Below are 195,566 nucleotides of genomic sequence, written 5' to 3' on the forward strand. Positions count from 1 at the left end.
AACACCTTTTGCTTCTAGTAGATATTCTGTATTCTTTCTTTCTAGGGTTATTTTCATGCTTTCTAGCTATAATTTTAATTAAAAAAACTTATTTAACTCTAACTTTAGGTCGGTAATAAGATATCGTTTCAGAATTTCCCCAATTGATTTTTAATTCTTTATAAGTTTGAAATAGGAGTTTGCCAGAATAAACTTTCGAATTTCTGAAATAGAAAATACTATCCATTTTCAAAACATATTTTTGATTCTCATTTTTAGTAAAGTTATTTTCCTTATTTAATCTATAACCATCTTTATAAATAACATAGCTCTTGTCCGATGGATAATTGATAAGCCATTTTCCTTGAACCGCATTTTCATTAAATGTAAACAAAGTATCACCAGGTTTTAATACATAACTTGGTGATTGAACATAGGTGTAATTCCTATGCGCGCATGAAAGAACAACAATCAGTACGAATAAAACTAGAAATCGCTTCATAACTAATAAAACAATATTTCCTTAATCTTAGTTTTTACTTTCTCTGTACTAGGAATCATCGTTTCCTCAAGAACAGAATTTAATGGTATCGCTGGCATATTTTCAGATCCTATGACCATTACCGGAGCGTCGATGTATTTAAAACATTCTTCTTGAATGCGACCTTGTAAAGCACGTGAGAAACTATTATCACTAGGTTCTTCAGTAACGACTAGACATTTACCACATTTTTTCACACTTGTAAAAACCGTCTCATAATCTAGTGGATGCAGCGTTCTTAAATCCACTACTTCTACTCTATCTTGTAATCCTAATTCTTCAGTTGCATTCATTGCCCAGTGCACGCCCATTCCATAAGTAATAATACTCAAGGTTTCTTCTTCTTCTTTTTTCCAGATTTCTTGAAGCACCCATGCTTTTCCAAACGGCAACACATAGTCCTCACTAGGTTCTACACTTGTAGCGCCTTTAGTTCCTTTTACCTTAGACCAGTACAAGCCTTTATGTTCAAAAATCACCACCGGATTAGGATCATAATAAGCAGCTTTCATCAATCCTTTTAAATCGGCACCATTTGATGGATAAGCGATTTTTAAACCTCTTATATTAGAAACTACACTTTCCATAGAACTAGAATGGTAAGGCCCACCAGAACCGTAAGCTCCTATCGGCACTCTCAAGACCATAGAAACCGGCCATTTTCCATTACTTAAGTAATTAGATCGAGAAACCTCTGTAAACAATTGATTTAGTCCAGGCCAGATATAATCTGCAAATTGCACCTCTACGATAGGTTTCAAACCTGCAGCACTCATTCCTACCGTACTACCTACTATAAATGCTTCTTGAATAGGCGTGTTGAAAACTCTATTATCGCCAAATTTTTGCGCCAGTGTCGCCGCTTCCCTAAAAACACCACCTAATCTACCACCTACATCTTGCCCGTATAACAAGCATTCTGGATGTTTTTTCATTAATTCTTCAATGGCAAATAGTGCACAATCTACCATCACGACTTTATCAGCACCTTCTGGAGAGCGCTCTCCTTTTTCTTCTGTTATCGGTGTTGGTGCAAAATCGTGTGTGTATAAATCTGATGACTCAGGATCGGGCATTTTCATTGCTTGCTCTAGAGCTTTTTTAGATTCCGCTTTCGCGAAAGCGTCATAACCATCCACATCTTGCTCACTAAATCCATTATCGAGCAATAACTGTCTCATACGCGGATATGGATCTCGAGTTCTCGCCTCTTCTAAATCATCGCGATAAAACTCCATTCTTACACCACTGGTGTGGTGATTTAATAATGGTACTTTAGCGTGAACCAAAAACGGTCTGCGCTCTGTTCTTATTTTTTCAATCACCTCGTTTAAGGTGTTGTAACTTTCTTCAAAATCAGTCCCGTCGATAGAAATAGCTTCTATACCGTGGAATCCTGCAGCATATTCGGCAGCATTTTGCGCACGAGTCTCTGCAGCATTTGCGCTGATATCCCAACCGTTATCTTGCACTAGATATAAAATAGGCAATTGCTTTAAAGCTGCCATTTGAAAAGCCTCAGCAATTTCTCCTTCTGTGACTGATGCGTCACCTAGAGAACAAACTACAATGGAATCAGAACTTGAACTTGAACTCGAACTTGAATCAATAGCAGCTCTTTGTTCTTCTGTTAAACTCTCGCGATAATGAAAACCTAACGCCACACCAGTAGCAGGAATAGCCTGCATTCCTGTAGCACTAGATTGATGTGGGATTTTAGGCTTATCAATATCATTCAACGATGGATGTGAGTAGTAGGTACGTCCACCAGAGAAAGGATCATCTTTTTTGGCGAGTAACTGCAACATTAAATCATAAGGTTTCATCCCTATAGAAAGTAACATCGCGTCATCACGGTAATATGGAAAAGCATAATCTTGTGGTAACAACTGCATTCCTAGCGCAGTCTGAATCACCTCATGACCACGACTGGTGGCATGCACATACTTAGAAACTGTTTTAAAGTTCTCTTCGTAGAGTTCTGCCATTGCTTTGGCAGTGGTTAGGTTTTTATATCCGAATTCTAAAATTGACTTTTCCAATTTGTTTGTTTTTATGTCAAACCGTTCTAGAACGGCTACGCTTAATAATTAACTGAGTAGATTTTTAATTCGTCTTCGACAAGCTCAGACTGACAGATGAATTTTTTAATAATCCTTTTCAGGAGCAGCTTCCAGATTCAAAGCCACTTGCTTTAAAAAACTACCTCCTAAAAATCCATCTACTACTCTATGGTCAAATGATAATGATAACATCATCATACTTCTTATCTCAATACTGTCCACGCCATCTTTGGTCATGACCTCAGCACGTTTTTTAATGATTCCTGTTGCTAGAATAGCTACCTCTGGTTGATTAATAATAGGTGTTCCCATTAATGAACCAAAAGTTCCCACATTTGATATCGTAAATGTTCCTCCTTTAATATCGTCTCCACCTAATTTATTCTCACGTGCTAGGTTTGCCATGCGGTTCACATCTGCAGCGATTTCTTGTAGAGATTTTTGGTCGGCATTTTTAACCACAGGAACGATTAAATTACCTGATGGTAATGCCGTCGCCATACCTACATTGATATTTTCTTTAACAATGATATTGGAACCATCTACACTAGCGTTGATATTAGGATATTCCTTAATCGCTCTCGCTACCGCATCTACAAAAAGTGGTGTAAACGTTAATCGCTCATCGTATTTTTCCTGAAAAGGTCCTTTGTTTTTATTACGCCAGTTCACTAAATCTGTAAGATCTGCCTCCACATAAGCAGTCACATGTGGACTTGTATGTTTAGAATACACCATATGATCTGCAATCATAGAGCGCATGCGGTCCATTTTTATAATGGTTCCAGTTCCTTTATCCAGTTTTAATTGTGGTATACGATATGCCGTAGGATCTGGTTCATTATTTACTGCTTGTGCAAATTGAAAAGGTCTTCCTTCATTAATATAATTTACCACGTCACTCTTGCGTAATCTACCTTTATGACCAGTTGCTGGTATGCGAGCTAGCTCTTCATAAGATATATGATGCTTGCGCGCCATGCTATCAATTAGCGGACTCACAAAAAGATCCTGATTAACATAAGAGTTAGAAACAGAAGTGGTTTTTGAAGTTGTCTTTACTGGTTTAGGCTGCTCACTTACAAGCACATCTTTTCTTACAGCTTTATTAGAATCAGCAGGTTTTGGAGCGGCTACCGTCTTTACAGACCCATCTGACTCTTCAAATTGTGCAAGCACGCTACCTATTTCTACCACATCACCGTTTGCACATAAATGCTTAAACATAATACCTGCTGCTGGCGCTGGCACTTCATTATCTACCTTATCAGTACCTACTTCAACAAGGATATCACCTTCTTCAAAAGCTTCTCCTTCTTGAACTAGCCAGTTAAGTATTGTTCCTTCTGTTATTGATTCTCCCATTTTTGGGAGCAAAAAATCCATAGTCTTTGCCATGGTATAAAAATACAAAACTAACAGTTGTTAGTTGTAAATTTTATGTTGTAATTCCGCTTTCGCGAAAGCGATAAAAAATCATTTCATTTATGAAATCAACTGAGCTGATAACTAGAAGATAAGAGTACAAACCATTTATGATTTATGTTTCTTCTACAACTGAGTGATTCTATTAAAAAAGGCCAGCAAAATTAAACACAAAAAAAAGTGATAATAACGACTGGGCTATTATCACTTTCAAGGCTCGATTTTCATAATAGTATACTTTATAGTTTTTTATTAATAAAGCATTTTATCTATGAATTGCATAGCTTGCGGAACGTGCTATGTCACTTAATTGAACAAATAATTTTCTTGTTGTTGGGACGAATACTTTCAATAAATTTTTCATAGTACATAGGTTTTAAATGGTTTGTTTTATATACTAATAGGACTTAATCGAAGTAAATAGGTTTAATTAAATACGTGACTGTTTAATACATAGTGTTAAAACCATAAAGGATTAAATCTTTTATATTAAGCTATCATTTAATGATCAGCTCTTTTTGATTTCCTGTAAGGTCTTATAAAAATCTTCTTGAACTGGTCTATTTTCAGGGATTTCACGCAGCGGCTCTACTTCTCTCATAGTTTCATGACAGTCTGCAGGTAATTGTTGGTACAATTTAGTTCCAGCAGTTTTCCAAGCGATCATTTGATCAGAAACCTCTTTGATTTTTTTGGCTGGATTCCCTACAATTAAAGAACGTGGTTCAAAAACAGCTTCGGCTTTTACAAATGCCATAGCTCCTACTATGCATTCGTCTCCTATAGTCGCATCATCCATTATGACACTATTCATACCTATCATGCAGTTGCGACCTAGGTTTGCACCGTGAATAATTGCACCATGACCTACATGAGCACCTTCTCGTAGTGTAATGCTTTTGCCAGGAAACATATGCACGGTACAATTCTCTTGTACATTAACGCCATCTTCTAGAATTATCTCGCCCCAATCGCCTCGTATTACAGCTGAAGGTCCAACGTAACAATTCTTACCTATAATCACATTACCAATTACGGTCGCTTGTGGATGCACAAAACTGGACTCGTGAATTACTGGAATGTGGGATTTGAAAGAGTAGATCATAGAGCTATGAGTTTTGAGCTATGAGCGGTTAGCTCCTAGCGTTCAATTATTTTGATTTTAATTTACTTCTTAGTCCAGAAATCATTTTACCTATTTCAGTAAGCACGGCTCGATTATTTTCAAATTCCTCTTTTGAGATATACTTTCTCAGAAATGCTTTAGTATTCCAAGTAACGCATTCATGACTGCTATCCCAGGCCATTTTTAGGTATCTATTAAAATTAGGATCTGTGCTTCCTGAACCTTCTGATATATTAGCAGCTATTGAATCTGCTGCTCGACAGAATTGTGAGGATAAGCGATACATTTCCTTTTTAGGAAATTTATCTACAAGTTGATTAATAGTCTCGCCAAAATCAACAGCTTTTTGGTAAACCTTTAGATTTTCAAAACTGAAATGATAATTACTTTCAAATTCCATAATTCTAATTTGAATATTTATTGTCATTTTATAAGGATCAACTTATAACTCATAGCTCATAGCTCATAGCTCAAGACTAGCGAAAGCGCTTCAGCGTTTCCTTAGTAAACTCACTCAAAACAAGTCTCCCTGAAATCTTTGCTCTTTCAAAAAGTAATTGATCCCAATCTTCACAACCAGACCAGAACATCTTTTTCATTTCTGCCATAGCATCTGGATTATAAGTACAAAGGTTTTCGGCAAATGCTTTTATTCCTGCATCCATCTCTTCTGTGGATTCATAAACCTCTGCAAAAAGACCGTTATCTTTTGCCCATTGCGGTGTGTAGAATTCGTTTGCGTTGATAGCAATCTGGCTCATTCCTGTCAATCCAAGTTTGCGCTCTACCGCTGGACCTACTACAAATGGCCCGATTCCTATGTTGAGTTCGCTTAATTTAATACTGGCAAATTTAGTCGCAAAGCAATAGTCCGTTGCACTAGCTATACCTACTCCACCACCAACGGTTTTACCTTGTACACGACCTAGTATAAATTTAGGACACTTGCGCATGGCATTAATCACATTTGCAAAACCTGAGAAGAATATCTCTCCTGTTTTTGCATCGTTTACCGCAATTAATTCTTTAAAGCTAGCTCCTGCACAAAAAGTACGTTCTCCACCAGATTTTAAGATGATCACCTTAGTAGCGTCATCGTTACCAGCATCTGTAATAGCTTGCGCAAGTTGTGCTAGAATATCACCTGGTAGCGAGTTGTGCGCTGGATGGAAGAATTCTATGGTTTGTATTTGATTTTCTGTTGTTGTTTTTACGTATGGTGCTGTCATGGTATAATTTTCCGCGCAGGCGGAAATCTTTAAATTATTATCTCAATCTTTATAAATGTCTAAGTTCCAGCCTTGACTTAAATCAAGCCAGTCCTGGTTTCCTTCTTGAATCAATCGCATCTTCCACGCTCGATTCCATTTTTTTAGTTGTTTTTCTCTTTTATGCGCTTCTTCCCAAGTTCCTTTTACTACTTCGTAATAAACTAACCAATCTACATTGTATTTTGACGAGAAAGATGTTTTATATTTCTTAGTCTTATGCTCAAAGGTTCTTCTTTTGATATCATCAGTTGCACCTACATAAAGTATTCTATTATTTTTACTAGACATTATGTAAACATAGTAGGTTTTCACTGTTATGGATTGTACAATTTAATATTCATTACGATGGTACTAAAAGATTTCCGCCTACGCAGATGTTTTGAACAGTTTAACCTATCAGGTTAAACTGTTCAAAATGATGACTCAAATGCTTTCTCTCCAACAAAGTCCACTCATACTTACTCAACGGTCCAAAAACAGCATTCTTAGTAGTTGCTTTTGAATTCTTTTTATAGAAGTCTAGATATTCATTTCTAGCTTCTAGCAGTTGTTGTTTTGCAGTTTCTAAGTCTTCATGCTTTAGGTCTTCTAGTTCGCCATCTTTCATTAAAGGCATTTTGTGATTTTGTGGCATTTTATCATAATTCCACAAAGTCGCTGCTACTTTTTCTAAATATTCCTCTGGTGTGGCAACCTCAAAATCTTGAATCTCTCCACTAGCAATTCTATAGCTCATCTCGAGATGTTCTACCATGTGCTGTGGTGTCATTGTACCCCATTGAGGTTTAGCGTTTGCATCTAATTTTGCTAAAGCAGACTTTATATCACCTTCCGTAATTTCTGGAAATACCGTTTGTTTTTTCTCTACCATAGTAAGAATAGTCGCCACCGCTACAAGTGCTGTTGCTTCTTCATCAGTCTTACCATTTTCATAATCTACTGGCTCTGCATCAAAAACTTCTACATACCATTTTACAATTCCAGATGGATGTTCTCTACCAGCTACGTCTCTTTCTCGTTTTTCTTTACAGGTCAATCGTACATAAATCGTGTCATTATGATATAAAGGCCTCAAGAAACGAATGTCTTCTAGTCCGTAATTTGCACTTACTGGTCCTTTATTAGGATATACAAAAAGTCCTGCAGCTGCACTGATGATAAAGTAACCGTGCGCGGTACGTTTCTTAAAAATACTACCATCTAGACTCGTAATATCTGTATGCGCATAGAAATGATCCCAAGTTAAGTTTGCAAAATTCTGGATATCATTATCAGTCAGTGTTCTTTTATGAGTTTCTAGGCTCATTCCTGGTTTAATATCTTCATAATGGTATGAGAATGGATGATTCTCTGCTTTTTTATAAGCTCCATTAGGCTGATAAATTCCAGTGATTTCAGTTAACGATGTTGGACTTCCTTGAACGGCACAACGCTGCATGTAATGTTTAATACCTCGCAGTCCACCCATTTCCTCGCCACCACCAGCACGTCCTGGTCCGCCATGTACTAACAGTGGTAATGGCGATCCGTGACCTGTGGATTGTGGTGCACTATCTCTATTTAAAGTCAATATTCTACCATGTGACGATGCTGCGTTTATGGTGTACGCTTTCGCGAAAGCGTCATCACTAGTTACTACACTGCTCACCAACGAGCCTTTACCCATGTGAGCCAATTCAATTGCCTCATCTAGATTTTTATATGGCATCAACGTACTCACAGGACCAAAACATTCTATTTCATGAGCTGCGGTATTTTTAAACGGTTGATCTTCTCTCATCAAAATAGGTGACATAAATGCTCCTTTTTGGGCGCGATCTCCTAAAATTTCTACCTCATCTAGGTTACCATAAACCATTTGTGCGGTTTGAGCAATTTTTGAAATTTGTGATTTAGTAGTTTCTCTTTGATCGTTATTAATAAGAGCACCCATGCGAGTTTCTCTCAATAATGGATCTCCTATAACGGTTTTAGAAAGTTGTTTTCCTAATGCGATTTGCACGTCTTCCATCAGGTTTTCTGGGACAAGAATTCTTCTAATCGCTGTACATTTTTGTCCAGCTTTAGAGGTCATCTCTTTACGTACTTCTTTTACAAATATGTCAAATTCTGGAGTTCCAGGAACAGCATCTGGTCCTAAGACAGATGAATTTAATGAATCTGCCTCCATCGTGAATGGAACTGATTCTTCTAATAATCGTGGATGTGCTTTTAATTTTCTACCTGTATGAGCACTACCTGTAAAGGTTACCACGTCTTGCGAGTTTACCGTATCTAAAATACTTGTGGTCAATCCACTTAGGAGCTGTAAAGATCCTTCGGGAAGGATTCCTGAATTGATAATCTCGCGTACTACCGCTTCCGTTAAAAACGCTGTTTGCGGCGCTGGCAATACTACTGCTGGCATACCAGCCATCCAGTTTACAGCACATTTTTCTAACATTCCCCAAACTGGAAAATTAAATGCGTTGATGTGTACGGCGACACCTTTGCGAGGCACTAGAATGTGATGTGCCATAAAACGACCACCACGCGATAAATCGATAGGATCACCTTCTACGGCATAACTCTGATCTGGAAAGAGTTTTCTCAAACTAGCATTTGCAAATAGGTTTCCAAAACCACCTTCTATATCGACCCAACTATCTGCACGTGTAGCACCAGTTTTGTAACTAATGTCATAAAACGCTTTTTTTCTTTTATTGAGATAAAGTGCTAATTTCTTAATCATATTACCACGTTGTTGAAAGGTCATATCCCTCAACACTTTACCATGATCGCGACCATATTGTAACGCACTAGCAATATCTAAACCTTCAGTACTTGTAAGACCTATGATGTCACCAGTAATGGCGTCATACATATTACGTGTAGATTTCTCTTCACCAGCTTGCCACTGGCCATTGATGTAACTTTCTAAGATCATATTCTTTTTAATAGATGGTTGTGATCTCGCTTTCGCGAAAGCATAAATTTAACCTTCAACGAAAATACAAAAAGTGAATGGAAAGACTAACAGTTGTTAGTTATTTTGAATGATGTAATTATCTGATTACTCTTTTATAAATTTAATCATCTTATCTGAGTTAATTGAGCTAACCGAAAGAAAGAAAATACCTTTACCAAGATGTGATATATCTATTCCATTTTGATAAGAAATATTATTTAAAACTTTTTTTCCATTCATATCAAAAATGGAAATAGCAGTGATATCTGAAACTTGGTTACCGGTTAATAAAAGTTTATTATTGACTGGATTTTCAGCCAAAGTGATGTCTAAACTTGATGGTATGTTATCAATGGACATTGTTGCATTACCATATAAGGCAAAATCGCCATTAGGTTTTGCTACTCTTAAAGTAACCGTATTTGCAATAGTATTGATTTCGTAATCATAATTAGTATTTGAAGGACCATTCCAAAACATAAAATAGTCAGCACTAAACCCTAAAAGAGCCACACAATCTGGATCAGGCGGCATAGTGATATCTACTTGCGGATTACAACACATTCCTAAGGCTTGAGCCGAAGATAAAAAAGTAAACCTTTCTGTAGTTGTACCAGCAAAAGGATAACTTACAGTACCAGCTATAGCTTCATTTGAACAAACATAAGTATCAAAACTATAATCTGTTCCTGTATCCGTAAATTGAAGAACAACATCTTGTGTTCCTAGATAGACTATACCAGAAGGTAAGGTTATAGTTCCATTCACATTTAACTCTGTTAAAACCCAATCATTTACTGTAAGCGCTGGATTTTGAGCGTTAATTTTTAAAATGCATAACAAACAAACTACTGTGAAAAGCAATACCTTATTCATAACTGTAAGATTCACCCTTAAATGTACATAAGTTTATTGAACATTTTCAATCACCATCGCATAGCCTTGTCCTACTCCTACACACATAGTTATTAAAGCATATTTCTTATTAGTTAATTGAAGTTCTAAAGCAGCACTATAAGCTAATCTAGTTCCTGTAACACCTAGTGGATGACCTATCGCGATAGAACCACCGTTAGGATTGAGGCGCATATCATCGTCTGCAAGTCCCCAAGCTCTAGTGCAAGCCAATGCTTGCGATGCAAATGCCTCATTAAGTTCTATCACGTCCATATCAGCTAGCGTTAGACCTGCTTTTTCTAATGCTTTATTACTCGCTGTAACTGGACCTATTCCCATAATGCGTGGCTCTACTCCAACTACCGCACTACTTACTACTCTTGCTATCGGTTTGAGGTCATACTTTTTTACAGCATCTTCACTAGCAATAATTGTTGCAGCAGCACCATCATTCAAACCGCTGGAATTCCCTGCAGTTACAGATCCACCTTCTTTTTTAAAGGCTGGACGTAGTTTTGCAAGAACTTCTTTTGTAGTAGTTGGTTTGATGAACTCATCATCTTTAAAGATGATTGGATCTTTTTTGCGTTGAGGTATTTCTACAGCAACAATTTCCTTAGCAAGTCTTCCTGATTGTTGAGCTGCTGTGGCTTTTTGCTGTGACCATGCTGCAAAGGCATCTTGATCTTCTCGAGAGATCGTAAATTTCTCTACTAGATTCTCAGCCGTATTTCCCATACCATCTACACCATACATTTCGGCCATTTTATGGTTGACAAAACGCCATCCAAAACTAGAATCATACATCTTTGAATCAGTACCAAAAGCGCTGCTAGGTTTTGCAATTACCAGTGGTCCACGAGTCATGTTCTCTACTCCACCAGAAATAAAAACATCTCCATCACCAGTTTGTATAGCTCTATGCGCATGCACAATAGCACTCAATCCAGAACTACACAATCTGTTTACTGTTTCTCCAGGAACTGTAACTGGTAACCCAGCCAATAATCCTGCCATGCGAGCGACATTACGATTATCTTCTCCAGCTTGGTTGGCACAACCCATGATCACGTCTGCATAAGCATCTGTTGGGATATTAGGGTTTCTATCTACTACGGTTTTTATTACATGCGCTGCAAGATCATCCGGTCTTATGGTAGATAATGTCCCTTTGTAATTTCCTATGGGTGTACGAACACCGTCGATTATATATGTGTTTTTCATTTGTTTTTTGAACTAAAATGTTATCGTATTATCATTTTCTCTAATTGCAGATGGAAAATATTCTGCAGGAATATGAAATTGGTCTGTATTTTGTAAAATTATCGGTTCTTTTTTTTCTTTATAAATATTTCTAGTTGCTTCTATATCTAAATCAAAAACAGATAATAACTCTTTACTTGCATTTGGATCTTGGTAAACTATTTTTTCAAATTTATTATTATTACCTATTAATAATTGTGCATCAATCTCTCTATTGAAGGTTGGGAAAGAATATCCAATAATGATAAGAATATCCGTTTCTTGAAAAATTCTTTTAGCGTCTTTCAATTTAGATAAATTATTATCCCAAGCATAATTAATCAAACTAGCACTTTTACCAAAATTGGATGGCTTATATAATTGTGCAATACGTTTAATTATAGTTTTGATTTCTAATTCATCATCGTCTTGAAAAATTCTTTCTAATTTTTTATTATTATTAATCCAAAAATTTGAGATTCCGTTTAAGTGAAGAATCTTATTATTCGAATAAACATTTTCACTAGTTGGCAAAAATTTAATTTGATCATTTAATTCTGTTAGGTTCAATTTATTCTTAAAAAACAAAGAAAAAGCACTCTCTAATTGATGATCGTAGTTCCAACTAACAAAATTCACATTAGAATCGAGAGTAGGAAAAGAGTTTTGAGTTTTCAATAAGTAATTTGAAACTAAACTCTTATATCTAATATCAATATCAGAATACTTTATCCTTGAGCTTTCATCTTGTTTTAAAATATGACTTTTGTAAAAATAGCCTTGCCATATGGTGAAGAAAATACTCACCAAAAACTTCATTTTTTTCAGCTCTTGATGTTCATTATTAAGCTCTAATTTTTTAGCGTAAGTATCTATAGTTCCATACTCATCGCTTTTAAGTGCTAATTCATATAAATCATCAGAAAACAAGTTTACAGCGGTTGCATAATCTTTTAGCCACCAATCAGCCTCTTTAAAATTTCTATTTCTCGAGTTAGGCTTCCTAACTTCTGTTTTTAAGAACACTACAACTGACCTCATAGACTCGGACAAAGAATTCAAAATAGGAACAGCATTATAACTTGCTCCTGCTCCAAATAAATAAGTAATCTTTTTAGCCTTTTTCATTATGTCCAATCCTTATTAGTCCTATAAACCACTCCTTTAAAAAGCGCCACCAAATCATCGCCTTTTTTAACCTCAACGATGTTGAAACCTACTTTGGTTTTGGTTTTGTCTAGCGTACATTCCGCAGTGATGTAGTCGCCTTCTTCTAGTGCTTCTATGTGGTTGATGCTGGTCTCTATAGAAACGGCAAATTTACCATGCGTGTTTGATGAAAAACCAAAAGCAGTATCTGCCAGCGAGTATGTAATCCCACCATGTGCTTTTCCCATACTATTGAGCATTTCTGGTCTTATAGTCATTCCCAACTTCACACAACCTATTTCAACCGACAGGATTTCAATTCCTAACCAAGTTGAGTAAGGATCAAGTGAAAGCATTTTTGCTGGAATCTTTTTTCCTTCCATAGTTATAATTCTGTCAATTTAAGTGTCGTATTATAGTTTCTCATGGTAGATGTCATACCAAGCTTCTTTTCAAACCAAGCGTTAGTCATTTTAGTCTTGCCAAAACCTACTCCACAATAGAAATAAATAACGTCATCTATTATTTTAAAAGTTTCCATATCATTTGAAAATTCTTCAGTAGTGTTTACTTTCTCTTGAACAGGACTTTCATTTAAAAAGCCGAAACTCATAAATTTTGAATTCTCTATAGTTCTCGTTTTGAAAGGGCTTGCTTTTAAGGTTTTAGAAATCTCTTCTTGTTCCTTTACCATAACAGGAACAGCTAAATCAAATTCTGATTTCAGTAATTCGCTGATAATATCAGCACATTGCGCCGATTTTAAATCACTACTAAAAAGGATATTTCCAGACTGGATGTAAGTAGTCACTCCATAAAAAGGAGTCTTTTCTAAAGCATTTCTTAACAAAGCCATAGGCAGCTTGTTTTTACCGCCTACGTTAACACCTCGCAATAGTGCTACATATCTCATTACAGTGAGAATTTAGTTCCAACAGCATTCATTTTACGTAATATTGGTGAGCATCTATATCGATCTTCTCTATATAAATCATACATCTCGTCCAGTCCGTTTACACACCATTCTATTCCTTTTTCATTTGCCCAAGCGAGCAATCCTTTTGGATAGTTCACACCTTTGGTCATCGCGCTATCTATTCCTTGAGCCGTTGCAATGTTTAAAAACAAGGCATCTGCCGCCTCATTGATAAGCATTATGAGTACTCGATCTTGAATTTCTTTTATGAGTTCAGGAGATTTTACTGGGTCCGCTTTCGCGAAAGCGTGCTCACTATCCACATTTACATAATCATAAAAACCACGTCCAGATTTGCGCCCTAGCCAGCCGGCTTCCATCAATCGTTTCTGAGTTAACGACGGCTTGTAACGTGGATCAAAGTAGAAAGCTGCAAAAACAGTTTCTGTCACCACATAATTCACATCGTGACCTATATAATCCATCAATTCAAAAGGTCCCATTTTAAAACCAAGTCCTTTCAAGGCATAATCTATAGTGGCAAAACTCGCCATTCCTTCTTCATAAATACGCAAGGATTCACTGTAAAATGGACGCGCCACACGATTGACTATAAAGCCAGGAGTATCTTTTGCTACGGCAACTACTTTTTTCCAATTCTCGATAGTAGCCACACAAGTATCTGTAACGTTTTGAGCAGTTTGTACGGCAGGAATTACCTCAACGAGTTTCATTAATGGCGCTGGATTAAAGAAGTGAATTCCTATACAACGCTCAGGTTTATCGAGTGAAGCTGCAATACTAGCGATACTCAAACTAGAAGTGTTAGAAGCTATTATACAGCTGTCAGACACGTGAGATTCCAATTCTTGAAATACCTTTTTCTTAATATCTAGGTTTTCAATAATCGCCTCAATGGTAAGATCAGAGTCGGCTAGATCCTTTACCGTATTGACATAAGAGATATTAGATTGAATGCGAGTTTTCTCAGCAGCATCTATTCTACCTTTCTCAATAAGTCGGTTCATTATCTTTTCAAGAGCTGCTTGCGCTTTATCCAGTTGCGCCTGATTTACATCAAACAATTTCACTTGACAGCCAGCTGTGGCAGCTACTTGAGCAATACCACTTCCCATTGTTCCTGCTCCTATGACTCCTACTTTATTTATATCCATAGATTTAATAATTCACCTTTAATTTTTCGCTATTATTAGTTTCTTTTGCTCACCAAATATAATAAGTTAGTTAGTGAAGTTATCTAATAAACTCATAAGTCTTGACCGGACACAGAATATAAACACGTTGATTATTTGCCCTTACAAATAAATTGTTTTGAACTTTTGGGCAATAGGACCTAGATTTGTTTATAAGCTCAAGGCATTAAGTTACTTTTATAACTTGCCAACTAAAAAACATTGAACTATGCTTTCTTCTTTTTATGATACTAAAAATTTAAAAGGTGATCTCACTGGTGGTCTAGTCGCTGGTGTTGTTGCACTACCGCTTGCACTAGCATTTGGTGTTCAATCTGGTTTAGGAGCTATTGCTGGACTATATGGTGCTATCGCAGTTGGGATTTTTGCAGCTATCTTTGGTGGTACTGCAACTCAAGCCAGTGGACCTACTGGACCTATGACGGTAGTATCTGCTGCTTTAGTGGTAAAAGCTATTGAACTTACCGGCAGCGTAGAAGCCGCGATGCCTATAATCATACTTACGTTTTTAACTGGTGGGATTATTCAAATGCTTTTTGGCTTTATCAACATAGCTGGATACATTAAATACTTCCCTTATCCTGTGGTTTCTGGTTTTATGAGCGGTGTAGGTTTAATCATTATTTTACTTCAAATATTCCCGCTTTTTGGAATGGTATCGCCTAAAAACACATTGAAAGTTCTAGGTGACACGCCGTTATTATTAGAAGGTTTTAATTGGCAAGCACTAGTATTAGGATCGTTAACTGTATTCATTTATTATACATTTCCTAAAATTACAAAAGCAATACCTAGTGCACTTGTGGCGTTGATAGCTGTTTCTGTTGTTGCTTATTTCTTACCGTGGCAAGTGCCTATCATAGGCGATATCCCATCTGGATTACCTTCTTTAAAATTGAATGGAATTTTAGATATTGACTCGAGTGCCTATGCACTTGTGGCCGAATATGCCTTAGTACTAGCTGTTTTAGGGTCTATAGACTCTTTGCTTACATCAGTCATTGCAGATAATATGACCAAAACAAAACATAATAGCAATAGAGAATTAATAGGTCAAGGAATAGGGAACATGGTTGCTGCGATATTTGGTGGTATTCCAGGTGCTGGAGCTACAAAAGGAACAGTAGTAAATATAAATTCTGGTGGAAAAACGCGCTTATCAGGTGTGTTACATGGATTATTTCTTGCAGCAGTTTTGCTAGGTTTAAGTGGTCTTGCAGCGTATATTCCTCTAGCGGTTCTTGCCGGAATCTTGATTCCTATCGGTTTTAAAATTATAGATACAAAAGGATTGAAGCATTTACTTGCGGTACCACGTGCAGATGCCGTAGTATTAATTATCGTACTGTTGATGACCACATTTGGTAGTCTAATACAAGCGGTAGGTATAGGAGTTATACTGGCATCCTTACTATTTATGAAACGCGCAAGCGATCTAGGAGAAAAAGGACTTGAAGTAGGAACTCTTGCAGGATTTGACGGTGAACAACCTTGGAAAGACGAGCAAGAGTTATATAATACTTTTAAGGATCAAATTTATATAAAGCACCTCTATGGACCGCTGTTCTTCGGTTTCACCTCACACTTTCAAGAAACTATTAAAGCTCTTTCTCCAGAAGTAAAAGCGTTGATAATTCGTCTGGATCGAGTTCCTTACATAGATCAATCTGGTTTGTATGCTTTAGAAAATGCGGTTCTAGATTTAGAAAAACGTGATGTAAGGGTAGTTCTTACTGGTTTACAAGAACAACCTAAAGATAAATTAGAATCGATTGATATCATACCAGATCTGGTAAGTGAATCTGAGACTTTTGAAACTATAGAAGAGGCCTTTGAATACTTAAAAAATCATTTTAAATTATAAAAACGGTTTTATTTTCCCTTAAAAACAGGCTTACGTTTCTCCATAAAACTAGCCACACCTTCAGCATAATCTTCTGTAGATGCGCTTTCAATTTGTAGTTTAGACTCAAGCGTTAGCTGCTCTTCTACCGTATTGTAAAACGATTGATTCAGTGCTTTTTTAGTATTGGCTAACGCTACTGTAGGTAATGCGGCTAACTTTTGTGCTGTTTTTTGAGCGGTAGCTAGAAAATCTGCGTCAGGAACAGCTTTATAGATCATTCCCATCTGGTCAGCTTCTGGTGCTGTAATTTTATCGCCAAGCATCATGGCAGCACTTGCCTTTCCAAAACCTATTAATCTAGGTAAAAAGAAAGTACCTGCGCTATCAGGTATTAAACCGATTTTAGAAAATGCTTGTATAAAAGCAGCACTTTCTGTGGCGATTACTACATCGCAACATAGAGCGATATTTGCTCCTGCACCAGCGGCTACTCCATTTACAGCCGCAACTACTGGTTTTTCAAGGTTTCTAATTTTGAGTACAATTGGATTATAATGATCGTCTAGAATCGCTTTAAAACCTGGGTTCAATTCTGGATCAGTAATTTCTTGAATATCCTGACCAGCACAGAAGGCTTTTCCTTCTCCTACAATCATCACCGCTCTCACCTCATCATTTGAAGCACATTGATCCAGTGCTTCTTGCATAGCAAATGCCATCTCGCGATTAAAAGAATTGAATACTTGTGGTCTATTTAAAGTTATGGTTGCAACACCGTTGTCGACTTGTAAGAGTATCGTTGACATATAAAAATCTGTTTTTTTGTAAAGGTATTGGGTTTTCCGCTTTCGCGAAAGCGGAAAGAACACATCTCTGAAGATTCTAAAAAAATATATTAAATTTCTTACTTTTATAAAAATTGAGTTATCATGAAATATATCTTAGTACTAATAGTGTTTTTTATATCACTACTAATGAATGCGCAGGCGGAATTAGATTTTGACATGGATGTAACTAACGGTCCTATTGGTGGTTATGCAGATGTGACCTATACTATTACTAATCTTTCACCTAATGACACCTATTCAAATGTCACAATAAATCATCCCGATGCTTTAATCCCAAATATAGTTTTAAACCCTTCTACTATAGGACCTGGTATACAAGTAACCGCTACGGGACAAATACCTCTTTCTGGAGATTCTTACTCGGTAGGACTTTTAATCACACAAGCAACAGCTACAGGAATAATGAACGGTTCTATGATTACAGAACTTTCTGATGGAATAGATTCTATAGGAAATCGAATCGATGATGGTCAATCTGTATATTTCCGCCATGAATCTTCAAGCTATGGAGTTATTTATTTAGATACTAATGGAAACTCGATGTATGATGATGGTATAGACACAACAATTCCTGGAGCAGTGATCAACCTCTATGATGACCAAGGAAATACAGATAGTTTAGTGACTAATGAAACAGGTTGGTGGTATTTTGACAATAGTTTTATAAATACAACTTTACCCGATTATTATGCTGCTATTATAGACGTTAACTCTTTTCCTAGTCCTACAAATTCGTACCATCTAGTAGATGGCCCAGCATCTCCATTTACACCTAATGGATGGTTTGCATCCAATATTAGAATGAGTCATGGCTATGTGGATGATAATTTTGGAACTATTGAGGCGAGTAGTTTTTTAGATACTAATGGCAATGGTTCTCGAGATAATGGCGAAGTCAATATACCTTACACAAGTTTTGAATTTATAAAAGATAATAATCCGGCGACTAGCGAAGTCATTTTTAACGGTTTTGGCAATACGATAAGAAGAACGGATCTAAATCCAGGAGTTCAATTAAATGATATAAATGCAGCTCTCACTGCTCAGCAGGCTTTCTACAGCATTACCACGACTAATTATGACGATATTCAAACCGTTGCCAACCAAATAACCTCAACAGCTTTTGCGGTGACCGAAGTTTCCAGTAGCAACAGAGATACCTCTCTAACGTTAACGCCTATGATATGGCCTAATCCTGGATTTGACAGTACTCTTGAAGTTACCATTAACAATCTACATGCTGGAAATAGCACCGGTACTTTACAATTCAATCATGACCCTATGGCGTCTATAATCGCAGTTTATGACCGCAATGGAATAGATATTCTGGCAAATGGAACGGCGACGGTAACTTCAAGCGGTTTTAGCACTCCATATAATATTATGGCGTTTGGTCAGTACGATTTAGAGGTTGTAATGGCAACTCCTGTCACAGGAGTTCAATTAGGCGATATATTTACTCATAACGCAAGTATTAATCCTACCTCTACTGATAGTGACGCTACTAACAATAATACTTCTGTAGATGTAACTGTTGTCGCATCTTACGACCCAAATGATGTTACTGAAGCAAGAGGTCCTGGTATTCCTATTGATACTTTTTCTACTAACGATTTTTTAGAATATACTATTAGGTTTCAAAACCTAGGAACGGCTAGTGCTCAGTTTGTAAGAGTCTTATCTAGCTTGCACCCAAGTCTAGATGAAAGTACTTTTGAAGTCATCGTTACTAGTCATGCGTATTTATATACTAAAAATGGTCGCCAGCTTGATTTCTTATTTGAAAATATACATTTACCACCAGAAGTTGTAGATGAGCCAGGAAGTAATGGCTTTATTACATACAGGATCAAACCACTTGCGGGCTATGCCGCAGGTGACACAATAAACGCAAGTGCCGAGATCTTTTTTGACTATAATCCAGCGGTTATTACTGAAACTTGGATCACAACTTTTAATGCTCCTGCTTCTTTAAATGATCAAGAAGGTACTATTAGTATTTATCCTAACCCTTTAAAAGGTAATGAACTTTACACCAATTTAGAAGAAGGAACTTATGAGATTTATGAGTTAAAAGGTTCAAAAGTGGTTAATGGAACAATTGAAAATGGAATTATTCAAGCCGAGATCGCTAACGGTTTTTACATCCTAAAAATAACATCTAGCGATGAAGTTTATAATTTTAAAGTTTTAAAGGAGTAATTCAGTATTACTTCAAACACTAGAATTAATTGTTTCAAAATTCGTAATTTTAACCATTATGAAAAAAGTTTTATTATTAGGAATATTTGCGTGTTTATTGTCAAGTACAACTACTTCATGTAGTTGCGATGATGATGGAGAAGGCGGTAAGACTTTTTTATTAACAGAACGAGGAAAATCATTTCTTCCTTATCAAATTAATGATACCGTGAGACTTGCAAATCCTATATTAAATGACACCTTAATACTTACGGTTAATCAAATAGAAGATAATTTAGGAACTGATGAAGATAGTAGTCCATCTCCTATGGTGGGATTTCCAGAATGCTCTGGTGGCAGCAGACCAAATACTATTGAAGAGAGATTTGTAAATTTTCAAAGTTCTACTGGTTGTTCTATAACAAATATTCTTGGACCTACAGATAACGTTAGAATACAAACATTAGCATTCGGTTGTCCATTAAATTTTGAAGCGTCATATTTTCCAGAGGCTTTGGATTCTATAACCTTTAATAATGTTCAATATACTGACGTGATTAAAGTTGTTGGGAATTCATTAGAGAATGAAATTTTCTATGCAAAAAATGTTGGCCTTATCGCCATACTTCGAGGAAACACAGCTTATTATTTAATTCCATAAAACTCCTACTTCAAACATTTAAAATAATCAAACGGTTCTAGACAGTCTTCACACTGGAACATTGCCTTGCATGCTGTAGAACCGAATTGACTTACCAGCTTAGTATTCTGCGAACCACAATTAGTACATTTTACAAGTTTCTTGTCGTTCAACAAAACATCTTTATCGGCAGTTTCTTCTAGTGGTGCTGCGACACCATATTCTTCAAGTGCCTTGCGGCCACGATCGGTAATCCAGTCTGTCGTCCACGGCGGACTCATAATTAACTGAACCGTTGTGCTGTAACCGTGAACAGCAAATGCTCTTTCTAAATCATCTCCTATCACATCCATGGCTGGACAGCCGCTGTAGGTAGGTGTAAGTTTTATGGTAATTTCTTTCCCTTCCACTATAACTTCTCGGATTACTCCAAGATCTACCACATTCAACACAGGTATCTCAGGATCCTTCACGGTTTCAAGAATAGCGACAACAGATTTTGGTAAAGAACCAAATACTTGGTTTGCCATTCTTGAAGAACTTGAATTTGAACTCGAATTTGAACTTGAATTGTTAGTCATTTGAGTTTTTAATTAAGGTTACTACTATTCTAATAAGTTCATCGTTTTCAGACTGTAACGTTTGATATTTTTCTGAAGTTAACAAATTTGCCTTATTTTGAATTCTTAAGTTTCTCAAGCTTTCTCGAAGTTCTTTGAGCGTAATTCGTAATTTATTAACTCGATCTTTTGTAGTTCCTGCACCTAAAGCTTCTCCATAATTTAAAGCTGATGAGCAAGCTGATCGAATCAATTGCTGTGCAAGATATTGAGCCGCATAAGAATGAGGCATTTTTTCATACAGCTTAATAATTTCAGCTGCAAAATTCTCCAATCTATCAGCGAGGTCTTGATAAGCCATATCTTAATAATTCTTTTTTTAAAATTCGAGTTCAAATTCAAATTCAAATTCAAATTCAAGTTCAAGTTCAAGTTCAAATTCGAGTTCAAAGGTTTACCATTTCGAGTCCGGATAGGTTCTTTGCATATACTGCATATCTGCAAGAATATAGCCCATGTGCTCGCTATGTAATCCTTCTTTACCGCCTTTTTGAAAGTATTCTACTTCTGGAATGTCTAGCGTTGCTGTAGACAATAATTCTTCTACTTTTTCATAATAATACTCCTTAAGCTGTAGCATATCTGGAGCCACGCCAGCAGCTATCATCGCATCATCTGCTTTTGTGGAATGAAATAATTCATCTGTAAAAATCCATAAGTCGTTTACTGCTTCTTGAACTCTCGATTTGCTTTCTTCGGTTCCATCACCTAGTCGCTTTAACCAGTCGCCAGAAAATCGCTCGTGATAGCTCGCTTCTTTAATTCCTTTAAAGGCTAGTGCTCTTAGTGTTTCATCGGCACTTTGTTGTAAAGCTCCTAGAAACATTCTATTATATACATCAAAGAAAAATTGACGTACAATTACATATCCAAAGTCGGTGTTAGGTTGCTCTACCAGCAATACATTTTTGTACTCACGCTCTTTTCTCAAAAAAGCAATATCATCTTCAGTCGTTTTATCACCTTTTAATTGTGCGATATATTGATAGAAACTACGCACCTGACCTAGCATATCAAGTGAGATATTAGTAAGTGCAATATCGGGTTCTAAGTTAGGTCCGTGACCACAAAGCTCTCCTAGACGCTGACCAAGAATCAAATAGTTATCTGCCACACCTAAAAGATAGTCGATCAGGTGTTGTTTATTTTCTTTAGACTCTAGGAATTGTGGATTTAATTCCTTAATAGGCACTGCAGAATTTGAAATCACTTTTGTTTTTGAATTTGAAATGGTTTCCATAATGGATATTGTGGTATTAAATTTAAATCTAAACTGAAATTTAAATTTAAAAGGGTTTATCGTTTATTTATAATAGCAACTAGAATTCTAACAATCTGCTCAGCTTCATCTTGAAGTTTTTTCAAATACTTAACATCTCCCAAACCAGCTTTTAGTTGAATTCTCAAATTATTGTTACACTCTTTTATTTCTTTAAGAGCAATTCTTAATTTATTAATTTTATCCTTTTCAGTACCAGCTCCAGCAAACTCACTAAAATTTAGAGATACAGAACCTGAGGATCTTATCAATTGTTCAGCATAATATTTAGAAGCATAGGTCTTTGCTGGTTTATCAAAAACTAAAACCACATCAGCAGCAAAACTGATTAATCTTTCTTCTAAATCATAAGCCTTACTCATTGCCTTTAAATTTAAATTTCAACTTAAGTTTGGATTTAAGAATTAAAACACATGCAAAAAGCAAAGCTTTTTACATGTGTTTTAATTCTTCAGGTAACTCATAAAAAGTAGGATGTCTGTAAACTTTATCTGTTGCCGGTTCAAATAACTCGCCACTTGCTTCTGGACTACTGGCAGTAATGTTTTTAGATTCTACTACCCATATGCTCACACCTTCATTCCTGCGTGTATAAACGTCGCGAGCGTTATTCATTGCCATTTCAGCATCTTCGGCATGCAGGCTACCGCAGTGTCTGTGTTCTAATCCGTTTTTAGATCTTATAAAAACTTCCCAAAGTGGAATTTCTTGACTCATATGATTTTATTTTTAGTTCGTGCGCATTGCATGCGCTACACTCAAAATGGACGCATACAATGCGCCCTTGCTAGCGAGCGAGCTATACCGCTTGCGCAGTCTCTTCTTTTTTAAGTTTCTGTTTTGCTGCATAAGCAGTAGCTGCTTCACGTACCCAAGCGCCATCGTTCCAAGCGTTACGTCTATCATCTAGGCGTTTTTTATTCATAGGTCCGTGGCCTTTTACTACTTGCCAGAATTCGTCCCAATCAATTGCACCAAAATCATAACTTCCCTTTTCATCATTCCATTTTAAATCTGGATCTGGAATAGTAAGTCCTAGAAGTTCTGCTTGTGGTACTGTTTGATCTATAAATTGCTGGCGTAATTCATCATTTGTCTTACGCTTCAACTTCCATTTCATGGATTGCTCTGTATGCGTACTTGCCGCATCTGTAGGACCTAACATCATTAATGACGGCCACCACCAGCGATTCAATGCATCTTGTGCCATTTCTTTTTGCTCTTCACTACCGTTACATAGGGATAACATAATTTCATATCCTTGGCGCTGGTGAAAACTTTCTTCCTTACATACACGCACCATCGCACGAGCATAAGGTCCAAAAGAGGTACTACACAATGGTACTTGATTAATAATCGCAGCACCATCCACTAGCCAGCCTATCGCTCCCATGTCTGCCCAAGTCATCGTAGGGTAGTTGAAAATCGAAGAATACTTTGCTTTACCAGAATGTAAATCTTCATAAAGCTGCTCACGAGTGATACCTAAAGTTTCACAAGCGCTGTATAAATAGAGTCCATGTCCAGCCTCATCCTGCACCTTTGCCAGTAGCGCTACTTTGCGTCGCAATGACGGCGCACGAGTAATCCAGTTCCCTTCTGGTAACATCCCTACTATTTCAGAATGAGCATGCTGGGATATTTGTCTGATGTGCGTCTTGCGATACTTCTCAGGCATCCAGTCCTTAGGCTCAATCTTTTCGTCTCTCGCAATTTTAGCATCAAATTGCGCTTCTAAATTTTTGATTTCTGCTTCACTCATGGTATTATGTTTTTGACGCATCGACTGCGTCTATGATCCTTTGTTGTGGACGCATCGCATGCATTTGTGATGTTCGCATGCGATGCGAACTTACTTTTCTTTCTATATACTTGTTGTGGTTCCGCTTTCGCGAAAGCGATATAACAACATACTTTTTTTATACTCTAGACATCGTAGTCTACAACAAGTTTCTTACTCGTTGGTACACTTACACAACTAAGCACAAATCCCTTTTCTACTTCTTCATCAGTCAGTGCATAGTTCACTTTCATGGCTACGCTACCTTCTACCACTTTACATTTACATGTACTGCACACACCACCTTTACAGGCATATGGCAAATCTGCTCCAGCTCCTATGGCACCATCTAGGACGTTATCATAATCATCACCTAGTACAAAATGAAATTCTTTACTACCGTCTATAATGGTCACATCTACACCATCTACTTTTTTCTCTAACGCTGCAGCGGCACGAGCTTTATCTGCATCGCTTAATCCGCTTACAAAGAGTTCAAAATGAACATTTTCTTTCTTCATTCCTGCAGCGACTAATTCATCTCTTATTAAGAAAATCATCTCTTCTGGACCACAGATAAAAGCATGATCTGTATGTGGTGCATTAATTAACGTCTGTGTGAGCGTTTGTAATTTTTCTTGGTCAAAACGTCCATTAAACAATGGAATATCTCTGTGCTCACGACTTAAGAAGTAAAAGACCTCAAAACGACTCAAATACTTGTTTTTAAGTGCTTCTATCTCTTCCTTAAATATAATTGATTTTACGGTTCTATTGAGGTAGAATAACTTGAATTTTGCATTAGGTTCGCTAGCAAGATGTGTCTTAATGATACTCAACATAGGTGTAATTCCACTACCTGCGGCAAATGCGATATAGTTTTTGGCATCATTCTCTTCTGATACTTCGATTCCAAAATCACCACTAGGTGCTGATACCTGTAACACATCACCAGTCTTTAACTCACGATTTACATAAGTAGAAAATTTACCTTCAAAGATTTCTTTAACCGCAACTTTCCACTCATTATCCAGCGGACTGCTGCATAATGAATAACTGCGTCGCACATCTTCATCATTTATCATAGCGCGCAAGGTCAAAAACTGACCTGGACGATAGTTAAATTCTTCTTTAAGTTCTTGTGGAACGTCAAAGGCGATTACCGTAGTATCGTCTGTCTCTTTATAGACTTGAGATAATGTTATGTTATGAAAGTTGCTCACAGATATTAGGTCGTTAAGTTTACACAAAACTAACACTTGTTAGTTTGGAAAGCAAGCGCCTTTTTAAAGGATGCATTTTATGGTATCGTTAATTAACCTTTAACGCTATTTTCACGACATCAAATCATTACCTCTCGTATATTGCTATATATGCAATACCCTAATATTACAGCTCCAGATTCCATTTTAAAAGAAGCCGAAAAAGCGATCTCTTTTTATCCTGCCTTAAAGGATACTGAAATAGAATTTAAGTTCAATGATATGGTGCGCAAGAATTTCATGCAAGCACAACCTACTTATAAAAGTATTTTTAGAAGTAAAGAAAATCGCGGTTATATCATTTTAATAAGCAAAGAATTTAAAGTAGAAAATGAAATCTTTACTATAAACGAAATACCAAGCGATGTCCTTACAGGATGGTTGGGTCATGAACTAGGCCATGTCATGGATTATCGTTCTCGATCTACTGTAGATATGATTTTCTTTGGGTTAAAATACTTATACTCACATGCACACATTCAAGAAGTAGAACGTGCCGCAGACGACTATGCCGTGCGTCACGGTATGGGTGAATATATTTTAAAGACTAAAGAATTTATTTTAAATCACACGAGTCTGTCTGAGAAATATAAAAAGCACATGCGTAAATTCTACCTATCTCCTGAAGAGATTTTAGAATTGATTAATCGTTATGGGGAAACTGGAGAAAAGCCTAGTCAAGATGAACTAGCGCCTAATTAGTCTTGGATTGGTGAATTGTCAACAGCTTTATTTTTTCAAGGACTCAAAGACTAAGCCACTCAAAGTTCCAAATTAATAGACTTATAGACTACTTACAAACTCTTCCCACGTTTTAAACTTCTCTTCGTCCATGACTTTTTCCATTTTTACCTGACCGCCTTTTTTCTTATTGTGATCGTTCCATTGTGCAAATGTTTCTGGTTGTATTTTATGAACTTGCACACCTTTTAGTGCCTTGGTTCTTGCTACTTTATAGTTTTTATTAGCTTCTTGTAGCGATTGATCTAGAGCCTCAGCAAGTTCTTTTTCTGAAGTTTCTGTTTCTGTACCTAGATACCATACATGCTGAAAGTTGCCATCAATTTTCTTGGCAGAAACGGTAAACTCTTTAATGCTGGTATTAAATTTTTCTTGTAATTCTGTAATCGCGGTTTCCATTTTAAGAACTGATAACTGACTACCTACTACGTTTAAGAAAAACTTAGTTCTACCAGTTATTTTAATTTCGGCTCTTTCTAGGTCTGTAAATTTTATTGTATCACCTATTAAGTAACGCCATGCACCAGATACTGTCGATATGATTAAAGCATAATCGACCTCTGGTTCTACCTCATCCATAGTTAGAACTGGCGCATCATCAGAAATGCTACCATCTTGTTCCACGTATTCTGGTTGAAAAGGCACAAATTCAAAATAAATACCACCATCGGTAATCAACTGCATAGAACTAGATTCTGGACGTTGTTGACAGGCTATAAAACCTTCACTAGCTAGATAGGTATCTACTATCTGAACTGGTTTTGTAAATAGCTTTTCAAAGCTCGAGCGATAAGGTTCAAATGCTACACCACCAGAAGTATAAACCGACAGATTAGGCCATATTTCATGAATAGAATCTACCTTGTGATAATCCATTACTTTTCTAAGCATCATTTCTAACCATGATGGAATACCGCTTAACATACCTATATCCCAATTTTTAGCTTCTTCTGCTATTCTTTGAACGCGCTCATCCCAATCGTCTATGGAAGATATTTCTTTTCCTGGTCTGTAAAAAGAGTCTAAAAACTCTGGAATATTACTGGCAGATATTCCACTAATTTCTCCTATCGTAAAACCATTTTCTTCACTCAAATCTGTAGAACTACCTAGTGCTAGGACTTCACTCTCAAATACATCTGTGGGCAAATTGAAATTAGTCAATGCACTTACCTGCCTGGTTCCTGCAGCTTTTATCGCCGCAATCATCTCATCTGTGACTGGAATTGTTTTAGATTTTTTACCTGTGGTACCACTAGATCTAGCAAGAAAATTTGGTACGCCTGGCCATGCGATATCGGGCTTTCCTTCTTTCATGCGAGACCACCATTGCTCGTCCATTTTGTGATAGTCGTAAAACGGTACCGCTTTCGCGAAAGCGTGCTCCATATCATCTCCTTCTAAAACACTATTAAAGTCATAATACAAGCCGAAAGAAGTGCTCTTTGCCGTTTTTAATAAATGCTCCAATACTTTGCGTTGCGCAACCACATGGTCTGACGTCGCGGTAATCGTCTCGTGAAGATTTAATGCTGTCTTAATAATAGGACCTAAAAGTGCCATGAAATAGTGGTTTATTCCAAAAATAGACCTTTAAACACCTGTGCTAGGTTAAGATTCTGATAAGATTTTAAATATGAATAAAATTAAATTCCGATCCCAATGACTCTAGAAATGTCACTGTTTAAATATAGCCTAATGATACTTAGTAAAGATTTTTGTCGCTTCATTGTAACTACTTTCAAAGGACATCGCGTTTACGTTTGAATCTGCTTTTACGGCGTTAAAATAACTTACCATTTTCTCTGTAGGCATATTACCTGTAAGTTCATCCTTTGCCATAGGGCAACCGCCAAAACCTTGAATCGCACCATCAAAACGACGGCAACCAGCTTTATAAGCAGCGTCTACTTTTTCATGCCACGTGGTAGGTGTGGTATGTAAATGTGCGCCAAATTCTATTTCAGGATATTTAGGAATCAAGTTAGAGAACAAATAGGTAATCGTCTCAGGATCTGAACTACCTATGGTATCAGAAAGCGATAAAATCTTAACGCCCATCTTGTATAATTTCTCAGTCCACTCTCCTACTATCTCCACATTCCATGGATCTCCATAAGGATTACCAAATCCCATCGAGATATAAACTACTAACTCTTTATCATGCTTTTGAGCGATATCAATTACTTCTTGCAACAACTCCACACTTTGTGCAATAGTTTTATGGGTATTACGCATCTGGAAATTCTCTGAAATAGAGAACGGATAACCCAAATATTGAATCTCTGGATGCTCACAAGCAGCCTTTGCACCACGTAGATTTGCAATAATAGCAAGCAGTTTAGATTCTGTTTTAGAAAGATCTAGTTTTGAAAGAACCTCAGCCGTATCCACTAGTTGCGGTATTGCTTTAGGAGAAACAAAACTACCAAAATCTATGGTATCAAATCCACATCGCAATAAGGACTGAAGGTATTGCACCTTCAAATCTGTAGGAATCATTTCTTTAATTCCTTGCATTGCGTCACGCGGACATTCTATGATTTTTACCTTTTCCATCAGAGTGTAAAGATAATGTGGATTTAAGGTTTACGAAAACGATTTCAACTTCTTATTTTTAACGCAAAAAGCCTCTTAAAAACTAAGAGGCCTTAAGGTTCAAGCAAAAATTAAGGGGAAGTTTAATTTTCAATTGTAATTTCTTTTCTATCAAATCTGAGTTCAAATATGAATGATAAGAATCACATAATTATCACAACGCCACTTAATTGATTACAACCACTCTTTTTTAAGATATAAACAAACTCAACAAACCTGCTACATCTTCTTGTCTTTCTATATAATATCGTGCGGCAGTATTTACACGTCCTACTTTTACAGTAACGGCATCTTCTGGTAGATCTTGGAACATAAATTCATCAGTCCAGTCGTCTCCAATAGCAAAAACAAAATCTTTTTCTGAACTTAATATATGATTAGTTGCCGCTTTACCTTTGTGAACATTCATACTTTTTATTTCAATGACTTTGTTACCATAAAGAACGCTTAAACCACGGTTGATGCTTAGCTCTTTAATAACGTTAGAGAGCTCTGTAGCTCGTTGCTCACCTAAATCAGGATCTGCCTTACGATAGTGCCATACTAAGGAATATTTCTTTTTCTCTATGAATGTACCAGGAGTACGATCAACATATTTTTGAAGAATAGGCTCTATAGTCGGAAACCAGTCTGTATTCATGGTCTCAGTTAGACGCCATTTTTCATCACCTAGGTTCTTTTTAAGCACTCCATGTTCTGCAATAAGAACCACTGGAATATCCTTAAACCATTCTCCCAAAGTATCTGCATCGCGGCCACTGATAATCACAACTTCAGTACGTGGCAATTCATTTAAACCGCGTACTAAATTTAAAATTTCTTCATCTGGATGTGCTTCGCTAGGGTCGTTAACAAAACCTCTTAAAGTCCCATCATAATCTAAAAAGAAGATTCTATTCTGAGATTCTTTATATCGTTGTAACAATTCCTCTTTACAATTAGAGTTTATTAATTTAGTCTTTACCAACTCTTCATTTCTTTTAACGGATTTAAGCTTGTTCATAAAATCTTCTGCCCATTTCTCTACATTGTAGCGTTTCAGGCGACTTTGCATATATTTATTACGTTTTTTTTGCTCAATCACAGGCATCTCTATAGCTTTCTTTATGGTGTCTGCAATCAATTCGAGGTCATTAGGATTAATGAGTAATGCCTCATTCATTTCCTTTGCTGCACCTGCCATCTCACTTAAAATCAATACACCTGTGCGATCAGTACGACAGGCGATATATTCTTTAGCAACTAAATTCATTCCGTCACGTATAGGTGTTATAAGAGCCACCTCACAAGAAGTATAAAGATCTATTAAGTTGGTAAATGGCATAGACCTATAGAAGTACCAGATAGGCGTCCAACTTACGGTGGCAAATTTTCCATTGATACGTCCTACTAGCTCGTCAATTTCTTTTTTCAATCGTTTATATTGTTTAACGTTTGAACGACTGGGAACCGCTAACATGACTAGTCGCACCTTTTCAATATAATCTGGATATTTCTCTAGGAACCGCTCATAAGCCTTGATACGGTTTGCGATACCTTTTGTATAATCTAGTCTATCAATAGACAGAATCATTTTAGCCTCAGGAGTTTCTTCTTGATGATGATATAATCTGCGTTGTAGTTCACTCTGCGTTATATCTGTTTGTTGTTGGTTCGCTTTTGAAAAAGAAGAAAACTTTTCATAATCAATACCCATAGGAAAGGAATCTACTGTCACGACACGATCTGCCAGAGTGATACTATTAAAACTAGTCGCATAGCCTAAAATCCTACTTACCGAACTTAAAAAATGTCGCTCATAATCATAAGTATGAAACCCAATAAGATCAGCACCTAAAAGTCCATTTAAAATCTGCTCACGCCATGGAATTGTTCTGAAAACTTCAAACGAAGGAAATGGAATATGTAAAAAGAAACCAACAGACACATCTGGACGTTCTTCTTTTATAAGTTGTGGCAACAACATAAGTTGATAATCATGCACCCAGACGGTATCACCTTCTTCTAAGTTTTCTAATACTACTTGCGCAAATTTTTCATTTACCCTTTTATAGGATTCCCAATATTTGTTACTAAATTTTGCATATTCCATAAAATAATGAAACATGGGCCATATGGTATGATTGCTAAACCCATAGTAAAAGCCGTCTAAGTCTTCTTGAGACAATGCTACAGAGGCACATTGTTGCTCTTGAACCGCTTTTTCCACAGCACTTTCTAACTGTGAATCAACATCTTCCTGTATAAGTCCATTCCACCCTATCCATATTCCATTACTCTCTTTATGTACAGATTTAAGTCCTGTAGCCAGCCCACCAACACTAGGAGAAGAGGAAACTTTACCGTTTTCAATGTTTAATTGTAAGGGTAATCTATTAGAAACTATTAATGTTTTTAACATAAAGATAAATCCTTTGGTTTGAATTATTGATTAATCCTTAAATTTCGGAAAAATCTGTTTGCCCTAAAGAAAATTATACGATTATTATGAATAATTTAAATTATGGAATTATAGGTAACTGCCAAAGCGCAGCCCTTATTTCTGAAAAAGGTTCAATTGACTGGTGCTGTCTTCCCATATTTGATTCTGCATCTGTATTTGCAAAATTACTAGATGACAAAAAAGGTGGTTCTCTCAGTTTTATAATCACTGATGATTATTCTATATCTCAGGAATATCTATGGCAAACTAATATCCTAAGCACCACTTACGATAATGGAATCGATGCATTTCAGGTAATTGATTTTATGCCACGTTACCAGCAAGAAGATGGCAGTTATTATACGCCGCCAGATATCATAAGGTTTATAAGACTGTTGAAAGGAAGGCCACAATTTTCCGTACAGTATGATCCACGTCTAGAATATGCTTCTAGCAAAGTATTTACTACGATTGAAGAAGAGTATATCCATAGCCAGACTAAAGATGGTAAATATGATTCTTTGTTTTTATACAGCGATCTCAATTATAGCGACATTGTCAACCAGCAAACTATAACATTGACTGGTAACGCCTATTTATTAGTGAGTTATCATGAGAAATTGAGTCCGCAAAGTCTAGACAGATGCTATCTTAAATTCCAGCGTACTAAAACCTACTGGATGGACTGGAGTGAAAAAACGACTCGCTATCCGATCTATCAAAATGAAATTGTACGTAGTGCTCTTACTCTCAAAGTACTTTCTTATGAAAAATCTGGAGCTGTACTAGCTGCTGCTACCACGAGTTTACCAGAAACCATCGGTGAGGTAAGAAACTGGGATTATCGTTTTTGTTGGATACGAGATGCTTCTATGGTAATTAAAGTCATTGCAGATTTAGGGCATCCATTAAGTGCACGTAAATTTTTACAATTTGTTATAAATACCATACCTGATAAAGATGAAAAAATTCAAATCATGTATGGAATTAATGGTGAGCGTGACCTTACAGAGAGTTTTCTAGACCATCTAGATGGGTATCAGAATTCGCAGCCTGTGCGCATAGGCAACGCTGCTTACATACAGAAGCAAAATGATATCTATGGGATTCTAATGGAGGTTATATATCGCCAGTTTGTAGAATTTGAAACCACTCTAGAAAACCGCGAAGAACTGTGGACCATTATTAAAGGAATTACTAAAATAGTAGAACAGCACTGGCAAGAACCAGATAAAGGTATATGGGAGCTGCGTACAGAAGATAGACATTTCACGTTTTCAAAATTACTTTGTTGGGTCGCTATGGATCGAGCTATTAAAGTAGGTGAAATATTAGGACGTAATGAACCTTTGAAAGATTGGAAAACATTAAGAGCAGAAATTTATGAGGATATTTACCAAAATTCTTGGAGCGAAGAAGTACAAGCATACACCCAATCTTATGGTTCAAAAGATTTAGACGCCTCGACGTTGTTAATGGAACAGTATGGATTTATTAAAGCAACTGATTCTCGTTTTATAAGCACCGTACAAGCAACAGAAAAAGAATTATGCCGCGATGGATTAATGTATAGATATAAGAATCAAGACGACTTTGGTGAGCCGTCTTCTAGTTTTACGATTTGCTCATTCTGGTTTATAGATAGTCTTAACAAAATAGGAGAAACCAAGAAAGCTCGTAAGTATTTTGACCAGTTGTTATCGTACAGTAATCACTTAGGATTGTTTAGTGAGGATATAGATTTTGAAACCAAAAGACTACTAGGAAACTTTCCACAGGCCTATTCACATCTTGCGCTTATTGAAACTGCTATCAATTTTTCAAAAACCTTAAAGGACAGCTAATTAAGAAAATTTAAAAGTGAAAATTGTTTATCATCGTTTTTTTTAAGGAATCAATATCGCCACCGCAATCCCTATAAAAACTACGATCTGCACCCATTTCATAGCTGGGGCAAACCATCGAGAAGATTTTATGAAACTTGCTGCTTTTCCGGCAAGCAAGGCAATCGTATAGAAAGTCATTAAAGAAACAAGCATAAAAACACCACCTAGCACATAAATTTGAATCCAATCGGGATAAGAGTTTGCGATTACAAACTGTGGTAATAAAGCTAGAAAGAATAAGGTTACTTTAGGATTTAGCAAATTCATGGTGATGCCGACTTTGTAGAGTTTCCATAGACTTTTATTAGATGCTTTTTCAGCTCCAAATTCTATAGAATCATCAGACTTAACAATTTTGTAAGCTAAGTAAAGTAAGTAAATGGCTCCAGCTATTTTTATAGCATATAACAACCACTCGTTATCTCTTATGACAATGGCAAAACCAAATGCAACTACAGATGTATGAACTATGCAACCTGTAATCAATCCACTAGCAATGGCAATTCCATATTTAGAACCACGAGCTACCGATTGTGTTAGGACAAAAATATTATCTGGTCCTGGAGAAATGGCAAGCAGTAAGGTTGCAAATGCAAAAGATACCAGTGACTCTATCACAATCCTTGAGCAACTATAGCATTATTAATATCTCTAATCAACTTAGGCCCTTCATATACAAATCCTGTATACAATTGTACGAGACTGGCACCAGCATTCATTTTGTCAATGGCGTCTTGAGCCGTCATGATGCCTCCTACACCTATGATAGGAAACGCGCCATTGCTTTTTTGATGTAAAAAGGCAATTACTTCTGTGGCTCTTTGAGTAAGTGGCGCACCACTCAATCCGCCAGCTTGTTTTACTAGACTTTCTTCTGATTGCAATCCTTCTCTAGAAATGGTTGTATTACTAGATATGACTCCATCAATTTGAGTATCTTCTACTATTCCTATGATATCTAGTAACTGATCATCAGTCAAATCTGGAGCAATTTTAAGAAGTATAGGTTTTCTGTTAACCTTTTTATTATTTAAGTCTTGAAGTGTTTGAAGTATGTGCGTTAGCGGTTTGCGATCTTGCAGCTCGCGTAATCCTGGTGTATTGGGTGAGCTCACATTTACTGTAAAATAATCTACATAATCAAACAGCTTTTCAAAACAAATGATGTAATCGTTTACCGCATCCTCATTAGGCGTGAGTTTGTTCTTCCCAATATTTCCACCTATTAAAACGTGATTAGGTTGGCCTAGCTTTGGATTTTTTTTCAATCGTTCTACAGCAGCATCTACTCCACCGTTATTGAATCCCATTCTGTTTACAATCGCTTGGTCTTTCTTTAATCTGAACAATCGTTGCTTAGGATTTCCATCTTGCGGCTTTGGTGTCAGCGTTCCTATTTCTATAAATCCAAAACCAAGATTTGAAAATTCCTTAAATGCTTTAGCATCTTTATCAAATCCTGCTGCCATTCCTACTGGATTCTCAAACTGTAAACCAAAGAGTTCTCTTTTTAAAGCAGGATGATTTTGTTTATAACGCTTTCGCGAAAGCGCACTAAAACCAGGCACTTTGCTCAATAATTTGATGCTTTTAAAAGAAAAATGATGAACTGCCTCTGGATCAAAGGAGAAAAGTAACGGTCGTACTATAGATTTATACATAAGAATAAGGTTGTGCAAATTTACAATCCGTTGGACTTTATTCCATATTTTTGTGACTCTTAAAAATTGACAGATATGAGTAAATATGATGTAATCGTTTTAGGTAGTGGACCTGGTGGATATGTAACTGCAATACGCGCGTCTCAATTAGGTTTGAAAACTGCTATTGTAGAGAAGGAATCTCTAGGTGGAGTATGTTTGAATTGGGGTTGTATCCCTACAAAAGCACTAATTAAAAGTGCTGATGTTTTCAATTACCTCAACCATGCCGAAGATTATGGTCTTAAAGTTACTGGTGTAGATAAAGATTTTAACGCGGTTGTGAAACGTTCTCGTGATGTTGCTAACGGAATGAGTAAAGGTGTACAGTTCTTATTAAAAAAGAATAAGATAGATGTCATCATGGGTTACGGTACCGTTAAAAAGGGAAAGAAAATAGAGGTAAAAGCTGAAGATGGATCTACTTCAACTGTTGAAGGAAAGCATATTATTATAGCTACTGGTGCAAAGTCTCGTGTACTTCCTAATTTACCACAGGATGGTAAAAAAGTAATAGGTTACCGTGAAGCTATGACTTTAGAAAAGCAACCTAAGAAAATGATCGTAGTAGGATCTGGAGCAATAGGAGTTGAGTTTGCTTATTTCTATAACTCTATGGGAACTGAGGTTACTATAGTAGAGTATGTAGATCGTATTGTACCTGTTGAAGATATTGACGTTTCTAAGCAAATGGAACGTAGCTTTAAAAAAGCAGGCATTAAAATCATGACGTCTAGTGAAGTTACTGGTGTAGATACATCTGGTAATGGCGTTAAAGCAACGGTAAAAACTAAAAAAGGAGAAGAAATTCTTGAAGCTGATATCGTTTTAAGTGCGGTAGGAATTGAGACTAACTTATCTAACATAGGTCTAGAAGAAATAGGAATATCTACAGATCGTGGTAAAGTACTAGTTAATGACTGGTATCAAACTAACATACCTGGATATTATGCCATAGGTGATATTACAGCTGGTCCAGCTCTAGCTCACGTGGCAAGTGCCGAAGGTATTTTGTGTGTAGAGAAAATTGCAGACATGCATGTAGAACCACTTGATTATGGTAACATACCTGGTTGTACATACTCTACTCCAGAAATTGCGAGTGTAGGTATGACAGAAGCACAAGCTAAAGAAGCTGGTTATGAATTAAAGGTTGGTAAATTTCCATTCAGCGCATCTGGAAAAGCAAGCGCATCTGGAGCAAAAGATGGTTTTGTAAAAGTGATTTTTGATGCTAAATATGGTGAATGGTTAGGATGTCACATGATAGGTGCTGGTGTTACTGACATGATTGCCGAGGCAGTTCTAGGTCGTAAACTAGAAACTACTGGTCACGAAGTGTTAAAAGCGGTGCATCCACACCCGACAATGAGTGAAGCGGTAATGGAAGCTGTAGCAGACGCATATGGTGAAGTGATTCACTTATAAAGTAAGATTGATAATAAATCAAAAGCCTCAATTTCTTATTGAAATTGAGGCTTTTTTAATTTGTTTTAAAAATTTAACTTTTAAAACTTAATTCCCATACCTAATGTAACTGTATTTATTCTACCTCTGGATGTAGATAAATTTTGAAGCTGAGTTCTTTTAAGAATATCTCCTTCATACCTTAAATCTATAAAAATACTTTTACTTGCCTGATACCGGACACCTAGTTGAAATCTAGGCATTATGGATCTGTATTGAGGATTATTTTCTCTACTATCATAGAAATTATAACTGCCAGCATACTCAACTGCCAGACCACCGTAAGCAGTCCAACGAGGCGCAAATTGATAACCGTATTGTATAGATATGGTAGAAGCTAATCGGTAGTATAAACCAGCACTTAATTCCATTTTCAGATTGGAATTCTTATTAATTTGATACTGCGCAAAAAATGCTAGTCTGGTAATACCATCGGTTTGAGAAAAACCACCTGTGCCCTGAAAATTAGAATAAGAACTTCGCTCTAATCCTTGATTCACTTGAATTCCAAAATCCCATGACTTGGGTTCTGGAAATAAACAGGATAAATCTGTCGATCTTTTTTCTTGCGCGCTTGTTAGTAAGACACTAGAAAATGCGAGCAACATAGCCGCAAAAAATTTGTTTTTCATCATTTAGTTTTTTATCTCAGGAGATAACCATATTTAAAACACAATTATTTGTTAATCAAATTGTTAAATGCTCCCAATTAACAAATGAACATCTCGACCAAAGTATTTTCCTATAAATTGAAATTTTATTTAATAAATTAGATACATTAGGGCCTTAACTAACCAAATTTATAATATGAAAAAACTATTATTAACTTTAATCACCTGTGTATCATTAAGCTTAACTGGACAAGCACAAGAAAAAGGGCTTATTGAAGTGATGGGAAGTGCAGGATTAAATATCTCTAACGTCTCTAACGCATTTGACAATACTAAATCTGATTTCAACTTTAATGCAGCTGTAGGTGCAGAATATTATTTTAGTGATCGATGGGGAATTAAAGCTAAAATTATACTAGATCAAAAAGGCTGGGCAGATGGTTTTGTATCTGATGAATTCGGTACTTTAATAACAGACTTCAGACTCAGCTACACGACAATTCCTGTAACTGGTGTTTTACATTTTGGAAGAAGTGATAATTGGTATTTACACTTTGGAGGTTATGTAGGTTTTCTAAATGATGCAACAGCTCTTGCAAATGACTCGGATGTTTCTGAAGCATTTAGTAGTACCGATTTTGGATTTAATACAGGTATAGGTGTTCGCATTCCTATTTCAGATCAAGCAAAAATATTCTTTGAATACGATGCACAATCCGGATTAAACGATGTATTTAAGGAGAATGACGGTGAAGCAGCTAGAAATGGCCGCAGTAGTATAAATGCAGGAATTGTGTTTAGTCTTTAAAAACATTTTAAAAAATAAAAAAAGCTCTAAAATAATATTTTAGAGCTTTTTTTATTTTTTATTGATCTGTGGTTTTTCTCTATAAAAGACTAGAGTAACTTCTTCACCTACAACAAGACTTGATAATAAATCGATGGTCTCTCCTTTTCCATCAGATAATTTGATTTTTGCGGTATTAGGCGCCTCTTTACCTTCATTTAAAGCAGTGACAATAATTGTATTGACATCTTCTGTAAGTTGTAGTTCTAATTCTTTTTGCTTCTTTACCGTACTATAGGAAGACAAAATGTCTTTACCATTTAAAGTGATTTTAATGATATCACCATCTACTGTTCCTGGATCCCAAATCATCAATTTCAAATAATCTTGATTCCATATAATATTTACCTTTTCTCCACCTTTCAATCTATTATCTTCAAAACGACTCATGAATTGATTCATGTCTATTTTTTGCTTAGTGCTATCTGCAATTTTATTAGACTTTGCGACTAATCTCTCAAATCGTTCAGTTCGCTTTTCAATTTTATCAGCAGCGTTAAGACTCAACTCACCATCAATGCAACTCGTTAAGTCATCATAGTAGCTTTTAAAAGTTCCTTCTACTGCAGCCTTACCGTTAAGTTTTCTAGTTTTACCAGTAAAGTACACGTAACAAAAATCAAGTTCGGTAATATCAGACTTGGTATAAATAGTTGAAACCTCTCTAAATTCTAAAGTATTCTTACGATCATTAAATCGTCCAACAATTGACGATTTAGTCTCGTGATCTCCATTCATATCTGTATAAGAATATCCTTTAATAAAACCTTCTTTCTCAGTAAAATTAACTTTATAAGATATAAATGTACTGTCTGGTAATTTCAAAAAACCTAGGTACTCATGTTCTTGTGCATTAGAGAATATTGAGAAGAAGATTACTACAATAAGAAGGTGCTTATTCATTATAAATTATATATTTGGTAAATATAACTAACTAAATTTTCTAATATGAAAACTAAATTGACTCTAGCTCTTATGAGCATTTTCATGCTGGTAAGCACATTAAGTTTTGCTTCTTTCCCAGTAGAACGCAACGTTGTTACTACAGTTAACACGACAACAACTGTTGAGGAATCTACTACAACGGTTACTCTTTCTTCTCCAGCTGCTGCGGCACTTGATGAAGAAATGTGGATTGCAGCTGCTTTATGGTTCTTCTTAGGAGGATTTGCTGCTCACAGATGGTACTTAGGTAGCCCATGGTACTGGAATATACTTTTCATTATCACTTTAGGTGGTATAGGTATATGGTGGCTAGTTGATGGTATTCAAATACTTTCTGATAACTGGTAGAAATCAGTTTTCATCAATATTAAAAAGGCCACTATTTCTAGTGGCCTTTTTTTATAACTTAAAACTTTTAATGGCTAGTTCATAGCCTTTAAGACCAAAACCACTAATGATCCCAGCAGCATTTTTTGAGATATAGGAGACATGTCTAAATTCTTCTCGATCCATCACATTAGAGATATGGACCTCAATTACAGGAACGCTTATACCAGCAACGGCATCTCCTATCGCTACAGAGGTATGCGTGTAACCACCAGCGTTAAAAATTACACCATCTACTCCATTTTGTTGAGCAGCATGTAATTCATTAATTAGTTCTCCTTCAATATTGGACTGATAATATGAAAGCTCAATTTCTTTAAAAGCGAATTGTAGCTCTCTAAAATAATCTTCAAAACTTTTAGAACCATATGTTTCTGGTTCTCTCTTCCCTAATAGATTTAAATTAGGACCATTAATGATGTGTATTTTCATGGTTTAAAGATATTGGTAATTACGCTTTCGCGAAAGCGTGAAACAAAAAAAGCAGCCCTGCGGCTGCTTTTTAAATCATCGTTTATAATCTCCTTAGAATTTATATCCTAATGAAATCTGTAAATTTGAATTAGTGATATCATCACCGAAAGTGTCATTATCTTTATAGACATTACTTAGCCCAATCATATAACGTGCGCTAACATTAAATCCTTCTAGAGAAGTACCTTCTTTGAATTTATAAGCTAGTCCACCACCTACACTTAGATCAATCGTTTCTGCATTAAGTTCTTCATCAACATTTTCACCGTTAACTTCATACTTATCACTTACTAAGAAACCTATTTGTGGTCCTGCATCAATAGAGAATCCAGAATCAGCGATATAAAATTTAGCTAACACTGGTACATTGATGTAGTCTAATTTTAATACTTGTTCAACATTCTGCCCTAAAATCTCATCTTCTGATTGTAATCCTTGCGTAGAGTATACTACCTCACCTTGTAATCCAAAAGTGTCGTTGAACATATATTCACCTGTAAGACCTACATGAAAACCAGTTCTACCATCTGCGTCTTCAACACTATCGCCTGTTAATTTTGCAAAGTTAACACCACCTTTAACTCCAAAATCAATTTCTTGAGCTGATGATAATCCAAAAGCAAATACCCCTAAAATTAAACTTAATGCAATTTTTTTCATAATATTTTGATTTTTTATTAGTTCGGTGCAAATATAATTGCGTCCTAAACCGGTATGTATTAAAAAAAATATAAGGAGTCTTAAAGGATGTTAATTGAAAAATGCCAATTATTAACTGTCAACCTTTTAAGCCGATGTATTAATTTTTAATTAACACGACCTCATTATCCTAATTTATAAATAGTAATACTTCTACCTTTACAATTATGAAATGGGAACACAGCATTAAGGACTTTTTGACATACTCTAGATTGGAACGCAGTCTAGCAGATAATACCATAAAAGCTTATAAACGCGACCTAGAGAAGTTTACGACTTGGTTAACAGATCACAAGATATCTCAATCACCGACACACATTACCACAAATACAATCAGAGATTATATTTATGAACTCGCAAAAAACGTATCTGCCAGATCCCAAGCAAGAGCTTTAAGCAGTTTAAAAGCATTTTTCAATTACCTAATTCTTGAAGATTATAGAAAAGACAACCCACTAGAATTAATAGAATCGCCTAAAATAGGTCGCAAACTTCCAGACACTTTAAGCACAAGTGAGATTGACACACTTATTAATTCCATAGATCGATCTACACCACAAGGCGAGCGCAATCGTGCTATACTAGAAACATTGTACGGTTGTGGACTACGCGTGAGTGAACTCATTACACTGAAGATAAGTGACCTATTTTTTGAAGAAGGCTTTATAAAGGTAACTGGTAAAGGAGATAAACAACGATTTATACCTATAGGAGAATTTACTATAAACGTTATCAATCTTTATAGAGATGAGATACGTTGCCACATACCTATTAAACCACAACATACAGACACTCTTTTCCTTAATAGACGTGGTGCAGGACTGACTAGAGCAATGATTTTTCACATTATAAAAGAGCTTAAAATTAAAGCAGGTATTACAAAAAAAATTAGTCCACACACGTTCAGACACTCATTTGCCACGCACCTCTTAGAGAATGGTGCTGACCTTAGATCTATTCAAATGATGCTAGGACATGAAAGTATCACCACCACAGAAATATATATGCACGTCGATCGTGCTCACCTCACTAAAATTATGGAAAAACACCATCCTAGGGCTTAGTTATTTTCTATTAAAGTTATGTCAAAGTAGTAGAATTGCTTTTATCTCGCTTACGCGAAAGCTAACTTTATAAAAAAACTAAAACTTATGAAATCTTTAAAATTTAAAAATGGTGATGAGCTATTCCCTATAGGATTAGGAACATGGAAATCAAAACCAGGCGAGGTTAAAAATGCTGTAATCAGCGCTTTAGAATCTGGTTATAAACACATAGACTGCGCCGCTATATATGGTAATGAGAAAGAAATAGGAGAAGCATTTAATGAGGTATTCTCTAAAGGAGAAATAAAAAGAGAAGATGTATGGATTACATCAAAACTATGGAACAATGCTCACTTACCTAAAGATGTAGAGCCAGCGATGAAACAAACGCTCAAGGATTTACAACTGGATTATCTAGATTTATATTTAATACACTGGCCAGTCGCATTTAAACCCGATGTACAGTCGCCAGAAGGTCCTGAAGATTATTTAACACCACAAGAGGCGCCTATCACTGATACATGGAACGCCATGGGAGAATTAAAACGAAAAGGTCTTGCAAAACATATAGGAGTTTCTAATTTCAGTAAACAAAAATTAGAAGAACTTATCGCAAATACAGATGAAGTGCCTGAAATGAATCAAGTTGAGCTTCATCCATTATTACAGCAAAATGAACTTTTTGAGTATTGCAGTAATAAAGGAATACATCTTACAGGCTATTCACCACTAGGTAGTGGAGACAGATCTGAAGGAATGAAACAAGAGAACGAACCTAATATGTTTGAAAAAACTGAAGTTCAAAATATTGCAAATAAGCATAATGTTTCTCCTGCACAAGTTCTAATCAACTGGTCAGCTCAAAGAGGAACTGCCGTGATTCCTAAATCTACAAATCCAGGTAGGATTAAGCAAAATCTTGAGTCTGCACAATTGCAGTTAGATAAAGATGACCTTAAAAACCTTGCCCAACTCGATGAACATTATAGGTATGTAACTGGTAAGTTTTTTGAAGTCGAAGAAAAAGGTTATAAGAATATTTATGACGAATAAACAAATGTTTAATTTAATGTAATTAAACATGTTACATAAAAAATACCCTTTAAAGGGTATTTTTTATGAGCTAGATTTGCTTAACTTTATACCGTAGTAATTAAGCAAAACTTTTTAAGTACGCATTAATTAAAAAGCTGTGAGAGATTTATTTTAATCACATCACTAATTATTATGAATATGAAAACCTGTAAAAAGGTGATCAAAAAGAAAACTCTAGACGTGTAGGGGCGACTAGAGTTTTACTTTATAATAAAAGAGCGCTGCATGATGCAGCGCTCTTTTTAGTTTAAGAAAATATAGCTTAATTACTTTGCTATATTAACAGCTCTAGTTTCTCTTATAACAGTTACTTTAACCTGACCAGGATAAGTCATATCTGTTTGAATTTTTTGTGAAATTTCAAACGATAACTGTGCTGCCTTATCATCGCTTACTTTTTCACTTTCTACAATCACACGTAACTCACGTCCTGCTTGAATGGCATATGCTTTTTCAACACCGTTGAAACCAAATGCTATTTCTTCAAGATCTTTTAATCGCTGAATGTAAGAGTCTAGCACCTGACGTCTAGCTCCTGGACGTGCACCGCTTATAGCATCACACACCTGTACGATAGGAGAAAGTAATGATGTCATTTCAATTTCATCGTGGTGAGCACCTATAGCATTACAAACTTCTGGTTTCTCACCATGCTTTTCAGCTAGGTTCATACCTAAGATTGCGTGAGGAGTTTCATCTTCTGTTTCTGGCACCTTACCAATATCATGTAGTAATCCAGCGCGTTTTGCAAGTTTAGGATTCAACCCTAACTCTGCTGCCATGGTACCACATAACTTTGCTACTTCCCTACTGTGCTGCAATAAGTTTTGTCCATAAGAAGAACGATACTTCATTCTACCTACCATTTTAATTAATTCTGGATGTAGACCATGTATTCCTAAATCAATCACAGTACGTTTCCCAACCTCAGCAATTTCTTGATCAATCTGCTTTCTTGTTTTTGCAACAACCTCTTCAATTCTAGCTGGGTGAATACGTCCATCAGTTACTAATTTGTGTAATGACAAACGAGCTACCTCTCTACGTACTGAGTCAAAACAAGAAAGAATAATTGCGTCTGGTGTATCATCAACTATAATCTCAACACCAGTAGCAGCTTCAATAGCTCTAATATTGCGACCTTCTCGTCCTATTATACGACCTTTTACGTCGTCCGACTCAAGATTGAATACAGAAACGCAATTTTCTACAGCCTCTTCAGTACCTATGCGCTGTATTGTATTAATAATAACTTTACGTGCTTCTTGTGTTGCGGTAAGTTTTGCCTCTTCGATAGTACTTTGCACTATACTCATCGCTTCGGTCTTTGCCTTATCTTTTAAAGACTCTACTAATTGTTTTTTAGCATCCTCACCAGACATTCCACTAATAACCTCAAGTTGTTTTACCTGAGACTCGTGCATTTTTTCAACTTCGGCTTGTTTTTTAAGAATAGACTCTCTTTTAGAATCTAAGTCATTTATTTTATTGGATAATTTTTGCTCTAATTGTTTAGTTTTTGCAAGTTCACTAGACACTTTAGACTCCTTATCTCTTGTACGCTTTTCAGCATCGCTCATTTTCTTTTCGCGATTCATGATTTCTTTCTCATGTTGCGATTTAAGCTCTATAAATTTCTCTTTTGCCTTAAAAGTTTTTTCATTTTTAATTTTTTCGCCTTCTACTTGGGCTTCTTTAACTAAAGATTTTGCTTCTTTCTGTGCATCGGCTATAAGTTGTGAGGCTTTGCCTTTTTCAACTATTGATTTTGCTATGAAGTAGCCTATTGCTAGACCTACTATTAATGCTACGATAGCATATATGATTGGTGTCATTGCTGATGTTTCCATTGGTTATTATATATAAAAAAACCTGCACAAGTTGGGTTTTGAATGAACTCCTTAAATAAAGTTTAAGGTTAACTGGTTGATCAAGGATCCGGCTCATAGGTTCGGCTTGCTTTTACAACCACGACTCACCTTTTTTAAAGAATTACGTGTTGAGTTCACCAAAAAATGAAACAAGTGCAGGTAGTAACTGTTTATGTTTAAAGAACGACTAAGATAATTGTTGTGATAATAACTGGCTCAAGACTTCTAACTGTTCTTGTGCCTGGGCTACATCTTCACTACTATCTATATTTATTTGTTCAGCTTTTGCTGCAAATTGAAGAGCACACATCGCTAGAACGTCTTGCTTATCTCTTACGGCATAACTGCTTTCAAGCTGTTTAATCATCGCCTCGATATTTTTTGCTGCTTTACGCAAACCTTCTTCACGAGAAGGATCTATGGTTAGTGGATAAACACGATCTGCAATTGAAATCTTTATTTTTAGTTTATCTGCCACTATGAAGCTATTTGATCTATACACTGATCGAGTTCACGAATCAATGCGTTTATTTTGAGCTTGGTTTTTGTTTTATAATCGTCACTACCCAGCATAGCATTTGCGGTTTTAAGTGCCACAATTCTCTCTTCACTAACTTTTAACGCCTCAACGAGCTCTTTATTATCGTCTTCTAGCAAGGACATTTCAGCCTTTTGCTGTTCATTCTGCGTTTTTAATCGCACATTTTCTTCAATTAAAGCTTTGATTTTAAGCTCTATGGTTGCAATTTGGGAAGAAAGTGTTGGCACTTGAGCAAATTTTATACTGTTCTTACAAAATTAGGATTACCGCGAGACTTATCAAACATTATTGGAACAAAGTTTGAAAGACCAGTAAGAAATCTCTTTGCAAGTTGGCGCAAGCCTATTATATTTAGCCTATGTTACATAAAAAAATAATTTTCTTCTTTTCATTGCTCGTTGTGTCCAATTTTGGCGCAAGCCAAAACCAAAAAAATATTCCTGAAGGTTATTTCAAGAATCCACTAGATATTGAATTAAAATTATCTGGAACTTTTGGAGAATTGCGCTCTAATCACTTTCATAGTGGTTTAGATATTAAAACAAACCAGCGCACTGGTTTAAAAGTTTATGCTACAGCTTCTGGTTATGTTAGTCGTATTAAAATTGAACGCTATGGTTATGGTAAAGCTATTTACATCACACATCCTAACGGATACACTAGCGTATATGCACACCTAGATAAATTATCTCCTCGTATAGAAGAGTATCTTAAAAAAAGACAGTACGATAATGAAACTTATGAAATCCAACTTTTCCCAACTGATCTTGAATTGAGAGTAGATCAAGGTGAGGTAGTTGCCTTTAGTGGTAATAGTGGCGGTAGCGGTGGACCTCACTTACATTTTGAAATTAGGGACAGTGCTGCAAGACCTATCAACCCAATGATGATGGGTATTAATGTACCAGACACTAAAAAGCCGTTAGTAAAGCAAGTAATGGCCTATCCACTAGATGAAAACGCAACTATAAATGGAAAGAATGAACCTACTCTTTTAAGGCTTATACCTTTAAAAACTGGTGGGTTTAAAACAGAAAAGCTAAATGCATATGGTACGATAGGTATAGGCGTTAATACCAGTGACCGTCAAAATGGTGGTAATAACCAGAATGGTGTTTATCAAATTAAAACCAGCTTTAACGGTACTCCTAATTTTGAAATTTGTTTTGACACTTATGCATTTAGTGAGACCAGATATTTGAATCAAATGATTGATTATGAGTTTTTCAAAGAAAAGAAAAGTCGTATTTCAAAATTATTTATTCCACCAGGAAGTCCATTAAGCCTTTACGGCAATTCAATTAACGATGGTAAACTATCCCTTTATGAACCTGGATCTAATAGCAGCTATCATATTGAAATCAAAGATTACCAAAACAATACCAGTAAGATTGTTGTAGACATCATTAATGATCAACCGCCTACAGAATTATTAGCACCTGATAATGACGGATTAGAATATGTAAGTCATTCAACCACATTCAATAGTAAAATGGGGAAATTTAACCTCACAATTCCCAAAGGTGCTTTATATGAAGACCAACTATTAGAAATCAAAGAAAACTTAGACACCATAACTATTCATAGAGACATTGTACCGTTGCATAAAAACTTTATACTTGAATTTGATATAAGCTCAAAAGCTGGTGATAATCTGGATCAATACTACATTGCACGTATTACCTCATGGGGTGCTGCCTATCACGTTAACACAAAACGCAATGGCAACAAACTGACTGCTTACAGTAAAATAATGGGTACTTATGCCATTACTAAGGATGATAAAAAACCTACTATTAAACCCATCAATTTTAAAAACAAACAATGGATTAGTAAGAATAAAACATTAAAACTATCTATTGCAGATAAAGACAGTGGCATTGACGGATATCGAGCAACAGTAAATGGCAAATTCATTCTCATGGAGTACGATTATAAAACTGGTATCATAAAACACGATTTTTCAGATAATGTCGTTACAGATAGTGAAAACCACCTTAAAGTAATCGTAACGGACAATGCTGGAAATAGCACTACATTTGAAGCTACGTTTTTCCGCAAGATTTAATTAAGACATTTGAAGACCTACCTTTTCCTCGCTGCATTCCTTTTAAGCCTTATCACAATGGCTCAACAAGCCACTATACAAGGTGTTATTCTAGATGAATTTAATGAACCTGTAAAAGATGTAAATGTATCTATACAAGGCACTACAATTGGAACAGCCTCTAATGAAAATGGATTCTATCAATTAAAAGTGCCTGCAAATCAAAAAGTGGTCATCACATTTACCGCAATAAGTTATAAAGGTGGACAAAAGGAATTAACCCTTAAAAATCTTCAGGTTTATGAATTAAATCCTGTGATGGTTTCAAGTATTGAGATTATAGACACAGTAGTTTTAAACACTACTACACGTGAGGACCTAGAAGGTATTACAACCATAAGTGCAAAGGTGATACGTAAAATCCCTGGAGCACAACCTGGTGTAGAGAACATTTTAAAATCATTACCTGGTGTAAGCGGCAGCAATGAATTAAGCACACAATATCGTGCTCGCGGTGGAAACTTTGATGAAAACCTAATCTACATCAATGAAATTGAAGTTTATAGACCATTCTTAATACGCAGCGGTCAGCAAGAAGGATTGAGTTTTGTAAATTCAGATATGGTGCGTAGTGTAGACTTTAGTGCTGGTGGTTTTCAATCTAAATATGGTGATAAACTGAGTTCTGTATTAGACATTGATTACCGTCGCCCTACAGCCTTTGGTGCAGGAATAGATGCCAGTTTACTAGGTGTTAATGCGTTTGTTGAAGGAGACGCTTTCGCGAAAGCGTTTACAGGAATACTAGGTGTGCGTTACAGAGATAACAGTTTATTAGTAAATTCTAGAGAAACCGAAGCTAATGCTATACCAAGATTCTTTGACGCACAGACCTACTTGACTTATAAAATCAATCCAAAGTTAGAACTGGGCTTTTTAGGTAACATTGCGATTAACAGTTATGAATTTGAGCCACGATTTAGACAAACTAATTTTGGAACACTACAAGATCCACAAGCTATCGTGATACGTTATCAAGGTCGTGAAGATGATCAGTATGAAACCTATTTTGGAGCCCTTAAAGCTAGTTATGACGCTACCGAAAATTTAAGCCTAAGGTTTATTACTAGTGTTTATCATACTCAAGAACAAGAGCATTATGATATTTTAGCTAACTATGGTCTTGGAAGACCAAACACGGATATAGGTGGCGCAGACTTAGGACAAGTAGATTTTACCACAGCTATAGGTTCAGAGTTAGAGCATGGTCGTAATGATCTAGACGCACTTATTGTTACTGCAGAACATAGAGGAACGCTAGAATTCCCAAGTGATAAAAAAGAAAACGATCGCCTCGATTGGGGAATTAAATTCTCTAAAGAAGATATAAGAGATCGTGTACGAGAATATAACGTGATCGACAGTGCAGGTTTTAATATAAGACCACCATTTGCTGACCTAGCAAACGATCAACCTTATGAACCTTTTACTGGACCACTCGTTCCTTTTGAATCCACTAGTGCAGATAATGATGTACAAGTGACACGTTATCAATTATTTGGTCAATATAGCAGTCGTGGTTATATCAAAGACACAGAGGTTTTTTGGAACGCTGGGATACGTTCCCATACCTGGAATGTAAGTGGTGACGGCATTGAAAGCACAACACAAACGGTAGTCTCGCCACGTGGTCAACTCGCTATTAAACCAGCCTGGAATAATACTGATATGCTCTTCCGCATTTCTGGTGGGCTGTATTACCAGCCACCATTCTATAGAGAGTTACGTGACCAGCAAGGTGTAGTAAATCCTGCTGTAAAAGCACAAAAATCCATTCATGCTGTAATAGGAAACGACTGGAGTTTTAACTGGATATCTAGCGATGGTAAAAAACGACCTTTTAAATTAACAACTGAAGTTTATTACAAAGATTTGACAGATGTAAATACTTATACGCTAGAAAACGTACGCATCAGGTACAGAGCAAATAATGATGCCGTTGCATATGCCTATGGTGTAGACTTGCGCATTAATGGTGAATTTGTACCAGGTACCGAAAGCTGGTTCAGTGCTGGATATTTAAAGACAGAAGAGAATTTAAATGATAGAGGCTACATCGCAAGACCAACAGATCAGCGATTAAAATTTGCTGCATTATTTCAAGACTATGTTCCTAACATGCCTCATTTAAAAATGTATTTAAACTTAGTATATAATACAGGCTTACCAGGTGGATCACCTAATTATGCAGACCCATATGATTTTCAGTTCCGTTTACAGGATTATCGTAGAGCAGATATAGGTATCAATTTAGTATTGAAAGACGATAAAAAGTCTAGTAAATTATTCAGCAATTTTGCTGAAGTGACCATTGGTGCAGAGATTTATAACATCTTTGATGAAAGTAACTCGATCACTAATATTTGGGTACGTGACGTTTCTAGTCAGCAGCAATTTGCTATACCTAATGAGTTAACGCCACGAGTATTTAATGTAAGATTGGTAGCTAGATTGTAAAAGTTTAGCTTTAAAATGACGCTTTCGCGAAAGCGTATTAAATAGACTCTAAATACTCTACTAAAACATCCACCACATAATCCAGCTCTTCTTTGGTATTAAAAATAGAGAAGCTAAATCTCAGACTAGGTTTATTTAAATCCTCGTCTGCCAAAACATTAGTTAATACGTGAGAGCCTTTTTGAGAACCACTCTGGCAAGCACTACCTTTAGAACAAGCAATTCCTTTAAGATCCATTGTGAAAAGCAACATCGCTGCCTTATCTGCAGGACAAGGAAGACAGACGTTTAATAAAGTAAACGTACTGTTTTCATGATCACCACAATTCCCGTTGAACTTGACACCTGGTATTTTTTCTAACAGCTGAGCTTTAAAATAATCTTTGAGATCTTTAACATACTCGCGTTCTTTTTCTAGATTTTCATAAGCCATAGATAAAGACTTATCCATACCTACAATATTATGCACACTTTCTGTACCAGCGCGGTAACCACGTTCTTGTGCACCACCTAAAATTAATGGTTTTAAACCGGTACCTTTTCTAATAAAAGCAAACCCAACACCTTTAGGACCGTGGAATTTATGCGCGCTTACCGCGGTAAAATCAACAGGAAGTTTAGAAAAGTCCATTTCATAATGACCTATGGATTGCACACAATCACTATGAAAAAGTGTATTATATTTTTTACACATATTCCCTACTCGATCGATATCTAATTTGTTACCTATCTCATTATTAATATGCATCAAGCTTACAAGAGTTTTTTGAGACTCATCTTTAAGTAACTCTTGTAGGTGATCATAACTAGGCGTTCCACAATCTTGTAAATCTAAATATTCAACATGAGTTCCATATTTTTCTTTACAGTAGTCTACAATATAAAGAACAGCATGGTGCTCAATTTTTGTGGTAATGATACGTTGTACTCCTAGATCACGAACACAACTGTGAATGGCTAGATTATCTGCTTCAGTACCACCAGAGGTAAAAATGATTTCTGCTGCTGTAACACCTAGTTGAGCTGCGATGTTCTTACGAGCATTTTCTATTAATGATTTTGCACTGCGACCATAACTATGTGTGCTGCTAGGGTTACCATAAATGTCCTGCATTACACGAGTCATCTCGTCGATTACTTCAGTTCTCATTTGTGTGGTAGCGGCACTATCTAAATATACTTGTCTCATGCCGGCAAAAGTAAAAGAAATGACCTTAAAAATTAACTTTAAAGCTCGAATAGTAATCCTTATTTTTGAAGATATGAAAAAACTGCTTTACCTAATAATCCCTATAGCTTTAATTGGCTGTGATGATGGCGACTTAATTCTAGAAGATTTAGATTTTGAAGGCGCAACTGTTCAAGCATGTGAAATCCCTGACGATGGTGACACATCAGACTATCTATTCTATATGATTAACGATACCGAAACAATATCATTACAGTTATCTACAATAGACGATATTTTGAGTTCTGAGGCAACACATGGTCCATATTCTTTAATTACTAATGATTTAGAATACCGTAAACTTAGTGACGCAGCAGGTAGTGATTATTTTTGTAATGATATACCACCGTCGAGCCCTACCACATTACAAACTTTTATAGGAGAAGATGGCGATGTCTATATTACAACCAGTATTGAAGAAGAAGATAATGATGGAATCAGTGCTGTGGACGAAGGAATAGCCACGTTACAAGACACAGATATGGATGGATTGCCAGATTACATCGATGAAGACGATGATGGTGATAATGTATTAACCATTAATGAAGGTATTAATCTTACCGACCTTTCTTTGAGCCAAGACACAGATGGTGATGGAACACCAGATTATCTTGATAATGACGACGATGGAGATGGCATCCCAACCATACAAGAGGACCTTAACCGAGATTTAAGTCCTGCAAATGACCGTCTTTTAGTCGGGACAGATTTACAACCCTACTATCTTATCAATTCTATAGAAATGGCTAGTCCAGCAATTGACACATTTAGACCACATGAATACTCAAGTACAGCAAATTTAGATATTAGTATAGAAGATTTAACAGCAACTAGTGATAGTCGCGAAATTATCATTGCTTTTTATGAGTTCGGAACATTTGTAAGAACAGTTACAACGACTATAACACCTAATTTTGTTCCTTAGAACATTTATTTAGGATTCTGATAGATGTAAACCTCTGTGGCGCCTCTTCCATATTTCTGAAAATCTGCATCATAATAGGTTATATCACTATAACGATCAAACAAAAATTCTAGTTCTTTTTTAAGCACACCTTCACCTATACCATGAATAAAAACTAGTTTAGGAATGCGTTCTTTACGAGCCCATTCTAGTTTATATCGAGCAGTATCCATTTGTGTATTAAGCTTATCATAGGCGTCCATACCACGTTCACTCTTTACTAATTGATGTATGTGTAAATCCACCTCAATGGCAGGTATTTCTTTAGATTTTTTACGAGAAACCTGTCGCTTTTTTCCTTTTTGAATAGGTACTTCTTCCTTAACAACAACACGGTCTACCTTAAACCTTTGATCTAAAATAAGCTCTGATTCATTATATTCAATTTCAATATCATCGTCAGTAATAATCGTTATTTGTTCCGCTTTCGCGGAAGCGACCACTCCACCAAACTCATCGTCTAACACCAATACTCGATCACCTACTTGAAATTTACTCATTTTCATCAATATTATCATCTTCTCGATTACGACTATAAAGATAAGCAGCAATCATAAGTGAAACTATCCCAGCGACTTGAAAGAACAAAACACCTTTTTCAAAATACATAGAGCACAGGAAAAATAGTATACCTGCAACAAGTGCAATCCCGTTAAATTGTTTTATATTTATCATATTCATCGTCAAATTTACACCATACATCTAATTTAAGTGTACATAATTAATATTTACATGAAACTTTTACGGTATAGGTATGAAAAGCTTTTATTTTGTAATCGCTAGTTAATAGTATTTATATGAAAAATTTTATTTTAAGCATTCTCGCAGTTCTATTCATCAGTTCATTATCTGCACAGGTATATGTAGGTGATGGATTTATTTATTCAAAAGGAACTAATCTATATGCTAAAGGGAAAATAAATCTTTCTACTAACGGAAAGTTATATTTAAGAAACGAAGCTCAATTAATTCAAGGTGATGATGTAGATAATGAAGGAGCTGGTGTTTTATCTGTATTTCAAGAAGGAACATCAAATGAGTACACTTATAATTATTGGTCTTCTCCGGTAGGAAACCCAACAGGCATAGGAAATCAAGATTTTGACTTAAGTGAACAAATTTACTTTCCGGTATTACAAGCTGGATTTACTGAAACCGGTTTTGACGCTGCTGCTCCAAATACCGACTTGAGAACTAATTTGGTTATCGATGCACAAAAAGCAACGTTAACCGGAATTGGTAATCCAACTGGAAGATCTGATGTCCAGGATTTATCTACACTAACCGTTACTAGACCTTTAGAGATTTCAGGTCGATGGTTGTACAAATATGATCTAGCAGGAAGTGGAAACGGAAGTTACGGTAACTGGACTAGAGTAATTACAGCAGATGTAGAACCTGGAATAGCTTTTACTATGAAAGGTGTAGAACAAGTCGGTGGTGGACCTAACTTAGTTTCAAATGCTGTTACTGGCTTTTTAGGTCAGAGAATAGATTTTAGAGGAAGACCTCTTAACGGTGACATTTCAATGACTATCGCATTAGATGACGTAGCCATTATAGGTAATCCTTATCCTAGCGCATTGGATATGAAAAAGTTTTTAGAGGATAATACCAATCCTTCATCTTCTTTATCACAAATTGATCCAGTAATTTACTTTTGGGAATCAAAAAGTACAAGCCATCAGCTTACTGACTATATAGGTGGATACGGAACATATGTACCTAATGGTTTCGCTGTAGACGGTAATGGTGAGTATCTTGATGATGGTATTTATGCATCTGCAGCATACAGTCGCTACAATTCTGACGGAACACCTTCTAATGGTAATATCTCAGGAGGCGCAGGCGGATTTGTATCACCAGCAGGAGCTTCTGGTGGAAGAAGATATGCTGCGATAGGTCAAGGTTTTGTGGTTACAAGATCAACTGACCCAACACTAGCTAACAATAGCGCAGGTAATCCTGTTGCCGGAACTGGTGGAACTTTCTCTGCAGGAGATGGTGATGGAACTATAACTTTTAATAATAGTCAACGTACTTTTTATAAAGAGAGTGACGGCGATTTATCATTCTTTGCATCGGCACCAGGTAGCAATAATAACAACCCTATTAATGGAACGCCTGCAAACGTATTACCAGCAATCAGATTCAATGTTGCTATTAATGATCTGTATGTAAGAGAACTAGTATTGCAATTTGAGCCAAGTACAACTATGGACTTAGACTATGGATGGGAAGGCCCTATAGCTAATAATAAGCAAGTCAACGATGTATATATGGAAGTTGAGGATCAAGGCCTTGTGATTAACTCAATACCTTTTTCAACAGATAAAAAAGTACCTCTTAGTTTTGATTTAGCTAACAATAGCATTTTTGAATTCAATATTAAAGCGTTACAAAACTTTGACACACCATATATTATCTTACATGATAAATATACCAACACAACATATGACTTAAAGAATGGTACATCTACTATTTCTTTAGCAGCAGGAACTATTGATGATCGTTTTGAAATTATTTTTCAAGACCCGACAACACTTTCTAATGATGAAATTGTTAACGCTGAAAAAGAATTTGATATAGTACAAAACAATAGTCGTCAAGAATTAACTATCTTCAATCCTAATGGAATCGAGGTAAGCAACATCTCTTTATTTGACCTTGCTGGAAAAGAACTAATCTCAAGTAAAGAAGGAACTTCTAATAGTACTTATACTTTTGAAACAAGTAACTTTAGCACAGGAATCTACATCGTAAGAGTGATTACTGCTGACCAAAGAGAAGCTGCTGTAAAAGTGAGTATCAGTAATTAATATGAATATACTAAATGCCGATGATAGCTGGATGCTACCATGCATGAGTAAAAAAATGACTGGAATGGACTGTCCTGGATGTGGTATCCAGCGGTCCATTTCCTTTTTAATGAAAGGCGAAGTTGTTGATGCATTCTTTATGTATCCGGGAATTTACCCGATGTTTTTTCTTTTTGTTTTTCTTACATTTGACTGGTTCTTTAAAATTAAACATGGAGAGAAAATAAAGCTTACACTCGCTATACTCACCATAGGAACTATTTTAATTAACTATATCATTAAATTAATCTTTTAACCAATCAATCATTATGCAAAAATTAAACACAACCCTAGTTTACATACTATCTGTAGTAGGTTTTATATGCTGTTGCTTCAGTGGTGTCGGAGTGATACCAGCCGGAATCGCATTCTACCTTGCAAACAAAGGAGTTAAAGAATATGAAGCTAATCCAGAGGCATACTCTAATGGACCAGCGATGAAAACAGCAAAAACTGTTTCATTAGTAGTTACTGTAATAGCAGGACTAATGGCTCTTTATAGTATTTACAACTTTGTTTCTACAACTCCAGAAGAAAGAGCTCAACAACAACGTGAAATGCTAGAACAATTTGGTATGGATCCAGAAATGATGGAAGACGCTGGATATTAATCCGATCTTTTCATAAATTTTATAAGGGAACGCAATGCGTTCCCTTTTTTATTATTTTTACGTTTTAATCAAAATATAAATCATGCAAAAATTAAACACCACTGCCATATACATCCTTTCGGTTGTTGGTTTCTTATGTTGTTGTTTCTATGGAATAGGTACTATTGCAGCCATCATAGCACTAGTTCTAGCAAACAAAGAACTAGCTAAGTACAATGCAGATCCTGAACTTTACAGTAATGGAAAAGCAATGAAAACAGCAAAAACACTAGCTATAGTATCATTAGTTATTTCTCTAATCGGATTAGCGTTTATCATTTGGTTTTATTTCAACCAATGTGAATTTTATGAATGGTATATAGAATTTGCTTTAAATAATCCAGGCGTTACTGAAGAGCAACTAGCTCCATTATACGATGCCATGGAAGAAGCAGGATGTAGATAACATTACGACATCTTTTAAAATAAAAAGGCTCGCAATTGCGAGCCTTTTTATTTTAATTAATATGGTTTATTCAAAACTCTTTAAAGTATGAATAATGATATCGATACATTCATCTAGTTGCTCTTGAGTCATTACCAATGGTGGTGCAAATCTAATAATATTACCATGTGTAGGTTTAGCTAGCAATCCGTTATCGCGAAGCTTTAAGCATATGTTCCACGCTGTATCACCTTCTTCAGTATCGTTAATCACAATCGCGTTTAATAAACCACGACCTCTTACTAAAGTTACTGTATCAGTAGTCTCTATATATTCATTAATTCGAGATCTAAAGTGATTACCTAATTCACGTGCATTTTGAGCTAACTTCTCATCCTTTACAACATCAAGTGCTGCCATACCTACTACCGCTGCTACTGGATTACCACCAAAGGTACTTCCATGCTGTCCAGGTTTAATGACATTCATTATTTCATTATTTGACAGTACTGCACTTACGGGATAAGCTCCACCAGATAAAGCTTTTCCTAATATCAGAACATCTGGCTGCGCATAAGTTGCGGCTTGCTTTTCACAATGTCCAGCACAATCACATTTACCACATACCGCAAGTAAAGCACCGGTTCTAGCGATTCCTGTTTGTATTTCATCTGCAATAAAAAGAGCGTTGTACTTTTTACAAAGTTCTTGCGATGCTCTCATATAATTATCATCTGGAGTGTAAACACCAGCTTCACCTTGAATAGGCTCTACAAGAAAACCTGCCACATTATCTTGCTGCAATGCTTCTTCTAGGGCAGCCGTATCATCATAAGGAATCTTAATAAAACCAGGTGTATAAGGACCAAAGTTTTTACGTGCACCTTCATCATTTGAGAATGATATAATGGTTGTAGTACGACCGTGAAAATTATTCTCGGCAACTATAATTTTTGCTTCATGCTCTGCAACGCCTTTTTTCTCATAAGCCCATTTACGAGCAATTTTGATAGCGGTCTCCACTGCTTCAGCACCAGTATTCATCGGCAGTACTTTATCAAAGCCAAAATACTCGGTCATGTATTTTTCATAAACGCCTAACTTATCGTTATGAAAAGCTCGCGATGTTAAGGTTAATGTTTGTGCTTGCTGGTTCATAGCATCTACAATCGCAGGATGACAATGTCCTTGATTTACTGCAGAGTAAGCACTTAAAAAATCATAGTAACGCTTACCTTCTACATCCCATACATATACACCATCACCTTTCTCAAGTACCACTGGTAGTGGATGATAATTATGTGCTCCATGTTCATCTTCTAGATCTATGTAATGTTGACTTCCATTTTTAGTCGCTGTGCTCATAAGTTGTTTTTTATCTAAGTCGCAATTTACAAAAAGAGCTGTCCAAGACATGAAGCTATAGCTTAAATTTTATAGAAATTATGAGCTACACCTCAGTCTATTCTCTTAAATTTGGACACATGTCAAAAAGAAGAAATCGAGCAAATAAAACCTTTGAAAATGTTCCTGTAGTAGATGCCGGAGCAAAAGGGAAAAGCGTAGCCAAAACTGAAGATGGCGCCGTGATATTTTTAAAAAATGCAGTACCAGGTGATGTGGTAGACATCAAAACTTTCAAAAAGAGAAAATCTTTTTATGAAGGAGAAGCGACTGTTTTTCATACCCTTTCAGATCGTCGTACAAAGCCGGTCTGCAAGCACTTTGGAACCTGTGGTGGTTGTAAGTGGCAACATATGGCTTATGATAGCCAGCTGTTTTTTAAACAAAAAGAAGTTGTTGAAAACCTAACCAGAATAGGTCATTTAGACTTACCAGAGGTTACTCCTATTGCAGGATCCGCAGATCAGTATTACTATCGCAATAAGATGGAATTCAGCTTTTCAGCCAGCAGATGGTTGACCTTAGAAGAAATTCAGAGTGATGTTCAAATCGAAGATAAAAAAGCGTTAGGCTTTCACATTCCAGGAATGTGGGATAAAATATTGCACCTAGATGAATGTCATTTACATCCTACCATTGGAGAGCAGATAAGGTTGAGTGTTCACGCTTTCGCGGAAGCGGAACATATAGAATACTTTAATCCTAGAGAAAAAACTGGTGTTTTAAGGACATTAATGCTGCGTATGTCATCCATAGGAGAAACGATGGTTGTGATACAATTCTTTAAGGAAGATGAAAATGCTAGAATAGCTTTATTGGAGCACTTGAAAACTTCTTTTCCTCAAATTAAATCGTTGCAGTACATTATAAATGAAAAGGCTAACGATACTATTTATGATCAAGAGGTTATATGTTATGATGGACGTGATCATATCTTTGAAGAAATGGAAGGATTACAGTTTAAAATCAACGCAAAATCTTTCTATCAGACTAACTCACAGCAAGCCTATGAATTATATAAAATCACAAGAGACTTTGCAGGATTAACAGGCAAGGAATTAGTTTATGACTTATATACAGGTACTGGAACTATTGCACAATTTGTAGCAAAGAAGGCTAAACATGTAGTAGGAATCGAATCTGTTCCTGTAGCGATTGAAGATGCAAAGACAAACGCAGCACACAATAATATAGACAATACCACATTTTTTGCTGGTGATATGAGAGATGTTTTTACTGCAGATTTTATCGCTGAACATGGCGCACCAGATGTGGTTATCACAGATCCACCACGTGATGGTATGCATAAAGATGTTGTAGCACAATTACTAGCTCTTGCTGCACCACGAATCGTTTATGTAAGTTGTAACAGTGCAACACAAGCTAGAGATCTTGCGTTATTAAAAGAACAATATAAAGTGGTAAAATATCAACCAGTAGATATGTTCCCGCAAACGCATCATGTAGAAAGTGTTGTGCTTTTAGAAATAATAAAATAATTCTATTATGAAAAAATCACTCTTTATCGTTCTTATTATTGCAAGCTTTATAGCCTGTGGTGATAAACAAGATAACGAATCGATACGTAAAGAAGCTCAAATATCAGGTAAAATCACTGCTGTTGACTCAATAGATATTCCAGAAAAATTGGTTACTTATCTATACAATGAAACCAAAGCAGATTATGACCAGATAGAAATTGAAGTAGGGAAAGATGGTGCTTTTACATCTACACTACCGATAGACAGATCTATGAGTATATCTATATATGGTGATTATGGCGTTCAATTACTGATTAGTCCTGGTGATTCTATTCATATTGCTACAGATGCGAGATTTGAAAATGTAACTTATGATGGGAAAGGTGGAGATGTCAACACAGCTCTTACTGCCTATAAAGACAACAATCCAACAGAGAAATTATTAGAATCTGAAGAAGTCTTGTCACCACAAGATTATGCTTTATTACTAGACAGTATATCTATTGAAGTTCAATCTTATAATAAGGATTTTCTAGCTAATCATGACCAGCAAGTTTTACAAGATTATGTAATGTCTGAAGAGGCATTTTTAATACCTGCAAAAAAACTCGCCTATGCTCTTTATAGTCCACAAGGAGCTGTTGCGTTAAACGATAGTACATTCACAAATAGCTTTAATAATTTACCAGAGTACAAAAAAGAATATGATCTCAACACCAATAACCCTGCGATGATTGCAAATTATCTAGGTTATGTATGGGAAGTAGATGCTTTAGAAAATACAACTGACTCGAGAGAAAAAGCTTTTATGAACCGTTTAATGTCGTTAGAAAACAATGACTATTTAAAAAAGAAAATATTACAAAGTAAGGTAATGAATAAGTTAGAAGACAACAATGTTTCTTTTTATGAAAACCATAAAGATGAAGTTGACCTTGTTTTTAATAATACTCCTATTCTAGCAACAGTGTCACAGAAATATGACGAAGTAAAAAAATTACTTAATAACCCAGAATTACCTGTAGATACAGAGCTTTTAACTTTTAAATCTGAAGATGCTACTCAATTCATAGATGAAATTATAGAAAATGCTGATGGTAAAGTGATCTATATTGATAATTGGGCAACATGGTGTGGACCATGTAAAAGTGAGTTTAAAAATGCCTCACCAGCATTGCATGAGAAATTTAAGGATGATGTTGAATTTGTGTATTTATGTCACCAAAGTAAGGAAGCTGGTTATATACCTTCTATTTCAAAATTCAAAATCGCTGGAAAGCATTACTTTTTAACTGAAGATCAATCAAGACCTATCTTCAAACAAATAAATTTAGAAGGTTTTCCTACTTACACAATTATAAATAAAAACGGAGACATCGTTTTATCTGACTACATTCACAGACCTAGTTATGCTAAAACTACCGAGATTCTTACAGGCTTAATTAATGAAGAAATATAACTACACTTTATTACTAAGTATTATCCTTTTAATGACTGGTTTATCTAGTTGTGAAAAAGATGATTTATGCGACCCTTCATTAAGCGTAACACCACGTTTAATTATTAAATTCACTGATATAGGTAATCCAGAAGAATCTAAAGAGGTAGAACAATTACAAATAAGAGAGATAGGTTTTACAGAATTTGCTCCTTTAGACAGTGAAGGTTCAACCTTACTCACCGCCGTTGACTCTATTGCAATACCATTAAGAACAGATAGCAATAACACTAGCTATGAATTTTTCTTAGATGATGATGACGGCACTAATATAGATAGCATAGACTTTAATTATAATCTTGATGAAATTTACATTAATAGAGCATGTGGTTTTAAAATTGTTTATAATGAACTAGGCGCATTCAGATTACCTGAACCTACTGGTGATGAATGGATTATAAACATTCAAGTAGTTACTCCTGAAGTTACATCAAATAACGACATACACATTGAGATACGTCACTAACATATTAATATTACTTGTAGGTTTCGTAGCGTTTTCACAAACGCAAGAGAAAACTGCAGTTGACAGCGTTCAATATAAACGCACCTATGGTTTGCGGTTAGGAATAGATGCAGCCAGTTTAATACGTACTGGTATTGATCCAGAATATAATGGGTTTCAAATCTTAGGAGATTACAGAATAAAAAATAAGTTATACATCGCTGGGGAATTAGGTAATGAAAATATAGATCGTAATTCTGACAGAATAGATTTTAAAACCAGCGGTTCATATTTTAAAGCAGGTATTGATTACAACTTATATCAAAACTGGCTAGACATGGATAACATGATTTATTTTGGCGCACGACTAGGTGCCGCAAATTTTTCACAGAATTTATTGAGGTATGACTATGCTCAAGACAATAGTTATTTCCCTGTTTTCACTAATGTTGTAGACAGAGAGTTTAAAGGTCTTACCGCAGTATGGTTAGAATTACAACTAGGTATAAAGGTTGAAGTATTACCTAATTTATATATGGTGGCAAACGTGCAGTTAAAGAGAATGATTACAGAAAAAACTCCTGATAATTTTGACAACTTGTATGTACCAGGCTTTGGTAAAACTTATGACACTAGTGAAATAGGTGTAGGTTATACTTATGGTCTGATGTACCGCATTCCATTTTTCAAGAAATAAAAGCATTAAACTATCACTTATAAAAAAAGCCTTTCAATTCAGAAAGGCTTTTTTTATCTTCTTATATCATAATCTAACTCTATTCTTCTTCTTGACTAAGAGAATTTAATAAATCATTAGATTGAAGTAAGTTATACCATTGCACAACCTTTTTAATATCACTAGCATAAACTCGATCCTCGTCATAGTTAGGTAACACCTCACTAAAATAAGACTGTAGTTCTTTCTTACTTACTTTGTGATTGATTGAAGGACCTTGATTTTCTTTTTCAGCAATCTTTTGAAACACTTCCTTAAGCGGTACTTCAGTCTCATAAGTATAAATAGAGATATCTTTAAGTACACTCACGTTATGGTTGATTCCTATTATAGCTGTTTTCTTATCGATTAAAGATTCGACTACAAAACCATTACGGGTTTTAGTCTTTAATTGATATAAACCTGGCTTACCTGTTACTGATAAAATGTTTTCTAAACTCATATTCTTCTTTTTCTGAGGACGGCAAATATATTAAACCTCATCTTTAAAATGGTGATTATTTTCTTCCTTTCACTTCTGGAAAACGCATGCGATAATCGATACTTACTTTTCCTTTAGAAATATTAGCAAGCTTCCCTTTTATTAATCGCTTTTTTAGGGAAGATATTTTATCAGTAAATAAAATTCCTTCAATATGATCATACTCATGTTGAATAACACGAGCCATTAAACCCGTATAAGTCTCGGTTACTTCATTAAAATTTTCATCACTGTACCTAATGGTCACTTCTTCTGGTCTAAAAACATCTTCTCTTACATTAGGTATACTTAGACAACCTTCATTAAAAGCCCATTCTTCTCCATTCTCTTCTACGATATGCGCATTTATAAAAGCCTTCTTAAAAGAACCTAACTGTTTCTGCTCTTCAGGTGATAAATCTGGATCATCTCCAAAAGGTGATGTATCTACCAAAAAAATACGAATAGGCATACCTACCTGTGGTGCCGCCAGCCCTACTCCACTCGCTCCATACATGGTTTCCCACATATTTTCTAGAACTTTATCTAGATTAGGATAATCAGGTGTGATATCCTTTGCTACTTTTCTTAATACTGGATCGCCATAAGCGACTATAGGATAAATCATGTGTTCTGAATGATTAATTTTAATAATTCTATTTAAAAAGGACTTTTCTTGTCCATAAATGTTTGCAATATAATAGTCGCGGCGATTTCATCTACTAGCGCCTTATTCCTACGCTTGGATTTACTCAATCCACTATCAATCATAGTCTGAAAAGCCATCTTTGAAGTAAATCGCTCATCGACTCTTTCGATAGTTATGTGAGGATATTTTTCTTGTAATGCTTTCGCGAAAGCGTGAATAACACTACCCAACTCACTATCTGTATAGTCCATCTGTTTAGGCTCACCAATGACAATGGTTTCTACATCTTCAGACTTTAAATACTTTTCTATAAAAACCGACAATTCATGCGTCGCAACAGTAGTCAGTCCAGACGCAATAATTTGCATAGGATCTGTTACCGCGATACCGGTTCGTTTTTTACCATAATCTATAGCCAGTATTCTACTCATAAGAACTGCAAAAATAAGGTTATTTGTGAACTAGTTGCTAAAATCGAGCCAAGGCATGAAAACCTATAAATGTTTCCATTTATATTTGTAAAAAATCAAAAGCTTTGGATCAATTACAAAACGTTATAGAAGCAGCATGGGATGATCGTTCCCAGCTAGAGAATGCAGTAACTCAAACTGCTATTAGAGAGGTTGTAGAAATGTTAGATCGCGGTACTTTGCGAGTGGCACAACCTAGTGAAGATGGTTGGGTCGTAAATGAATGGGTTAAAAAAGCAGTAGTTCTTTATTTCCCTATACAGAAAATGGAGACTATTGAATGTGGTCCATTAGAATTTCACGATAAAATTCCGCTTAAAACTGGATATGCAGATAAAGGAATACGTGTTGTACCACATGCCGTTGCTAGACATGGTGCTTATATTTCAAAAGGTGTCATAATGATGCCTAGTTATATCAACATAGGTGCCTATGTAGATGAAGGCACCATGGTTGACACTTGGGCTACCGTAGGTAGTTGTGCTCAAATTGGAAAAAATGTACACTTAAGCGGTGGTGTAGGTATAGGTGGTGTTCTTGAACCATTACAAGCCGCACCAGTAATTATAGAAGATGGCGCGTTTATAGGATCTAGATGCATCGTTGTAGAAGGAGTACATGTAGAAAAAGAAGCCGTGTTAGGTGCAAATGTTGTACTTACAATGAGTACAAAGATTATAGATGTTACCGGTGATGAGCCAGTTGAAATGAAAGGACGTGTACCTGAAAGATCAGTAGTGATTCCTGGCAGTTATTCAAAAGAGTTTCCTTCTGGAACTTATAATGTACCATGTGCATTAATCATAGGTAAACGCAAAGAAAGTACTAATAAAAAGACTTCTTTGAACGACGCGTTGCGTGAGTATAATGTAGCAGTTTAGTGAATATACTGCTCATTCAATATAAAATGATAGGTGATGTACTGACCAGTACTATCATCGCAGAGCAGTTAAAAATCATCTATCCAGACGCTCAAATTCATTATCTGATTTCTAAAACAGCACTTGCTGTTGTAGAAGGTAACACAGCTATTGATAAATTTATTTGTGTAGACAATAAAGAGTTTGATAGCTGGAGAGGTGTGTTCACGCTTGCGCGAAAGCTCAAAAAAAACAACTATTCTATTTCCATAGATGCCTATGGGAAAAACAACAGCGCATTACTATCTAGAATAGTGGGCGCTGTTCAAAGAATAGGATATAAAAAGTGGTTTGCACCATGGGTTTACACAACCGCTATAAAAAATAGTCCTGATTCTGCAATTTATAAAACAGGATTATCATTAGGTAGTCGCTTGCTTTTAACCACATCGTTGACTCAAAACGTACAATGGGATTTATTACCTAAAATTCATCTTTCTGAATCCGAAAAGCAAGAAGGTAAGAAATGGTTGCTAGAAAACGGGCTTGATTTGAACTCACCTATTACAATGGTGAGTGCTTTAGGGTCTAGTATGAACAAGACTCTACCTTTGATTTATATGGCACAAGTTGTTGACCTAACGGTTCAAGAAAGTGGTAGTCAGGTACTTTTTAATTACCTGCCTTCACAAAAAGATCAAGCTTTTGAAATATACAATGCTTGTCTACCTGAAACACAAAAACATATTTTTATAAACGCGATTACTCCTAGTTTACGTGACTATCTAAAAGTTCTTCACCACTGTACTACTGTAATAGGCAATGAAGGTGGCGCTATAAATATGGGTAAGGCACTGGATATACCTAGCTTTGCTATTTTCAGCCCATGGATCAATAAACGTTCTTGGAACGCTGGTGAAGATGGAAAGAAACACATTTCTGTTCACCTTAAAGACGTTAAGGCAGAACTTTATGGTACAAAAAAAGCGAGTGCTTTTAAAAAACAAGCGCAAGAACTATATCAACATTTTAAGCCTGAGTTAATGTTTGAAAATTTGAAAAAGTTTGTGGATGGGAATTATTAAAATTGCCGCCTCAATTAAGATTTTTTCACAATTCCATAAGGCGTGTAGTCCTTCTTTTCAGTGCGAGTAGCTTTTCTTATGGCTAGATTTTTATCTATTGATTCTTGGTTTTTATAACCACGCGCATGGTCTAAATGTAGACATATAGCACTATATCTAATCTGTTTAGACTTAATACCATAATTGAATAAGCGTTCTCCTAGTTCTCTATCCTGTCCGCCATATTGCATACGCTCGTCAAAACCATTTACAGCTTTTAAATCGGTTAACCAGCCACTAGAGTTGTGACCATTCCAACTAGCATTAGTAGGCGTTAAACGTTCCATAACTCCTGCCTGAACAAATCCTGAAGTAAGCTTTTGGTTTTTATAAGAAGATGGCAACCCATTTTCTTTCAACCATTTTAAATCAAAACACTTTTGCGTTGCTATATCTTCCTTAGTAATGGATTGAGATAAATCAAGAGGTAATTTATAGTAACCACCAGATAGAAAATATCCTGGCGAACGGCGCTCGTAATGAATCTGTAAAAAGTCTTCTCTAGCAATACAGTCTCCGTCAGTCATGACTACATATGGAGAAGTACAAGCCATCAATGCTTTGTTAAGAATCTCACTTTTTTGAAAACCATTATCCTCATGCCAGACATGAATGATAGGTTTTGAAGAAATGGTTCTATAATGATCTATAAAATCTTTAGTTTCTTGACCACTTCCATCATCTGCAATTACGATTTCAAATTCCCTAAAGATTTGATGCTCATAACTCCACAAGGTTTTTTCTAACCACTCTACTGAGTTATATGTACTAATGACAACAGATATAGACGGATTTTCTATCATAAAAAAGAATAATACTGTAAATTTCGACAAATTTAGTGATTCATAAGCGGTTATATGAATTACAAGTTTATTTTTGCTCAGTAAACCCCAGAACCTACCTGCCATATGTCTAAAGTTTCATTATCTGCTATAGTACCTGCATACAATGAGGCACACAATATTGTTGAAGTTTTAAAGAGTGTTGATTTTTGTGATGAAGTTATCTTAGTAGACAGTAATAGTACTGACAATAGTATAGAACTAGCACAACCACATATCACAAAACTATTAACTAGAGAGTACGTACATAGTGCTTCTCAAAAAAACTGGGCAATCCCGCAAGCAAAACATGAATGGATTCTATTAGTAGATGCAGATGAGCGAGTAACGCCTGCATTAAGAGAAGAAATCCTCACACTACTAGAAACTATAGATGATCGTGAAGAAGTAGGTTACTGGATGAAGCGTCGCAACTTCTTCATGGGAAAGCAAATACGCCATAGTGGATGGAAAAATGATCGCGTTATACGTCTCTTTAAAAAATCTAAATGTAAATATGTTGATAAACATGTACATTCAGAAATTGAGGCCGACGGTAAAGTAGGTTGGTTAGAAAACAAACTATTACACTACAAGTATATAAGCATCGATCATCATGTCGATAAGTTACAACGATACGCAGGTTTACAAGCTCGTGATTTTGATAAAAAAGTAGGGAAAATAACAGCCTTTCACGTTGTTATTAAGCCCATGTGGGGTTTTACAAAACATTACTTTGTACAACTAGGGTTTTTAGACGGTTTTGTAGGGTTCTCAATTGCTTACTTAAGAAGCTATGGGATCTTTATGCGTTATGTAAAGTTATGGCTTTATCGTCGCGATCTGGAGTAAACTACCCTAGCTTTTCTTTTAATTTTTCAGGTGTGAGTTTAAAATAATCCATCAAGGCGTTCCATTGTACCCTATTAAGATCTTGACCTTTATTTACCGTTTTAAGAGCAACAAATTGTGTTCCTATAATAGGCACTGGATCGATGATCTCTGAACTGTTCTTAATTGATAAAGTACCATTTAACACAGCCATCATTTTAAACCATAGATCGTCTGCCTTAGGAGCTAGTTTCATAAACAATTCTACATCCTGCACTCTACTATCTAGACTACCTGCTGGATACAACACACAAAAAGCACCTACTGGCATGACCAGTTGAGAATATGGTGGCATTTGATTTATGAAAGGCCACTTTCCATAGGACAATAACTTGCCATCTTTATAGGTAATATTACGACAGCGATTTCCTATGACGCTTTGTGGATACTTAAGATACTCTTCATAAGTGATCCTTAACGTAGATGGATGGTAAATTACATCATCATCACAGGTAATGATAGCTTTATCTGGAAATGCCTCTAGGCTATGAATCAACTTGCGGTGTGAAAATCCATATTTAGAAAATCGAATCTCAAATAAATCACCTTCTAATTTGCGCAATGAAGCCGGGATTTCATCTTTCAAATCTTTCTTGAGCCATAATATAATTTTTTCTGGCTGGTATTCTTGCATCATCATACTACGTATGGTGATTGATAATGTTTTAAGTCTCGTAGGGATTGAAGTAAGAGATACAATTACCGGAATACGTTTCACCGGATTCTTCCCTAACTTCTTTCTAGAAATACATAACATTTTAGCGCTATGATAAATGGAACCTGGTATTTCACTTAACTTCATAGCTATTTGTTTCCTTTAAAAATAGATTTAAACTTATTCTTCAAACGCTTCTTCCGATGAAAAGCTTCTTGAAAGTCCTGTGTGTACTTCCACATTTGTGCAATTGTTTCCTCAGGACGCTTCCGCGAAAGAGTAGCATATTCCTTTCCCATTACTTCATACATCCATTTATGAGGTGACAGTCTTTCAAAATTTTTAAGACGGTCATCCCATGGAATCTCATAAAACTTCATGCGGTTCAAATCGACCAAAGTAAATTCATAATGATCACCTACCTTAGCGATTAAGGTGTTTCCTGGTGAATTATCTAAAAAATAAACACCGGACTCGTGCATATGATAAATAAATCTAGTAAACTCTTTTAGAATTTGTTCCTTATCTTCTATTGAGTCGTCATTAATAAGCTCTCGATAGGTAAAATCGCAATTTAATTGCTTTGAAATATAGAAACTAATACCAAAATTAAACAAGGATTTTTGTTCTAGATAAGCGATAGGATCTGGTGTACCTATTCCTTTTTCCATAAGGATTGTAGCATACTCAAAAGAACGTTGTGCTTTTGATTTTCTGAAAAATCTATATACTATTTTATTAATAGCATTAGGCTTTCTGAATCTCTTAAAATTAAGAGATTCACCATCTACATCAATAACTTTTACCACATTACGTCCATCGTGTAATGACTTTCCTATCTGGTCAAAACGAGTAATCGCTCCTTCTATTGAAGGTTTTAAATATTGATATGAATCTTGATAAACGCTTTTCATGTGTCAAAACTACGAGAAGTTGATAAATACACATCCTTTGTTTTGATTTATATTTTATATTTAGAGTAGTTTTTATTCTCGATAATCGTTTTGTAAAGTTCATAAGTTTGTAAAGCGACTTTTTGAGCAGTAAAATTGGAATTAAAAATATCTATAGCATTTCTAGAAAATTGTTTTCGCAGTTGCGTATTATTTGCAAGTTCAACTAAAGAAGTTGCCATTTTTTTAAAATCTTTTACGGGAACTACATAACCGTTTACACCATTATTTATGGCATCTGGAATGACACCTACGTTAGTACTTATAACAGGTAATCCATGACACATGGCTTCTAGCACCGCACTTGGTCCACCTTCACGTTCGGAACTCATTATAAATATATCAAATGATTGTAGGTATCCACTAGCATTATCAGTAAATCCATAAAATTGAATGTAATCCTGAATTTTATATTCTGAAATTTGACGGTTTAATTGCTCTGTTAATTTACTTAAGTAGCCAAACTGGTGTACTTTGAAATCCTTATATCCTAAATGATTTACAGTATAATCAATAGTCTTAATGAGAGTTTCTAAATCCTTTGCAGCATTATGATTTGCGATATTAACTACATGAATAGAAGTATCATTTTTCACGATAATATCCTCAACTAGCGCAGATTGTGATTCACATCGCTCTCTTAAAACACCATCTGTTATTATTTCTAGTTTGTGATAGTTTTTTTTAAACATCACTACGTTTTCCATTGCTACTTTAATAAAGGTAGAAATGCATAAGATTTTATCAATTTTATAAAAATTGTACTTAAACTTACTTAGAAAGCTCATACTTGCACTCATTCCTTTTTTAGACATTACCACAGGAATTTCTAGCTTATGGAATAGATAAGCAAAATAGAAAAGTGTAATTGCATTACTGGTATGTAAATGAATAAGGTCTGGCTTTATTTGAGTTGCTAAATCTCTTAGCATCTTTTGTGAACTACGGCTTTTATATTTTCTTGGGCTTTCATGAATTACAAAACTTGGAAATTCTACTAATTTTTGTTTTAGAATTCCGTGTGGTAATAAAAAAACATGATTCTCAACACCATGTGCCATCATAGCTTGAGCAATATCTATTAACTGCTGCTCATTACCACCATAAGGTCTATGGCCGTTAAGATGTAGTATTTTCATGATTTACTTTATCCAAATATCTAACTTTTTAAAATAAAAAAGGGTTGTCACATGGACAACCTTTAATAAGTAATTAGTTAAATTGTTATTTAAACCAATTGACATTGTGGTAATAAACATTAGAATTATCACCATTTACTTGATGATTTATAGATCCTGTAACACTGTATTTAGTACTACGCCCAGAGCTACTTGTAGAGGAACTACTTACATTATGGGTACCAATAACATGTTTTCTGTTTCCCTTAGCTGGGTTACTACAGTCATAAGATCCTGAAATGTTTACCGGTATGCTATGCTCAACTGCTCCTTCAAATCTTGTTATTTGAATGAGTCCATTTAGATTATAACTTAATAACCTTTCAGTTTGATTTGCATCTTTCCAACTTGAGCTTTTGTAACTCATTCTAAAATTAACAGAATATTCAATTTCCCAATTGTAACCAGCAAAACTAGTTTCTATCTTTTTAAATTCATGAACCAATCTATATTTTAAAGATTTAGGGAATGGATTTCCACATCCATTTCTGTAATAAACTCTATTAAATTGTTCCCATTCTTTTTCCATCACGTAGTGATTACTCGACTTAGCTAAGTCAGTTGGGAAGTTTTGATCCAACGAAGATGAAATATTAATTCGTCCAATTTCCTTTACTGAACCATCATGATCCTTGATTGATATTGAACCATTATTTATTAAAAGTAACTTGTCATTAATAGTACAGTTACCATTTTTATTCAAAATTGCAGCTAAAAATCTCGGGCTATTATTTAAAAGATCATGATTATCACTTAAAAATAAACTATTTATATTATTTTGAGTTATCCACTCGATAACCTGTTCCTCTGTTTCAAGATCAGTTACTTGATCTACAGTTTTCATAAAGTGATCTAAATCATCAAATTTCATCATTGAATCTGATGATTTTTCTCGTAATACTTCTTCTTTCTCACAAGAAATAAATGCTACGCATGCAAATGCGATTAAAAATAATTTTTTCATAGTTTTTTTGGTTTTATTATTTTACGAAAATAAAAGGTTAAAATATTTTACAGGATTCTCCCACAATACCATGCAGTTATGATTACGTAAATTATCATAGTTAATTTTTCATTTACTTTAATATAGTCGTGAGCTTAATCGTAATTTTGCCAAAAGAGCTTTTGAATACCTAGAAGTCTAATAATACAGTAGATTATGCCACGACGCAGTGAACGCGATAGAAACAGAAGAGATCAAGTAAGAGGACGCACTCCTAGCAAGAAAAAGCAAGAAGTTGTAGACTTACCTATGGAAGATGTAAGAGAAGCAGTTACTGCTTTAAAGAAAGGTAAAATTATTCTTTATCCTACAGACACGATTTATGGTATAGGCTGTGATGCCACTAACTATGATGCTGTAGAAGAACTTTATAAAATTAAAGAAAGAGATCCAGCAAAATCACTAATTATCTTAGTAGATAGTTTTGACATGTTAGACCGTTATATTGAAGAAGTGCCAGAGATGGCATGGCAAGTTTTAAAATTAAATAAAAAGCCACTTACTATAATCTATGACAGGCCTAAAGCTGTTGCAGAGAATCTAATCGCCACAGATAATACACTAGCCATAAGAGTGACTAACGATCCAGTATGTCGTGCATTGATCAGAGGATTAAGAAAGCCTATCGTTTCAACTAGCGCAAACTTAAGTGGAGAAAAAACTCCCGTAGGATTTATAGATATAAGTGAAGAATTGAAAAGTAGAATAGATCATATCTTAGATTTACCACTTACAAAAACTAATGTCCCACCATCATCCATCATTAAAATATCAAATGATGGAACAATGAAAATATTGAGAAAGTAACATCATGGAGCAACTGCAATTTAAAGATGCAATCTCACATCCAGTATTCAAAACCATTAGTGAAGCTGCAGCAGCAATAGGAGTTGACGCATATGTTATAGGTGGATTTGTAAGAGACTATTTTCTCAAACGTGGTGCAAAACAAGATATAGATATCGTCGCAGTAGGCAGCGGTATTGAACTTGCTCAAAATGTAGCAAAATTGTTACCGCAAAGCACTAAGGTATCTGTTTTTAAAACCTACGGTACCGCCATGGTAAAAACCGATGATTTTGAACTTGAATTTGTCGGTGCTCGCAAAGAAAGTTACACTAGAGATAGCCGCAATCCCATCGTTGAGGATGGTACTCTAGAAGATGATCAAAACCGTAGAGACTTTACCATTAACGCCATGGCTTTCTCATTAAACCCAGAAAACTACGGACTTTTAGTAGACCCATTTAATGGAATGGCAGATCTTGAAAAAAAGATTATTAAAACCCCATTAGCACCGGACGTTACTTATAGTGATGACCCATTACGCATGATGCGAGCCATTAGATTTGCTGCTCAATTAAACTTTAGGATTAACGATGATTCATTTCACAGTATAAAGAATAATGCAAGTCGCATTAAAATCATCACAAACGAACGTATTATCAGAGAATTAAATAAAATCATGATGTGTAATGAGCCATCTCATGGATTTATTTTATTAGAGAAAACAGGTTTGCTATCTTATTTCTTGCCAGAGCTTACTGCACTAAAAGGCATTGAAGAAGTAGAAGGTCAGAAACATAAAGACAACTTTTATCATACCCTAGAAGTAGTCGATAACATCTCTCGCAAGACAGACAATTTATGGTTGCGATGGGCTGCTTTATTACATGATATAGGTAAGGCGCCGACAAAGAAATTTAGTAAAAAAGCAGGCTGGACCTTCCATGGTCACGAATTTAAAGGAGCTAAGATGGTCTATCATCTTTTCAAACGTTTAAAGATGCCACTTAATGATAAAATGAAATTTGTGCAATTAATGGTGCGCATGTCCTCTAGACCTATAGCAGTCATTGATGAAAGTGCTACAGATAGTGCTGTACGCAGACTAGTCCATGATGCTGGCGATCATATTGAAGACTTAATGACATTATGTGAGGCAGACATCACTACAAAAAATCCATATCGCTTTAAAAAGTACCATAACAACTTCCAAAAAGTAAGAGATAAAATTATAGAAGTTGAAGAACGTGATCATGTACGTAATTTTCAGCCACCAGTTAGTGGAGAGGAAATCATGAAAGCTTTTAACTTACAACCATGTCGAGAGATAGGTATGATCAAAAGCGCGATTAAAAACTCCATCCTCGATGGCGATATCCCTAATGAACATGATGCAGCCTATGCTTTTATGATTGAAAAAGGTATAAAACTAGGCCTTACACAAGTAGAAGAACTTTAAGAGTATCGCTTTCGCGAAAGCGGAACACAATTGCTATCTTTAACCTATGAAAAGGAATGTTTTATATATTATTCTATTGTATTTGATAAGTTGGAACGCTAACTCACAAATAGACAACGACAGCAACCTAGAACAATTCAATTTATATGTATTGCCACAAGCACAAATTGAGGTTCAACTAAGTTTTGATAGTAGAATACTGCGCAACGATCCTAGAGCATTCTCTGTAACACCAGGTCGAGAAGGAATAGATATGATGGCTATTTATAGAGAAAAACAAGATCTAGAAGAGAAAGAATACATACCTTTTGTAGTTGCTCATTTTGAACGTAAAAGACAGCAACAACAGGAACAACAACAAAGTACTTTATCTAGACCATCGAGTCTTACCGTTCAAAATCCGTACTATAGTAATTCAAACTACACGCTTCAACAACTGCGACGACAGAGTTACTTTAATCAATTATACAGACCTATTTACAGATATTAAATGATCAATAAACAAGAAATTACAGACAGATTTATTAGCTACATCACTATTGATACAGAATCTGACCCTAACAGCGAGACTACACCTAGTACCGAAAAGCAATGGGATCTAGCACGTAAGCTTCATCAAGAACTAACTGACATGGGAATGAGTGATGTGAGTATTGATGAGAATGCATATGTCATGGCTACACTGCCATCTAATGTTGATCATGATGTTCCGGTTATAGGTTTCATATCACATTTTGATAGCACGCCAGACTTTACAGGAAAAAATATCAAACCTCAAATCATCCATGATTATGATGGTGGAGATATACCGCTTAAAGGCAGTGACCTTATTTTAACACCAGACTATTTTGAATCTTTAACTCAATATAAAGGGCAAACGATAATAACCACAGACGGTACTACCCTACTCGCAGCAGATGATAAAGCAGGTATCACAGAAATCATGACTGCAATGAAGATAATGATTGATAATTCATCTATAAAACACGGTACTATTAAAGTAGGCTTTACACCTGATGAAGAAATAGGACGTGGCGCACATAAATTTGATGTAGAAAAATTTGGAGCAGATTGGGCATATACAATGGACGGTAGTCAGATAGGTGAGTTAGAATATGAAAACTTTAATGCTGCTGGAGCCGTGGTAACATTCCATGGTAAAATTGTACATCCAGGATATGCAAAAGGTAAGATGATTAACTCTATGTATATAGCGCAAGAGTTTATCGAGTCACTTCCTAGAATGGAAACTCCAGAACATACTGAGGACTATCAAGGCTTTTTTCATTTACACAACATGAAAGGTGCAGTGGAAAAAACAGAACTACAATATATTATTAGAGATCATGACCGTGGCCATTTTGAAGCCCGTAAAGAAGTAATGATGAAACTTGTTACTGATTTAAACGCACAATATGATCGTGAGGCTGTAACCATTGAAATTAAAGATCAGTATTTTAACATGCGTGAAAAAGTTGAGCCAGTAATGCATATTGTTGATGTGGCAGAGAAAGCTATGCGTGAACTAGGTATAGAACCACTTATCAAACCAATTCGCGGCGGAACAGACGGCTCTCAATTAAGTTATATGGGATTACCATGTCCTAATATATTTGCAGGTGGCCATAACTTTCATGGACCTTATGAGTACGTGCCAGTTGAAAGCATGATGAAAGCTACAGAAGTTATTGTGAAAATAGCAGAGTTAGTCGCTGTGGACGCTAACGGTTAAACGATTAACTTTAAATTAGATATCGACGCACGTTATCTCAATAATTACATCTAGTCACTACAAACTAAACTATGAAAAAAATAATTTTAACAGCGATTGCAATTTGTACATTAAGCATTGCTATGGGGCAACAAGAAGAACTAACAGATTCACAAGAACGTATGGAAAGTTTCAATTCTGTTAAAAAACATGAAGTCAGTCTAGATGTTGTCGCAGCTATTGCTGGTTTAGGTATCAACCCAAGATATGAGTATGTTTTAGGAAGGTATTCTGGTGTTGGAGTTGATCTTAATATCGGGATTTTTGATAACGATGATAATTTTGAATACATAGAAACATTTAGTTTAACGCCGTATTATAGACAATACTTTTTTTCAAAAGAAGATTATGGTGCTAAAGGCTTTTATGGAGAAGGATTTGTAAAAGTTTTCACCTTTGATGACGGTTATTATGAAAATGATATTTTTGGTTCTGGAAGCTACAGGACTGAGTCTTATACCGAGGCTGCCATCGGTGTTGGTATAGGATGGAAATGGGTAAGCGACAGTGGTTTTTTGATAGATATAGGTTTTGGAGTTGGTCGTAATTTAGGCATTGCGAGTGACCCACAAGATTATGAACTACCTGCCGTTGCTGGTCGTGGTGGAGTCAACTTTGGGTGGAGATTCTAATTAGAAATTTATACTTAAAACGAGCCTAGCGGCTCGTTTTTTTTATCCCACAATCCTTAATAACAGCTAACATGGCAAATCCTAAGGCAAAGAACACACAAGAATACATCTCCTTTTTTCCAAAATGGAAATCTCATTTCAATACTATTTACAATGTGTTACAAAACACAGAACTTGAAGAGTCCATAAAATGGGGAGCACCATGTTATACCTTAAAAGGTAAAAACTTAATAGGTATGGTAGGTTTTAAAAATCATTGTGCCGTATGGTTTCACAAAGGTGCTCTTTTAAAAGACAATAAAAATGCATTGATAAATGCGCAACCTGGCAAAACCCAATTATTAAGACAATTACGCTATTGTGAATCTGACATGGTAGGTATTGAATTACTTGAAGAATATATTATAGAGGCTATCGCTATAGAAAAAAATAATACATAATGCCAGAGTTACATTTAAAGACTTATATAAAAGCTCCTATTCAAATCGTTTTTGATCTAGCTAGAAGCATCGATTTACACATGCTATCACTAGAACACACTAATGAAAAAGCGGTAGCAGGCAGAACTACTGGCCTAGTTGAGAAAAACGAGACCGTTACCTGGCAAGCTAAACATCTAGGAATAACGCAAAAACTCACTAGTCATATCACTGACGTAGAACCTTATCATTTTTTTGCAGATGAAATGCTCCGTGGAGCTTTTAAAAGTTTCAGACACGAGCATCATTTCGAACAATTGGAAAATGGTGACACTTTTATGCGTGATGTATTTTCATACACTTCACCATTGTGGTTTTTAGGCAAAATTGCAGATAAATTTTTCTTAGAAAACTATATGACTAAGTTATTAGAGCAGCGCAATTTAACACTCAAACAGGTCGCCGAAGATGGTAGATGGAAAGAGTTGCCCGGTATGGACAAACACTTATAACTAGCAAAGCTTTCTTTTAAGTCTTCAATACAACCTATAACCAGCGACAATTTTAAATATAAAAAGCCCTTGATTTCTCAAGGGCTTTTTATTTACGAAGTAAAACTTCTTAATTTTCTTTAGGTGCTGCAGTTAGCTTTTTAGATAACTCAGTAGAAATCGCTGATCTCTCAAAAGTTATTTTTCCTGCTCCAGTTTCAACTTGAACAGTACCTTTATCTGCATTGATCTGGCTTATTTTTCCGTGTATCCCACTGGACATAATAACCTTATCACCTATTTTAAGAGTCTCTGCAAACTCTTTTTCTTCTTTTCTGCGTCGGGCCTGTGGTCTTAAGATGAGGAAATAAAAAATCACCACCATAAGTGCAATAGGTCCCCATTGCATGATCAAATCTTGATTCATCAATTATGCGTTAGGAGCAGCAGGCTTAGCCTTAGGAGTAACAAATCCTTTGATACGAATAGACTCAGTACCAGATTCAGTGTTTGCCTTAATTGTAACCGTTTTAGTCTGGTTATTAGGTTTTCCGTTAGTGTTAAATTTAACTAACATAGATCCTTCTTCACCTGGAGCGATAGGCTCTTTAGACCAAGTAGGAACAGTACATCCACAGCTACCTTTTGCGTTAACAACGATAAGTGGTGCGCTACCTGTATTTTTAAATTTATATTCATGCTCTACAACAGTACCTTCATCAACAGTACCAAAATCATACTCTACCTGCTCAAATGTCATTGCAGGAAAATCTCCAGCAACTGACTCACGCTCTGCAGCGGCAGTTAAGTTTGCTTCATCAATCGTTGCAGCAGCTTTCTCATTACAACCTGTAATTGCCATTGTAGCTATAGCAGCTACCATTAAAACCAATTTTTTCATAATATAATTTTTAAATTCTTTTTTAGAGTATTGCAAATGTAACTAAAAGAACGATTTACATCAAGCCACGACCTGATTTATTAAGAACACCTTCTGTTTCATATTCTTTAGACAGGTTATCTAAGATACCGTTTATAAAGAAGCTACTTTTAGGAGTAGAATAATCCTTAGATATTTCTAAATATTCATTAAGACTTACTTTAACTGGTATGCTATTGAATTTAAGGAACTCACATTGCGCCATCATGATTAATACCAGATCGATTTGTGCAATACGATCTTGTTCCCAATTAGGTGTTTTTCCTTCAATACGTTCTAGAAACTCTTCTCTATTAAACAAAGTTTTTCTAAAAAGGTCCATCGTGAACTTTACGTCATCCTCATCTTTAATAAGCTCTGGTAATTTAATTTCCTTTCCAGGTTTTATCTTACGCAAGAACATTATCATAGCAGAGTTTACTAATGGATAATCGTCTGTCCATGTGATATTCTCATCTTCTAAAAAGTCAAGAATTTCATCGTTAGGAGCAATTATGTCTGTATATATTTGAGTTAAGAATTTAAGATCTGCTTTAAGCGACTGATCTGGTTCACTCATATAGATGACATATGTTTTACTCGTTGTAATCTGGTTATACAGATTTTCAACATATCTAACATTAAGATGCCATGGTTTAAGATCACGCTGTTTAAGAGCATCAACTAGAACCTGACTTTCTCGCAGTTTCGTTAGTATTTTATTATCTATAAAATTACGGGTTGGATTAAGATCAGAATCTGTTGCCAGATGACGTTGCTGTCCTTTAATTACTTTATCCTCTGCTAATTTGTGTATTTCTACAAGTAATTGAGTCATGTATAAAAACAAAGAATAGGTCTTTGTCATGCTTTGATTTAAGAAAGTTTCAAATTCTTTAATCTCTGCATTCTCCTGCTTCTGAAAAGCAAAAATGGCTTGCATCACTTTGATACGTAGTTGTCGACGGGTAAGCATAAGAACGTTTTTTAAGTATACGCTTTCGCGGAAGCGTTATTTAAATATTAATAAGGCCCAACGGACCATAATTGAAAGGACAAAGTTACTACTTTACTGGCAACTTATCCACGGTTTTCCTGACGACGAGCATCAATACGAGCTTGTGCAATTTGCAACGCTGCGGTATGAGTAGTCACACCATTTTGTTGCGCTTTGTTTAAAATCTCGATGGTCGTAGTATATATGTTCTCTGTTTTACGCATGATTTCAGAACGGTCATAACCTTCTAACTCTGCATAAACATTAATAATTCCACCTGCATTGATTAAGAAATCTGGTGCGTAAACAATACCACGTTGTTGTAGAAGCATACCATGTTTACTTTCATCTGCTAGTTGATTATTTGCTGCTCCAGCAACAATATCTGCTTGTAATTTCTGGATGGTATTATCGTTTACCGTGGCACCTAATGCACATGGTGCATAGATATCCATCTTTTCGGCATGAAGATCAGCGCCTGTATAGATTTTTGCTCCGTACTTTGAACTTACTTCTTCTAAACGATCTTGATTAATATCTGCGATATAAACTTTAGCTCCTTCTTGAGTAAGATATTCTACAAGGGTTTCTCCTACATTACCTATTCCTTCTACATAAACAATTTTATCTTCTAGAACATCGCTTCCATATTTATATTTTGCAGCCGCTTTCATTCCCATAAACACACCATATGCAGTTATAGGAGATGGATTACCTGCTCCACCTTTTTCTTGAGAAATACCGGTAACATATGGCGTTACCTCACGCACTGTATCCATATCACCTGTAGTCATTCCTACATCCTCGGCAGTGATATACTTTCCACTTAAAGAATGTACAAACTCTCCAAAACGACGCATCATTTCTGGAGTTTTTTGAGTTTTGGCATCACCTATTATAACGGCCTTTCCTCCACCTAGATTTAATCCCGTAATAGCACTTTTAAATGTCATTCCACGAGAAAGACGTAAAGCGTCATTTAATGCAGCCCATTCATTGTCATATTGCCACATACGTGTCCCACCTAAAGCTGGACCTAGAACAGTATTGTGAATTCCTATGATGGCTTTTAAACCTGTATCTTTGTCATTACAGAAAACGACTTGTTCGTGATCGTCAAAAGACAACTGTCCAAAAACAGGATCTTGGTTAATAATCTTTTCCAATGTAGTATGTTGAGACATGAATGATTTTTTAATGGCTGTTTTAAATACTCTTAAAAAGCGTGCAAAAATAACGTCATTTTAGCAACTTAACAATAACACTGACTTAAATTCGCGTTTAGAATATAGAAAGTAAATTCTTTGAAGGATTTTTACCTATTATGAAGGAACTTAAAAAGCTCAATAAACTTTTTGTAAAGTACAAGTGGCAACTGCTAGGAGGATTTCTAGTAACCATAATTGCACGAGTACTTTCCATCTTCTTACCTAAATATATAGGTAAAATCATCAACTTACTTAATGATTGGGGTAATGGTAACATTACAGATGAGTCATTTCTCAATGATCAATTGTTATTATACATCGGTATTATTCTAGGTACAACATTACTTTCTGCAGGACTTACTTTTGTAATGCGTCAGTTAATTATTGTGGTATCTAGACATTTAGAATATGATCTCAAAAACATCATCTATAATCAGTATCAAAGATTATCACTAGGCTTTTACAAGCAAAACCGAACTGGTGATCTAATGAATCGTATTAGCGAAGACGTCTCAAAAGTACGCATGTACATGGGACCAGCTTTAATGTATAGTGTTAATATGATTACCTTATTTGCTGTAGTGATACCTGCCATGATTTACACGGCTCCTACTCTAGCTATTTACACCATCATACCACTTCCCTTTTTATCAGTAGCGATATATTTAGTTAGCCGCGAGATTCAGAAACGTTCAAAACTGGTTCAAGAACAACTCTCTAGTTTAAACACGATTGCTCAAGAATCTTTTAGCGGAATATCTGTTATAAAGGCTTACAATTTATCACAACAAATGAATGAGCAGTTCACTGTTGTTGCAAATGACAGTAAAGAAAAAAACATAGACCTAGCTCGTATTCAAGCCTTGTTTTTTCCTTTAATGGTCTTACTTATAGGCCTTAGTAACATTCTAGTCCTATATATAGGAGGAAAACAAGCAGCAGAAGGCATTATTGAAGTAGGTGTCATTCCAGAGTTCTTAATTTATGTCAACATGTTAACCTGGCCAGTAGCCGTTGTCGGTTGGGTAACTAATATGGTACAACAAGCAGCCGCATCACAAAAACGTATCAACGAATTTCTAGATATCAATCCCGCAATTCAAAACATGGTTGAAACAGATACGCCGGTTACCGGAAACATCACTTTTAACCATGTGAATTTTGTTTATGAGGATACTAATATACAAGCACTTAAAGATGTAAGCTTCACTATTGAAGCAGGTAAAACATTAGCCATTTTAGGTAAAACCGGTAGTGGTAAATCTACCGTACTTGAATTAATAGGTAGATTATATGATGTTACCGACGGCACTATAATAGTAGACGACTACCCTATTAAAGACCTTAACCTTGATAAATTACGACAGGCTATAGGATATGTACCGCAAGATGCGTTTCTATTCTCTGATACAATAGGTAATAATATTGCATTCGGTAAAAAGGATGCTAGTAAGGATGAAATAATTGAAGCTGCAAAAAATGCAGTAGTTCACAAAAACATTATAGACTTCACTAAAGAATATGATACGGTATTAGGTGAACGAGGTATAACCTTAAGTGGTGGACAAAAGCAACGTGTTTCAATAGCACGAGCGATTATCAAAAAACCTCAAATCTTATTATTTGACGATTGTCTAAGCGCGGTAGACACAGAAACTGAAGAAAAAATTCTAAATAATCTCAAAAAAGTGACTGAAAACACTACCACTATCATCGTTAGTCACCGAGTAAGTAGTGCAAAAAATGCAGATCAAATTATTGTATTAGATGAAGGTCGTGTTGTTGAAAATGGCAATCATGACTCTTTAATTAAAAACAATGGCTATTATGCAGAACTGTATACAAATCAAATGATGGAAGACGATCGTTAAATAATCTAGAATCTAGCGATTCTAAAAAAACATGATAGTTTAACCTTTTTAAATCCCTTTTTAAACCACAAACTATCAACTACTTCACACAATAAACCGATAATCTCTTTCCCATTTAACATTTTTTTATATTTTTGGGCTTATTGACAACCTTGAAATAGCATAATGAGCGATAGAGATTACAAAGATCAAGAAGATATTTTTTCAAAAGTAGTACGTGCAGGACGACGCACTTATTTCTTTGACGTGAGGTCAACTAAAGCAGATGATTATTACCTAACCATCACTGAAAGCAAAAAGTTCACCAATGACGATGGTAGTTTTCACTTTAAAAAACATAAAATTTATCTTTATAAAGAAGATTTTGCAGAGTTTGAAAGTACTCTTGCAGAAATGACACAATTCATCATCAAAGAAAAAGGTGATACGGTCATTTCAGAAAGACATCAGGCAGATTATAATCCGGCTGCTCATGCAACAGAAACGGTACAAACAGAAACTACTGAAGCAGCACAAAGCTTCACAGACGTTAGTTTTGATGACATATAAGTACATCACAAAGATTTCTTAAAGCCTTTCATTTTGAAAGGCTTTTTTTATTTTTAAACTTTAACAACCTACTATGTATAAAGCAATACTGATGGTGGCTTGTCTCGCTTTCGCGAAAGCGTTAACAGCACAAACACTAGTCGATCCTACATTAAGCTATTATTTACCAAATCCATCAACCACTTACAATAGTGAGATTTCTACACCACAAGAAGTACTAGGTTACGTACCGGGAAAATGGCATGTCACTCACGATAAACTTACAGAATACATGCGTGTTCTGGCGCGTGAATCAGATCGCATAACTTTAGAAAATCGAGGCACCACTTATGAAGGAAGACCACTGTTGCTACTGACAATTACGTCGCCTCAAAACCATGCAAATATTGAACAGATACAGGCTGATCACATAGCATTATCTGATGGCAGCAATGCATCTACCGCAAATATGCCTATCGTAGTTTATCAAGGGTTTTCTATACATGGTAATGAGCCCAGTGGATCAAATGCGGCTCTTCTTCTCGCCTATCATCTTGCTGCTGGAAAAGGATCTGAGATGGATGAATTACTGAATAATACCGTCATACTTTTTGATCCTAGTTTTAATCCAGATGGATTGCAGCGATTTGCTGGTTGGGTCAACCAACATAAAAATGAGAATATAAATCCAGATTCTTATGACCGTGAATATAGCGAGGCATGGCCTGGTGGACGCACTAATCACTATTGGTTTGATATGAATCGTGACTGGCTACCTGTTCAATTACCAGAATCTCAAGCAAGAATTGAGACCTTTCATAATTGGATGCCTAATATTCTAACAGATCATCACGAGATGGGAACTAATGCAACTTTCTTTTTCCAGCCAGGAATTCCATCACGCACGCATCCCTTAACACCAGCAATGAATCAACAGCTGACTCGTAAAATAGGAGATTTTCATGCAGCAGAATTAGATAAAATAGGATCACTTTATTATACTGAAGAAAGCTATGACGACTTCTACTATGGTAAAGGATCAACGTTCCCAGACGTTAATGGCTCTATAGGAATTCTTTTTGAGCAAGCTAGTTCTCGTGGACATGCTCAAAATTCTGAAAATGGAGTGTTGACGTTTCCATTTACTATACGCAACCAGTTTACGGCAGGCATTTCTACACTAAAAGCCGCAGTAAGTATGCGTCAAGAAATCCTAGATTATCACAAAAAGTTTTATGCCGATGCTCGTAAAGAAAATAATAATGGTGCCATCATTTTCGGAGATTATACTGATGCTGGTAGAACTGATGCACTTGCAGATATTTTAATGAGGCACAAAATAGAAGTGCGTTCTTTAAAAAATAATGTCACTAAAAACGGTAAAACTTACAAAAAGGACTATGCTTACATCGTTCCAAAAAATCAAAAGAATTCGCGATTGATTAAAGCGATGTTTGAAAAACGCACCACTTTTCTAGACAGTTTGTTTTATGATATCAGTGCGTGGACTTTTCCGCTAGCCTTTGATATGGATTATGATGAGAATGCTAGTTTAAATGATGCTATGGATGAATTAGCATATAAGAACGGTATTGGTAAAATAAATTCGTCTGACTATGCTTATCTCATGCCGTGGAATGAGTATAAAACGCCTAAGATTTTAAATATTTTGCTTTCTGAAGGAATACGTGCAAAGGTGGCAATGAAAGAATTTACTATTGAAGGTAAAGATTATGACTATGGAACCATATTAATTCCTGTTCAAAATCAAAAATGGGATGCGTCTGAGTTTGCAGATCGTCTAGGAGATATTGCCATCCATGAAGGCATAAGCTTTTATGGTGTTCAATCTGGACTTACTAAAGGCATCGATCTAGGTTCTCGACAGTTTAGAGCATTAACCTTACCTAAAGTTGCTTTATTAATAGGCGATGGAATTAATCCTTATGATGCTGGCGAGATTTGGCACTTACTAGACCAGCGTTATGACATGGTGGTAACTAAGATAGATGTTAATGATATTAATCGTAAAGATTTATCGCGCTACAACACCATTATTGTTCCAGCAACCTATGGTAGCCCAGAAAATGAGGTTGTCGATCAACTTAAAGAATGGACACGTGCTGGTGGAACTTTAATAGGTTATCGCAGTGCGTTAAGATGGATGAGTAGTTCTAAATTATTACCGCTTACTTTTAAGAGTATCGATAATCCAGCAAACAACATCACCTTTGAACAACGTTCTGATTTTTATGGAGCACAAAATATAGGTGGTGCCATTTTTGAAACTCAACTAGATCGTTCACATCCTATCGCATTTGGATTTAAAGATGATCAATTACCTATGTTTAGAAACACACGACTATTTATTGAACCTCATTCAGACTCTTTCAGAAACCCGATACGTTATACAGATAACCCTTTGATGAGTGGTTATATCTCAGACCTGAATTTAGAAGTGTTGAAAAATACGGTTCCATTTCAGCATAACAATTATGGGCGAGGTGATGTTATAGGTTTTACTGACAACACACAGTTTAGAGCTTTCTGGTATGGAACAAATAAACTATTAATGAATGCTATTTTCTTTGCAGAGGAGATGTAGGTTTTATTTTAAGTTTTAGATTGCTGGGCTGTTAGGATGCTGGGTTAATTAAAAGTAAATAATGTTAGACAATATTATACATGTATTAATAGCTATTTTGAATCTGGTTTGTTTTGGGTATTTAATTCATGTGATCGGTGGATTGATTAAATATAGAAAAAATGTATTTGAACATAGAAACAAAGCTTTAAGCATTATTATATTAGTTCTAACCATATTCCAAGTATCTAAAAAACAACAAGAAGAATTACAATCATTTAATGTAAAACCTCTAAATTCTAGTAACATAAAGATATCTATTGAAGATAACTGGTTCAGTGATTTGAATGTCATAAGTTATAATTCAAATCAGCATCAACCACGCATAGCGACTTTATCTCACACCGGTCTTATAATGGGAATCGACTATCAGGCTATTTCAATTAATTTCACAATAAATTCAAATCAAGAATATATAAAAGTACAATACTTCAAAAACTATAGAATCTATGGCAATACCATTTATAGAAGTTTAAAATCATCAACTATGCGTATTAAATAGATGAATTAAAAAAGCTCTAACCATAGTTAGAGCTTTCTTTTTAAACATTATTTTCTTTTTTGTTTACGACGTCTTTTCACTCTCCATGGGGCATTCTTATCGACATCGCCTGCCATGATACAACCATACGGCATCACTTTCTCTATCACTTTACCTAAACCAAATTCACTCATTTGACTTCTTACAGAATCAGCGTCTTTATAAGCACTAGGTAATTCAGATATATCAATTTCATTTGAATAAAACCTAATATCTAATCCTTCTGTCTCCTCTTCAAAAATTTGTTCATTCGTTTTATGAGCTAAGTTTCTTTTATGTTGCGATCGACTCATATTTCTACCTGCACCATGAGGAGCAAATCCTAAATTATCATCTGTAGTATCTCCTTCGACAATTAAGATAGGCTCTGACATATTTAACGGTATCAATCGAGGACCTGTTATATCGGGCATAAACTTAGGATTCAACGGTGTCGCACCTTTTGCATGATAAAAAATATCATCATCTTTAAAAACAAAGTTATGTTCATTCCAAAACCTATTCTCAACAGAAGCACCAACTTTTTGAGCTATCGTATCATGGATTAATTCATGATTTAATTTAGTCCACTTTCTAATAATTTGAAGAGCTTTCCAATATTCTTTGCCTTCACGAGTTTCAAATGGAATCCACGCGTTCTGTTTTAAAGTTTGTGGAGAAATTAGTTGCCTGAATTTCTCTGCAACTTTCATACCTTGAGAATAAAGTCTTGCTCCAGGCGCTCTTGAACCATGATGAGTTACAAGCATTGTATGACCTGTTAATGAACTTTTACCCACAAATAGAAAATGATTACCATCACCTTGAGTTCCAAGATGTTCTTGAGCAAGAGACAAACCTCTCTCAGAATGTAAAAAGAAATTGTTTTTAAACTCTTCTTTCAATTCTGTAGGTAAGGCAAACTGTTTTCCTCTAGGTCTGCCACCAGGACCAAAATGAGTAGTTTGATGAGCCATATCTAAGACGATTTTAGGATCTATGTCTCCCAAATCCGTAAGCATAACTGAGCAACAAATATCTGCACTATGCATACCTGGGTGAATAGCATTTTTAGTAGCAACTATTCCTCCAACTGGAATCGTTCCTACCGGACCTGCTGGACAAGCGTCTGGCATGACGGCACCACTAACTACTGTCGGAGTTCTCATTACAGCATCCATTGTTGCTATCACTTTATCTACATTATCCTGCTCCTGTTCATTTTCGGCTTGAATGTTTAAGCTATAAGAAATAGGCTTCTTAAATAACTCCATCTCTGGTGGCAATCTAAATTGCTCTAAATAAGCCTCCATATCTTGTTGATTTAATTGATTTTGGTTGATAAAAGCTATCGCATCTTTAAACCAATGTGCGCTAGGGTAACCCAATGCAACTATCTCTTTTCCTGTTATTTTAATTTCTTTTTCCATCTTCTCTTTTAATAAGCTGCGCCATATCCTCTGTATGACGCAGCACCTCATTACGGGTTCATACCCTTTGTTTAACTATGATACAAATATGCACACCTTACTGCGCAGTCTTTTTGCGTAGTTAAAATTTAAATATCTATCATTGCATGTAGACACATTCAAAAACCTAATAGGTGCCTAATAATCAATATTTTAAAAATCATGGCTGTAAATAAAAATGCATTACTCAGGTATAAAACCATTGATAAATGTTTACAAAACACATATCGCACATGGACACTAGCAGATTTAGTAGCATACTGTTCGCAAACTTTATATGATTATGAAGGGCGAGATGTTTCTGTAAGTACAAGAACTGTCCAGCTTGATATTCAAATGATGCGTAGTGACAAACTAGGTTATAATGCGCCTATTGAGGTGTATGACCGTAAGTATTATAGATACAGTGATCCTAATTACACCATTACAGATATTCCAGTTACAGAAGCTGACATGTCTGTATTAACAGAAACCATGGAAATGCTGCGTCAGTTTAAGGATTTTTCATTCTTTGATGAATTAAAAGTTATCATAAATAAACTTCAAGATAAAATTCACACTGAGAATAGTGAGAAACCATCCATCATCTATTTAGAAAAAAATGAGAATTTAAAAGGTCTGGATTACCTAGACGAATTATACCAGGCGATTTTAAAAGAAGTAGTCATTATTCTAACCTATCAATCATTTAAGGCGAGACAACCTCAACATATGACTTTTCATCCACAGTTCTTAAGAGAATATAATAACCGATGGTTTGTCATAGGACTAGTGCAAAATGAGGATGGTATTAGAACGCTAGCTCTAGACAGAATTATCGAAATAGATTATGATCTAAAAATCGACTATCAATATGCTCAAATCAACCCCAAAGATTATTATAAAAATACGGTAGGTGTTACCGTTTTAGACCATCATCATACGGCTCATGTAGTCTTTAAGGTCAATAAGACAAATGCTCCTTATGTTGTCACTAAACCGTTTCACCATTCTCAAGAAATTATCTCTTTACAGGAAGATGGTAGTATGACTTTTCAAATATTTGTAAATTTAAACTTTGAATTAGAGCGATTAATTCTAGGTTTCGGCGAGTCGATTGAAGTCCTTAAACCAAGAAACTTACGACAAAGAATAAAAAGGAAAACCGCACTTGCAGCAAGAATTTATCAAAAGAAAAACAGGAATGAGTAAATTCTTTTATTTGATAAAAACATCTTCAACAAACATACACTGACCTAATTTCACATATATCTCACCCTTCAATTTTAAATCTCAGACAACCATTTCAAAAATGTTTCGTCTATATACAAAACGAGCCGTAAATTCGTTTGTAGGTGAACCACCAAACTAACTCTTCTATGAAAAATGTTCTATGTACCGTAATGCTTTTATGTTTTGCTTTCGCGCAAGCGCAATTATCTGGTACTTTATATGATGATCAAAAAGAACCTATCGCCTTTGCTTCTATATATGTTGAAAGTACTTACATAGGAACAACTACTAATAATAGTGGTCAATACACTCTTACATTTCCAGAAAACGGAACCTATAATGTCGTTTTTAAATCGCTAGGTTATAAAACACAAGTAGTAGAAATAGTGCTTAACGGTACTGCGGTTACTAAAGATATTACGCTTACTGAAGAGTTGACCACACTCGACGCTGTGGTAATCACAAATGGTGAGGATCCTGCTTACCGCATCATACGTGAGGCGATTAACAATAGAGAAGCTAACCGTAAGAAATTCTCGAGCTATACGGCAGATTTTTACTCGCGTGGTTTCTGGTATATGGATGATGTCCCAGAGAAATTTCTAGGTGAAGAGATAGGTGATCTAGAAGGATCACTAGACTCTTTAACGCGCAGCGGTATCGTTTACCTGTCTGAAACCGTGAGCGAAATCGCTTATGACGCACCAGACAATTTTAAAGAACGTATCGTGGCCAGCAAAGTCAGTGGTGATGATAATGGCTTTTCTGTTAACAGTGCCGAGAGTGCCAACTTCGACTTCTATAACAATAACATAGATTTAAACAATCGTATCGTATCGCCTATCGCAGACTATGCACTAGGATACTATGAATATAAATTGCTAGGTACCTTTTATGACGATAATAATTTTTTAATCAATAAAATACAGGTAAGCTCTCGCAGACCTAAGGACAACACCTTTAACGGTACGATTTATATTGTAGAAGATGATTGGACCATTTATGGTGTAGAGTTAACCACTCGTGGCGAGAACATCAACGTGCCTATCATTGAAGAATTGGTCTTTAATCAATCTTTTACCTATGAAGAAGCAAGTGGTGACTGGATAAAAAGATCGCAGTCTATCGATTTTCAATTTGCTTTTTTTGGCTTTAAAGGTTACGGTCGTTTTATAGCAAACTATACTAACTATGACTTTAAACCACAATTTGATAAAAAATATTTTGGCCCAGAAGTGTTGAGCTTTGCAGATGGTGCTAACAAAAAGGACAGCACCTACTGGAATGCAAAACGTCCTACACCACTTACCGTTGCCGAGACTGATGAGTACGTTAAGAAGGACAGTATATCTGCCGTGCGCAACGACCCAAAATATAAGGACAGTGTTGATGCCGTAAATAATAAATTAGACCTGCTTGAAATACTGACCGGTTATACTTATCGTAACTCAAATAACCGCAGTTCTATAGGTTATAAAGGTGTCACAGATTTTAAAGGTTTTAATACAGTACAAGGTTATGTACTAGGTACTGGACTGTTTTATTCAAAAGGATATGATGAGGATTATAACAAATACCTATATGCCAGTGTAGATGCAGACTACGGATTCTCTGATGATCGCGTGCGTTACAACGCATCCATCTATTATCGATTTAATAGAACAAACAGGCGTAGCCTGCGACTGTCTGGTGGTACCGCTGTACAGCAAATCAATAACAGTAATCCTATATCGACGATGGAAAACACGTTATCCAGCTTACTGTTTGAACGCAATTATGCCAAATTCTATGAAGTCGATTATGCCCGAGCTAGCTATAGTGAAGAACTCATCAACGGACTATTTGCAAACGCTTATGTCGGTTATGAAAGACGCCAGCCGTTAACCAACACAACAGACCAGGTTTTCTTCTCACAGTCAGACGTAGACTATACAAGGAATAATCCATTACAGCTGGACAACAGCAGACTTGCCTTAATCGATGAGCACGAGATGGTAAAAGTAGGTCTAGGACTGACCATACGACCAGGACAGAAATTCCAGAGCTATCCAGATCAGAAGTATAACATTAATAACGAAAAATACCCAACCATTACTCTTAACTATGAAGGTGCACTCGCTTCAGACAACAGCAACTATGACTATCACCAGTTTAGAGCAAGCCTTTATCAATCATTTGACATGGGTAATGTAGGACGCAGTAGTTACTGGGTAAACGGTGGTACTTTTATTAATGGCGATGGCATCTCATTTTTAGACTACCAGCACTTTAATGGGAATAGGTTACGTTATAAGTTACAAGCCTTAAATCCCTATGGTTTTGGTCTATTGAACTACTATGACTACAGTACAAACAGCGATTATGCACAAGTACACTTACAACACGATTTTAAAGGCTTTATACTAGGTAAAATCCCAGGATTAAATAAGCTTAACTATGACCTCATTTTAAGTGGTAAAGCGCTGTTTACAGACCGCAAACCTTATTTTGAGGCCAGTGCCGGAATTGATAATATTGGATTTGGTAAGTTCAGACCGTTCCGTGTGGACTATGTGCATAGTATCACCAGCGGTCGCAGTTATGGCGCCTTTGTGGTCGGTATTAACTTTGGGCTATAATACAAAAATACACATACCGCTTACGCGAAAAGTTAGACGCTAACACCTTGTGATAATAATTAACTTCTAAGTAAAAGACTCATACTTGTGTATGGGTCTTTTTTATTGGTATTTAACAGTATTTGCAATGATTAGAAGAATTTTCTACGATATAATATTTAAGCACTAAGTATATAAAACTATATTTAGTTGAATTAACAGAAACATTGATCTTCTATAGAAATGAAAAACATCACTTATCTATTACTCTTATTTCTAATAGTTATTGGCTGTAAGAGTAACTTATCAGACACAGAAGAAAAACAAGTTTCTGAATTGATCCGTAAAGCACAAGTCCATAGAATGAATGGTCATTTAAATCAAGCACAAGTTAACTACCTAAAGGCGTTAGAAATTGATCAAAACAATACTGCTATACGATATGAATTAATAGATGTTTATATTGAGAAAGATACTTTAGACCTAGCTTTTCAAGTTTTAAAACAAATCCCAGAAGAAGAAAGAGAATCAACAGATTACTATCATATAGAAGGTGGACTTTATGACTACAATGGTCAAAGTCAAAAAGCAATAGAAAGTTATCAAAAAGCCTTGAACCTGACCCAAATTCCAGTAGTTGTTAATCAGCAGGATTTGAATTTATTGATCAATTATGCAATGTTAGAAACTTTAGCCGGCAAGAAGGAACAAGGAGTTAATAGATTAAATAATACACTCTCTTTTTCATGGCTGACAGAAAGTGACAAAGCATTATTAGAAAATTTCAGAAATGAATTTGAATATTATCAAGGAACAGGAGTGGTAGAATTCCATACTAAAAGAGATTTTTCAATACTTACCAATGATCCAGATAGTTTAGGACAAGTTTTAAAAACTCATCATATCAATATCAAAGCAAAAAGTACAGGTCAACATCATGACTCTACCGAAATATTCTTTTCCAAAAAATTTAAATCTGGAATTGAGAAACTAGGAATAAAAACAGGTCTTAATAATAATCTTTAGTAAAAAAACGCCTTAGTGTAGCCATTGTTACTCAACTAATTAAAAGATGCCTTTACATTTGAGTATGACAATGTGTACCTTATGAAAAATTATCTAAAAACAGCTCTTTTTACTATTGCTAGTGTATTGCTTTTTAATGCAACTCATGCACAAGTAGCACCTTTTGAAATCACCCTAGAACCTATTACAATTCCTCAATTAGGTGGCTTGCAATCCTATGCATTTGGTCAGGCAAATGGAAAGTGGTTGATTCTAGGTGGTCGTTTAGATGGACTACATCGCAGGCAACCATGGGCATCTTTTGATGTAGCAGGACATAATAATGAACTGATCGTCGTAGATCCTGTATCACTGCAAAAATGGAGTGCTCCATTAACGTCTTTACCTTCCAGTATTCAAGAGCAGTTAAGTGCTACTAATATGGAGTTTTATCAGGAAAACGATTACCTGTATTGTCTAGGTGGCTATGGCTACAGCCCTACAGCAAATGATCATACTACTTTTGATAAACTTACTGCGATTAAAGTACCTGATGTCATTAATGCTATTATAAATAACACCAGCTTTACAAGTTATTTTAGACAAATTACAGATACGCAATTTCAAGTTACTGGTGGACGCCTCAAAAAAATTAATAATACTTTTTATCTCTTAGGTGGCCAGAAATTTATTGGGCGATATAATCCTATGGGACCTAACAATGGACCTGGTTTTATACAAGAATATACCAATGCGATTAGAAAATTTAATCTTACAGATGATGGCACAACCATTAGCGTAACACATCTTGCACCATATATCGATAGCGCCAACTTGCACCGAAGAGATTATAATGCGGAGTCTCAAATTTTGCCTAATGGTAGCGAAGGAATTACGATGTTCTCGGGTATTTTTCAGCCTACTGCTAACCTACCTTTTTTAAATTCAGTTACTGTAGACGCCAATAACTACACTGTAAATAATACCTTCCAACAATACTACAATCATTATCATTGCCCAGTATTACCTATTTATTCTGCTACAGATAATGAGATGCATACGGTATTCTTTGGTGGTATCGCACAGTTCTATGATAACGCAGGCACTTTAGTGCAAGATGACAATGTCCCTTTTGTAAACACTATTGCCAGAGTCACTAGAGATCAAACCGGCAGTATGGCCGAGTATAAATTACCTATAGTAATGCCATCACTTCTAGGTGCTGGTGCAGAGTTTATTCCAGACTTAAGTTTTCCTCGTTTTAACAACGAAGTATTAAAACTCGATCAATTAACGACAACCAGTACTTTAGTAGGATATATATATGGTGGAATCAGTAGTACGCAACCTAATATTTTCTTTATCAATGACGGCACCCAAAGCAGCGCAAACCATCAAATCTTTAAAGTTAAAATTAAGAAATCAAGTTCTTTATCTATAGATGATTTAAATGAATCAAGTATCAACCATTTGAACTTGAGAATTTATCCTAATCCTAATTATGGTCAATTAAAAATAGCCTTTAACTTAAAAACATTAGACGACGTTACCTTAACTATTCATGATGTAAAAGGATCTGTTGTTGATACTACATTATTAACTAATCTAATGATAGGTGAGAATATCTTTGAGAAAGAAGTACAGCAATTAAATCACGATAGTGTTTATTTAATTTCGTTAGAAACTAGAAATCAAAAAAGCACACACAAACTAGTCATTAAAAAGTAATGCCCTATTACACATAGAAGTGAACTTAAAAAAGTTGACTTCTCGTCATACCCAATCCTTTAAAGCTCTAAGAATCCATCACAGGATTTTAGAGCTTTTTTTTAATAAGTTTTTAACGGTTAGAGGAATTTTCTTTGATGAGGTTCTTTTATTTTAGGTGACGACAGTATCTTACTAATATTATAATTTTAATCTAGTCATTAGATTAAAAACATCAACAACTCACCTATGCACTTTATTAATAGACTTGTATCAATACTAAAATGTGTTTTAATATGTGTAATACTTATACAGTGTAAAAATTCTAGTACAGCATTAAAAGAATCTCAAGAATTAAAAACAGTAGAGAATAGTACTCCTATACCCTTTACAGATTATTATCCTTCAGGAAACCTTAAAACAAAAGGGCAATTACTGCACGATAAAAAAACGGGTACATGGATTTCTTATCTTGAAAATGGAGACGAAAAATCAATTCAAAATTATAAAAATGATGTTCTAGATGGTTTTCAAAAAACACTGTACTCGCAAGAACTTTACATGGAAGGCGATTTTAAGCAAGGTGTAAAAATTGGTACTTGGAAAAGCTATTTTAAAAACAATCATCAACTTAAATATCTCAAACATTTCGATAATAATGGTAACAGTACTGGTAAATGGGAAAGTTATTACGACAGCGGCGAATTATCTTTAATTGAAAATCATGTCAACAATCAAGCGCATGGATTGCAAACACAATACTTTAAAAATGGTCAAATAAGTAGTACCGGAAAACTGGTTAATGGTAAGAACCATGGTTTATGGAATCATTACTATGACACTGGCGTACTACAATGCGTGAAAGAATTCAAAATAGGTGTTGAAGAAGGCGTATACAAACAGTATTATGAAAACGGCACCCTATATAAAGAAGGCACTAAAACCAACTTTAAAAAAACTGGTGTTTGGAAAACATACAACCGGCAAGGAACTATTATTGAAACCAAATCATACGACCATCCATAAAATTAATAGATAAAAATTATGAACGACCCATTAAATACAGACAGAGAAACCAACTGGGAATTAGCCGCCTTTGTAGGTGAGAATCGAGCTTATTATTTAGAGAAATGGGAAAGCTTAAAAAACGGTAGTGTTTTATCTTTTAATTTCTACGCATTTTTATTTGGTATCACTTGGCTACTTTATAGAAAAATGTATCGTGAAGCAGGTATTTTATTTGCCATCATCCTTGTTGAGTCCGAGGTTACTTTTAATCTTGTTGGTGAGAATGGTGCGGTAGATATAGCAATTAGAATCTTCTATTCACTAGCCATTGGTTTTACGGCAAATTACTTTTACCTCAAACATGCCGAAAGAGAAATTCAGAAATTGAATGAACAATTTCAAGACCCTACTGCATTAAAAGAACTTATTATAAAGAAAGGTGGCACGTCTTGGGTTTCGGTAATAGTAGGAATAGCAATTATCGTTGGGTTATCGCTACTTCTCGCTTATTTATTAGGTGACTTGAATTTTTAGTTATGAGAATTTTCAAATTTTGGATGAAATATTCTAGAGAACTCTCTATAAATGGAATTAAACAACTCTCTACCACCTATGGAGGTTCTAATATCTCTGAAGATGAAGCTATTAAAGATGCTATTCTCAAACTTAACAACGCTCAAAAAAGAATCAATGGCGAGCTAGGCAGAAATAGAGATTATGAAGCAGACATCAGAGAAGAGATTATAGAAACAATTAATCAAGATAATATCATTACCAGAAATAGATATGGTGCACTGGTATTAAATTCTAAAAAATTAATGTTTATTGATATTGATGAATACTCATCTTCTGTAAGCGACCTTATCTTCAGAAGAACGTATTCTCAAAAACAGTTAATGCTGCGCAAGATTGAGAAAACAGCACAAAAAAAGGATTATCATCAACTGGGATTCAGAATATACGAGACCGCAAAAGGTTATCGTGTTTTAGTAACTAATAAAGATTTTGATCCTAGGAGTTATGAATCAAAGCGCATGATGAGAGATTTTAACGCAGATCATTTATACCGCTGGTTGTGCAGAAAACAGAATTGTTATCGCGCAAGATTAACACCTAAACCGCATCGCATCAATTTAAAAAGGATTAAAGTAATTTTCCCAAACAGGACAGCCGTACAGCAACAAGAATTAACAAATTGGCTTCATGAATATGAACTGAAATCTCAACGATCTTCTAGTTGTCATCTGGTAAAAGAAATTGGTCAGGTACGCACTAATGAAGCCATTGAATACCACGATCGATTGAGCGGTGTTAAATGGGAATATAATCTCGCTTAAATAAACCTTAAGTTGAAAGCAACACCACGATCGGCTACTGGGTTTGCTTTATTTTTTTAATCATTTCTAGCAAATAAGGTATAACCAGTTCCGGTCTTGCCCAGGCAATCTCGTGTCCCAAACCTGAGATAGGAACTACCTCAACATTTGAAAAAACAGATTGGCTATATGCCACGTTAATAAAAGGCACCAGTTCATCACGATCACCATGAATATGCATTACAGGAACGTTAACCTGTGACCAATCTTTTTCTATAGCAGCCAGTTCTTGTGCATGTACGGTTTTCTCATCTCCAGCCACTCGATAACCTGTAGGAACTAGCCACCGTGTTAACCACCATTGTGTAAAATCTGATTGCCAGACTCTTTTTTCATTGTCTGGATCAATCGCTGGCGACACCATTACAACAGCTTTTATATGATCATTTTCTATAGGTAATCGAGCAGCTACTGGACCACCATAGGAAGTACCTATGGCTATAACGTTCTTAAGATTCAATTGATTTATAACCTCACTTATAACCTTAGTCTGTGTATCTATAGAGATCATTTGTTTTCCAAAATTTGAATAGCCATAACCAGGTCGATCAATAGCGTGCAACTTTACGGTATGACGCAACGTGCTATCTTTTAAATAAGCCTGCCATGCCGTTAAGGAGCTGGGCGATCCATGTAAAAAAACTAGATTGTAATCCTCTATACCTTGCGTGACACTTTGCACACGGACCTTTAAATCCAGACTATCAATCTCAACATACGAGATGCTGGTTGGTATGTCTGCTTTCGCGAAAGCGGAATATATAGCCTCATCGGGTAATCGATATTGTAAACTTTTACAAGAGCTAAGAAATAGTAAACCTAGTAGAAAGAAAAAAAGAAGCCTCATGAGTTAATTATGACGTGATATAAAAGTAAGTTAATTTAGATAGTGATGAGATGTTATTCAACAAGTAAGAGATTAAGATGTACAAATAGAAATAGAGAAACGTGAAGTGACCTACAGTAGTTTACTATAAAGCTGTTTAGGTCGTATATTTGCAACCGTTAAAATTGGTATATTCCACATTACTGCTTTCTATGACATTACATGTCCAAACTTCCTCAAGAGCATAAATTTATCGATCTGTCCGATTATGGACGACCGATAGCAAAAATTATAGCTACTTCATTAAAAAATACAGCAGCAACACCAGTTCATGTGACCATAGGTTTTATAATATCTGGTCTTATAGCTGTTTATTGCATCTTAACAGGTTACTACTGGATTGCAGGTTTCTTTCTTATTCTTAAGTCCATATTAGACGCAGCAGATGGTGAGCTGGCTCGAATTAAACAAAAGCCATCTTACACAGGTCGTTATCTAGATTCTGTAGCAGACATTTTGCTTAACGCCATCATCTTTTTAACCATATGGTATGTCACAGACACTAGTTTATGGGTATGTATCACCGCTTTTATAGGGCTTCAATTACAAGGTACCTTATATAATTACTATTATGTCATCCTGCGCAATAAGTTTAATGGTGATAGAACCAGTCGTGTGTTTGAAAACAAAACTCCGATAGCATTAGATGGTGAAAAGCAACAACATGTTGATGTGCTCTTTAAGCTTTATAAATTTCTATATGGCGCCTTTGATAAGGCAATATATGTTTTAGATCCTAGAGCAGGTTATGGTAAACCATTACCTAAATGGTTTATGACCAGTGTATCCACCTTTGGTTTAGGATTTCAATTACTTATAATTTCAGTAATGCTCATTCTAGGATTTAAAGCTTTCATTCTTCCCTTCTTTTTATGTTATACCGTGATGGTATTGATCTTTGTAGAGATTAGAAAAATGTTTTTTAAATGATAAATGGTTAACCAGTAGATGAGTTTTAAAACATTTCATAAAAACCTTGTAGTTAATTGTCAGATGATTACATTTCCTGACCAAGTTATGGAAGTACTAGAATATGACGACTTTTATGTGGTAATGACAGATTATCATCAATCCAGTACTAATGAAAATGTTTATGGTATTGACCCTAATGGATTTATATTGTGGCAAATAAGTACATTTAAAAGTTCTATTGAAAATAAAGAGGTTAAGGATCTTTTCTTTAACCCGTATACCTCAATCGAAAAGTTAAATTCACGACATGTTAAACTTATAGATTTTAATAATCAGTCCATAATAATAGAAGCCTATAGCGGTTGTCTTTCTGATGATAAGTAATTCTAAATGGCGTAAGCTATAATCTCTATAAAACGATTTTTGGCAAGTATATACAATAAAAAAGCTGTCTTAAAAATAGCGTTCAAATCAAACTATAACTTGCTATTTTTTATAGACAGCCTTAACAATCTATATCAATAAATTAAGCTCTGCTTGCCTTTACGGGACAACCTATTGCCTTTGTAAAATTAAGCTCTGGCTTTTCACCTCTTTCTAAAGCATTTATAGCGTTTTCTAGATATTTGACTTTAACATCCTTGGCAGATTTTGCATTATCATCGATGGTACCTATATATTGCACTTTACGGTCCTGATCTAGAAGAAAAACGTGTGGTGTGCGCACTGCTCCATATTGCGGATAAATTTTCTGTCCTTCATCAACTAAATATGGAAAAGGGAAGTTTTTATCTTTTGCTCTTTGCTGCATCGCTGCATAGCCTTCTTTTTCATCTTCTGGACTGTTGGGATTAATGGCAACTACGCTATATCCTTTAGGTGCATAAGCATTATGCAACGCTATCAAACGGTCTTCATACATTTTTGCAAAAGGACATTCATTACAAGTGAAAGTAACGATATAACCTTTGGCATTTTCTATACTCTCAAGTGATACCACAGAACCACCTACATCTTTAAGGTTGAAATCTGTTGCAACATCTCCTATGGCATAACCACCGACCTCTTCGAGAGTTTTGGTCTGTTCTGGGCTACCACCTTTAGGAGGTCCTTTTCTCTCACCATGTGGTGGTCCTTTTCTTTCCTTATCGTGATGAGAATGATCTTTATCGCTATGATGATTTTCAGTTTGTAAATTGTTATTCTCATTAGCCTCATTCTTACAAGAAAGTATGGTTAATGCAGTAAAACACATTACTGCAATACTTAATAATATTTTTTTCATCTCAAAAATTGTTTAGTTATAAAATTGGTTTATTTGATTTTGAAAATCTTCTTCATTTTCAAAGGACTGTTCTAGATATAAGCGTTTATCTTTATTAAAAATGATGGTAAATGGTATAGCACCAGACCAACTAGGATCTATTTGATTAATCCAATAATTAGCATCGGGATCATCCATTAAAATAACACGTGACTTGATATTATTATCTTTCAAAAAAGGTTTTAACCTAGTCTCAACATCATTTGTAAAATCCATACTTACTAGTAACATATCTATATCAGGATTTTGACTTGCCACCTGTTGTAAATAGGGTAGTTCTGCGACACACGGCGCGCACCACATTGCCCAAAAGTTAACTACATGGATGCGGTCATCTTCAGTTTCTAGATAAGGTTGCAACCCATTATAATCGACAATATCGATTGTATCGTGACTATACTCTTTCGATTCAAACACTTGACTATCAGCATTATTATTTTTACAACTCAATGTAATCAACATGATAAACACGTAATAGAATTTGATACTTTTCATTAAAGATTGGTCCAGATAATTTTATCACTAAGACTTTAAATAAATCAAAAGGTTTAAACGTAGGGTCTTTTATTAACTCGCTTTCGCGAAAGCGTAAATACGATCTGCATAAAGTGCATGAAACGATAAAAACAGACATCATCATTAAAATTTATACTGTTATAAGCAGCACAGAATCAAGAGGTAATAAAACTCTTATTTAGATTTATTATAAATAGTTTGGTTGCTTTAAAAGAGGCATATACTTTTGCACAAAATTCATCTATTAATAATAAGTCTAAATAAAAATAATGAAACCTTTAATATCCATTTTACTACTATTTTTTAGCGTACAAATAGCGCTATGTCAACAAGCATCGATAACAGGTGAGGTAACAGACAGTAACAATACTCCTTTATTAGGAGTGAACATATTTTTAAAAAACACCACGAAAGGTGTGCAATCAGATGTTGATGGTCAGTTTAAAATTGAGGAAATAAAAGATGGAAATTACACACTTATATTATCTTCTATAGGTTTTAAGACTAGAGAAATCCCTTTTTCTATTATCAATCAAAAAGATTTAAAAGTAGAAACAATCATTTTGTATGAGGGAAATGAAATCTTAAGTGCAATAGTTATTGAAGGAGAAAGACGTAATAAATTCTCGAGAAAAAAGACTGCATATGTGTCTAAATTACCACTTAAGGATATTGAGAACACACAAGTTTACAGCACGGTTACCAATGAACTTTTACAATCACAGATTGTCACCAATTTTGATGACGCTCTTAAAAATGCTACTGGTGTAGAAAACTTATGGACCTCTACTGGTCGTGGTGGCGATGGCGCAGGATATTTTTCTTTGCGTGGTTTTTCTGTACAACCACAATTAGTAAATGGATTACCAGGTTTAACTAACGGAACGATTAATCCGGCAAACATAGAACGTATTGAGGTTTTAAAAGGTCCATCTGCTACCTTATTTGGTAATGCTGTAAGCTCTTATGGTGGATTAATAAACGTAGTGACCAAAAAACCATATGCAGGTTCTGGCGGTGAGCTATCCTTTACATCGGGTTCCTATGGACTCAACCAGATAGTAGGTGATTACAATACAGCTTTAAGTAAGGAAGATGATTTATACTTTAGGATTAATACAGCTTATAATACAGAGCAGAGTTTTCAAGATGCTGGTTTTAGAAAATCTTTTTTTGTGGCTCCATCATTATCCTACAAAGTAAATAACAGATTGTCTTTTTCATTTTATGGTGAGATAACTCAAGCAGAACAAACCAATCCAACTTTTTTATTCTTAAATAGAAGTGCACCTACTGCAGCTCGTAATCTAGAAGAACTGAACTACAACAACAAATTATCATTTACAAGTAATGATTTAACTCTAGAAAATCCAACACAAAACTACCGTATCGAGATGGATTATAAACTGTCTGATACCTGGCAATCACAAACATTGTTATCTAAGAGTTCCACATCAACAAAAGGATATTATTCTTACCTATTTGATTTTGGAATCCTAGAAGGAGACACTTATTCAAGATACATCAATAAACAAAATGCAAATACTCAAACAACAGATATTCAACAAAATTTCATAGGTGACTTCAAAATAGGCAAACTGCGCAACAGAATGGTGATAGGCCTAGATTATTTTAATGAATCACAGACTAATAATAGTACAGGATATGCGTTTTATGGCAATATTACACCAGACGGCGGTGCAAACGGTGACAATCCATTTACGGCAGCTATTGAGGAAGATGTATATCCATTATCAACTTCTGGTGTTGATGCAGCTCTTGCCGGTATCGGTGTTAGTAACGTAAAATCAAATTATGAAATTTACAGTGTCTATGCGTCTGATGTATTAAATATTAGTGATCGCCTGTCTGTGATGGCTGGTTTACGAATTGATCATTTTAATAATGAAGGCGACCTTGCAACGATTGACGATGATTATGATCAGACGACACTTTCACCTAAGTTAGGTGTATTATATCAACCTATAAAAGATCAACTATCAGTATTTGCAAATTATCAAAACGGTTTTACTAACGTAGCACCTCAACTAGTTGGTGATCCATCTGCAGGAGCACAAACTTTAGCAACTTTTGATCCAGAGCAAGCCAATCAGATTGAAGTAGGAATCAAAACAAATCTTTTTAAAAATAGACTTAATGCCACCATAAGCTATTATGACATTAAGGTAAAAGACCGAGTAATAACTGATCCTTCTTCTCCATTCAATAAAATTCAAGGCGGCGAAGTTGTAAGCAGTGGTTTTGAAATAGAAATCAATGCTAATCCTATTAAAGGACTTAATATAAGAGCTGGTTATAGTAAAAATGATAGTGAGACAACTGAGTCTGACAATACAGAGATACTAAATAAAAGACCACTAGAGGCTGGACCTGAAACGTTATATAATCTATGGGCTAATTATGAATTTCAACAAGGAAATCTAGATGGCTTTGGACTAGGACTAGGTCTTAATGGAGCCAGTGAGCGATTTGCCATAAATTATGCCTCTACTGGTGATTTTATCTTACCTAGTTATACGATTGTAAACGCATCTGTCTTTTATCAAGCAGATCATTATCGAGTTGGTTTAAAGCTTAATAACGCCTTTAATAAAGAATATTATAAAGGTTGGACTACAATTAATCCACAAATGCCTAGAGCATTACTAGCTAACATTTCTTACCGTTTTTAATTAGCCAATTGTCAAAAAGAGCAGCTCCATGTAGAGTTGCTCTTTTTAAAATAAAATAAAATGACATTTAAAAAATTTGTATTTCAGTTACACAAAATCTTGGGTCTTGCCACAGGGATTGTTGTTTTTATTGTAGCCATTACTGGTTGTTGCTGGGCATTTAGAGAAGAGATAGAAAGTCTATATGATGATTATAAAAAAGTTAAACCACACAATGCACCTATATTAACGCCTACTGAAGCCAGAGATATAGCTGAAACGGTTTTCCCTAATAATACCGTACATGGTACCGTTTTTAAAAAAGCAGATGATGCCATTGAGGTCATTTTTTATGACGCACAACCAGAATTTTATCAAAGCGTATTCCTCAACCCTTATACTGGTAAGGTTATACAAGTAGATGATCATCTATCAGGTTTTTTTGCTTTTATTCTAAAAGGTCACATGCGCCTGTGGTTACCTAAAGATATCGGCGAGCAAGTGGTCGGTGTTTCTATATTACTATTCATATTCATCATCATTTCAGGTTTTATACTTTGGATTCCTAAGAAGAGAAAAAACATAAAACAACGCATCCAATTTGATTGGAAAAAAACCACAAGATGGAAACGTAAAAATTTTGATTTGCATACCGTGATAGGATTTTACATATGTTCATTTGCCTTAGTGCTTGCATTTACTGGATCTATGATGTCCTATAACTGGCTTAAATATGTAGTTTATAAATCAACTGGTGGCGATAAAGAAGCTCGATTTATCATACCGCAAAATAATAGTGATACGCCACTTGATAATAAAACTATTCCCATGGATTATTTGATAGTAAAGCTTCATAAAGAAAATCCAGAGGCCAAAGCATTTGAATTACACTATCCTAAAACTGAAGAAGAAAGTATTTATATAGAAGTTACTAATAGCGATGGACTTTACTATGATGCTGACTTTAGATTCTTTGATCAACATACTTTAGAAGAAATAGAAACACCTAGTATTTATGGAAAATATAAAAATGCAAAAGTAGCAGATAAGATACAACGCATGAATTATGACATTCATATAGGTGCTATAGGTGGTATTGTAGGCAAAATAATTGCCTTTATAATTAGTTTCCTTACCGCTAGTTTGCCCATCACGGGAATTCTATTATGGTATGGCAGACACTATAAAAAGAAAAGAGTCTAATTTATTTGATTAATTATAGGTCTATTAACTTAAAAGCGATTTGAGAAATTACTTGAATCGCTTTTTTTATTGTTTCCCGTCTAAAAATGGAACAAACCTAAACTCTCCAAAAGTTTCTTTAGAGAACTGTGTCGCAGATTCTCTAATCAATAAGGTCATAATTTGTGGATCATCACCGACCGGTATGACCATGCGGCCACCTATTTTAAGCTGACTTAATAAAGTTTGAGGGATGTGAGGCGCACCACATGTGACTATAATAGAATCAAATGGCGCATCTTCTGGCATACCTTTATATCCATCACCAAAAAAATATCTTTTAGGCCTATAATTTAATTTTCTAAAAATCAGATTGGTCTTTTTGTACAATTCATTCTGACGCTCAATAGTGTAAACCTGTGCGCCCATTTCTAAAAGCACTGCGCATTGATAACCACTACCAGTTCCTATCTCTAGAATCTTATCATTAGGCTTAACTTGTAAAAGTTCACTTTGAAAAGCCACTGTATAAGGATGTGATATGGTCTGATCTGCACCTATAGGAAAAGCTTTATTTTGATAAGCATGCTCTAGAAAAGAACTATCTAAAAAAACATGACGTGGCACTTTATTCATGGCATCCAGCACACGCTGGTCCTTGATTCCTTTCTCACGCATCAACTCTACCAGCTGGCGTCTTTTCCCTTTATGTATGAAGTCATCTTTGATACCGCTAATTTATAATGACTACTTAAAAATCACAGCACATTTTATCAAAAAGATTAAGATAATTTTCTCCTTGCTAATCCTTATTTTTGTGGAAAACCCATAAACTATGCTTAAAGCTGGCGTGCTAGGTGCTGGACACCTCGGAAAAATTCACTTAAGACTTCTTGAACAAAGTGAGCGTTATGAATTAATAGGATTTTATGATGCAAATCCCGAGTATGCAGCATCCATTGAGGCAGAGTTTGGTTACAAATATTTTTCAGACATCAACGCACTTATCGCGGCCTGTGACATGATAGACGTGGTCACTCCTACTTCTTATCATCACGAGAGTGGAATGAAAGTTCTCGAGGCTGGCAAGCACTTATTTGTTGAAAAACCTATAACGGTTACTGTAGAAGAGGCAAATGATTTAATTGCGCTTTCGCGAAAGCGTAATGTAAAAGGTCAAGTAGGTCAGGTAGAACGTTTCAATCCGGCATTTAGATCTGTAGTAGATCGATTTGATAACCCAATGTTTATAGAAACCCATCGCCTGGCAGAGTTTAATCCACGTGGCACGGATGTAAGTGTAGTGCTGGATTTAATGATACACGATATTGATGCCATTTTAAGTGTGGTAAAAAGTCCTGTAAAATCTGTAAGTGCTAGTGGTGTTTCTGTAATTTCTAAAACTCCGGATATTGCTAACGCTCGTATAGAATTTGAAAATGGTTGTGTTGCAAATCTAACCGCTAGTCGTATCAGTCTTAAGAAAATGCGTAAAGCACGTTTTTTCCAGCGTGATGCTTACATATCCGTTGATTTTTTAACTAAAGCAGTAGAAGTTGTGCGTATGAAAGACGCTCCAGAGGTTCCAGGAGATTTTGATATGATTCTTAAAAATGCTGAAGGTGAGAAAAAACAAATCTATTTTGACAATCCTGATGTTGCAGATAACAATGCCATACTCGATGAACTAGAGACCTTTGCAGATGCTATAGAAAATGACACCAGACCGGTGGTAAATCTAGAGGATGGAACAGCGGCACTAGATGTGGCCTTAAAAATCATTAAGGAATTTAAATCACTGTAATGAATTATAAACTTCTGGTTAGCTTATTAATCTTATGTGGTTTGAGCAGCTGCAAAAATATTGATACTAGCGCTACTGATGAAAACATCATTGTAAAAGCTGTTGAAGTAGAACTGGATAAAAAATTAGATAGCATACACCAACTTAAACAATTTCATGGTATAGGTGTTTCTATAGTTAATGAAAAAGGACCTGTTTTTCAAGAAGGTTATGGATATCTAGATCGTAAGATAAGAGCAGATTATACAGAAAACACTATTCAAAACATCGCTTCTATCTCAAAAGTAATCTTAGGGTTAACTCTTGCTAAAGCAGTAGAAGACGGATACATCAAACTGGATGATGATATTAACAATTATCTTGATTTTAACGTACGCAATCCTCAATATCCAGATGATCCCATTTTAGTAAAGCATTTAACCTCACATACAAGTAGTATTCTAGACGGTGACTATTATGATTTGAGTTATATCAATCTTGAAGATGACGCTGTAGATAATCCTAAAATTGATCAAGAAGAACTTGCTTATTTTCATTCTCAGAAAACGGCTCCATGTCTTGAGGCCTATTTAAAAGAAGGTTTGCAGACAGTGGACTCCACACAGACTTCCTATATCTTTCATCAATTTGCACCAGGCACCGCATATTCATACTCAAACATAGGAGCTGGACTTACAGCATTGATTATTGAAAAAGCCACTAAAACTTCTTTTAAAGAATATTCTAAAAAGCATATCATTGATCCTTTAGGTTTAAAAAACACCTCTTGGAATGTTGCAGACCTAGACTCGCGTCAACGTAGCACTTTATACAGCACACTAGAACTGCGTTATCCTGTGTATCGATTAATCACATTTGCAGATGGTGGTTTATATACCACACCTAACGATCTAGGAATAATTCTTACTGAACTTATTAATGGTTATAACGGTAAGGGAACTTTATTAAAAACGTCCACCTATGTACAGTTATATAAAAAGCAACTAAATGAATCAATGTTTAAAACAGAAAAATCGCTAGCCGACTTTCAGAAAGGTTTTAATAAAGGAATGTTTATCACCTATGAAAGAGATGGCATAGGTCACTCTGGTGGTGATCCAGGCGTTTCTACCTTAATGTATTTTAATCCTAAAACTAGTATAGGTCAAATCACCTTTTTAAATACTGATTTTAATAGTCAGGAAGCTTATGATAGTTTTATTGCTATCGATTCCATTTTAAAAGAATATGGTAACAAATTATTAAAAAAATAAACAGCTATAACAATGAAAAATATAACCGTAATAGGAGCAGGAACCATGGGAAATGGTATCGCACATACATTTGCTCAAAAAGGATTTAAAGTAGCCCTAGTAGAACGTACACAAGAAGCTATCGATCGAGGTTTAGGAACTATTTCTAAGAATCTAGACCGCATGATTGCCAAAGAACGTATTACTGAAGCTGATAAATCAGCTACTCTAGGAAACATTACTACATTTCTGGACTTAAAAACTGGAGTGGCTCAAGCAGATTTAGTTGTAGAAGCAGCTACAGAAAATGTAGATCTTAAACTAAAAATATTTAGTGAAATGGACGAGTTTGCACCAGCAGACTGTATATTATCTACTAACACTTCATCTATTTCTATTACTCAAATCGCTGCGGTTACTAATCGTCCAGAAAAAGTTATAGGGATGCATTTTATGAATCCGGTGCCTATTATGAAACTGGTAGAAATCATAAGAGGTTATTCTACTAGTGATGAGGTCACCACTACTATCATGGAGTTATCAAAACAACTAGGTAAAACACCTACTGAAGTAAATGATTACCCAGGTTTTGTAGCAAATCGTATCTTGATGCCTATGATTAATGAGGCTATTGAAACCTTATATAATGGCGTTGCTGGTGTAGAAGAAATTGATACCGTAATGAAGTTAGGTATGGCACATCCTATGGGACCATTACAACTAGCAGACTTTATTGGGCTAGATGTTTGTCTTTCTATTCTTAACGTCATGCATGATGGGTTCAAAAACCCTAAATATGCACCATGTCCATTATTAGTAAATATGGTCATGGCAGGCAAAAAAGGTGTAAAATCTGGAGAAGGTTTTTATGACTATTCAGAATCCAGAAAAGCAGAGAAAGTGAGTGCTAGTTTTAAATAGGATTTTTAAATGCCCATCATAAAACCTTTTAAAGGAGTAAGAGCAGCACCGCATATGGCGTCACACGTCATATCGCGCACATATCAAGATTATAGTGACACAGAGCTAGAGGCGATTTTAAAATATAATCCCTTTAGCTTTTTGCACATTCTCAATCCTGGTTATAAATTTAGTAATAGCCTTAAAGGAGAAGAGCGATTTAATCTAGTGCGCAATCGGTATCTAGAATTTAAGGAAGAACAATACCTTGTTCAAGATGAATCGCCTGTATTTTACATCTATGAAAGATCAGATGCGGTACACTCTTACACAGGAATCATCGCTGGAACTTCCACTGTAGATTATGATAGCGGAAAGATAAAAAAGCATGAAGACACCTTAGAAAAACGAGAAAAACTATTTAAAGACTATTTAAAAACAGTAGGCTTTAATGCAGAGCCTGTACTACTCACCTATCCAGATGATCACGTCATTGATGAAGTAATTGACCAAGAAAAAAAGAACAGACCTGTCTATGATTTTGTTACCACAGATCGCAGTTGTCATAAACTATGGGTGATAAAAGACATCCATCATATACAGTCATTGCAACAGCAATTTGCAGCGATGCCACACGTCTATATTGCAGATGGTCACCACCGTAGTGCAAGCTCTTCCCTACTCGCTAGTGAGATGGGAGAAAAGCACGACAGCTATAATCATTTTATGAGTTACCTCATCGCTCAAAGTCAGTTGCGCATCTATGAATTTAATAGACTCGTTAAAGATCTAAACGGTTTGAGTAAAGAAGCTTTTCTCATGCAACTGGATATGAAATTCCGTATACAGAATCGTGGTCTAGAGATGTACAAGCCATCAAAAAAACACCATTTCTCTATGTATCTAGATGGCGAGTTTTACAGTTTGTATTTACGTAAAGACATTTATAATATTGAAACGCCACTCGATGATCTGGACACTCAAATGTTATTTGATTTGGTCTTAAATCCTATCTTGGGCATTGAGGACTTGCGCAACGATTCTCGCATCGCTTATAGCTATGGACAGACAGATTTATTGCGCATTAAAGATCGAGTAGATAAAAATGAATTTGCCGTTGGTTTTGGTTTATTCCCTGCCACAGTAGAGCAAATGAAATCCATCGCAGACGAGTCTCTAATCATGCCACCTAAGAGCACTTACATCAGACCTAAGTTACCTAGCGGCCTTACCATTTACGAATTTGAATCATGAGCATAAAAGATCATTTATTACGCTTTCGCGAAAGCATAGAACCCAAAGCCACTCTTGTTGCGGTAAGTAAAACTAAGCCTATAAGCGACCTGCAAGAGGCTTATGATGCTGGACAAAGACACTTTGGCGAGAATAAAATTCAGGAAATGACCGAAAAATGGGAAACGCTACCTAAGGACATTCACTGGCACATGATAGGTCACACACAGCGCAATAAGGTAAAATATATGGCGCCTTATGTTCATTTAATTCACAGTGTGGATTCACCACGATTACTCAAGGAAATCAACAAACAAGCAGAAAAAAACGAAAGAGTCATCGATTGTCTTTTACAGATTCATATTGCTGAAGAGGAAACAAAATTTGGTTTTGATCAAAATGAACTGCTCGAGTTATTGAGCAGTGATGCCTTTGCAGGTTATAAAAACGTGCGCATCACAGGACTGATGGGCATGGCCACTTTTACAGATAATAAAGAACAAGTACGTAAAGAGTTTAAAAGTCTCAAAACACTACTAGATCATATCAACGATAATCACCTGATTAGTGATTCACACGATTTGAAAACACTATCTATGGGAATGACAGGCGATTATGAAATTGCCCTTGAAGAAGGCAGCACGATGGTGAGGATAGGTAGCGCGATTTTTGGGAGTAGGAATTATAACGTATAAGTAAATCCTATATTGAATTGTCTAGGTCTTAATTGATATTGATATTGTGACGTAAAATTGGCACTATTGTTAATTATAGTGTAGTTGTTTATGTTAAAAATATTCAATATCTCGAATCTTAATTTCAACTTTTTTGAAGGCTGATAATGATAGGAAGAATTAAATAGAGAATTAGTATTAACCGACGAATTACCGGAAAAACTAGCTCTGATAAGCTCTCCACCTATATTCCACCTGCTTTTTGAATTGAGATAAAAGCTAAAATCAAAAGCGCCTCTTAAATTTTTGTTACTATTCGAGATTTGTGCAAAAGAGCTTATTCCTTTCTCATAATTACCGTTAAATTCGAATCCATACCACGAGCCAGTATCAAAAGACCATTTTAAACCAATTTTATGATTTTGATTATTTATATCTAACAATGTTCCATTGAAAAAGGTTTCGGTTTGATTATTTGAGAAATTATAATCAGCAGTTAAGAGCATCCCATCTGCTATTTTCTTAGTTACGTCAGTAGTAATTGATAAGGTTGAAACTTCATTATCTCTTTCTATCGCATTTATGGTATTTAATCCATTATCGTCAATAGTTGAAGTAAAGGTGAAATCAGAAACAGATTTAGTACTTGAGACTCTAATATTTGCATAGAAACCTTTAATAATATTTTTATAACTAGAGTAAAGTGAATTAGTTTGAGTTGTAGTTTTATTTATCTGAGTTGGGTTTAAATTTAAGCTTAGATAATCTTGAAGAACTACTGAAGGGAATAAATTTGAGAATTGTGAAATCTTACTATTAAAAGAAGACGTAATATTTACAAAAAAGTCATTGTTAAATTTATAATTAAGTGAGAGTCGTGGTTGAAAGAATAAGAAACAATCCTGTAAGTCAGATTCAGAATCAAATCCCTCACTTCTAGTTAAATGATTGTATTCCAAAGATGTACTTAAAGTCACTACCATTTTTTTATACTTGTAGGACGTTGATATATCTGAGTTAGATTTAAGTGTATTAAGTTTAAAATCACTTTTAAATGGAAAAAAAACTTCAGTTTGTTGAGGTTCTTGAAACAATGACGATGCCAATTGTTCTGATCGCCAAAAAAGCTTTTGATTGACATTCCAATTTAAGTAACCTGTTCTAAAATTGAATTGAGAAGATAGACCGAAATTAAGGCTTTGCAATTTTATATTTTGTAAGGTGCTTTCAGAATTTGAGGTTGATGATATTTGGCTAGGAAAAACTATGGGACTTGTTGATGATTCTTCATTAGTTTTGTGATATTGAGCAATCAATACATTACTAAACAAAGTATTACCTATTGTTTTCTTTATTTCATAAGTATTTTCGATTTGAACCTGTTCTCTATTAAACAAATAATTAATATGTTGGTCGTTCAATAAGTTAGAGGATGAGCCATTTCCATTTTTTAAGTTCACATAAAATTTGTTTTTAGCAAACTTTTCTTTTTTGTTTTCCTCAATTACAAAAGCCCCAGTAAAGTTCTTATCATCAAACACATTTTGAGACTGATTATTCAAAACTACCTGCTCATTGCTTAAAAAATAAGTACTGTTTGTGGTACTTAAAAACTCATTATCATTTTGGTTATAACCTAGACCTAATTTATACTCTGTGGACTGATCGTTTTTAAAAAGTAAATCATTTGAAAAAGAGTAAGATGTATTATCACGCCAGTATTTTTCAGAAATTGCTTGACCAGTTGTATTGGGTTCTTTAAGAACTGTAATTGATTCTTGAGAAATAGCTTTAATAGAGTAATCTAGTGGTGTTAACTTATTTCCTTCTACGCTTAAATCAGTACCTATTTGATTAGTTTTTGTAGTGCTTAAATTTTGAAATTTTTTATTTATAAAAATTGGTGTTGCTTCAACATTATACAAAGGAAAAGGAATACCGACATCACCTTTTAGACTACCAAATATCACATTTTCTTTATCTACAGTAATATTAATTGCTACTTTGTCAGAGTTGGTTCTTCCTTGATCTATACGAGCATGATTATGCTTAGTAAGCACCTGTATATCTTCAACAGCTGTTGCTGGAATTCCTCTAGTTGCAAGATTATACTTCCCTTCAAGTAAATTTAATCCATTAATATAAAAATGAGAAATAAGCCTACCGTTGTAACTAATAGAGCCATCTTGTTTAATAGAAACACCAGGAATACGTGCAATAACATCTTCTATAGTATAATCTTGTTGTTTTTGGAGAGATTGAGTATCAAATGACAAAGTATCTCCTTTAATAATCAACGATTTCTGTGCTTCCAGAAAGATTTTATCTAGTAAGTTTTTATCTTCTTGTAATTCAATTGAAAAAAACTGTGATTTGTTAAGAACAAATATTTTTTTTGTTCGATATGATACATGTCTAATAGTCAACCATATGGAATCCAATTTTATATGAGATGGAATATCAACTCGATAAATACCATCTTTACTTTTTGAAGTATAGGAGATCACTTGAGAATCTAAACTATCGTTTGCGGCTACAATGGATGCAGCAAAGATTTCATTTTTATTTTTGTCGAATAATTCCAGATTAATCTGAGATTGCGCACCTAAACAATTAATGAGGAGAAATGTCAAAATTGCTATATAAGAATTAAGAGACGTTGTGAATCGCATAAAAACTGGCTATTCTATTAATTCAATAGGTATATAACCACGACCACTAGTTGTATTAGAATTTCTTACCGTCGAATTATTATTTGGAATTGAAACTCTAAAACCTGAAGCCCCAGAATTATTCAGTTCACTTAAAGTTGCATTTTTTGAAGAATACTGAATTTTTAAAAAATTAGTTCGAGTCGTCTTTTTAATTTCTTCTGGATTGCTGCTAAAATAAAGTTTTTGAAACATTAACTCTCGATCGCTTTTGTACAGCTTAAAAAAATCCCATTGATAGTTTCGTTCTTCATCGTAGCATTGCAAAATTAAACCTGGCAGACCTTTGAACTTATATGGACCTGCATCAATTGGTATTTCCACCGCATACCAAGCTGACCAAAGCCTACCACCATAATTCACAGTTGCTAACTTGCAATTATATCCTGATATAACTTTTGACTTATTTTGAATTTTCCAATCAAAATTAATAGCCTCTTCGTATTTATAATCTACCTGAAAAATCTTCTCCCAATAAACCAAAGAATCCTTATAATATCTTATTGCATAAGGATGATGGGTATTAGGTAGTTTACGATAAACTTTAGTTTTGGTTATTTCTTCTAAAATAGTGTCTTTAGTCATTTCATTGATGCTCTGAAAAATAGAACTATCTTTTCTTTTCATTAACCTAAAATATTCTTTATAGGTAGTCTCTTGTGAATTATACTTTTTGTAAGTACCAACATAATCGATTACGAAAAGTTTGTTTTCATTTGTTTGGCTAAAAGTCAATTGAACAACAACAAAAAATATTAAATATTTGATTATTCTCATATAAAAGTACTCTGCAATAAATAATATTGCAGAGATTTTTTTTTACAATGGATTAATTACCTATTTCGTCAAATGCTGGATATAATCCTTCTGACGGAGGACACGTTTCGTTTAACATTGAAACAGCACTTAAATACTGATTAAATGTTAAAGCATGGTCACCAGTTGCATCGGTCCATGAGACACATGCTACACCGCAGTCAAAATCTACTCTAGTAGAATTTTCACCACAAATTACAGGATCAAATTCTGATTTTTCAACAAAATCGAACGAGCACAACCCTATGATGGCAAATGCTAGAAAAAACAATTTTTTCATAATATAAAGTTTAGTGATTAATTAAATCACTAAAAAACTAAGAAACTAAGAAACTAAGAAAAATCCTAATATTTTCATATATTCTTGTAATTTGAAATTCAAAACTTAATTAAAAAATGAATTTATCCCTAAGCATACCAGCCCTACTCTTCCCAGCTATTTCATTAACCATGCTAGCTTATAACGCACGTTATCTAGCCATTGCTGCGTTAATAAGAAATCTACATGCTAAGTACGAAGAAAATCCATCAGATAAAGTACGTATTCAGGTTCAAAAATTAAGAAAGCGACTGACCATTATTAAAAATATGCAAGCCGTTGCCATTTTAAGTTTCTTACTTGCGGTAATCACGATGTTCTTGATTTATATAGAATTGAATTTTTGGGCAAATCTAGTTTTTGGAATCAGTTTACTGGCTTTAATGATATCACTGATTCTATCACTTATAGAGGTGCAGTTATCTACTAAAGCACTATCAATCCAACTGGAAAGTATAGAGAAGAAATAGAAATTAATTAAACGTAAAAAACCTACAAAGCGAGCTTTGCAGGTTTTTTTTGTTGCAAATAATTATCAACTTTTTGCTTAATCACCTTAACCGTTTGTTGATTATTAATGGTCAATAAATAGATTCCTTGCGTATAGTTTGTTAAGTCTAATTGACTTTGTTGTTCTCCATTAAATTTGAGACTCATCAACTGTTGTCCTTGTAAATTATACAGCGCTATTTGATTAATACTTCCATTATTAGTATTGATGTTTATCACCTCGTTAACCGGATTAGGATAAATAGAATAATCTGTAATAAGTTCAAAGTCACTATTACTTAATGTTTCATTATTAGTACCAAAAGTAGGTGCTTGAATCACAAAGTTACCAGTACCATTAGGTACACGAGCATATCCCATATCAGTGGTTTGTGCACCAAATGTGATGGACTCAATTACGGTTCCATTATCATATGACAATACAGCATCCTCTCCATTTGATGAAAATTTTAAGTCGGCATGAAGACCTGTTTGAGTTAAATCTTTATCGCACCATACAATTAGATAGCTATCTGGCGCTATGGTTGTTCCACTAGGAAATTGCCACATTAAAGGATCGGTAGCATCATCAGATAGGTATAAGTTATCTAGACTCAAAGTTGAAGAAGAGTTATTATAAAGCTCTACCCAATCTTCATACTCACCATCATCATCTACAGCAGTTGTACTGTTAGACGCCATTATTTCATTAATAACTAAATCTCCAGGAGTAATTGTTGTATAAGTTGCTACTATAGAGTGATATTCATATTCAGCTCTTGCTGGTGAAAATGCTCCTATATTGTTATTTTCTGCATAAATATAATATTGGGTCAATGAATTGGTAATCGGTAAGTCAATACCATAAATATTATCACCAGCAGCCCCATCATTATGTGCTCCATCATCATACATTAAAATCTTAGTGAATGGTACAAAATCACCTTCACGATATCCTAAATATACAGCTGTTGTATTCGTATTAGTTACTTGTGCAGTAACAGTAATCGTATTGCCTATGATTGGTGTAGCTACAGATGGAGCTACCGCGGTAATAGATGGCTGTATGGCAGTAAAGTCGGACTGTGCTAATAAATATGTACTTCTCGCACTCATTAAATTTGTTAATCCACTAGCAGTATTCATTTGTGCATTTACATCTGAATTGATATTACTATTGAACTGTGCGTAGCTGTAAAACTTATTATTATCTGCTTGTACGGCAAGGTCAATAATATTTTGATAAGCATTTGCGCTAGTTAAATAATCAGAGTTCGATATATTTTCAGTTAAAATCGTTTTAAAATGAGCCAGATACATTTTTTTATAACGTGGTACTGCCATTAACTTACTCATCAATGGCCACGCAGCGTCATTTTCATGTAACAAATGAGTTAACTGACTTTTCTGCGTAGTACTATTCAAAGATCCTCCAGATCCAGTCTGACCGAAAGTTCCGAAAGACATGTTCAAATCCCAAACTACAGGTCTAAATCTACCGTTATCATCTTTATATAAATAATAGTTTTGTTTAAATTGACCTAGATAACTGTCTAAATTTACCATCACATTATCAAAGGCAAGCATCCATAATGCAGCATCTACGTCTAGCACAGTTTCTATATTATTTATATCCGTATTTAATATTCTAGTTAATTCTATTAAATCGTCCCATCCAGTACCTGTCACATCTGACTTTATTTCATAAGCGTCTTCATAACTTGTGTAATTGGTTCCTAGATATTGTAAACTAGGAAAATCATTTCCTTGAGGTCCTGCGCCTGCTGGTGGACTACAACTAAAGAATGCATTATCATTTGAGTTAAAGTGCTTATTGACGAATTTCTTAGAAATTGACTCTACATTAGTATACAACCCAATCAATGTTCCATTTACGTATACATTAGCATAGTTTGCTTGTGGCGCATCCATGTATTTATTGACAATGTTATAAGAAACTGTTTCTCTAACAAATGATGGATCAAAATAAACATTGGCTAGTTTAAGATCTGTGTAGCCTTCATAATCTTGATCAACATAAGTATCTAGCTCGATGTGAAAAGGGTTTTTAGTTTGGTTTGCTCTATAAGAACTGTTCCCTTTATATTTCACACCTACATTGTTAAATACGGTACCATTAATAGTCACTGAAGTGGCCGCTATATAACCATCTGCACCAGCTTTCTCGGCATCTAGTAATGCGTCCCAATTGCTTTGCGCAAAGACAATTCTAACGTCTTGGATGGTATTCATGTCATAAAGAGTCTGAGAATAGACCGTTGCTACCTGAACTAATAGCAAAAAGAGTAGTAAAGTTTTTTTCATGATTAAAGTCTTATTATTCAGATTAGACTTTAATTTCATGTTAAGGTTTAATCAAACCTTAAAAAAATCTTAATAATCGATAACTTCACTTAAGTCATAACCTCCAAAACGTTTCATATAAGTCTTTACAGAACTACCGTAAGCATCACGATTAGACTTACGACCTTTAGTTTTAAAGAAACGTTTTACACCACCAGGACCAGAAAGGTGTGCTGCAGCAAGAATTCCGCTTTCAGTAACATGTATACCACCTATCTTTTTGCCAGCATATTGTTTAATATATGGCTCTAAAATTTCATGATTGTAACGTAAATTTTTAATAAACACGCGTTCTTGTAATCTAGGAGATCTTAAAAATTGCAAGGAATCTCTAACACCTAAAGTTTCTAATGTGGTCATACCAAATTGATATTTCCCCATATAACCTAGACTATTCACCTTCCAAAATTTCCCTTGGGATTCTTTAAAAGCTAAAGCTTCTCTAAAGGTTAAAAATGAATCTGGTGGTGTAATCGCTAAAGAGTAATAGCGTACATCAAATAAATTAGAGCTTGTCACAGGACCTATAAAAGCATCTGCATCATAGAACTCTTCATTGATATTATTAACACTGGTTTTAAGAACACCAGAATCTAATTTCAAGTGGTTATTACTAAAAGACCAAAAGATTAACACTAGTGGTAAAACAACCAAATACACATGACGTGATTTCATAAATTTTGTTTTCGAAAGTTACTGTCACCCTTTCTTTAACGCGGCGCAAATTTACGACTAATTAACGGTTGTGGATTTTTAAGATGTTAAATTAGTCCTAACAGACTCATAAATATTTGAAAACCAAAATCATACGCAATACTTCACATGGATTTTTAAAAACTTAACTAAAGATAATTTCATAAGCTTTTTGTGGAAATCAGTAAATAAAATGGCTATTCTATAAGAAACAACTTATCTATTTATTCCTTGTCTACTAACCCATCTACGATAAGCAGCTGCATTTGCATTATGTTGACTTAAAGTCTTAGCAAACTTATGATACCCAAAATTTTCAACATTGGCTACAAAATAATAATAACCATGCCTCTCATAATTAAGAACTGCATCTATAGCATTTAAATCTGGCGTGATAATAGGTCCTGGAGGAAGACTTGCGTACTTATAAGTATTATATGGAGAGTCTATGGTTAAATCAACATACAAAACGCGTTTAATAATCTGACTGAAGTCTTTTTCCTTTAGTTTTTTAGCATAAATTACAGTTGGGTCTGCATCGAGTTTAATTCCTCTATTCAATCTATTCATGTAAACACCTGCAACTCTAGGACGTTCATCTACTTTAGCCGTTTCTTTCTGGACTATACTGGCAAGTGTATAAACTTCTTGAGGTGTGAGATCTATCTTTTTTGCTTTTGCGAGTCTGTCTTCATTCCAGAAATTTTTATAAGCACTTAACATCTTATCTCTCAGTTTTACAGCACTAGTATTCCAGTAACAATCATAAGAATTGGACAAATACATGGTTAGTGCAGTTTCTTCTGTAAACCCATGTTCCTTTAAAAAAGCTGAATCTTTCATCACTTTTAATAGAGTGAGGCTATCTGGTTCAACCTGCTGTGCTAGCCTACCTGCTAGATTTTCTAGTCGCTCTTGATTATTAAATCGCACTTTTACGGGTTGGTTCTGACTGCGAATGGTATTGATAATATCATTATTACTCATTCCTTTTTTAAGAATATAATGTCCAGGTTTTACATTTGAGTTGTAACCTTTACGTACCGCAGTTTCATGGAATGCATCTCGGTCTTCAACAGCGTCTGCTACTAGCATAAAAGCGGCATTATAGTCTGCTGTTGATGGAATGAAAACTTCAAAAGTTTGAGCCTCAAAGTTTGTATTTGCACTAAAAAAGGTGCTATAAACTTTAAAGGCAAATAAAGACATTGCGATTAAGCCCACTAGGGCTACTCCTACGATTACGTTTTTATATTTATTCATTAATAAGTTGGTAGGTGATTTCGTTTTTATAAGAAGTTTCTGTGGCAATCCAGTCTTTTTTTATTCCGCTTTCGCGAAAGCGTAATTTCTCAAACAACTTTCTGCTAGCTTTATTATCCTCTGTAATACCAGCATACAGCTGGTGTAACCTAAGATGCTTGAAGGCATAATCAATCATTAATTGTAGTCCTTCTGAGGCATAACCCTTTTGACGATCTGCATGTTGAGATATCACGATTCCTACACCAGCACGTTTATGATAAGGATCAAAATCGTAAAGATCCACAACACCTATTATTTCTTCTTTTAAATTACAAATGGCAAGTCGCAATTGCTTGACCTCATAGATATCACGATGCGCGTTTTCTAGATATTCTCTGATTGTATATTTTGAAAATGGCGTCCAGGTATTTCCCACTTCCCATAACTCGGAATTGTTTTCTAGTCTATAGATAAACTCCACATCTTCAGGATCTACAGCTCTTAAAAAGCAATGTTGAGATTGTAGCATCATGCTGTAAAGGTTCCTTTAAAAACTTGCAGCGCAGGTCCTGTGAGCCATATATTTTCATATCCAGTATCACAAGCTTCAAAAGATACTTTTAAAACACCACCTGGTGTTTCTAAAGTCACCTCATTAGACGCTGTGTGGTTAGTCTTGTGCATAGCAATAGCAACAGCTGTAACGCCAGTACCGCAACTTAGTGTTTCATCCTCTACTCCACGCTCATAAGTACGTACTTTAAAGGTGTTGTTATCTTGAAGCTGAACAAAATTAATATTTGCACCAGCTTTTCCATATACATTATCTCGCAAGTACTTTCCTTCTTTATAAACATCTAGTTCTGTCAAATTTTCAGTAAGTTGAACATGATGTGGTGATCCAGTATCTGTGAAAACATAGCTGTTTTCTAATCGCATATCTGTAACATCACTCATCTGTAAACTGATAGATATATCATCCACAACTCTAGCGTGATGCAAACCATCGATAGCTTCAAAGGTTGCCGTATCTTTTATTATCTCTAGAAATTGAGCAAATCGTACTAGACATCTTCCTCCATTACCACACATGGTACTTTCCTGGCCATCTGCATTAAAATAAACCATTTTAAAATCTGCCGTAGGATGATTTTCTAACAAAATAAGTCCATCTGCACCTATGCCAAATTTTCGGTCACATAATAATTCTATGAGTTTGGTATCGTTTTTGGAAAATAATTGATCACGATTATCAATCATGACAAAGTCGTTACCGGTTCCTTGGTATTTATAGAATTGTATATGGCTCATAATTGCAAAGGTAAAGCGAAAACTTTTTTCTAACGCTTATGGCCGCAATTTCTTAATGATCATAATAAAGAGGAAAATAGATGATACAGCTGTTATAAAATTAAAAAAGAAATCTATTTCTTAAAAAGCTTATGCTCAACTGTTAAATAAGGTTAAACTAATATGTATTGTACAATCACTAAACTAATTTTAAGTTATTAAGTCATAATAGAAAAAGAAAGCAAATGAAAACATTTATCAAATCTCTAGGAATGGCTATTCTAGGTGGAATAGTCGCATTAGGCGGTTACCAACTGGTACAAAATGAAGAATCTAATGGTGCCATCACTCAATCATCTATCATAGAAAGCCCTTTACCGGTAACACCTGTTTCTTACACAGGCAACACCTCTATTGCTGGTGTAGATTTTACTGAAGCAGCAGAAAAAACCGTACACTCTGTGGTACATGTAATTAATAAAACAGTCGCTAGAGCACCTATGTCCATGGCAGATGTATGGGCAGGACGCACTCCATACCGTGAGGCTATAGGAACAGGTAGCGGTGTTATTATCACACCCGATGGTTATATAATCACTAACAATCACGTGATTAAAAATTCTAACCATTTACAAGTGACGTTAAACAACAATCAAACTTATAAGGCAGAACTTATAGGAGCAGATGAAGAAAGTGATATCGCATTAATTAAAATTGATACCGATGAGGATTTACCGTTTGTTCCTTTTGGCGATTCTAATAATGCTAAAATTGGAGAATGGGTACTAGCAGTAGGAAACCCTTTTAATCTTACCAGTACAGTAACCGCAGGAATTATAAGCGCAAAAGGTCGTGACCTTGAATCTCGTGATTCAAAAGTCCAATCGTTTATTCAAACAGACGCAGCAGTTAATCCAGGGAACTCTGGTGGTGCGCTAGTAAATACACGTGGTGAACTTATAGGAATTAATACAGCAATTAAATCTCAAACAGGTTCTTATATAGGTTACTCATTTGCAGTGCCGTCTAATAATGCTCGTAAAATCATCGAGGATTTTATGGAGTTTGGTTTTGTACAAAAAGGTATGTTAGGTATCAGAGGAACGGACCTAAACGGGACAAACTCTAAAGAATTTGGCCTTAACTCTACTGAAGGAATATATGTAGCAGAAATCGTAGAAGATAGCGGTGCCGATAAAAGTGATTTACAGAAAGGAGATGTAATCACTTCTCTAGATGGTGTTAAAATCAGTAAGTTCTCTGAATTATCTGGTTATATAAAAACCAAAAATCCAGGTGATGTTGTTAACGCCGAAGTGATTAGAAAAAACAATCTGATTCAAATACCTATCACTATTACAAAAAATAATACGGTAACCATCCCACAAATTGAAATGGAATTGCGCAACTTAACCGGTGAAGAAAAAAAGATCTTTGATGTTAAGGATGGAGTGAAAATCACTAAAACAATAGGTAAATTATCACGTTACAACCTCAGCGATTATATTGTCACAAAAGTTAATGATACAGATGTAACAGACATAGATGATATTCAGGCTGTTTTAAGAGATGTTGTTCCAAATGAAACGCTATTGATTCAAATGAAAAATTCTAAAGGTGAAATAGAACGTTTCCGATACACAGTGAATTAGTAAATAATTATATAGCATAAAAAAGCAGCTCATTATTGATGAGCTGCTTTTTTTTATAAATGCTAATATTAAATTAACGACACTAACTTACTCTATCACCATTGTTTGCAGTCGCACTGGGCTGTAAAAGTATCACGTCTTTATTATCTCCTACTACTCCTAACACAAGGCATTCACTCATGAAATTTGCAATTTGTTTCTTAGGGAAATTTATCACAGCAACGACTTGTTTTCCTACCAGTTCATTTTTATCATATCGCGTTGTGATTTGAGCACTTGTTTTTTTAATACCTAGAGAACCAAAGTCAATTTGTAATTGATAAGCAGGATTTCTAGCCTCTGGAAAATCACTTACCGTAAGCACAGTTCCTACTCGCATGTCTATCTTTTCAAAATCGCTCCAAGAAATCTCCATTAATGCATTCTTAATTTCTCTATCATTTCACGAGAAATAGCAACATCTGCTCCATAAGCATCTAACAATAATCCTTTTTCACCATCTGAACATTCTAGTGCATACAATATCATATTATCACCAGGATTAGTCATTCCCTCAAATCTAAAAAATTGCACAACTTCTATCTCGCCTGCCTTCCATTCTTTTTTTAAATGTTTAGAATGCACGCCATCTTCTACCAAGTCAAAATCTATCGTGTATCCTTTGGACTGTAAATCCTCTACTGCTTCTGTTACTGTGTCGTATCCTTTTTTCATCTTTTTATTTTAAATTTAAAAAAATTAAATCCAATCTTCACAGGTTTAAAAAAACTTTAAGTAATCTTTTTATGGCTATTTTTTATAATTACGCTTTCGCGAAAGCGTAACAAAAATCATTTTCATACTACTAATAATAAAAAACTAAATGGCTCTAACTCCTTCTACCATGCTGCCTTTAAACACAAAGGCACCTCAATTTCAATTACTGGATACTATTAGTGGTGATATGTTGTCTTTTGATCAAATTAAAGGCAAAAAAGGAACTGTAGTCATGTTTATATGCAATCACTGTCCATTTGTTATTCATGTTAATGAGGAAATTGTAAGAATGGCAAATGATTACAGAATCCTTGGTTTTGGATTTGTAGCGATATCTAGTAATGATATTGAAAGATATCCACAAGACTCACCAGATATGATGTATAAAACGGCTATGGAAAACGATTATACTTTTCCATATTTATACGACCAAAGTCAAGAAGTTGCAAAAGCATATGATGCGGCGTGCACTCCAGATTTTTATCTTTTTGATAGTGAGGACTTCCTGGTTTATAGAGGTCAACTAGACGATTCTAGACCTGGAAATGGCATACCATTAACGGGACGTTCTTTAAGAGAAGCGATGGATGCCATAATGGGAAATAAAAAAGTCCCTACAGTTCAAAAACCTAGTATGGGTTGTGGTATTAAATGGATCTAATTAAGGTTGCACGTTTTAAAGTTGATGACACCTGATACAGCAACTTTAGGCTTTTGAATTATTGACCTAAATGAATCATCGCAAAAATGGCGTAATTAATCATGTCCTGATAATTTGCGTCTAGTCCTTCAGAGACAATGGTTTTACCTTTATTATCTTCAATTTGTTTTACTCTTAAAAGTTTTTGAAGAATTAAGTCTGTAAGCGAGCTTACTCTCATATCTCGCCATGCCTCGCCATAATCATGATTTTTATCCATCATCAACTTTTTAGTAACTGCTACATGATGGTCGTATAATTCTAAAGATTGCTCTAACGTTAAATCAGGCTGCTCTACCACACCTTTTTCTAGCTGTACTAGCGCGATGATAGAATAATTGATAATTCCTATAAACTCACTTTCCTGACCTTCGTCAACTTTAGATTCTGCAAGTGTTTGTAATCCTCTAATGCGTTGTGCTTTAATAAAAATCTGATCTGTAAGCGATGGCAGTCTTAAAATGCGCCATGCACTACCATAATCTTTCATTTTCTTTGAGAAAAGATCTCTACAGGTTGTAACTACTGCATCATATTGCTGACTGGTCTGGGACATAAACGGATAATATTTTGTGTAAATTTCGGCTTTAAATTTTAAATAACCATAATTTAATGCATACCATCAACTGTAACGGTAGATTAATAGACCTGTCCACACCACGCGTGATGGGTATTGTTAATGTGACACCAGATTCTTTTTATGATGGCGGTAAATTAAAATCAGACTCAGATCTAATAAATCAGGTCACTAAAATGTTAACTGATGGCGCTACATTTATAGATATAGGTGGTTATAGTTCTAGACCCGATGGAGTCAACATATCAGTTGACGAAGAGTTGAACCGTGTAATTCCGGTGCTAGAAGTATTGAGTAAAGAATTTAATAATCTGAATATAAGTATAGATAGTTTCAGAGCTAAAGTAATGGACCAAGCAATACAACATGGCGCAAATATGGTTAATGATATAAGTGCTGGAACGCTAGATGAAAAAGTCATAGAAACGGTGGCTCATCATCAAATTCCTTACATAATGATGCACATGCGTGGCACGCCACAAACTATGAAGTCTTTAACTGATTATGACAACCTTATAAAAGATATTAATATTTATTTTTCCCAACGCATTGCTACCGCAAGGGCTGCAGGTATTAATGATGTTATTATTGATCCAGGCTATGGGTTTGCAAAAACAATTGATCAAAATTATCATTTACTTAAAAACCAAAGACTATTAAAATTTCATGATGTACCTATCCTATCAGGTATATCCCGTAAGTCCATGATATACAAAACACTAGACATTAAAGCATCGCAAGCACTTAACGGCACTAGTGCTTTACATATGATCTGCCTACAACAAGAAGCTTCTATCTTACGCGTTCACGATGTTAAAGAAGCCATGGAAGTGATTCAACTATATCATATATTAGAATCAAATTAAACTCTATTTTTACAAAAACCGATCCCTTTGGAATTACCAGATTTAAGAATTCTCGACGTTATAGATATTTTGTTAGTGGCAGCACTAACCTTTTATCTATATAGACTGGTAAAAGGCACACCTGCAATAAACATTTTTATTGGAATAGTGATTATCTATATCATTTATAGCATTACAGAAACGCTTAAAATGGAATTACTTAGTCGTGCTTTAGGTGCTTTTACTGGTGCCGGAGTTTTTGCTTTGATTGTTGTATTTCAACAAGAGATTAGAAAATTTTTATTAATGCTGGGCTCTACAAATTTTACTTCTCGTAAAGGTTTCTTAAAGCAGCTTCACTTTTTTAAAGATGATATCGATACAGATCATACTGCTGTAGATCAAATTGTAAAGGCCTGTGGTGAGATGTCTAACACGTTTACAGGTGCATTAATAGTAATTAAAAGAGATGGATCACTAGATTTTGTAAAAAACACTGGTGATGAGCAAGATATCGTAGTGAACACTTCAATTATTAAAAGTATCTTTTTTAAAAATTCGCCATTACATGATGGTGCCATGATCATTGAAGGCAACCGTATCACTGCTACTCGAGTTATTTTACCGGTATCTGATAATAGAAGTATCCCTCAACGTTTTGGATTACGTCATCGTGCAGCAGTAGGCGTTACTGAAAGAAGTAATGCCATCGCTATTGCGGTAAGTGAAGAAACCGGTCAAATTTCTCTAATTAATAATGCTGAATTTGAAACTTTTGAGAATTTAGAAGACCTATCTGTAAGGATAAAAAAACATCTCGAGTGAAAACCTGTAAAAATTGTACCACCAGATACTCTAGTAAATTCAATTATTGTCCGCATTGCGGTGCACAATGGTTGGACTACAGACTTACACCTCGTAAAATCACAGCAGAGTTTACTGAACGTTATTTAGGAACTGAAAATGTTTTTATTAAAACTTGTGTTACACTATTCCGATATCCTGAAGATGTTATAAATGGATATATCACAGGACAACGCAAGAAGTATGTTAATGTGATTAATTTCTTCTTTATTAGTTTAACGCTATTCGGAATTCACATATTTGTGCTTAAAAACTTTTATCCAGAATTACTAGGGTTTGACACAGTATCTTCAAATGAAAAAAACGCAGAAGAATACCTTTCCTATTTCTATGACTATATGGGGCTATTAACCTCATTATTCATCCCTTTTTATGCATTAACTGGCTGGGTGACATTTTATAAAAAGTCATATAATTTTGTAGAACACCTTGTGCTATTCGGCTATGTTTTTGGATTAATAAATCTGATAACGGTATTATTAACGCCTGTAATCATTATTACATCTCTGAATTATTTTCAGATGTCTTCGGTTCTATCTATTTTCTATTTTATTTTAATAGGTTGGTACTATAAAAGGATATTTAAATTATCATTTTGGAAAACGGTTTGGAAAACTTTTTTAATGACCATCCTCTACTTTATTGTACAGTCCATCATCACTTTAATCATAGGTATGATTATAATTGCAGGAATAGTTATTTTTTATCCTGATTTACTAGAAGGTCTTAATATCAAATTGAATGGAACGCAACTGTAAAAACTGTAGAAGTCTCGTATATGCTGGTAAATCATACTGTGCAGACTGTGGTGCAAAATGGATTGAAAAACGTATCACAATGCGCAATGTAGGTGCTGATGTCGCAGACATGTATCTGGGAATAGATACTAAATTTGGACGTAATTTCATAGACCTTTTCACTAAACCACACCACGTCATTAATGGATATATAAAAGGTGCCCGCATGAACTATGTAGACGCCATACGATATGTCTTTATCGCTATTTTCATGAGTGGTATCTATATGTTTGTTGTGAAAACTTTTAATATCGACATAACCGCAGGCCTTGCCAATAACGATGAATTTTACAGATCATTAGGTTATACTGAAGAAAGAATAGCCGAAACCAATGTAATGAATGGTAAAGTTTTTGATTTTGTCACTAAGTATCAAGGCTTAATCATTTTCATGACCTTACCTATACTAGCGTTTATAGGACGTATTACGTTCTGGAAAAACAAGAAATACAACTTTACAGAGCATCTGGTATTTCATATGTACACTTACAGTCATTTTGTAATTGTAACAACTCCTATATCAATATTATTAAGTTTTATTAATGTAGATATTTTAATGGCGTGGTCCATGATGGCATACCCGATGCTATTCATATACAATACTTATTGCTATAAAAAATGCATGTATTTAAACTGGCAAGAAGCTATCCTTAAAGCACTTATCGCTATTCTGATATCGGTTGCTCTTGCAATAACTTCATTTTTAGCAGGTATAATAATTACTATAATAGTTGTTGTTATTTATAAAAAATATGTGAATCCAGCTTAAGAATAGATTTACAAATACGCTTTCGCGAAAGCGAACTCACAACAAGGTATTTGAAATTATGCGACCTCTTCTTGAGCAAATTGAACCTCATAAAGATTTTTGTAATAGCCATCTTCCTTTTGAAGAAGTTCTAAATGCGATCCTATTTCAACAATTTGACCAGAATCCATCACAATAATCTTATCGGCTTTTTTAATAGTAGCCAGCCTATGAGCTATAACTATTGAAGTACGGTTCTTTGTAATCTTTTCTGTAGCAACTTGTATTAATTGCTCACTATAACCATCTACAGAACTTGTTGCTTCATCTAATACGAGAATACTAGGATTAGACACATATGCCCTTAAAAAGGCGATTAACTGTCGCTGACCAGAGCTTAACATCACGCCACGCTCCTTAACATTATAGTGGTATCCACCAGGTAATGACGATATGAATTTATGGACACCTATTTCTTTAGCAGCATTTACAACGTCATCTTCTGTTATATTAATATCGTTGAGTGTAATGTTATTAAGTATCGTGTCTGCAAACAGGAAAACATCTTGAAGGACCACAGCAATTTCTGATCGCAAGCTGTATAAATCATAGTCCTTTGTATTTACACCATCAATTAAAATATCGCCAGCATCTATCTCATAAAACCTAGATAGCAAATTAATGATTGTTGATTTACCAGCACCTGTAGCCCCAACAATAGCAACAGTGTTTCCAGGATTAACTTTAAAACTAATACCTTTGAGTACAAGTTCATCATCAACATAACTAAATTTTACGTCTTCAAAAACAATTTCACCTTTAAGATGATTAGCCTGCACATTACCAGTGTTTTCAATAGTAGAGTCTGTGTCTAATATACCAAATACTCTATTTGCTGCCACCATACCCATTTGCAGCGTGTTAAACTTATCTGCGATCTGTCGTAGTGGTCTAAAGAGCATTTGAGCTAGCTGTATAAACATTACAATGGTACCAATTTGCAAACTAGCATCTTCTAATGTTTCACTAGAAACCATCAACTTAAAACCTAAAAACACAATTAGTGCTATCGTTATACTTGAAGCCATTTCGGCAATAGGGAAGAATATAGAATTATACCACACCGTTTTAACCCATGCATTACGATGCTTATCATTAATTTCTTTAAACTGGTCGTACTCTACTTTTTCACGATTAAAAATCTGAACGATTTTCATTCCAGTTACTCGTTCTTGAACAAAAGAATTTAAATTACTTACCTGATTACGCACATCTTCAAATGCCTTTTTCATTGCCTTTTGAAAAACCCGAGTTGCATAAAGTATAAAAGGCATTACAATTAGAGAAACTAAAGTTAGTTGCCAGCTAGAAATACCCATAAAAACAAGAACTACAAGCATTTTTAATAAATCAGATATAATCACAAATAGTCCTTGTGAAAAAATACTTGCTATAGTCTCTATATCACTTACAGCTCTCGTTACCAATTTACCGACAGCACTTTTATCAAAGTACTTCATTTTAAAACTGAGCATGTGACTAAATAGTTTTAACCTCAAATCTCTAATCACCTGTTGACCTAACCAGTTTGCATAAAATATAAATGAAAATTGTAATAACACCTCAAGTAACAGAGCAGCGATCATTACACAAATCACTATATAAATACCACTTAATTCTTGTGGGATAATGTAGTCATCTATTAAAACTTTAATTAAATATGGCATTGCAATAGCAAGACCTGAAAGTAAAATAGCAGAAACAGCTACAAAATAATATGTAGTCTTATATGGTTTTGTATAAGAGATCAGCCTCTTAAACAATTTAAAGTTAAATGCATTACCTGTAGTAGATGCCATAATTATTATAATAAATGTGCAATACTAGATTGCAATTCTTTTTCTTTTTGTGTACCGATTACATATTGACGATCAGCCATTTTGATATGCAATCCTTTTGAGCCAGTTACATTGTAAACGGTTCCATAATTAGTCCATAATCTTATTCCCCATCCACCTACAAAACCATAGTCAATCACTTGTGCTTCTGACAATTCAGACCATTTAAACACCTTTTTAATAAAAGGAATATATCTAACGGTAATTTCATCGTCCGTTATTGTCGTTGTCAAGGTGAGTGATAAAAATAAAACCAAAATAAAACCTATAATAACACTTGGCATAACTTTATCAATAGTGAGTTGACCTAGAAGATCTTCATCCCAATTAAATTGGAACGTTATGACTACTACTAAACCTGCAATTATCAGCCACAACCACCACTGCGTAAAACGTTGCTTTTCTTGAAATATAATTTTACCTTTCATAAAAACAGCTCCTCTGGATAATGAATTTTAGTAAGAAACAATCCTCCTGCAGGAGCACTTGCGCCAGCATTACTACGATCTTTAGAAGCAATTATTTCGCGTAAATCTTCAATTGTTTTTTTACCATACCCAATGTCTAATAAAGTTCCTACTACTGCCCTAACCATATTACGTAAAAATCTATTTGCAGTGATATGAAAAATCACTTTATGATCTTTAAATTCAAAATAGGCCTCTGTTAGATCACAGATATAAGTCTTTACATCAGTATTAGACCTTGAGAAACATTCAAAATCTTTATACTCTGGTAAAATGGCTGCAGCTTCCTGCATTAATTTAAAATCAGGTTTTCTAAACAGGACATAAGCCTGCATTACCTGAAAAGGATCCGGTCTTAATAAAAAATGATATTCATAGGATCTTTTATAAGCATGGAATCGCGCATGTGCATTTTCTACAACAGGTTTCACTTCGTACACAGCAATATCTTTAGGCAACCACCTATTTAATCTATAAACTAGATGTTCTAGATCTATTTCTCCTTTATAATCAAAATGGGCTACCATAAATGCCGCGTGCACACCAGCATCAGTCCTACCAGCACCTTGAACCGCTATTTTTTCTCTCAGCATTTTATTCAATCCATCTTCTAAGACTTCTTGCACAGAAATACTTTGTGGTTGTCGTTGCCATCCATGATAAGCTGTCCCATCATAAGCGAGCTCAATAAAATAACGTCTTTTCTCTTGCATCAACACAAAGATAAGTGGATATGTCGAATAATGAACCAGTTTTACAACTAGTAAAGACCTAAGAATGACAGGAAGTATAAACCATTACAAAACTCTATCAACACATATTCTCACACTATCTTTGAATTATGAAAATATTACTTCTTTCAGATACACATAGTCATATTGATGATTTCATCATTAAGTATGTAAAACAAGCAGATGAGGTCTGGCACGCTGGCGACATCGGTGATTTAAAGGTCACTGATCAGATTGCAGCAATAAAACCGCTACGTGCGGTATGGGGAAATATTGATGATGATAAAGCAAGAATGCAGTTCCCAGAACATAATCGCTTTAAATGTGAAGGTATGGACGTATGGATTACCCACATAGGTGGTTATCCTGGCAGGTACAACCAGCGAGTAAGACCAGAGATTTATAATAATCCACCAGATCTATTTATTTGTGGCCACTCACACATTCTTAAAGTAATCAACGATAAAAAAATTAATTGTCTACATATCAATCCCGGAGCTATCGGCATACATGGATTTCATAAGAAACGCACCATGTTGCGGTTTGAAATTAATGAGGGAAAGATTTCAAATTTAGAATTAATAGAGAAAGATCGTTAAAATTGAAAGAGTACAGATGGTAATAATGACGCTTTCGCGAAAGCATAAAAACAAAAACCTGCAAGGTGGCGCCTCGCAGGTTTTTCACTAAATAAACTAAGATACAGTGTTTAACGAAAACGATCTGCAGATTTTACGAGTTGCTCATCCCTACGAATAGCTCTGTTTGCCAGAACTAAAAAAACGATAGATATGATAGGTAAAAGCATCCCAATGCCTTTCTCAGAAACCGCCGTTTCTCCAGACATAGTTAGCGATCGATAAACGAAAACTCCTAGCAAAATAAGGTTCAATAAAATATTAAGACGGTTAATTACCGTTTGTAACTTTCTGTTATTGTAAATAAATATAGCCACTAGTGATAACAGCGCACTAGCAACAAAGGCACCAAAATAGCTAGACTCATCCATGGCCACAACTTCATTACCTTCTCCATCAATCCATAAACTCACTAAAAAAATAAGACCACCAGAAACAGCTGCTGCTAGTATTAAATAAATGGTTTGAATACGTTGTATCATAAAATAAAAGTAGGCTATTAGCTTTCCTTAACTATTGCCAAAAATAATATATATCCTTAAAAAAGCATAGCCCATATTAATATTTATATGTATTATTGTATCACCGATTGGTTAACCATCTCTTACTAGGTTAACTAACCCCAAAATAATTTCTTATTCTTTCGGTTCATCTATAGAATGATATATCACACACATTATAATTTATGTTTCAAATCGCTGATTTAAAATCAAAAAAGCTACCTGAATTACAGGAAATAGCCAAAGGACTTAACGTACCTAAATACAAGCAGCTCAGAAAGTTAGACCTCGTATATAAAATACTAGATCTTCAAGCCGCAAATCCAGATGTGGTGAAAAAACTAGATGTTGAAGCTACACCTGCTCCAGTCGAAAAAGCACCTGTTGCTGAGAAAAAAGAAGCTCCTAAGCAACAGCGCAAGCCCAATCCAAGACCTAGAAAAACGGCTGAAAAGAAAACAGAACCTAAAGAAAACAAGACAAACTCTAATAAAGAGGAAACTAATAAAAAGGAAGATTCCCCTAAAAAAGAGGCTCGCACACCACGTCCTAAGCAAAACGACAATCGTAATGAAAAGTCTGATCGCTCAAATGACAAAAAGACTAAGAACTCTCAAAACGATAAACGCAATGATCAAAACGGCGATCGCAACGATAGAAATGATCGTAATAGCCGTAATAAAAATCAGCGCAACAATAATCAAAACAACGTTCCCAAAGGCAATAAAGATACCCGTAATCGCTATCGTGATCCTGATTTTGAATTTGACGGAATTATAGAAAGTGAAGGATGTTTAGACATGATGCCTGATGGATATGGATTCTTGCGCAGTAGTGACTATAACTACCTCGCTTCACCAGATGACATTTATGTATCACAATCGCAAGTACGCCTTTTTGGACTTAAAACTGGTGATACCGTATTAGGAATGGTTCGTCCTCCTAAAGAAGGAGAAAAATATTTTCCACTAATTAAAATCATTAAGATTAATGGATTAGATCCTAGTGTAGTTAGAGACCGCGTGTCTTTTGAACACTTAACACCACTATTTCCTGATGAGAAGTTTAACATTGCAGAACGTCAATCATCCCTTTCAACACGAATAATGGATCTTTTTGCACCTATCGGTAAAGGTCAACGTGGAATGATTGTAGCGCAACCTAAAACTGGTAAAACGATGTTACTAAAAGACATCGCAAATGCAATCGCAGCAAATAATCCAGAAGTTTACCAACTAGTTCTACTTATTGATGAGCGCCCTGAAGAAGTTACGGACATGCAACGTAATGTTGATGGAGAGGTCATTGCTTCCACATTTGATAAAGAGGCTCATGATCACGTAAAGGTGGCAAATATAGTTTTAGAGAAAGCAAAACGTATGGTAGAATGTGGACACGATGTTGTGATTCTATTAGACTCGATAACACGTCTTGCTAGAGCTTATAACACTGTCCAACCTGCTAGTGGTAAAGTATTATCTGGTGGTGTAGATGCAAATGCATTACACAAGCCAAAACGATTCTTTGGAGCAGCACGTAACATTGAAGGCGGCGGATCATTAACAATTATTGCTACCGCATTAACAGAAACTGGCTCTAAAATGGACGAGGTTATCTTTGAAGAATTCAAAGGAACAGGTAATATGGAATTACAATTAGATCGTAATATATCAAACAGACGTATTTTCCCAGCTATAGACTTGACTTCCTCTTCTACAAGACGTGATGACTTACTACTAGATGAACAAGCTATCAAACACATGTGGATTCTAAGAAAGTATCTTGCTGACATGAATGCTGTTGAAGCCATGGAATTTATTTCTCAAAGAATGAGACAAACTCGCAATAACGAAGAGTTTATCGCTACGATGAATAGCTAACGATAAACAAATCAAATTTTTAAAAAAGAGCTTATTATTTAATAAGCTCTTTTTTTTTATGCATTTGTAAAAAGGGTAAACTTTCAAACTAATGGATTAGTACTAATAGATTAGATATTAAAAACAAATAATCACTATTTTTAAGGGCATTTTACCCTAAAAATCAAAAAATTGAAACACACCACATTAATACTTAGTTCTTTATTATGTTTAAATGCCTTGGCTCAGGAAAACGAACCTATCCAAGAGATAACAACTATCAAAGCGAAATTTGAGCAAACAATTGACGAAGCAAATCGCTATCAAGATTTTAAAGTAATTAAACAAAGTAAGCTTCAAGAACTTAAAAAACAGACCGTAGAGCGCATCGATGGCCTTAAGGACTCTATAAAGGTATTAGAAGAACAAATAGTAACTAAAGATAAAAAAACGATAGCTTTAGAAGATCAGATCACATCAAAAGATGCTGAATTAGAAAAAATAGACCAAGAAAAAGATTCTATTTCTTTATTCGGTATTATGCTTGACAAAGTCACTTACAATTTAATACTATGGTCTATAATTGGCATACTGCTATTAGCACTCGTTATTTTTATATTTAAATATCGTAGTAGCAATGAAATCACCAACGTATCACAGACCAATTTAAAACTTGCAGAAGAAGAACTTGAAAGTTATAAACGTAGATCTTTAGAAAAGGAGCAACAATTAAGTAGACAATTAATGGATGAGCGCAAGAAAAATACTGGGAATAATTAAACATAGTTTTACACTCCTTAAACTTAAAAAAGGTCGTTATGTTCAGAATGACCTTTTTTTTATTTAGACCATTATCATAAAAAATTAAAAAGTATTTATAAAAATAACATTCTAAAATATAAGGAATAGGATTACTTTTTAAATAGGATCAACTTTGATAACAAACATATAAATCCCTCTGACTGACAGAAAACAAAAAAGCCTTTCATAAATGAAAGGCTTTAAATTTTAAAAGTAACAAATACTATAACGCATTAACAAACTTGGCAAGTTTTGACTTAATATTAGAAGCCTTGTTATCATGTATGATATTACGCTTAGCAAGCTTATCTACCATAGAAGTAACTTCTACATAAAGCTTCTGAGCCTCAGACTTATCTTCAGTCTCACGTAATTTTTTAATAGCATTACGAGTTGTTTTGTGCTGGTACTTATTTCTAAGTCTAGCAACTTCGTTTCTTCTAATTCTTTTTAAAGCACTTTTATGATTTGCCATATACTTTCTAAATGTGGTTTTTTAAAACCTAATTTGTTGTAGCCCGTAGGGGAATCGAACCCCTCTTACATGGATGAAAACCATGCGTCCTAGCCGATAGACGAACGGGCCATTAATGTTTTGCTCGTTTAGCGGATGCAAAAATAAGTACTTTTTTCAATCTCGCAAACATCAAAGGCAACTTTTTTTAAAAAATTTTAATAAGCCTTTGCAAATAACACCCTTTTTGAAGATTTATTACCGCTAAAAACACAAATACCTTCCTCATTATCAGCATCTAAAGGCACACACCTGATTGTAGCTTTAGTAATTTCTTTTATTTTATCTTCTGTTTCAATTGTTCCATCCCAATGCGCAGAAATAAACCCACCTTTTGTCTCAAGCACATCTTTAAACTCTTCAAAAGTATCCACTTTGGTGGTATGTGTATCTTTATACTCCAATGCTCGATTATATAACGACGACTGTATTTCTTCTAAAAGACCCACTACTTTATCCTCTATACCAGCTATAGCAGTTGTCTCTTTAGAAAGGGTATCTCGCCTCGCTAATTCCACCGTTCCATTCTCAAGATCTCTAGCTCCTATAGCAATTCTTAACGGAACACCTTGTAATTCATGCTGAGCAAATTTTGCACCTGGTCTTAAAGTGTCTCTCTTATCATACTTCACAGTAACACCTTTTGATCTTAAAGATTTTATCAATCCATTTACCACATTTGTAATCTCATCAAATTGCTCTTCTGTTTTAAAAATAGGGACAATAACTACTTGATTAGGCGCTAAGTTTGGCGGTAAAACCAATCCTTTATCATCACTGTGAGTCATGATAAGCGCACCCATTAAACGCGTGGAAACACCCCAAGAAGTTGCCCACACATATTCTTGCTTACCTTCATTTGAAGTAAATTTCACATCAAAAGCCTTAGCAAAATTTTGACCCAAAAAATGTGATGTTCCTGCTTGCAATGCTTTACCATCCTGCATTAAAGCCTCAATACAATAAGTTTCGTCTGCCCCAGCAAAACGCTCACTCTCAGTCTTAAGCCCTTTGACCACTGGTATCGCCATAAAGTTTTGAGCAAACTCTGCATAAACATCATTCATCTGCTCTGCTTCAGCAATCGCCTCATCTCTTGTTGCATGAGCCGTATGTCCTTCTTGCCATAAAAACTCTGCTGTACGCAAAAATAATCTAGTACGCATTTCCCATCTTACGACATTAGCCCATTGATTAATCAGTAATGGTAAATCTCTATAAGATTGAATCCATCCTTTATAAGTATTCCATATTATAGCTTCACTTGTAGGCCTTACCACTAACTCTTCTTCAAGTTTTGCCTCAGGATCAACTCTTAACTTACCAGGATTATCAGGATCATTTTGTAATCTATAATGAGTTACAACAGCACATTCTTTTGCAAATCCTTCAGCATTTTTCTCTTCAGCTTCAAAAAGGCTTTTAGGAACAAAAAGTGGAAAGTAAGCATTTTGATGTCCTGTTTCCTTAAACATACGATCCAACTCTGCTTGCATCTTTTCCCATATTGCATAGCCATATGGTTTAATAACCATACATCCTCTAACCGCACTATTTTCTGCTAGATCTGCTTTAACAACTAGCTCATTATACCATTTTGAATAGTCTTCACTTCTACTGGTTAAGTTCTTTCCCATGTACTTTATTTTGGCACAAAACTTGATGATTATTATTAAGTTTTGTTAAAAGGTTTATTTAGCCCTCAAAACTACTTATTTTTATACTATCATCATAAATTATTACGCTATGAGAACATCTACTTTAAAATTTCCAAAATTATCGAGCATTTATGCCCTATTGGCACTGATGATAATTATAACATCATGTGGCTCGTTTGATGCGGTATCCTATAATGATGGAATTTACGGCGATAGTTACGAAGACGAAGAAATAGATCAAGTGAGCTATGAAGAGAATAGCGGATCTTATTATAAAAATTTATTTGCTGAAAAAGCTGAACAATATGGACAAAACTTTGGTCAAGACAGTGTGTTTACAGATGTAGACAGTTATTCTTCTCAAAGCTATGATCAATCTAATCCAGACTATACCTCAAATTATGGCGGTGGAGAAAGTGGTTTTGGTGAAACTCCAAGTACGGTAGTTATTAACTATTACGATAACGGATGGAATAATTGGGGCTGGAATACTGGATTTGCATGGGGATGGCAACCAGGTATAGGTTGGAATAGCTGGAATCGACCTTTAGGATGGAATCGACCTTTTGGATGGAACACAGGTTACGTTTGGGGAAATCCATGGTTTAGAGCCTATGGTTGGAATTCTGGCTTTGGCTGGAATGGATTTTACGGAGGTTGGAATGGTTTTTATGGAGGCTGGAATAATGGATGGGGCAACTATTACAATAGAAATAATTACGCATTTGTAAATGGTAATAGAAATTTCTATTCTAGAAATTCCATAGGAGATACTTCAAGAAACTCTAGAGGAACAACGTCGGTGAACAATAGAAACACAACAAGACGTAACGTAGGTAGAGGTACTAACGGTGTAAGTCGAGGTCGCTCAACAACTGCAACGAACTCTCGTAGTACTAGTAGAAATAGCACAGGAGTATCAAGACGTAGTTCTACGAGGTCAAGAAGTAATACAACAGCTAGAAACAACTCTTCTAGTCGCTCCTCTAGAAGCAGTACTATGGGGCGTTCAAGCTCTAGTAGCAGAAGCTCTTCAAGTTCTACAAGATCATCTAGTGGTTCATCTGGAAGATCATCTAGCGGAACAAGATCTAGTGGTCGTAGAGGATAGTTTTAAACTCATTATTTTATTATGAAAAAATCAATAATATTATGCGCTTGCCTTTTAGGCGCAGTAAGCAGTTACGGGCAAACGATAGCTGATGGATTACTATATGGCCAACAAGGCTCATATGGAACCGCTCGCTATCGTAGTATGAGTGGAGCCTTTGGAGCCTTAGGAGGAGACCTTACAGCCATAGGAAGCAACCCTGCAGGATCTGTCATATTTGCTAACCATTACGCAAGTGTCTCGCTAGGGTATACCGGTAATCAGACAGACAGTAATTTCAACAGCTCATCTGCAGAAAATAACGATAATGACTTTACCTTAAACCAAGCTGGAGCTGTTTTAGTATATAAAAATCAAAATGAGAACGCAGCTGTAACAAAGTTCTCGTTTGGACTTAATTATGACGATACTCGTAATTACGATAACAATCTTTTTATAGCTGGCACTAATAATATCTCTATTTCTGAATATTTTTTAAGTTTTGCAAATGGAGTCGAACTCGATAATTTTCAATTAAGGCCTGATGAAACCGTTTCTGGTCTTTATCGATTCTTAGGTGAAGATCAAGGATTTGGAGCTCAACAGGGTTTTTTAGGTTATCAATCTTTTGTCATTGATGCCGTTGATAACAACGATGAATTTAATACTGCCTATGTTTCTAATACTGGGACAGGAACATTTGACCAACAACTTTCTCAAAACACTTCTGGATATCAAAGTAAATTATCTTTTAATGGAGCGTTAGAAATTAAAAACAAATTGAGTTTAGGACTCAACATAAACACTCATTATATAGACTATCAACGTTCTACATCATTTTCAGAACAAAATAACAATGGAGCATTAGTAGATGCTGTAAGATTTAATAATTATCTAGATGTTCAAGCCTCTGGTATCTCTCTTCAAGTAGGCGCTATAGCAAAATTAACAGACGCCATAAGAATAGGTGCTGCTTATGAATCGCCTACATGGTATGATGTAGAAGAATCTATCACACAATCTGTATCTGCAAGACGTGCTGATGGAAGTGGTGGCACCATAACTGAGATTATTGACCCTAATGTAGTTAATATCTTTGCACCTTACGATTTAAGAACACCTGGCAGTATCAGTGGAAGCCTCGCTTACATCTTTGGAAAGAAAGGTCTAATAAGCATAGATTACAGTTCAAAAAACTACTCTAGTCTAAAGTTTAAGCCTTCCAGCGATCCTCTTTTTGCTGAAAACAATCGACAAATAAATCAAGATTTAACGAATGCTGGTACGTTACGTATAGGTGGAGAATACCGAGTTAGCAATTGGTCATTACGTGCAGGATACCGTAATGAGCAGTCTCCTTATAAAAACAAAGATATCATGGATGATCTAACTGGATACAGCTTAGGTTTAGGATACACTTGGGGACAAACTACGCTAGACATCTCTTACGATCGTGCAGAAAGAGATTACAGCCAGCAACTATTTGAGTCTGGCTTAACTTCTAGCGCTGCAATTAATAATGTTCAAAATAACATTATCGCTACCATAGGTTTTAATTTCTAGAAACTATTGGACATAACAAAAAAAGCCTTTGAGAAATCTCTCAAAGGCTTTTTTTGTTAACGAAGATTAAAAGATTCATATTGGTAATATGATTTTGCTTTCGCGAAAGCGAAATACAAACTAATCTATCGTTTCAATGCAAAGTGACCAGTTGCTTCACCTCTTCTTCCATCTTGTTCATACTCTATCTTAAACCAATAATCTGAGCTAGGTAATGGCTGTCCATTATAATTCCCGTCCCATCCAGGTCCTACGGTATCTAGTTGTTTTAACAATTTACCATATCTATCAAAGATGTATAGGGTTGTAATAGGTAATCGATCTGCACCGATGATATTCCAAGTATCATGATAACCATCATTATTAGGTGTAAAGTAGTCCGGATAACCAAATACAAACACCTCAACGATTATTTCACCACAACCAGAACGTTCAGCTATCGTTACATTATGTAATCCTGGTGATACGTTATTAAACACTCCATTGTTTACATATGGTCCATCATCAAGTCTAAACCAGTATTCATCTGGTCCTGTTGCAGTCGCGATTATCTGATGATCTACTGCATAGGTTTCTGTTGTTACGTCGACACTATATGCTGTAGGAATACCTGATTGTCTCACATTGGTCGTAGTGGAATTATCACATCCAGTAGCAATGTTAGTAACGATTACTTCATAGTCACCAGGCTCTATTGCATCGTGTGAAGCACTGTTAGAACCTGCGATAACTGCTCCATTTAAAAACCACTCAAAGGTATAATCTGTGTTGTTCAAACCAGTGTCCAGAACCTCTGGACCATTTAATAAAACTCCATTATTATCAATACATAAAACGTATTGTGACAACAAGCTAGGCTGTGGTAATGGATCGATAATTAAATTAACTGTGGTAAAACTTACACAATCTGTGTTATCATCTTCTACCCTTATGAATAAAGTGGTATCTGAACTGTAAGCATAAGTGGATGTTACTACATTTGAATCATTGTCAGCATCGGCTTGTGACTCATGATAACTCACAGTAACACCTGTTTGATTACCGATAACTTGAGTAGTAACCGGTGCTAAATCTGCAATAGCGTTTCCAGTACCATCGTCACAATTATTTACATCCATAGGAGTAATTACCATTGGTGCCGCAACTGCTTCAATAATAAAGTCCCCTATTGCATAACAGCCAGAAGCATTAGTTAGTCTATAACTTATAGTTTGAGGATTTGCGGTATTAGAATAAGAGTTTTCATCTAATGCATTGGTATTATTTAAAGCATCTGCATTAGAAGCATAATATAATACAGTCACACCGGTCTGGCCATTTATAATATCGGACTCTCGATCGCTTAAAGAAAATAACGCAACCGTATCACCATCTTCATCACATTCCTCAAGATTAGAAACGGCTGCTATAGCAGGAATAGCATCTACTATTAAATCAAAACTAGTGGTGTTATAACATCCTGTATTAATGTTTTCTACTCTTACATAAATTGTTTCTGGCGAGGATGTGTTATCATAAGCGGTTGCAATAGATGGCGCATCAGCATCTGCATTTGCTTGACTCGTATGGTAGGTAAACATAAAATCTGCTGGTACTAGACCATTAAGAATTGCAGTTTCATTAACCGTTAAATCAAAATTCTCTACACCATCACCACTAGGATCATCACATAATTGTAAATCTGCAGCAGCTGCAATAGTAGGTGCTGGATTTAATATTAAATCAAAACTTGTCGTTGTATAACAATCAGTATTATTAACATTTTCTGCACGAACATAAATTGTTTGTGGACTTGAAGTATTAGGATAGTTTAAGGCTAAAGATCCTGTGTCCGCATCAGCATCTGCTTGTGATGCATGATAAGTCACCTCAACATCAGCAGGTAATTGTGTTCCTAATACCGTTGCTGTTTGTGTAGATAAGTCGAATACTTCAGTACCATCATTTGAAGAATCATCACACAATGTCATATCAGTAACAGGATTTGCAACAGCTGTAGGACTTACTTCAATATCAAAGGTACCCGTTGCATAACAATTCACGTTTCCATTAGGAGAAATTCTAACATAAATGGTTTCAACAGCTGTTGAAATATTAGTATAACTTCCTGGATTAGGAATGGACGCCGTATTCATATCTGCATCCATCTGAGTATTATGATAAGTAATCGTAAAATCTGTTGGATTTTGAGTTCCTAAAATATCAGTTTCATTGCTTGTTATATCAAAAATTTCAAAACCATCGTTAGAAGTATCATCGCACAAATTGATAGTTTGAGCCGTATTAAACACAGCTTGAGGATCAACTCTAATTAAAAATGAAGTTGTGTTATAGCATTCATCGTTAAGTACACTTTCTATACGAACATAAATCGTTTCAGGACCAGTACCTGCATTCATATAACCACTACTAGTTAAAGCTGCTGTATTTGAATCTGCATCAGCTTGAGTACTGTGATAAGAAATACTAAAATCTGTTGGGTTTTGAGCTCCTAACACCATACTATTTCTAGACGAAAGAATAAACGTTGCTATTCCATCATTAGACACATCATCACACGCAATTATATCCATAGGAATATTTGCTATTGGTGTAGGAGAAACAGTGATATCAAAACTTCCTGTATCATTACATGTAGCATCTGTAACACTTTCTATACGCGCATAAATTGTTTCTGCTGGTGTCTGCACATTTACATAACTAGTAGGATTAGGTATAGCATTTATACCAGCATCAGCATCTAGTTGAGTAGTATGATAAGTAACGGTAAAATCCATAGCCGATTGACTACCCAAGATACCAGCCTCTTGTGAAGTTAAATCAAAAATCTCAAACCCATCATTACTAGGATCGTCACATAAGTCAATGTCTGGAACTGTATTATAAGCTGCACTACCCACAGAGATATCAAATGATTCAACAACCACACACATAGTTGTGCTATCTGTGATTGCTGCATAAATAGTTTGTGGATTTGATGTGTTTGTATATGCCGTAGGAGTTGTTATTGCTCCTACTCCATTCTCTGCATCTGACTGTGTCAAATGATAAGTAATAGGAAAATCTGTTGCTGCAAGACCATTTAATATCTCTACATCACGAGTTGTTAAATCTACTGTAGCGGCTGTTCCTGTAGGATCACAAATGACAAATCCAGATGGAACACCGTTAGTTATTTCTGGAAGTACAGTAATACAAACCGTATCAGTATAGGTACATCCAAAATTATCGATAAATTCATAAGTATAACAATTCACACCTTCAGCAGTAGGCGTTACTGTTATCGTACTTCCTACCGTATTAGTTATAGAAGGATCTGCTAGCCATTGCTCACTGGTCGCGTTAGGTGTAAATGATAAGTCTGCTGGGATAATTGCTGGATTAAAATTAAGTCCCCAATAAAAAATATAACCATTATCAGACGACAAATTATCTGTAATGTTTATACACCATTGTCCATTAAGCGGTGTACCTACAAAGGTACTGTAAGGATCAACTGGCAAATAATCACCTGCTGGCAAAGTAGTTACACCAGCCTGAGCTTGCGCCCAAGTTTGCGTTGCACTTTCTGTAAAAACATAATCAAATCCAGTACCTGGATTTAAATCAGTATCAATATCAATAGGTACTCCTAAGAAAGTATTTCCACCACCACTTCCATAAGTGTGTAAAGAAACAGTTGCTCCGTTAGGTGCAGTAACTGATATATCTAAATCACCTAAATAGGAGTGCTCCATATTTAAGAAGATATCTACTAGATCAGATGCGTTAGTCATCGTCGCTCCAGGTGGGAACAAATCAACACTCACACAAGTTTGATAACTGGTTGTCCCATTATCATCTGGTAAAAATGTTCTACCAGTAATAGGTGGTGATGGCGTTATTGCAAATTCTATAGGTGTTACATTACCATTAATATCAGTAGACTCTCCATAACAGATGGTATTATCTACCGCTGCGGTTCCTGTAAAATCTGGATCTGTAGATACATGAACAACGACATCTCTAGATTCTCGATCAGAACAACCGGTTGCATCAGTAACTACAAAGTCTATTAAATAAATACCAGATGTGGTATAAGTTTCACTTTGAATTGCTCCAGCATTTAATCCTCCACCGTTACCTAAATCCCACTCATAGGTAGCTCCAGTTCCGTCAACACTAAAGGTTGCAGACCCATCAAAGTTTACAATATCACCTTGACAAATACGAACAATCCCATCTGCATCGGGTGCTGGTGTTGTTAAAATTGTAGTGCTTATCGCTTGACAAGGATCAAAACAGCTTATCCCAGCTCTCCATCCTGCACCAGTTCCACTACCATTAGAAGTAAAGGTCACCGTTAAACAACCCGTAGGGTTTCCTGCGCTAGCCTGAAACATTCCTGGTGCGGTAGTCGTATTAGTAAAAGTTCCTAATTGCGGCGCTGCTGTAGAATCACCATCATAGATGGTTAACACATCTCCGGTTTGGATAATCATTTGGATAAAGTTGAGCTGCATCCTATCGGTCTGTATACCTGGACAAAAAACGGCATAACCATTTATATTATTTCCATAATCTCCATTTTGACCATCATCATTAAAGGAACCACTACAGGTTACAAACCTAGTAGGAACGCCGTTATTATCGGGCATATTAATAATTCCTTGACCAGTGGCAAATAACCCTATAAAGATTATCGCAATTGTTAATAAATATCTCATCGTTTTAAATTTGCTTTTTTCACTTTTTCATCTGCTTCTACAAATATGCAGAAAATCCTTAACATCATCTTAACGCAACATCACTTTTCTTTAGTCTAAATCCCTTAAAACACTCGTATTACATCCGTATTCCATACCTTTGCTTTTTAATATTTATGGCTCCTTTTAGAGCAAATGTGCACATGAAAATAGAAGACTTAATTAATAATGTAGATGATCACGATCATTTATCATCAAATGAACAAACACCTTTACGACCTGACGCTTTTGAAAAAAGCGATGCAGAAAAAATAGAACTCATCAAAAAAGATGTCCACAACATCCTTGAAACTCTAGGAATGGACATGACTGATGATAGCTTAAAGGGCACACCCAATCGTGTTGCCAAAATGTTTGTAAAAGAAATTTTTGGCGGTTTACGTCCAGATGCAAAACCTAGTGCATCAACCTTTGACAACAAGTATAAATACGGCGAGATGCTCGTAGAAAAGAACATTGTACTTTATTCTACCTGTGAGCACCACTTACTTCCTATAGTAGGTAGAGCACACGTTGCTTATATCTCAAACGGATCTGTCGTTGGACTTTCTAAAATGAACCGTATTGTAGATTATTATGCAAAACGTCCACAGGTTCAAGAACGATTAAACATACAGATTGTACGTGAACTGCAACAGGTCATGAATACAGAAGATGTAGCCTGCGTTATCGATGCAAAGCACTTATGCGTTAATAGTCGCGGTATACGTGATATAGAAAGCAGTACGGTGACCGGTGAATTTGGCGGTGCGTTTAAAGATCCTATTGTACGTCGAGAATTTCTCGATTACATTAAAATGGAAACAAAATTTTAATTAGTATAGAATCGTAAGTTTGTAGATAGTTTTGCCCCATAAATTTTATTGGGTAAAAAGCTTTTATATTATGCTTTCGCGAAAGCGTATTTTTAAAAATCAATCACCTACAACTACTTCAAATAATATATAAATCATGGTGCGATATCAAGATCAAAAGCTCCAATTGTACAACTCTCTTACGGGAGAAAAAGAAATTTTTAAATCTATAAACGAAGGTCTAGTAGGCATGTATGTCTGCGGTCCTACGGTATATAGCAATGTACATTTAGGAAACTGTCGTACGTTCATTTCTTTTGACATGATTTATCGTTATTTACAGCATTTAGGTTATAAAGTGCGTTATGTGCGCAATATTACAGATGCTGGTCATCTAACTGATGATGCTGATGAAGGTGAAGATAAAATATCAAAAAAGGCTCGTGTAGAAAAACTAGAACCTATGGAAATCGTACAGCAATACACGCTAGATTTTCATAACGTTCTAAATAAATTCAACAATCTACCGCCTAATATTGAACCTACAGCAACTGGTCATATCGTTGAACAAATAGAAATTATCAAAACAATTATTGATAACGGATATGCTTACGAACGTAATGGATCTATCTATTTTAATGTTCTTAAATTTAATGAGGACCATGAGTATGGTAAACTAAGCGGTCGTAAGTTAGAAGATATGATTGCTAATACTCGGGCGCTAGATGCGCAGAGTGAAAAAGATAATCCACAGGATTTTGCATTGTGGAAAAAAGCAAGTCCAGCACACATCATGCGATGGCCTAGTCCATGGGGCGATGGTTTTCCAGGATGGCATCTAGAGTGTACTGTTATGAGTTCAAAATATCTAGGAGAGACTTTTGACATACATGGTGGCGGTATGGATTTAAAATTCCCACATCATGAATGTGAGATTGCACAAGGTGAGGCAGCGCATGGCCACAGTCCAGTAAATTACTGGCTGCACGCTAACATGTTAACGCTTAACGGTAAAAAGATGTCTAAATCTACTGGTAATTCTATATTACCAGAAGAACTCTTTACTGGCGATAATGACTTTATGGAAAAGGCATTTTCACCTAGTGTCGTACGTTTCTTTATGATGCAAGCGCATTATAGAAGTGTTTTAGACTTTAGTAACGATGCGATCCTAGCAGCAGAAAAAGGATTCAATAGATTAAGTGAAGCCATTAAAACTATCGCTGATCTAACATCAAGTAAAGAAACCAGCATAGATGTGCCTGCATGGGTAGAGCGTTGTTATGCAGCCATGAATGATGATTTTAATTCGCCTATTCTTATTGCCGAGCTTTTTGAAGGTGCCAAAATGATTCATGCGGTTAAAGAAGGTAAACAAACAGCTACAGCTGCTGACATAGAATTGATTAAGGAAACATTTAATGCATTTTTCTATGATGTGTTGGGTCTAGAAACCAGTTCAAAAACGGGCTCTACAGACTCTAAACACCTGGATGGCGCGATGCAATTAATTATAGATTTAAGAACGCAAGCAAGAGCTAATAAAGATTGGGCCACTAGTGACCAAATTAGAGACCAATTAGTTGCTGCAGGTATTCAATTAAAAGATGGTGCAGACGGCACTACTTATACCGTAAAATAAAAATGAAGTATTCGATACTGGCATATCCGTTATTGTGGATTGTAAGGTTTTATCAAGTTGCGATATCTCCTTTCACACCAGCGAGTTGCCGGTACTCGCCTACTTGCTCTCATTATGCTGTCGGTGCCTTAAAAAAACATGGTGCTTTTAAAGGTGGCTGGCTAGCCCTTAAAAGAATACTGAGCTGTCATCCATGGGGCGGCAGTGGTTATGATCCGGTTCCCTGATTTAAGTTTAAGTTTAAGTTTAAGTTTAAGTTTAAGTTTAAGTTTAAAAGCTACAGATTTTCCTTTTACTCACTTACAAGTTATTATACCATAAAATAGAAATATATCTAGGTCTCGACTGTAGCTAAACCAAACACGGCTTTTACTTTTATAATAATCATATTATATAACAACTTTAAAATCCGAAAATATCTTAGCCCACATTTTCATTCTTATTGCAAGACAAACTCACTACTCAAAAACTAAAACCTCACAACTAAAATCCTTAATTTAGCCACTCAATAAAAGCATATGTATTCATTAAAAGTTATCTGGAACCCATTAGAAGGGATTGATCTAGGATTTTTTACCATTCATTTTTACAGTTTATCTTATGTCATTGCCTTTGTACTAGGCTGGTATATCATTAAACCAATTTTTAAGCGCGATGGTGTAGGAATGGATAAGTTAGATCCTTTGTTTATGTATACCGTTATAGGTTGCCTTGCTGGTGCGCGTATCGGGCATTATCTTTTTTATGAGACAGAGGTACTTTTTAATGACCCATTACACGTTTTACTACCTTTTTCTTTAGACCCATTTGAATGGACGGGATTTGCTGGTATGGCTAGTCATGGTGCAGCATTAGGAATCATCATAGCCATGTTTTTTTACAGTAGAAAACATTTAAAAAAACATATGTTTTGGGTATTAGACCGTATTGTAATCCCTACCGCAATAGGAGGAACTTTTGTACGATTAGGAAACCTATTCAATAGTGAGATTAACGGAAAGGAAAGTGGAGATTTCTGGGCTGGATTTAAATTTGTAAGGGATACGTCAGATCCACATGTGGCTGCCGCATTACAAAAAACGGGCTATACTGATACCGATAAAGCCATAGATACGGTCGTAAATAATCCGCAATTTACTGAGGTTCTAGAGTCCATACCTTTTAAACATCCTGCGCAGTTATATGAAGCTATATGTTATGTCGGTGTATTTGTGATTTTATATCTGGTTTATTGGAAAACAGAGAAACGTCATAAACTAGGTTATATCCTTGGCCTTTTCTTTGTGCTCTTATTTACAGTACGTTTCTTTATAGAGTTTATCAAAGCTTCGCAAACAAACGCAGATCAAGAACTACTTTTAGAATACGGTTTAAATACTGGTCAATTCTTAAGTATACCGTTTATACTAATCGGACTCTTTTTAATGTTTAGTCCTAAAGGGCTATTCAAAAACCAAGAACCTAAAGCCAATGCGTAATTCAATCTTTACTATTATTATTGCTACTATGGCACTTACAGGTTGTCGCGATGAAAAATCTGCTTCCTTAAGTACTGACGAAATCTCTTTCACCAAAGAAGCTACAGGTTACTTGATCAAAAAAGCTACTCGAGATACGATACAAACTCTAGAGGTTGAAATTGCCGATACGGATTATGATATTCAAACAGGATTGATGTACCGTACCAGCATGAATAATGATCAAGCGATGTTATTTGTTTTTAAAGAAGAACAAGAACTTTCTTTTTACATGAAGAATACGCAAATCGCTCTTGACATCATCTATCTTAAAGCAGATGGCACTATTGTAAGTTTTGTAGAGAACGCAAAACCTATGGATGAAACACTGTTACCTAGTGCTGGACCTGCACAATATGCCTTAGAAATAAAAGCTGGCCTTGCAGAAAAATGGGGCCTAGATGTAGGTGATGTTTTTGTTTGGGAATAGAAATAATCATGTCTTACTAAGAAATATTCTGTCATACTGAGTTTATCTCAGCATCTGATTTTACAGCGATGAAGACTTATTTTGCAACTCAATCTCTAGCTTTTCATGATCAGCAGATTCTGAAACAAGTTTAGAATGACAGACCTAATTTTAATATTATAAAACCCAATTTTTAGATAAATCATCCCAATAAGGATTATCCTTTTCAATAAGATTTATTTTCCACTGTCGATGCCAATTTTTAATTTGTTTTTCACGAGTAATAGCATCATTAACATATTGAAATTCTTTAAAATAGACCTACTTACTAGCGTTGTATTTTTTAGTAAACTTGGATCCTTGCCCTAAACGATGCCTCAATAATCTATCGTCTAATCCTCCAGTCATGCCTGTATATAGTACTCCTAATTTTTTATTGGTTAAGATATAAACAGTATAATTATGAAGAGCTCTTTTTGGCATAAACTTTAAATTTACTAAAAAAGACATAAGACCTGTCATGCTGAATTTATCTCAGCATCTCATTTTATAGCGACGATGGATGATCATATAAAACAAAACTCAGTTTTACAGCACCAGCAGATTCTGAAACGAGTTCAGAATGACAGTATAAAAAAAGAGCCTCTCAAATGAAAGGCTCTTTTTTAAAATTCAGATGTCTGTGATACGCTTTCGCGAAAGCGTAATTACTACAGTATTAATAGTTGATATAAACCCAACTAGCTACATCTTCTGTTTCGGCATCGTTGTACTTAATTACATAGAAATAGGTTCCTACTGGAAGAAGTCCGTCGCCTGCTAATGCTCCTTTATTAGGCACACCAGCAAACTCTTCATAATTAGATGCTTTAGTTTCATAAACAGTACTACCGTTTCTATTAAATACGGTAAGCTCAAAATTAGGATATTGTTCTAAATTAGGAATAGAGAACGTGTCGTTGATTCCGTCATTATTAGGCGAGAATCCTTCTGGTATCACTACTTCACATACTTCAACAGTAATGTTGAATGAGGTGTAGTCAAAACATCCTGTAGCGTTGTCTGTAATACGTGCATAGATCGTTTCTTGATCTGTTGATGCATAAGGCGAGCTTAATGCACTTGCTCCACTTTGTGCATTTGCCTCACTATTGTAGTAAGTAATAGTGTAGGCTGCTGCGCTCTGTCCATTTAATACTGCGGCGTCATAGTCTGCAAGTACTAGATCTAATTGATTTGTGATAGGATTAGTAGCACAGTCAGACACGTCTGACACTGCTCCTATCGCTGGAGCGCTTAATACTTCTATATTAAATTGTCCTGTCTGGTAACAATCTTGATCTTGAGCGTTTGAAACACGAACATATATGATTTCTGGATTAGAAACATTATCATATGCTGCAGGAGTTGTAATCGCTCCTGTATTAGCATCGGCATCTGCTTGGCTATTGAAAAAGGCAATATTAAAGTCTGCAGATGACTGTGAACCTAATATGCCTGCAATTTGAGATGTTAAGTCAAATGTCTCTACTTGATCTGCAGATAAATCATCACAAAGTTCAAGATCTGCAACGGTATTATAATTCACTTCTTGGAAAGTAACATTTACTTGTTCTGTTTTAAAGCAAGAATTTACATTATCAAATACTCTTGCCCAAACCGTAGTACTAGTAGTAACCGCAAAAGCATCTGGTGTTAAAATAGGGTTCATGTCTGCTTGTGCGTCTGCATCACTATTGAAATAGGTCACATCATAATCTGTAGCGACTAGGCCATTTCTGATCTCATCATCTTTGGCTGTTAAGTCAACCGTAACAGATCCTGTATTTTGACAAACAATAATATCTGCTGGTTGAACACTTGTAATTTCTGGTGCCACATCGATACAAACTGTTTCTGTATATGTACAACCGAAACTGTCTGTTAATTCAAAATCATAACAATTCTGACCTGCAACGGTAGGAGTAACAGTAATATCTGATCCATTAGTAGCAGTAATGTCGGCATTTGTAAGCCATTGTTCAGTTACTTCTCCGGGCTCAAATCTTCCAGCCGCTGGTATAATCACTGGATTAAAATTAATTCCCCATTCAAAAATAAAACCATTATCGCTTCCTATATTATCGACAATTGTAAGGCACCAAAGCCCATTAAGAGGTGCTCCAATAAATGCAGAGAAAGGATCTTCTGTTCTATAGTCACCTGCCGGCAAAGTAGTTCCAAAACCTCCAGCGGCTTGAGCAAGAGTCTGAGTAGCTGTTGTTGCCTCAGTAAAAGTGTATATGAATCCAGTTCCAGGATTTAGATTTGTATCTACATCAATTGGTACACCCAAAAATGTACCTCCACCACCATTAGGATATGTAATTATTTGAATACTCGAACCATCCGGTGCTGTTAATGATATATCTAAGTCACCTAAGTAAGAATGCTCCATATTTATAAAGAAATTCAATAAATCAGAAGCATTTTGAAAAGTTGAACCTGCAGGAAAACCAGTTACATCGATACATGTTTGATAGGAAACTCCACTACCATCTGGTAAAAAAGTGGTACCAGCAATAGGCGGAGCTACATCTGCAACAAACTCAACTGTTTCTACCATTCCTGTAATTATTGTTGATTCTCCAAAACAAATTGAAGTATCGGCAGCTAGCGTTCCTGTAAAATCTGGAGTCGTTGATACCTGGATCACTACGTCATCAAAAAATCTATCTCTACAACCGTTAACATCAAATGTTACATAATCTGCTCTATAGATACCAGCATTTGGATATGATTTAGAAGCTGTATTGCCCGCAACAACAGTTCCATCATCAAATCTCCACTCACTAGTTGCACCAGTACCATCTACACTAAATACGGTAGTTGCTGAGAAATTTATCGTTTCACCTTGACAAATTCTTGTAATTCCATCACCATCAGCTGCTGGAGTGGATGTCACAGTATTTGCTATTGTTTGACAATTATCAATACATAAAACAGCAGCTTGCCAGCCGTCTGCAACACCAGTAGCACCTGAAATAAATCTAAATGTCAAACAGTTCGTTGCGGAAGAAGTTATCAAACCAGGAACATTTGTAGTGCTATATACAGCAAGAGGACTACCTGTTGCCATATCTCCATCATAAACTAATAAAATATCTCCTACACCCAAATCCCAAAAAGTAAAATTTAAGGACATAAAATCAGTATCAAAAGGAGAACAGATTGTAAATATGGAGTTTTCGCTATTTTGATAATCTGCCGTTGGTCCACCAGAATCAGAAAAAGTTCCTGAACAAGTGACTATACTTCCATCAGCCATTGGAAAATCCTGAGCTGTCGCTATCGTGGCTGTAAACAACAAGCTTAAGGTTAAGAGTAATAATTTTTTCATGGGTTAGAGTTTAATCTCAGTTAGTAATAGAGTGTTCTTGCTCTCGCTAAAACACCATGCAAAATAATAAAATAGTATGACACCAAGCTATATCATGAATAATTCTATTAACTTATTATTAAGAATGAACTTTTGCGTTAGATAAAAAGTGAAAAAAAGCTATTAATGGATATAAAAAAACCGCTGTGAAAAATCACAGCGGTTTTAAATTTAGAGGAAAATGTTCTTATAATTCTTCCTTAGCCGGTTTAGGCTCTTTAGGAAGTAATTTACCATTTGACTTCTCCATAGTATCAAACATGATAGGAGTTGCAATAAATACAGATGAATACGTACCTACTAAAACACCGATAATTAATGCTAACATAAATCCTTGAATAGACTCACCACCGAATGTAAAAATAGCAAGAAGTACAATTAATGTTGTTAACGATGTATTCAATGTTCTAGAGATAGTACTGCTGATTGCTGCATTTACCGTACGTGCAAATTCCCAGTTTGTTCTCTCGTTAATAAATTCACGAATTCTATCAAATACAACTACCGTATCATTCAGTGAGTAACCAATAACCGTTAGTATAGCTGCAATAAAAGCTTGATCAATCTCCATATTGAATGGTAGAATATCATAAGTTAAAGAGAATATACCTAATACTATTAATACATCATGGAACACAGCGATAACCGCTCCTAAAGAGAACTGCCATTTACGGAAACGAATTAAGATATAAAGGAATACTACAATTAGAGAACCAAAAATAGCATATAGCGATCCTGTTAAGATATCATCTGCAATTGTAGGTCCTACTTGGAAGTTAGACATAATCCCATATTGCTTATCGTCTTTACTCACATCAACAAACGTAGCCATATCCATATCGGCTGGCATATATTGCTTCAAGTTTGCAAATAATTTGTCTTCAATCTCTTTAGTAACCTCAGCATCTACTCCATCAATACCATACTTTGTACTAATTTTTAATTGATTATCTGAACCATAAGTCTTAGCCTCTGCACTTCCGAAAACATCTTCTGCAGACAACATTTTAGTTACTTCAGTAGCGTTAACTGGTTGTTCAAAACGAACTGTATACGTACGACCACCTGAGAAGTCAATACCAAAGTTCAAACTCTTTGTAAATAATGAGATAGCACTAATCAATACAAAAGCAAGAGATATCATGTATGCTACTTTTCTCTTCTTTAAGAAATCAATATTTACATTTCTGAACCAGTTCTTAGTTATAGGTGTTGAAAATGCAAGCGACTTACCATTTTTACCGTATCCATCAATAAATAATCTAGTGATGAAAATTGCCGTAAATAATGAAGTAAGAATACCGATCATTAAAGTTGTTGCAAATCCTTGAATTGGACCTGTACCAAAAATGAAAAGAATTAATGCAGTAAGGAAAGTTGTAATGTTTGCATCAAGAATAGAACTTAAGGCGTTATTAAAACCATCTTTAATACTATCTGCTTGAGATTTACCTTTTGCTAATTCCTCCCTAATACGTTCAAAAATCAGAACGTTTGCATCCACAGATATACCTATGGTCAATACGATACCGGCAATACCAGGTAAGGTCAATACTGCTTTAAGAGAAGCAAGTGCACCAAAAATAAACAAGATGTTCACTACTAATGCAATATCTGCATAAAGTCCAGCTCTACCGTAATAAAACACCATCCAAACTAATACTAGTAATAATGCAATACCAAAAGACCATAAACCACTACTAATAGCCTCTTTACCTAAAGATGGTCCTACTACTGCTTTTTGAATAATCTCTGCTCCTGCAGGTAATTTACCAGCTCGTAAAACGTTTGCTAAATCTTCAGCATCTGCAACCGTAAAGTTTCCAGATATCTGGCTGCTTCCTCCTGTAATAGGTCCATTAGTAATACCAGGTGCACTATAAACAGTATCATCTAAAACTACCGCTATTTGAGACCCATTTTGATAAGCCTCAGTAGTCATGTCTTCCCAGATTTTTGCTCCTTCTGAGTTCATAGACATACTTACTACTACCTGACCACTCATTTCAAAATCTTGACGTGCATCAGTAATTACAGCTCCACCTAATGGCGCTTCACCTTCACGGTTAGAACGTATCGCATATAAGTCTGTAATTTCATATCCTAACTCATCATTTAATACTGGTAAACCCCACGCAAATTTAACGTTACGCAATTCTGCTGGTAATTTAGAACGAACTTGAGCATCATTTAAGTAACTAACAATAACATCTTTATCTGACGCTTTAAAAGTTGCGATAACTGGACCTGTACCGTTACCTGGAGCAAGCATTCTAGATAAGATTGGGTTTTGATCATAGTTAAATTCTGCATCTTCTCCTTCAGCATCTGCTGTAGCATCATTACCTAATATATCTCCTACTGCATCTACCGCTTGATCAGCAGCATCTTGAGCAGCGTCTGCAACATCATCAGATACCGAATCAGCTTCCGTAGAATCAGCTGGTTGAGATTCTTGATTTTTTGCAGCTAACTTTTCTGCCCAGTAAGTATCTGCTTCAATCACAAATTGTGAAACTTCTGAAGCCTTGTATACGTGCCAGAATTCTAATTGAGCCGTACTTGTTAAGATATCTTCAACACGCTTAATATCTTTTGCACCTGGTAATTCAATTAAAATACGTCCAGAATCACCTAAACGTTGAATATTAGGTTGCGTTACACCAAATTTATCAATACGCTTTCTTAGTACTTCAAAAGCACTAACCATATATTCCTTAAGCTTCACTCTTAATTTAGGCTCAATTTCTGAGTTAGACATATTAAAGTCTATTACTCCATCCATTTCTTGATTAGAGAAAATATCAGGAGAACCTAGCTTTGCACCATCGATAGCATTAAATTCTTCTAAGAAGTAGTCAAAGTAATCTGCCTGACCATCTTTTATACGCTCATCTGCTCGCTCTAAAGCTGTTCTGAAATCTGGATCTTTAGATCCATCTGCCATACCTATTAATAGATCCTTTACAGAAATTTGAAGAATTACGTTAATTCCTCCTTTAAGGTCTAGTCCTTTTTGAAGTTCCTGTTCCTTTGCGTCGGCATAGGTAGTATATCCACCCCATACGTCTTTAGACGCAATAGAATCTAGATAAGATTTTGTAGCCTCATCTCTTAGTGTGGCTGCATTTTGATCATCTGCGTTTACAATTGTATTTGCATACGTATCTGCATCTCCTTCTACTTTATTAGTAATAAAAGTATAGGTTAATTGGTAAATACTTACCAATGCAAAAACGATCGCAAAAACTCTGATCAGTCCTTTATTTTGCATAATTAATTGTTTTTAATAAAATTTTTCAATCCGGCAAATATATAGTGAGCCATAGGATTGTATGTGATTTTTTTGATATAAATAATGGTATTCTTTAACGGTAAGAAATAGTTAAAGAAATAGACCTTGGTTAAAGGTTATAAAAAACAGAAAGAAATAGTCTTTCTTAAGATAAAATGGGTCCAGCTCTCACAGCGGGAACAGCATATGGACGATTTGCTATAGTATGACCTAAAACACAATTTGTGTCCTGCAAAGAATCTATAAAAACAGTAATTGAACTTGGATATAATTCACCAGAAAAAAATGGGTGACTTACTTGAGAACCACGTGAATAATCCTGTTTGATTTCAAATAATAGTGCATTATCAGTATCTGCAAATCCACCTGCATCTTGCTGGATATCATACACATCCATTAACAACACCACTTCATCATCCTGAACAGGAACATCAGATAAAGGTGATTGTTGATTTATAAAGCCAGTAAATGCATCAACATCGATATGATTTTTAATACTAGTAACGCTAAGATCGCTATGGTAACTAATTTTGTAACCACCACTAGGTTGTAGTTCAGTTTTAATATCAACAACTCCAACATCGGTAAGTTGATTCTTCAATAAACTGAGAGAACACTGAACGTCTTCTGTAGAAATTGCATCATTATTAAAGTGTAATACAATTTCCTGATTAGGCACCATAGATTCCTGTTGCTGAACAACAAAAATTGAAATAAGGCCAATAAATATGCCTATGTACCATTTAAAACTCATGCGGCAAATATAACAAAATAGAACGTTCTAGAAATGATGGGCAAAAAGCTAATTCTTCTGCTTACGATAATGATATACCAAGCTGTCTTTTAACTCACGCTTTCGCGAAAGCGTAATACCAGTAACCACTGAAGAATAACATTTCTTCCATAAAAAAACCGCTCTAAAAATAGAGCGGTTTTAAGCTTATACCTAAGGTAAATATTAGATAAGGCCGTTAGTTACCTTAACACCTTCGGCACTTTCTTGAAGTTTTGCCTTTTCTGCATCACTCAAGTTAATTTCAACAATCTTTTCAATACCGTTGCGACCTAACACAACTGGCACTCCTATACAAAGGTCAGAAAGCCCGTACTCACCATCTAACAATACACTACATGGGAAGATTTTTTTCTGGTCACATGCGATTGCTTGCACTAATCCTGACACAGCTGCACCTGGTGCATACCATGCGCTAGTACCTAATAATTTAGTTAATGTTGCTCCACCTACCTTAGTATCTTCTAAAACTTGATTAAGTCTATCTTCACTTAAAAATTCACTAGCTGGTACTGAGTTGCGAGTAGCTAGACGTGTTAAAGGCACCATACCTTTATCACTATGACCACCGATTACCATACCGTCAACATCTGATATAGGAGCTTCAAGAGCTTCTGCCAGACGATACTTAAAACGAGCGCTATCTAAAGCTCCACCCATTCCTATGATACGGTGTTTAGGTAAACCTGTTACTTTGTGAGCTAAATAGGTCATGGTATCCATAGGGTTAGAAACCACAATAAGAATTACATTAGGCGAGTGCTCCACTAAACTAGTCGCTACCGACTTAACAATTCCTGCATTAATACCTATTAACTCTTCACGAGTCATACCTGGCTTGCGAGGAATTCCAGATGTAATTACTGCGATATCACTACCTGCAGTTTTAGAATAATCACTAGTAGAACCAGTAATTTTAGTATCAAAACCGTTCAAAGAAGCCGTCTGCATTAAATCCATGGCTTTACCTTCCGCAAATCCTTCTTTAATATCTAAGATGACTACTTCACTTGCAAAGTCTTTAATAGCGATATACTCTGCACAACTTGCGCCTACTGCGCCTGCTCCTACTACGGTTACTTTCATTATTATATTTTTTAAATTTATTAAATTAAATGGTCTATCTGTTGGACTTCCAGCAGATTGTAAAAATACAAAACGGCAACCACAAATTAGAATTAGAGCTTATGAAATAAGGAATATATTAACAGGATTAAATTCTGAAAAATATACTGGCTGTTGCTGTACTATATTCTCCAAAAGTATAGTCTGCATTAATGTTAAATGCTCCTAGAGTAAGCTTTACACCTGCAGTTCCTAAAAAGCCATTGATATCTGTATCTACTGATATTGGATCTTCAACAGTTGCAGCTATAGGAAATATAACTGTATTAGAGGCAAATGTATACGTACCTAGTAAGTCCGTTTGAGTTGTTCCTCTATAATAATTTAAACCACCATAAAAATTAAGAACCTTATAATTAGTACTAACTATTGCTGATAGATTTAAACTACTAATTTGTGTCTCTATGGACTGATTTGCTCCATCAACGACAACTCCATCTTCAAAATCATAGGAAGCGTCTAAACGAGTATAACCAGCAAGAAATGATGCCGCTATAGGTAGCGTTGAATCATCACTAGGTTGTAAAAGTTTAGTAAATTCCCATTGTAGTCCTACCCCATACAAACTGGTTTCTGCCTCCTCAAAGGTTATTTTAGGAACTAACCTTGCTTTTAACTCTAGTCCAGCACCTAATCCTACACCAGCTTGTAAAAAAGCAGTAGGAACAAGATCTAAACCTTCATTACCTAAACCATTTGGTAAATTAATCACATCTTCTTGTAATAAAATCCCACTTGTAGCCTCTCTACTCCTTATTATTAATTGTTGTTCCATAGCGTTTTCTCCTAAAGCTGTCGCAATAGAACGTGGTGCTGTAGAGCCATCGCCAAAACTAACTTCTATATTTGCCGGCGGATTATTAGTGTTATCATAGCTATCTTGAATAATAGCCTCATATTCAGCAGGATCTAGAAGAAAATTCTTTTTACTATCAGGTGCAAATGTACCGTGGGCTTTAACCTGAATTTTAAATTTACCAGGCTTTAAAACTCGCGCGTCATCGTACCATCCAGAACTTAAGTTAAAACTTAATGCCTCACCTGCTGGTGCCATGTAGGAATTTGAATAACGTTCTCCAGCTTCTACACCAGCGGCTAGTATGTCTGAGAATCCGTCTTGAGCAGTTGTAATAATAGAACCTAATAAAACACTTAATAATAAAAAGAACTTTTTCATACCAATCATATTTTGTTTAATAATTACGAAAATAAAGAGTTAATGGTTCAATTAATGAAAAAGGCCCTTTAAATATAAAGGACCCTTTTTATTAAAATAATAAGAAACAACAATTACTATGCGTCAATATTTGCATAGATAGCATTCTTTTCAATAAATTCTCTACGTGGCGGCACCTCATCACCCATTAACATAGAGAATATACGATCTGCCTCTGGAAGGCTATCTATAGTCACTTGTCTTAAAGTTCTAAATTCCGGATTCATAGTTGTATCCCATAACTGATCAGCATTCATCTCTCCTAGACCTTTATAGCGTTGGATATTCACTCCACCACCAAAACTCTCTGCGATTTCATCACGCTCTTTATCAGACCATGCATAACGCTTCTTAGCACCTTTTTTTACTAAATATAAAGGTGGAGTAGCAATATATATATAACCTTTCTCAATCATTTCACGCATGTAGCGGAAGAAGAATGTTAATATTAAAGTAGCAATGTGAGAACCATCAATATCGGCATCACACATGATGACTACTTTATGATATCTAAGCTTTTCTAGATTAAGCGCCTTTGAGTCCTCTTCTGTACCTATAGTTACACCTAATGCAGTATAAATATTCCTAATTTCTTCATTTTCAAAAACCTTATGAGTCATGGCCTTTTCTACATTTAGAATCTTACCACGCAACGGCATAATTGCTTGAAATTCACGGTCACGACCTTGCTTAGCCGTTCCACCTGCAGAATCTCCCTCAACAAGGAATACCTCACATAATGTAGGATCAGTCTCAGAACAATCAGATAACTTACCTGGCAATCCACCACCACTCATCACGGTCTTGCGCTGCACCATTTCGCGAGCTTTACGAGCGGCATGACGTGCCTGTGCCGCTAGAATAACTTTTTGCACAATCGTTTTGGCATCATTAGGATTCTCTTCTAGATATGCTTCAAGCATTTGAGAAACAGCTTGAGACACCGCACTGGTAACCTCACGGTTACCTAGTTTAGTTTTAGTTTGACCTTCAAATTGAGGTTCTTGAACTTTTACAGAGATAATAGCGGTTAAACCTTCACGGAAATCATCACCTGCAATATCAAATTTCAATTTATCAAGAAGACCAGACGCATCTGCATACTTCTTAAGTGTTGAAGTTAATCCACGACGAAAACCTGCTAAATGTGTTCCACCTTCATGAGTATTAATATTATTTACATAGGAATGAAGATTCTCTGCATAACTATCATTATAAATCATAGCTACTTCTACAGGGATACCATTTTTCTCGCCTTCCATAGAGATCACATCTGCAATGATAGGTTGACGCGTGTCATCTAGAAAACGTATAAATTCTTTTAATCCTTCTTCAGATTGAAAAACGTCTGTAACAAAGTTTCCTTCCTCATCTTTATGACGTTTATCAGTAAGAATGATTTTAATACCTTTATTAAGGAAAGCTAATTCTCTTAAACGATTTGCTAAAGTTTCATAGCTAAATTCAGTAGTTTGTGTAAAAATACTTCTATCTGGCAAGAAGGTCACATCTGTACCTCTTTTATCAGTATCACCTATTGCTTTAACAGGATACATCGCCTTACCACGTTCATACTCTTGCTCCCATATCTTACCGTCACGGTAAACAGTTGCTTTTAAATGATCAGAAAGTGCATTCACACAAGAAACACCTACACCGTGTAATCCACCAGAAACTTTATAAGAATCTTTATCAAATTTTCCACCAGCACCAATCTTAGTCATTACAACTTGTAGGGCTGAAACACCTTCTTTCTTATGTATTCCAACTGGAATACCACGACCATCATCGGTAACGGTAATACTATTATTTTCATTAATTGCCACTGTAATATTATCACAATGACCGGCAAGCGCTTCATCAATAGAATTATCTACCACCTCATACACTAGATGGTGCAATCCACGCACTCCTACATCACCGATATACATCGATGGACGCATGCGTACGTGCTCCATACCTTCTAGTGCCTGAATCTGATCAGCACCATATCCACTTTTATCGTTTTCTTCGCTCATAATTTGAGTGTAAATTTTACTTAAATTCCGTAACAAACAAATATAAGGAACCATCAAGGTTTATAGGCTTTTGAGCCTTATTTATGACCCTAAGTTATTAACAAATTATTAATATCAAATCTCTTTTTAATTGTTGAATTTTATAACTTACAGTCACTTAAACATCACCACATGAAATACTTTGTTTTTATATTTTCTTTTTTCACGGCAATTAGTGCTACTCAAGCTCAAGAAATAGCTTTTTCTAAAATAGATAAAAGCCCACTAGACGTGGTTATTCACAGAGACAACAATAATCAAGCTATCGCTCGCGTGATTTACAGTAGGCCTGCAAAAAGAGACCGCACTATTTTTGGAGAATTGGTAAAATACGGAGAAGTATGGCGTACAGGCGCAAATGAAGCTACAGAAATAGATTTCTTTTATGATGTAACCATAAACGGAAATTTAGTAAAAGCTGGCGCATACTCTATATACACAATCCCTGGCGAAGATAAATGGACCTTCATTCTTAACTCACAGACTAATCAATGGGGAACAAAACACGATCCTGAAAAAGATGTTTTAAAAGTAACGATGGATAGCATGCCGTCACCGCAAACCATAGAAGAATTCTCAATCAGTTTTGTTGAAGATCCAGATGGACTTATTTTGTTTATGGGATGGGATGACACGCTAGTGAACTTACCTATACAAGTTGCCCAACTTTAAGGTATATTTAAATACTTGTGTGTTTGTAAAGAGACGTGCCATTCTGGATTATCCATTACAAACTCTGTAATTAAAGGAATCATCTTTTCACGTACAGACCATTCTGGTTGCAAATAAAGCTTACAGTTTGAGGAAACTTTTTCGGCTTCCACTTTCGCGAAAGCGAAATCATGCTTGTTAAATATTATCACCTTAAGTTCGTGAGCTGCCTCATAGACTTCAGGCAATGGCATTTTCATTTTTTTAGGAGATAGACAAATCCAATCCCAAGAACCTGAAAGCGGATAAGCACCGCTGGTCTCAATATGAACCTGCATTCCTTCACTTTTAAGCCCTGTAGTTAAGGGCCCCATATCCCATGTTAAAGGTTCTCCACCAGTAACAACGATAGTCTTACTGTATTTTGCCGCATTAGCAACAATAGCATCAACCGCTGTAGGTGGATGTTTTTCTGGGTCCCAGCTTTCCTTCACATCACACCAGTGACAACCTACATCACAACCACCTACTCTTATGAAGTATGCTGCTTTTCCTGTATGACTACCTTCACCTTGAATTGTATAAAACTCTTCCATAAGCGGAAGCATTTCACCCTTTTCAACTGCTTGAGAAATTGATTTTTCTAACATACTGCAAAAATAAGACTTATATATAATCGGCGACCATTTATATTCTAGTTAAATTTTTGATCTTCATTTTAATTGAAAATCTTTTATCTTTTATTTGCAAAATGAAAAGAAATATACTGGTACACATTTTATTATTAATAAGTTTTTTGAGTGCTGCGCAGGTAGGAATTAATACAGACACACCTGATGATGGTAGCGCATTACAAATAGAAAGCACTACTGGTGGTTTGGTGCCTCCCAGAATGAACACCTCTCAAATGATTTCTATACCTACACCACTCGAGGGCAGTATTATTTTCAACACGACAGAATCTGCGCTTTTTATTTTCAACAATGGAAGTTGGGAATCAAAGAAAAATAATTCTAGCGTTGTACTTAACAGAAACTTTGCTGGTTCTGAAACGATTCCATCAAATGGCACCTTCAACAATTTACCTATAGGAGCGTCAACATCAGAAATAGTTGAAACAGACACTGCTGACTTTACAATAAATGGTGACAGCAGCATTACCGTATTGAAAAACGGCATCTATCAGATATCTGGCGGTATATCTATACGCAGTATGACCGCTGGAACTCATAAATATATATTGGCAGCTTTTATAAACGGCTCTCGATCTGGTTATTTAAGTAGAGGTTATACAACTTTACCTAGCTCAGATTACTGGGGTACATCAGGCACAGTAACACTTAAGTTAAATGCAAATCAGACCATCACGGTTGAATTTTGGCTAAATAGCGGCAGTACAGAGAACCTGGACTTTTGTAATATCAGTATCGTAAAACTGAATTAAACTGCCGAGTTCATTGTCTCATAAATTTACAAATTCCCAGACGGGCTAACTTTGTTACGTCTTAATTTGATTATTTTTGATTTTAAATCAACTTATAATGTCAGATAAAGATTCTTTACATAAAATAATAACTGAAGGTTATAACCCAAAAGGTGACTCAATCATCATGGGTGCAGCCATGCTCAACGGTGAAACCTTAACGGGTGCACATGTAAAAATCCCACTTAAGACCATGAACAGACATGGCCTTATCGCTGGTGCAACAGGAACTGGTAAAACTAAAACCCTGCAAATCATAGCAGAACAGCTTTCTCAAAAAGGAATTCCATCTTTATTAATGGATATTAAAGGTGACTTATCGGGTATAGCTGCCGCTAGTGATGGACATCCTAAGATTGATGAACGCCATGAAAAAATAGGCCTTGATTATACCGCACACAACTCTCCTGTCGAAATCATGACAATCTCTGAGCAAGAAGGAATAAGAATGAGAGCAACGGTCAGTGAATTTGGGCCAGTATTACTTTCGCGAATTTTAGACGTAACAGAAACTCAGGCAGGAATTATTTCGGTAGTATTTAAATATTGTGACGATAATAAATTACCACTATTAGATTTAGAAGATCTTAAAAAAGTATTACAATATGCTACTGGAACAGGAAAAGAAGAGTTTCAAGCAGAATATGGGCGTATATCAACTTCTTCAACAGGAGCGATTTTAAGAAAAATTATTGAACTAGAACAACAAGGTGCAGATCAATTCTTTGGTGAACGCAGTTTTGAAGTAAAAGATTTAGTACGTAGAGACAGAGAAGGACGTGGTTATGTTAATGTAATACGTCTGACAGATATTCAAGATAGACCTAAATTATTCTCAACATTTATGTTGAGCCTACTGGCGGAGATTTATAGCACATTCCCTGAGCAAGGTGATGCAGATCAACCGGAACTCATCATGTTTATTGATGAAGCGCATTTGATTTTTGATCAAGCGAGTGGTGCATTATTAGATCAAATAGAAAGTATTGTAAAGTTAATACGATCAAAAGGTATAGGTCTTTATTTTGTAACTCAAAATCCTACGGATATACCTGAAGGTGTTTTGAGTCAGTTAGGTCTTAAAATTCAACATGCATTACGTGCATTTACAGCCAAGGATCGTAAAGCTATTAAACTGACTGCTCAAAACTATCCTGAAACAGAATTTTATGATACTGCCGAAGTATTAACTTCTTTGGGAATTGGAGAAGCTTTAATATCTGCTCTAGATGAAAAAGGAAGACCAAGTCCACTTGCGGCAACTCTTTTAAGAGCACCAGCGAGTAGAATGGATGTATTAACCGACAGAGAGTTAAGCGACCTCATCGCAGACTCTGAACTGACTGATAAGTACAATGAAGAAATCAATCGTGAAAGCGCTGAAGAAATTCTTCAAGAGAAAATAGAAAAAGCAAACGAAGACGAAATAAAAGAAAAGGCTAAAGTAGAAAAAGCCAAAGCTAAAAAAAGCTCCTCTAGACGCACTAGCACTAGACAAAATCCTATTATTAAAGTGCTTACTAGTGCCAGTTTCATAAGAGGTGTCATGGGAATATTAGGAAAAGCTCTCAAGTAAAATTTATAATCATTTTAATCGTTTGTTATCATAACTAAAAGTAGTTTTGCAACTTCAAAAAATCCACCGCATGAAAAAGACTCTCTTATTACTTATCCTAGTCATAGCAGTAGCATCCTGTACTAAAAAACAAAATCCATTTGCTTGGAACAAAGATCGAGTAGGACATCTAACTAAAGAAATGATGGTTTATCAATTAGACAGCTTATACTCTAATGATAGTATTGTAAAAAACATCAAAGGTGATGAATTCAGTAATGGACCAAGTGCTATTGAAATTTATGAAAAAGGCGGTAAACATTTGTTGACACTTACACCTGTGGAAGAGGATAGCACATCTACAATCGAATATGTGCGCATAAGGGATAATCGTTATACTACAGAAAAAGGCATCACTATTGAAAGCGATTATAAAACGATAAGTGCTGCATACAATGTATCTAGTATTGATAATATGATAAAAGATGCCGTCGTAAGAATAGACGATCAAAATTTTTACTTTACGATAAGTAAAGACTTGTTGCCACCAGAAATCAGATTTGATATGACAGCACCTATTGAAAAAACAATGATTCCTGATACAGCCGCGCCTAAATATGTTTTTGTAAGTTGGTAAAATTATTTCATGAAACAATTATTACAAAAAGCCATACCTAAACTGTATGGCTTTTATTTTAACATCATTAGCCTATTCTCTAAGAAAAAGGCAGCACAATTAGCTCTAGAAGTTTTCAGTACTCCACGTAGAGGTCGTATTCTAGAACATCAAGCTACATTTTTAAACACGGCACGTCAACAGCGCATCACGTCTGAAGATTGTCTCTATATGCTTTATCATTGGAAAGGTAATGGTCCTACTGTCTTATTAAACCATGGATGGGAATCAAACGCTTTTAGATGGAAATATTTATTTGATGATTTAAAGAAATTAGATTTAAACATTATTGCTGTAGATGGACCTGCTCATGGTAATTCTAGCGGCAAATTATTCACCGCTATTAAGTACTCAAAGGTTATCAAATCTACCATTGAATTGTATGAACCAGAAATAATCATTTCTCATAGTGTAGGCGCGATGGCGACCATTTATAATGAATACCACCATCCTTCTCCTAGTCTTAAAAAATTAATTTTATTAGGTGGCCCTAACTCACTAGAGACAATTATGCAAGACTATCAAAAGCTACTCAGTTTCAATAACCGTGTTTATAATGGGTTAAACGCAACGCTAAAAGAGAAATTTGGTTATGAAATAGAGAAATTTAATGCGGCAGATTTTGCAGTAAATATAGAGGCTGACACATTATTATTACATGCTCAACAAGACGCAATAGTTCCTTGCTCAGCGAGTAAAGCTATTGCAGGACGCATGAAAAATGCTACCTATATTGAGACACAAACAGGTGGCCATAGTTTGCATACTGAAGAAAACACTAAGCACATTCTTGATTTCTTATCAAAAGCTTAATTAGAGTCATTTTAACAGAGTTATTATTGAGATTGAATTATCTTAAAAATAAAAATGGATTCAATTAAGAATAGAGATCAGTATGAAGCCTTGCGTGACCAAGGTTACTCTAAAGAAAAAGCGGCTCGCATTGCTAATACTAAAAAAGCTGGTGAAAAAGGCGGTAAAGCTAGTAACTATGAGTCTAGAACAAAAGATGAACTCTACCAGAAAGCTAAGGAAATAGACATAGATGGTAGGTCCAATATGAATAAACAAGAACTTATAGACGCCTTGCGTAATAACTAACCTATGTCTCGTCAAATCCCTACGATTAAAATACGTCAGATATTTATTCTGATTGTGATAATGTACATCCTTTACCTTATTGGTAAAGAGCTAGCACCATACCTAGGTGGTTTGCTAGGTGCGATTACTTTATACGTGCTATTAGAACCAGTGCAAAAATGGTTAGAAGCAAAAAAATGGAAACCGTCTGTAGCCTCTTCACTTCTTATCGCATTTTCCTTTGTAATCATATTACTACCTATAGTAGGTATAGGTTTAATGATGAGTTCAAAGGTAAAGACCGCTATTGATAATAGTACTCAAATCACAGAAACCATAAAGTCAAAAGTGGCAGAAACAGAGAATCTTATAGGAGTGAATGTGTCTGAAAACATCAATACTGAAGAAGTCAGCAGTTGGGTTTCTAGTAATGTTCAAAATCTTGCCAACTCTAGCCTTGCCGTTTCCATTTCTATAGGGATCATGTTTTTCTTATTATACTTCATGCTGGTGGATCGTAAAAAATGGCTTGAAGCAGCATTAGTATATATGCCATTAAAAGAAAAGAATTTAAAAATCATTGGTAAAGAAAGTATCGACTTAGTAAAATCTAACGCTATAGGCATACCGCTAGTGGCGTTATTACAAGGTATAGTCGCACTGATTGGTTACTTCATTTTTGGAGTTGAAAATCCGTTTTTCTGGTTTGTAATTACAGTTATAGGAAGTATGATACCTTTTGTAGGAACAGCATTGGGTATCTTACCAGTGACTATATTATTATTTTCTCAAGGAGAAACTGCAGCGGCAATCGGTATATTAATATACGGCGTGATTGTCGTAGGCTCTACAGACAACCTGTTCAGACTCGTTGTTCAAAAAAGACTCGCAGATGTACATCCTTTGGTAACATTAATAGGTGTCGTTGTAGGCGTGCCTTTATTTGGATTCATAGGTTTAATTTTTGGACCACTTTTGGTTAGCTTATTTTTGCTACTTCTAAAAATTTATAAAAACGAATACGGTAAAGAAGGTGAGACCATATAGTCTTGTTAAATCGGTAATTATTTTTTTTAGATTCCTTATTTTTAACACTTAAATAAAATTGAATGAGCAAAACATCTAAACTTCAAGATAAGATAGATAATGTCCATATAGAACAACGTAAAATTTTTATATGGGGAATGGTTAATGATCAAACTGCAAAGCATTGTGTAGATAGATTACTTTATCTAGATTCAGTAAGCCATGAAGAAATTACATTTGTCATCAATAGCCCAGGTGGTTATGTGACTTCAGGTTTCTCCATTTATGATACGATGCAGCAAATTAAAAGTCCAGTAAGCACGGTATGCTCTGGTCTTGCCGCATCTATGGGATCTCTTTTACTTTCTGGAGGAGAAAAAGGACGCCGTTTTATTCAAAAGCACGGTCGTGTTATGATACACCAGCCTAGTGGTGGAGCACGTGGAACAAGTGCAGATATAGAAATCACAGCTGCCGAAATTCTTAAAACTAAAGAACTAAGCGCCCACATTCTTGCAGACAATTGTGGCCAAACATTTGAAAAGGTAATGAAAGACTTTAATCGTGATTACTGGATGGGAGCAGATGAAGCTGTTGCATATGGTATTGTAGATGGAATCGTTTAATAAAACATTTCAAGATATTTTAAAAAGCCACCTTATATTTAGGGTGGCTTTTTAAATTTATGCTATTATGAAATTAACACCTTTCCACCTTGCTATTCCTGTTAAGGAAATCACCACTACCCGTGCATTTTATCGCGATACTTTAGGTTGTGAAGAAGGACGTAGTTCAGACCATTGGGTAGATTTTAATTTCTTCGGTCATCAACTCGTGATTCATATTTCTGACAATGCTCCTGTAAATGCAACAAATGCCGTAGATGGAAAAGCTGTGCCAGTTCCTCATTTTGGTGTGGTGCTAGAGTGGGATGTTTTTCACGCTTTCGCGAAAGCGGTTCAAGAAAAAGGCATCGAGTTCATCATAGAACCATACATAAGATTTGAAGGATTGCCAGGTGAGCAAGCCACTATGTTCTTTAAAGACCCTAGTGGCAATGCATTAGAATTCAAAGCGTTCAAGGATATGAGTCAGGTATTTGCTACTTAGACTCATAAACCTGTTCTCCATTTATGAAGGTTGACTTTACAGTTGCCTGATGTAATTGAGTTACTGGAATCTCCATGATATTATCATTCAATATCACAAAGTCTGCGGCTTTTCCTGGCTCTAGACTTCCTTTTTCTGTTTCTTCAAAATTGAAATAAGCCGCCCAAATAGTCATACCTCTTAAGGCATCTTCTCTACTTAAGGCTTGTTCTGGTAAAAAGCCACCTTCTGGATAACCACTCGTATCTTGACGAGCTACGGCAGCATAAAATGTCAAAAACGGATTTACTTGCTCCACTGGATAATCTGTTCCTAGTGCGATTCTTTTAGATTGCTTGAGCAATGTTTGATAAGCATAAGCTCCTTTGATACGGTCTGCTCCTACTCGATCTTGTGCCCAGTACATATCACTGGTCGCATGTGTAGGCTGTACAGATGGCAGAATATTCTCTTCATCAAAAAGATTGAAATCTGCAGAGTCAACGATTTGAGCATGTTCAATTCTCCAGCGTCTGTCGGTTTTATCTTTTAATAATTCTTGGTAGGTTTTTAAAACCACGTAGTTAGCGCTATCACCTATGGCATGCGTGTTCATTTGGTATTCTGTTGCTGCTATACGAGCTGCGGTTTCTTTAATGGTAGCGATAGGACTAAGTAGCGCTCCATAATGATCGTGTCTGTCAGAATATGGCTCTTTCATCGCTGCACCACGACTTCCCAAAGCACCATCTGCATAAAACTTAACAGATCTTACATTTAAACGATCTGTTTTTATGATTCCTTTATTGAGGTAATAATCTAGATTCTTTGGCGTGTTGCTAATCATCGCATACATCTTAACTTTTAAATCTCCAGCTTGTTGTAAACTGTCTATTAACTCTATAGTTTCTCTATATAATCCTGCATCATCTACCGTGGTTAAACCATAACTCAAATTGATGTCTTGTGCCGCCATTAACGATGCGATAGATTCTTGAGTAGTTTCTTTAGGAAAAACAGCCTCTACTAATTCCATAGGATTATCAACTAAAATCCCTGTGAGTTTGCCATCTTTAATCTCAATAGCTCCGCCAGATGCGTCTGTAGTTGTGGTTATTCCTGCTGCGTCTAGTGCGGCCTGATTTGCAATCATGGCGTGACCGTCTATACGAGTAATGGCTACTGGTGTGTCAGGAAACATTTCATTAAGCTCTTGATTTGAAGGGAATTCTTGAATTTCCCAGTCGTTTTGATCCCAACCACGACCTATGATAAAAGATTTATTTTTCTCTTTTTGGAAACTAGAGATTCTTTCTAGCACCTCATCATAGCTTTTAGTTCCTACTAGATCTACGCGTTGTAATTGCTGTCCTAATCCATAGAAATGGCAATGCCCATCTATCAATCCTGGAACGATGGCTTTTCCTTGTGCATCTATGATTTGTGTTGTGCTATAGGCTGCCATATCAGCATCAGTTCCTGTTGCGAGGACTTTGCCATCTTTTACAGCCATTGCTGTTGCCATAGAGAAGTCATTATCTACGGTATAAATTTTTGCATTGGTAATAACTAAATCGGCAGTTGCTTGCTGCTCCTTATTACAAGAAATTAAAATAATAGATAGTGCGAGTAGGTAGATTTTTTTCATGACCGAAAATTAAGCCATAGAAAACGAACAGAAATATAAAATGCTGTGAAAGTTTCACAGCATTTTATAATAAGATAATAAGTCATACACTTTCGCGAAAGCGAAATTTTAAAAATCAAACTTATATACAGCACCACCTAAAATCTGTAAATTCTGTACTGGATAATCTAGGTAGTACTGATAATTACCACCAGTAAGGTTGTGACCTCTTAAGAAAGCGGTCAACTTAGGATTAATTTTGTAATTGATATCTAGGTTCAAATCTATAAAAGAATCTAAAGTTTCAGTTGCCGTTGTGTTACCGGTTCTGAAAACATCACGTTCTCCGACGAAGTATAGCGTTGTACCGATGTTCCATTTATCATTGATATCATAGTTACCGACAATATCTGCCGTAAAGGTTGGTAACTGCGATGCTACGTTATCAAAATCGTCGCCATTAGCGACATCATAACTCATGAACTGAGTATTTAAAGTTAGATTAAATTGAGTATTTAAATCCACACTTGCAGATCCTCCAAAAGTCAATGTGTTTAAATCACCATATTGAGTCGCAAATGTATTTGCATAATTGTAGGATGGTCGCTCAACTCCGATTCCTGTAAAAATGGCATTATTATCTTTAGTATAGAAATATCTGTTTTCTTCTAAGCTATATCCTCCGTAAAGCTTGTAACCAAAATTAGAAGATAGCTTTCCTTTGATCCCTAATTGTGCATCTACTTGACGATTAGTAGGCGCTACGGTTATTGCTGGAGCGATAAATACGTTCTCATCTGCAAAATTTTGTAATGTATTCATATCTAATCCACCACCGATGACCGTATAAGCAATCACTTTTTCTTCCATCAATATATAGCTGGCATTAATATCTGGATAGACATAAAAGTTACTTTCAGAATTCTCACTGTCTGTGATATAATTTAATCGAGCTCCTAACTCTACTTTATACTTATCGCCATAAAGATTGATACTAGGATTTGCTCCGATGTTTAAATAAGAATATGCGTCTGGCGCTGGTTGCGATCCTTCTGTATCAAAAGAACCGGTTAAGTAATCTACCTCTACTCCTAATGCAATTTCTTCCTCAAGCACTTCAAATGCTAATTGTGGTTGTAATCTTACTCGAGTTTCTGAACCATCATTACCAGAACTTATATTAGAAAGCCCTACCTCAACTTTTTCTAAAACAGAATCAAAGAACTGTGCTTTACCAGACAGGCCTATCGTTAAATAAGAAGTTCCAGCATCTACCTCTATACCAGTAGGAACACTAGATAACGCTACTGGTGCTACACCATACCAGTTTGCGGTTTGATACCTACCACCAGCGGTAATTCCCCAATTTGAATCGCGGTTGCGTTTTCCATAAGATATGTCTAGAGACGTATCTGAAAAATCATCGTCAAAAGCAATGTCATCGATACCACCTTGCGATGAGTTATGATTAAAAAACACGCCTACGTCTGAGTCTCTATCTATTTCAAAATTACCTGCAAACTCTCCTAAGATGTTCACGTAATTACCAACACCTAATCGTGCATAATTATCAAAGAATTTTGCTCTTTTAGGAGCTTTGCGTCTAGACAATTTTCCTTTGGCTGGTGTAAAAGTAGATGCTACCGGCACAGAGAAAATGCTATAGGTAACTGGCTTTTTCTTAACCTTGGTCGTGTCATTTACTGATGGTGTGCTTTTAACTTTAAACGCATCACTAATGGTAGGATCATAAGGTTTTACAACCGTAATGGTTCCACCATTCAATTCACTTTCTTCTTCTACTTGTGCCTGCACATTGCTAAAAGCTATTAATGCGATGACAACTGATATATATGATTGATATAATTTCATAATGCTTCTTATTAATTTCCTGCAGGAACTACTGATGAATTTGTTTTGGCAGCGTTAGTTTTTATAGCGTCTAATTCTGCTTGAGCGCTAGCGACTACTTCTGGGTATTGAGCAAAATTACCAACGACATATTCTAGTATAGTAGTTGCATTTAATGTTTGTCCTTGTGCGTTATAACATTTACCCATAATTACTAAACCTTTTGAGGTCCATAATTTATAACCAGCATAGTTTTTAGTAAGACTTTGCACAGTAGCGATGGCAGCGTCATAATTACTTGCTTTATGTTCAAAATAAGCTTTAAAGTAAGTAGCCTCTGCCGCTAGTGTACCACTTGCATTCAATCTTACCGCTTCATAAGCTGTTTTTGCAGCAGCTTCATTTCCTGTTTTCCAACTTGAGCGAGCAATAATCACGTTTGCATCTGATCTTACATTATCACTTATAGTAACGTCTGACAACACCTTATTTGCATAACTCACAGACTGGTTATAATTTTCTTGCTCATAATATGCTTTCATCAGGTTAGATTGTGCATAAATCACATTTTGAGGAAAATCTGCTAGTTGTTCTAATTGAGTGAGCACTGGAATCGCTTTTGCATAAGCTTTATCGCCCAAGTAAATCTCACTTAAACGTGCCAAAGCTTGTTCTGTAAACTCACTGCGTTCTTTATTAATCACATATTCATAACTAGCGATAGACTCTTGTTTTTTATCTTGAGAAAACAATGCTTGTGCTAGATAAAAGTGTGCTTGTAATGCGTGTTTACCATTAGGATATTCTGCTAGATATTTTCTCATAGAACGTGTTGTTCCAGACATATCATTTTGCAGATAAGGCTGCTCTGCACTTTCATAAGCCGTATCATCCAACTCAGAATCGCTCACATCTACAAAGTCCAGTGTGCGCACCCATGCAGCATAGTCATTAGTACGGTTTTGATCCACATAAATCAATCGTGCACTACTTACCGCTTCATTTGCTTGTGGTGTACCTGGATATTTTGCTACAACATCTTTAAACACTACTAATGCATCATCTAGTTTTGAATCGTTATAAAGCTGTAACCCTTTACGCATCATCGCTTGCGAGGTGTAACTACTTTGTGGAAATTCATTAATTAATCGGTCATAGGTCTGTATACCTTTATCAACATTATTTGTATTGATGTATGTATTTCCTAATTCATACAACACGTCATCGCGATAAGCAGATTTATTGAATTTATTTAAAAAACCGTTAAGATCTTCAATCTTACGATCATTCTTACCTACAAATCCATAGGAAATAGCTTTTTGAAATGCCGCATAATCTGCATTAAAACCATTCATTGAAATGGATTTATTATAAGCCTCCATTGCTGGCCAGTATTGCTTACTTACAAAGTTTGCATCACCTATACGCAGGTAAGCATCATTCAATCTAGCTGGCTCATTATCAATACCAGATTGCTTTGTATAAGCCGTGAATGTATTGATAGCATTAGTATAATCTTTAAGTTTAAACTGCGTGTACGCTAGATCATAATTTAATAAATTATCTTCTTCAATACTATTATTCATTTTCTTCACAGCATTAAAAGCGGTAAGTGCTGCCGGAAAATCATTGAGTTCATAATAACTTTCTGCCTTCCAAAAAGTTGCTTTCTTTTTTAAATCTGCAGACTGCGCATATTGAATGGTTTTATTAAGGTTTTCAATAGATTTTTTATAATCTCCTGATTTAAATTGACTCAAACCTTCATAAAGCGCCACTTTACCATATACATCTTCATTACCAGCAATACGTCCATCTTCCATAAGGCGCAAAGCCTCTGTATAGTTTTTTGAAGAGAAGTATGAATCGATTAAGAATTCATTCATCTCTGCATTTTTATCCGTGTCTGGATATTTTTCTAGATAAGCCAGTATTACAGCAGGCACACTATCATATGGATTGCCGTATTCATAACTGATCTTAGCATAGTTGTAACTCGCATCTTGCTGGATCTGAGCGTCAAAATCCATCTCACTCGCTTTCTTAAAAGCATTCAATGCATCTTCGCTTTTATTAAGTTTAATATAGCTTTGCGCTAGATGGTAGTATGCATTTTGTGCCGTTTTATTCTCACCATCTACGATTTTATTAAAAGTCTCTACAGCCTTTTCATAATCGCCTTGTTTATAATAAGCATATCCTAGCTGATAGTAATCGTTATTATTCAACCTACCGCGCACACCTTTATATTCTTGTAAATAAGGTAGTGCTTGATCATATTTACCTTGATTAAAAAGACTTTGTCCTATAATTCTATTTAGTTCAGACTGTTCTTGCTTTGTAGATTTAGGCATTTGCTCGGTCGCTAGAGCTATTGCTTTATCAAAATTCCCCAACTTATAATTTAAATCTGCCTGATAGTAAGAAAGCTTTTCATCCTCATCAGGTGATTCTCCAGCTTCATCAAATAAATCACTAGCCTCTTGATAATCGTCGCCTTCATAAGCGATGTATCCTAAATAATATTTAGCCTGCGAGCCATATTCTGGATCATCACTAACTCGATTTAGATAAGGTTTTGCCTCTTCATACTTTTTGCTTTGTACAAGAGTATATCCAGTATTGAAATTGTATCTGTTTTTTTGCTTTCGCGAAAGCGTGCTCTCATCAACCTTTTCATACCATTTTGCTGCCTGGTTGTATTTACCATTGTCAAAATAGAAATCTGCCACATCGATAAAAGCCGTATTGCGTTTTGTAGAAGTAGGGTACTCTTCAACGAAAGACTCCATAAGCGCGTCTGCATTGCGCTGGTTCAAACGCACGGCACAATTTGCGATGTAATATGCCGCATTACCTTGAATGGCATCATCTTCTACCTGATTTTTTACTTTTTCAAATAAACGTTGCGCTGCAATGTATTGCTGCTCTTGATATAAATCAATCGCCTGATTATAAGTGCGCAGGTCATCTGTAAATATTTTGGACTGTTGTGCGTTAACCTCTATAAAAGAAGTAGCAGCCAGCAACAGAGTAAGCACGATTTTTTTCATAACGGGTTATGTTATTTATAGGAAAGTAAAGTTAAAATCTTACGATACTATAACGTCATAAAGTCTGTTTAATTATTCATAATCTTATTCACAGCATTGTGTAACTTTACAGCAAAACCTATACTTATGTCAGACCACGTTTTATCATTGAACCATGTAGACATCTACCAGCAAGAAAATCTGATACTTAAGGACGTCAACTTGAGTATTAAGAAAGGTGAGTTTGTCTATCTTATAGGTAAAACAGGTAGTGGTAAAAGTTCTTTAATGAAGACACTTTATGGCGATATACCACTTAAAAAGGGCGAAGGAACCATAGTAGAACACAATCTATCGACCTTAAAAGAGCGTGACATACCGTATTTAAGACGTAAACTAGGTGTGGTTTTTCAAGATTTTAAACTCTTAACTGATCGTACAATTAAGGACAATCTCAAATTTGTTTTAAAAGCCACTGGCTGGAAGAAAAAGGCAGAGATGGAAGAGAAAATTGATCAAGTACTGGATAAAGTAGGTATGAAAACGACCGGATTTAAATATCCGCACGAGCTATCTGGTGGAGAACAACAACGCATTGCCATTGCAAGAGCACTTTTAAATGACCCAGAACTTATCATTGCAGACGAGCCTACAGGAAACCTAGACCCACAAACTAGTGTCGAGATTATGGAAGTATTACAACAAATCAATAAAAATGGAAATACCATTCTTATGGCGACACATGATTATGCATTGCTATTGAAATATCCGTCAAAAACTTTAAAATGCGATGGTGGCGAAGTATTTGAAGTAGTTCAAAAAACACTATAAGTTCATACAGATGCAAGAAGTTCGCCCATTTTTTAGCATCATTATACCAACATATAACGCGTCTTCAACTCTTGCTACAGCTATAGACAGTATTCTTTCTCAAACCTTTACTAGTTTTGAAATTATAATCATGGACGGCGAGTCCAGCGATACTACTGTACAGATTGCCAAGTCTTTTTTGAATCTTGACCATTCTATTTCTATCACCTCGCAATCAGATGATGGAATTTATGATGCTATGAATAATGGAATTAAAAAGGCACGTGGCCTATATCTTTATTTTTTGGGCGCAGACGATTATCTTATCGACACTACAGTTCTAGCAGACATTCACCAGCAATTCATCTTAACCAGTACAGATGTTATATATGGTAATGTACATAGCCCATCATTAGGCTCTAGCTATATGGGTAAATGCGACGATCAATTGATATTTCACAAAAACATTGCACATCAATCGATCTTTTTTCACAGAAGAGTTTTTGAACTCACTGGCTATTTTAATTTAAAATATAGAACTCACGCAGACTGGGCTCATAACATCAATTGGTTTTTTAATTCTGAAATAACAAATCAGTATTTCAACAGAGTTATTGCACATTATGCAGATGGTGGATACAGTTCTAGAACAAATGATCATTACTTTAGAAAAGACTTGTTTTCAATTTATTATCTTAACGCAATAAATAGAAACAGTAAATTAAAAGTTATTTTTAATATAACGAAAGGATTGTTTTCAAGAATAACTCGATGAGTAACCCTAACATACTTGTTATTATACCTGTGTACAATAAACAGGCTACTATTGAACGTGCTATAAATTCAGTTTTAGAACAAACTGTTTCTTGTGATTTACTAGTTATAGATGACGGTTCTACAGACTATAGCGCATCAGTTGTTGAAAAATTCAACAATCCTAGACTATCCTATATATCACAACCTAATCATGGTGTGAGTTTTACTAGAAATAGAGGAATTAAAACAGCTATTAAAAAAGGTTATGATTTTGTGGCTTTTCTAGACGCAGATGATTACTGGTTGGATAATCACATGGAGCAAATAGAACAGCTGATTGAAAAATTTCCTGAAGCTTCTGTATTTGCAAATAACTATCACCTTAAAATAGGTGAATCGCGATGGAACCGAACTAAATTCAGCAACCTTAAAGATCAAGAATCTCAAATAGTGAAACCTTTTTTTAAGGCAAACTACCTCAACTCTATTTTAAGCTCTTCTAGTTACTGCATGCGTTTAATAGGAAACGATCCTATTTATTACAATGAAGAACTGACGCATACTGAGGACACTGATTTTTTAATAAAAGTCGGATTAACAAAAACTGTTGCTTTTAATAATAAAGCTACTGTAATTATTGACAAACAAGCAGATAACAGATCTGATGCTGTACACATTCTTAAAAGAACGGTAACCAACTTTGACTGTTATGAAGAAAACTATGGAGCCGTTGAAGGATTAAAAAAATATCTAGACATTAATAGGTTCTCAATAGCAGTAAATTATAGAATGTACGGCCTTATAGAAAGAGCTGTATATTATCAAAGAAAAATCGACTTGGACCATCTATCATGTAAACAACAACAGTTATTAAAAATGAGTCGTTTGCAACTTAAAGCACTTCACAAGACCAAAAAAATTCTTGAAGTAATTGGGTTAGATTTAAGAACTGGCTAAGTCTTTAAATTCATTATAGTCTCTGATGTAGTCATCTTCACTAAACTCCATAGAAGCAACAACCATACATACAGAGCCACTAGAGAAATTCTCTAATTCGCGCCAAACCATGGTAGGTATTAACAGACCTTTATCTGGCTTATTAAGCGTGACAGTTTTTTGCTCATTACCATCATCTAGGACTACATCAAAGCTACCACTTAACGCTACAATAAGCTGTCTCAACTCTTTATGCGCATGACCACCACGTTGTGATGAGCTAGGAACATCATATAAATAGTAGACGCGTTCCATTTTAAAAGGAATGGTATCACCTTCTATGACCGCAAGATTTCCTCTTGGGTCTGTAATTTTAGGAATATCAATAATTTTTACATCCATGTGGTAAATATAACTATAAGTCTGGATGACCTATACGATGACCTTCAAAACCAGTCAAGTAATCATTCATGCCGTGATTAAAAACCATGTATTTATCATATAAATTGCGCCAACCTTTCACATAGCCTTTACGCCACAAGAAAAATACATATTTAAACTGCTTCATTTGTGCTGTCCATAGATTTTCTCTAGCCGCTAGTGCTCCACGTGCATAAATCACTCGATTATTTACTGGTTCATCACTGCTGGTATGAGCATCATGTATAACAATGGTTTGTGGTACAAATTGAACTCTTAGATTCTTATCAATAGTATCAGTCAAGAATACATAATTCTCACTATCTCCAAATTGAGCACCTAATCCAAATCTTGTGTCAAATTGAATTGAACTCTCATGAATAGATTCTCTTTTAAAAGTTATTTCTGGAGAAAGCACATTTTCTACTTGCTTACGCGAAAGCGTTTCTTCAACAACAGCATAGTTTCTAAAAAGTAAATCTTTCCTTATCGCTGTCCGAAAAGTAATTATCTCGTGTTCACAATGGTTATGAGCTGCAATAACTTTGTCAACAGCATTATCCATAAGAACACAGTCATCATCTAATATCCAACAAATAGCAGTAGAAGCTTTTTCAATAGCAAGGTTGCGACTGCGAGAAAGACCAAAACTGTGATCATTAATAACCAGAATGTTGTCGTATTCTGAGCTAAGGTTTGCGGTTTTAGACTGATTAACAACAATAAGGTGATACTTAATCTCACTTACCTTACATTGAAACATAGCCTCAAGAAAAGACAGATCGCTCCTATTCATCGTTGCGATAAGGATTTGTAAATCTTGATTAGTGTATGAATTCAACAGTGTATCTTTACGTCAAAGATAACTTTTATGCGCATTTTGCTCATAGGCGAGTACAGTGGTTTTCACAATTCTCTTAAATATGGACTTCAACAATTAGGTCACGAGGTAACCCTTGTGGGCGATGGTGATGGTTTTAAAAAATTTCCTGTAGACATAGAAGTAGGTAGTGATTACTTTAGAAGAGACTGGTTAAGAGAAAAAGTTAAAGTAGCCTGGTGGAAACTCACCGGTCATAATCTAGAGGATAATATCCGTTTAGCACGCTTCCGCGAAAGCGAGCATCTTATGAAAGGTTATGATATCGTTCAATTTATCAATTCAAACGCGCTGGGTTGTGAACCACCGATCGAGTGGCAAATGATTGATTATCTTCTTAAAAATAATAACAAAGCTTTTTTAGTAGCTTGTGGAGATGACTATCCATATGCACAGTTTCTAACCGAAAAACATCAAGGCTACAGTATACTGACACCATATCTAGAAGACACTTCTCTAAAAAACCAATATCTCCATACTTTTAAATACCTTAAAAAAGGATATCGAGAGAATTATGATCGATTATTAAGCAAGTGCAGAGCCATCATACCATCTCATACTGATTTTCAAATGGCATTAAGTGACGAGTCTAAATGTGCTCATATGATTCCCAGTGCAGTGATTATGGAGCAACTTGAATTGCATCAAAATCATATCGCGCAACCTATAGAAATTTTTATGGGAATTAATAGAGGTAACTATTTTAAAAAAGGGATTCCTTATTTTGAAAAAGCTCTTGATATTTTAAAATCTAAATATGGCCAAAAAGTAAACATCACTATTGCCGAAAATTTGCCTTATGATGAATATATCAAATCCTATCGAAAAAGTCACATCTTACTAGATCAAGCCCTTAGTTATGATCAAGGTTATAATGCACTAGAAGCTATGGCACAAGGTAAAGTTGTTTTTGCAGGAGCTGGGACGCCATTTTTAAAGGCTTATGAACTTGAAAAGGCTCCACTTATAGATGCAAAACCAGATGTTAATTATCTAGTGCAAGAACTATCTAACCTCATCGAACATCCTGATGAAATTTTTAAATTAGGTAAAGAAGCTAGAGAATTTGTAGAGAGACATCATAATGCTATTGACACTGCTAGAAAGTATCAGGCTTTATATATCGCTTAAAAAAGAAATCCAAAAATAACTGGATTATCTATTCTTCCACTGGATATCGATACCATTAAAATCTGTCGCAGCTTGTTCTTTTGCCTGTTTAGAAATCATAAATTCGAATTCTAAGACCACTTCTAGACCATCATCTAGATAGAACAACATGGTTTCTTCGCCTTCATAATCACAGATAACAACAGCGTGAATTTCATGAACATTGAAATATTCGTCCTTCACTTCTTGTGGCTCTACAAACTCAAAATAATGCAGTACCCTAGCACCTTTAAAGTAATCGATTTGCTGTAAGTAGATATCTTTTTCCATGTGACAAAGGTAAGGTGTTTTTAAGTAATTGTTTATGAATCATGAGTTATGAAACCTAAGTAAATTGAAAAACCGCTTCAGAATACTGAAGCGGTTTTTCTATAAAAATATGATAAAGTAATTATTTAATTCTAGATCTCACGTTTATCATCAAATCCTTCTAATAATTGCGCTACTCGTTGAACAAACTGTCCACCTAGCGCTCCATTGACTACTCTGTGATCATAACTGTGTGATAAGAACATCTTCATACGTATTCCTATAAAATCACCTTGTGGTGTTTCTACAACCGCAGGAACTTTTCTGATTGCTCCTAGCGCAAGAATACCTACTTGCGGTTGATTGATAATAGGAGTTCCTAATACAGATCCAAAAGTACCGACATTAGTAACTGTATAAGTTCCACCTTGTGTATCATCTGGTTTTAACTTACCATCTCTAGATCTTCTAGCCAGGTCATTTACAGCCTTTGCCATTCCCATAAGATTTAATTGATCAGCATTTTTAATAACTGGTACAATTAAATTACCATCTGGTAGAGCAGCTGCCATACCTAGATTAATATTCTTGCGCTTGATAATGTTATCACCATCTACCGCTATGTTCATCATTGGGAATTCCTTGAGCGCCTTAGCAACGGCTTCCATAAAAATAGGTGTGAACGTCAGGTTTTCTCCTTCTCTTTTTGCAAAGGCGTCTTTATGTTTCTTTCTCCAGTTCCAGATATTAGTAACATCACATTCAATAAAACTTTGAACATGAGCACTAGTTTGAACTGATGCAATCATGTGATGAGAAATAAGTTTTCCCATACGCGTCATTTCAATTATCTCATCACCACCGTTTACACTAACTGGCGCCGCTGGTTTTTGAACTGGCGCACTGGCTGGCGCAGTTGTTTTAGCTTGTGGTGCAGCAGCGGTAGTTGTTTTACCAGCTTTCTTATCTGCTACGTAACTAAGTATATCATTTTTAGTCACACGACCATTACTACCAGTACCTTTTATAGACTCTAGTTCTTGCAAAGAAATATTTTCTTCTTTGGCAATGTTTTTAACTAATGGAGAATAAAAACTATCTGAATCAGTATAATCTACTGGTGCAGCAGTTTCCATACCTTTTTCTACCTGTGCACTTGCTGTCTCAACAGTTGTCGCTGCTGGCGCAGTAGTTTCTGTTGCAGCTGGTGCTGGTGCAGATGCGTTATCGCCATCTGTCTCAATAATAGCTATCGTCTGGCCTACTTGAACTACATCATCTACTTGAAAGAGTACTTCTACAAGCGTTCCATCCACTTCACTAGGGACTTCACTATCTACCTTATCTGTTGCGATTTCAAGAATGGCCTCATCAGCCTCTATCGTGTCACCTACATTTTTAAGCCATGAAGTAATTGTAGCCTCAGCCACAGACTCACCCATTTTAGGTAATTTAAGTTCAAATTTTGCCATATCGTATAGTAACTATATCGTTTTCTTAGAAGTTGCAAAAGTAAGAATTCTAAAGAAAGAAAAGCACAATTTATCTCGCGTTAGGACTATTTTAAGTTTCAGCTAATCAAGTATCAGCTCTTTAACCTCTCCACGAGAAGAACTACTATCACTTCCTATAATCAAATTACGTTTAAAATTTAAGAAACGATAGGTATATTGTGAGGATATATTGCCGGCCATAAAGTTGATTATTTCATCAAAGGATAGTGTGGCCGTATCCCAGATAAATTGTGTTTGAGAATTCCACTTAAGATCAGACAACTGCTTATAAGTAGCTACCTTATCACAAAGACCTATTTGAAGCTTATTATCATTGGTAACCAAAACTCTATATGAGTTACTTGTACTTACAACGCTTTCATTTTCAATAGATTTTGTAGCAATAATACCTTTTAAAGCCAAATCTACCAATGCTTTTTCAATTTTAGACTTCTTAAAATGTTTATTGTAAAACAGCCCCATGGCACCATAAAAACGCTCTAAGTATTTTCTATCCTTTACAGTACTTTCGCCTTTAAAATGTATGACTTTAAGCTTGCCTAAATAATAATTCTGATAGCCATGTTGTAACGCAGTGTAACTTAGATCAATGTCCTCACCATACATAAAATACATTGGGTCAAAACCACCTAATTCTTCAAAAACCAACTTTTTACAAACCATCATTGCTCCTACTAAGACTTCAACCTCACCATTATCATCTTTTTGTAAATGGCTAGCATAATATTTAGAATCATTACCTAAAATCTTTTGTCTAGCTATTTGTGGAGTTGGGACGTTGCGCTTGCTTTCTGGCAGGTAGGTTCCGGTACCATCTATAAGCTGTGTAGTAGTAAATGCTATTTGTGGATTCGCTTTCGCGAAAGCGAGAACCTCATCAAACACAGTTTCTCCAACAACCGTATCGGGATTAAGAATGCATAGGTAATCACCTTGCGCGTGTTGCACTCCAATATTATTACCTTTTGAAAACCCTAGATTTTCATGATTTGTAATCAACTTAACTTGTGGAAAATTGTGTTGCAACATCTCAACACTGTGATCTGTAGAGTCGTTATCAACCACAATTACCTCTGCATCAATATTGTTGACCGCTTTTAGAACACTATATAAACACTGCTCTAGAAAAGCTGCAGCATTATAATTAAGTATGATAATGGATAAATCCAAATTTAGTTTTTTAGCGAGTTTTCATAAGGAACACGGTGTAAGATACTGCGCCCCAAAGTAACCTCATCTGCAAATTCTAGTTCATCTCCTACAGCGATTCCTCTTGCTATGGTAGATGTGTTCACCTCTAAACCATTGAGCTGTTTAAATATATAAAAATTAGTCGTGTCACCTTCTATAGTTGGACTGAGCGCAAAAATTAGTTCTTGAACTCCATCATTCTGAATGCGTTGTATCAAAGACTTAATATTTAAATCTTGTGGACCTATACCGTCCATCGGGCTTATTTTTCCACCAAGAACATGGTATAAACCTCTATACTGGCTGGTATTTTCTATCGCCATTACATCGCGTATATCTTCTACCACACAAACGATGGTTTTATCTCTATTATGACTGGCACATATCTCACAGATATCGACATCACTTACATTATGACAGTTTTTACAAAATTTTAAATCATGACGCATATTAGTAAGCGCTTGTGATAAAACGTCTGTCTGATTTGCGGGCTGTCGCATTAAATGTAATACTAATCGCAAGGCCGTGCGCTTACCTATACCTGGTAATTGCGAGACTTGATTAACAGCTTCTTCTAATATTTTTGAGGAAAAATTCATGTGCTACAAATATAAGAGATGTGTTATTAGCGATAAGTCTTGTGTGGTAAGGAATTGATCAATTTTAATTTACCCATGAAACGCATCCTATTTAGATATTAAAAAAGTAGTTATTAAATACACCTATAAATAAAACCAGCAATATCACTAAATCACTAAAGCGTTTGTCTCTAAAATTAAAAATTCTATCAGTATTTTAGCATTAAAATTCAATCTGTGTCTTCTACTCAAATTCTTATAACCATTGCGGTATACTTTGCCGTGCTTATTTTGATTTCTTTCATTGTAGGTCGTAAAGGCGATAGCGCTACATTTTTTAGAGGTAATCGCAGCTCGCCGTGGTATGTAGTAGCTTTTGGGATGATAGGCGCTTCATTAAGTGGTGTGACTTTTATATCTGTGCCTGGCGCGGTAGAACTGGGCGCAATGAATTATTTTCAAGTGGTGCTGGGCTATATATTAGGCTATGTGGTTATAGGATTAGTACTGTTACCACTGTACTATCGGATGAACCTAACTTCTATTTATAGTTATTTGAACGACCGTTATGGAAGTGCAGCACAATACACAGGTTCTAGTTTCTTTTTATTATCTAGAGTCGTAGGTGCGAGTTTCCGCCTTTACTTAATTGCTGGAGTTTTACAGGATTTTGTTTTTGAAAGTATGGGAATTCAGTTCTGGCAAACGGTTACATTAACGGTTATACTTATATGGCTATATACGTTCAAATCTGGAATCAAAACGATTGTCTGGACTGATACATTGCAAACTCTCTTTATGCTTATTGCTGTAGGAGTTGCCATCTATTTTGTGTCGGACGGACTAGGTTTAAATGGAATAGGAGAAATCACCTCTTTTATAGGTGATAGTGAGATGTCACAAATATTCTTTTGGGATGACTGGAAAAGCGGTCAACATTTTGTCAAACAATTTATGGCTGGTGCCTTTATCGCTATAGTTATGACAGGACTGGACCAGGACATGATGCAAAAGAACTTAACCTGCCGTAGTTTAAAAGAGGCACAAAAGAACATGTTTTGGTTTACCATCGTATTGACCTTTGTCAATCTGATCTTTTTAGGATTAGGAGTTCTATTGACAGAGTATGCTTTATCAACTGGAATAGATGCTCACAAAGACGCCTTATTCCCTACAATCGCATTACAGACCAAAATGGGAATAGGTCTAGGCCTCGTATTTATATTAGGTTTAATTGCTGCAGCTTATTCTAGCGCAGACAGTGCACTTACATCACTTACCACTTCATTTTCTGTCGACATCTTAAAAATAGAAGAACGCTATGAAGTAAAAAAGCAAAACCTACTGCGCAAATTGATACATGTAAGTTTTTCAGTAATTCTTATTCTAGTTATTGTGAGTTTTGAATACCTGATAAAAGATGATAGCGTTATTAATAAGCTGTTCACATTTGCAGGTTATACTTATGGCCCATTACTGGGGTTATTCTCTTTCGGAATCTTGACGAGACTCAAAGTACATCATATCGCAACGCCATTTATAGCTATAGCATCACCATTTATAGCCTATATATTAAGTTGGCTAGCTCTTGAAATGTTCGGGTTTGAATTTGGCTTTTTTATCTTGCTACTTAATGGAGCAGTGACGTTTATTGGACTACTAACTGCATCCTTATTTACAAAAAACTAATATTGTCCTGTACCTAAAAGTACTAAGGTACAAGCTACCTCAGATGCAATACCAGCTTGATTTAATTTCTCATAGAACTCTGGATTCTCAGTTCCTGGATTAAATATAACGCGTTGAGGCTTTAAACTTATGATGTAATCATAATACTGAGGTTGACGTTGTGCATTAAGGTATAGTGTTACCGTATCAACACCTATAAATGGCAATAGTTCTTTATGAATTTTTACATCGTCCACCATACCTGTGCGCATACCTATGGCCACAGTCTCAATATTAAACTTGCGCAATCTATAGATAGCGATATTTGAATAACGTTCTTCTTTAAGTGACGCTCCTAGTACTAATGTTTTTTTAGACATATTTTAAGATAATTGCTGTAACAATAATACAAATGTATCGTCTTTTAGATGAAGAGGTTGATTACCCTTTGATTTATTTGATTAAGATTGAATTTTATGAAAAAGAAAAGTTCAAGATAACAATCGTATGATTCATAATTAATGGTTAGTGTTATTATACGATTTAGAAAACCCGAGCTTGCAGGCTCGGGTTTTTGATTTTATAAAATAAGCGGTCGTAATTATTTTACCATTTGATCACAGCACTAGCCCATGTAAATCCACTACCAAAGGCTGCTAATACAACCGTATCACCTTCCTTAACCTTACCTTCTTCCCATGCCTCACATAAAGCGATAGGAATGGAAGCCGCAGTGGTATTACCATATCTCTGGATGTTATTGTAAACCTGATCGTCTGATAACTGAAATTTCTTTTGAATAAATTGAGAAATACGCAAGTTCGCTTGGTGTGGAACTAGCATATCAATATCACTCACCTCAAGATTGTTTGCCTTTAAACCTTCCATAATCACCTCGCTAAAACGTACAACTGCATTTTTAAACACAAACTGACCGTTCATATATGGATAGTAAGGAATATCCTCTTGCGGATTTTCTTCAATTAATTGAGGTACCCAATGGTTAGTAGATGGACCTTTGAGCGATAACTCCAGCGCATGTTTACCTTCACTATGTAAATGTGTAGAAAGAATTCCGTGACCTTCCACTTCACTTCTTGAAAGAACTGCAGCTCCTGCACCATCACCAAAAATCACTGACACAGATCTACCACGAGTCGTAAAATCTAATCCACCGCTATGATTCTCTGATCCTATCACGAGTACATTTTTATACATACCGGTTTTAATAAATTGATCTGCAACTGACAGAGCATATACAAAACCACTACACTGGTTGCGCACATCTATCGCCGGACAGGTATGAATACCCATCAATTCTTGAACTTGTACACCACAACCAGGGAAATAATAATCTGGCGATAAGGTGGCAAACACGATCATATCGATGTCATCTTTCGAGATCTTAGCACGTTCTAATGCCATTTCTGCAGCTTTAACACCCATCACAGCAGTAGAATTTCCGTCACCTTTTTTAATATGACGTCTTTCCTTAATACCAGTGCGTTCCTGAATCCACGCGTCGTTAGTATCCATTAATTTGGAAAGGTCATCGTTAGTAACTATATTTTCTGGGACATATTTTCCCATTCCGGTAATGCGAGAAGTATACATATTTATCTTTGTAAGGGTCGCAAGATAAGACCTACTCTACATAAGGTACTAGAAGTTTTCCTTAATTTAATATGCATGCATAACAATTTGTTCCCATCAGATTTTCCGGATATACCAGATGCTCAAGTGCATTATGATGGTAACTTTTACGCTTTCGCGGAAGCGCAACAACTACTATCCAAACTACTTAACGAAACACCATGGAGACAAAATAAGATTACGGTTTATGGTAAAGAACACGACGAACCTAGACTAACGCAACTCTATGGCGATCCAGGAATAAAATATGGATACAGCAATATCTCTTATGATGCCTTACCATGGACTACCACATTACAAAAAATCAAAGAAGATGTTGAAAAAGCTACAGGCGCAACTTTTAATATATGTCTAATCAACAGGTATAGAGATGGACAAGACTCCAACGGCTGGCACGCAGATAATGAAAAAGAACTAGGCATTAATCCCATAATTGCTTCTATAAGTCTAGGTCAAGAAAGGTTTTTTCATTTAAAACATCATCATAATAAAGACTGGAAATTTAAATTCCCACTACAACATGGTAGCTTATTAGTTATGGCAGGTCAAACACAACATACCTATAAACATCAAATTGCCAAAACGAAAAGACTTATTGATGAACGCATCAACCTTACTTTTAGAAAGATCGTTCAACCATAGTTTAGATAAGTATTAACGTTAAGAAAAATCTAGTGATTGTAAATTAGTAATCTAGTTTACGACAACTTACTTATGGCAAGAGCAAAAGATATTTTAAAAGACCTAGATGAAAGAGCAATAGACCGTATTATAGAAATGGGCTGGGAAGATCGTACACCTTTTGATGCTATCGAGGCACAGTTTGGTGTTACAGAAAGTCAAGTCATTAAAATCATGCGCAACCAGATGAAGGAAAGTAGTTTCCGTATGTGGCGAGCACGAGTGCAAGGTCGATCTACAAAACATGTCGCACAACGTGATCCAGAAATGGACCGTTTCCGCTGCTCTAGACAACGTCATATATCAAATAATAAAGTATCAAAACGATAATTATAATTCTTTTATAAGGAGCTAAAGGAGCAAACTAAGTTTGCTCCTTTTTTTATGGCTATTATTTTCAATTAGATTGTTTTCTTAAAAATCATCAAATAATTTGTAACAAATTAGTTTTATTACATACTTATTTAGAAATTTGTCTAAATACCTAATTAAGTGAATAGCCTTTTTAAAGCCTTAAATGATCATACCAGAAGAGCGATTCTTGAGCTTCTCAAAGAAAACGACCTCAACGCTGGAGAAATAGCAAATCATTTTGATATTTCTAAACCCAGTATATCGCATCATCTCGATTTATTAAAGCAAGCTGGTTTAGTAACGGCTATAAAAAATGGGCAGTACATCACCTACTCTATTAACACTATAGTTATGGATGAGTTAGTTCAATGGATTATGAAACTTAAAGACTAAAAAAAATGAGAAATTCATCTTTACAAGAAACGGTTATTATCATCCTTACACTGATTCCCTTTATCTATCTAGGACTGGTTTATAGCGATTTACCAGACACCTTACCTATGCATTGGAATGCACAAGGTGAAGTGGACCGTATGGGTAACAAAAGAGAACTATGGTTAATTCCTATCTTACTTACTGGTTTGATGTATGTTATTTTAAAATATGTACCTAAACTAGATCCAAAAGGTCAAATTAAAAAAATGGGTAATAAATTTGGCCATTTAAGAGTTGCTATAACTATATTTCAGACAGCACTTGCGGTAGGTATTATATATATGTCTACCACTTATAAGGACGGTGATACCAGTTCACCTACGTGGATTTTTATGCTCATCGGACTATTATTTATAGTTTTAGGGAATTACATGCCAGCTATGAAACCTAACTATTTTGTAGGCATAAGAACACCATGGACACTTGAAAATGAGAATGTATGGCGCAAGACACATCGTGTAGGTGCTATTTTATTTATTACATCTGGCATTATAATACTGATCACGTCATTGCTATTTGATATGCAAATCGCTTTCTATGCAACCATTGGCACAGCATTTGCCATAGTAGCATGGACCTTTATTTATAGTTACACACTTTATAAAAAACTACAGTAATCATGAAAAAAATAATCATTTTATTCGCACTACTTCCTCTAATGGGTTTTTCACAAAACCTATTTGATAAAGGCAATAAAGAAGTAGAAAAAGATCCTACAGAATTAAACATTACAGAAAATGTTCAAGGAACACTATGGTTACCTGATGGAGAGTCTAATCCACCTCTAGTGATTATGTTAACTGGTAGTGGTCCTAATGATAGAGATGGTAATAGTGTAATGACTAAAAACGATAGTCATAAACAACTTGCACTAGCCTTGAAAAAAGAAGGTATTGCTACCTATCGATATGACAAGCGAGTAGTAACACAAATGAAAAAGAAAAAAGTAGATCCTAATACTAGCTTTGACGATTTTATCACTGATGCACGTGATGTCGTTGCATATTTTGAGAAAGACAAACGCTTTTCAAAGATTTACATCGCCGGTCATAGTCAAGGTTCATTAGTAGGCATGCTAGCCATTAATAAAAATATTGACGGATTTATATCACTAGCTGGTGCTGGAGAAGTTATTGATAACGTCATTGTCTCTCAAATAGCAGCACAAAGTCCCGGACTGGACACCATCGCGAGAACTACTTTTGATAAAATGCGTGCTCAAGAAGAAATTGTAGAAGATGTAAATCCTTATTTGATGCAATTACAAGGTCCGCAAATGCAACCTTTTATGGAGTCCTGGATGGCGTATGATCCAGCAATAGAAATCGCAAAATTAAAAACACCTGTTTTGATTATTAATGGAGATCGCGATTTTCAAGTATCTATAGAACAGGCAAAAATGCTACATACTGCAGCACCTTCTAGTCAATTAGAAATCATAGAAGGACTGAACCATGTACTTAAAAAAGTAGGTAGCGATGATATAGAAGCTGCCAAAAGTTATACCGATGTAAATTTCCCAATTCATCCTGTTTTAATAGAAAAAATGGTCGCCTTTATAAAGGAATAATTTCTTAATAATTACGCTTCCGCGAAAGCGTGATTTCAACCACACAATATATATAAAGTCGTATTTTGCAATCATTCAAAATACGACTTTATGATTTTTCAAGAGATAGTAGAAAAGGCCATCGACACAACTCCTTTCATCACTAAGGACACCATCGTTTTTGGTTTATTGATGATATGTCTCGCATTGGTATTTTATTCTTCTTCTTTAAAAAAAGGCTTTTGGGCTGGATTTTATAAAATTGTTCCGGCTTTACTAATGTGCTATTTATTACCATCTATCTTAAGCTCGCTGGGAATTATTGCTCCAGAATGGACTACTATAGCTGAGGATGGTACGGTTATCGAGAATAGCTCATCTTTATATTACATGGCGTCGCGTTACTTATTACCAGCAGCACTAGTGTTGATGACCTTATCTATAGACTTAAAGGCCGTATTTAATCTAGGACCTAAGGCACTTGTAATGTTTCTTACAGGAACGGTAGGAATTGTTATAGGTGGACCAATCGCTATTTTAATTATAGGTTCCTTTTCTCCGGAGACAGTCGGTGGCGAAGGTTTTGACGCAGTATGGCGCGGACTTTCTACTCTTGCTGGAAGTTGGATAGGTGGTGGTGCAAATCAGACAGCCATGCTTGAAGTTTATGAGTTTAATCAAGCAAAGTATGGCGGTATGGTACTGGTTGATATAGTGGTGGCTAACTTGTGGATGGGAATTCTTCTTTTTGGGATAGGGAAAGCTGTAAAAATAGATCGATGGTTTGGTGCGGACAGTCGTGCGATAGAAGATCTTAAAAAACGAGTATCCGATTATACAGCAAGTGTAAAACGAGAAGCTACTTTTACGGATACAATGGTAATGTTAGGAATCGGTTTTGGAGCTGTCGCCATAGCTCATTTTGGAGCAAATTATCTATCTGATTTAACAAGTAACATCGATGGAATTTCTGATAATATTTATTTAAGCTTTTTAACCAGTCAATTTTTCTGGATGATATCTATTGCTACATTGATAGGTATCATATTATCCTTTACACCAGCAAAGAGTTATGAAGGCACTGGTGCTAGTAGTATAGGAAGTATTTTTATTTATGTGCTAGTAGCAACGATAGGAATGAAAATGGACTTGACACAAATTGTAGAAAACCCATTATTAATTTTAGTAGGTATAGTATGGATGGCTATCCATGCTGGATTATTAATCCTTATGGCTAAGCTGATTAAAGCTCCCTATTTTTTCCTTGCGGTAGGATCACAGGCAAATGTAGGTGGCGCCGCAAGTGCTCCTATAGTTGCGGCCGAATTTCATCCTTCACTGACTAGTGTCGGTGTATTACTAGCAGTATTTGGTTATGTTGTAGGTACTATAGGTGCTCTTACCTGTACGATTCTAATGCAAATTGTAGCGACATCTTAAAGATTTTTAGAATAACAATTTCAAATGACTATATGGTATAAGTCAAACTTATACATCATATTTGCAGCCCAATAAAAAGCTCATGAAAAACACATTTATAGCCATAATTACTTTATTAATTTTAACTTCTTGCGGTAATGATAAGAACGGTAATCTGATTGTTAATGGAACCGTAGATGGACTTAAGATAGGTAAGTTATACTTACAACAATTGCAGGATACTACTTTAGTAAACGTAGATTCTGTTATTGTAGATGGAGAAGCGCCTTTTCAAATGAGCGCGACTATAGATGAACCACAATTAATGTACTTATATCTAGATAAAAAAGACGGTACCATTTATGATGACAGACTAACATTTTTTGCAGAGGATACGATCATTACAATCAATACAACACTCGATAAATTTGAAACTAACGCAGTCGTTTCTGGTTCAAAAAACCAAAAATTATATAATGAGTTTAATGAGGTGAACAAGCAACTATCAGAACGTTATACAGATTTATTTAAGCGCAGTATGAATTTGAGTCAAGCAGAGGTAAGAGATCAGGACTCTATCAATGCATTGTCCAGTGATATCAATAAGCATCTGAAGAGAAAAGTAGGTTATGCCTTAAATTTTGCAATGCTTAATAAAGATTATGAAATAGCACCGTTTATACTATTAAAAGAAGGCTATGAAGCAAATCCAGTATATCTAGATAGTGCTTATAACATGATGCCAAAAAAAATTCAGAGCAGTCGTTATGGAAAACAACTGTCTGAATTTATTAAAGAAAGAAAAGAGGAATTATAACTTATTGATACGCTCAATAAGTTCTCCACCTTTAGTTTCAAGATCTGTGCGCACACTTTTTAAGTGAGCTTTACGGTTTTCGACACTTTTGTCGTTCACTTTTGCGATTAATTCATCAAAGACAACGATACTGTCGTCTACGATTGCTTCAGTTGCTGCTACATCTGCATCTGGGTTAGCATCTTGTTGAATTAATGCTGCGTCTATAATATCTCCTATTACAAAGTTGATATCTTGTTTAAGGTCTCTAATACTTGCCATGGTAAATTATTTTATGCAAAAATACACCAAAATTAAACGCTATAGATGAACGCTCAACAATTTTGCCTCATTACTCGATTTCACTAATATATAAGGAACTGCAGCTGGTATTAAAATAGTTTGTGCAGGCTCTAATTTATGGTTTACACCATTACAAAAAACATCGCAAGACTCACCTACATTCATTAATACCATAAAGCTTTGGTGAGTATTTACCGCAATACGTTTACATCCTTTGAAGAAAAGATAATCTGTAGTAAAATATTGATTGGTGGCTAGATTCTGTTTTCCCGATTGTGTGGGATTATAATCAATCACATGGTTATGAGATTCTTGATAATCACTTACCTCAATAGAATCTTCAATATGTAATTCTCTTGCATTTCCTAAGTGATCTCTTCTATCAAAATCATAAACTCTATAGGTAATATCGCTAGACTGTTGAATTTCGGCCAGTGTAATACCTGCACCTATAGCATGTATCAAACCAGGTTTAATAAAAAAAGAATCGCCTTCCTTCACCTTGATTTGATTAAATAGATTCATTACGGTATTTTCAGAAATCGCTTTCGCGAAAGCGTCTTTATTACTCTCTTCCTTAAATCCTAGAATCAATCGTGAATCTGGCTGTGCATCCATGATATACCACATTTCAGTTTTACCAAAACTGTTGTGTTTCTTCATAGCTACAGAATCATCTGGATGTACTTGAATCGATAAATCCTGGGCTGCGTTGATATATTTGATAAGTAGTGGAAACTGTTTGCCGTGTAGTTCAATAACTTTTTTACCCAGCAATTCTAATGGAAATTTTTCAATCAACTCATTAAGATCAAGACCGCTATAGGCTCCAGTATTAACGACACTAACATCATTTTCAACAACTGAAATTTCCCAACTCTCACCTAATTGAGATATGGGTGGCTCTATATTTTTAATGGCATTGAGTTCTTCTCCACCCCAAATTTTTTCTTTAAAAATAGGCTTGAAACTTAACGGGTATAATTTCATTATTCTCCTTTATAGACTACAAAGTTGCGTTCTGTTTCATAGAGTTTTATTTCTATATCGTACTTTGAGTCGAGTTTTGCTTTTATTTTATTATAAATCACATAAGCAATATTTTCTGCCGTGGGATTTAATGTTTTGAAATCTGGAACTTCAATATTTAAATTCTTATGATCAAATGCATCTTCAACTTCAGATTTAATGACATCTTTTAAAATTTTTAAATCTATAAGATATCCTGTTTCTGGATCAACTTCTCCAGTAACACCTACTTCAAGATCATAATTATGACCATGAAAATTAGGATTATTACACTTACCAAATATAGCCGCATTTTTTTGATCACTCCAGTCAGGTCTATGTAGTCTGTGCGCTGCATTAAAGTGCGCTTTACGATATGCCGTTATTCTCATGAGATATGATTATAATATTTATCAAAAATGATCTTAAACCATGCTGTATAAAGATCTGGTTGCGCTATCATGTCTTCTTTAATATCGTTTGCCGTCATCCATTTATAACTTGCTACTTCATCCGGATTAATATTAGGATTTTCATTTGAGTATCCTACCATAACATGATCTAGCTCGTGTTCAGTAAGACCATTGTCAAATGGAGCTATATAGATAAAATGAAAAAGTTCTTTTAGATTTGCTGTCATACCCATTTCTTCAACGAGTCTTCTCTTGCCAGCCTCAATATTACTTTCTCCATCACGTTGGTGGCTGCAACATGTATTAGTCCATAAGCCAGGTGAATGATATTTACTTAGCGCTCTTTGCTGAAGTAATATTTCATCCTTGTCATTAATAATGAAAACTGAAAACGCTCTATGTAAAAGTGCTTTTTCATGGGCCTCAATTTTTTCCATAAGGCCTACTTTTTCATCCTCAGGATTTACTAATATAACGTACTCTTTATTATCCATTATTTTAATTATAGTTTCAAATTTACGAAATGACGTTATATCTTTTCCTAGTCACCATGTTAACAAAAAAAACCGTCAGAGATCGTCTGACGGTTTTTTTGTTGAACAGAAATTTATTATTTCAATTTCATAATTATAAATTCTGAACGTCTGTTAAGTTGATGTTGTTCTTCAGTACAATCCACACCATTAGAACATTCATTCACTAATTGATACTCTCCATAGCCTCTAGCCGTTAAGCGATTTGCCTTAATACCCTTCATAATTAGGTAAGCTCTCGTACTTTTTGCTCTACGATCACTTAATTTAATATTATAACCGTCAGTTGCACGACTATCTGTGTGTGATCTTATGTCAATAATCGAGTTAGGATAAGCATTCATAAATGCAAGGACTTTTTGTAATTCAATCTCTGCATCATACCTAATATTGTGTTTGTCAAAATCAAAATAGATCATATTAAGATCTAGTATAACATTTAAATCATCACCTACCTTAATATCAACAACCTTATCTTCTACTGCTTTTGCTACAGCAAGTGGTTGCTCTAATGTAGTAGAAACCTTAGGTGTTTGAACAAACTCTTCAGCAATAGAGAAATCTTCTTTTTGCGCTCTTATTGAATAATTCTGCCCACACTCTAGCACAAAGCTGTAAGCTGCATCCTCACCTACTACTATAGATTTTATTTTCTTATTGTCTTTATCAAATAGAGTTACTGTTGCAAACGGCATTAATTCACCGTTTTCTTCATTAGTAACTATCCCATTAATATCTACAACACATTTCAAATCTTTAGTTTGTTTGAAACTGTAAATATCATCTAGCCCTTTACCCGATTTCCTGTTAGAACTAAAATATCCAGTCTTTAAACTATCTTTAATAATAAAAGCAAAATCATCATATGAGCTATTGACTGGCTTACCTATGTTGATTACTTCTTTAACTGGCATTCCTTTATCATTAGTTTGCACTACATAAACATCTAAACCACCTAAACCTTGATGACCTGTTGATGAATAATAAAAATCGCCATTATCACTTATAAAAGGAAATAAATCATTACCAATTGTATTCACTGACTTCACATTAACAGGCTCACTGAATTCACCATTTTCATCGATGGTAACATACCAAATATCTGATGTCAATCTATTATTACCGTCGGTCATACTACCTGGTCGATCACTAGCAAAAAATAATCTTTTCCCATCCTTACTTAAAGCTGGATGCGCTGTTGAAAATTCATCGCTGTTAAAAGGTAGCTCTGTAATATTCTCCCATGGAGCAGAGGAGCTCACTCTTGTCGCTTTTAAAATTTTAAGTTTATTGATTTCATCAGAGCTAGTTTTATAACTACGCTTTACATAATTATTTCTAGTGAAGAACATAGTATTACCATCACTTGTAAAAACAGCATTACTCTCGTGAAATTTAGTATTAAGTGCCTTGTTTAATTTTACTTCATCGTTTAATTCTAATGTTGTTGAATCTGCAGTGGCTTTATATAAATTCAGAAAAACTCTTTCATTCCACTTATGACGTCTTTTAACTAAAGACGCTGTGTCTTGAGAACTTGCATAAACAATACTATTAGAATTAGGTAAATAAGACGTTCCAAAATCTTGAATCTCACTATTCATTTCAAGGTTTTTAATTTCATACCTACCAGATTGCCTTTTAATCTTTTCTAGATAATTAGGCTGATTAAGATAATTATCGAGGTATTGATCTTCTCCTTTTACATCTGCATAAAGGTCCAAAATCTCATCAGCTTTATCATAGTCTCGGATCGCTTTTAAAGTCTGGATATATTTGAAATAATAATTACGATCTATGGATTCCGCATCATACTGAAATACTTTGGCGTACCAAATATTAGCATTTGTGTAATCATTATTGTAATAATAAGTATCTCCTAATTTCTCAAAAACCTCTTTGTTTTCGTATCCATTTTTAACAATGCTTAAATACATTTTTTGAGCATCGATATAAGCAAGGTCTTTATAATCTTGATTAGATTCTTTCACCTTTTCCTTTTGTCCAAAAGTCACTCCTGACAGTAAGACAAATAGTATAAATAGTTTTTTAGTCATAATCTGTATATTTTAAAAGAATCGAGGCGTTATTATTCTATCGTAACTATTGAAAAGTTCAAACCTTACAAATAGCTCATAACTTCCATCATTGTATAAAGCATTTCCTAGCTCTGTAGTTTCTCGATCATATGCAAATCCTATCATCATTTGATCACTTAACTGAAACCCTACTAATCCACTAATAGCTGCACTCCAGCGGTAAGCGGCTCCTAATGTTAATTTCTCATTGAATAAAAAGTTTGCCGTTAAATCTACCTGTAGTGGAGACCCGTTTACCATCTTAACTAGTGTTGCTGGCTTAAACTTAATATCATCATTCAAATCAAATACATATCCTGCAGTTGCAAAGTAATGAATACGCTCTTCTGCAATAAAGGTCGTTGCACTTGTATCGTTGCTATCATCAAAGTGATTTGTCTGCAATACATTTGGTGTACTTAAACCTATATAAAAACGATCTGTGTGATAATATAGCCCTAAACCTACGGTAGGTGATAGCTTATTATCAATGTTCTCCTGCAATCTAGGATCTGACGTATTAAAAATATTAAGCTTTGTAAAATCTACATTTAATAAATGAACTCCACCTTTTAAACCAAAACTTAAACGGGCCTCATCACCTACTGGTAAGGTATAACTGAAGTCTGCAGCTATATAAGTCTCATCACTAGGTCCTATCTCATCGTTCACAACACTTAAACCTAGCCCTACTCGACTATTCTCAATAGGTGTATGCAATGATAAGCTTTGAGTACGTGGTGCTCCATCTAATCCTACCCATTGACTTCTATGTAGCCCTACAACACTCATCACACCGCGATTTCCTGCATATGCCGGATTAATCGTTATTGGATTATACATATACTGCGTGTATTGTGGATCCTGTTGTGCAGTAACCGCTTTCGCGAAAGCGAACAATAATATAATAGTTAATAATTTATTCATCATTTCTTATGTTATAAATAATTGAACTCACCAATTGAAATATCGGTGAGTTCAATAACATTTATCGATTAATATATAGATATCCAGCTAATTGCTTCGTCTCATTCTGGTCATTGATGTATTCAATAACGTAGAAGTAAGTCCCTTCTGGGAGCGCATCTCCTTGTCCTATAGTCACCCTACCTTCTGAGATACCTCTAAATGCGCGGTTAGCATTGTTATAATTATCAACATTATAAACTTCTACACCCCAACGATTAAAGATACTTACATTATTATCAAAGTTCTCAATTCCTTGAATAAGGAAGAAATCATTTTGCATATCTCCATCTGGTGTAACTGCATTATAGATATTAATACCTCTAGGGTCAGAATCTAAGTAATCAGGTATACCATCGTTATCATTATCCTCATCTATAGCATCTGGTCCGGTTACAATCATATCGTTATCATCATCTGTATCTCGATAATCAACGTCATCCATACCATCAGTATTGTTTAGGTCTGCAAATGGATCTGTACCAACGATTAAACCATTAGGATCTTCATAGCCTCCTAAATCACCATCAAAAGCATCATCTAAACCATCCATATCAGCATCGATACCTGAAGGAGTAATGTCTGGGAAACCATCGTTATCAAAATCGAATCCTTCAGTGCTATCAGGTACACCGTCATTATCAGAATCATCATCTAGATAATCAGGATTATCTGTACCGTCTGTATTTACTGGAGTAATACCTTCTCCAGCACCTGGAGCAGATTCATAAGCATCATCTAAACCATTACCATCTGCATCAACTCCACTAGGATTAATATAACCATCAGTTAATTGTGCTTCTACATTATCTGGTATACCATCATTATCTGAGTCTTGGTCAAACCAATCAGGAATACCGTCTCCGTCAGAATCACCGCCACCTTCTAATACATCTAAGATACCATCATTATCATCATCAATATCATCAACATCTGGTATACCATCACCATCATTATCTGCGAGTAGCATATAACCATCACTTATGGTAGTTGTTGTAGAACCTACAGTTACTACTACAAGAGCCTCTGGATCAGAACCTACAGTTGTCAAGTCATATCCATCTGGAAGTGAGTCCTCATCTACATCTACTGTATAATTACCTGCTGGAACTGTTACTACCCAATTACCTAATGCGTCAACAGTTGTAATAGTCACATTACCGAATTCATCTGTTAATTCGACAACAGTACCTGCTGGGAATAACATATCTACTAGTGGATCATAAACCCCATCGCCATCAACATCTTCATACACAAATCCTGTAACATCTCCACTACCCTGATAACCATCATCTACGGTAGTCGTTGTAGCACCAGCTACAACAGTAACCATTGATTCTGGATTAGAACCGGTAGTCGTCAATGTATAACCTCCTGGTAGGGTTGTTTCAATAACTTCAACAGTATAGTCACCAACTGGAACAGTAGCTGTCCAATTTCCTGCTGCATCCACAGTTGCCGTAAACACTGTACCTGCCGCATCTGTTAATTCTACTAAAGTACCAGCTGGGAATAGCATATCTACCGTTGGATCATACATACCATCACCATCAAAATCGATATATACAAATCCTGTAACGTTACCTGGAGTAGCTAACGGTGTGATTGTTGGATCATTCGTCGTATCACCATCCATGTCATTATCCTCATCAGCTGGATTCTCACTATCTGACACATCGCTTACTGGTCCGTTTGGACTTGTTGCATCTGTTGTCGCAGTATTCTCAACTTCTCCATTATCGATATCCATTTG

Annotated in this window: 188 protein-coding genes, 1 tRNA gene and 1 other RNA gene; 89 read left to right on the top strand and 101 right to left on the bottom strand. The window is 35.4% G+C overall.

The window, feature by feature from the left end; genetic code table 11:
* Positions 1-88 precede the first annotated feature (88 nt).
* The 14 genes from IL45_RS06245 to IL45_RS06310 all read right to left on the bottom strand — a co-directional run bounded on the left by IL45_RS06245 (position 89) and on the right by IL45_RS06310 (position 14,731).
* On the bottom strand, positions 89-481 hold the full coding sequence (locus tag IL45_RS06245) for a hypothetical protein (RefSeq protein ID WP_036581594.1): 393 nt from the start codon (positions 479-481) through the stop codon (positions 89-91).
* 2 nt (positions 482-483) lie between these two features.
* Positions 484-2,508 (bottom strand): alpha-ketoacid dehydrogenase subunit alpha/beta, encoded by a 2,025-nt coding sequence (locus IL45_RS06250; RefSeq protein ID WP_051788692.1) that lies wholly within the window; start codon positions 2,506-2,508, stop codon positions 484-486.
* A gap of 159 nt (positions 2,509-2,667) precedes the next feature.
* Positions 2,668-3,948 carry a dihydrolipoamide acetyltransferase family protein gene (locus IL45_RS06255; RefSeq protein WP_235183326.1) on the bottom strand — a complete coding sequence of 427 codons (1,281 nt, stop codon included), beginning with the start codon at positions 3,946-3,948 and terminating at the stop codon, positions 2,668-2,670.
* Positions 3,949-4,516: 568 nt separating this feature from the next.
* On the bottom strand, positions 4,517-5,113 hold the full coding sequence (locus tag IL45_RS06260; RefSeq protein WP_036581600.1) for an acyltransferase: 597 nt from the start codon (positions 5,111-5,113) through the stop codon (positions 4,517-4,519).
* 46 nt (positions 5,114-5,159) lie between these two features.
* Positions 5,160-5,534, bottom strand: coding sequence for a four helix bundle protein (locus IL45_RS06265; RefSeq protein ID WP_036582106.1), 375 nt, complete (start codon positions 5,532-5,534; stop codon positions 5,160-5,162).
* A 76-nt stretch (positions 5,535-5,610) separates the two neighbouring features.
* Complete coding sequence (locus tag IL45_RS06270; protein ID WP_036581603.1) at positions 5,611-6,363, bottom strand: enoyl-CoA hydratase/isomerase family protein; 753 nt, start codon at positions 6,361-6,363, stop codon at positions 5,611-5,613.
* A 42-nt stretch (positions 6,364-6,405) separates the two neighbouring features.
* Entirely contained in the window at positions 6,406-6,717 is a 312-nt protein-coding gene (locus IL45_RS06275; protein ID WP_262496350.1) for a GIY-YIG nuclease family protein, read from the bottom strand.
* A gap of 76 nt (positions 6,718-6,793) precedes the next feature.
* Positions 6,794-9,331 carry a phenylacetic acid degradation bifunctional protein PaaZ gene (gene paaZ / locus IL45_RS06280; protein ID WP_036581608.1) on the bottom strand — a complete coding sequence of 846 codons (2,538 nt, stop codon included), beginning with the start codon at positions 9,329-9,331 and terminating at the stop codon, positions 6,794-6,796.
* Positions 9,332-9,457: 126 nt separating this feature from the next.
* On the bottom strand, positions 9,458-10,228 hold the full coding sequence (locus IL45_RS06285) for a T9SS type A sorting domain-containing protein (RefSeq protein WP_036581609.1): 771 nt from the start codon (positions 10,226-10,228) through the stop codon (positions 9,458-9,460).
* Positions 10,229-10,261: 33 nt separating this feature from the next.
* The gene (locus tag IL45_RS06290; RefSeq protein WP_036581612.1) at positions 10,262-11,473 is read right to left on the bottom strand and encodes an acetyl-CoA C-acyltransferase; all 1,212 of its coding nucleotides are present in this window, start codon (positions 11,471-11,473) and stop codon (positions 10,262-10,264) included.
* Positions 11,474-11,485: 12 nt separating this feature from the next.
* Positions 11,486-12,619 carry a hypothetical protein gene (locus tag IL45_RS06295; protein WP_036581614.1) on the bottom strand — a complete coding sequence of 378 codons (1,134 nt, stop codon included), beginning with the start codon at positions 12,617-12,619 and terminating at the stop codon, positions 11,486-11,488.
* Positions 12,619-13,023: a PaaI family thioesterase gene (locus tag IL45_RS06300; RefSeq protein WP_036581616.1), complete on the bottom strand. Its 405-nt coding sequence runs from the start codon at positions 13,021-13,023 to the stop codon at positions 12,619-12,621. Before IL45_RS06300 ends, IL45_RS06295 begins: the two co-directional genes overlap by 1 nt.
* Positions 13,024-13,025: 2 nt before the next feature.
* Positions 13,026-13,553, bottom strand: a complete 528-nt coding sequence (locus IL45_RS06305) for a DUF1697 domain-containing protein (RefSeq protein WP_036581619.1) — start codon at positions 13,551-13,553, stop codon at positions 13,026-13,028.
* Positions 13,553-14,731 (bottom strand): 3-hydroxyacyl-CoA dehydrogenase NAD-binding domain-containing protein, encoded by a 1,179-nt coding sequence (locus IL45_RS06310; protein WP_036581621.1) that lies wholly within the window; start codon positions 14,729-14,731, stop codon positions 13,553-13,555. The genes IL45_RS06305 and IL45_RS06310 overlap by 1 nt, the downstream gene beginning before the upstream one ends.
* Before the next feature lie 247 nt (positions 14,732-14,978).
* Here IL45_RS06310 and IL45_RS06315 point away from each other — a divergent pair, with 247 nt between their 5' ends.
* Entirely contained in the window at positions 14,979-16,634 is a 1,656-nt protein-coding gene (locus IL45_RS06315) for a SulP family inorganic anion transporter (protein WP_036581623.1), read from the top strand.
* Between the two features lie 8 nt (positions 16,635-16,642).
* On the opposite strand, the gene IL45_RS06320 is transcribed toward IL45_RS06315, so the two are convergent.
* Positions 16,643-17,422: an enoyl-CoA hydratase-related protein gene (locus IL45_RS06320; protein WP_036581625.1), complete on the bottom strand. Its 780-nt coding sequence runs from the start codon at positions 17,420-17,422 to the stop codon at positions 16,643-16,645.
* 123 nt (positions 17,423-17,545) lie between these two features.
* On the opposite strand from IL45_RS06320, the gene IL45_RS06325 reads away from it, so the two are divergent.
* A complete protein-coding gene (locus tag IL45_RS06325) occupies positions 17,546-19,666 on the top strand; it encodes a T9SS type A sorting domain-containing protein (protein WP_081866551.1) in 2,121 nt (706 codons plus the stop codon).
* 58 nt (positions 19,667-19,724) lie between these two features.
* Positions 19,725-20,306, top strand: coding sequence for a hypothetical protein (locus IL45_RS06330; RefSeq protein WP_036581631.1), 582 nt, complete (start codon positions 19,725-19,727; stop codon positions 20,304-20,306).
* 5 nt (positions 20,307-20,311) lie between these two features.
* Here the strand turns inward: IL45_RS06330 and paaD are convergent, their stop codons facing one another.
* The 7 genes from paaD to paaE form a co-directional block, all read right to left on the bottom strand.
* Positions 20,312-20,815 carry a 1,2-phenylacetyl-CoA epoxidase subunit PaaD gene (gene paaD, locus IL45_RS06335; protein ID WP_036581633.1) on the bottom strand — a complete coding sequence of 168 codons (504 nt, stop codon included), beginning with the start codon at positions 20,813-20,815 and terminating at the stop codon, positions 20,312-20,314.
* Positions 20,816-20,858: 43 nt separating this feature from the next.
* Positions 20,859-21,206 carry a four helix bundle protein gene (locus tag IL45_RS06340; RefSeq protein WP_036581635.1) on the bottom strand — a complete coding sequence of 116 codons (348 nt, stop codon included), beginning with the start codon at positions 21,204-21,206 and terminating at the stop codon, positions 20,859-20,861.
* 93 nt (positions 21,207-21,299) lie between these two features.
* Complete coding sequence (paaC, locus tag IL45_RS06345) at positions 21,300-22,145, bottom strand: 1,2-phenylacetyl-CoA epoxidase subunit PaaC (protein WP_235183327.1); 846 nt, start codon at positions 22,143-22,145, stop codon at positions 21,300-21,302.
* A 56-nt stretch (positions 22,146-22,201) separates the two neighbouring features.
* Positions 22,202-22,546 carry a four helix bundle protein gene (locus IL45_RS06350; protein ID WP_036581637.1) on the bottom strand — a complete coding sequence of 115 codons (345 nt, stop codon included), beginning with the start codon at positions 22,544-22,546 and terminating at the stop codon, positions 22,202-22,204.
* A 70-nt stretch (positions 22,547-22,616) separates the two neighbouring features.
* Complete coding sequence (gene paaB, locus IL45_RS06355) at positions 22,617-22,901, bottom strand: 1,2-phenylacetyl-CoA epoxidase subunit PaaB (RefSeq protein WP_036581638.1); 285 nt, start codon at positions 22,899-22,901, stop codon at positions 22,617-22,619.
* Positions 22,902-22,983: 82 nt separating this feature from the next.
* Entirely contained in the window at positions 22,984-23,946 is a 963-nt protein-coding gene (paaA, locus tag IL45_RS06360) for a 1,2-phenylacetyl-CoA epoxidase subunit PaaA (protein ID WP_036582109.1), read from the bottom strand.
* Between the two features lie 164 nt (positions 23,947-24,110).
* Positions 24,111-25,187 carry a 1,2-phenylacetyl-CoA epoxidase subunit PaaE gene (gene paaE, locus IL45_RS06365; RefSeq protein ID WP_036581639.1) on the bottom strand — a complete coding sequence of 359 codons (1,077 nt, stop codon included), beginning with the start codon at positions 25,185-25,187 and terminating at the stop codon, positions 24,111-24,113.
* A gap of 150 nt (positions 25,188-25,337) precedes the next feature.
* Here paaE and IL45_RS06370 point away from each other — a divergent pair, with 150 nt between their 5' ends.
* Positions 25,338-25,928, top strand: coding sequence for a hypothetical protein (locus tag IL45_RS06370; RefSeq protein ID WP_036581641.1), 591 nt, complete (start codon positions 25,338-25,340; stop codon positions 25,926-25,928).
* A gap of 81 nt (positions 25,929-26,009) precedes the next feature.
* Here the strand turns inward: IL45_RS06370 and IL45_RS06375 are convergent, their stop codons facing one another.
* The 3 genes from IL45_RS06375 to IL45_RS06385 all read right to left on the bottom strand — a co-directional run bounded on the left by IL45_RS06375 (position 26,010) and on the right by IL45_RS06385 (position 30,966).
* Complete coding sequence (locus IL45_RS06375; RefSeq protein ID WP_036581643.1) at positions 26,010-27,530, bottom strand: GH3 family domain-containing protein; 1,521 nt, start codon at positions 27,528-27,530, stop codon at positions 26,010-26,012.
* Between the two features lie 132 nt (positions 27,531-27,662).
* On the bottom strand, positions 27,663-28,526 hold the full coding sequence (locus IL45_RS06380; protein ID WP_036581645.1) for a hydroxymethylglutaryl-CoA lyase: 864 nt from the start codon (positions 28,524-28,526) through the stop codon (positions 27,663-27,665).
* A gap of 229 nt (positions 28,527-28,755) precedes the next feature.
* Positions 28,756-30,966 (bottom strand): bifunctional alpha,alpha-trehalose-phosphate synthase (UDP-forming)/trehalose-phosphatase, encoded by a 2,211-nt coding sequence (locus IL45_RS06385; protein ID WP_036581648.1) that lies wholly within the window; start codon positions 30,964-30,966, stop codon positions 28,756-28,758.
* Between the two features lie 86 nt (positions 30,967-31,052).
* On the opposite strand from IL45_RS06385, the gene IL45_RS06390 reads away from it, so the two are divergent.
* Positions 31,053-32,831 carry a glycoside hydrolase family 15 protein gene (locus IL45_RS06390; RefSeq protein WP_036581650.1) on the top strand — a complete coding sequence of 593 codons (1,779 nt, stop codon included), beginning with the start codon at positions 31,053-31,055 and terminating at the stop codon, positions 32,829-32,831.
* A 42-nt stretch (positions 32,832-32,873) separates the two neighbouring features.
* On the opposite strand, the gene IL45_RS06395 is transcribed toward IL45_RS06390, so the two are convergent.
* Both IL45_RS06395 and IL45_RS06400 read right to left on the bottom strand, forming a co-directional pair.
* Positions 32,874-33,491 (bottom strand): LysE family translocator, encoded by a 618-nt coding sequence (locus tag IL45_RS06395; RefSeq protein WP_036581652.1) that lies wholly within the window; start codon positions 33,489-33,491, stop codon positions 32,874-32,876.
* Positions 33,488-34,534, bottom strand: a complete 1,047-nt coding sequence (locus IL45_RS06400) for a quinone-dependent dihydroorotate dehydrogenase (RefSeq protein ID WP_036581655.1) — start codon at positions 34,532-34,534, stop codon at positions 33,488-33,490. Before IL45_RS06400 ends, IL45_RS06395 begins: the two co-directional genes overlap by 4 nt.
* Before the next feature lie 75 nt (positions 34,535-34,609).
* Here IL45_RS06400 and lpdA point away from each other — a divergent pair, with 75 nt between their 5' ends.
* The gene (gene lpdA / locus IL45_RS06405; RefSeq protein ID WP_036581657.1) at positions 34,610-36,001 is read left to right on the top strand and encodes a dihydrolipoyl dehydrogenase; all 1,392 of its coding nucleotides are present in this window, start codon (positions 34,610-34,612) and stop codon (positions 35,999-36,001) included.
* Between the two features lie 80 nt (positions 36,002-36,081).
* On the opposite strand, the gene IL45_RS06410 is transcribed toward lpdA, so the two are convergent.
* On the bottom strand, positions 36,082-36,672 hold the full coding sequence (locus IL45_RS06410) for a hypothetical protein (RefSeq protein ID WP_146128670.1): 591 nt from the start codon (positions 36,670-36,672) through the stop codon (positions 36,082-36,084).
* 175 nt (positions 36,673-36,847) lie between these two features.
* Here IL45_RS06410 and IL45_RS06415 point away from each other — a divergent pair, with 175 nt between their 5' ends.
* On the top strand, positions 36,848-37,459 hold the full coding sequence (locus IL45_RS06415; protein WP_036581662.1) for a porin family protein: 612 nt from the start codon (positions 36,848-36,850) through the stop codon (positions 37,457-37,459).
* Between the two features lie 51 nt (positions 37,460-37,510).
* Here IL45_RS06415 and IL45_RS06420 read toward each other — a convergent pair whose 3' ends face one another.
* Positions 37,511-38,401, bottom strand: a complete 891-nt coding sequence (locus IL45_RS06420) for a hypothetical protein (protein WP_036581665.1) — start codon at positions 38,399-38,401, stop codon at positions 37,511-37,513.
* A 45-nt stretch (positions 38,402-38,446) separates the two neighbouring features.
* On the opposite strand from IL45_RS06420, the gene IL45_RS06425 reads away from it, so the two are divergent.
* On the top strand, positions 38,447-38,791 hold the full coding sequence (locus IL45_RS06425) for a TM2 domain-containing protein (protein ID WP_036581667.1): 345 nt from the start codon (positions 38,447-38,449) through the stop codon (positions 38,789-38,791).
* Positions 38,792-38,842: 51 nt separating this feature from the next.
* On the opposite strand, the gene aroQ is transcribed toward IL45_RS06425, so the two are convergent.
* Positions 38,843-39,262: a type II 3-dehydroquinate dehydratase gene (gene aroQ / locus IL45_RS06430; protein ID WP_036581670.1), complete on the bottom strand. Its 420-nt coding sequence runs from the start codon at positions 39,260-39,262 to the stop codon at positions 38,843-38,845.
* A 93-nt stretch (positions 39,263-39,355) separates the two neighbouring features.
* Positions 39,356-39,964 (bottom strand): porin family protein, encoded by a 609-nt coding sequence (locus tag IL45_RS06435; protein WP_036581673.1) that lies wholly within the window; start codon positions 39,962-39,964, stop codon positions 39,356-39,358.
* A gap of 206 nt (positions 39,965-40,170) precedes the next feature.
* Here IL45_RS06435 and xerD point away from each other — a divergent pair, with 206 nt between their 5' ends.
* Together xerD and IL45_RS06445 are read left to right on the top strand one after the other, a co-directional pair.
* Positions 40,171-41,067, top strand: a complete 897-nt coding sequence (xerD, locus tag IL45_RS06440) for a site-specific tyrosine recombinase XerD (protein WP_036581675.1) — start codon at positions 40,171-40,173, stop codon at positions 41,065-41,067.
* 87 nt (positions 41,068-41,154) lie between these two features.
* Positions 41,155-42,102: an aldo/keto reductase gene (locus tag IL45_RS06445; protein ID WP_036581678.1), complete on the top strand. Its 948-nt coding sequence runs from the start codon at positions 41,155-41,157 to the stop codon at positions 42,100-42,102.
* A gap of 308 nt (positions 42,103-42,410) precedes the next feature.
* Here the strand turns inward: IL45_RS06445 and rny are convergent, their stop codons facing one another.
* The 4 genes from rny to IL45_RS06460 form a co-directional block, all read right to left on the bottom strand.
* The gene (gene rny, locus IL45_RS06450) at positions 42,411-43,994 is read right to left on the bottom strand and encodes a ribonuclease Y (RefSeq protein ID WP_397303440.1); all 1,584 of its coding nucleotides are present in this window, start codon (positions 43,992-43,994) and stop codon (positions 42,411-42,413) included.
* A gap of 44 nt (positions 43,995-44,038) precedes the next feature.
* A non-coding RNA gene (ssrS, locus tag IL45_RS14925) (6S RNA) lies at positions 44,039-44,149 on the bottom strand.
* A gap of 53 nt (positions 44,150-44,202) precedes the next feature.
* Complete coding sequence (locus tag IL45_RS06455) at positions 44,203-44,493, bottom strand: cell division protein ZapA (RefSeq protein ID WP_036581681.1); 291 nt, start codon at positions 44,491-44,493, stop codon at positions 44,203-44,205.
* Complete coding sequence (locus tag IL45_RS06460) at positions 44,493-44,783, bottom strand: hypothetical protein (protein WP_036581687.1); 291 nt, start codon at positions 44,781-44,783, stop codon at positions 44,493-44,495. Before IL45_RS06460 ends, IL45_RS06455 begins: the two co-directional genes overlap by 1 nt.
* A gap of 131 nt (positions 44,784-44,914) precedes the next feature.
* Here IL45_RS06460 and IL45_RS06465 point away from each other — a divergent pair, with 131 nt between their 5' ends.
* Entirely contained in the window at positions 44,915-46,624 is a 1,710-nt protein-coding gene (locus IL45_RS06465; RefSeq protein WP_036581689.1) for a M23 family metallopeptidase, read from the top strand.
* Positions 46,625-46,681: 57 nt separating this feature from the next.
* Positions 46,682-49,120 carry a TonB-dependent receptor gene (locus tag IL45_RS06470; protein WP_051788674.1) on the top strand — a complete coding sequence of 813 codons (2,439 nt, stop codon included), beginning with the start codon at positions 46,682-46,684 and terminating at the stop codon, positions 49,118-49,120.
* A gap of 37 nt (positions 49,121-49,157) precedes the next feature.
* On the opposite strand, the gene IL45_RS06475 is transcribed toward IL45_RS06470, so the two are convergent.
* Positions 49,158-50,309, bottom strand: a complete 1,152-nt coding sequence (locus tag IL45_RS06475; RefSeq protein WP_036581694.1) for a cysteine desulfurase family protein — start codon at positions 50,307-50,309, stop codon at positions 49,158-49,160.
* A gap of 73 nt (positions 50,310-50,382) precedes the next feature.
* Between IL45_RS06475 and IL45_RS14765 the strand changes: the two genes are divergently transcribed.
* Positions 50,383-51,273 (top strand): hypothetical protein, encoded by an 891-nt coding sequence (locus IL45_RS14765; RefSeq protein WP_170062958.1) that lies wholly within the window; start codon positions 50,383-50,385, stop codon positions 51,271-51,273.
* A 5-nt stretch (positions 51,274-51,278) separates the two neighbouring features.
* On the opposite strand, the gene IL45_RS06485 is transcribed toward IL45_RS14765, so the two are convergent.
* Both IL45_RS06485 and IL45_RS15135 read right to left on the bottom strand, forming a co-directional pair.
* The gene (locus tag IL45_RS06485) at positions 51,279-51,812 is read right to left on the bottom strand and encodes a Smr/MutS family protein (protein WP_036582114.1); all 534 of its coding nucleotides are present in this window, start codon (positions 51,810-51,812) and stop codon (positions 51,279-51,281) included.
* Positions 51,805-51,993 (bottom strand): hypothetical protein, encoded by a 189-nt coding sequence (locus IL45_RS15135; RefSeq protein ID WP_036581696.1) that lies wholly within the window; start codon positions 51,991-51,993, stop codon positions 51,805-51,807. Before IL45_RS15135 ends, IL45_RS06485 begins: the two co-directional genes overlap by 8 nt.
* A gap of 116 nt (positions 51,994-52,109) precedes the next feature.
* Between IL45_RS15135 and IL45_RS06495 the strand changes: the two genes are divergently transcribed.
* From IL45_RS06495 to IL45_RS06510, 4 genes are all read left to right on the top strand, one after another.
* A complete protein-coding gene (locus tag IL45_RS06495; protein WP_036581698.1) occupies positions 52,110-54,131 on the top strand; it encodes a T9SS type A sorting domain-containing protein in 2,022 nt (673 codons plus the stop codon).
* 1 nt (position 54,132) lies between these two features.
* Positions 54,133-54,426, top strand: a complete 294-nt coding sequence (locus IL45_RS06500; protein WP_036581701.1) for a DUF2752 domain-containing protein — start codon at positions 54,133-54,135, stop codon at positions 54,424-54,426.
* Between the two features lie 13 nt (positions 54,427-54,439).
* Positions 54,440-54,781 carry a CCC motif membrane protein gene (locus IL45_RS06505; protein WP_036581704.1) on the top strand — a complete coding sequence of 114 codons (342 nt, stop codon included), beginning with the start codon at positions 54,440-54,442 and terminating at the stop codon, positions 54,779-54,781.
* 82 nt (positions 54,782-54,863) lie between these two features.
* Complete coding sequence (locus tag IL45_RS06510) at positions 54,864-55,226, top strand: CCC motif membrane protein (protein WP_036581707.1); 363 nt, start codon at positions 54,864-54,866, stop codon at positions 55,224-55,226.
* Between the two features lie 66 nt (positions 55,227-55,292).
* On the opposite strand, the gene rocD is transcribed toward IL45_RS06510, so the two are convergent.
* The gene (gene rocD / locus IL45_RS06515; protein ID WP_036582116.1) at positions 55,293-56,570 is read right to left on the bottom strand and encodes an ornithine--oxo-acid transaminase; all 1,278 of its coding nucleotides are present in this window, start codon (positions 56,568-56,570) and stop codon (positions 55,293-55,295) included.
* A 119-nt stretch (positions 56,571-56,689) separates the two neighbouring features.
* Here rocD and rlmD point away from each other — a divergent pair, with 119 nt between their 5' ends.
* The 4 genes from rlmD to IL45_RS06535 are packed head-to-tail and all read left to right on the top strand — an operon-like array spanning position 56,690 to position 60,730.
* Positions 56,690-58,108, top strand: a complete 1,419-nt coding sequence (rlmD, locus tag IL45_RS06520; RefSeq protein ID WP_036582117.1) for a 23S rRNA (uracil(1939)-C(5))-methyltransferase RlmD — start codon at positions 56,690-56,692, stop codon at positions 58,106-58,108.
* 7 nt (positions 58,109-58,115) lie between these two features.
* Positions 58,116-59,549: a TlpA family protein disulfide reductase gene (locus tag IL45_RS06525; RefSeq protein WP_036581709.1), complete on the top strand. Its 1,434-nt coding sequence runs from the start codon at positions 58,116-58,118 to the stop codon at positions 59,547-59,549.
* Positions 59,536-60,054 carry a DUF6452 family protein gene (locus IL45_RS06530; protein ID WP_036581711.1) on the top strand — a complete coding sequence of 173 codons (519 nt, stop codon included), beginning with the start codon at positions 59,536-59,538 and terminating at the stop codon, positions 60,052-60,054. Before IL45_RS06525 ends, IL45_RS06530 begins: the two co-directional genes overlap by 14 nt.
* The gene (locus tag IL45_RS06535) at positions 60,038-60,730 is read left to right on the top strand and encodes a DUF6048 family protein (RefSeq protein WP_036581714.1); all 693 of its coding nucleotides are present in this window, start codon (positions 60,038-60,040) and stop codon (positions 60,728-60,730) included. Before IL45_RS06530 ends, IL45_RS06535 begins: the two co-directional genes overlap by 17 nt.
* A gap of 79 nt (positions 60,731-60,809) precedes the next feature.
* Here IL45_RS06535 and IL45_RS06540 read toward each other — a convergent pair whose 3' ends face one another.
* The 3 genes from IL45_RS06540 to ruvX are packed head-to-tail and all read right to left on the bottom strand — an operon-like array spanning position 60,810 to position 62,309.
* On the bottom strand, positions 60,810-61,211 hold the full coding sequence (locus tag IL45_RS06540) for a DUF5606 family protein (protein ID WP_036581717.1): 402 nt from the start codon (positions 61,209-61,211) through the stop codon (positions 60,810-60,812).
* 55 nt (positions 61,212-61,266) lie between these two features.
* Positions 61,267-61,857: a peptide deformylase gene (gene def, locus IL45_RS06545; RefSeq protein ID WP_036581721.1), complete on the bottom strand. Its 591-nt coding sequence runs from the start codon at positions 61,855-61,857 to the stop codon at positions 61,267-61,269.
* A gap of 32 nt (positions 61,858-61,889) precedes the next feature.
* On the bottom strand, positions 61,890-62,309 hold the full coding sequence (gene ruvX, locus IL45_RS06550) for a Holliday junction resolvase RuvX (RefSeq protein ID WP_036581722.1): 420 nt from the start codon (positions 62,307-62,309) through the stop codon (positions 61,890-61,892).
* Between the two features lie 104 nt (positions 62,310-62,413).
* Between ruvX and IL45_RS06555 the strand changes: the two genes are divergently transcribed.
* A complete protein-coding gene (locus IL45_RS06555) occupies positions 62,414-63,229 on the top strand; it encodes a 2,3,4,5-tetrahydropyridine-2,6-dicarboxylate N-succinyltransferase (protein WP_036581723.1) in 816 nt (271 codons plus the stop codon).
* Positions 63,229-64,293, top strand: a complete 1,065-nt coding sequence (locus IL45_RS06560) for a glycosyltransferase family 9 protein (protein ID WP_036581724.1) — start codon at positions 63,229-63,231, stop codon at positions 64,291-64,293. The genes IL45_RS06555 and IL45_RS06560 overlap by 1 nt, the downstream gene beginning before the upstream one ends.
* Before the next feature lie 14 nt (positions 64,294-64,307).
* Here the strand turns inward: IL45_RS06560 and IL45_RS06565 are convergent, their stop codons facing one another.
* Positions 64,308-65,135, bottom strand: a complete 828-nt coding sequence (locus IL45_RS06565; protein WP_036582118.1) for a glycosyltransferase family 2 protein — start codon at positions 65,133-65,135, stop codon at positions 64,308-64,310.
* Positions 65,136-65,240: 105 nt separating this feature from the next.
* Between IL45_RS06565 and IL45_RS06570 the strand changes: the two genes are divergently transcribed.
* The gene (locus tag IL45_RS06570; protein ID WP_036581726.1) at positions 65,241-66,005 is read left to right on the top strand and encodes a glycosyltransferase family 2 protein; all 765 of its coding nucleotides are present in this window, start codon (positions 65,241-65,243) and stop codon (positions 66,003-66,005) included.
* Between the two features lies 1 nt (position 66,006).
* Here the strand turns inward: IL45_RS06570 and IL45_RS06575 are convergent, their stop codons facing one another.
* The 4 genes from IL45_RS06575 to IL45_RS06590 all read right to left on the bottom strand — a co-directional run bounded on the left by IL45_RS06575 (position 66,007) and on the right by IL45_RS06590 (position 69,794).
* The gene (locus tag IL45_RS06575; RefSeq protein ID WP_036581729.1) at positions 66,007-66,846 is read right to left on the bottom strand and encodes a glycosyltransferase family protein; all 840 of its coding nucleotides are present in this window, start codon (positions 66,844-66,846) and stop codon (positions 66,007-66,009) included.
* 2 nt (positions 66,847-66,848) lie between these two features.
* The gene (locus IL45_RS06580) at positions 66,849-67,613 is read right to left on the bottom strand and encodes a lipopolysaccharide kinase InaA family protein (protein WP_036581731.1); all 765 of its coding nucleotides are present in this window, start codon (positions 67,611-67,613) and stop codon (positions 66,849-66,851) included.
* A 47-nt stretch (positions 67,614-67,660) separates the two neighbouring features.
* On the bottom strand, positions 67,661-68,791 hold the full coding sequence (locus IL45_RS06585) for a glycosyltransferase family 4 protein (protein WP_036581734.1): 1,131 nt from the start codon (positions 68,789-68,791) through the stop codon (positions 67,661-67,663).
* Positions 68,792-68,876: 85 nt separating this feature from the next.
* Complete coding sequence (locus IL45_RS06590; RefSeq protein ID WP_036581738.1) at positions 68,877-69,794, bottom strand: hypothetical protein; 918 nt, start codon at positions 69,792-69,794, stop codon at positions 68,877-68,879.
* A gap of 195 nt (positions 69,795-69,989) precedes the next feature.
* On the opposite strand from IL45_RS06590, the gene IL45_RS06595 reads away from it, so the two are divergent.
* The 7 genes from IL45_RS06595 (at position 69,990) to IL45_RS06625 (ending at position 75,412) form a co-directional block, all read left to right on the top strand.
* Positions 69,990-70,640: an L-threonylcarbamoyladenylate synthase gene (locus IL45_RS06595; RefSeq protein ID WP_081866554.1), complete on the top strand. Its 651-nt coding sequence runs from the start codon at positions 69,990-69,992 to the stop codon at positions 70,638-70,640.
* A 4-nt stretch (positions 70,641-70,644) separates the two neighbouring features.
* Positions 70,645-72,078, top strand: a complete 1,434-nt coding sequence (locus tag IL45_RS06600) for a CCA tRNA nucleotidyltransferase (protein WP_036581741.1) — start codon at positions 70,645-70,647, stop codon at positions 72,076-72,078.
* Positions 72,079-72,124: 46 nt separating this feature from the next.
* Positions 72,125-72,568 carry a hypothetical protein gene (locus IL45_RS06605; protein ID WP_146128671.1) on the top strand — a complete coding sequence of 148 codons (444 nt, stop codon included), beginning with the start codon at positions 72,125-72,127 and terminating at the stop codon, positions 72,566-72,568.
* Positions 72,569-73,810, top strand: a complete 1,242-nt coding sequence (gene pepT, locus IL45_RS06610) for a peptidase T (RefSeq protein WP_036581746.1) — start codon at positions 72,569-72,571, stop codon at positions 73,808-73,810.
* Between the two features lie 71 nt (positions 73,811-73,881).
* Entirely contained in the window at positions 73,882-74,481 is a 600-nt protein-coding gene (locus IL45_RS06615) for a hypothetical protein (protein WP_051788676.1), read from the top strand.
* Positions 74,482-74,552: 71 nt separating this feature from the next.
* Entirely contained in the window at positions 74,553-74,921 is a 369-nt protein-coding gene (locus tag IL45_RS06620; protein WP_036581749.1) for a DUF1801 domain-containing protein, read from the top strand.
* On the top strand, positions 74,921-75,412 hold the full coding sequence (locus IL45_RS06625; protein WP_036581751.1) for an SRPBCC family protein: 492 nt from the start codon (positions 74,921-74,923) through the stop codon (positions 75,410-75,412). Before IL45_RS06620 ends, IL45_RS06625 begins: the two co-directional genes overlap by 1 nt.
* Before the next feature lie 109 nt (positions 75,413-75,521).
* Here the strand turns inward: IL45_RS06625 and yajC are convergent, their stop codons facing one another.
* The 4 genes from yajC to IL45_RS06645 all read right to left on the bottom strand — a co-directional run bounded on the left by yajC (position 75,522) and on the right by IL45_RS06645 (position 78,491).
* Entirely contained in the window at positions 75,522-75,818 is a 297-nt protein-coding gene (yajC, locus tag IL45_RS06630; protein ID WP_036581753.1) for a preprotein translocase subunit YajC, read from the bottom strand.
* A 3-nt stretch (positions 75,819-75,821) separates the two neighbouring features.
* Positions 75,822-76,292: a DUF1573 domain-containing protein gene (locus tag IL45_RS06635; RefSeq protein WP_036581755.1), complete on the bottom strand. Its 471-nt coding sequence runs from the start codon at positions 76,290-76,292 to the stop codon at positions 75,822-75,824.
* Between the two features lie 55 nt (positions 76,293-76,347).
* The gene (locus tag IL45_RS06640) at positions 76,348-77,286 is read right to left on the bottom strand and encodes a transcription antitermination protein NusB (RefSeq protein WP_051788677.1); all 939 of its coding nucleotides are present in this window, start codon (positions 77,284-77,286) and stop codon (positions 76,348-76,350) included.
* Positions 77,287-77,390: 104 nt separating this feature from the next.
* Complete coding sequence (locus IL45_RS06645) at positions 77,391-78,491, bottom strand: Glu/Leu/Phe/Val family dehydrogenase (RefSeq protein ID WP_036581759.1); 1,101 nt, start codon at positions 78,489-78,491, stop codon at positions 77,391-77,393.
* Between the two features lie 140 nt (positions 78,492-78,631).
* Between IL45_RS06645 and IL45_RS06650 the strand changes: the two genes are divergently transcribed.
* The 4 genes from IL45_RS06650 to IL45_RS06665 all read left to right on the top strand — a co-directional run bounded on the left by IL45_RS06650 (position 78,632) and on the right by IL45_RS06665 (position 84,060).
* Positions 78,632-80,386 (top strand): ABC transporter ATP-binding protein, encoded by a 1,755-nt coding sequence (locus IL45_RS06650; RefSeq protein WP_036581762.1) that lies wholly within the window; start codon positions 78,632-78,634, stop codon positions 80,384-80,386.
* Between the two features lie 165 nt (positions 80,387-80,551).
* The gene (locus IL45_RS06655) at positions 80,552-80,935 is read left to right on the top strand and encodes a PUR family DNA/RNA-binding protein (RefSeq protein WP_036581765.1); all 384 of its coding nucleotides are present in this window, start codon (positions 80,552-80,554) and stop codon (positions 80,933-80,935) included.
* 73 nt (positions 80,936-81,008) lie between these two features.
* Positions 81,009-83,519 (top strand): M14 family metallopeptidase, encoded by a 2,511-nt coding sequence (locus tag IL45_RS06660; RefSeq protein ID WP_036581768.1) that lies wholly within the window; start codon positions 81,009-81,011, stop codon positions 83,517-83,519.
* A gap of 61 nt (positions 83,520-83,580) precedes the next feature.
* Entirely contained in the window at positions 83,581-84,060 is a 480-nt protein-coding gene (locus IL45_RS06665; protein WP_146128672.1) for a hypothetical protein, read from the top strand.
* A gap of 47 nt (positions 84,061-84,107) precedes the next feature.
* On the opposite strand, the gene IL45_RS06670 is transcribed toward IL45_RS06665, so the two are convergent.
* A complete protein-coding gene (locus IL45_RS06670; protein ID WP_200875688.1) occupies positions 84,108-85,508 on the bottom strand; it encodes an RtcB family protein in 1,401 nt (466 codons plus the stop codon).
* Between the two features lie 201 nt (positions 85,509-85,709).
* On the opposite strand from IL45_RS06670, the gene IL45_RS06675 reads away from it, so the two are divergent.
* From IL45_RS06675 to IL45_RS06705, 7 genes are all read left to right on the top strand, one after another.
* On the top strand, positions 85,710-86,738 hold the full coding sequence (locus IL45_RS06675; protein ID WP_036581773.1) for a helix-turn-helix transcriptional regulator: 1,029 nt from the start codon (positions 85,710-85,712) through the stop codon (positions 86,736-86,738).
* 167 nt (positions 86,739-86,905) lie between these two features.
* Complete coding sequence (locus IL45_RS06680; protein WP_036581775.1) at positions 86,906-89,377, top strand: DUF5686 and carboxypeptidase regulatory-like domain-containing protein; 2,472 nt, start codon at positions 86,906-86,908, stop codon at positions 89,375-89,377.
* Positions 89,378-89,599: 222 nt separating this feature from the next.
* Complete coding sequence (locus IL45_RS06685; protein WP_036581777.1) at positions 89,600-90,382, top strand: tetratricopeptide repeat protein; 783 nt, start codon at positions 89,600-89,602, stop codon at positions 90,380-90,382.
* 81 nt (positions 90,383-90,463) lie between these two features.
* On the top strand, positions 90,464-92,089 hold the full coding sequence (locus IL45_RS06690) for a T9SS type A sorting domain-containing protein (RefSeq protein WP_036581780.1): 1,626 nt from the start codon (positions 90,464-90,466) through the stop codon (positions 92,087-92,089).
* A 228-nt stretch (positions 92,090-92,317) separates the two neighbouring features.
* Positions 92,318-93,094: a toxin-antitoxin system YwqK family antitoxin gene (locus IL45_RS06695; protein WP_036581782.1), complete on the top strand. Its 777-nt coding sequence runs from the start codon at positions 92,318-92,320 to the stop codon at positions 93,092-93,094.
* An 18-nt stretch (positions 93,095-93,112) separates the two neighbouring features.
* Positions 93,113-93,610 carry a DUF2628 domain-containing protein gene (locus IL45_RS14770; protein WP_051788678.1) on the top strand — a complete coding sequence of 166 codons (498 nt, stop codon included), beginning with the start codon at positions 93,113-93,115 and terminating at the stop codon, positions 93,608-93,610.
* A gap of 23 nt (positions 93,611-93,633) precedes the next feature.
* Entirely contained in the window at positions 93,634-94,413 is a 780-nt protein-coding gene (locus IL45_RS06705) for a hypothetical protein (protein WP_146128673.1), read from the top strand.
* Positions 94,414-94,447: 34 nt separating this feature from the next.
* Here the strand turns inward: IL45_RS06705 and IL45_RS06710 are convergent, their stop codons facing one another.
* The gene (locus tag IL45_RS06710; RefSeq protein ID WP_036581787.1) at positions 94,448-95,299 is read right to left on the bottom strand and encodes an alpha/beta fold hydrolase; all 852 of its coding nucleotides are present in this window, start codon (positions 95,297-95,299) and stop codon (positions 94,448-94,450) included.
* A gap of 201 nt (positions 95,300-95,500) precedes the next feature.
* Between IL45_RS06710 and IL45_RS06715 the strand changes: the two genes are divergently transcribed.
* Complete coding sequence (locus tag IL45_RS06715) at positions 95,501-96,268, top strand: CDP-alcohol phosphatidyltransferase family protein (RefSeq protein ID WP_036581791.1); 768 nt, start codon at positions 95,501-95,503, stop codon at positions 96,266-96,268.
* An 18-nt stretch (positions 96,269-96,286) separates the two neighbouring features.
* The gene (locus IL45_RS06720; protein WP_036581794.1) at positions 96,287-96,634 is read left to right on the top strand and encodes a hypothetical protein; all 348 of its coding nucleotides are present in this window, start codon (positions 96,287-96,289) and stop codon (positions 96,632-96,634) included.
* Positions 96,635-96,776: 142 nt separating this feature from the next.
* Here IL45_RS06720 and IL45_RS06725 read toward each other — a convergent pair whose 3' ends face one another.
* Both IL45_RS06725 and IL45_RS06730 read right to left on the bottom strand, forming a co-directional pair.
* On the bottom strand, positions 96,777-97,535 hold the full coding sequence (locus IL45_RS06725) for a thioredoxin family protein (protein ID WP_036581797.1): 759 nt from the start codon (positions 97,533-97,535) through the stop codon (positions 96,777-96,779).
* Between the two features lie 12 nt (positions 97,536-97,547).
* Positions 97,548-98,069, bottom strand: a complete 522-nt coding sequence (locus IL45_RS06730; protein ID WP_036581801.1) for a TlpA family protein disulfide reductase — start codon at positions 98,067-98,069, stop codon at positions 97,548-97,550.
* A gap of 290 nt (positions 98,070-98,359) precedes the next feature.
* Between IL45_RS06730 and IL45_RS06735 the strand changes: the two genes are divergently transcribed.
* The gene (locus tag IL45_RS06735) at positions 98,360-100,783 is read left to right on the top strand and encodes a TonB-dependent receptor (protein WP_036581803.1); all 2,424 of its coding nucleotides are present in this window, start codon (positions 98,360-98,362) and stop codon (positions 100,781-100,783) included.
* Between the two features lie 60 nt (positions 100,784-100,843).
* Entirely contained in the window at positions 100,844-101,965 is a 1,122-nt protein-coding gene (locus IL45_RS06740) for a PepSY-associated TM helix domain-containing protein (protein ID WP_036581805.1), read from the top strand.
* A gap of 66 nt (positions 101,966-102,031) precedes the next feature.
* Here the strand turns inward: IL45_RS06740 and IL45_RS06745 are convergent, their stop codons facing one another.
* The gene (locus IL45_RS06745) at positions 102,032-102,673 is read right to left on the bottom strand and encodes a protein-L-isoaspartate(D-aspartate) O-methyltransferase (RefSeq protein ID WP_036581808.1); all 642 of its coding nucleotides are present in this window, start codon (positions 102,671-102,673) and stop codon (positions 102,032-102,034) included.
* Between the two features lie 106 nt (positions 102,674-102,779).
* Between IL45_RS06745 and IL45_RS06750 the strand changes: the two genes are divergently transcribed.
* From IL45_RS06750 to IL45_RS06770, 5 genes are read left to right on the top strand one after another with little or no spacing between them, the layout of a single operon-like run.
* A complete protein-coding gene (locus tag IL45_RS06750) occupies positions 102,780-103,748 on the top strand; it encodes a Gfo/Idh/MocA family protein (RefSeq protein WP_036581810.1) in 969 nt (322 codons plus the stop codon).
* On the top strand, positions 103,748-105,001 hold the full coding sequence (locus IL45_RS06755) for a serine hydrolase domain-containing protein (RefSeq protein ID WP_051788679.1): 1,254 nt from the start codon (positions 103,748-103,750) through the stop codon (positions 104,999-105,001). Before IL45_RS06750 ends, IL45_RS06755 begins: the two co-directional genes overlap by 1 nt.
* Positions 105,002-105,013: 12 nt before the next feature.
* Positions 105,014-105,901 carry a 3-hydroxyacyl-CoA dehydrogenase family protein gene (locus tag IL45_RS06760; protein ID WP_036581813.1) on the top strand — a complete coding sequence of 296 codons (888 nt, stop codon included), beginning with the start codon at positions 105,014-105,016 and terminating at the stop codon, positions 105,899-105,901.
* A 9-nt stretch (positions 105,902-105,910) separates the two neighbouring features.
* Complete coding sequence (locus IL45_RS06765) at positions 105,911-107,134, top strand: DUF1015 domain-containing protein (RefSeq protein ID WP_036581816.1); 1,224 nt, start codon at positions 105,911-105,913, stop codon at positions 107,132-107,134.
* Positions 107,131-107,808, top strand: coding sequence for a YggS family pyridoxal phosphate-dependent enzyme (locus IL45_RS06770; RefSeq protein ID WP_036581818.1), 678 nt, complete (start codon positions 107,131-107,133; stop codon positions 107,806-107,808). The genes IL45_RS06765 and IL45_RS06770 overlap by 4 nt, the downstream gene beginning before the upstream one ends.
* On the opposite strand, the gene IL45_RS06775 is transcribed toward IL45_RS06770, so the two are convergent.
* Genes IL45_RS06775 through IL45_RS06785 form a run of 3 tightly spaced genes read right to left on the bottom strand, consistent with a single transcriptional unit; the run spans position 107,796 to position 111,594 of the window.
* A complete protein-coding gene (locus IL45_RS06775) occupies positions 107,796-110,420 on the bottom strand; it encodes a Plug domain-containing protein (protein WP_146128674.1) in 2,625 nt (874 codons plus the stop codon). The genes IL45_RS06770 and IL45_RS06775 overlap by 13 nt on opposite strands.
* 48 nt (positions 110,421-110,468) lie before the next feature.
* Entirely contained in the window at positions 110,469-111,275 is an 807-nt protein-coding gene (locus IL45_RS14775) for a GLPGLI family protein (RefSeq protein ID WP_051788680.1), read from the bottom strand.
* A gap of 52 nt (positions 111,276-111,327) precedes the next feature.
* Entirely contained in the window at positions 111,328-111,594 is a 267-nt protein-coding gene (locus IL45_RS06785) for a hypothetical protein (RefSeq protein ID WP_036581823.1), read from the bottom strand.
* Positions 111,595-111,710: 116 nt separating this feature from the next.
* Here IL45_RS06785 and IL45_RS06790 point away from each other — a divergent pair, with 116 nt between their 5' ends.
* Positions 111,711-112,103 (top strand): DUF2721 domain-containing protein, encoded by a 393-nt coding sequence (locus tag IL45_RS06790; protein ID WP_036581826.1) that lies wholly within the window; start codon positions 111,711-111,713, stop codon positions 112,101-112,103.
* Between the two features lie 22 nt (positions 112,104-112,125).
* Here the strand turns inward: IL45_RS06790 and IL45_RS06795 are convergent, their stop codons facing one another.
* The 5 genes from IL45_RS06795 to dapF all read right to left on the bottom strand — a co-directional run bounded on the left by IL45_RS06795 (position 112,126) and on the right by dapF (position 117,735).
* On the bottom strand, positions 112,126-114,447 hold the full coding sequence (locus tag IL45_RS06795) for a CotH kinase family protein (protein WP_051788695.1): 2,322 nt from the start codon (positions 114,445-114,447) through the stop codon (positions 112,126-112,128).
* A 69-nt stretch (positions 114,448-114,516) separates the two neighbouring features.
* Positions 114,517-115,161: a hypothetical protein gene (locus IL45_RS06800; protein WP_051788681.1), complete on the bottom strand. Its 645-nt coding sequence runs from the start codon at positions 115,159-115,161 to the stop codon at positions 114,517-114,519.
* A 234-nt stretch (positions 115,162-115,395) separates the two neighbouring features.
* Positions 115,396-116,442: an endolytic transglycosylase MltG gene (mltG, locus tag IL45_RS06805; protein ID WP_036581828.1), complete on the bottom strand. Its 1,047-nt coding sequence runs from the start codon at positions 116,440-116,442 to the stop codon at positions 115,396-115,398.
* Positions 116,435-116,956, bottom strand: coding sequence for a GNAT family N-acetyltransferase (locus tag IL45_RS06810; protein ID WP_036581829.1), 522 nt, complete (start codon positions 116,954-116,956; stop codon positions 116,435-116,437). Before IL45_RS06810 ends, mltG begins: the two co-directional genes overlap by 8 nt.
* Positions 116,953-117,735 carry a diaminopimelate epimerase gene (gene dapF, locus IL45_RS06815; RefSeq protein ID WP_036581830.1) on the bottom strand — a complete coding sequence of 261 codons (783 nt, stop codon included), beginning with the start codon at positions 117,733-117,735 and terminating at the stop codon, positions 116,953-116,955. Before dapF ends, IL45_RS06810 begins: the two co-directional genes overlap by 4 nt.
* Before the next feature lie 224 nt (positions 117,736-117,959).
* Between dapF and IL45_RS06820 the strand changes: the two genes are divergently transcribed.
* Positions 117,960-119,366 (top strand): S1C family serine protease, encoded by a 1,407-nt coding sequence (locus tag IL45_RS06820; RefSeq protein ID WP_036581832.1) that lies wholly within the window; start codon positions 117,960-117,962, stop codon positions 119,364-119,366.
* A gap of 82 nt (positions 119,367-119,448) precedes the next feature.
* Here the strand turns inward: IL45_RS06820 and IL45_RS06825 are convergent, their stop codons facing one another.
* A complete protein-coding gene (locus IL45_RS06825) occupies positions 119,449-119,781 on the bottom strand; it encodes a tRNA-binding protein (RefSeq protein WP_036581836.1) in 333 nt (110 codons plus the stop codon).
* Positions 119,781-120,080 (bottom strand): hypothetical protein, encoded by a 300-nt coding sequence (locus tag IL45_RS06830; protein ID WP_036581839.1) that lies wholly within the window; start codon positions 120,078-120,080, stop codon positions 119,781-119,783. Before IL45_RS06830 ends, IL45_RS06825 begins: the two co-directional genes overlap by 1 nt.
* Before the next feature lie 148 nt (positions 120,081-120,228).
* Between IL45_RS06830 and IL45_RS06835 the strand changes: the two genes are divergently transcribed.
* On the top strand, positions 120,229-120,783 hold the full coding sequence (locus IL45_RS06835) for a thioredoxin family protein (RefSeq protein WP_036581842.1): 555 nt from the start codon (positions 120,229-120,231) through the stop codon (positions 120,781-120,783).
* Between the two features lie 58 nt (positions 120,784-120,841).
* Here IL45_RS06835 and IL45_RS06840 read toward each other — a convergent pair whose 3' ends face one another.
* A complete protein-coding gene (locus IL45_RS06840) occupies positions 120,842-121,378 on the bottom strand; it encodes a DUF1599 domain-containing protein (RefSeq protein WP_036581844.1) in 537 nt (178 codons plus the stop codon).
* 56 nt (positions 121,379-121,434) lie between these two features.
* Here IL45_RS06840 and folP point away from each other — a divergent pair, with 56 nt between their 5' ends.
* From folP to IL45_RS06860, 4 genes are read left to right on the top strand one after another with little or no spacing between them, the layout of a single operon-like run.
* Positions 121,435-122,265: a dihydropteroate synthase gene (gene folP, locus IL45_RS06845; RefSeq protein WP_036581848.1), complete on the top strand. Its 831-nt coding sequence runs from the start codon at positions 121,435-121,437 to the stop codon at positions 122,263-122,265.
* Positions 122,266-122,292: 27 nt separating this feature from the next.
* Entirely contained in the window at positions 122,293-123,069 is a 777-nt protein-coding gene (locus IL45_RS06850; RefSeq protein WP_036581850.1) for a diadenylate cyclase, read from the top strand.
* Complete coding sequence (locus IL45_RS06855; protein WP_160165394.1) at positions 123,066-123,866, top strand: DUF3667 domain-containing protein; 801 nt, start codon at positions 123,066-123,068, stop codon at positions 123,864-123,866. The genes IL45_RS06850 and IL45_RS06855 overlap by 4 nt, the downstream gene beginning before the upstream one ends.
* Positions 123,850-124,674, top strand: a complete 825-nt coding sequence (locus IL45_RS06860; RefSeq protein WP_036581855.1) for a DUF3667 domain-containing protein — start codon at positions 123,850-123,852, stop codon at positions 124,672-124,674. Before IL45_RS06855 ends, IL45_RS06860 begins: the two co-directional genes overlap by 17 nt.
* A gap of 56 nt (positions 124,675-124,730) precedes the next feature.
* Here IL45_RS06860 and IL45_RS06865 read toward each other — a convergent pair whose 3' ends face one another.
* The 3 genes from IL45_RS06865 to truA are packed head-to-tail and all read right to left on the bottom strand — an operon-like array spanning position 124,731 to position 127,731.
* Entirely contained in the window at positions 124,731-126,512 is a 1,782-nt protein-coding gene (locus IL45_RS06865; protein WP_036581858.1) for an ABC transporter ATP-binding protein, read from the bottom strand.
* 5 nt (positions 126,513-126,517) lie between these two features.
* The gene (locus IL45_RS06870) at positions 126,518-126,979 is read right to left on the bottom strand and encodes a hypothetical protein (RefSeq protein ID WP_036581860.1); all 462 of its coding nucleotides are present in this window, start codon (positions 126,977-126,979) and stop codon (positions 126,518-126,520) included.
* Positions 126,976-127,731, bottom strand: coding sequence for a tRNA pseudouridine(38-40) synthase TruA (truA, locus tag IL45_RS06875; protein ID WP_036581862.1), 756 nt, complete (start codon positions 127,729-127,731; stop codon positions 126,976-126,978). Before truA ends, IL45_RS06870 begins: the two co-directional genes overlap by 4 nt.
* A gap of 125 nt (positions 127,732-127,856) precedes the next feature.
* Here truA and IL45_RS06880 point away from each other — a divergent pair, with 125 nt between their 5' ends.
* Positions 127,857-128,348 carry a metallophosphoesterase family protein gene (locus IL45_RS06880; protein WP_036581865.1) on the top strand — a complete coding sequence of 164 codons (492 nt, stop codon included), beginning with the start codon at positions 127,857-127,859 and terminating at the stop codon, positions 128,346-128,348.
* A 110-nt stretch (positions 128,349-128,458) separates the two neighbouring features.
* On the opposite strand, the gene IL45_RS06885 is transcribed toward IL45_RS06880, so the two are convergent.
* Complete coding sequence (locus IL45_RS06885) at positions 128,459-128,869, bottom strand: DUF4293 domain-containing protein (RefSeq protein ID WP_036581867.1); 411 nt, start codon at positions 128,867-128,869, stop codon at positions 128,459-128,461.
* A 203-nt stretch (positions 128,870-129,072) separates the two neighbouring features.
* Here IL45_RS06885 and rho point away from each other — a divergent pair, with 203 nt between their 5' ends.
* Both rho and IL45_RS06895 read left to right on the top strand, forming a co-directional pair.
* On the top strand, positions 129,073-130,767 hold the full coding sequence (gene rho, locus IL45_RS06890; RefSeq protein ID WP_036581870.1) for a transcription termination factor Rho: 1,695 nt from the start codon (positions 129,073-129,075) through the stop codon (positions 130,765-130,767).
* A gap of 171 nt (positions 130,768-130,938) precedes the next feature.
* Entirely contained in the window at positions 130,939-131,526 is a 588-nt protein-coding gene (locus tag IL45_RS06895) for a hypothetical protein (protein ID WP_051788682.1), read from the top strand.
* Between the two features lie 244 nt (positions 131,527-131,770).
* On the opposite strand, the gene rpsT is transcribed toward IL45_RS06895, so the two are convergent.
* From rpsT to proS, 3 genes are all read right to left on the bottom strand, one after another.
* Complete coding sequence (gene rpsT / locus IL45_RS06900) at positions 131,771-132,022, bottom strand: 30S ribosomal protein S20 (protein ID WP_036581872.1); 252 nt, start codon at positions 132,020-132,022, stop codon at positions 131,771-131,773.
* 39 nt (positions 132,023-132,061) lie between these two features.
* Positions 132,062-132,133, bottom strand: a tRNA-Glu gene (locus IL45_RS06905).
* A gap of 86 nt (positions 132,134-132,219) precedes the next feature.
* Positions 132,220-133,698 (bottom strand): proline--tRNA ligase, encoded by a 1,479-nt coding sequence (gene proS / locus IL45_RS06910; RefSeq protein WP_036581875.1) that lies wholly within the window; start codon positions 133,696-133,698, stop codon positions 132,220-132,222.
* A 109-nt stretch (positions 133,699-133,807) separates the two neighbouring features.
* On the opposite strand from proS, the gene IL45_RS06915 reads away from it, so the two are divergent.
* The gene (locus tag IL45_RS06915; RefSeq protein ID WP_051788683.1) at positions 133,808-134,830 is read left to right on the top strand and encodes a hypothetical protein; all 1,023 of its coding nucleotides are present in this window, start codon (positions 133,808-133,810) and stop codon (positions 134,828-134,830) included.
* Positions 134,831-134,851: 21 nt separating this feature from the next.
* The gene (locus IL45_RS06920; protein ID WP_036581877.1) at positions 134,852-136,372 is read left to right on the top strand and encodes an OmpP1/FadL family transporter; all 1,521 of its coding nucleotides are present in this window, start codon (positions 134,852-134,854) and stop codon (positions 136,370-136,372) included.
* A gap of 125 nt (positions 136,373-136,497) precedes the next feature.
* Here IL45_RS06920 and IL45_RS06925 read toward each other — a convergent pair whose 3' ends face one another.
* Positions 136,498-141,078 (bottom strand): T9SS type B sorting domain-containing protein, encoded by a 4,581-nt coding sequence (locus IL45_RS06925; protein ID WP_036581879.1) that lies wholly within the window; start codon positions 141,076-141,078, stop codon positions 136,498-136,500.
* Positions 141,079-141,260: 182 nt separating this feature from the next.
* Here IL45_RS06925 and folE point away from each other — a divergent pair, with 182 nt between their 5' ends.
* The 5 genes from folE (at position 141,261) to IL45_RS06950 (ending at position 145,500) form a co-directional block, all read left to right on the top strand.
* A complete protein-coding gene (gene folE, locus IL45_RS06930; protein WP_036582137.1) occupies positions 141,261-141,932 on the top strand; it encodes a GTP cyclohydrolase I FolE in 672 nt (223 codons plus the stop codon).
* A gap of 136 nt (positions 141,933-142,068) precedes the next feature.
* Positions 142,069-143,553 carry a cysteine--tRNA ligase gene (gene cysS, locus IL45_RS06935; RefSeq protein WP_036581882.1) on the top strand — a complete coding sequence of 495 codons (1,485 nt, stop codon included), beginning with the start codon at positions 142,069-142,071 and terminating at the stop codon, positions 143,551-143,553.
* A 2-nt stretch (positions 143,554-143,555) separates the two neighbouring features.
* Positions 143,556-143,780, top strand: a complete 225-nt coding sequence (gene yidD / locus IL45_RS06940) for a membrane protein insertion efficiency factor YidD (protein ID WP_036581885.1) — start codon at positions 143,556-143,558, stop codon at positions 143,778-143,780.
* 291 nt (positions 143,781-144,071) lie between these two features.
* Entirely contained in the window at positions 144,072-145,031 is a 960-nt protein-coding gene (gene lgt / locus IL45_RS06945) for a prolipoprotein diacylglyceryl transferase (protein WP_036581887.1), read from the top strand.
* A complete protein-coding gene (locus IL45_RS06950; protein WP_036581888.1) occupies positions 145,024-145,500 on the top strand; it encodes a DUF192 domain-containing protein in 477 nt (158 codons plus the stop codon). The genes lgt and IL45_RS06950 overlap by 8 nt, the downstream gene beginning before the upstream one ends.
* 300 nt (positions 145,501-145,800) lie before the next feature.
* On the opposite strand, the gene IL45_RS15370 is transcribed toward IL45_RS06950, so the two are convergent.
* The 7 genes from IL45_RS15370 to gyrB form a co-directional block, all read right to left on the bottom strand.
* On the bottom strand, positions 145,801-145,962 hold the full coding sequence (locus IL45_RS15370; protein WP_316930403.1) for a GIY-YIG nuclease family protein: 162 nt from the start codon (positions 145,960-145,962) through the stop codon (positions 145,801-145,803).
* Between the two features lie 235 nt (positions 145,963-146,197).
* Positions 146,198-148,858, bottom strand: a complete 2,661-nt coding sequence (locus tag IL45_RS06960) for a T9SS type B sorting domain-containing protein (RefSeq protein ID WP_036581890.1) — start codon at positions 148,856-148,858, stop codon at positions 146,198-146,200.
* Positions 148,859-149,084: 226 nt separating this feature from the next.
* On the bottom strand, positions 149,085-152,171 hold the full coding sequence (secDF, locus tag IL45_RS06965) for a protein translocase subunit SecDF (RefSeq protein ID WP_036581893.1): 3,087 nt from the start codon (positions 152,169-152,171) through the stop codon (positions 149,085-149,087).
* A 166-nt stretch (positions 152,172-152,337) separates the two neighbouring features.
* Entirely contained in the window at positions 152,338-152,946 is a 609-nt protein-coding gene (locus IL45_RS06970; RefSeq protein WP_036581895.1) for a hypothetical protein, read from the bottom strand.
* A gap of 204 nt (positions 152,947-153,150) precedes the next feature.
* Positions 153,151-154,071, bottom strand: a complete 921-nt coding sequence (gene mdh / locus IL45_RS06975) for a malate dehydrogenase (protein ID WP_036581898.1) — start codon at positions 154,069-154,071, stop codon at positions 153,151-153,153.
* 127 nt (positions 154,072-154,198) lie between these two features.
* Complete coding sequence (locus IL45_RS06980) at positions 154,199-155,287, bottom strand: DUF6588 family protein (RefSeq protein WP_036582138.1); 1,089 nt, start codon at positions 155,285-155,287, stop codon at positions 154,199-154,201.
* 116 nt (positions 155,288-155,403) lie between these two features.
* Positions 155,404-157,344, bottom strand: coding sequence for a DNA topoisomerase (ATP-hydrolyzing) subunit B (gene gyrB, locus IL45_RS06985; RefSeq protein ID WP_036581900.1), 1,941 nt, complete (start codon positions 157,342-157,344; stop codon positions 155,404-155,406).
* A gap of 171 nt (positions 157,345-157,515) precedes the next feature.
* On the opposite strand from gyrB, the gene IL45_RS06990 reads away from it, so the two are divergent.
* On the top strand, positions 157,516-158,055 hold the full coding sequence (locus tag IL45_RS06990) for a DUF2911 domain-containing protein (RefSeq protein WP_036581903.1): 540 nt from the start codon (positions 157,516-157,518) through the stop codon (positions 158,053-158,055).
* Here IL45_RS06990 and IL45_RS06995 read toward each other — a convergent pair.
* Positions 158,052-158,684 carry a 7-carboxy-7-deazaguanine synthase QueE gene (locus tag IL45_RS06995; protein WP_036581905.1) on the bottom strand — a complete coding sequence of 211 codons (633 nt, stop codon included), beginning with the start codon at positions 158,682-158,684 and terminating at the stop codon, positions 158,052-158,054. The genes IL45_RS06990 and IL45_RS06995 overlap by 4 nt on opposite strands.
* A 101-nt stretch (positions 158,685-158,785) precedes the next feature.
* Here IL45_RS06995 and IL45_RS07000 point away from each other — a divergent pair, with 101 nt between their 5' ends.
* From IL45_RS07000 to IL45_RS07035, 8 genes are all read left to right on the top strand, one after another.
* Complete coding sequence (locus tag IL45_RS07000; RefSeq protein ID WP_036581907.1) at positions 158,786-159,478, top strand: hypothetical protein; 693 nt, start codon at positions 158,786-158,788, stop codon at positions 159,476-159,478.
* Between the two features lie 97 nt (positions 159,479-159,575).
* Positions 159,576-161,093, top strand: coding sequence for a helicase HerA-like domain-containing protein (locus IL45_RS07005; protein WP_036581910.1), 1,518 nt, complete (start codon positions 159,576-159,578; stop codon positions 161,091-161,093).
* A 70-nt stretch (positions 161,094-161,163) separates the two neighbouring features.
* Positions 161,164-161,709 carry a hypothetical protein gene (locus tag IL45_RS07010; protein ID WP_036581913.1) on the top strand — a complete coding sequence of 182 codons (546 nt, stop codon included), beginning with the start codon at positions 161,164-161,166 and terminating at the stop codon, positions 161,707-161,709.
* Between the two features lie 9 nt (positions 161,710-161,718).
* Complete coding sequence (locus tag IL45_RS07015; protein WP_036581915.1) at positions 161,719-162,561, top strand: alpha/beta fold hydrolase; 843 nt, start codon at positions 161,719-161,721, stop codon at positions 162,559-162,561.
* 54 nt (positions 162,562-162,615) lie between these two features.
* Complete coding sequence (locus IL45_RS07020; RefSeq protein ID WP_036581916.1) at positions 162,616-162,849, top strand: DUF7218 family protein; 234 nt, start codon at positions 162,616-162,618, stop codon at positions 162,847-162,849.
* A 3-nt stretch (positions 162,850-162,852) separates the two neighbouring features.
* Positions 162,853-163,875 (top strand): AI-2E family transporter, encoded by a 1,023-nt coding sequence (locus IL45_RS07025; protein ID WP_036581918.1) that lies wholly within the window; start codon positions 162,853-162,855, stop codon positions 163,873-163,875.
* Positions 163,876-163,937: 62 nt separating this feature from the next.
* A complete protein-coding gene (locus IL45_RS07030; RefSeq protein ID WP_036581920.1) occupies positions 163,938-164,480 on the top strand; it encodes a ClpP family protease in 543 nt (180 codons plus the stop codon).
* A gap of 67 nt (positions 164,481-164,547) precedes the next feature.
* The gene (locus IL45_RS07035) at positions 164,548-164,964 is read left to right on the top strand and encodes a VOC family protein (RefSeq protein WP_036581921.1); all 417 of its coding nucleotides are present in this window, start codon (positions 164,548-164,550) and stop codon (positions 164,962-164,964) included.
* Here the strand turns inward: IL45_RS07035 and IL45_RS07040 are convergent.
* From IL45_RS07040 to IL45_RS07050, 3 genes are all read right to left on the bottom strand, one after another.
* Positions 164,957-166,591 carry an amidohydrolase gene (locus IL45_RS07040; RefSeq protein WP_036581922.1) on the bottom strand — a complete coding sequence of 545 codons (1,635 nt, stop codon included), beginning with the start codon at positions 166,589-166,591 and terminating at the stop codon, positions 164,957-164,959. The genes IL45_RS07035 and IL45_RS07040 overlap by 8 nt on opposite strands.
* A gap of 108 nt (positions 166,592-166,699) precedes the next feature.
* The gene (locus IL45_RS07045; protein ID WP_036581923.1) at positions 166,700-168,442 is read right to left on the bottom strand and encodes a TonB-dependent receptor; all 1,743 of its coding nucleotides are present in this window, start codon (positions 168,440-168,442) and stop codon (positions 166,700-166,702) included.
* A gap of 11 nt (positions 168,443-168,453) precedes the next feature.
* Entirely contained in the window at positions 168,454-171,474 is a 3,021-nt protein-coding gene (locus IL45_RS07050) for a tetratricopeptide repeat protein (protein ID WP_036581924.1), read from the bottom strand.
* Between the two features lie 126 nt (positions 171,475-171,600).
* Between IL45_RS07050 and IL45_RS07055 the strand changes: the two genes are divergently transcribed.
* From IL45_RS07055 to IL45_RS14780, 3 genes are read left to right on the top strand one after another with little or no spacing between them, the layout of a single operon-like run.
* Positions 171,601-172,284, top strand: a complete 684-nt coding sequence (locus IL45_RS07055; protein WP_036581927.1) for a cell division ATP-binding protein FtsE — start codon at positions 171,601-171,603, stop codon at positions 172,282-172,284.
* A 10-nt stretch (positions 172,285-172,294) separates the two neighbouring features.
* Positions 172,295-173,038: a glycosyltransferase family 2 protein gene (locus IL45_RS07060; RefSeq protein WP_051788685.1), complete on the top strand. Its 744-nt coding sequence runs from the start codon at positions 172,295-172,297 to the stop codon at positions 173,036-173,038.
* The gene (locus IL45_RS14780; RefSeq protein ID WP_051788686.1) at positions 173,035-173,976 is read left to right on the top strand and encodes a glycosyltransferase family 2 protein; all 942 of its coding nucleotides are present in this window, start codon (positions 173,035-173,037) and stop codon (positions 173,974-173,976) included. Before IL45_RS07060 ends, IL45_RS14780 begins: the two co-directional genes overlap by 4 nt.
* Here IL45_RS14780 and IL45_RS07070 read toward each other — a convergent pair.
* Together IL45_RS07070 and IL45_RS07075 are read right to left on the bottom strand one after the other, a co-directional pair.
* Positions 173,962-174,357: a sugar 3,4-ketoisomerase gene (locus IL45_RS07070; protein ID WP_036581930.1), complete on the bottom strand. Its 396-nt coding sequence runs from the start codon at positions 174,355-174,357 to the stop codon at positions 173,962-173,964. The two genes, IL45_RS14780 and IL45_RS07070, sit on opposite strands and share 15 nt — an antisense overlap.
* 13 nt (positions 174,358-174,370) lie before the next feature.
* Positions 174,371-175,216 (bottom strand): glycosyltransferase family 2 protein, encoded by an 846-nt coding sequence (locus tag IL45_RS07075; protein ID WP_146128675.1) that lies wholly within the window; start codon positions 175,214-175,216, stop codon positions 174,371-174,373.
* A gap of 30 nt (positions 175,217-175,246) precedes the next feature.
* Between IL45_RS07075 and IL45_RS07080 the strand changes: the two genes are divergently transcribed.
* Positions 175,247-176,386, top strand: a complete 1,140-nt coding sequence (locus IL45_RS07080; RefSeq protein ID WP_036581934.1) for a glycosyltransferase — start codon at positions 175,247-175,249, stop codon at positions 176,384-176,386.
* 24 nt (positions 176,387-176,410) lie between these two features.
* Here the strand turns inward: IL45_RS07080 and IL45_RS07085 are convergent, their stop codons facing one another.
* The 4 genes from IL45_RS07085 to recR form a co-directional block, all read right to left on the bottom strand.
* On the bottom strand, positions 176,411-176,695 hold the full coding sequence (locus tag IL45_RS07085) for a hypothetical protein (protein WP_036581936.1): 285 nt from the start codon (positions 176,693-176,695) through the stop codon (positions 176,411-176,413).
* 131 nt (positions 176,696-176,826) lie between these two features.
* Positions 176,827-178,146 carry a dihydrolipoamide acetyltransferase family protein gene (locus IL45_RS07090; RefSeq protein ID WP_036581939.1) on the bottom strand — a complete coding sequence of 440 codons (1,320 nt, stop codon included), beginning with the start codon at positions 178,144-178,146 and terminating at the stop codon, positions 176,827-176,829.
* Positions 178,147-178,248: 102 nt separating this feature from the next.
* Entirely contained in the window at positions 178,249-179,358 is a 1,110-nt protein-coding gene (locus IL45_RS07095; protein ID WP_036581941.1) for a glycosyltransferase family 2 protein, read from the bottom strand.
* 2 nt (positions 179,359-179,360) lie between these two features.
* Positions 179,361-179,978 carry a recombination mediator RecR gene (recR, locus tag IL45_RS07100; RefSeq protein WP_036581944.1) on the bottom strand — a complete coding sequence of 206 codons (618 nt, stop codon included), beginning with the start codon at positions 179,976-179,978 and terminating at the stop codon, positions 179,361-179,363.
* Between the two features lie 216 nt (positions 179,979-180,194).
* On the opposite strand from recR, the gene IL45_RS07105 reads away from it, so the two are divergent.
* The gene (locus IL45_RS07105; protein WP_036581946.1) at positions 180,195-181,646 is read left to right on the top strand and encodes a sodium:solute symporter; all 1,452 of its coding nucleotides are present in this window, start codon (positions 180,195-180,197) and stop codon (positions 181,644-181,646) included.
* Here the strand turns inward: IL45_RS07105 and IL45_RS07110 are convergent.
* Together IL45_RS07110 and IL45_RS07115 are read right to left on the bottom strand one after the other, a co-directional pair.
* Entirely contained in the window at positions 181,643-182,005 is a 363-nt protein-coding gene (locus tag IL45_RS07110; protein ID WP_036581948.1) for a CoA-binding protein, read from the bottom strand. The genes IL45_RS07105 and IL45_RS07110 overlap by 4 nt on opposite strands.
* Before the next feature lie 226 nt (positions 182,006-182,231).
* Positions 182,232-183,239, bottom strand: coding sequence for a 3-oxoacyl-ACP synthase III family protein (locus IL45_RS07115; protein WP_036581951.1), 1,008 nt, complete (start codon positions 183,237-183,239; stop codon positions 182,232-182,234).
* 75 nt (positions 183,240-183,314) lie between these two features.
* Between IL45_RS07115 and IL45_RS07120 the strand changes: the two genes are divergently transcribed.
* From IL45_RS07120 to IL45_RS07150, 7 genes are all read left to right on the top strand, one after another.
* On the top strand, positions 183,315-183,920 hold the full coding sequence (locus tag IL45_RS07120) for an alpha-ketoglutarate-dependent dioxygenase AlkB family protein (protein ID WP_036581954.1): 606 nt from the start codon (positions 183,315-183,317) through the stop codon (positions 183,918-183,920).
* 72 nt (positions 183,921-183,992) lie between these two features.
* A complete protein-coding gene (locus IL45_RS07125; RefSeq protein ID WP_106200866.1) occupies positions 183,993-184,289 on the top strand; it encodes a TIGR03643 family protein in 297 nt (98 codons plus the stop codon).
* 162 nt (positions 184,290-184,451) lie between these two features.
* The gene (locus IL45_RS07130) at positions 184,452-184,706 is read left to right on the top strand and encodes an autorepressor SdpR family transcription factor (protein WP_036581956.1); all 255 of its coding nucleotides are present in this window, start codon (positions 184,452-184,454) and stop codon (positions 184,704-184,706) included.
* Positions 184,707-184,711: 5 nt separating this feature from the next.
* Positions 184,712-185,365, top strand: coding sequence for an SdpI family protein (locus IL45_RS07135; RefSeq protein WP_036581958.1), 654 nt, complete (start codon positions 184,712-184,714; stop codon positions 185,363-185,365).
* A 2-nt stretch (positions 185,366-185,367) separates the two neighbouring features.
* Positions 185,368-186,318: an alpha/beta hydrolase family protein gene (locus tag IL45_RS07140; protein ID WP_036581960.1), complete on the top strand. Its 951-nt coding sequence runs from the start codon at positions 185,368-185,370 to the stop codon at positions 186,316-186,318.
* 90 nt (positions 186,319-186,408) lie between these two features.
* Entirely contained in the window at positions 186,409-187,737 is a 1,329-nt protein-coding gene (locus IL45_RS07145; protein ID WP_036581963.1) for a DUF819 family protein, read from the top strand.
* Between the two features lie 82 nt (positions 187,738-187,819).
* Positions 187,820-188,533, top strand: coding sequence for a DUF4369 domain-containing protein (locus IL45_RS07150; RefSeq protein ID WP_036581964.1), 714 nt, complete (start codon positions 187,820-187,822; stop codon positions 188,531-188,533).
* Here the strand turns inward: IL45_RS07150 and IL45_RS07155 are convergent.
* The 7 genes from IL45_RS07155 to IL45_RS14785 form a co-directional block, all read right to left on the bottom strand.
* Positions 188,528-188,794: a hypothetical protein gene (locus tag IL45_RS07155; RefSeq protein WP_036581966.1), complete on the bottom strand. Its 267-nt coding sequence runs from the start codon at positions 188,792-188,794 to the stop codon at positions 188,528-188,530. The two genes, IL45_RS07150 and IL45_RS07155, sit on opposite strands and share 6 nt — an antisense overlap.
* A gap of 39 nt (positions 188,795-188,833) precedes the next feature.
* A complete protein-coding gene (locus IL45_RS07160; RefSeq protein ID WP_036581969.1) occupies positions 188,834-189,805 on the bottom strand; it encodes a type I phosphomannose isomerase catalytic subunit in 972 nt (323 codons plus the stop codon).
* Positions 189,805-190,215, bottom strand: a complete 411-nt coding sequence (locus IL45_RS07165) for a 6-pyruvoyl trahydropterin synthase family protein (RefSeq protein ID WP_036581971.1) — start codon at positions 190,213-190,215, stop codon at positions 189,805-189,807. Before IL45_RS07165 ends, IL45_RS07160 begins: the two co-directional genes overlap by 1 nt.
* Positions 190,212-190,730 carry an isopentenyl-diphosphate Delta-isomerase gene (gene idi, locus IL45_RS07170; protein ID WP_036581974.1) on the bottom strand — a complete coding sequence of 173 codons (519 nt, stop codon included), beginning with the start codon at positions 190,728-190,730 and terminating at the stop codon, positions 190,212-190,214. The genes IL45_RS07165 and idi overlap by 4 nt, the downstream gene beginning before the upstream one ends.
* A 116-nt stretch (positions 190,731-190,846) precedes the next feature.
* Positions 190,847-192,826, bottom strand: coding sequence for an OmpA family protein (locus tag IL45_RS07175; RefSeq protein WP_036581976.1), 1,980 nt, complete (start codon positions 192,824-192,826; stop codon positions 190,847-190,849).
* A 12-nt stretch (positions 192,827-192,838) separates the two neighbouring features.
* On the bottom strand, positions 192,839-193,777 hold the full coding sequence (locus IL45_RS07180) for a PorP/SprF family type IX secretion system membrane protein (RefSeq protein ID WP_036581979.1): 939 nt from the start codon (positions 193,775-193,777) through the stop codon (positions 192,839-192,841).
* Positions 193,778-193,835: 58 nt separating this feature from the next.
* Positions 193,836-195,566 (bottom strand): gliding motility-associated C-terminal domain-containing protein (locus IL45_RS14785; RefSeq protein ID WP_200875689.1); only part of this gene is annotated, 1,731 nt, incomplete at its 5' end.

The sequence above is a fragment of the Nonlabens ulvanivorans genome (genome assembly GCF_000732625.1).
Classification (GTDB): domain Bacteria; phylum Bacteroidota; class Bacteroidia; order Flavobacteriales; family Flavobacteriaceae; genus Nonlabens; species Nonlabens ulvanivorans.

Excerpts from the sequence above, each read along its gene's own strand:
- IL45_RS06605 (WP_146128671.1), top strand. The coding sequence starts at position 72,125 with ATGAAAAGGAATGTTTTATATATTATTCTATTGTATTTGATAAGTTGG.
- IL45_RS06305 (WP_036581619.1), bottom strand. The coding sequence starts at position 13,553 with ATGAGATATGTAGCACTATTGCGAGGTGTTAACGTAGGCGGTAAAAAC.
- IL45_RS06820 (WP_036581832.1), top strand. The coding sequence starts at position 117,960 with ATGAAAACATTTATCAAATCTCTAGGAATGGCTATTCTAGGTGGAATA.
- truA (WP_036581862.1), bottom strand. The coding sequence starts at position 127,731 with ATGCAAGAGAAAAGACGTTATTTTATTGAGCTCGCTTATGATGGGACA.
- paaZ (WP_036581608.1), bottom strand. The coding sequence starts at position 9,331 with ATGATCTTAGAAAGTTACATCAATGGCCAGTGGCAAGCTGGTGAAGAG.
- IL45_RS06980 (WP_036582138.1), bottom strand. The coding sequence starts at position 155,287 with ATGAAAAAGTTCTTTTTATTATTAAGTGTTTTATTAGGTTCTATTATT.
- IL45_RS06810 (WP_036581829.1), bottom strand. The coding sequence starts at position 116,956 with ATGATGCTACAATCTCAACATTGCTTTTTAAGAGCTGTAGATCCTGAA.
- yajC (WP_036581753.1), bottom strand. The coding sequence starts at position 75,818 with ATGAATCAAGATTTGATCATGCAATGGGGACCTATTGCACTTATGGTG.
- rny (WP_397303440.1), bottom strand. The coding sequence starts at position 43,994 with ATGGAAACATCAGCAATGACACCAATCATATATGCTATCGTAGCATTA.
- IL45_RS06800 (WP_051788681.1), bottom strand. The coding sequence starts at position 115,161 with ATGAAATCACGTCATGTGTATTTGGTTGTTTTACCACTAGTGTTAATC.
- folE (WP_036582137.1), top strand. The coding sequence starts at position 141,261 with ATGAAAATAGAAGACTTAATTAATAATGTAGATGATCACGATCATTTA.
- IL45_RS06500 (WP_036581701.1), top strand. The coding sequence starts at position 54,133 with ATGAATATACTAAATGCCGATGATAGCTGGATGCTACCATGCATGAGT.
- IL45_RS06645 (WP_036581759.1), bottom strand. The coding sequence starts at position 78,491 with ATGTCTCAACATACTACATTGGAAAAGATTATTAACCAAGATCCTGTT.
- IL45_RS06385 (WP_036581648.1), bottom strand. The coding sequence starts at position 30,966 with ATGTTAAAAACATTAATAGTTTCTAATAGATTACCCTTACAATTAAAC.
- IL45_RS07055 (WP_036581927.1), top strand. The coding sequence starts at position 171,601 with ATGTCAGACCACGTTTTATCATTGAACCATGTAGACATCTACCAGCAA.
- IL45_RS07110 (WP_036581948.1), bottom strand. The coding sequence starts at position 182,005 with ATGTCTAAAAAAACATTAGTACTAGGAGCGTCACTTAAAGAAGAACGT.
- IL45_RS06285 (WP_036581609.1), bottom strand. The coding sequence starts at position 10,228 with ATGAATAAGGTATTGCTTTTCACAGTAGTTTGTTTGTTATGCATTTTA.
- IL45_RS06620 (WP_036581749.1), top strand. The coding sequence starts at position 74,553 with ATGGCAAATCCTAAGGCAAAGAACACACAAGAATACATCTCCTTTTTT.
- mltG (WP_036581828.1), bottom strand. The coding sequence starts at position 116,442 with ATGAATAAATATAAAAACGTAATCGTAGGAGTAGCCCTAGTGGGCTTA.
- rpsT (WP_036581872.1), bottom strand. The coding sequence starts at position 132,022 with ATGGCAAATCATAAAAGTGCTTTAAAAAGAATTAGAAGAAACGAAGTT.
- IL45_RS06735 (WP_036581803.1), top strand. The coding sequence starts at position 98,360 with ATGAAACCTTTAATATCCATTTTACTACTATTTTTTAGCGTACAAATA.
- IL45_RS06600 (WP_036581741.1), top strand. The coding sequence starts at position 70,645 with ATGGAGCAACTGCAATTTAAAGATGCAATCTCACATCCAGTATTCAAA.
- idi (WP_036581974.1), bottom strand. The coding sequence starts at position 190,730 with ATGGATAATAAAGAGTACGTTATATTAGTAAATCCTGAGGATGAAAAA.
- IL45_RS14770 (WP_051788678.1), top strand. The coding sequence starts at position 93,113 with ATGAACGACCCATTAAATACAGACAGAGAAACCAACTGGGAATTAGCC.
- IL45_RS06260 (WP_036581600.1), bottom strand. The coding sequence starts at position 5,113 with ATGATCTACTCTTTCAAATCCCACATTCCAGTAATTCACGAGTCCAGT.
- IL45_RS14775 (WP_051788680.1), bottom strand. The coding sequence starts at position 111,275 with ATGAGAATAATCAAATATTTAATATTTTTTGTTGTTGTTCAATTGACT.
- IL45_RS06315 (WP_036581623.1), top strand. The coding sequence starts at position 14,979 with ATGCTTTCTTCTTTTTATGATACTAAAAATTTAAAAGGTGATCTCACT.
- IL45_RS06680 (WP_036581775.1), top strand. The coding sequence starts at position 86,906 with ATGAAAAATGTTCTATGTACCGTAATGCTTTTATGTTTTGCTTTCGCG.
- IL45_RS06370 (WP_036581641.1), top strand. The coding sequence starts at position 25,338 with ATGCAATACCCTAATATTACAGCTCCAGATTCCATTTTAAAAGAAGCC.
- IL45_RS07135 (WP_036581958.1), top strand. The coding sequence starts at position 184,712 with ATGAGAAATTCATCTTTACAAGAAACGGTTATTATCATCCTTACACTG.
- IL45_RS06785 (WP_036581823.1), bottom strand. The coding sequence starts at position 111,594 with ATGAAAAAATTGTTTTTTCTAGCATTTGCCATCATAGGGTTGTGCTCG.
- IL45_RS06475 (WP_036581694.1), bottom strand. The coding sequence starts at position 50,309 with ATGAGACAAGTATATTTAGATAGTGCCGCTACCACACAAATGAGAACT.
- IL45_RS06435 (WP_036581673.1), bottom strand. The coding sequence starts at position 39,964 with ATGAAAAAAATTGCATTAAGTTTAATTTTAGGGGTATTTGCTTTTGGA.
- IL45_RS14765 (WP_170062958.1), top strand. The coding sequence starts at position 50,383 with ATGAAAAAACTGCTTTACCTAATAATCCCTATAGCTTTAATTGGCTGT.
- IL45_RS06265 (WP_036582106.1), bottom strand. The coding sequence starts at position 5,534 with ATGGAATTTGAAAGTAATTATCATTTCAGTTTTGAAAATCTAAAGGTT.
- IL45_RS07050 (WP_036581924.1), bottom strand. The coding sequence starts at position 171,474 with ATGAAAAAAATCGTGCTTACTCTGTTGCTGGCTGCTACTTCTTTTATA.
- IL45_RS06725 (WP_036581797.1), bottom strand. The coding sequence starts at position 97,535 with ATGAAAAAAATATTATTAAGTATTGCAGTAATGTGTTTTACTGCATTA.
- IL45_RS06570 (WP_036581726.1), top strand. The coding sequence starts at position 65,241 with ATGTCTAAAGTTTCATTATCTGCTATAGTACCTGCATACAATGAGGCA.
- folP (WP_036581848.1), top strand. The coding sequence starts at position 121,435 with ATGCATACCATCAACTGTAACGGTAGATTAATAGACCTGTCCACACCA.
- IL45_RS07005 (WP_036581910.1), top strand. The coding sequence starts at position 159,576 with ATGTCAGATAAAGATTCTTTACATAAAATAATAACTGAAGGTTATAAC.
- IL45_RS14780 (WP_051788686.1), top strand. The coding sequence starts at position 173,035 with ATGAGTAACCCTAACATACTTGTTATTATACCTGTGTACAATAAACAG.
- IL45_RS06650 (WP_036581762.1), top strand. The coding sequence starts at position 78,632 with ATGAAGGAACTTAAAAAGCTCAATAAACTTTTTGTAAAGTACAAGTGG.
- rho (WP_036581870.1), top strand. The coding sequence starts at position 129,073 with ATGTTTCAAATCGCTGATTTAAAATCAAAAAAGCTACCTGAATTACAG.
- IL45_RS06390 (WP_036581650.1), top strand. The coding sequence starts at position 31,053 with ATGAATAATTTAAATTATGGAATTATAGGTAACTGCCAAAGCGCAGCC.
- IL45_RS06950 (WP_036581888.1), top strand. The coding sequence starts at position 145,024 with ATGCGTAATTCAATCTTTACTATTATTATTGCTACTATGGCACTTACA.
- IL45_RS07175 (WP_036581976.1), bottom strand. The coding sequence starts at position 192,826 with ATGACTAAAAAACTATTTATACTATTTGTCTTACTGTCAGGAGTGACT.
- IL45_RS06635 (WP_036581755.1), bottom strand. The coding sequence starts at position 76,292 with ATGAAAAAATTGGTTTTAATGGTAGCTGCTATAGCTACAATGGCAATT.
- recR (WP_036581944.1), bottom strand. The coding sequence starts at position 179,978 with ATGAATTTTTCCTCAAAAATATTAGAAGAAGCTGTTAATCAAGTCTCG.
- IL45_RS06835 (WP_036581842.1), top strand. The coding sequence starts at position 120,229 with ATGGCTCTAACTCCTTCTACCATGCTGCCTTTAAACACAAAGGCACCT.
- IL45_RS06640 (WP_051788677.1), bottom strand. The coding sequence starts at position 77,286 with ATGCTTACCCGTCGACAACTACGTATCAAAGTGATGCAAGCCATTTTT.
- IL45_RS07080 (WP_036581934.1), top strand. The coding sequence starts at position 175,247 with ATGCGCATTTTGCTCATAGGCGAGTACAGTGGTTTTCACAATTCTCTT.
- paaD (WP_036581633.1), bottom strand. The coding sequence starts at position 20,815 with ATGGCAAACCAAGTATTTGGTTCTTTACCAAAATCTGTTGTCGCTATT.
- IL45_RS07045 (WP_036581923.1), bottom strand. The coding sequence starts at position 168,442 with ATGAAATTATATCAATCATATATATCAGTTGTCATCGCATTAATAGCT.
- IL45_RS06915 (WP_051788683.1), top strand. The coding sequence starts at position 133,808 with ATGAGAACATCTACTTTAAAATTTCCAAAATTATCGAGCATTTATGCC.
- IL45_RS07150 (WP_036581964.1), top strand. The coding sequence starts at position 187,820 with ATGAAAAACACATTTATAGCCATAATTACTTTATTAATTTTAACTTCT.
- IL45_RS07125 (WP_106200866.1), top strand. The coding sequence starts at position 183,993 with ATGGCAAGAGCAAAAGATATTTTAAAAGACCTAGATGAAAGAGCAATA.
- IL45_RS07020 (WP_036581916.1), top strand. The coding sequence starts at position 162,616 with ATGGATTCAATTAAGAATAGAGATCAGTATGAAGCCTTGCGTGACCAA.
- paaC (WP_235183327.1), bottom strand. The coding sequence starts at position 22,145 with ATGGAAACCATTTCAAATTCAAAAACAAAAGTGATTTCAAATTCTGCA.
- IL45_RS06495 (WP_036581698.1), top strand. The coding sequence starts at position 52,110 with ATGAAAAATTTTATTTTAAGCATTCTCGCAGTTCTATTCATCAGTTCA.
- IL45_RS06655 (WP_036581765.1), top strand. The coding sequence starts at position 80,552 with ATGAGCGATAGAGATTACAAAGATCAAGAAGATATTTTTTCAAAAGTA.
- IL45_RS07155 (WP_036581966.1), bottom strand. The coding sequence starts at position 188,794 with ATGGCAAGTATTAGAGACCTTAAACAAGATATCAACTTTGTAATAGGA.
- IL45_RS06825 (WP_036581836.1), bottom strand. The coding sequence starts at position 119,781 with ATGGAGATTTCTTGGAGCGATTTTGAAAAGATAGACATGCGAGTAGGA.
- IL45_RS06870 (WP_036581860.1), bottom strand. The coding sequence starts at position 126,979 with ATGAAAGGTAAAATTATATTTCAAGAAAAGCAACGTTTTACGCAGTGG.
- IL45_RS06920 (WP_036581877.1), top strand. The coding sequence starts at position 134,852 with ATGAAAAAATCAATAATATTATGCGCTTGCCTTTTAGGCGCAGTAAGC.
- IL45_RS07180 (WP_036581979.1), bottom strand. The coding sequence starts at position 193,777 with ATGATGAATAAATTATTAACTATTATATTATTGTTCGCTTTCGCGAAA.
- IL45_RS06415 (WP_036581662.1), top strand. The coding sequence starts at position 36,848 with ATGAAAAAACTATTATTAACTTTAATCACCTGTGTATCATTAAGCTTA.
- IL45_RS07030 (WP_036581920.1), top strand. The coding sequence starts at position 163,938 with ATGAGCAAAACATCTAAACTTCAAGATAAGATAGATAATGTCCATATA.
- IL45_RS06590 (WP_036581738.1), bottom strand. The coding sequence starts at position 69,794 with ATGAAAAAATTATTTTTAATCGCATTTGCATGCGTAGCATTTATTTCT.
- IL45_RS06525 (WP_036581709.1), top strand. The coding sequence starts at position 58,116 with ATGAAAAAATCACTCTTTATCGTTCTTATTATTGCAAGCTTTATAGCC.
- IL45_RS06510 (WP_036581707.1), top strand. The coding sequence starts at position 54,864 with ATGCAAAAATTAAACACCACTGCCATATACATCCTTTCGGTTGTTGGT.
- IL45_RS06255 (WP_235183326.1), bottom strand. The coding sequence starts at position 3,948 with ATGGGAGAATCAATAACAGAAGGAACAATACTTAACTGGCTAGTTCAA.
- IL45_RS06465 (WP_036581689.1), top strand. The coding sequence starts at position 44,915 with ATGTTACATAAAAAAATAATTTTCTTCTTTTCATTGCTCGTTGTGTCC.
- IL45_RS06250 (WP_051788692.1), bottom strand. The coding sequence starts at position 2,508 with ATGGCAGAACTCTACGAAGAGAACTTTAAAACAGTTTCTAAGTATGTG.
- IL45_RS06575 (WP_036581729.1), bottom strand. The coding sequence starts at position 66,846 with ATGAAGTTAAGTGAAATACCAGGTTCCATTTATCATAGCGCTAAAATG.
- IL45_RS06245 (WP_036581594.1), bottom strand. The coding sequence starts at position 481 with ATGAAGCGATTTCTAGTTTTATTCGTACTGATTGTTGTTCTTTCATGC.
- IL45_RS06470 (WP_051788674.1), top strand. The coding sequence starts at position 46,682 with ATGGCTCAACAAGCCACTATACAAGGTGTTATTCTAGATGAATTTAAT.
- IL45_RS06740 (WP_036581805.1), top strand. The coding sequence starts at position 100,844 with ATGACATTTAAAAAATTTGTATTTCAGTTACACAAAATCTTGGGTCTT.
- gyrB (WP_036581900.1), bottom strand. The coding sequence starts at position 157,344 with ATGAGCGAAGAAAACGATAAAAGTGGATATGGTGCTGATCAGATTCAG.
- IL45_RS07015 (WP_036581915.1), top strand. The coding sequence starts at position 161,719 with ATGAAACAATTATTACAAAAAGCCATACCTAAACTGTATGGCTTTTAT.
- IL45_RS06505 (WP_036581704.1), top strand. The coding sequence starts at position 54,440 with ATGCAAAAATTAAACACAACCCTAGTTTACATACTATCTGTAGTAGGT.
- proS (WP_036581875.1), bottom strand. The coding sequence starts at position 133,698 with ATGGGAAAGAACTTAACCAGTAGAAGTGAAGACTATTCAAAATGGTAT.
- IL45_RS06860 (WP_036581855.1), top strand. The coding sequence starts at position 123,850 with ATGGAACGCAACTGTAAAAACTGTAGAAGTCTCGTATATGCTGGTAAA.
- IL45_RS06425 (WP_036581667.1), top strand. The coding sequence starts at position 38,447 with ATGAAAACTAAATTGACTCTAGCTCTTATGAGCATTTTCATGCTGGTA.
- IL45_RS07090 (WP_036581939.1), bottom strand. The coding sequence starts at position 178,146 with ATGGCAAAATTTGAACTTAAATTACCTAAAATGGGTGAGTCTGTGGCT.
- paaB (WP_036581638.1), bottom strand. The coding sequence starts at position 22,901 with ATGAGTCAAGAAATTCCACTTTGGGAAGTTTTTATAAGATCTAAAAAC.
- aroQ (WP_036581670.1), bottom strand. The coding sequence starts at position 39,262 with ATGAAAATACACATCATTAATGGTCCTAATTTAAATCTATTAGGGAAG.
- IL45_RS06400 (WP_036581655.1), bottom strand. The coding sequence starts at position 34,534 with ATGTATAAATCTATAGTACGACCGTTACTTTTCTCCTTTGATCCAGAG.
- IL45_RS06695 (WP_036581782.1), top strand. The coding sequence starts at position 92,318 with ATGCACTTTATTAATAGACTTGTATCAATACTAAAATGTGTTTTAATA.
- IL45_RS06690 (WP_036581780.1), top strand. The coding sequence starts at position 90,464 with ATGAAAAATTATCTAAAAACAGCTCTTTTTACTATTGCTAGTGTATTG.
- IL45_RS06410 (WP_146128670.1), bottom strand. The coding sequence starts at position 36,672 with ATGAAAAACAAATTTTTTGCGGCTATGTTGCTCGCATTTTCTAGTGTC.
- IL45_RS06530 (WP_036581711.1), top strand. The coding sequence starts at position 59,536 with ATGAAGAAATATAACTACACTTTATTACTAAGTATTATCCTTTTAATG.
- IL45_RS06885 (WP_036581867.1), bottom strand. The coding sequence starts at position 128,869 with ATGATACAACGTATTCAAACCATTTATTTAATACTAGCAGCAGCTGTT.
- IL45_RS07035 (WP_036581921.1), top strand. The coding sequence starts at position 164,548 with ATGAAATTAACACCTTTCCACCTTGCTATTCCTGTTAAGGAAATCACC.
- IL45_RS06990 (WP_036581903.1), top strand. The coding sequence starts at position 157,516 with ATGAAATACTTTGTTTTTATATTTTCTTTTTTCACGGCAATTAGTGCT.
- IL45_RS06840 (WP_036581844.1), bottom strand. The coding sequence starts at position 121,378 with ATGTCCCAGACCAGTCAGCAATATGATGCAGTAGTTACAACCTGTAGA.
- IL45_RS07115 (WP_036581951.1), bottom strand. The coding sequence starts at position 183,239 with ATGTATACTTCTCGCATTACCGGAATGGGAAAATATGTCCCAGAAAAT.
- IL45_RS06420 (WP_036581665.1), bottom strand. The coding sequence starts at position 38,401 with ATGAATAAGCACCTTCTTATTGTAGTAATCTTCTTCTCAATATTCTCT.
- mdh (WP_036581898.1), bottom strand. The coding sequence starts at position 154,071 with ATGAAAGTAACCGTAGTAGGAGCAGGCGCAGTAGGCGCAAGTTGTGCA.
- yidD (WP_036581885.1), top strand. The coding sequence starts at position 143,556 with ATGAAGTATTCGATACTGGCATATCCGTTATTGTGGATTGTAAGGTTT.
- IL45_RS06865 (WP_036581858.1), bottom strand. The coding sequence starts at position 126,512 with ATGGCATCTACTACAGGTAATGCATTTAACTTTAAATTGTTTAAGAGG.
- IL45_RS06580 (WP_036581731.1), bottom strand. The coding sequence starts at position 67,613 with ATGAAAAGCGTTTATCAAGATTCATATCAATATTTAAAACCTTCAATA.
- rlmD (WP_036582117.1), top strand. The coding sequence starts at position 56,690 with ATGTCAAAAAGAAGAAATCGAGCAAATAAAACCTTTGAAAATGTTCCT.
- IL45_RS06970 (WP_036581895.1), bottom strand. The coding sequence starts at position 152,946 with ATGAGTTTTAAATGGTACATAGGCATATTTATTGGCCTTATTTCAATT.
- IL45_RS07025 (WP_036581918.1), top strand. The coding sequence starts at position 162,853 with ATGTCTCGTCAAATCCCTACGATTAAAATACGTCAGATATTTATTCTG.
- IL45_RS07165 (WP_036581971.1), bottom strand. The coding sequence starts at position 190,215 with ATGAGAATAACGGCATATCGTAAAGCGCACTTTAATGCAGCGCACAGA.
- IL45_RS06320 (WP_036581625.1), bottom strand. The coding sequence starts at position 17,422 with ATGTCAACGATACTCTTACAAGTCGACAACGGTGTTGCAACCATAACT.
- IL45_RS06795 (WP_051788695.1), bottom strand. The coding sequence starts at position 114,447 with ATGAAAAAAACTTTACTACTCTTTTTGCTATTAGTTCAGGTAGCAACG.
- ruvX (WP_036581722.1), bottom strand. The coding sequence starts at position 62,309 with ATGAGTAGAATACTGGCTATAGATTATGGTAAAAAACGAACCGGTATC.
- IL45_RS06675 (WP_036581773.1), top strand. The coding sequence starts at position 85,710 with ATGGCTGTAAATAAAAATGCATTACTCAGGTATAAAACCATTGATAAA.
- IL45_RS07120 (WP_036581954.1), top strand. The coding sequence starts at position 183,315 with ATGCATAACAATTTGTTCCCATCAGATTTTCCGGATATACCAGATGCT.
- paaA (WP_036582109.1), bottom strand. The coding sequence starts at position 23,946 with ATGAGTGAAGCAGAAATCAAAAATTTAGAAGCGCAATTTGATGCTAAA.
- IL45_RS06760 (WP_036581813.1), top strand. The coding sequence starts at position 105,014 with ATGAAAAATATAACCGTAATAGGAGCAGGAACCATGGGAAATGGTATC.
- IL45_RS07160 (WP_036581969.1), bottom strand. The coding sequence starts at position 189,805 with ATGAAATTATACCCGTTAAGTTTCAAGCCTATTTTTAAAGAAAAAATT.
- IL45_RS06765 (WP_036581816.1), top strand. The coding sequence starts at position 105,911 with ATGCCCATCATAAAACCTTTTAAAGGAGTAAGAGCAGCACCGCATATG.
- IL45_RS07000 (WP_036581907.1), top strand. The coding sequence starts at position 158,786 with ATGAAAAGAAATATACTGGTACACATTTTATTATTAATAAGTTTTTTG.
- IL45_RS15135 (WP_036581696.1), bottom strand. The coding sequence starts at position 51,993 with ATGAATATGATAAATATAAAACAATTTAACGGGATTGCACTTGTTGCA.
- IL45_RS06485 (WP_036582114.1), bottom strand. The coding sequence starts at position 51,812 with ATGAGTAAATTTCAAGTAGGTGATCGAGTATTGGTGTTAGACGATGAG.
- IL45_RS06270 (WP_036581603.1), bottom strand. The coding sequence starts at position 6,363 with ATGACAGCACCATACGTAAAAACAACAACAGAAAATCAAATACAAACC.
- IL45_RS06325 (WP_081866551.1), top strand. The coding sequence starts at position 17,546 with ATGAAATATATCTTAGTACTAATAGTGTTTTTTATATCACTACTAATG.
- IL45_RS06595 (WP_081866554.1), top strand. The coding sequence starts at position 69,990 with ATGCCACGACGCAGTGAACGCGATAGAAACAGAAGAGATCAAGTAAGA.
- xerD (WP_036581675.1), top strand. The coding sequence starts at position 40,171 with ATGAAATGGGAACACAGCATTAAGGACTTTTTGACATACTCTAGATTG.
- secDF (WP_036581893.1), bottom strand. The coding sequence starts at position 152,171 with ATGCAAAATAAAGGACTGATCAGAGTTTTTGCGATCGTTTTTGCATTG.
- IL45_RS06310 (WP_036581621.1), bottom strand. The coding sequence starts at position 14,731 with ATGGATATAAATAAAGTAGGAGTCATAGGAGCAGGAACAATGGGAAGT.
- IL45_RS06585 (WP_036581734.1), bottom strand. The coding sequence starts at position 68,791 with ATGAAAATACTACATCTTAACGGCCATAGACCTTATGGTGGTAATGAG.
- dapF (WP_036581830.1), bottom strand. The coding sequence starts at position 117,735 with ATGAGCCATATACAATTCTATAAATACCAAGGAACCGGTAACGACTTT.
- IL45_RS06540 (WP_036581717.1), bottom strand. The coding sequence starts at position 61,211 with ATGAGTTTAGAAAACATTTTATCAGTAACAGGTAAGCCAGGTTTATAT.
- IL45_RS06350 (WP_036581637.1), bottom strand. The coding sequence starts at position 22,546 with ATGAGTAAGGCTTATGATTTAGAAGAAAGATTAATCAGTTTTGCTGCT.
- IL45_RS06625 (WP_036581751.1), top strand. The coding sequence starts at position 74,921 with ATGCCAGAGTTACATTTAAAGACTTATATAAAAGCTCCTATTCAAATC.
- IL45_RS06330 (WP_036581631.1), top strand. The coding sequence starts at position 19,725 with ATGAAAAAAGTTTTATTATTAGGAATATTTGCGTGTTTATTGTCAAGT.
- rocD (WP_036582116.1), bottom strand. The coding sequence starts at position 56,570 with ATGAGCACAGCGACTAAAAATGGAAGTCAACATTACATAGATCTAGAA.
- IL45_RS06565 (WP_036582118.1), bottom strand. The coding sequence starts at position 65,135 with ATGATAGAAAATCCGTCTATATCTGTTGTCATTAGTACATATAACTCA.
- lgt (WP_036581887.1), top strand. The coding sequence starts at position 144,072 with ATGTATTCATTAAAAGTTATCTGGAACCCATTAGAAGGGATTGATCTA.
- IL45_RS06290 (WP_036581612.1), bottom strand. The coding sequence starts at position 11,473 with ATGAAAAACACATATATAATCGACGGTGTTCGTACACCCATAGGAAAT.
- IL45_RS06615 (WP_051788676.1), top strand. The coding sequence starts at position 73,882 with ATGAAAAAAATAATTTTAACAGCGATTGCAATTTGTACATTAAGCATT.
- lpdA (WP_036581657.1), top strand. The coding sequence starts at position 34,610 with ATGAGTAAATATGATGTAATCGTTTTAGGTAGTGGACCTGGTGGATAT.
- pepT (WP_036581746.1), top strand. The coding sequence starts at position 72,569 with ATGATCAATAAACAAGAAATTACAGACAGATTTATTAGCTACATCACT.
- IL45_RS06755 (WP_051788679.1), top strand. The coding sequence starts at position 103,748 with ATGAATTATAAACTTCTGGTTAGCTTATTAATCTTATGTGGTTTGAGC.
- IL45_RS07145 (WP_036581963.1), top strand. The coding sequence starts at position 186,409 with ATGATTTTTCAAGAGATAGTAGAAAAGGCCATCGACACAACTCCTTTC.
- IL45_RS06960 (WP_036581890.1), bottom strand. The coding sequence starts at position 148,858 with ATGAAAAAATTATTACTCTTAACCTTAAGCTTGTTGTTTACAGCCACG.
- IL45_RS07085 (WP_036581936.1), bottom strand. The coding sequence starts at position 176,695 with ATGGAAAAAGATATCTACTTACAGCAAATCGATTACTTTAAAGGTGCT.
- IL45_RS06720 (WP_036581794.1), top strand. The coding sequence starts at position 96,287 with ATGAGTTTTAAAACATTTCATAAAAACCTTGTAGTTAATTGTCAGATG.
- IL45_RS06445 (WP_036581678.1), top strand. The coding sequence starts at position 41,155 with ATGAAATCTTTAAAATTTAAAAATGGTGATGAGCTATTCCCTATAGGA.
- IL45_RS06295 (WP_036581614.1), bottom strand. The coding sequence starts at position 12,619 with ATGAAAAAGGCTAAAAAGATTACTTATTTATTTGGAGCAGGAGCAAGT.
- IL45_RS07140 (WP_036581960.1), top strand. The coding sequence starts at position 185,368 with ATGAAAAAAATAATCATTTTATTCGCACTACTTCCTCTAATGGGTTTT.
- IL45_RS06770 (WP_036581818.1), top strand. The coding sequence starts at position 107,131 with ATGAGCATAAAAGATCATTTATTACGCTTTCGCGAAAGCATAGAACCC.
- IL45_RS15370 (WP_316930403.1), bottom strand. The coding sequence starts at position 145,962 with ATGCCAAAAAGAGCTCTTCATAATTATACTGTTTATATCTTAACCAAT.
- def (WP_036581721.1), bottom strand. The coding sequence starts at position 61,857 with ATGATTTATCCTATAGTCGCTTATGGCGATCCAGTATTAAGAAAAGTA.
- IL45_RS06670 (WP_200875688.1), bottom strand. The coding sequence starts at position 85,508 with ATGGAAAAAGAAATTAAAATAACAGGAAAAGAGATAGTTGCATTGGGT.
- IL45_RS06705 (WP_146128673.1), top strand. The coding sequence starts at position 93,634 with ATGAAATATTCTAGAGAACTCTCTATAAATGGAATTAAACAACTCTCT.
- IL45_RS06995 (WP_036581905.1), bottom strand. The coding sequence starts at position 158,684 with ATGTTAGAAAAATCAATTTCTCAAGCAGTTGAAAAGGGTGAAATGCTT.
- IL45_RS07010 (WP_036581913.1), top strand. The coding sequence starts at position 161,164 with ATGAAAAAGACTCTCTTATTACTTATCCTAGTCATAGCAGTAGCATCC.
- IL45_RS07040 (WP_036581922.1), bottom strand. The coding sequence starts at position 166,591 with ATGAAAAAAATCTACCTACTCGCACTATCTATTATTTTAATTTCTTGT.
- IL45_RS06380 (WP_036581645.1), bottom strand. The coding sequence starts at position 28,526 with ATGGAAAAGGTAAAAATCATAGAATGTCCGCGTGACGCAATGCAAGGA.
- IL45_RS06300 (WP_036581616.1), bottom strand. The coding sequence starts at position 13,023 with ATGGAAGGAAAAAAGATTCCAGCAAAAATGCTTTCACTTGATCCTTAC.
- IL45_RS06340 (WP_036581635.1), bottom strand. The coding sequence starts at position 21,206 with ATGGCTTATCAAGACCTCGCTGATAGATTGGAGAATTTTGCAGCTGAA.
- IL45_RS06730 (WP_036581801.1), bottom strand. The coding sequence starts at position 98,069 with ATGAAAAGTATCAAATTCTATTACGTGTTTATCATGTTGATTACATTG.
- IL45_RS06715 (WP_036581791.1), top strand. The coding sequence starts at position 95,501 with ATGTCCAAACTTCCTCAAGAGCATAAATTTATCGATCTGTCCGATTAT.
- IL45_RS06750 (WP_036581810.1), top strand. The coding sequence starts at position 102,780 with ATGCTTAAAGCTGGCGTGCTAGGTGCTGGACACCTCGGAAAAATTCAC.
- IL45_RS06665 (WP_146128672.1), top strand. The coding sequence starts at position 83,581 with ATGTTAGACAATATTATACATGTATTAATAGCTATTTTGAATCTGGTT.
- IL45_RS06375 (WP_036581643.1), bottom strand. The coding sequence starts at position 27,530 with ATGGCACTTTTAGGTCCTATTATTAAGACAGCATTAAATCTTCACGAG.
- IL45_RS06660 (WP_036581768.1), top strand. The coding sequence starts at position 81,009 with ATGTATAAAGCAATACTGATGGTGGCTTGTCTCGCTTTCGCGAAAGCG.
- IL45_RS07070 (WP_036581930.1), bottom strand. The coding sequence starts at position 174,357 with ATGGATGTAAAAATTATTGATATTCCTAAAATTACAGACCCAAGAGGA.
- IL45_RS06685 (WP_036581777.1), top strand. The coding sequence starts at position 89,600 with ATGAAAAACATCACTTATCTATTACTCTTATTTCTAATAGTTATTGGC.
- IL45_RS06710 (WP_036581787.1), bottom strand. The coding sequence starts at position 95,299 with ATGAGGCTTCTTTTTTTCTTTCTACTAGGTTTACTATTTCTTAGCTCT.
- IL45_RS06790 (WP_036581826.1), top strand. The coding sequence starts at position 111,711 with ATGAATTTATCCCTAAGCATACCAGCCCTACTCTTCCCAGCTATTTCA.
- IL45_RS07060 (WP_051788685.1), top strand. The coding sequence starts at position 172,295 with ATGCAAGAAGTTCGCCCATTTTTTAGCATCATTATACCAACATATAAC.
- IL45_RS06830 (WP_036581839.1), bottom strand. The coding sequence starts at position 120,080 with ATGAAAAAAGGATACGACACAGTAACAGAAGCAGTAGAGGATTTACAG.
- IL45_RS06925 (WP_036581879.1), bottom strand. The coding sequence starts at position 141,078 with ATGAGATATTTATTAACAATTGCGATAATCTTTATAGGGTTATTTGCC.
- cysS (WP_036581882.1), top strand. The coding sequence starts at position 142,069 with ATGGTGCGATATCAAGATCAAAAGCTCCAATTGTACAACTCTCTTACG.